At 73.9% G+C, this 169,875-nt stretch carries 152 protein-coding genes (1 of these 152 cut by a window edge); 90 read left to right on the top strand and 62 right to left on the bottom strand.

Going from position 1 to position 169,875, the window contains the following annotated elements:
- Positions 1-372: the end of a xylose isomerase gene (xylA, locus tag M8316_RS07880; protein WP_250053518.1), read on the top strand. 807 nt of this gene lie to the left of the window's left edge; 372 of the gene's 1,179 nt are visible here — the last part of the coding sequence; its start codon lies off the left edge, out of view; it ends in the stop codon at positions 370-372.
- A gap of 100 nt (positions 373-472) precedes the next feature.
- On the opposite strand, the gene M8316_RS07885 is transcribed toward xylA, so the two are convergent.
- Positions 473-2,506, bottom strand: a complete 2,034-nt coding sequence (locus M8316_RS07885; RefSeq protein WP_250053520.1) for an RICIN domain-containing protein — start codon at positions 2,504-2,506, stop codon at positions 473-475.
- Between the two features lie 325 nt (positions 2,507-2,831).
- On the opposite strand from M8316_RS07885, the gene M8316_RS07890 reads away from it, so the two are divergent.
- The 13 genes from M8316_RS07890 to M8316_RS07950 all read left to right on the top strand — a co-directional run bounded on the left by M8316_RS07890 (position 2,832) and on the right by M8316_RS07950 (position 18,349).
- Complete coding sequence (locus tag M8316_RS07890) at positions 2,832-3,845, top strand: LacI family DNA-binding transcriptional regulator (RefSeq protein WP_250053521.1); 1,014 nt, start codon at positions 2,832-2,834, stop codon at positions 3,843-3,845.
- A gap of 117 nt (positions 3,846-3,962) precedes the next feature.
- Positions 3,963-4,640 (top strand): L-ribulose-5-phosphate 4-epimerase, encoded by a 678-nt coding sequence (locus M8316_RS07895; RefSeq protein ID WP_250053523.1) that lies wholly within the window; start codon positions 3,963-3,965, stop codon positions 4,638-4,640.
- Positions 4,641-4,668: 28 nt separating this feature from the next.
- Positions 4,669-6,171, top strand: coding sequence for an L-arabinose isomerase (araA, locus tag M8316_RS07900; protein WP_250053524.1), 1,503 nt, complete (start codon positions 4,669-4,671; stop codon positions 6,169-6,171).
- 2 nt (positions 6,172-6,173) lie between these two features.
- Entirely contained in the window at positions 6,174-7,760 is a 1,587-nt protein-coding gene (locus M8316_RS07905) for an FGGY-family carbohydrate kinase (RefSeq protein ID WP_250053525.1), read from the top strand.
- 2 nt (positions 7,761-7,762) lie between these two features.
- Positions 7,763-8,797: an aldose epimerase family protein gene (locus M8316_RS07910; RefSeq protein WP_250053526.1), complete on the top strand. Its 1,035-nt coding sequence runs from the start codon at positions 7,763-7,765 to the stop codon at positions 8,795-8,797.
- Positions 8,798-9,442: 645 nt separating this feature from the next.
- Positions 9,443-10,918 (top strand): ABC transporter substrate-binding protein, encoded by a 1,476-nt coding sequence (locus M8316_RS07915; RefSeq protein WP_250053527.1) that lies wholly within the window; start codon positions 9,443-9,445, stop codon positions 10,916-10,918.
- Positions 10,919-11,067: 149 nt separating this feature from the next.
- The gene (locus tag M8316_RS07920) at positions 11,068-11,985 is read left to right on the top strand and encodes an ABC transporter permease (protein ID WP_308195975.1); all 918 of its coding nucleotides are present in this window, start codon (positions 11,068-11,070) and stop codon (positions 11,983-11,985) included.
- Positions 11,985-12,905 (top strand): ABC transporter permease, encoded by a 921-nt coding sequence (locus tag M8316_RS07925; RefSeq protein ID WP_250053529.1) that lies wholly within the window; start codon positions 11,985-11,987, stop codon positions 12,903-12,905. The genes M8316_RS07920 and M8316_RS07925 overlap by 1 nt, the downstream gene beginning before the upstream one ends.
- Before the next feature lie 103 nt (positions 12,906-13,008).
- Positions 13,009-14,085 (top strand): ABC transporter ATP-binding protein, encoded by a 1,077-nt coding sequence (locus M8316_RS07930; protein WP_250053531.1) that lies wholly within the window; start codon positions 13,009-13,011, stop codon positions 14,083-14,085.
- Positions 14,082-15,131, top strand: a complete 1,050-nt coding sequence (locus M8316_RS07935; RefSeq protein WP_372490569.1) for an ABC transporter ATP-binding protein — start codon at positions 14,082-14,084, stop codon at positions 15,129-15,131. Before M8316_RS07930 ends, M8316_RS07935 begins: the two co-directional genes overlap by 4 nt.
- Positions 15,124-16,542, top strand: a complete 1,419-nt coding sequence (locus M8316_RS07940) for an amidase (protein WP_250053534.1) — start codon at positions 15,124-15,126, stop codon at positions 16,540-16,542. The genes M8316_RS07935 and M8316_RS07940 overlap by 8 nt, the downstream gene beginning before the upstream one ends.
- Positions 16,539-17,423 (top strand): phosphotransferase family protein, encoded by an 885-nt coding sequence (locus M8316_RS07945; protein WP_250053536.1) that lies wholly within the window; start codon positions 16,539-16,541, stop codon positions 17,421-17,423. Before M8316_RS07940 ends, M8316_RS07945 begins: the two co-directional genes overlap by 4 nt.
- Entirely contained in the window at positions 17,420-18,349 is a 930-nt protein-coding gene (locus M8316_RS07950) for a choline/ethanolamine kinase family protein (RefSeq protein WP_250053538.1), read from the top strand. Before M8316_RS07945 ends, M8316_RS07950 begins: the two co-directional genes overlap by 4 nt.
- A 91-nt stretch (positions 18,350-18,440) precedes the next feature.
- Here the strand turns inward: M8316_RS07950 and M8316_RS07955 are convergent, their stop codons facing one another.
- The 4 genes from M8316_RS07955 to M8316_RS07970 form a co-directional block, all read right to left on the bottom strand.
- Positions 18,441-19,448: an EamA family transporter gene (locus tag M8316_RS07955; RefSeq protein ID WP_250053540.1), complete on the bottom strand. Its 1,008-nt coding sequence runs from the start codon at positions 19,446-19,448 to the stop codon at positions 18,441-18,443.
- A gap of 9 nt (positions 19,449-19,457) precedes the next feature.
- Positions 19,458-20,390 carry a choline kinase family protein gene (locus M8316_RS07960; RefSeq protein ID WP_250053542.1) on the bottom strand — a complete coding sequence of 311 codons (933 nt, stop codon included), beginning with the start codon at positions 20,388-20,390 and terminating at the stop codon, positions 19,458-19,460.
- Positions 20,391-20,473: 83 nt separating this feature from the next.
- Entirely contained in the window at positions 20,474-21,856 is a 1,383-nt protein-coding gene (locus tag M8316_RS07965) for an amidase (RefSeq protein ID WP_250053544.1), read from the bottom strand.
- A 157-nt stretch (positions 21,857-22,013) separates the two neighbouring features.
- A complete protein-coding gene (locus M8316_RS07970; RefSeq protein WP_250053546.1) occupies positions 22,014-22,799 on the bottom strand; it encodes a GntR family transcriptional regulator in 786 nt (261 codons plus the stop codon).
- Between the two features lie 228 nt (positions 22,800-23,027).
- Here M8316_RS07970 and M8316_RS07975 point away from each other — a divergent pair, with 228 nt between their 5' ends.
- Positions 23,028-24,377, top strand: coding sequence for an aspartate aminotransferase family protein (locus M8316_RS07975; protein WP_250053548.1), 1,350 nt, complete (start codon positions 23,028-23,030; stop codon positions 24,375-24,377).
- A 103-nt stretch (positions 24,378-24,480) separates the two neighbouring features.
- Here the strand turns inward: M8316_RS07975 and M8316_RS07980 are convergent, their stop codons facing one another.
- The 3 genes from M8316_RS07980 to M8316_RS21035 form a co-directional block, all read right to left on the bottom strand.
- Positions 24,481-26,253, bottom strand: coding sequence for an alpha/beta hydrolase (locus M8316_RS07980; RefSeq protein WP_250053550.1), 1,773 nt, complete (start codon positions 26,251-26,253; stop codon positions 24,481-24,483).
- Between the two features lie 53 nt (positions 26,254-26,306).
- Positions 26,307-27,173, bottom strand: a complete 867-nt coding sequence (locus tag M8316_RS07985; protein ID WP_250053553.1) for a crotonase/enoyl-CoA hydratase family protein — start codon at positions 27,171-27,173, stop codon at positions 26,307-26,309.
- 67 nt (positions 27,174-27,240) lie between these two features.
- A complete protein-coding gene (locus tag M8316_RS21035) occupies positions 27,241-29,013 on the bottom strand; it encodes a phospholipase D family protein (protein WP_308195976.1) in 1,773 nt (590 codons plus the stop codon).
- 119 nt (positions 29,014-29,132) lie between these two features.
- On the opposite strand from M8316_RS21035, the gene M8316_RS07995 reads away from it, so the two are divergent.
- The gene (locus tag M8316_RS07995; protein ID WP_250053555.1) at positions 29,133-30,140 is read left to right on the top strand and encodes a DUF2332 domain-containing protein; all 1,008 of its coding nucleotides are present in this window, start codon (positions 29,133-29,135) and stop codon (positions 30,138-30,140) included.
- A gap of 81 nt (positions 30,141-30,221) precedes the next feature.
- Here the strand turns inward: M8316_RS07995 and M8316_RS08000 are convergent, their stop codons facing one another.
- Positions 30,222-30,419 carry a hypothetical protein gene (locus M8316_RS08000; RefSeq protein ID WP_250053755.1) on the bottom strand — a complete coding sequence of 66 codons (198 nt, stop codon included), beginning with the start codon at positions 30,417-30,419 and terminating at the stop codon, positions 30,222-30,224.
- A 427-nt stretch (positions 30,420-30,846) separates the two neighbouring features.
- Here M8316_RS08000 and M8316_RS08005 point away from each other — a divergent pair, with 427 nt between their 5' ends.
- The 4 genes from M8316_RS08005 (at position 30,847) to M8316_RS08020 (ending at position 34,887) form a co-directional block, all read left to right on the top strand.
- A complete protein-coding gene (locus tag M8316_RS08005; protein ID WP_250053557.1) occupies positions 30,847-31,890 on the top strand; it encodes an iron-siderophore ABC transporter substrate-binding protein in 1,044 nt (347 codons plus the stop codon).
- A 75-nt stretch (positions 31,891-31,965) separates the two neighbouring features.
- Positions 31,966-32,979 (top strand): FecCD family ABC transporter permease, encoded by a 1,014-nt coding sequence (locus M8316_RS08010; protein ID WP_250053559.1) that lies wholly within the window; start codon positions 31,966-31,968, stop codon positions 32,977-32,979.
- A 5-nt stretch (positions 32,980-32,984) separates the two neighbouring features.
- Positions 32,985-34,052 (top strand): FecCD family ABC transporter permease, encoded by a 1,068-nt coding sequence (locus tag M8316_RS08015; protein ID WP_250053745.1) that lies wholly within the window; start codon positions 32,985-32,987, stop codon positions 34,050-34,052.
- 22 nt (positions 34,053-34,074) lie between these two features.
- Positions 34,075-34,887: an ABC transporter ATP-binding protein gene (locus M8316_RS08020; protein ID WP_250053560.1), complete on the top strand. Its 813-nt coding sequence runs from the start codon at positions 34,075-34,077 to the stop codon at positions 34,885-34,887.
- A gap of 5 nt (positions 34,888-34,892) precedes the next feature.
- Here M8316_RS08020 and M8316_RS08025 read toward each other — a convergent pair whose 3' ends face one another.
- The 3 genes from M8316_RS08025 to M8316_RS08035 form a co-directional block, all read right to left on the bottom strand.
- Positions 34,893-35,882, bottom strand: coding sequence for a hypothetical protein (locus tag M8316_RS08025; RefSeq protein WP_250053561.1), 990 nt, complete (start codon positions 35,880-35,882; stop codon positions 34,893-34,895).
- A complete protein-coding gene (locus tag M8316_RS08030) occupies positions 35,879-37,306 on the bottom strand; it encodes a nucleobase:cation symporter-2 family protein (protein WP_250053562.1) in 1,428 nt (475 codons plus the stop codon). The genes M8316_RS08025 and M8316_RS08030 overlap by 4 nt, the downstream gene beginning before the upstream one ends.
- Positions 37,307-37,408: 102 nt before the next feature.
- Positions 37,409-38,296, bottom strand: coding sequence for a LysR family transcriptional regulator (locus M8316_RS08035; protein ID WP_250053563.1), 888 nt, complete (start codon positions 38,294-38,296; stop codon positions 37,409-37,411).
- Between the two features lie 131 nt (positions 38,297-38,427).
- Between M8316_RS08035 and M8316_RS08040 the strand changes: the two genes are divergently transcribed.
- Together M8316_RS08040 and M8316_RS08045 are read left to right on the top strand one after the other, a co-directional pair.
- Complete coding sequence (locus tag M8316_RS08040; protein ID WP_250053564.1) at positions 38,428-39,159, top strand: SDR family oxidoreductase; 732 nt, start codon at positions 38,428-38,430, stop codon at positions 39,157-39,159.
- 156 nt (positions 39,160-39,315) lie between these two features.
- The gene (locus tag M8316_RS08045) at positions 39,316-40,581 is read left to right on the top strand and encodes a uracil-xanthine permease family protein (protein WP_250053565.1); all 1,266 of its coding nucleotides are present in this window, start codon (positions 39,316-39,318) and stop codon (positions 40,579-40,581) included.
- Positions 40,582-40,650: 69 nt separating this feature from the next.
- On the opposite strand, the gene trxA is transcribed toward M8316_RS08045, so the two are convergent.
- The 4 genes from trxA to M8316_RS08065 form a co-directional block, all read right to left on the bottom strand.
- Complete coding sequence (gene trxA, locus M8316_RS08050) at positions 40,651-41,022, bottom strand: thioredoxin (protein ID WP_250053566.1); 372 nt, start codon at positions 41,020-41,022, stop codon at positions 40,651-40,653.
- Positions 41,023-41,354: 332 nt separating this feature from the next.
- Positions 41,355-41,840, bottom strand: a complete 486-nt coding sequence (locus tag M8316_RS08055; RefSeq protein WP_250053568.1) for a hypothetical protein — start codon at positions 41,838-41,840, stop codon at positions 41,355-41,357.
- Positions 41,837-43,726 carry a glycoside hydrolase family 15 protein gene (locus tag M8316_RS21040; RefSeq protein ID WP_250053570.1) on the bottom strand — a complete coding sequence of 630 codons (1,890 nt, stop codon included), beginning with the start codon at positions 43,724-43,726 and terminating at the stop codon, positions 41,837-41,839. The genes M8316_RS08055 and M8316_RS21040 overlap by 4 nt, the downstream gene beginning before the upstream one ends.
- A 1-nt stretch (position 43,727) precedes the next feature.
- On the bottom strand, positions 43,728-44,735 hold the full coding sequence (locus M8316_RS08065) for an SDR family oxidoreductase (protein WP_250053572.1): 1,008 nt from the start codon (positions 44,733-44,735) through the stop codon (positions 43,728-43,730).
- A 194-nt stretch (positions 44,736-44,929) separates the two neighbouring features.
- Here M8316_RS08065 and M8316_RS08070 point away from each other — a divergent pair, with 194 nt between their 5' ends.
- Positions 44,930-45,787 carry an SDR family NAD(P)-dependent oxidoreductase gene (locus M8316_RS08070; RefSeq protein WP_250053574.1) on the top strand — a complete coding sequence of 286 codons (858 nt, stop codon included), beginning with the start codon at positions 44,930-44,932 and terminating at the stop codon, positions 45,785-45,787.
- Positions 45,788-45,835: 48 nt separating this feature from the next.
- Here M8316_RS08070 and M8316_RS08075 read toward each other — a convergent pair whose 3' ends face one another.
- Complete coding sequence (locus M8316_RS08075) at positions 45,836-46,198, bottom strand: CBU_0592 family membrane protein (RefSeq protein ID WP_250053576.1); 363 nt, start codon at positions 46,196-46,198, stop codon at positions 45,836-45,838.
- A gap of 161 nt (positions 46,199-46,359) precedes the next feature.
- Here M8316_RS08075 and M8316_RS08080 point away from each other — a divergent pair, with 161 nt between their 5' ends.
- Positions 46,360-47,307 (top strand): LysR family transcriptional regulator, encoded by a 948-nt coding sequence (locus tag M8316_RS08080; RefSeq protein WP_250053578.1) that lies wholly within the window; start codon positions 46,360-46,362, stop codon positions 47,305-47,307.
- Here the strand turns inward: M8316_RS08080 and M8316_RS08085 are convergent.
- Positions 47,301-48,443, bottom strand: a complete 1,143-nt coding sequence (locus M8316_RS08085) for an FUSC family protein (protein ID WP_250053580.1) — start codon at positions 48,441-48,443, stop codon at positions 47,301-47,303. The genes M8316_RS08080 and M8316_RS08085 overlap by 7 nt on opposite strands.
- 2 nt (positions 48,444-48,445) lie before the next feature.
- Positions 48,446-48,829 (bottom strand): VOC family protein, encoded by a 384-nt coding sequence (locus M8316_RS08090; RefSeq protein ID WP_250053582.1) that lies wholly within the window; start codon positions 48,827-48,829, stop codon positions 48,446-48,448.
- A 312-nt stretch (positions 48,830-49,141) separates the two neighbouring features.
- Here M8316_RS08090 and M8316_RS08095 point away from each other — a divergent pair, with 312 nt between their 5' ends.
- Complete coding sequence (locus M8316_RS08095) at positions 49,142-50,224, top strand: LLM class flavin-dependent oxidoreductase (protein ID WP_250053584.1); 1,083 nt, start codon at positions 49,142-49,144, stop codon at positions 50,222-50,224.
- Between the two features lie 136 nt (positions 50,225-50,360).
- Here the strand turns inward: M8316_RS08095 and M8316_RS08100 are convergent, their stop codons facing one another.
- Both M8316_RS08100 and M8316_RS08105 read right to left on the bottom strand, forming a co-directional pair.
- Positions 50,361-51,596, bottom strand: coding sequence for an MFS transporter (locus tag M8316_RS08100; protein ID WP_250053586.1), 1,236 nt, complete (start codon positions 51,594-51,596; stop codon positions 50,361-50,363).
- Between the two features lie 80 nt (positions 51,597-51,676).
- Positions 51,677-52,912 (bottom strand): MFS transporter, encoded by a 1,236-nt coding sequence (locus tag M8316_RS08105; protein ID WP_250053588.1) that lies wholly within the window; start codon positions 52,910-52,912, stop codon positions 51,677-51,679.
- Positions 52,913-53,099: 187 nt separating this feature from the next.
- Between M8316_RS08105 and M8316_RS08110 the strand changes: the two genes are divergently transcribed.
- Together M8316_RS08110 and M8316_RS08115 are read left to right on the top strand one after the other, a co-directional pair.
- Complete coding sequence (locus M8316_RS08110) at positions 53,100-53,711, top strand: TetR/AcrR family transcriptional regulator (protein ID WP_250053589.1); 612 nt, start codon at positions 53,100-53,102, stop codon at positions 53,709-53,711.
- Positions 53,708-54,871 (top strand): SGNH/GDSL hydrolase family protein, encoded by a 1,164-nt coding sequence (locus M8316_RS08115; RefSeq protein WP_250053591.1) that lies wholly within the window; start codon positions 53,708-53,710, stop codon positions 54,869-54,871. Before M8316_RS08110 ends, M8316_RS08115 begins: the two co-directional genes overlap by 4 nt.
- 78 nt (positions 54,872-54,949) lie before the next feature.
- Here M8316_RS08115 and M8316_RS08120 read toward each other — a convergent pair whose 3' ends face one another.
- The gene (locus M8316_RS08120; RefSeq protein ID WP_250053592.1) at positions 54,950-55,894 is read right to left on the bottom strand and encodes a proline dehydrogenase family protein; all 945 of its coding nucleotides are present in this window, start codon (positions 55,892-55,894) and stop codon (positions 54,950-54,952) included.
- A gap of 165 nt (positions 55,895-56,059) precedes the next feature.
- Here M8316_RS08120 and M8316_RS08125 point away from each other — a divergent pair, with 165 nt between their 5' ends.
- The 3 genes from M8316_RS08125 to M8316_RS08135 are packed head-to-tail and all read left to right on the top strand — an operon-like array spanning position 56,060 to position 57,927.
- A complete protein-coding gene (locus M8316_RS08125) occupies positions 56,060-57,196 on the top strand; it encodes a PucR family transcriptional regulator (protein ID WP_250053593.1) in 1,137 nt (378 codons plus the stop codon).
- Between the two features lie 12 nt (positions 57,197-57,208).
- Positions 57,209-57,592, top strand: a complete 384-nt coding sequence (locus M8316_RS08130) for a DMT family transporter (RefSeq protein WP_250053594.1) — start codon at positions 57,209-57,211, stop codon at positions 57,590-57,592.
- Positions 57,589-57,927, top strand: coding sequence for a DMT family transporter (locus tag M8316_RS08135; RefSeq protein ID WP_250053595.1), 339 nt, complete (start codon positions 57,589-57,591; stop codon positions 57,925-57,927). Before M8316_RS08130 ends, M8316_RS08135 begins: the two co-directional genes overlap by 4 nt.
- A gap of 48 nt (positions 57,928-57,975) precedes the next feature.
- Here the strand turns inward: M8316_RS08135 and M8316_RS08140 are convergent, their stop codons facing one another.
- On the bottom strand, positions 57,976-58,770 hold the full coding sequence (locus M8316_RS08140; RefSeq protein ID WP_250053596.1) for a thioesterase family protein: 795 nt from the start codon (positions 58,768-58,770) through the stop codon (positions 57,976-57,978).
- 50 nt (positions 58,771-58,820) lie between these two features.
- Positions 58,821-59,960, bottom strand: a complete 1,140-nt coding sequence (locus M8316_RS08145) for a GTP-binding protein (protein WP_250053597.1) — start codon at positions 59,958-59,960, stop codon at positions 58,821-58,823.
- Between the two features lie 95 nt (positions 59,961-60,055).
- On the opposite strand from M8316_RS08145, the gene M8316_RS08150 reads away from it, so the two are divergent.
- The 3 genes from M8316_RS08150 (at position 60,056) to M8316_RS08160 (ending at position 63,285) form a co-directional block, all read left to right on the top strand.
- Positions 60,056-60,316, top strand: coding sequence for a type B 50S ribosomal protein L31 (locus M8316_RS08150; protein ID WP_250053598.1), 261 nt, complete (start codon positions 60,056-60,058; stop codon positions 60,314-60,316).
- A gap of 71 nt (positions 60,317-60,387) precedes the next feature.
- Positions 60,388-61,557: a cysteine--tRNA ligase gene (locus M8316_RS08155; protein ID WP_250053599.1), complete on the top strand. Its 1,170-nt coding sequence runs from the start codon at positions 60,388-60,390 to the stop codon at positions 61,555-61,557.
- Positions 61,558-61,827: 270 nt separating this feature from the next.
- Entirely contained in the window at positions 61,828-63,285 is a 1,458-nt protein-coding gene (locus M8316_RS08160) for an MFS transporter (RefSeq protein ID WP_250053600.1), read from the top strand.
- A 42-nt stretch (positions 63,286-63,327) separates the two neighbouring features.
- On the opposite strand, the gene M8316_RS08165 is transcribed toward M8316_RS08160, so the two are convergent.
- Positions 63,328-63,819 carry a MarR family winged helix-turn-helix transcriptional regulator gene (locus tag M8316_RS08165; RefSeq protein WP_250053602.1) on the bottom strand — a complete coding sequence of 164 codons (492 nt, stop codon included), beginning with the start codon at positions 63,817-63,819 and terminating at the stop codon, positions 63,328-63,330.
- Positions 63,820-63,996: 177 nt separating this feature from the next.
- Here M8316_RS08165 and M8316_RS08170 point away from each other — a divergent pair, with 177 nt between their 5' ends.
- Positions 63,997-65,028: a 6-phosphofructokinase gene (locus tag M8316_RS08170; RefSeq protein WP_250053603.1), complete on the top strand. Its 1,032-nt coding sequence runs from the start codon at positions 63,997-63,999 to the stop codon at positions 65,026-65,028.
- Positions 65,029-65,034: 6 nt separating this feature from the next.
- On the opposite strand, the gene M8316_RS08175 is transcribed toward M8316_RS08170, so the two are convergent.
- Positions 65,035-65,205, bottom strand: a complete 171-nt coding sequence (locus M8316_RS08175) for a hypothetical protein (RefSeq protein WP_250053605.1) — start codon at positions 65,203-65,205, stop codon at positions 65,035-65,037.
- Positions 65,206-65,334: 129 nt separating this feature from the next.
- Positions 65,335-66,138, bottom strand: coding sequence for a siderophore-interacting protein (locus tag M8316_RS08180; protein ID WP_250053607.1), 804 nt, complete (start codon positions 66,136-66,138; stop codon positions 65,335-65,337).
- Between the two features lie 179 nt (positions 66,139-66,317).
- Between M8316_RS08180 and M8316_RS08185 the strand changes: the two genes are divergently transcribed.
- Positions 66,318-66,830 (top strand): hypothetical protein, encoded by a 513-nt coding sequence (locus tag M8316_RS08185; RefSeq protein WP_250053609.1) that lies wholly within the window; start codon positions 66,318-66,320, stop codon positions 66,828-66,830.
- A gap of 61 nt (positions 66,831-66,891) precedes the next feature.
- On the opposite strand, the gene M8316_RS08190 is transcribed toward M8316_RS08185, so the two are convergent.
- Complete coding sequence (locus tag M8316_RS08190; protein ID WP_250053611.1) at positions 66,892-67,056, bottom strand: DUF8730 family Cys-rich protein; 165 nt, start codon at positions 67,054-67,056, stop codon at positions 66,892-66,894.
- Between the two features lie 155 nt (positions 67,057-67,211).
- Here M8316_RS08190 and M8316_RS08195 point away from each other — a divergent pair, with 155 nt between their 5' ends.
- The gene (locus tag M8316_RS08195; protein WP_250053613.1) at positions 67,212-67,526 is read left to right on the top strand and encodes a chorismate mutase; all 315 of its coding nucleotides are present in this window, start codon (positions 67,212-67,214) and stop codon (positions 67,524-67,526) included.
- A gap of 239 nt (positions 67,527-67,765) precedes the next feature.
- Entirely contained in the window at positions 67,766-70,030 is a 2,265-nt protein-coding gene (locus M8316_RS08200; protein ID WP_250053614.1) for a sensor histidine kinase, read from the top strand.
- On the opposite strand, the gene M8316_RS21045 is transcribed toward M8316_RS08200, so the two are convergent.
- Positions 70,031-70,963 carry an AraC family transcriptional regulator gene (locus M8316_RS21045; RefSeq protein WP_250053616.1) on the bottom strand — a complete coding sequence of 311 codons (933 nt, stop codon included), beginning with the start codon at positions 70,961-70,963 and terminating at the stop codon, positions 70,031-70,033.
- 212 nt (positions 70,964-71,175) lie between these two features.
- Here M8316_RS21045 and M8316_RS08210 point away from each other — a divergent pair, with 212 nt between their 5' ends.
- The 3 genes from M8316_RS08210 (at position 71,176) to M8316_RS08220 (ending at position 74,450) form a co-directional block, all read left to right on the top strand.
- Positions 71,176-71,838: a flavin reductase family protein gene (locus tag M8316_RS08210; protein WP_250053618.1), complete on the top strand. Its 663-nt coding sequence runs from the start codon at positions 71,176-71,178 to the stop codon at positions 71,836-71,838.
- A gap of 39 nt (positions 71,839-71,877) precedes the next feature.
- Complete coding sequence (locus tag M8316_RS08215) at positions 71,878-73,467, top strand: 4-hydroxyphenylacetate 3-hydroxylase family protein (protein WP_250053620.1); 1,590 nt, start codon at positions 71,878-71,880, stop codon at positions 73,465-73,467.
- Positions 73,468-73,571: 104 nt separating this feature from the next.
- Complete coding sequence (locus tag M8316_RS08220; RefSeq protein ID WP_250053621.1) at positions 73,572-74,450, top strand: SGNH/GDSL hydrolase family protein; 879 nt, start codon at positions 73,572-73,574, stop codon at positions 74,448-74,450.
- 109 nt (positions 74,451-74,559) lie between these two features.
- On the opposite strand, the gene M8316_RS08225 is transcribed toward M8316_RS08220, so the two are convergent.
- On the bottom strand, positions 74,560-75,447 hold the full coding sequence (locus M8316_RS08225; protein ID WP_250053623.1) for an SMP-30/gluconolactonase/LRE family protein: 888 nt from the start codon (positions 75,445-75,447) through the stop codon (positions 74,560-74,562).
- A gap of 123 nt (positions 75,448-75,570) precedes the next feature.
- Between M8316_RS08225 and M8316_RS08230 the strand changes: the two genes are divergently transcribed.
- A complete protein-coding gene (locus tag M8316_RS08230) occupies positions 75,571-76,935 on the top strand; it encodes an NAD-binding protein (protein ID WP_250053624.1) in 1,365 nt (454 codons plus the stop codon).
- 160 nt (positions 76,936-77,095) lie between these two features.
- Complete coding sequence (locus M8316_RS08235) at positions 77,096-77,980, top strand: Cof-type HAD-IIB family hydrolase (RefSeq protein ID WP_250053625.1); 885 nt, start codon at positions 77,096-77,098, stop codon at positions 77,978-77,980.
- Positions 77,981-78,043: 63 nt separating this feature from the next.
- Here the strand turns inward: M8316_RS08235 and M8316_RS08240 are convergent, their stop codons facing one another.
- The 3 genes from M8316_RS08240 to M8316_RS08250 are packed head-to-tail and all read right to left on the bottom strand — an operon-like array spanning position 78,044 to position 80,618.
- Positions 78,044-78,331: an EthD family reductase gene (locus tag M8316_RS08240; protein ID WP_250053626.1), complete on the bottom strand. Its 288-nt coding sequence runs from the start codon at positions 78,329-78,331 to the stop codon at positions 78,044-78,046.
- 2 nt (positions 78,332-78,333) lie between these two features.
- Entirely contained in the window at positions 78,334-79,395 is a 1,062-nt protein-coding gene (locus M8316_RS08245) for a 2Fe-2S iron-sulfur cluster-binding protein (protein ID WP_250053627.1), read from the bottom strand.
- Positions 79,395-80,618 carry a cytochrome P450 gene (locus tag M8316_RS08250; protein WP_250053628.1) on the bottom strand — a complete coding sequence of 408 codons (1,224 nt, stop codon included), beginning with the start codon at positions 80,616-80,618 and terminating at the stop codon, positions 79,395-79,397. Before M8316_RS08250 ends, M8316_RS08245 begins: the two co-directional genes overlap by 1 nt.
- A 223-nt stretch (positions 80,619-80,841) precedes the next feature.
- Between M8316_RS08250 and M8316_RS08255 the strand changes: the two genes are divergently transcribed.
- The 6 genes from M8316_RS08255 (at position 80,842) to M8316_RS08280 (ending at position 86,582) form a co-directional block, all read left to right on the top strand.
- Positions 80,842-81,792 (top strand): AraC family transcriptional regulator, encoded by a 951-nt coding sequence (locus tag M8316_RS08255; protein ID WP_250053629.1) that lies wholly within the window; start codon positions 80,842-80,844, stop codon positions 81,790-81,792.
- A 199-nt stretch (positions 81,793-81,991) separates the two neighbouring features.
- Entirely contained in the window at positions 81,992-82,915 is a 924-nt protein-coding gene (locus M8316_RS08260; protein WP_250053630.1) for a LysR substrate-binding domain-containing protein, read from the top strand.
- Between the two features lie 102 nt (positions 82,916-83,017).
- The gene (locus M8316_RS08265; protein WP_250053631.1) at positions 83,018-84,121 is read left to right on the top strand and encodes a mandelate racemase/muconate lactonizing enzyme family protein; all 1,104 of its coding nucleotides are present in this window, start codon (positions 83,018-83,020) and stop codon (positions 84,119-84,121) included.
- A gap of 57 nt (positions 84,122-84,178) precedes the next feature.
- Positions 84,179-85,036 (top strand): catechol 1,2-dioxygenase, encoded by an 858-nt coding sequence (gene catA / locus M8316_RS08270; protein WP_250053633.1) that lies wholly within the window; start codon positions 84,179-84,181, stop codon positions 85,034-85,036.
- A gap of 106 nt (positions 85,037-85,142) precedes the next feature.
- A complete protein-coding gene (catC, locus tag M8316_RS08275; protein WP_250053634.1) occupies positions 85,143-85,418 on the top strand; it encodes a muconolactone Delta-isomerase in 276 nt (91 codons plus the stop codon).
- Positions 85,419-85,685: 267 nt separating this feature from the next.
- Positions 85,686-86,582, top strand: coding sequence for a CE1 family esterase (locus M8316_RS08280; RefSeq protein ID WP_250053636.1), 897 nt, complete (start codon positions 85,686-85,688; stop codon positions 86,580-86,582).
- A gap of 95 nt (positions 86,583-86,677) precedes the next feature.
- On the opposite strand, the gene M8316_RS08285 is transcribed toward M8316_RS08280, so the two are convergent.
- From M8316_RS08285 to M8316_RS08300, 4 genes are read right to left on the bottom strand one after another with little or no spacing between them, the layout of a single operon-like run.
- On the bottom strand, positions 86,678-87,553 hold the full coding sequence (locus M8316_RS08285) for a hypothetical protein (protein ID WP_250053638.1): 876 nt from the start codon (positions 87,551-87,553) through the stop codon (positions 86,678-86,680).
- Between the two features lie 2 nt (positions 87,554-87,555).
- Positions 87,556-88,395 carry a hydrogenase nickel incorporation protein HypB gene (gene hypB / locus M8316_RS08290; RefSeq protein ID WP_250053640.1) on the bottom strand — a complete coding sequence of 280 codons (840 nt, stop codon included), beginning with the start codon at positions 88,393-88,395 and terminating at the stop codon, positions 87,556-87,558.
- Between the two features lies 1 nt (position 88,396).
- Positions 88,397-88,777 carry a hydrogenase maturation nickel metallochaperone HypA gene (locus M8316_RS08295; RefSeq protein WP_250053641.1) on the bottom strand — a complete coding sequence of 127 codons (381 nt, stop codon included), beginning with the start codon at positions 88,775-88,777 and terminating at the stop codon, positions 88,397-88,399.
- Entirely contained in the window at positions 88,770-89,840 is a 1,071-nt protein-coding gene (locus M8316_RS08300; protein WP_250053643.1) for an AraC family transcriptional regulator, read from the bottom strand. Before M8316_RS08300 ends, M8316_RS08295 begins: the two co-directional genes overlap by 8 nt.
- 203 nt (positions 89,841-90,043) lie before the next feature.
- Here M8316_RS08300 and M8316_RS08305 point away from each other — a divergent pair, with 203 nt between their 5' ends.
- The 13 genes from M8316_RS08305 to M8316_RS08365 all read left to right on the top strand — a co-directional run bounded on the left by M8316_RS08305 (position 90,044) and on the right by M8316_RS08365 (position 105,401).
- A complete protein-coding gene (locus tag M8316_RS08305) occupies positions 90,044-90,559 on the top strand; it encodes a DUF1641 domain-containing protein (protein WP_250053645.1) in 516 nt (171 codons plus the stop codon).
- 33 nt (positions 90,560-90,592) lie between these two features.
- Positions 90,593-91,564 carry an NADH-quinone oxidoreductase subunit B family protein gene (locus M8316_RS08310; protein ID WP_250053647.1) on the top strand — a complete coding sequence of 324 codons (972 nt, stop codon included), beginning with the start codon at positions 90,593-90,595 and terminating at the stop codon, positions 91,562-91,564.
- Positions 91,565-91,595: 31 nt separating this feature from the next.
- A complete protein-coding gene (locus M8316_RS08315; protein WP_250053649.1) occupies positions 91,596-93,224 on the top strand; it encodes a nickel-dependent hydrogenase large subunit in 1,629 nt (542 codons plus the stop codon).
- A 192-nt stretch (positions 93,225-93,416) separates the two neighbouring features.
- A complete protein-coding gene (locus M8316_RS08320) occupies positions 93,417-94,253 on the top strand; it encodes a hydrogenase maturation protease (protein ID WP_308195980.1) in 837 nt (278 codons plus the stop codon).
- A complete protein-coding gene (locus tag M8316_RS08325) occupies positions 94,222-94,488 on the top strand; it encodes a hypothetical protein (protein WP_250053652.1) in 267 nt (88 codons plus the stop codon). The genes M8316_RS08320 and M8316_RS08325 overlap by 32 nt, the downstream gene beginning before the upstream one ends.
- A gap of 36 nt (positions 94,489-94,524) precedes the next feature.
- Positions 94,525-96,000: a hypothetical protein gene (locus M8316_RS08330; protein ID WP_250053654.1), complete on the top strand. Its 1,476-nt coding sequence runs from the start codon at positions 94,525-94,527 to the stop codon at positions 95,998-96,000.
- Positions 95,997-96,959 (top strand): NifU family protein, encoded by a 963-nt coding sequence (locus M8316_RS08335; RefSeq protein WP_250053656.1) that lies wholly within the window; start codon positions 95,997-95,999, stop codon positions 96,957-96,959. Before M8316_RS08330 ends, M8316_RS08335 begins: the two co-directional genes overlap by 4 nt.
- Positions 96,956-98,179 carry an NHL repeat-containing protein gene (locus tag M8316_RS08340; RefSeq protein ID WP_250053658.1) on the top strand — a complete coding sequence of 408 codons (1,224 nt, stop codon included), beginning with the start codon at positions 96,956-96,958 and terminating at the stop codon, positions 98,177-98,179. The genes M8316_RS08335 and M8316_RS08340 overlap by 4 nt, the downstream gene beginning before the upstream one ends.
- Complete coding sequence (gene hypF, locus M8316_RS08345; RefSeq protein WP_250053661.1) at positions 98,176-100,590, top strand: carbamoyltransferase HypF; 2,415 nt, start codon at positions 98,176-98,178, stop codon at positions 100,588-100,590. The genes M8316_RS08340 and hypF overlap by 4 nt, the downstream gene beginning before the upstream one ends.
- A 55-nt stretch (positions 100,591-100,645) precedes the next feature.
- Complete coding sequence (locus M8316_RS08350) at positions 100,646-100,969, top strand: HypC/HybG/HupF family hydrogenase formation chaperone (protein WP_250053662.1); 324 nt, start codon at positions 100,646-100,648, stop codon at positions 100,967-100,969.
- On the top strand, positions 100,966-102,066 hold the full coding sequence (hypD, locus tag M8316_RS08355) for a hydrogenase formation protein HypD (protein ID WP_250053664.1): 1,101 nt from the start codon (positions 100,966-100,968) through the stop codon (positions 102,064-102,066). Before M8316_RS08350 ends, hypD begins: the two co-directional genes overlap by 4 nt.
- 25 nt (positions 102,067-102,091) lie before the next feature.
- Positions 102,092-103,150, top strand: coding sequence for a hydrogenase expression/formation protein HypE (gene hypE, locus M8316_RS08360; RefSeq protein ID WP_250053666.1), 1,059 nt, complete (start codon positions 102,092-102,094; stop codon positions 103,148-103,150).
- Between the two features lie 268 nt (positions 103,151-103,418).
- On the top strand, positions 103,419-105,401 hold the full coding sequence (locus M8316_RS08365; RefSeq protein ID WP_250053668.1) for a phosphoenolpyruvate carboxykinase (GTP): 1,983 nt from the start codon (positions 103,419-103,421) through the stop codon (positions 105,399-105,401).
- 30 nt (positions 105,402-105,431) lie between these two features.
- On the opposite strand, the gene M8316_RS21050 is transcribed toward M8316_RS08365, so the two are convergent.
- Complete coding sequence (locus tag M8316_RS21050; protein WP_250053670.1) at positions 105,432-106,847, bottom strand: cytochrome P450; 1,416 nt, start codon at positions 106,845-106,847, stop codon at positions 105,432-105,434.
- Positions 106,848-107,289: 442 nt separating this feature from the next.
- Between M8316_RS21050 and M8316_RS08375 the strand changes: the two genes are divergently transcribed.
- Positions 107,290-107,589: a hypothetical protein gene (locus M8316_RS08375; RefSeq protein WP_250053672.1), complete on the top strand. Its 300-nt coding sequence runs from the start codon at positions 107,290-107,292 to the stop codon at positions 107,587-107,589.
- Positions 107,590-107,635: 46 nt separating this feature from the next.
- On the opposite strand, the gene M8316_RS08380 is transcribed toward M8316_RS08375, so the two are convergent.
- A complete protein-coding gene (locus M8316_RS08380) occupies positions 107,636-109,717 on the bottom strand; it encodes an MMPL family transporter (protein ID WP_250053674.1) in 2,082 nt (693 codons plus the stop codon).
- A gap of 121 nt (positions 109,718-109,838) precedes the next feature.
- On the opposite strand from M8316_RS08380, the gene M8316_RS08385 reads away from it, so the two are divergent.
- Entirely contained in the window at positions 109,839-110,306 is a 468-nt protein-coding gene (locus tag M8316_RS08385; RefSeq protein ID WP_250053675.1) for a MarR family transcriptional regulator, read from the top strand.
- A gap of 14 nt (positions 110,307-110,320) precedes the next feature.
- Here M8316_RS08385 and M8316_RS08390 read toward each other — a convergent pair whose 3' ends face one another.
- The 7 genes from M8316_RS08390 to M8316_RS08420 form a co-directional block, all read right to left on the bottom strand.
- Entirely contained in the window at positions 110,321-110,836 is a 516-nt protein-coding gene (locus M8316_RS08390) for a GtrA family protein (protein WP_250053676.1), read from the bottom strand.
- The gene (locus tag M8316_RS08395) at positions 110,833-111,510 is read right to left on the bottom strand and encodes a class F sortase (protein ID WP_250053677.1); all 678 of its coding nucleotides are present in this window, start codon (positions 111,508-111,510) and stop codon (positions 110,833-110,835) included. Before M8316_RS08395 ends, M8316_RS08390 begins: the two co-directional genes overlap by 4 nt.
- Positions 111,507-112,634 carry a family 8 glycosyl hydrolase gene (locus M8316_RS08400; protein WP_250053678.1) on the bottom strand — a complete coding sequence of 376 codons (1,128 nt, stop codon included), beginning with the start codon at positions 112,632-112,634 and terminating at the stop codon, positions 111,507-111,509. The genes M8316_RS08395 and M8316_RS08400 overlap by 4 nt, the downstream gene beginning before the upstream one ends.
- Positions 112,631-113,617, bottom strand: coding sequence for a DUF4397 domain-containing protein (locus M8316_RS08405; RefSeq protein WP_250053679.1), 987 nt, complete (start codon positions 113,615-113,617; stop codon positions 112,631-112,633). Before M8316_RS08405 ends, M8316_RS08400 begins: the two co-directional genes overlap by 4 nt.
- 20 nt (positions 113,618-113,637) lie before the next feature.
- Positions 113,638-115,638: an ArnT family glycosyltransferase gene (locus M8316_RS08410; RefSeq protein WP_250053680.1), complete on the bottom strand. Its 2,001-nt coding sequence runs from the start codon at positions 115,636-115,638 to the stop codon at positions 113,638-113,640.
- Complete coding sequence (locus M8316_RS08415; protein ID WP_308195978.1) at positions 115,635-117,245, bottom strand: glycosyltransferase family 2 protein; 1,611 nt, start codon at positions 117,243-117,245, stop codon at positions 115,635-115,637. The genes M8316_RS08410 and M8316_RS08415 overlap by 4 nt, the downstream gene beginning before the upstream one ends.
- 137 nt (positions 117,246-117,382) lie before the next feature.
- Positions 117,383-118,201, bottom strand: coding sequence for a polyprenol monophosphomannose synthase (locus M8316_RS08420; RefSeq protein ID WP_250053681.1), 819 nt, complete (start codon positions 118,199-118,201; stop codon positions 117,383-117,385).
- Between the two features lie 269 nt (positions 118,202-118,470).
- Here M8316_RS08420 and M8316_RS08425 point away from each other — a divergent pair, with 269 nt between their 5' ends.
- A complete protein-coding gene (locus M8316_RS08425) occupies positions 118,471-119,730 on the top strand; it encodes a PQQ-dependent sugar dehydrogenase (protein WP_250053682.1) in 1,260 nt (419 codons plus the stop codon).
- Between the two features lie 155 nt (positions 119,731-119,885).
- Here M8316_RS08425 and ilvA read toward each other — a convergent pair whose 3' ends face one another.
- From ilvA to M8316_RS08440, 3 genes are all read right to left on the bottom strand, one after another.
- Positions 119,886-121,160 carry a threonine ammonia-lyase IlvA gene (gene ilvA, locus M8316_RS08430; protein WP_250053684.1) on the bottom strand — a complete coding sequence of 425 codons (1,275 nt, stop codon included), beginning with the start codon at positions 121,158-121,160 and terminating at the stop codon, positions 119,886-119,888.
- Between the two features lie 32 nt (positions 121,161-121,192).
- Complete coding sequence (locus M8316_RS08435) at positions 121,193-121,951, bottom strand: SDR family NAD(P)-dependent oxidoreductase (RefSeq protein ID WP_250053686.1); 759 nt, start codon at positions 121,949-121,951, stop codon at positions 121,193-121,195.
- Positions 121,952-122,020: 69 nt separating this feature from the next.
- Positions 122,021-123,217, bottom strand: coding sequence for an acyl-CoA dehydrogenase family protein (locus M8316_RS08440; protein WP_250053688.1), 1,197 nt, complete (start codon positions 123,215-123,217; stop codon positions 122,021-122,023).
- Between the two features lie 129 nt (positions 123,218-123,346).
- On the opposite strand from M8316_RS08440, the gene M8316_RS08445 reads away from it, so the two are divergent.
- The 3 genes from M8316_RS08445 to M8316_RS08455 all read left to right on the top strand — a co-directional run bounded on the left by M8316_RS08445 (position 123,347) and on the right by M8316_RS08455 (position 127,009).
- On the top strand, positions 123,347-123,964 hold the full coding sequence (locus M8316_RS08445; protein ID WP_250053689.1) for a TetR/AcrR family transcriptional regulator: 618 nt from the start codon (positions 123,347-123,349) through the stop codon (positions 123,962-123,964).
- Between the two features lie 282 nt (positions 123,965-124,246).
- The gene (locus M8316_RS08450; RefSeq protein ID WP_250053691.1) at positions 124,247-125,788 is read left to right on the top strand and encodes a hypothetical protein; all 1,542 of its coding nucleotides are present in this window, start codon (positions 124,247-124,249) and stop codon (positions 125,786-125,788) included.
- A gap of 207 nt (positions 125,789-125,995) precedes the next feature.
- Positions 125,996-127,009 (top strand): TerC family protein, encoded by a 1,014-nt coding sequence (locus tag M8316_RS08455; RefSeq protein ID WP_250053693.1) that lies wholly within the window; start codon positions 125,996-125,998, stop codon positions 127,007-127,009.
- Positions 127,010-127,075: 66 nt separating this feature from the next.
- On the opposite strand, the gene M8316_RS08460 is transcribed toward M8316_RS08455, so the two are convergent.
- Positions 127,076-127,990, bottom strand: coding sequence for a sulfite exporter TauE/SafE family protein (locus tag M8316_RS08460; RefSeq protein WP_250053695.1), 915 nt, complete (start codon positions 127,988-127,990; stop codon positions 127,076-127,078).
- A gap of 128 nt (positions 127,991-128,118) precedes the next feature.
- On the opposite strand from M8316_RS08460, the gene M8316_RS08465 reads away from it, so the two are divergent.
- Complete coding sequence (locus tag M8316_RS08465) at positions 128,119-128,592, top strand: PGPGW domain-containing protein (RefSeq protein ID WP_250053697.1); 474 nt, start codon at positions 128,119-128,121, stop codon at positions 128,590-128,592.
- Here the strand turns inward: M8316_RS08465 and M8316_RS08470 are convergent.
- Positions 128,561-129,079, bottom strand: coding sequence for a GNAT family N-acetyltransferase (locus tag M8316_RS08470; protein ID WP_250053699.1), 519 nt, complete (start codon positions 129,077-129,079; stop codon positions 128,561-128,563). The two genes, M8316_RS08465 and M8316_RS08470, sit on opposite strands and share 32 nt — an antisense overlap.
- 65 nt (positions 129,080-129,144) lie before the next feature.
- Between M8316_RS08470 and M8316_RS08475 the strand changes: the two genes are divergently transcribed.
- The 9 genes from M8316_RS08475 (at position 129,145) to M8316_RS08515 (ending at position 143,069) form a co-directional block, all read left to right on the top strand.
- Positions 129,145-129,621, top strand: a complete 477-nt coding sequence (locus M8316_RS08475; protein WP_250053701.1) for a PGPGW domain-containing protein — start codon at positions 129,145-129,147, stop codon at positions 129,619-129,621.
- 234 nt (positions 129,622-129,855) lie between these two features.
- Positions 129,856-133,248, top strand: coding sequence for an exodeoxyribonuclease V subunit gamma (gene recC / locus M8316_RS08480; protein ID WP_250053703.1), 3,393 nt, complete (start codon positions 129,856-129,858; stop codon positions 133,246-133,248).
- On the top strand, positions 133,245-136,700 hold the full coding sequence (locus M8316_RS08485) for a UvrD-helicase domain-containing protein (RefSeq protein WP_250053704.1): 3,456 nt from the start codon (positions 133,245-133,247) through the stop codon (positions 136,698-136,700). Before recC ends, M8316_RS08485 begins: the two co-directional genes overlap by 4 nt.
- Positions 136,697-138,652 (top strand): exodeoxyribonuclease V subunit alpha, encoded by a 1,956-nt coding sequence (gene recD, locus M8316_RS08490; protein WP_250053706.1) that lies wholly within the window; start codon positions 136,697-136,699, stop codon positions 138,650-138,652. Before M8316_RS08485 ends, recD begins: the two co-directional genes overlap by 4 nt.
- A 91-nt stretch (positions 138,653-138,743) precedes the next feature.
- Positions 138,744-139,355, top strand: a complete 612-nt coding sequence (locus M8316_RS08495; RefSeq protein WP_250053707.1) for an ACT domain-containing protein — start codon at positions 138,744-138,746, stop codon at positions 139,353-139,355.
- An 85-nt stretch (positions 139,356-139,440) separates the two neighbouring features.
- Positions 139,441-140,376, top strand: coding sequence for a 1,4-dihydroxy-2-naphthoyl-CoA synthase (locus M8316_RS08500; protein ID WP_250053708.1), 936 nt, complete (start codon positions 139,441-139,443; stop codon positions 140,374-140,376).
- A 142-nt stretch (positions 140,377-140,518) separates the two neighbouring features.
- Positions 140,519-140,896: a DUF5994 family protein gene (locus M8316_RS08505; RefSeq protein ID WP_308195979.1), complete on the top strand. Its 378-nt coding sequence runs from the start codon at positions 140,519-140,521 to the stop codon at positions 140,894-140,896.
- A 59-nt stretch (positions 140,897-140,955) separates the two neighbouring features.
- On the top strand, positions 140,956-142,263 hold the full coding sequence (locus tag M8316_RS08510) for an aspartate aminotransferase family protein (RefSeq protein WP_250053710.1): 1,308 nt from the start codon (positions 140,956-140,958) through the stop codon (positions 142,261-142,263).
- A 92-nt stretch (positions 142,264-142,355) separates the two neighbouring features.
- Entirely contained in the window at positions 142,356-143,069 is a 714-nt protein-coding gene (locus M8316_RS08515; protein WP_250053749.1) for an NAD-dependent deacylase, read from the top strand.
- Here the strand turns inward: M8316_RS08515 and M8316_RS08520 are convergent.
- A complete protein-coding gene (locus tag M8316_RS08520) occupies positions 143,059-143,847 on the bottom strand; it encodes a TetR/AcrR family transcriptional regulator (RefSeq protein ID WP_250053711.1) in 789 nt (262 codons plus the stop codon). The two genes, M8316_RS08515 and M8316_RS08520, sit on opposite strands and share 11 nt — an antisense overlap.
- A gap of 108 nt (positions 143,848-143,955) precedes the next feature.
- On the opposite strand from M8316_RS08520, the gene M8316_RS08525 reads away from it, so the two are divergent.
- Entirely contained in the window at positions 143,956-146,097 is a 2,142-nt protein-coding gene (locus M8316_RS08525; RefSeq protein ID WP_250053712.1) for an MMPL family transporter, read from the top strand.
- A gap of 72 nt (positions 146,098-146,169) precedes the next feature.
- Here M8316_RS08525 and M8316_RS08530 read toward each other — a convergent pair whose 3' ends face one another.
- Positions 146,170-147,084: an alcohol dehydrogenase catalytic domain-containing protein gene (locus M8316_RS08530; protein ID WP_250053713.1), complete on the bottom strand. Its 915-nt coding sequence runs from the start codon at positions 147,082-147,084 to the stop codon at positions 146,170-146,172.
- 145 nt (positions 147,085-147,229) lie between these two features.
- Between M8316_RS08530 and M8316_RS08535 the strand changes: the two genes are divergently transcribed.
- A complete protein-coding gene (locus tag M8316_RS08535; protein ID WP_250053751.1) occupies positions 147,230-147,622 on the top strand; it encodes a winged helix-turn-helix transcriptional regulator in 393 nt (130 codons plus the stop codon).
- A gap of 58 nt (positions 147,623-147,680) precedes the next feature.
- Positions 147,681-150,005, top strand: a complete 2,325-nt coding sequence (locus M8316_RS21055) for a carboxypeptidase regulatory-like domain-containing protein (RefSeq protein WP_250053714.1) — start codon at positions 147,681-147,683, stop codon at positions 150,003-150,005.
- A 5-nt stretch (positions 150,006-150,010) separates the two neighbouring features.
- Here the strand turns inward: M8316_RS21055 and M8316_RS08545 are convergent, their stop codons facing one another.
- From M8316_RS08545 to glgX, 4 genes are all read right to left on the bottom strand, one after another.
- Positions 150,011-150,868 (bottom strand): hypothetical protein, encoded by an 858-nt coding sequence (locus tag M8316_RS08545; RefSeq protein ID WP_250053716.1) that lies wholly within the window; start codon positions 150,866-150,868, stop codon positions 150,011-150,013.
- A gap of 132 nt (positions 150,869-151,000) precedes the next feature.
- Entirely contained in the window at positions 151,001-152,815 is a 1,815-nt protein-coding gene (treZ, locus tag M8316_RS08550) for a malto-oligosyltrehalose trehalohydrolase (protein WP_250053718.1), read from the bottom strand.
- Between the two features lie 7 nt (positions 152,816-152,822).
- Positions 152,823-155,228: a malto-oligosyltrehalose synthase gene (gene treY, locus M8316_RS08555; RefSeq protein WP_250053720.1), complete on the bottom strand. Its 2,406-nt coding sequence runs from the start codon at positions 155,226-155,228 to the stop codon at positions 152,823-152,825.
- Positions 155,225-157,534 (bottom strand): glycogen debranching protein GlgX, encoded by a 2,310-nt coding sequence (gene glgX, locus M8316_RS08560; protein WP_250053721.1) that lies wholly within the window; start codon positions 157,532-157,534, stop codon positions 155,225-155,227. The genes treY and glgX overlap by 4 nt, the downstream gene beginning before the upstream one ends.
- Before the next feature lie 244 nt (positions 157,535-157,778).
- Here glgX and M8316_RS08565 point away from each other — a divergent pair, with 244 nt between their 5' ends.
- The 6 genes from M8316_RS08565 to M8316_RS08590 all read left to right on the top strand — a co-directional run bounded on the left by M8316_RS08565 (position 157,779) and on the right by M8316_RS08590 (position 163,134).
- Entirely contained in the window at positions 157,779-158,231 is a 453-nt protein-coding gene (locus tag M8316_RS08565; RefSeq protein WP_250053722.1) for a ClpX C4-type zinc finger protein, read from the top strand.
- Between the two features lie 158 nt (positions 158,232-158,389).
- The gene (locus M8316_RS08570; RefSeq protein WP_250053723.1) at positions 158,390-158,815 is read left to right on the top strand and encodes a hypothetical protein; all 426 of its coding nucleotides are present in this window, start codon (positions 158,390-158,392) and stop codon (positions 158,813-158,815) included.
- A gap of 286 nt (positions 158,816-159,101) precedes the next feature.
- Positions 159,102-159,542 carry a ClpX C4-type zinc finger protein gene (locus M8316_RS08575; protein ID WP_250053724.1) on the top strand — a complete coding sequence of 147 codons (441 nt, stop codon included), beginning with the start codon at positions 159,102-159,104 and terminating at the stop codon, positions 159,540-159,542.
- Positions 159,543-159,565: 23 nt separating this feature from the next.
- Positions 159,566-160,720, top strand: a complete 1,155-nt coding sequence (locus M8316_RS08580; protein WP_250053725.1) for an acyl-CoA dehydrogenase family protein — start codon at positions 159,566-159,568, stop codon at positions 160,718-160,720.
- Positions 160,721-160,827: 107 nt separating this feature from the next.
- A complete protein-coding gene (locus M8316_RS08585) occupies positions 160,828-162,318 on the top strand; it encodes an MDR family MFS transporter (protein WP_250053726.1) in 1,491 nt (496 codons plus the stop codon).
- Positions 162,319-162,387: 69 nt separating this feature from the next.
- Positions 162,388-163,134 carry a VIT1/CCC1 transporter family protein gene (locus M8316_RS08590; protein WP_250053727.1) on the top strand — a complete coding sequence of 249 codons (747 nt, stop codon included), beginning with the start codon at positions 162,388-162,390 and terminating at the stop codon, positions 163,132-163,134.
- 69 nt (positions 163,135-163,203) lie between these two features.
- Here the strand turns inward: M8316_RS08590 and M8316_RS08595 are convergent, their stop codons facing one another.
- A complete protein-coding gene (locus M8316_RS08595; RefSeq protein WP_250053728.1) occupies positions 163,204-163,965 on the bottom strand; it encodes a GTP pyrophosphokinase in 762 nt (253 codons plus the stop codon).
- 48 nt (positions 163,966-164,013) lie between these two features.
- A complete protein-coding gene (gene upp / locus M8316_RS08600) occupies positions 164,014-164,655 on the bottom strand; it encodes a uracil phosphoribosyltransferase (RefSeq protein WP_250053730.1) in 642 nt (213 codons plus the stop codon).
- A gap of 195 nt (positions 164,656-164,850) precedes the next feature.
- Here upp and M8316_RS08605 point away from each other — a divergent pair, with 195 nt between their 5' ends.
- Both M8316_RS08605 and M8316_RS08610 read left to right on the top strand, forming a co-directional pair.
- The gene (locus M8316_RS08605; protein WP_250053732.1) at positions 164,851-165,336 is read left to right on the top strand and encodes a tRNA adenosine deaminase-associated protein; all 486 of its coding nucleotides are present in this window, start codon (positions 164,851-164,853) and stop codon (positions 165,334-165,336) included.
- A gap of 101 nt (positions 165,337-165,437) precedes the next feature.
- Positions 165,438-165,869 (top strand): nucleoside deaminase, encoded by a 432-nt coding sequence (locus tag M8316_RS08610; RefSeq protein WP_250053753.1) that lies wholly within the window; start codon positions 165,438-165,440, stop codon positions 165,867-165,869.
- Between the two features lie 26 nt (positions 165,870-165,895).
- Here the strand turns inward: M8316_RS08610 and M8316_RS08615 are convergent, their stop codons facing one another.
- Genes M8316_RS08615 through M8316_RS08625 form a run of 3 tightly spaced genes read right to left on the bottom strand, consistent with a single transcriptional unit; the run spans position 165,896 to position 168,459 of the window.
- On the bottom strand, positions 165,896-166,573 hold the full coding sequence (locus tag M8316_RS08615) for a 3-oxoacid CoA-transferase subunit B (protein WP_250053734.1): 678 nt from the start codon (positions 166,571-166,573) through the stop codon (positions 165,896-165,898).
- A 3-nt stretch (positions 166,574-166,576) separates the two neighbouring features.
- Complete coding sequence (locus tag M8316_RS08620) at positions 166,577-167,251, bottom strand: 3-oxoacid CoA-transferase subunit A (protein WP_250053736.1); 675 nt, start codon at positions 167,249-167,251, stop codon at positions 166,577-166,579.
- Positions 167,248-168,459: a thiolase family protein gene (locus tag M8316_RS08625; protein ID WP_250053738.1), complete on the bottom strand. Its 1,212-nt coding sequence runs from the start codon at positions 168,457-168,459 to the stop codon at positions 167,248-167,250. Before M8316_RS08625 ends, M8316_RS08620 begins: the two co-directional genes overlap by 4 nt.
- 96 nt (positions 168,460-168,555) lie before the next feature.
- Between M8316_RS08625 and M8316_RS08630 the strand changes: the two genes are divergently transcribed.
- Both M8316_RS08630 and M8316_RS08635 read left to right on the top strand, forming a co-directional pair.
- A complete protein-coding gene (locus M8316_RS08630; RefSeq protein ID WP_250053739.1) occupies positions 168,556-169,440 on the top strand; it encodes a LysR substrate-binding domain-containing protein in 885 nt (294 codons plus the stop codon).
- Positions 169,441-169,508: 68 nt separating this feature from the next.
- Positions 169,509-169,799, top strand: coding sequence for a hypothetical protein (locus tag M8316_RS08635; RefSeq protein WP_250053741.1), 291 nt, complete (start codon positions 169,509-169,511; stop codon positions 169,797-169,799).
- Positions 169,800-169,875: the final 76 nt, after the last annotated feature.

Consider the following 169,875-nt stretch of genomic DNA (forward strand, 5'->3'; position numbering starts at 1 on the left):
TTCACCGTCGACCTGCTGGAGAACGGCTTCCCCGGCCACCCCGACGGGCCGCGCTACACGGGCCCCCGGCACTTCGACTACAAGCCCTCGCGCACGGAGCACCTGGCCGGTGTCTGGGCCTCCGCGCAGGCCTGCATGAGCACCTACCTCGGTCTCGCCGAGAAGGCGGCGGCGTTCCGGGCCGACCCGCGCGTGGTCGAGGCGATGGCCTACGCGGGCGTGCCCGACCTCGCGCAGCCCACCCTCGCCCCGGGCGAGACCGCGGCCGACCTGCTCGCCGCCCCGGCCGGGCTGGACGTGCCCGCGGCCGCCGAGCGCGACTACGGGTTCGTGCGGCTCAACCAGCTCGCGGTGGAGCACCTGATCGGCTGAGCCGGGCCGGGACGCACAGGGGCGCACTCGGACGCACCTGGATGCACGCACAGGGGGCCCGGTCGGCAGCTGCCGACCGGGCCCCCTCGTCGTGTCGGGGTCAGGGCACCACGACCGTGCCCACGGGGGAGACGTTGCCCGCGGCGTCCGTCGCGCGGTGCTCGACGCTCAGGCTGCGACCGCCCTTGAACGTGACCGGGCCGGTGTAGGTCGACCAGCCCTTGCCCTGCGGCCGGTACTCGATCGAGGCCACGCCCGAGCCCGCGTCGGCGGCGGTGAGCGTGAGGGTGCGGCCGGTCACCGACGCGGTGACCTGGGGTGCGGTGGTGTCGGCTGTGATGCCCGTCGTGCTGAACGACCACTCCTGCGAGCCGTCGCCGGTCGCCGGGGCGAGGCGGAGGTCGCCGTCGGCGCCCGCGGTGAGGAAGAGCGTGGGGCTCTGGCGCGAGCGCAGCTTCACGTAGCCGTTCGTGGTCGGGATGCTGTCCCACAGGCCACCGGCCCGGTCGTCGACCCACTGGCCGATGCGCTGGCCGTCGGTGGCGTTCCCGGTCCAGATCGAGGCGGCGCGGCCGCCGGCCTTGTTGAGCAGGGTCAGCCCGCCGTCGTCCTTGGTGACGAGGTGCCACCACTGGGTGGCGGCGACGGAGGTGGCGCCGGGCTGCTCGAGGCGTACGTCGGGGGTGTCGCTGTTGCCCAGGTCGGCGTCGGTGATGTTGCCGCCGGTGCCGATCACGAGGCCCGTGGCGCGGTTGGTGACCTGGTAGTAGGTGCCGGCCGAGCCGCCCAGGTCCACGTCGGCGTAGCGGATGACGGCGGGCGTGGTCGCTCCGCCCCAGACACCCTGGAGGATCACCACGCGTCCGGTGGTGGCGTCGTAGGTGAGGTTGCGGCTGTAGCCGCTGCCCAGCGTGGTGTGCATCTGGGTCCACGTGCCGTCGCTGCGGCCCGAGGGGTTGACCCAGACGTCCCCGCTGCCGGAGGCGTTGTAGACCAGGCGGCCGTCGGGCAGGGCGATCGTGACCGGGCTGCCGCCCCAGGAGAGGCCCTGCGAGCCGTCGGCGTAGGGCAGCGCGCCCTGCGCGCCGTCCCCGCGGCTGATCTCCTGGCCGACGGGGTCGCCGTCGGCGAAGTAGCGCAGCGGGTCGTCGGCCATCTTGAACCGGACGTTCGCGCCACCTCCCCAGTACTCGTAGGTGAGCATCCACCGGCCGTCGGTGGTCGGGACCACGTTGGCCATGCCGGGCCGGCCGCCGCCGATCATCTGCTTGCCGTTGGCGGTGAAGGTGGTGCCGGCGACGTCGACGACGGGGGCGCTCCACGCGGCGCTCGTGCCGTCCCAGGTGCGGTGGGCGAGGATCTGGGCGTCGGTGTCGGGGGCGGTGTCGTTGTCCGGGTCGAGCTGCGCGACGCCGGTGACCGGGTCGTAGCCCACGTAGTCGTTCTCGTCGGAGTAGTAGGCGACGAGGACGCCGTCGCGGACCATCAGGTACGGCTCCCACACGGGGTCGACCTGGGCGTGGGTGTTGGCGTCGGCGATGTTCTGGCCGGTCGCGCCGGCGCTGCCGCCCTGCCAGCCGCCCGCGGCCACGACGTTGACGAAGTCCCAGCTGGCGCCCTCGTCCGTGCTGGCGAACAGGGCGATGCCGACGTCCTTGCGGTCGCCGTCGTTGCTGGGGGTCCAGCTCGGGTCGGCGGCCTTGTGCTCGAGGTAGTAGTAGTCGTCACCGGAGACGACCGAGGCGAGCACCAGGGTGCCCTGCGCGAGCGAGCCCACGGTCTCGGGCATCACGTAGAGGTACGGGTTGGTCCAGTTGCTCGTGTACTTCTGCGCCTCGGGGGCGCTGGAGAGGTCGGCGGGCGGCGCGACCTCCGAGAGCGGGTACCAGGACGAGCCGTCGTCGTCGCTGGCGTAGACGGGCATCGTCTGGCCGACGGCGCTGCCGGAGGCCTGGACGGTGGAGCGCTCGAACGCGGCGACCAGCCGGCCGCCGGGCAGCTGGACCGCCTTCGGGTAGACGGCGCAGTTGCCGAGGCCCTTGAGGCAGTCCTGCCCGTCGGGCAGCTGGTAGAGCACGCCGCCGACGGGGGCGTAGGCCTGCGCAGCCAGGCCCGGCGCGAGCAGCGCGAGCACGGCGCCACCGGTGACGGCTGCCCGGCGGAGGCGGCTCGGGCGGTGGGATCGGTGTATGTTAGCGTTAACATAAGTCACGCGTCCCATCATGCGTGTGGCGCACGCCACATCGCAAGGGTGTCGGGCGGGTCTTTGCCGACCCGCCGACTGCCGACCCGCCGATCGGCGGTGAGCAGGCAACCGACTCGTGGACGCGATCGGTTGCCCACGCACCGCCGGTGCGGGCGGCGGCGACGGGCGGTCGGCCGGCAACCATGTCGACGCGACGATCGGTTGCGGAGCCACCGCCGGTCGCCCGCGTGGCCGCAGTCCTAGGCTGACCCCCATGCCCGCCCGCCGTTCCTCGCCGAGCATGGCCGACGTGGCGGCGCACGTCGGCGTCTCGCACCAGACCGTCTCCCGCGTGCTGAACAAGTCCCCGCTGGTGCGGCCCGAGACCCGCGAGCGGGTCGAGCAGGCGATGAAGGAGCTGGGCTACCGCCGGAACTCGGCCGCCCGCGCCCTGGTCACCAACCGCTCGGCGCGGCTGGGGATGGTCTCGGCCCACCTGGCGCTGCACGGCCCGAGCCGGATCGCCGCGTCGGTCGACGCCGCGGCCCGCGAGGTCGGCTACGACGTCTCGCTGGTCGGGCTGGAGACGGTCTCGCCGAGCACGGTGCGGGTCGCGGTCGAGCGGCTGCTCGACCAGGCGGTCGAGGCCGTCCTCGTGGCCGCCGCGCACCGCCCGGCGATCGAGGCGGCCCGCGCGATGGACCTCCCGGTGCCGCTCGTCCTCGTGCAGGGCGTCGAGCCCGGCGACCACCTGGCCGTCGGGATCGACCAGGTCGCGGGCGCACGCGCCGCGGTCGGGCACCTGCTCGACCTCGGTCACCGCCGCGTCGCGCACGTCGCCGGCCCGCTCGACTGGGCCGAGGCCGTCCAGCGCCGCGAGGGCTGGCTGGCCGCGCACCGCGAGCGCGACCTCGAGCCCGGCCCGGAGCTCGCGGGGGACTGGTCGGCGGCCGGTGGCCACGCCGCGGGCGCCCTGCTCGCGGCCCGCGACGACGTGACCGCCGTCTTCGCCGCCAACGACGCCACCGCGATGGGGCTGCTCAAGGCCCTGCACGACGCCGGTCTGAGCCTGCCGGACGACCTCAGCGTCGTCGGCTTCGACGACAGCCCCGAGGCGGCCTACACCTGGCCGGCGCTCACCACCGTCGCCCAGCGGTTCAGCGAGCTGGGGGAGCGGGCTGTCGGGCTCGCGCTCCAGGCCATCGAGGGCGGGACGGGCCAGCCGCCGACCCCGGTGCCGCTGCTCGTGCCGCACCTGGTCGTGCGCGACTCCGCCGCTCGGGCCTGATCCGTCGAGCTGCGGGAGGCAGGCTCTTGACGCGGTGAAATGTTAGCGCTCACAATGAGCCACGTCACACGGTGCCAGGGACCCCGGCACCCCATCGAGACCCCGAGGGCAGCCCGCATGAGCATCACCGCCGACGTCGTCGACACCGTCCTGGGCCTGCGCCGCGAGGTCGCCGGCCTGCACCGGCACCTCACCGACTACGGCCTGGTGGTGTGGACGGCCGGCAACGTCTCGGCCCGCGTGCCCGGCCACGACCTGCTGGTGATCAAGCCCAGTGGCGTCGCCTACGACGACCTCACGCCGGAGAACATGGTCGTCTGCGACCTCGACGGCCGCGTCGTGGAGGGCGAGCACGCCCCCTCGTCCGACACCGAGGCCCAGGCCTACGTCTACCGGCACCTGCCCCACGTGGGCGGCGTGGTGCACACGCACTCGACCTTCGCCACCGCCTGGGCCGCCCGCGGCGAGCCGGTGCCCTGCGTGCTGACCATGTGCGCCGACGAGTTCGGCGGCGAGATCCCCGTCGGCCCGTTCGCGATCATCGGCGACGACTCCATCGGCCGCGGGATCGTCGAGACCCTGCGCGGCAGCCGCTCGCCCGCCGTCCTCATGCGCAACCACGGCGTCTTCACCGTGGGCCCGACCGCCAGGGCTGCCGTCAAGGCCGCGGTCATGTGCGAGGACGTGGCGCGCACCGTCCACCACGCCCGGGCCCTCGGCACGCCGGTGCCCATCGAGCAGTCGGCGGTCGACGCGCTCTTCGACCGCTACCAGAACGTCTACGGCCAGCGCTGAGCGCGACCGGCCCGATCAGGAGAACCCCGTGAACGACGCCCGCCCCCAGGTCTGGTTCCTCACCGGCAGCCAGGGCCTCTACGGCCCCGAGACGCTCGACCAGGTCGCTACCCAGTCCCGCGAGATCGCCGAGCGCCTCGCGGCCCGCCCGGGCCTGCCCGTCGAGGTCGTCTGGCAGCCCGTGCTGCTCGACGCCGGCTCCATCCACCGGCAGATGCTCGCCGCCAACAGCGACCCCGACTGCGTCGGCGTGATCGCGTGGATGCACACCTTCTCCCCGGCGAAGATGTGGATCTCCGGGCTCGACGCGCTGGCCAAGCCGCTGCTGCACCTGCACACGCAGCACGGCGTGGAGCTGCCGTGGTCGACCATCGACATGGACTTCATGAACCTCAACCAGGCCGCCCACGGCGACCGCGAGTTCGGGTACGTGCAGTCGCGCCTCGGCGTGGCCCGCAAGACCGTCGCCGGCCACGTCTCCTCCCCGGAGGTCGGACGCCGGGTCGAGGCCTGGGTCCGTGCGGCGCTCGGTCGGCACGAGCTGCGGAACCTGCGCCTGGCGCGCTTCGGCGACAACATGCGCGACGTCGCGGTCACCGAGGGCGACAAGGTCGACGCCCAGCTGCGCTTCGGCGTCTCGGTCAACACCTACGGCGTCAACGACCTGGTCGCCGTGGTGGACGCGGTGGAGGACGCCGACATCGACGCGCTCGTCAAGGAGTACGCCGACCTCTACACCGTCGACCCGGCCCTGCTGCCGGGCGGCGAGCGCGAGGACTCCCTGCGCTACGGCGCCCGCGTCGAGGTGGGGCTGCGGCGGTTCCTCACCGACGGCGGCTTCGGCGCCTTCACCACCAACTTCGAGGACCTCGGCGGCCTGCGGCAGCTGCCCGGGCTGGCCGTCCAGCGACTCATGGCCGACGGCTACGGCTTCGGCGGCGAGGGCGACTGGAAGACGTCGGTGCTGCTGCGCGCCGTGAAGAGCATGGGCGCCGGCCTGCCCGGCGGCACCTCGTTCATGGAGGACTACACGTACCACCTGGTGCCCGGCTCGGAGAAGATCCTCGGCGCCCACATGCTCGAGGTCTGCCCGACCATCACCAGCGCCACCCCGACCCTCGAGGTCCACCCGCTCGGCATCGGCGGACGCGAGGAGCCGGTGCGCCTGCGGTTCGTCGCCGACAGCGGCCCCGGCATCGTCGTCGGCATCTCCGACATGGGCGACCGGTTCCGGCTGACGCTCAACGAGGTCGACCTGGTGCAGCCGGACGAGGACCTGCCGCGGCTGCCCGTCGCGTGCGCGGTCTGGGAGCCGCGTCCCTCGCTCTCCACCTCCGCCGAGGCGTGGCTGATGGCCGGCGCGCCCCACCACACCGTGCTCTCCACCGCGGTCGACCGCGAGGTGCTCGAGGACTTCGCGGACGCGGTGGCCACCGAGCTCGTGGCGATCGACGGGTCCACCACCACGCGGGGCTTCCAGCGCGAGCTGCGCTGGAACGCGGCCTACCACCGTCTCGCCGAGCGGCTCTGAGGATGAGCGAGACCACCGCGTCCCGCGCCGTGCGCGACGGGGAGGCCGTGCTCGGCATCGAGCTGGGTTCCACCCGGATCAAGGCCGTGCTCATCGGGCCCGACCAGGCCACGATCGCCACCGGGTCGCACGCCTGGGAGAACCGGCTCGTCGACGGCCTGTGGACCTACGACCTGGACGACGTCGTGGCCGGCGTCCGCGCTGCCTACGCCGCGCTGGCGGCCGACGTGGAGCGCCGCCACGGCACCCCGCTGACCCGGCTCGCCGCCTGCGGGGTTTCGGCGATGATGCACGGCTACCTGGCCCTCGACGCCGACGGCGCGCTGCTCACGCCCTTCCGCACGTGGCGCAACACCCACACCGACCGGGCGGCCGCCACCCTCAGCGACGCGCTCGAGGTGAACATCCCGCTGCGCTGGAGCGTCGCGCACCTCTACCAGGCGGTGCTGGACGAGGAGGAGCACCTCGGACGCCTCGCGCACCTGACCACGCTCGCCGGCCTTGTGCACGAGCGGCTCACCGGCGAGCGCGTGCTCGGCGTCGGCGACGCCAGCGGCATGTTCCCGGTGCTCGACGGGGACTGGGACGCCGCCCGCCTGGAGCGCACCGACGCGCTGCTGGCCGGCTCCGCCGTGCGCGGGGGCCTGCGGCCGCTCCTGCCGCGGGTGCTGCGGGCCGGCGAGCCCGCCGGCCACCTCACCGAGGACGGCGCCCGCTTCCTCGACCCCACCGGGACGCTCGAGCCGGGCGCGGCCGTCTGCCCGCCCGAGGGCGACGCCGGCACGGGGATGGTCGTCACCCGCTCCGTGGAGCCCGGCACCGGCAACGTCAGCGCCGGGACGAGCATCTTCGCGATGGTCGTGCTGGAGGGCGCGCTGGCCGGGCGGCACCACGAGATCGACCTGGTGACCACGCCGGCCGGCGACCCGGTCGCGATGGTGCACTGCAACAACGGCGCCAGCGAGCTGGAGGCCTGGGCGCGGCTCTTCCACGAGGTCGCGGCGGCCGTCGGCGCGGCCGCGGACCCGGGGGCGGTGTTCGACGCCGTCGTCCGCACCGCGCTGGACGGGGCCCCGGACGGCGGTGGCCTGCTCGCCTACAACTACCTCTCCGGCGAGCCGGTGACCGGACTCGAGGCGGGCCGCCCGCTCGTCGTCCGTCGGCCCGACAGCACGCTCAGCCTGGCGACGTTCATGCGCGTGCAGCTCTCGTCCGCCTTCGCGACCCTGCGGCGGGGGATGGACGTGCTCTCGGAGACCGAGGGAGTGCGGGTGGAGCGGATCTTCGCCCACGGCGGGTTGTTCACCACCCCGGGCGTCGCCCAGCGGCTGCTCGCCGCCGCCCTCGACACGCCCGTGAGCGTGGCCGACGGCGCCACCGAGGGCGGTGCCTGGGGGATCGCCTTGCTCGCTGCGTACGGCGTCCGCGAGCGGCGCGACCTCGACCTGACCGCGTGGCTGGCCCACGTGCTCGGCGACGAGCCGACCGCGCTCGAGCCCGACCGCGCCGACGTCGCCGGCTTCGAGGCGTTCATGAAGAGCTGGTCGGCCGCCCTCGTGGTCGAGCGCACCGCCGTGCGGGCGGTGTGAGCGTGCCCGACCCGCGGGGCAGGCTCCTCGGCACCCTGGACGACGGCCGCCCGGTGCGCGCCCACGTCATCGGTGCGGCCCCGGGGCCGCTGGTGGAGGTGCTCGACCTGGGGGCCGCCGTCCGCCGTCTCGAGGTGACGGGCGGGGACGGTGCGCGCCGCGACGTCACCCTCGGCTACGCCGGCGCGCAGGAGTACGCCGACGGCGGCTACTTCCTCGGCGCCGTGGTCGGCCGGTACGCCAACCGCATCGCGGACGGCACGTTCACCCTCGACGGCCGCGAGGTGCGGGTGGGCACCTCCGACCGCGGGCACCACCTGCACGGCGGGCCGGCCGGCTTCGACACCCGGACGTGGGACGTGCTCTCCCACGGCCCGGACCACGTCGAGCTGGGCCTGCTCAGCGAGGACGGGGACCAGGGGTTCCCCGGCCGGCTCGCCGTCACCGCCCGCTACGAGGTGGCCGGCGAGAGCGTCCGCCTGGTGCTCGGCGCCGAGACGGACGCCCCCACCCTCGTGAACCTCACCAGCCACCTCTACCTCGACCTCGATGGCCACGGCGTGGACGACCTGCTGCTCGAGGTGCCCGCCGACGGCTACCTGCCGGTGGACGCCACCGGCATCCCTCTCGGCCCGGTGGAGCCCGTCGAGGGCACCCCGTTCGACCTGCGGGAGCCCACACGCCTGGGGGACGTCGCCAGGTCAGGCCACCCGCAGGTGGCCGCGGCCCAGGGGCTGGACCACACCCTGGTCGTGCGCGGCACCGGGCAGCGCACGGTGGCGACGCTGACGTCCGCGCGGACCGGCACCCGCGTGACGATCGGGAGCGACCGGCCGGGCCTGCAGGTCTACACGGGCAACTTCCTGGACGGTCGGCACCCGCGCCGCGACGGCACCCTGCTGCGTCAGGGCGACGGGATCGCGCTGGAGCCCCAGCTCTTCCCCGACACCCCGCACCATCCTCACTTCGGGTCCGCGGTGCTGCGGCCGGGGGAGACCTACCGGCACGAGATCTCCTGGACCTTCGGGGCGCTGTAACAGGCGAGGTCCTGGACGCGGAGCCCGGACGTGAGGAGGCCGCACGAGGAGGTACGCGTCTCGTCCCAGACCACAGCTCTGCTGGACCGACCACCCAGCCTCCTGGTCGGCGAAACGAGGCTGCTCGGGCATCTCGGCTCGAGACGGGTGGTCCATTGATGGTCGCCTCGGCATCCACAGGATGACGTCATCTCCGTCACAAGGTGCCGTGCGCCACCGTCGTCACCTGCTGAAACGCATGGTGAATGAAGGTCGGCCAATTATTACGAGCGTGTAATGGGTTGGCGTCCTGACCAGAAATGGTGGCGGGTTCAACTCTTCTCGTCGAACTGAACGAGACCGGTGGACGGTCTCTCCCCTCGGCCGACCACCGGTCACAGGCGTGTACCTGAGGCCGTGGTGAGGCGCGCGGGGACGTCGGTGCGGCACCCCTGTCGGGGCGTCCTCCGGTGTCGGTTCCCCGCAGCGCGGACCGCGCTCAGATCCCACGAGGAGAGAAAGATGAAGTTGGCCACCCGCCACCGCGGACGGATTGGTGGAGTCGCCCTGGCGACACTCGCCCTCGTCCTGTCGGCGTGCGCTTCCAGCTCGAGCTCGAGCTCCCCCGAGGCCTCCGGTGACCCTGTTCGGGGCGGGGACATCACCGTGGCCTTCGCGGCGGCGCCCACGACGCTCGACTGGAGCACGCAGTACGCCGTCAACACGGAGCAGATCGCCTGGCACATCTTCGAGACGCTCTATGCCACGGACAAGGACTTCGTCCCGCGTCCGATGCTGGCCACCGACTACTCGGTGAGCGACGACGGGCTCGTCTGGACGATCAACCTGCGCACGGGCGTCACCTTCCACAACGGTGACGACATGGAGCCGGTCGACGTAGTGTCCTCGCTCGAGCGCTGGATGCTGGTCTCGGATGCCGGCAAGGAGCTGGCGCCCAACGTCGTCAGCGTCGAGGAGTCAGGCGACAGCGCCGTCGAGATCACCCTGAAGTCACCGAACGCCAACCTGATCAGCCTGCTGTCCAGCGCTGACCAGGCCGCTGCGATCATGCCGGCCGAGATCGCCGACGCCGCCGGGACCGACCTGATCGCCAACGAGGACATCATCGGCACCGGCCCCTACCAGTTCGACTCGTGGACTGCCGGCGACTCCGTGGTCCTCAAGCGGTTCGAGGACTACGACGCGCGCGACGAGACCGACTGGGGCGGGCTTGCCGGGCGCAAGGAGGCCTACGCCGACACCATCACCTACGCCGTGGTCTCCGAGCAGAACGTGCAGATCTCCGGTGTGCAGACCGGCCAGTACGACATCGCTACCGAGATCAGCGCCAGCGTCTACGACGCGGTCAAGGACGTCGCCGGCACGGAGGCCCACGTGGCACCCCTGGGAAACCGGCTCGCACTGGACCTGAACCACACCATCGCCCCCTTCGACGACGTGAACATGCGGCTCGCTCTCGACGCCGCGCTCGACCAGGAGAGCGTCGGCATGCTGGTGGCCGGCAACGAGGACCTCTTCTCCACCGACCGGGCCCTCTTCCCCGAGGTGCAGTCGAACGTCCACACCGAGGCCGGCACCGAGGGGCACGTCGTGGGCACGGACATCCCGGACGTCGAGCTCGCCCAGGAGTACCTGGACAAGGCCGGGTACGACGGGGAGACCCTGAAGCTCCTCACGACCAAGGACTTCCCGATCATCTACCAGATGAGCCTCGCCGTGCAGGAGCAGCTCAACAACGTGGGGATGAACGTGGACCTGCAGGTCGAGGACTGGCCGACCTACCTGAAGTACCGGCTCGAGGAGCCGGGCGGCTACACCTTCGCCGCCGACTACTACCAGCCCACCAGCGGGCCCGAGGTCACGGTCTGGATCAAGCCGACCGAGTGGAACGGCTACACCAGCGACGCCATGACGGCGGCGCTGGACGCCTGGAACAACGCCACGGACGACGACGCCAAGTCGGCAGCCATGGACCAGATCTCCGAGGTCTACTTCGCGGAGATGCCGTCCTGGCTGGGGCCGCTCATCACCCCGGTCACCCTGTCCAACGACCAGCTCCAGGGCTACGCGGACTACAAGAACGGTCTGCCGGTCCTGTGGAACTCCTGGAAGACCGACTGAGCAGGCCCCGGGCCGTCGTGGCCCGGTGAACACCGCGAGCGGTGCGGTGCAACGGAGCACCGCACCGCTCGACGGCGGCCGGGAGGGACCTCCTGGCCACGAGCAACAGCGAAAGGCGACGTGCAGTGGGCGGAACGATATCGAGGCGGGTGGTCAGCCTCGTGCCGACCGTTCTCGTGGTGGGCATCCTGGTCTTCCTGATGATCCACCTGACGGGGACGGACCCGGCCGCGGTCATCCTGGGCAGTCAGGCCTCGCCGGAGAGCGTGGCGGCCCTGAACGCGCAGCTGGGCTACGACCGCCCCCTGTGGGAGCAGTTCATCAGCTGGATCGGTGGGGCGGTGACCGGCGACCTGGGCGTCTCCGCTTACAGCCAGGAACCGGTGACCAGCATGATCGTGGACCGCATCCCGACCACCCTGTCCCTGGCCGTCGTGGCCATGGTGATGACGCTGCTCATTGCGATCCCGACCGGCATCCTCGCGGCCTGGAAGCGGGACTCGCTCCTCGACCCGCTGTTCATGTCCGGCTCGCTGCTGGGCATCTCCATCCCCAACTTCTGGGCCGCCCTGATGCTGGTCTCGCTCTTCGCGGTCAACCTCGGCTGGTTTCCCGTGGCCGGGTACGTCCCGCTGAGCGAGGGACTCTGGCCGTGGCTGTCGCACCTGGTCCTGCCGGGCTTCGTGCTGGCCATCCAGCAGGCGGGGCTCCTGGCGCGCATGCTCCGGGACGGGCTCCTCCAGGTCCTGCACGAGGACTTCGTGCGCACCGCCCGGGCGAAGGGCCTGGGCGAGCGCTCCGTGCTGGTCGGTCACGCCCTGCGCAACGCCATGCTCCCGACCCTGACGGAGATCGGCAACGCGGTCGCGGGCCTCCTGGGCGGCGTGATCATCATCGAGATGGTGTTCGCGATCCCCGGGATCGGAAACCTCCTCATCCTCTCCATCGAGCAGCGCGACCTGCCCGTGATCCAGGGCGCCGTGATGTTCGTGGCCATCTGCTACGTGCTGGTCAACCTCGTCACGGACCTTCTCTACTCCTACCTCGACCCAAGGATCAGTGCCTGATGGCGACCGACACCCCGGTGGCCCCGACCACCTCGACCACGGAGCCCGGCGGCGCCCCCGCACCCGGGCGAGGCCCCGGCCGGCTGCGGGGGGCGACCCGCTTCGCGCGTTCCCACCCCTTCGCCGTCGTCGCGACGGTCGTCCTCGTGCTGTACGTCGTGATGGCGCTCGTCGGGAGCACCTGGTCCGACGCGGCCTACGACCAGGACCCCGCCCTGCGGCTCCAGGGCCCCTCGTCGGGGAACCTGCTCGGTACCGACGACCTCGGCCGCGACCTGTTCGCCCGCATCGCCATCGGAGCGCGCACGTCGCTCGCCGTCGGCGCCCTGGTGACCGTCCTGGCGGTGGCGCTCGGCATCGTCACCGGCCTGGCCACCGGCTACTCCAAGGCCGTCGACGCGACGCTGTCCCGTCTCATCGACGGCGTCCTGGCGTTCCCCGCGTTCCTCTTCGCGATCGCGATGGTGTCGGTGCTCGGTGCCGGCGTGCGTGCCGAGGTGATCGCCCTGGCGCTCGCCTTCTGGCCACGCATCTCCCGCGTCGTGCGGTCGTCGACGCTGCAGCTGAAGGAGGCCCCCTTCATCGAGGCTGCCCGGGCCGGCGGCAGCCGATCCGGCACGATCCTCTTCCGGCACATCCTGCCGAACGCCGTCTCGCCGATCATCGTGCGCGGCACGTTCGTCTTCGCCGAGTCCATCCTGCTGGACGCCGGACTCAGCTACCTGGGCCTCGGGGCCGTCCCGCCGACACCCTCCTGGGGCAACATGCTCTCCGACGCCCAGGTCTACCTGACGCTCGACCCCTGGTTCGTCTTCGTGCCCGGTATCGCGATCGTGGGCGCCGTGCTCGCGCTCAACGTCGTGGGTGATGCCCTCCGTGACTGGCTGGACCCGCACTCCCGGGCGGGTGGTCGCGCATGAGGAGGCCCTCGCCGGAACGAGAGCGCCCTGCCACGGGCGGGCAGGAGACCGGTTCGCGCGGCGGAGCAGCTGCCGCAGGCTCACGACGAGAAGGAGAGCAGTGATGGTGGTGGACACGACGGCACCCGAGCCGACGACGATCGAGCAGACCGCTGTCCTCGAGGTGGAGGACCTGCACGTCGGCTTCGGGGCGGCGGACGACGACCTGCGCGCCGTGGACGGTGTCAGCCTCAGCGTGGCGCCGGGCGAGACGGTCTGCATCGTCGGCGAGAGTGGTAGCGGCAAGAGCGCCTTGTCGATGTCGATCATGCGGTTGATCGACTTCGAGGGCGGGACCATCCGGTCCGGTGCCATCCGGATCGGCGGCCAGGACCTGGCGACGGCATCGCAGAAGGAGGCGCGCTCCGCGCGGGGTGAGCACCTGAGCATGATCTTCCAGGAACCGATGTCGGCTCTGAACCCGGTGCACACCGTCTCTCGGCAGATCGGGGAGATGCTGCTGCTGCACGGTCGAGCCACGAAGCGCACCGTGCGTGACGAGGTCCTCAAGCTGCTCGACGACGTCGGGATGCCCGACAGCCGGCTGCGTGCCAAGCAGTACCCGCACCAGCTCTCCGGAGGTCTGCGGCAGCGGGTGCTCATCGCCATGGCCATCGCCTGCAGGCCCCGCCTGCTCATCGCCGACGAGCCGACGACCGCGCTCGACGTGACCACCGAGGCGCAGATCCTCGGTCTGCTGCGCTCCCTGCGCGACCGCTACGGCATGTCGGTCGTGCTCATCACCCACGACATGGGGGTGGCGGCACAGATGGCTGACCGGATCTTGGTGATGTACGCCGGGAAGATCGTGGAGCAGGGCACGGCGGAGGAGCTGTTCGCCCGTCCGCGCCACCCCTACACGCAGGGCCTGCTCGCCTCGATCCCGTCCCGGCAGGGTGTGCCTGGTAGCAGGCTGCACGCCATCCCCGGCACGATGCCGAGCATCGGGAACCGTCCGTCCGGGTGCAGCTTTCACCCTCGGTGCGCGTTCGCCACCGACCGCTGTGCCACCGAGATCCCCGTTCCCAGGCCGCTGGAGGGCAGCACCGTGGCGTGCCACCGGGCGGACGAGGCTCCGGTCCTGGCTGCCGCCACAGCCCTCCACCAGCACCCCGACGAGCACGACGGAGACACCGCATGACCCAGGCCACGCGCGCGGACCAGCAGACGGCAGGCCCCGAGCACGACCCAGACGTCATCGCCTCGCTGCGTGACGTCGAGATGCGCTTCCGGGTCGGCGGGGGCCTCGGCCGCGCCTCTTACGTCCACGCCGTGGACGGCGTCACCCTCGACGTGCTCCGCGGCGAGTGCCTGGGGCTGGTCGGGGAGTCCGGGTGCGGGAAGTCGACGGTCGCGCGCGTGCTGACCGGCCTGTACGAGCCGACCGGTGGGTCGACCTCCTTCGAGGGACACGACCTGTCGGGCATGCGAGGTTCCCAGATCCGCCGCTTCCGCCGGGACACGCAGATGGTGTTCCAGGACCCGTACGGGTCGCTCAACCCGCGGTGGCGGATCCGCAGCATCGTGGAGGAGCCGCTGCGGGCCCACCACGTCGGCGATCGGGCCTCCCGGGAACGGGCGGTGGCCGAGGCGATAGAGATGGTTGGCCTCGACCCGGCGCGGACGCTGGACCGGTTCCCGCACGAGTTCTCGGGCGGGCAGCGACAGCGCATCAGCATCGCGCGCGCCATCGTCATGAAGCCGAAGCTGGTCGTGGCGGACGAGGCGGTGTCAGCGCTCGACGTCTCGGTGCAGGCGCAGATCCTGAACCTGCTGATGGACCTGCAGCGCGATCTGAACCTCACGTACGTGTTCATCGCCCACGGCCTGGACGTGGTCCGACACGTCTCGAACCGCGTGGGGGTGATGTACCTGGGGAAGCTCGTCGAGATCGCTGAGGTCGAGGACCTCTACGAGCGGCCGGCCCACCCGTACTCGCGGGCGTTGCTGGCGTCCTCGCCGGTCGCCGACCCACGGGCCCGCGGCAACGAGCCGGCGCTCCAGGGCGAGCTGCCCTCGCCGATGAATCCGCCGTCCGGCTGCCGGTTCCGTACCCGGTGTCCGCGTGCGACCGAACGGTGCGCGACCGACGAGCCGGCGCTGCTGCAGATCGGCACCCGCCGCAGCGTCGCCTGCCACTACCCGCTGCTTGACGAGCAGGACCCAGAACGAGGAGACCATGCCTGACACCGAACGGTGCCTGCCCCTGTCCGCGCTGACCGCCGCGGAGCTCACCTGCGGCTACGCCACCGGCGAGATCGACCCGGTGGACGTCGCTGAGGAGACGATGGAGCGAGCGCACCTCGCGCAGGTCCGACTCTCGGCGGTCGCAGCGTTCGCGGAGCCCGGGAGCGTCCTCGACGGTGCGCGAGCGGCCCGTGAGCGCTGGCGAGAGGGCCGTTCGCTGGGCCCGCTCGACGGGGTGCCCCTGTCGATCAAGGAGAGCGTGCCCATGGCGGGCTTCCCGCGCCGGCACGGCAGTGCCGCGCACGAGGTGCTGCGCCCCACCACGAGCGTTCCCATCGTCCACCGGTTGGCAGAGGCAGGCGCACTGGTCTTCGCCACGACCGCCATGCCGGACCTCGCGCTCCTGGGCTCGGGCATGAGCTCGGCCTACGGGATCGTTCGGAACCCCTGGGACCCGAGCACCACGACCGGAGGCTCCAGCTCGGGCGCCGCGTCGCTGGTGGCAGCCGGGGTCGGGGCCGTGGCTGTCGGCACCGACGCCGGCGGCTCGGTCCGGATGCCGGCCGCGCACCAAGGCCTCTACGCCATCAAGCCCACCCAGGGGCGCATCGCCTACACCCCGAACTCGGTCCGCAGCGCGGGCCCCCTGGCGCGCACCGTCGACGACATGGAAGCCTTGCTCACCGTCATCGGGCAGGAGGACCCCTCCGACCTCAGCTGCCTGCCCGGGCGCTACGAGCCCCGGACGGAGCCCTACGACCTCGCCGGTCGACGGATCGGGGTCATCCGACAGATGGGCCCCGGGCTCCGCGCCGGTGCGGAGGAGGTCGCGGAGCTGGAGCGTCAGGCGGCGGTGCTCGAACGCCTCGGCGCCGTCCTGGTGGACGTGCACGAGCCCGTCATCTCCGAGGCCGAGCTGGAGGCGATGAAGGTCTTCTTCCAGGTGCGTCTCCTCGTCGAGCTGCACACCGTGCCCAGCAGCCGCAGATCGGTCGTCATCCCGGAGGTCTACGAGCAGCTCGAGGAGGGCTACGGGCTCTCCGCCCTGGCCCACGGCCAGGCGCTCGAGACCGTCGACAGTGCCCGGAACCGCATCTACGGGTTGATGTCCGACCACGACCTGCTGCTGACCCCCGCCACCGCCACCACCTCCTTCCCCGCGGACTCCCCGTTCCCGCCCGCGGCACGGCACACCTACGACCAGATGCCGTTCGCCGCCTGGTTCAACCAGACCGGTCAGCCAGCCGGTGTCGTCCCCACCGGCACGACCTCCTCGGGTACCCCGGTCTGCGTGCAGGTCGCGGGGCGACGCTTCGCGGACGCGGACGTCGTGGGTGTGATGCGGCTCCTGGAGGCCGAGAACGGGCGACTGGACTACCCGGTCATCGAGGCAGAGGTCACCGGCGCATGAGCGAGCCTGACCTCGGCGGCCCCTGGTCGGCCGACGACAGCATCGCCGCCGGTGGGCCAGGGTGGTGGTCCGGTAACAGCCGCCTGCTCGTCTCCGCGGTGCACCCCGGCGTGGTCCGGAAGTCGGCCCGGCCCCACGCGGCACACCTGACCACCCCCGGGGCCGAGGTGGCGCTCCGGCGTGCCGCGGCCGACGCAGGGCTCGGCCCGTGGGTCACCGAAGTCGACGAGGGCTTGGAGATGCCGGACCTGAGAGCCAGCGGGTACCGGGTGGCCACCTACGCACGGATGGCCGTTCCCCTGCGGGTGGAGAGCATGGTCGACGCCTTCCGGCAGATCGGCGACCTCGACGTGGACTTGCCGGTCCTGGACGTCCTCGCCGATCTCGCGCGGTTGCGCGGGGTGCTCGCCACGCTGCCCGTGGTGCCGCCGGCCGAGACCGAGCCGCTGGAGCGGGTCGTCGTGGAGCTGCGGGCGCTGCTCGCGGACGGCCCGCCTCCCGTTCCGTCCTTCGCCGACGTCACCACGGGCAACGTCATGGTGGACGCGGCCGGCCGGCTGCAGCTCGTGGGGGGCACCTTCGCCGCAGCAGTCGACCCCCTGTTCACCGCCGGGTGCCTCATCGCGGAGCTGTGCCCGCACCTGGCCGAGCCGGAGGACGTCTTCACCTGGTTCTGGGGCTCCTTCGACCGGTCCGCCTATGCCCGTGCACAGCTCTACGCCATCGCCGACGACCTGCGGTGGGCCTACGTGTCCCGGATCGCGACCGCGTGCAAGGACGACAAGGGCTTCGTGCCTGAGCTGTACGGCGTCCACCGGACCCGGCGTGGCCTCTGGGCGCTCAAGGACGCGAGCTTCCGCGACTGGAAGGCGGCGGCATGAGCGGGGTGGCGGCCGACCCGGAGGCGGTGATCGCCGTGCTCGACGGGCTGCCTGCCTGGCCGTGGGCGGGGCTCGACATCACGATGTCTCCCATCGGTGGCGGCCTCAACAACAGCAACTGGCGGATGCAGGTGGCCAGGGGGGAGGAGCTGTTCCTCAAGCTCCCGGGGACCGGTACGGACGCGTACGTCGACCGAGACCTCGCGCACGCGGCCGCCAGGGCCGCGGCCCGCGCCGGGGTGGGCCCCGACGTCGTCTACTACGACCGGATCTCCGGCGTGGAGGTGACTGAGTTCCTGTCGGGCTACCGCCCCCTGGTCGCCGACGAGCTGACCGGCACGGACGTCATCCACGACGTCGTGGCGCTATACCGGCGGCTGCACGCAGGACCGTTGCTCCCAGGCCCGGCGCGCACGACCATGGACGAGGCCCGCGCCGTGATCGACCAGGTACGCACGGCGGGCATCCGGCTCGCTCCGTGGATGGAGCGGGTGATCACCGTGTGGCACGAGGCGGAGCAGTCCTTGGTGGCCTCCGGCTACGACGTCGCCCCCTGCCACAACGACCCCAACTTCACGAACATGATGGTGCGGCCGGGGCACCCGCTGCAGCTCGTCGACTACGAGTTCGCGGCAAACAACGACCCGACGTTCGAGCTGAGCAGCTTGCTGTGCTTCTACAACTTCTCCGACCTCACGCGAGCCGCGCTCCTGGAGGAGTACCACGGCCGCTACGAGCTGCGGCACGAGGCGCGGCTTCGGGTCTGCTACGTCGGGATGCTGGTGAGGATGGGCCTCTGGGCCATCGAGAAGGCCCATGCGACGGACCCCGACTACGACTACCTGAAGTACGGGTCAGTGTTCTTCCTCGAGGCGGTGGAGTACCTGCGCGACCCCCGCTGGACGAGCTGGGTCTCCTCCCTCTGAGCCTTCTCGGCCCTCGTCCTCCGAGCCCCCGCGACCCATCCGCGGGGGCTCGGTCGTCGTGGGACGGTGTGGTGCCCGGCGTTCGGTGGGATCAGCCGTCGAGGGAGTCGGCCGGTGCCGAGCGCGGGGTGGTCGGGGCGGGCTGGCCCGCGGCCGGCGCATCCTGGCGTGGTGCCTCCGGGATCGGCGGCACCACCGGCAGCAACGCCACGTCCGGCCGGGTCGCGTCGGGCGGCAGATCGGCGCGGGACGACCATGCGACCGCCGCGAGGACCACGGCACCAGCGGCCACGACGATGGCCTCCACGGCCTCGCCGAGGACTGCCCAGGACGACAGCAGCCCGAACACCGGCACGAGGAGCCCGAACGGTGCCACTCGGGCCGAGTCGTGCCGGGAGAGCAGGAGCGACCACAGGGCGTACGCGCCCACGGTGGAACCGAGGCACACATAGACGAAGGCGAGGTCGGACGGCACGGTCTCGCGTGAGAACGCCGAGCCCAACGTCTCTGTGATCATCGCGGGGCCCTCGACGGTCAGGGACAGGACCAGGAGCGGCAGCACCGGCACCACGGACCACCACAGGGTGAGGTGGAGCGCCTGCGGTGCCGCCGCCCACCGTGTGGCGACGTTGCCAAGTGCCCAACCGGCCGCCCCGAGGACGGTCAGGACGATCGGCAGGACCGGCGCGACCGAGGCACGGTGGACCGCGATCACGCCGAGGGCTGCGAGGGCCACCGAGAGCCCCACCACCTGACGTCGCGTCACCCGCTCGCGCAGCAGGACGGCGCCCAGCACGACAGTGAGCGGTGCGGCGAGCTGGATGAGGAGGGACGCCAGCCCCGCCGGCATCCCGGCAGCCAGCGCCAGGTAGACGAGCCCGAACTGCACCACGCCCAGCGAGAACCCGATCGCCACGACCCGGGTGAAGGGCACCTGTGGTCTCGGGACGAGCAGCATGGTGGGCACCGCGACGACGAGGCACCGCAGGGCCCCGAGGAGGAACGGCGGGTAGTGGTCCAGCGCGATGGACGTGGCGGGGAAGCCGAGACCCCACAGCACGGCGACGAGCAGACCCAGCAACCGGTCACGCAGCGGCACGTCGGCCCCTCAGCCGCGGGCGGCATCGAGCCACGACGACCACCGAGGGTCGCGCAGTAGCTCAGCGGCGGACAGCAGGTAGACCGAGCCGTACTTGGTGAAGTCGTAGTCGGGGTCGGTCACGTGCGCCTTCTCCCGCGCCCACACACCGAAGCGGAGGTAGCAGGCGAAGGTGAGCAGGTGCATCCGTGCCTCGTGCCGAGCCTCGAGCCGACCGTGGTACTCCTCCAGCAGCTCTCGACGCTGGCCCTCGGTGAAGTCGAGCATGCGCAGGAACACCGACACCTCGAAGGCTGGATCGTTGTTGGCGGCGAACTCGTGGTCCACCAGCTGCAGCGGCCGCCCAGGTCGGTACATGAAGTTCAAGGGGTTCGGGTCGTTGTGGCACGGCATGGGGTCGAACCCGCCGGCGCGCAGCGCCGCCCGCACCGTGGGCCAGGCGTCCAGCACTGGGCTCGCCCACGCGGGGAACAGCCCCGGTAGGCGACGCGCGTCGGCCAGGGCGCTGTCGGTGTCGTCGTCGTAGGCGCGCGTGACCGGGAGCAGAGGGCCCGCGTGCAGGGTCCGGTACATCCGCACGACGTCGAGCGCCCGGTCCGGGCTCAGGACCTCGTAGGTGTCCAGTGGTCGGTAGCCGTCCAGGAAGGCGTGCACCTGGACCCCGTGCTCCTCGTCCTCGTGCACGACCGTGGGGCCGACGCCCAGTGCGGCCGCGCTCCGAGCGGCGGCGACGGCGAGCCGGTGGTCGGCGAACCCCTCGGTCGCCGCGCCGGGCAGCTTGAGGAAGTAAGAGGTGCCCTCCACGTCCAGGTGCCAGTTGCTGTTGTTCAGTCCCCCCGACAGCGGTGTGAGCCGCGCGTGCTGCGTCGGCCACGGCCAGCGGTCCAGGCCTCGGAGGTGGTCGAGGAGCGCTGCGGGTGAGCTCGCGGGTGTGGCGGTCACGCTGAGGAGCCTGTCGTTCGCGGTTGGTCGTCGGCGCCCGGGACTCCGGCGCCGACCAGGGGTGGACTGGTGCTCAGGAGGGGTCAGACGAAGGGGTAGGAGAGCGGCACGTTGCCGCGCTCCAGCACGCGCATGACCGCCACCACGTCGGCGTCGGCGAAGCGTCGGCCGACGACCTGCGCACCAACAGGCATGCCGTCCACGTCGAGACCCGCCGGGACGACGCCCGCGGGCTGGCAGGTCTGGTTGAACCAGGTCGTGTACTGGATGACGTCGTAGTTGTTGCGCGAACCGTCCGGCTGGAAGGCGTCCGCGGGGTAGCTGGACACGGGGATCACCGGCGTGACCAGGAAGTCGTGGGCCGAGGTGGCCGCGAGCAAGCGGGACTTGGCCGACTCGAGCTGGTCCATGGCCTGCGCGAGCTCGAGCGCGGTCGCCCGTCTGGCTGAGGAGAAGTCGGCGACCACCTGTGCCGTGACGAGGGCGCGGCGCTCCTCGGGGATGCTGTGCAGCTCCGCCAGCATCTTCGCGTTGAAGTACGTGGCCAGCGCCTGCAGATCGGCCTCACCGAGCCCGGTGTCGTCGACGTCGACGATCCGGGCACCCACCTTCTCCAGGAGAGATGCCTGCTGCTCGGCGGCGGCGACCTCGACGTCGCCTCCAGGTGTGCCGGCGCCCATCTGGCGCACCAGGCCGACGGACACGCCGTCCAGGTCCAGCGGCGTGGCCCGGGGCGCGTACCGACCGGGCAGGCAGGACAGGTCGACCGGGTCCTCCTGGCCCACGACGGAGAGCAGCAGCTCCATGTCGTCGACGGTGCGGGCCATCGGGCCGGCGCTGCGCACGGCGTTCGGCGAGTAGGCGATCAGCCCCTGCGTGGGCTTGAAGCCGTACAGGCCGTGGTGAGCCGCGGGGAGCCGGACGGAGCCGCCCATGTCGGTGCCGATGGCGATGGGGGCGACGCCTGCAGCCACGAGGCAGGCGCTGCCGGCGCTGGAGCCGCCCGGTGTGCGCGAGGCGTTCCAGGCGTTGCCCACGACGCCGTACACGGAGCTGATGCCGGTGTTGTTGGCAGCGAAGTCCGGCATCGCGGTTGTCGCGAAGATGATCGCCCCGGCCTCCCGGAGCCGGTGCACGAGCGGTGCGCTGACGGGCGGATCGACGGGCTCGTGGGCGATGCTCCCGTGGCGGCGGGGGAAGCCGCTGCTGGGCACGCTCTCCTTCACCGCCACCGGGACGCCGTCGAGCGGACCGGTGGGCGAGCCGGCCGCCCACCGCTCTCGGGACGCGAGGGCCTCCGCCAGCACCGACGCACGGTCCGCCGTGGCGGCGACTGCGCGGAACTTGTCCTGGGCTCGCTCAGCCGCGGCCAGCGTCTCCTCCAGCACCTGTACGGGGTCGAGCGAGGCATCGGCGAAGCCGCGCGTGAGGTCGGAGACGGTGAGGGACGCGGTCGCGGAGGTCATGGTGAAGCCTTTGCTGGAGACGCGGGGAGTGGTGCAGACAGGACGAGTGGACACCGTGGCCACGGAAGGTGGTCATGTTCCGCTGGTTCTGGACTGGATCGGTTACCACTTTGTAGGTGAACCATTTCTGGTGACCCTCGCCGGCGTTACATTTGGTTCACCGGGGCGTGATGGCGGGGCCCGTGGCGCCACCGGGGCTCACCTTGAACCGACAGCGGTCGGAGCGGAAGAGATCGAAGGAGTGCTCCACCGGGTGCCCGCGCTCGTCGTAGGCCAGACGCGTGAGGCGAATGAGGGCGTCGCCCTCCGCGATGTCGAGCAGCCCGGCCACGTGCGCCGGGGCCACGACGGCTTCCAGCCACTCGTCAGCACAGGTCACGTCGCACGCGAAGCGCTCGCTCAGGGTGTCGTACATCGACAGCGTCATGTCGCAGTCCAGCATGCCGGCGAAGCGCTTGCCGTCCAGGTACGCGTGATCGAGCGAGATGGCCTCCCCATCGGCGTAACGCAGGCGCAGCAGCGAGACCACGGGGCTCTCCGGCTCTAGCTGAAGACCCTCAGCGACCTCGACGGATGCCGGCTCCAGGGTGAGCTGGAGGACCTTGGTGGTGGGCATGAAGCCCTGGCTCCGCAGCATCCAGGGCAGTCCGAGCACCTGGTCCAGGCTGCGCTCGAGCTTGCGGCCTGACGCAGGCGCGAGGACGCCGACGGGATCCGGTGTCCTCACCACGCAGCCCGACAGGTACGCGCCGCCGGCCCGGCCGCGCACTCGGCGCACGATTCCCGCCTCCTCCAGGGTTCCCAGTGCCCGGCGTATCGTGGTCCTCGAGGTCTCCAGTCGCTCCGCCAGCTCGCGCTCGGGCGGTAGCTTCACCGCGGAGCGCTCCAGCAGGTCCGAGGCCAGGCGGGTCACCGCACCCAGCACCTCGTCGTAGTCGGCCATGCGACCGCCCCTCCGTTCGTAACGCGGCGTTCACGCCGGTCCTTGTCACCAGAAATGGTATGCGCAGAAGGTAGCGGCAGCGGCACATGCAGACCAGAGTGCCGACCAAACATCTCGTGTCAGGCGCCCGCCGGTGCTCGGCGGTCCCGGTTCGGGGCAGCACCGTCGAGAGAGCACTGTCGAGGCAGCGTCATCGGGCGGCGCCGGGCCTCGAAAGGACAATCTGAGTTGGGCAAGTCAACGATCCTCGACGGGAACTCCTTCCAGCCCGGTTCCGGCGCCGACCTCACCGAGCAGGATGCCCAGCTGATCGCGCGTCGTACCAGGGTGCTGGGTCCGAGCTACCGGCTGTTCTACGACCGTCCGGTGCACCTGGTGCGAGGTGCGGACACGCGCGTCTGGGACGCCGAGGGCAACGAGTACCTGGACGCGTACAACAACGTCCCCAGCGTGGGGCACGCGAACCCGCGGGTCGCGGCCGCCGTGCACGAGCAGATGCGGCGACTCAACACGCACTCGCGCTACCTGCAGGACGGCATCGTGGACTACGCCGAGCGGCTCGTGGCCACGATGCCGGACGAGGTCTCCCAGGTCATGTTCACCAACAGCGGCTCAGAGTCCAACGACCTGGCACTTCGCATGGCGGAGCACGCCACCGGCGGCACGGGCGTGGTGGTGACCAGCGAGGCCTACCACGGCACCACGGACATCGTCGCCAAGGCCTCCCCCGCCATGGGCTCGGACTTCGCGCTCGGCGCGCACGTCGAAACGGTGCCCGCCCCCGATGCCTACCGAGCGGGTGGAGGGGAGGGGTTGGGGCGCCACTTCGCGGAGCAGCTCACCGCCGCGTTCGACCGCCTTCGAGCGCGTGGCGTGGCGCCGTCGGCGTTCCTCGTGGACACGATCATGGCATCCGACGGGGTCCTCTCGGACCCGGCTGTCCTCGGGCCGGCCCTCGAGGCGACGCACCGTGCCGGCGCCCTCCTCATCGCGGACGAGGTGCAACCCGGCTTCGCTCGGACCGGTGACCGTCTCTGGGGCTTTGCCCGCCACGGGATCGTTCCCGACCTGGTCAGCATGGGCAAGCCGATGGGCAACGGCTTCCCGGTCGCCGCCCTCGCCGGTCGCCCCGAGCTGTTCGGCCCCTTCGGCCGTGACATCGCGTACTTCAACACGTTCGGCGGCAGCAGTGCCGCCGTTGCCGCGGCCGCCGCTGTCCTGGACGAGATCCAGGAGCGTGAGCTCCACCTCAACTCCGAGCGCCTCGGTGCCGCGATCAGGGCCGACATACGGACCCTGATGGACCGGCACTCCTGTGTCGGGGACGTCCGCGGCGCCGGACTCTTCATCGGGGTGGAGATCGTCCGTGACCGAGGGACGCGGGAGCCGGACCCGGCCATGGCGCACGACCTGATCAACGCGATGCGGGACCTGCACGTCCTGATCTCCGTCGCGGGCCCGGACAACAGCGTCCTCAAGATCCGCCCGATGCTGACCTACACGCGGGCGGACGCCGATCGCCTCGTCGAGACGCTCGACCTGGCGCTCACCCGCTGCGGACGTGCGCTCCAGGCCTGAGCCCGCATCGAACTCGAGCCTGAGCAGGCGGTGAGGTCGGGGGTCCGGCCGGACTCGGACCGGGCCCCCGCCACCGGGTGCTGTTTCGCTCGCGCTCCACGGCTCACTCCAGCAGGTCGCCCTCGAGGTCGGCGAGGGTCGCGACGAGCCGCTCCGTGTCCGTCGCGGCCCAACCTTCGGGCGGCAGCACCTGCGCCCAGGCCCGGGCCGGCGCCTGGCCGAACTCGTGGCCCTGGCCGTCGGGCACCTCGGTCGCCACCACCTGGTCGGCGGCGAGCTGGAGCATCGTGACCACGGGCAGCCACCCGGTCTCGGGGAGCACGTCGCGCCCGGCGGGCTCCTCGGCCCAGTCGGGCTCCGAGAACGCCAGCGACCAGTCCCACCAGGTGATGGGGTCGTTGGCGTGCTGGAGGTAGCCGACCCGGGTGCCCGTCCAGGGGCCCGGGTCGGTCCAGTCGGACTCCTGGTCGGCGAAGCGGACGACCGCTCCGCCGTCGTAGGTGGGCAGCACCTCGGGCGTGCCCGGGTCCCGCTCGGTGGTGAAGCGTGACCACAGCCGGTTGTTGGCGGTCGGGCCCACGAACAGGGCGCCGTCGGTGCGGGTCGCGAGGTCCTGGGCGCCGCTGAACGCGGCCTCACCGCCGAACGAGCCGAGGCTCTCGCCGCTGACCACCAGCAGCGGACGGGCGTCGGCCGGCAGCGTCACCCAGTGCGCGTAGACCGCGTCGAACAGCAGCCTGCCGGCGTCCTGCGCGCGCTCCTGGTCGACCAGGTAGGACATCCAGCTCGGCAGGTAGGAGTACTGGATGCTGACGGTGGCGGTGTCGCCGCCCCACATCAGCTCCAGCGCGCGGGCCTGGTCCTCGTTGACCCAGCCGCGGCCCGTGCCGGTGGCCACGTTGAGCACGGCCCGGTCGAAGCCGCCGGCGCGCACCAGCTCGGCGACGGCGAGGTCCGCCTGGGTAGCGAGGTCCTGCTCGTCGGTGCCCGCCGGCGCCCCGACGTAGGCGCGCACGGGTTGCTCGGCGGCGGTGCCCGTGAACGCGGCGACCTGCTCGGCGCTCAGCGCGTTGGTGACGAAGACGCGGCCCTGGCGGCCGAGGTCCTCCCACGCCACCAGGGAGTCCGGGCTGCCGGAGAGCTCGGTGGCCACGGGGGCGTCGACGTCGGAGGTGTAGTCGTCGTTGATGCCGGCGAAGGTGCGGTCCAGCGCCCCGACGACCGCGCCGCCGAGCACGCCCGTGGCCAGGCCCCACAGCACCCAGGCGACCAGGGTGGCGCCCACGGTCAGCGCGAGGCGCGGCGGCAGCACTCGTCCGACCTGCGTGGCCGTCCACGCCCCCAGGCGGCGCACGCCCCGAGCGGCCGCGACGAGGAGGACGAGGAGGACGGCGGTGAGCAGCACCTGCTTCACGTCGGCACCGACGCCGTCGCGGGGCAGGCCCACCGCGTCGCGCAGCCGGTCGTCCCACCGGTGGCCGAGCACCAGCGCCACCAGCGTCCCGAGGGCGCCGAGGCCGGCGATCCAGGGTCGGGCCAGGCGCCGCGCCTGAGGCCCGCCCCACGAGCGACCACCCTGCACGACCCAGCCGACGAGCGCCCCGGCGCCGTAGCCGAGGAACGCGCACACGGCCGAGACGAGCGCCTGGAGGACGGGCCCCAGCGGCAGGAGCGAGGGGGTGAGCGAGGCCCACAGCCCGAGGAGGGCACCGACGGCCGGTGCCGGGTCGACGGTGGGCAGCCGGTCGCGCACCCGGCGCCCCGCGCGCACCCAGGGCGCGGGCGTGAGCAGCGTGCTGCCCCCTTGGTCGGGGCGCCGGTCGTCGAGGTTCGGGCCGTCGAGGTTCGGGTCGTCGGTGCCGACGGAGGGGGTCACCCTGCCGATGCTGGCAGCGGCCTCGGCCCGACGGCAGGGTCGGTGGACCCGGGTCAGCCCAGGTCGGGCACGTCGGTGGCACGCCGGGTGAACGTGGGGTCGCGCTTCTCCAGGAAGGCGGCCACACCCTCCTTGCCGTCACCGACGGACGCCAGCCACATCGCGAGGCTGTCGCGGCGGTGCGCCTCCAGCGGGTGGGTCGCGCCGGCGCCGGCGTTCATCAGGCGACGGGTCATCGCGACCGCGGCGGCCGAGCGCCCCACCACGAACGAGCGGGCGAGCGCGACGGCGGCCGGCACCAGGTCCTCGGGCTCGTGCACGGACCGCACCAGCCCCACCTCCCGGGCGTGCTCGGCGTCCACCACGTCGGCCGAGTAGACCAGCTCCAGGGCTCGCGGCAGGCCGATCAGCCGGGGCAGGAAGTACGAGGACGCGGCCTCGGGCACGATCCCGAGCCGGCCGAAGACGAACCCGATCCGTGCCCGGGTGCCGGCCATCCGCACGTCCATGGCGAGCGTCATCGTGGCGCCGATGCCGACGGCGGCGCCGTTGATCGCGGCCACCACCGGCTTGTCGCAGTCGTGGATCGCCAGCGTGAGCTTGCCGCCGGTGTCGCGCACCCCGCTCTCCCAGGGCTCCTCGGTCAGGTGCTCGCGCAGGTCGGCGGCAGTGGGGGAGAGCGTCTCGTCGAGGCCGAAGACGTTGCCCTCGCCGGTGAGGTCCGTGCCGGCGCAGAACGCCCGCCCCGCCCCGGTGACGACCACCGCGCGCACGGCGTCGTCGGCCTTGACGGCACGGAACGCCGCCAGCAGCTCGCGGGCCATCGTCAGGTCGAAGGCGTTGAGCTGCTCGGGCCGGTGCAGGGTCAGGAGCAGGATGCCGTCCTCGTCCAGCTCCCAGCGCAGGGTCTCGAAGTCCACGGGTGTCTCCTCACGACGTCGGTCCCGGCATCGTTTCAGCGACCGCGGTCGTTCTGTGTGGCGGGGGTCACGCTCCCGCCGGCGGCCGCCCGTCCGGGTCGAACGCCTTCTCGTAGAGCACCGGTGCCCAGAGCATCTGGGCCCGGTTCAGCTGCGGGGGCGCCAGCCGGCGCAGCCGGCCGGGGGGACGGGTGCCCGAGACCCCGGCGCGGCCCACGATCCCGGTGGCCTCCGCGTCCGCACGGGCCCGGGCGTCGTCCTTCCACGACGTCGCGCGCCAGGAGTCGGCGAGCCGGGCAGGCACCTTGGCGGCCAGCTGCTCCCGCACGTGCGGGCGGGAGCCGACGACGCGGCGCACGACGCGCCCGCGCACGCCCGACTCCGGCTCGGGCTCCGGGTCGGCCCCGCCGGCGAACCACTCGTCGAGGGCGTCGGCGCACGCGACCATCGCGTCGAACAGCTCGTGGGGGTCGCTGGGCACCGCCTCGGGCTCGCAGCCCAGGTGCTCGGCCACGAGGGTGCGCAGGAGGACCCGGGGGAAGGAGTCGGCCGGCGCCGGGTCGTCGAGGCTGCCGCGCGAGTCGAGCACCGCGACGGCGACCTCGGAGTCGTGCGTCCAGGAGCGGCGGTTGAGGTTGTCGGAGCCGACGCTGGCCCAGCGGCCGTCGACCACGCAGGTCTTGGCGTGCACGTAGACGGGCAGCCCGGCTTCGTTGCTGAGCCCGAACACGGCGACGCGGTCGCCGCCGGCGTCCATGATCCTGCTCATCGCGAGGCTGCGGCCGTAGAGCTGGGGCACCCGGTGCAGCGGGTCCTCCTCGTCCGGCACCAGCGGCAGCACGAAGACGCAGCGCAGCTCGGGGTTGGCGCGCAGCGCCTGCGCGTAGTGGTCGCCGACCTCCTCGGACCACAGGTACTGGTCCTCGACGTAGACGAGCTTCTCGGCGTTGCCGAGCGCCTTGAGGTTGCCGTTCATCACCGACCGCTCGCCGGTGGGGGCGAAGTCGAAGCCGCGGGGGGCCAGGTGCGGGTAGGTGCGCAGCACCTGGACGACGTCGTGCGCACCGTCCGGCGCGGGAGGGGCCGGCCACTGCTCGCCGAGGGGACGCGGCTCGAGGCTCTCGCCCTGCACCTTGCTGCTCAGCCAGCGGCCGGGGTTGATGGTGAGGGGCAGCGAGTCCTGCCAGCGCTCGCGGAACGTGGTCTCGACGTCGTGCACCGCGGGCCCGGTGACGGCCGCCTGCACGTCGTGCCAGCCGGGGGTGGAGCCGTAGGCCGTGGCGAGCCGGGTCTCCGGCTGCTCGTCACCGGCGTGCGCCTCGTCGTCGCGGCGGCTGTGGCACAGGTCGATGCCACCGACGTAGGCGACGTCGCGCGTGGGGTCGTCGCGGTGCCGCAGCACGACGAGCTTCTGGTGGTGGCTGCCGCGGGCGCGAACCCGCATGTCGCGCAGGCACTCGCCGCCTGCCTCGCCGATCGCGACGCCCAGCTGGAGGTGGCCCTCGGCGGAGTAGCCGAGCCGCGACCAGTGCGAGCGCCACAGCAGGCCGCGCACGTCCACGCCTCGTTCCAGGGCCGCCACGAGGACGTTGGTCAGCGTGCTGTCGGGGTCGTCGGTGAGCTGCTCGTCGGGGTCGCCGCGCCAGTCGGTGAAGTAGAAGCGGTCGCCCTCGCCCATCGCGGAGATCCGCGCGTGCAGCTCGGCCATGTAGCGCTTGCCGTGGACGAGCGGACGGACCGTGTTGCCCTGCGACCAGGCGGTGCCGTCGGAGCGGTGGTCGTCGATGGTGGCCTGCGGGTTCTCCCGCTCCTGCGGTGTCAGCATCCAGTCGACGATCACCGGCCCATCCTTCACCCCCGGGGGTTCCCCTTCTCGCCCCCAGGGGTGAGCGGGCCGGCGTGACGGGGGTCGCTGCCTGGCCCCGCCGTGGCCGCGCCCGACCCGCTAGCGTCGCGGGCATGGAGCCCTACGCCGCCGTGGCGGAGTCCTACGCGGACTTCGCGTCCTACGCCCGCGCCGACTCCGCGACGATGGCCGACTGGGCCGAGGGTGTCGCGGCCGACCCCGAGGTCAGCGCCTGGGTCGCGGCCCTGCCCGGCATCAAGCAGCAGCCCAACCTCGTCCTCGCCGCCGCCCGGTGGCACGGCGTGCCGGCGCCCGGCCCGTACGCGGCGCTGCGCGAGGCGCTCCTGGGCGACGACGGCAGCATCATGACCACCATCCTCGAGCGCGCCACCCAGACCAACGAGGTCGGACGCCTCGCGACGCTGCTCCCGGCGCTGGCACGCGTGGCCGAGGAGAGCGAGCGGCCGCTGGCGCTGCTCGAGGTCGGCGCGTCGGCCGGGCTGTGCCTCTACCCCGACCGCTGGGGCTACGACTACGCACTGCCCGACGGCCAGCGGGTGCTGCTGGGCGAGGAGCCCCGCCTGCCGTGCGCGGTGAAGGGGGACGAGGCGCCGCCGCTGCCGAGCAGGCTGCCCGAGGTCGCGTGGCGCGGCGGGGTCGACCTGCACCCGCTCGACGTCACCGACACCGACGCCATGGCGTGGCTGGAGACGCTGGTCTGGCCCGAGCAGGACGAGCGCCGCACGCGGCTGCGCGAGGCGATCGCGATCGCCCGCAGCGACCCGCCCGACCTGCGCACCGGCGACCTGGTCGAGACGCTGCCCGCGCTCGTCGAGGAAGCCTCGGAGCACGGGACCCCGGTCGTCCTGCACAGTGCCGTGATCGCCTACCTGTCGCCGGCGGACCGCGACCGTTACGACGCGCTGGTGCGCGGCCTGGTGGCGCAGGGTGCGTGCCGGTGGATCAGCAACGAGGGCAAGAACGTGCTGCCGTCGGTCACCCGCACCGGGCCGCCGATCCCGGAGGGGCACTCGACGTTCGTGCTCGGCCTGGACGGGCGGATGCTCGCGCAGACGCACGGGCACGGCCGCACCCTGCGGTGGACGGAGGTGCTCCGCTGAGCCGCCCAGTCGGCTCAGCGGGCTGCTCGGCCCGGGTGTGGCGCGAATGTGGTGCGGATGTCGCGCCGGTGTGGCGCGGCTTCAGCAGGCGGGCGCGCTGCGCAGGTGGTCGTACATCTGGAGCATGGCCTCCAGCTGGTTCACCGCGTGCACGGTGACGCGGCGGCGGGCCTGGTGCGAGAGGCCGGCGCGGAGGGCGTCGCCCTCGGGTCCGGCCGGGCACACGGCGTAGCGGGCATCTGCGGGCGCGCAGGGGTCTTCCCAGAGTTCATGGAGCATGTTGGGGCATCCGTCCGTGATGGGTGTGAGGGTCCCCGCGGGCCCTCTGGGGGAGGGTGGTCCACGGGGTCTGGGTCCCCCGGCACGTCACCTCTGGGGGAGGTGGCCGTGAGGGGTGCAGACCGTCGCTGGGGGCGTCGACCTGCGGGGAACTCCCGGCAAGGATGCTCGTCCGACCTGCGGTTCCGTGCCGGTATGGACGAATTCGCCCCGCATTCCCGAGGGTTTTACGCGAGCGGGACGACCCGTCACCTGGTGGTCCGTACGGCCGGTGAGCAGGTACTCCCGTGCACTGAGCCACGCCTGCACAGGATCTTCATGCCGAGCGCGGAGGACCCCCCGGGTTGCGCCACTGAGGTAAGGCATGCCTACATTAGGTCTGCCTAACCTCGTGGCGCGCGAGCGCCGTCCTCGAATGGAGACCCCGATGCGCCTCACGCGCCGCATGCTGCCCGTCACGGCGGCCGCCGTCCTCACCGTCGCCCTCGCCGGCTGCGGCGAGGAGTCCAGCAGCGAGGAGGGCAAGGCCGCGAGCAGCGCGAGCAGCAGCGCCTTCCCGGTCACGATCGACACCGCCTTCGGCGAGGTCACGATCGAGAGCAAGCCCGAGCGGATCGCCACGGTCGCGTGGATGAACCACGAGGTCCCGCTGGCCCTCGGCGTGATGCCGGTCGGCATGGCCGCCGCCAGCTACGGCGACGACGACGGGGACGGCATCCTCCCGTGGGTCGAGCCCACCGTCGAGGAGCTCGAGGCGGACGGCGCCGAGGCACCCGTCCTCTTCGACGAGACCGAGGGCATCGACTTCGAGGCCGTCGCCGACACCCAGCCCGACGTCATCCTGGCCTCCTACTCGGGCCTCACGCAGGACGACTTCGACACCCTCAGCAAGATCGCCCCGGTCGTCGCCTACCCCGAGAACGCCTGGGGCACCTCGGTCGACGACATGATCACCATGAACGCCACCGCCATGGGCATGGCCGACGAGGGCGAGGCCCTGGTCGAGCAGCTCGACACCGAGGTGGACGACTCGTTCTCCGCCCACGACGTGCTGCTCGGCAAGAAGGTGATGTTCGCCTACATCGACCCCAACGACCTGAGCACCATCGGGTTCTACACCTCGCTCGACACCCGCCCGGCCTTCCTGACCGCCCACGGCATGGAGACCCCCGACGTGGTCGCCGCCGAGTCCGAGGGCACCGACGAGTTCTACACGACCGTCAGCGCCGAGCGGGCCGACGAGCTCTCCGACGTCGACCTGATCGTCACCTACGGCGACGCCGACGGCGCCCTGCTGGCCGCCATGCAGGACGACGCCCTGCTCTCCCAGATCCCGGCCGTCGCCGAGGGGCGGGTCGCCGTGCTCGAGGACGGCACCCCGCTGGCCGCCGCGGCCAACCCGACGCCGCTGTCGATCTCGTGGGGCATCGACGACTACCTCGACGCCCTCGCGGCCCCGCTGGAGGGCTGAGCCACGCCCCCGCGTCCCGCCCCGGCCCCCGCCTCGTCCCCCACGCCCACCACGGGCACGGCCGGACGGGGCGGGGTGCCGCGTGCGCGCACCCGGCCCACCCCCGTCCGCCTGGGGTGGGTGCTGGCCACGCTCGGGCTGCTCGCCCTGGTGTGCGCGGCCTCGGTCGCGTTCGGGGTGCGCGCGGTGAGCGTCTCCGACATCGCCGCGGGGCTCTCGGGCTCCACCGACACCATCGCCCAGGCGGCGGTGAGCAAGCGGGTGCCGCGCACGGTGCTCGCGATCCTGGTGGGCGGAGCGCTCGGCCTCTCCGGCGCCGTGATGCAGGGCGTGACCCGCAACCCGCTCGCCGACCCCGGCATCCTCGGCGTCACCACCGGCTCCTCCCTGGCCGTCGTGTGCGGGATCGCGTTCTTCGGGCTGAGCAGCCCGGTCGGCTACATCTGGGTGGCCATCGCGGGCGCGGCGCTGGCAGCCACCTTCGTCTACCTCGTCGGCTCGCTCGGACGCGGCGGGGCGACGCCCCTCAAGCTCGCCCTGGCCGGCGCCGCCACGTCCGCGGCCCTCTCCTCGCTGATCAGCGCGGTGCTGCTGCCGCGGATCGACGTGATGGACTCGTTCCGGTTCTGGCAGATCGGCGGTGTCGGTGGCGCCGAGACCGACAAGACGCTCCAGGTGCTGCCGTTCCTCGCGCTCGGCGTGCTGCTCAGCCTCGCCTCCGCCCGCGGCCTCAACTCGCTCGCCCTGGGCGACGACGTGGCGGCCGGCCTCGGCGCGCACGTGGGCCGCACCCGGCTCCTCGCCGCCACCGGCGCCGTGGTGCTGGCCGGCGCAGCCACGGCCGTCGCCGGCCCGATCGGCTTCGTGGGCCTCGCGGTGCCGCACGTGTGCCGGCTGCTGGTCGGCGTCGACCACCGCTGGCAGCTGCCGTTCTCGGCGCTCGTGGGTGCGGTGCTGCTGGTCGCGGCGGACGTCGTCGGTCGCCTCGTCGCCCGCCCCGAGGAGGTGGACGTCGGCATCGTGACCGCCCTGCTGGGCGCCCCGTTCTTCCTCTGGATCGTCCGCCGGCAGAAGGTGCGTGCCCTGTGAGCGTCATGACCGGCCCCACACCCACTCCCGCGCCCGGCCCCGCGCCCACCGTCCCCGGCACCGTCGCGCTCGGCCGGCGCCGACGCACCCGACGCCGACGCCTCGTCACCGGCGGCCTCGCGCTGCTCGCGCTGGTCCTGCTGGCCGTCTCCCTGATGCTCGGCCAGACCTTCTACTCCCCGGGCGAGGTGCTGCGCGTCCTGCTCGGGGAGACCGTGCCGGGCGCGTCGTTCACCGTCGGCGAGCTGCGCCTGCCGCGGGCCTCGCTGGCCCTGCTCAGCGGCCTCGCCCTCGGGCTGGGCGGCGTCACCTTCCAGACGATGCTGCGCAACCCGCTGGCCTCGCCCGACGTCATCGGCATCAGCTCCGGCGCGTCGGCCGCGGCCGTGATCTGCCTGGTGGTGCTCGAGGTCGGGCAGACCGCCACGTCCGTGCTGGCGATCGCGGCCGCCCTGGTCACCGCCCTGGCCATCTACCTGCTGGCCTGGAAGGACGGCGTGGTCGGCACCCGGCTGATCCTCATGGGCATCGGCGTGGCGGCGATGCTCGACAGCGTCGTCTCCTACGTGATCGTCCGGGCCGCCCAGTGGGACCTGCAGGTGGCGATGCGGTGGCTGACCGGCAACCTCAACAACGCCGACTGGGGCCGGGTGCTGCCGCTGCTCGTCGCGATCGCCGTGCTGGGCCCGCTGCTGGCCTCGCAGTCGGGCAACCTCGAGCTGCTCCAGCAGGGCGACGACTCGGCCGCCGCCCTCGGCGTGCGGGTCGAGCGGACCCGGCTGCTGTGCATCGTCGCCGGCGTCGGGCTCGTCGCGTTCGCCACCGCCGCGTCCGGGCCGATCGCCTTCGTGGCCTTCCTGGCGGGGCCGATCGCCGCCCGGGTCGTCGGGCCCGGCGGATCCCTGCTGCTGCCGGCCGGCCTGGTCGGTGCCGTGCTCGTGCTCGCCGCCGACCTGCTCGGCCAGTACGCGTTCGGCACCCGCTACCCCGTCGGCGTCATCACCGGCGTCCTCGGGGCGCCCTACCTCGTCTACCTGCTCGTCCGGACCAACCGGGCGGGCGGCTCCCTCTGATGTCGCGCCCGAAGGAGGCACCGTGACCACTGACCACACCCTCGCCGCCGAGGCGCTGACGCTGGGCTACGGCGACCGCACCGTCGTCACGGACCTCTCGCTGGCCGTGCCGGCCGGTCGGGTGACGTGCATCGTCGGTGCCAACGCCTGCGGCAAGTCCACGCTGCTGCGAGCGATGGCGCGGCTGCTGAAGCCGCAGAGCGGCCAGGTGGTGCTCGACGGACGCGACGTGCACCGGATGAACACCCGCGAGGTGGCGCGGACGCTGGGCCTGCTGCCGCAGTCGCCGATCGCGCCCGAGGGCATCGCCGTCGGCGACCTCGTGGCCCGCGGCCGGCACCCGCACCAGCGGCTCGTGGCCCGCTGGAGCGCCGCGGACGAGGCGGCAGTCGAGGAGGCGCTGCGCGCCACCGGCACCCTCGACCTCGTGGACCGCCCCGTCGACGAGCTCTCGGGCGGGCAGCGGCAGCGGGCCTGGATCGCGATGGCCCTGGCCCAGCAGACGGACCTGCTGCTGCTCGACGAGCCGACCACCTTCCTCGACGTCGCCCACCAGGTCGAGGTGCTCGACCTGCTCACCGACCTCAACCGCGAGCGCGGCACGACCGTCGTCATGGTGCTGCACGACCTCAACCTCGCGGCGAGGTACTCCGACCACCTCGTCGCGGTCCGGCAGGGCCGGCTGCACGCGGCCGGCGACCCCGACGAGGTGCTGACCCCCGACGTCGTGCGCGACGTCTTCGGCCTGGAGTCCCAGGTCGTGCCCGACCCGGTCTCCGGGCGGCCCCTGGTGCTGCCGGTCGGTCGGCACCGGGTCGTGGCGCCCACGGCCTGACCGCCTCAGGCGTGGGCGCGTCCGCCCGGCAGCGCGACGGGCACGTCGCAGGTCGTGACGGCGTGGACGAAGCCGAGCCGGCGGTTCGCGGCCAGGATCGGCTCGTTGCCCACCATGTTCTGCGTGTAGAGCCGGGTGATGCCGGCCTGCGCCATCCGCACCGCCTGGTGCGCCTTGACCGCCGTGGCCACGCCCCGGCCGCGGGCGTGCCGCTCGGTGCCGGTGAAGAAGGTGTTGGCGGCCTCGTCCTCGCCCGGGCGCTCGGTGACCATCGTCAGCCCGAGCAGGTCACCGGCGGCGTCGCGGGCCAGGAGCAGCATCCACGGCTGCGTGACGAGCCCGCGGAGGACCTCGTAGGGCACGTTCGCGTCGCCGTCGGCCACGTCGGGGGCGTCGGCGAACATCGCGGCGAACCGCGCGTGCAGCGTCCGCCAGGCGGCCTCGCCGAGCCCGTCCAGGTCCTCGACGGGCTCGAGCGCGACCCCCTCCGGCACGCGGACGGCGGCCAGCCGCTGCACCGTCGCCTCGTCGAGGGCCAGCACCGACTCGTGGTGCCGCTCGCTCACGGTCAGCCCCCAGGCGAGCCGGGCGGCCTCGGCGGGCGCCTCGTCCTCGCGGTACTCGTAGACCAGGCCCGGCAGCTGCCCGGCCGCGGCCTCCTCCAGCGCGGTGCGCAGGGCGGTGGCCACGCCGCGGCGCCGCTGCTCGGGCACCACCGAGACCAGGCCCGAGCCGTACCCGCCCACGGCCACCGGCTTGCAGACCGCCAGCCCGAGACCGGCCGGCAGCCCCGCCTCGTCCTCGGTGACGAACCAGGCGCAGGGCAGTGCGCCGGTGGCCTCCGCGCGGCGCCAGTGCAGGTACATCCAGGCGAGCGGGTCGCCGGGGGAGACCGCGGCCAGCGCGGCCTCGAGCGTCGCGGCATCGGCCGGGTCGGTCAGCGGGTGCAGGCGGCGCGGTGCGGAGGTGGAGGTAGAGGCGGAGGCGGAGGTCACGCCGCCATGGTCTCGCCCTCGGCGGCCTCCTCGTAGCTCGCCTTCTCCCGCGGGAGCACCAGGTTCAGCACGATCGCGGTGAGGCCGCCGGTGGTGATGGGCGAGCCGAAGACCGACTGCGCGGTGGCGGGCAGGTGGCTGAGCACGTCCGGCACCAGCTCCACGCCGAGGCCGAGCGCGAACGAGACGGCCAGGATGAGCACGTCGCGGCGGTCGAGCTTGTTCTCGCTGCTGGCGATGATCTTGATGCCGGCCGCGGCCACGGTGCCGAACATGATGATCGTGGCGCCGCCCAGCACCGGCCGCGGCATCGAGGTCACCAGCGCCGGGACGACGGGGAACAGACCGACCAGCACGAGCATCCCGGCCACGAACATGCCGATCCAGCGACTGGCGACGCCGGTGAGCTGGATGACGCCGTTGTTCTGGCTGAACGTGGTGTTCGGGAAGCTGTTGAAGACCGCCGCGAGCGCGGAGTTCACGCCGTCGCCGAGCACGCCGCCCTTGATCCGGCGCACGTAGGTCTCGCCCTTCACCGGCTCGCCCGAGACCATCGAGGTGGCGGTGAGGTCACCGGTGGTCTCGATCGCGGTGATGAGGAAGATGAAGGCCACCGGCAGGAAGAGCGACCAGGAGAAGTCCAGGCCGTAGGCGAACGGGACCGGCACGTTCACGACCGGCAGGCCCGACAGGCTGGGCGCCGTCACCATGCCGAGCAGCGCCGCCACCGCGTAGCCGACGACCAGGCCGATGACGATCGCGCCCATCCGCACGTAGGTGTTGCGGCTGCGGTTGAGCGCGATCACGGTGACCAGGACGACGCCGGCCACCGCGAGGTTCTTGCCGCTGGCGAAGTCGTCGGTGCCGATCGTGGCCGCGCCGCCCGCCATGTCGGTGATGCCGGTGTCGATGAGGGAGAGCCCGATGAGGCAGACCACCGTGCCGGTGACGACCGGGGTGAGGATCTTGCGCAGCAGGTGCATGACCCGGCTCAGCGCCATCTCGATGAACGACCCGGCCAGCGTGATGCCGTAGATCATCGCCAGCGCCGCGGTGCCGCCGCCGACGGCGGTGCCCGCGGCGATCATCGGGCCCAGGAACGCGAAGCTGGTGCCCTGGATCGACAGCAGCCCCGAGCCGATCGGCCCGATGCGGCGCACCTGGATGAACGTGGCGACGCCGGAGACGATCAGTGCCATCGAGATCAGGTAGTTGGTGTCCTCGGGCTCGAGCCCCAGCGGACCGGAGAGCACCAGCGTGGGCGTCACGATGCCGACGAAGATCGCCAGCAGGTGCTGGAGCGCCGCCAGCAGGGTGGTGGGCAGCGGGGGTCGGTCCTCGAGCCGGTAGACGACCCCGGTCGCGTCCGGCTGCGGCTCGGACGGCTCGGCGGTGTCCGCGGTGGCCTGCTCGCTCGTGCTCATCCCCAGATCGAAGTCGACGGCTGTTGCAGGGTTGTCACGACGAGGTGAGAAGCCTGCGTCGCCGGTCGGCCGGTCGGGGGAGGGGCTGGCTGGGTGCGGGGATCAGGGTCGGCGCGGGACGCCCCGGGCCACGAGCACCTCGACGAACCGCTCGGCCAGCGGGTCGCCGGTGGTGCGGCGCAGGGCGACCACGTCGCGCTGCAGCGGGCGGCTGAACGGGCGCACCGGGCCGGTGAAGTCGGCGGGGATCGCCGTCGTCGGCACGACCGCGACCCCCAGCCCCGCCAGCGCCAGCGGCGCCAGGGCGCCGATCTGCCGCGTCCGCAGCCGGACCCGCGCCCGGGCACCGGCCTCGGCCAGCCGGCCGCTCACCCAGGCGTCGAACGCGCTGCCGGCCACGAGGCCCACGGCGTCCTCCCCGTCCAGGTCGGCCGGGTCGACGGATCCCTGCCCGGCGAAGCGGTGACCGGGCCAGCAGACCACCACCAGCTCCTCGTGGCCCACCACGTCCGCGACGCCCGGCCAGGTGCTCGGGCGCGGGCAGACGGCCACGTCCAGGTCCCCGCGGCGGACGGCGGCGGCCAGGTCGTCGGCGCTGGAGCCCTCTGTCAGCGCGAACCCGGGGGCCGCGGCGTCGCCCGGTGGCCAGTGGGCCCACCAGTCCGCCAGGGCCGGGGCGAGCAGCGACGCGGTGAAGCTCTCGGCGCAGCCCACCCGCAGGTCGGAGAGTCGCTCGTCGCGGGCGGCCAGCACCGCCTCGTCCGCGGCGGTGACGGCGACGCGGGCGCGCTCCACCAGTCGGCGGCCGGCCGCGGTGGGGCGCACCCCGCGAGGCAGGCGCTCGAGCAGCGGGACGCCGACCTCCGACTCGAGCGCGGCGAGCTGGTGCGAGACCGCCGGCTGGGAGGCGTGCAGCGCGCGGGCGGCGCCGGTGACGCTGGCGGCGTCCACCACCGCGAGCAGGCACTCGAGGGCACGGAGCGTGGGCACGGCCCCAAGTCTGCCATTCGGTGTGTGCATGGCACGGCGTCGAACAATCGATCCGGCGACGGGAAGGTCCGCCAGCGTGCCGCGGGTTGTGCCAGGTGGACACCGCAGTCGTCACCCGGAGGAGACCTGACATGACCAACCCGCTCGCACCCCACCCGCTGGCCGGCCAGACCGTGCTGATCGTCGGCGGCAGCAGCGGCATCGGCGCCGGTGTCGCCGACGCCGTCCGTGCCCAGGGCGGCCGCGCCGTCGTCGCCGGCCGCAAGGTCGAGCCCGGCCCCGACAGCATCCGCCTCGACCTCGAGGACGAGGCCAGCATCAAGGCCGCCGGCGAGCAGCTCGGCGAGCTCGACCACGTCGTCTCGCTGGCCGCCAACCACGCCAACGGCCCCGTGGGCGAGCTCGAGCAGGACGCGATCCGCGCTGCCTTCGACGCCAAGATCGTCGGCCCCGTCCTGCTGGCCAAGCACCTCGCGCCGCGGCTGCGCGAGGGCGGCTCCTTCGTCCTGTTCTCCGGCGTCGTCGCCTGGAAGCCCGCCGCCGGCCTGGCCGTCATGGGCACCACGAACGCCGCCGTCGCCTCCCTGGTGGAGTCGCTGGCCGTCGAGCTCGCGCCGCTGCGCTTCAACGCGGTCTCGCCCGGCATCATCGACTCCGGCGTCTGGGACTCCATGCCGGCCGACGACAAGGCCGCCATGTTCGAGAACACCGCCAGGACCAACCCCGTCGGCCGCGTGGGTCAGGTGGACGACGTCGTCGCCGCCGTCCTGCTCGCGCTGACCAACGGCTTCATGACCGGCTCGGTGCTGCACGTCGACGGTGGCGGCAAGTTCGCCTACGAGCAGTCCAACGAGCGCCCCTGACCCCACCGGTGATCGAGGTGTGACGAGCGCCACCGGAGGGGCCGTGGACGGCCTCGCACCTCGACCACCGGAGGGGCCGTGGACGGCCTCGCACCTCGACCACCGGGGCCGCCCGGGACTGGTTGAGGTGGGCACGCGTCCGGGAGGATGCCGCGCATGAGCCTCGGATGGGACCTGCACGGCGACGGCAAGACCGTCGCGGACGGGGCGGTCGTGCGCCCCACGGAGCGGCTGTCGTGGCCGCGGACGATCGGGCTGGGCGCGCAGCACGTCGTCGCGATGTTCGGGGCGACGTTCCTCGTCCCGATCATCACCGGCTTCCCGCCGACCGCCACGCTGTTCTTCAGCGGCGTCGGCACGATGCTGTTCCTCGTCATCACGGGCAACCGGGTGCCCAGCTACCTCGGCTCGTCCTTCGCCTTCATCGCCCCGATCACGGCCGCCACGGCCGCGGGGACGACGGGCAGCGCACTGTTCGGCATCCTCGCCACCGGCCTGCTCCTGGCGTTGGTCGGCGGCGTCGTGCTGCTCACCGGCGCGGGCTGGATCGACGCGCTGATGCCGCCGGTCGTCACCGGCTCGATCGTGGCGCTCATCGGCCTCAACCTGGCGGGCGCGGCGACCACCAACGTCGAGGTCAGCCCCTGGGTGGCGCTCGTGACCCTGGCGGCGGTGCTGCTGATCGCCGTCGGCCTGAAGGGCATGGCCGCCCGCCTGTCGGTGCTGCTCGGCGTGGTCGTGGGCTACGTGGTGGCAGCGGTCGCCGGCGTCGTCGACTTCGCCCCGGTGCGCGACGCGGCCTGGCTCGGGGTCCCCGACTTCGCCACCCCGACGGTCTCCTGGACCGTCCTGCCCGCGTTCCTGCCGGTCGTCCTGGTGCTGGTCGCCGAGAACGTCGGCCACGTGCGCACCGTCGCGCACCTGACCGGCGACGAGGAGGTCAACGCCCGCACCGGCCGCGCCCTGCTGGCCGACGGCATCGCCACGACGCTCGCCGGCGCCGGCGGCGGCTCGGGCACCACGACCTACGGCGAGAACATCGGCGTGATGGCCGCGACGCGGGTCTACTCGACGGCCGCCTACTGGGTGGCCGCGATCGTCGCGGTCCTGCTCAGCCTCTCGCCCAAGTTCGGTGCGCTGGTGAACACGATCCCGGCCGGCGTCCTCGGTGGTGTCACCGTGGCGCTGTACGGCCTCATCGGCGTCGTCGGCATCAAGATCTGGGTCGACAACCGGGTCGACCTCAACCGCCCGGTCAACCAGTTCACCGCAGCCGTCGCGCTGGTGATCGGCATCGGCGACCTCACGCTCGACCTCGCGCCCGGCAGCGACGTCGTCACCGTCACCGGCATCGCCCTGGGCTCGGTCGCCGCGCTCGTCGTCTACCACGGCATGAGCGCCGTGGAGCGGCTGCGCGGCTGAGCCGCGGTCGGTACTCGTCCGGACGTGCGAGACCCCCGCTGCCCGTGAGGGCGCGGGGGTCTCGTGGCGTCAGGACTGCTGGGCCTGCTGCTCCGCGACGGCCTTCTCGATCTCCTCCACGGAGAGGTCCTTCACCGCGGTGATGACCTGCTCGAGGGCCTGGGCCGGCAGGGCGCCGGGCTGGGCGAAGACCAGGTGACCGGCCTTGAACGCCATCAGCGTGGGGATCGAGGTGATCTGCGCCGCGGCGGCGATCTCCTGCTCGGCCTCGGTGTCGAGCTTGCCGAAGACGATGTCGTCGTGGGTCTCCGAGGCCTGCTCGTAGACGGGCGCGAACTGGCGGCACGGACCGCACCAGGACGCCCAGAAGTCCACCAGGACCATCTGGTTGTCGGTCACGGTCTTCTCGAAGTCGTCCTTGGTCAGGTCGATGGTCGCCATGTCGGCGGCTCCTCTCGGTTCGGGGAAGATCACCAGCCCCAACGCAACCCCTAGAGGGGTTATTCCCCCGGGTCGACGCGGCTGTCAGCGCACTCTGGTTCGTCGCCGGGCGATCGCCTGTCGCCCGTACAACGCAGCGCGCGGTCGCATGCTTCCCCGTGCGCCCCCGCAGGGGGACCCGGGAGTCGCTCCGCCCGCCGTCGGACCATGGTCCGGGGGAGCGCGGGGGGTGGTCGGCCACCCGCCGACGTAGGCGGGGCGGCTCCCGGGCCACCTCTGCGTTACCCGCGATCCCCCACCCCATCCCACCCGCGCGGTCGTTGAAGGGGGTACTACCCGAGCCCGGCCCGCCTCAGCAGGGGGACGCCCCCGGGCAGTCGGCGCAGGAGCACCCGCGCCGCGTCCGCCCGGAACCCGCCGGCCGGCTCGCCGGTCTGCACGGGTAGCCCGCGCCAGCCGACGTAGGCCCAGGTCGCCGCGATCCCCCCGTCGACCAGCGCAGCCCAACGGTGGGCGGGCGCGTCGAAGGGCCTGCCCGTGAGCACGGGGACGAGGGTGGACGCCGCGTGTGCGCCGTCCACCCACACGCCCATCGCCTGCACGCTGGGGGTCGGGTCCGGCCCCGAGAGCACCGCCTGCGCGAGGTGACGCGCGCCGAGCACGCGGCCGATGCCGCGGGTGAACCGGTCGTCGCGCGCGCCGGGCAGCACGGTGGCCACGCGCCCGGGCACGGTGAGGGCCGCGAGGCCCCAGACGGAGCGGGCGAGCCCGAGGCGCCCGGCCCGGGTGTGCAGGGCCCGAGGCAGGAAGGCGCTCACGCGACACCACCCTTGCCCGTGGGGGCCGGGTCGACCGGGACGGCCGGTTGGTCCCCCTCGTCCACCACGCGCAGTGCTGCGGTGGCCCCGATCAGCGCGAGGTGGCTGAGCGCCTGCGGCAGGTTGCCGGTGGGGACGCCGTCGGGCGTGGCCATCTCGGCCAGCAGGCCGTGGCCTGGCCCCTCGGGGTCGCTGAGGTGGTCGAGCGAGCTCAGCAGGTCGCGCGCCTCGTCGGCCCGCCCCAGCAGGGCCAGGGCGTGGACCCGCCAGAACGCGCAGGCCAGGAAGGTCTCCTCCTCCTTCTCCGCACCGGTGTAGCGGTAGAGGAGCCCGGTGCCCTCCACGCCGAGCCGCTGCCCGACCGCGTCGAGGGTGCTGCTCATCCGCTCGCTGCGGTCGAAGCCGGTGATGGCGCCGAGCAGCACCGAGGCGTCCAGGTCGTCGGTGCCCGGACGGGCGGCCCAGGCGCCGGCCACCTCGGACCAGCAGTGCTCCCACACCCACGCCCGCACGGCTTCCGCCTCGCCGTGCCAGCGGCGGCCGTCGCCGTGCAGCTGCCCCCGGTCGGCGAGGGCGGCCGCGCACTCCAGCGCGTGCCAGACACTCATCGCCGACGACGTCCAGTGCTGGTTCTCCTCCAGCTCCCAGATGCCCGCGTCGGGGGTGCGCCAGCGGTCGGCGCAGATGTCGGCGAGGTCGGAGAGCTCGCGCTGGGTGCGGGGGTCGAGCACGTGACCGCGCTCGACCCAGCCCAGCACGGCGCCGAACAGGTGCCCGTAGACGCCGAGCTGCAGCTGGCCGGTGGCCCGGTTGCCGCGCTGCACCGGGCGGGAGCCGCGGTAGCCGGGGACGTCCGGCTCCTCCAGCGCGGTGGGCACGTCGCCGTCCAAGGTGTAGAGCACCTGGACGTCGGGTCCGTGGTCGCGGATGGCGTGCAGCAGCCAGCGCATGGCCGCGTGCACCTCCTCCTCCAGGCCGAGTGCCGCGAGCGCGTCGATCGTCATGGCGGCGTCGCGGACCCAGGTGAAGCGGTAGTCCCAGTTCTTCTCGCCGCCCACGCGCTCGGGCAGCGACGTCGTCGCGGCGGCGGCGATGGCGCCCGAGGTCGTCATGAACAGCGTCTTGAGCGCCAGGCCGGAGCGCACCATGCGGTCGCGCTCCGGGCCGTCCCACACGACCGAGTCGCCCCACGAGCGCCAGGACTCGACCGTGTGGTCGAGCCGGGCGTCGACGGAGGCGACGTCGCAGAGGAAGACCGGGTCGGCCTCGGAGGCCACGAGACCCACCGTCGTCCGCTCGCCCGCGGTCAGGTGCAGGCGCACGAGCACCCTCCGGTGCTCCACGTGCAGCGCGGCCTCGTCGCTCACCCGCAGGCCGACCACCGTGGGGCCGGCGTGCACCACCACGCCCGCCGACGTCTCCTCGACCCACGGCTGCCACGCACGCAGGCCGTCACCGGGCGCGATCTCGAGCGTGACGGTGACCTCCCCGTCGGTGCAGGTCAGGCGTCGGGCGAGCTCGCTCCACGGGAGCGGGCCGGAGCGGCCGGAGTCGAGCGCGTCGAGCACGACCAGCGTGCCCGACGCGGTGACCAGCGTCGTCTCCAGGACGTTGGTGCCGGGCAGGTAGCGCGCGGCGGTCTCCAGGACGTCGGCGTCCGGGCAGACCCGGAGTGCACCGCCCCGCTCGGGGTCGAGCAGCGCCGCGAAGGTCGGGGGCGAGTCCAGGTCCGGCGTGGCCCACCAGTCGACGGAGGCGTCCGGCGCGACCAGGGCGACGCCTCGCCCGTCGCCGAGGACGCCGTAGCGGCCGAGGTCGGCGAACCCATCGTCGTCCCGGGCCTCCCCCCGGGGTGCCCGGGCTGCCGGGTCCACCTGCCCGGCCACGTCAGGCCGCCTGCCGGCGCAGGGCGAGCGAGCCGACGACGGCCGCGGCCGTGGCCAGCGTGGCGCCGATGGCGGCCCCGCGGTGCCGGCCGATGATCGAGACCGGGTCGTGCTCGAGCGCCCCCTTGTCGAAGGGGCCGCGGGCGCCGCGGTCGACCTGGTCGTCGCGGGGCTCGAAGACGTTGGAGCCGTAGCGCGGCAGCGCCTGGTCGGTCTGCTGGGACGTCACGCCCGTGCGTGCCAGGTACCAGTCCACGAAGGACGGGGCGAGCCGGTTGCCCAACACCGTGTACGCCGTGGCGATCCCGACCCACGCGTTGCGCTTGCCGGTCTCCGCGGAGTGCCGGACCTGCTTCGCGCACACCTCGGGCTGCACGATGGGCGGCACCGGCATCGGGTGCTGCGGCATCTTGTTCATGTTCCAGGCGAACTGGGTGGTGTTGACGCCCGGCAGCGTCACGAGGCCGATGGTGACGTGGCTGCCGGTGGCCTTGAGCTCGGTCAGGACCGACTCGGTGAAGCCCTTCACGGCGTGCTTGGCGCCGCAGTAGGCGGACTGCAGGGGGATGGCGCGGTGCGCCATCGCCGAGGAGACGTTCACGATCGCGCCGCGGTCGCGCGGGCGCATCCGCTTCAGCGCGGAGCGCACCCCGTTGACCTGGCCGTCGTAGGTCACGGCGGTCATCCGGTGGTACTCCTCCGGAGTGGTGTCCCAGAAGTAGGAGAGAGCCCCGGCGAACGCGACGTTGACCCACACGTCGATCTCGCCGAGCTGCTCCTCGACCAGGTCGGCGGCCGCCTCGACGGCCTCGCCGTCGGCGACGTCGACGGAGAGGCCCAGGCCCCGGGCGCCCCGCTGCTCCACCTCCTCGACGGCGGCGTCGAGGCCGGCGCGGCCCCGGGCGAGGACGGCCACGTCGTAGCCGTGCTCGGCGAACTCACGGACCGTGGCGCGGCCGATGCCGCCGGTCCCTCCGGTGATGACGACGACCGGGCGATGTGTGCTCATGCGACTCCTCCTTGACTGGGGTCGTGGCCACCGGGCCGCGCCCGCTCCAGATAGTTGAGTGGTGCAACGACCAACTGACTACCCAGGAACAGGCGGGGGAGTCCGCCCAGGGGGCTGAGATGTCACTGAGAACGCGTGAACCGGGCCACGACCGGCGGCGATCGACCTCCTCCGCTCACCCGGGCGGGGGAGCGGTGCTGGTCACCGGGGCCTCCAGCGGGATCGGTCTCGCCGTGGTCACGCTGCTGCGGACCGCCGGCCACGACGTCGTCCTGGCCTCGCGCAGCGCGGAGGCGCTGGAGCGGGCGGTCGCCGTCAGCGCGGGTGAGGGCGCGACGCTGCCCGTGGTCGCGGACGTGTCGTCGGCCGCCGAGGTGCGTGACCTGATCGACCGGGCGGCGGCCTGGGCGGCGGGCCGGGGACGCGCCCTCACGGGAGTCGTCCACTGCCCCGCCGTCCTCGCCTACGGCCGCGTGGAGGACGTGCCGGACGAGGTGCTCGACCACGCCCTCGCGGTCTCGCTCGGCGGCACGGTGAACGTGGCGCGCACGGCGCTGCGGCACTGGTCGGGCCGTGGCGAGGTCGGCTCGCTCGTGGTCGTGGGCTCGCTGCTGGGCGAGGTGACGGTGCCGGGCATGGGCGGCTACGCGACCGCCAAGTGGGGCGTGCACGGGCTCGTGCGGACGCTGCAGCAGGAGAACCGCGGCCGCGCCGCCCGCGCCCGGGTGTCCCTGGTCGTCCCCGGTGGCGTCGACACCCCGGTCTACGAGCAGGCCGGCACGTACCTGGGCAGGCACGGCTCCGCGCCTCCGCCGGTGGTCTCCCCGCACCGGGTCGCGCGGGCCGCCGTGCGGTGCCTCGAGCGGCCGCGCCGGCGGGTCTCGGTGGGGCCCGCCAACGCACTCACGCGCCTCGGCTTCCTGTGGGCGCCGCCGGTCTACGACCTGCTGGTCGGGCCGCTGGCCCGGGCCTTCGCGCTCGGGCGACGCGCTGACGACGGCCCCGGCAACGTGCTCGCGCCCGTCCCTGAGAAGGAGCGTCTGCGCGGCTGAGGCTGGTGCCCCGCCGCCGACCGATCGATCCGGTCGGCGGCGGGAGTCTCAGGCGACGGCCTCCATGACGAGGGTGTCGCAGAGGTCGTCCTCGTGCCGGTTGGGCTGCGGCGGCAGCGCGGGCAGCCGCTCGGCGGGCACGGCCTGCAGCTCGGTGCCGCGGTGCGCGCGGGCGCCGCGCACGGCGGCGGCCACGAGCGTGAGGATGCCGGCGCCGATCCAGACGACGTTGATCGCCACGTTCGGCATGGCGTGCGCTTGCAGCGCCGTGCCCATGAGGAGGAGTCCGCCGACGACGTTCAGCCACTGGTAGGCCTGGCTGCTGCTGCTCATCCGACCCAGCGCGACCAGCACGTAGGGAACGAGGACGATCACACCGCCGGTCCACCCGGCGACGTCGATCAGGGACACTTCACACACCTCCACACATGACGATGACGCGGTACCTGATCGGCCGCGTCCCCTCCATGGTGAGCCGTCCGAAGCAACAGCACCAGCGAAAGAAAATCATCGCTTCCTGTTAGCGTTGCTTACATGTCGAGCGTGCGCGTCCACCCGAGCCGGGAGACGCGGTGCTGAGCCTCGTCCGCCTGCGCACGTTGCAGGAGGTGGCCCACCACGGAGGCCTCTCCGCGGCCGCCCGCTCCCTGCACTTCACGCCGTCGGCGGTCTCCCAGCAGATCTCCGCGCTCGAGGACGAGCTGGGCACCCCCGTGCTCGAGAAGGCCGGCCGGACGGTGCGGCTGACCGAGGCCGGGCGGGTGCTGCTCGAGCACGCCGAGGGCCTGCTGGCGGCCGAGGCCGCGGCCCGCGCGGCGGTGGAGCGGACGCGGCAGGCCGCCGAGGTCCGGCTCACGATCGGCGTGTTCGCCTCGGTCGCCTCGGGCCTGGTGCCGACCCTGTTCGAGGAGCTGGACCGCAGCGCGCCGCACATCCGGATCAGCACCCGCGAGGTGGATCCGGAGGACGCCGTCGTCCAGCTCAAGCACGGCCGCCTCGACGCGTCCTTCATCCTCGACTACCCCGAGGCGCCGGAGACGTGGTCGACGGGCCTCTCGTTCGCCGACGTCGGCACCGACCGGCTGGCGGTGGCGCTGCCCGCCGCCGGTGACCTGCGCGACGACTTCGTGACCGGCACCGGCATGGGGCTCAGCTCCGTCGGCCTGGCCGAGCTGGCCGACCGCGACTGGATCCTCGCCAGCGAGTCCACCTACTACGGCCGAGCCGTGCGGGCCGCGTGCGCGCGGGCGGGCTTCACTCCGCGCGTGGTGCACGAGGTCGAGGAGCAGGCCACCGCCCTCGCGCTCGTGGACGCCGGCCTCGGGGTGACCCTGGTCAGCGACCTGGGTCGCGGGCTGCTGCCGGAGGGCGTGCAGGTGGCCGAGCTGGTGGAGACGATCAGCCGCCGGGTCATGCTCGCCTCGCTGGAGGCCTCGTCCGCGCGGCCGGCGGTGGCTGCGCTCGTCGCGGCCGCCACCCGGGCCACCGCGGTGGTCGCCGAGCACGACGACGACTACTGAGCCGGGTCCTCCGCCTCGTCCTGGGTGGGCTGCTCCTGCTCCGCGTCCGGCGTGCGGGCGTCGCTCTCGCCCACGGCCGCGTCCACGGCTCCGGCGAGCTCGCGCACGGCCACGAGCAGGGCGCCGTAGACGGGCCAGTGCCGGTCGGGCAGGTCGGCCACCGAGAGGGTGCGGACGAGGTCGCCCACCTCGTCCGCCACGTCCTGCCCGAGCACGTGGGTGTCCTCCTCGGCGTGGGTGAGACGGGCACCGAGGCCGTCGAGCAGCCGGGCCCACCGCTCGCGGAAGTCGTCGTCCCAGGTGTGCGCCTCCCACGTGGAGCGGTCGACCACGCGGGCCGCGGCACGGGCCTGCGTGATGGCCTCCTCCAGGCCGCGGCGGGCCTCCTCGAGCCGGTCGGGGTCGTGCCCGCGCCTGCGCCGAGGGTTGTACCAGCGGGCCTCACGGGTGGTGGCCAGCTGGTTCTCGGCCCGGTCGAGGGCGGCATCCAGGCGGGCGGTCTCGGTGATCCAGGCCTGAGTGGTCTCCCGGGTGAGCGGGGCGGAGCCGGTGACGTCGCGGGCGATGCCCCGCAGCAGCCGACCCAGCCCCGCGGAGACGCGGACGAGGCTGCGCTCGGCCGTGCCCGCGTCCAGGGGCGGCACCACCAGCACGTTGACCACGATGCCGACGAGCACGCCCACCAGCGTGTCGGCGAAGCGGTGCAGCAGCAGGACGGGCTCGTCGCCCGAGCCGGAGGTGAGCAGGAACAGGGCGGTGGTGGCCACGGTGACGCCCTCGGTGCGCAGCCCGGGTGTGCGGGCGACGAGCAGTCCGACCAGCACGGCCAGCCCCATCGGCAGCGCCCCGAACCCAAGGGTGGTGGCGGCGGCGAACGAGAGCAGGATGCCCAGTCCGGTGGCGGCCACCGACTGCGCGCCGCGCCACACGGACCGGTAGACGGTCGCGTGCACCGTGAGCAGGGCCGTCCAGGGCGCCAGGAAGGCCGACTGGAGACCGAGGACCTCGGTGGCGACCAGCCACGCGGCGACCGTGGCGAGCACCGCCTTGACCACCTGGAGCAGGTCGAGCCGGTGCTCGGGCGCGATCAGCCGGGTCAGCGGGGCGACCCGCACCCGGCGCGTGCCGTCGGCCACGCTCAGCGGGGGTCGCGGCGCAGCGGGTGCTCGGGCGGCACCTCGACGAGCGCGATGGCGACCCCGTCGGGGTCGGTGATCCAGCACTCCACCAGGCCCCAGGGCATCAGCTGCGGCTCCTGCGTGACGGTCACCCCCTGGACGGCCAGGCGGGCGTGCTCGACCGCGACGTCCGGCACCTGCAGCCACAGGGTGACGCCGGTGGCCGGCGGGCCCGGCGGCCCGGTCAGCTCCAGCGCCCCGCCGCCGAGGAAGTAGACCGTCGACAGCTCGGCCGGGTCGCCGAACTCGCGCATCACGCTCAGGCCCAGCACCTCGCCGTAGAAGTGCTTGGCCCGCCGCAGGTCCGGCGGGCGGAGCAGGGTCTTGCTGCGCAGGACGTCCATGCCGCCAGCCTGCCGCACCCGCCCCACCCGCGGGGAGGGGCTGCCCGCTGCTCGGGCAGGCGGCCGATGGTGGACGAAGTCCTGTCTCGAAACCGCGGGCCACGGCGGACCGCCCCGCCGGACGGCGGACATCGCGTCGCCCGACGGCCCGTTCCTCCGTCGTGGCTGGTCAGCGCTGCCGGCGTCACGCCCCTGGTCCGCGGCGGCCCGCGTAACGAACGCTCAATCCCACCGACAGCCGTCGGGAACGCCGTGCGGTTGCACTGGAGGTCCTGCCGCCCCGCCTCGTCCCCGCGACCGAAGGAGCCAGACGTGAAGTACGGCGTCTTCCTGCCCACCACCAACGACGGCTACATCTACTCCCACGCCTCGCCGAGCTACGAGCCCACGTTCGAGCTGCTGCGCGAGATCACCGTGGGCGCCGAGGAGCTGGGCTTCGACTTCGCGTTCTCGATGGTGAAGTTCCGCGGGTACGGCGACGACGGCGACGGGTTCATGGACCGCAGCGCCGAGTCCCTCACGCTCATGTCGGCGCTCTCGGGGCACACCTCCCGGATCGGGCTGTGGGCGTCGGTCGGCGTGCTGTCGATGAACCCGGCGATGGTCGCGCGGATGGCCGCCACCATCCAGGACGCCTCGGGCGGCCGCTTCGGCCTCAACATCGTCGGTGGCTGGAACCGCCACGAGTACGCGCCGATGGGCGTGTGGCCCGGCGACTCCTACTACGCCGACCGGTACCGCTACGTCGCCGAGTACATCCGCGTGCTGCGCGGCCTGTGGGAGACCGGGCGCCTCACGCACCACGGCGAGTTCTTCGACCTCGAGGACTGCCTCGTCCAGCCGACCCCGCCGAGCCCGGTGCCGGTGATCATGGCCGGCCAGTCGCCCGCCTCCACGGCGGCCGCCGCCGAGCTGGCCGACGTGTCGTTCATCCTCGGCGACCACGAGGTGATCGCGGACGCGAGCGCCCGTCTCGTCCAGGGCGCGTCCGTCTTCGACCGGACCGTCGCCCCCGCCGCCCTGCTCGGGATCATCGCCCGCGAGACCGACGAGGAGGCCATCGAGGAGGCGATGCGCTACGCCGACCACGTCGACCGCGTGGCGATGGCGAACCTCTCCGGCGCGGCCCGCAAGGACACCGAGGGCGAGGCCTCCAAGGGCAACCTGCGGGTGCAGGAGCGCGTCCTCGAGGGCGTCACCATGCCGGACGACGACCGCGCGGCCGTGGTCGCCGGTGCCTGCTTCTTCTCCCCGCAGCTGGTCGGCTCCTACGAGCGGGTCGCGGCCTCGCTGCGCTCGCTCGAGGCCTCGGGCGTCGACGCCGTCGCGCTCACCTTCCCCGACTACGTCGCCGACCAGAAGCGGTTCGCGGAGAAGGTCGTCCCCCTCGTCTGAGACCGCCGCACCGACAGGCCCCGTCGACCAACCGGAACAACGCCCGGACGACCCTCACCCGCAGTTCTCTGACCTGCGACGACCCGATCAGAGGCTGCGGGCGTCGGCCGTTGTTCCGGTTCGTCGACGGCGGCCGCTAGACCCGCGCGGGCTCGTCCAGCTCGACCCGCCGCAGCACCGGCCGCAACAGCCCGGCGACCATCACGCCGAGAAAGAGCGCGTAGAGCCCGAGCTCGACGTCACGGGTGCCGATCGCGACGGCCAGCGGACCCACGACGAGCTGGCCGACGGGCATGCCGACGAACGAGAAGAACCCGTCGATCGACTGGATGCGCGAGAGCATCTCCTCGGGCACCTTCTCGGCGACCACGAGTCCCCAGGTCACCTCGATGAGGGCAGAGCCACCACCGGCGACCAGGAACGCGGCCATCAGCACCGGCAGCGGCCCGCCGAGGCCGAGCGCCAGGATGGGCGTCCCCAGCACGCCGAACCCGACGATGCAGGCGACGAGGGGACGCCGCAGGAAGCGCCCCGCGAACGCGCGGCCGAGCAGCCAGGCGAAGACGATGACGCCCACGGCTTGCGCCGACCGGGCGAGGCCCCACCCGTCGGAACCGATCGTGCCCTCCGCGATGACGGGCCCGAGCACGCCGATGCCGCCCGCGATGAGCGCGTTGAACACCAGCGAGTACGACGACACCGGGATCACCCAGCCGAGCTCGCGGGCGTAGGTCCACCCGGCCCGGACGTCGGCCAGCACGCTGCTGCGCGAGGCGGCGCGCTCCGAGCGGGGCAGCCGCAGCAGCCCGAGGAAGACCGCGGCGAACAGGTAGGTGGCCGCGTCGAAGGCCATCGCCCAGCCCGGTCCGGCGGTCGCGACCACCAGGCCCACCAGGGCCGGCCCCACGATCCCGGTCGCGCTGCTGGCCTGGCTGAACAGCAGGTACCCGGCCTTGCGCCGCTCGGCCGGCAGCAGCACCGGGATCATCCCGTGGAACGCCGGGTACCCCAGCGCCTCGGCCGTGCCGTTGACCAGTCCGAGCACCACCAGGTGCCAGATCTCGGCGACGCCGGTCAGCACCAGGACGGCGGCCAGCCCCTGCGTCGCGAACATGACTGCGTTGGTGCCCCGCAGCACGAGGGTCCGCGGCCACCGGTCGGCCACGGCCCCGCCGACGAGCATCAGGGTGACCATCGGGATGGTGGAGGCAGCCAGCACCCAGCCGACGGCGGCAGGAGAGCCGGAGATCTCCAGCACCGCGAACGCCAGCGCGATGCCCGACCCCGCCGACCCGATGGAGCTGACGACCTCGGCGGTGAAGAACCAGCGGAACGCCGGCACTCTCAGGGGGCTGCTCGCCGGGCTGGTCACCGGGCGAACCTACGGTCGTGCGCCGACAGGCGCACCTCCATTCTGCTCCGTTCTGCCCCCGTTCTGCCCAGGGCCGAGGATCAGCCCTGGCGACGCTCCTGCGCCAGGGTGAGCACGCCGGCGACCACCGCCAGCACGGCGACGGCCAGCGCGAACCACAGGCCCGCGACCTCGGCGCCCAGGTGCGCCACGAGGATGCCCGCGAGGATCACCGGCACGGAGATCGCGACGTAGCAGACCACGAAGAACGTCGAGGTCACGGCGCCCTTCTGGTCGCCGGGTGCCCGCGAGGTCAGCACGGCGAGGCCGCGGTTGAACGCGACGCCCTGGCCGGCGCCGCCGAAGAGGCCGGCGAAGACGATCGCGACGGTCGAGGCCTGCCACAGCGAGAGGGCGAGGCAGGCCATGCCGGCCACGAGCAGCGCGACGGCGACGAGGGTGGCGTTGCGCTCCGAGAGCGGCCGCACGACCTGGTGGCCGAGCACGGAGGCCGCGTAGGCGACCAGGATGATCAGCGAGACCGGGACGGCGGCCGAGATGCCCAGGACGTCGGCGGTGACCGTCGGGATGAGGGCGGTGTAGAGCCCGAAGACGGCGAACCCGGCGAACGCGAGGATCGAGACCCGCACGAAGTCGGCCCGGACCTCCGCGGGCAGTGCCGGCTTGAGCGGCGACAGGGCACCGGCGGGCCGGGGCGAGGGCGTGTCCACCGTCTCGCGGGCCGTCGACAGGACCAGCAGGCCGACGACGCAGAGCGCTGCGTGCACCAGGTAGGTGAGCTGGAACGTCCACGGCCCGGACGCCACCAGCACGGCCGCGAGCACCGGCCCGATGCCCAGCCCCAGCATGTTCGCGCCGCCACCGACGTCGGAGGCGCGGGAGCCGAGGCGTCCGGCCGCCGTCTCCACGATGAAGACGCTCGCCGTGCCCACCGTGATGCCCGCCGAGAACCCCGAGACCACGCGGCCCGCCAGCAGCACGCCGAGGCTGTCGGAGGCGAAGAGGAACACGACGTCGGACGCGATCCCGACCGTGAGCGCGGCGGCCATGAGCGGCTTGCGGCCGAGCGTGTCCGACCACCGCCCCGTGACGAGCAGGGCGACGATCACGCCGAGGGCGTAGACCGCGAAGACGACCGCGGTCATCTCGACGCCGAAGCCGATCCACTCCTCGTAGCGGGAGTACAGCGAGGTCGGCAGCGTGGTGCCGATCATCGTCACCAGCAGCACCGCCGCCATGGCGAACGCCGGGCCGGCGCCGAGCCGGCGCGGGGTCTCCTGCTCTGCCTGGGACGGACGTGTGCTGGTCTGCGACATCGCGGTGGGCCTCCCGCCGGCGGATCGAGGTGGTTGGTGCCGGCAACTACTCCGACGCTAGCGAGGCACGCGGCCCACCCGCCTGGTCCGAGGGGGTAGGGGTGCCTGTCGCGCTCGCCACGTCCATTTCCTACAGCCTTTGGGTAAATGCCATAGTGCAGTAGTCAGTGCGAGGAGAGGGGACGGGATGCCACGCGCAGGACTCACCACCGAGGTGCTCACCCGAGCGGCCGCGGACCTCGCCGACGAGGCCGGGCTCGAGGCCGTGACGCTCTCCGCCCTCGCCCGCCGCTTCGACGTGAAGGTCGCGAGCCTCTACGCCCACGTCGCCGGTGCCGACGACCTCCGGCTGCGGGTCGCGATGCTCTCGCACACCGAGATCGCCGACGCCACGGCCGAGGCGGTGGCGGGGCTCGCCGGACGGGAGGCCCTGCACGCCCTCGCCGATGCCTACCGCGACCACGCGCGCGCCCACCCCGGGCGCTCGGCCGCCGCCCGCCTGCCGCTCACCCCGCAGCAGGCCGCCGCCGGCGACGGCGTCCGCACCTCGCGGCTCACCGCCGCCACCCTGCGCGGCTACGGCCTGGACGAGGCGGCCACCGTGCACGCCGTCCGGCTCGTCGGTTCCGTGCTGCACGGCTTCGTCAGCCTCGAGGCCTCGGGCGGGTTCGGCCACTCGACGCCCGGCGCCGAGGAGTCCTGGCGCGCGGCGATCGACGCCCTCGACGCGGCGCTCAGGCACTGGCCCACCACGCCGCTCGCCACCCCCGCCAACCCCGCACCCGGAGCAGACCGTTGATCACGCACGACCCGTCCCCGTTCCTGCACGGCCACGTCGAGCTCGAGACCACCGACCGCGGCGTCCGCCCGCACCGGCTGCCGGCCTGGGCGCGTCGCCGGTGCCCCGACCCGCAGCTGCTCATGGCCGAGGGCCAGCCCGCCGGCGTCCGCCTCGTGCTGCGCACCGCCGCCACCGTGCTCGAGGTCGACGCCGTGCCCACCAAGCGCGTCTACCCCGGCGCCCCGCCGCGGCCCGACGGCGTGCACGAGCTGGAGGTCGCCCTCGGTGGCGCCGGCACGGGCGTCGCCCGCGCGAGCCTCACGGAGGGCGACGTCGAGCGCATCGACCTGGCCACCGGTGCCCGCACCCTCGAGCCCGGACCCGTCGGCACGCTGCGGTTCGCCGACCTGCCCGCGGGCGAGAAGACGCTGACGCTGTGGCTGCCCCACGACGAGACCACCGCGCTGGTGGCGGTGCGCACCGACGCGCCCGCCGAGCCGGTGCCGACCCAGGCTCCGCGGTGGGTGCACCACGGCTCCTCGCTGAGCCAGGGGTCGAACGCCGCGTCCCCGACCGGCACCTTCGTCGTCGACGCAGCCCGCCGCACCGGCGCGCACCTGACCAGCCTCGGCCTCGGCGGCAGCGCGCTGCTCGACCCGTTCGTCGCCCGCACGATCCGCGACCTGCCCGCAGACCTGGTCTCGATGGAGCTGGGCATCAACCTGGTCAACGCCGACCTGATGCGGCGCCGCGCGCTCGGCCCGGCGCTGCACGGCTGGCTCGACACCGTGCGCGACGGCCACCCGACCACCCCGGTGGTGCTGGTCAGCGCGCTGCACTGCGCGATCCACGAGGCCACGCCCGGCCCGGCCGCGTTCGACCCGGCGGCGCTGGCCGAGGGACGCGTCGCGTTCGCCGCCACCGGTGACCCGGCCGAGGTCGCCGCCGGGCGGCTGACGCTCGAGGTCGTCCGCGAGGTGATGGCCGAGGTCGTGGCCCGGCGCGAGGACCCGCACCTGCACCTGGTCGACGGCCTCGCCCTCTTCGGGGCCGAGGACGAGGCGGCCCACCCGCTGCCCGACCGGCTCCACCTGGAGGTGGCCGGGCACGCGCTGGTGGGCGAGCGGCTCGCCGCCGTCCTGGCGCCCCTGCTGCCGTCCCTCACCCCCGCCGGCTGAGAGCTGCTGCCGACTCGGCGGTGACCCGGCGGCAAGTTACTGCCGACCCGGCGGTGACCCGGCAGCAACTGTCACGGGTCAGGAGGTTGCCAGCGCCTTGAGGAAGAAGGCGACGTTGGCGGGGCGCTCGGCGAGGCGGCGCATGAAGTAGCCGTACCAGTCGGTGCCGTAGGGGATGTAGACGCGCACGGTGCGACCGGCGGCCGCGTGCTCGCGCTGCAGGTCGGTGCGGATGCCGTAGAGCATCTGCAGCTCCCACGAGGACGGCTCGCGTCGCGCGGCGACCGCGGTGGCGACGGCCAGCTCGATCATCGCCGGGTCGTGGGTGGCGACCATCGGGGTGGCGTCGGAGGCCATGAGGGTGGCGACGTGACGGCGGTAGGCGGCGTCGACGTCCGCCTTGTCCTGGAACGCGACGGTCGCGGGCTCCTTGTAGGCGCCCTTGACGAGGCGGACGCGGGCGCCGGCCTTGGCCATCGCCTCGACGTCGTCCTCGGTGCGGTGCAGGTTGGCCTGGAGCACGGTGGCCACCCACGGGTGGGTCTCGCGCAGCTCGTTGGTGATCGCGAGGGTGGAGTCGATGGTGGTGTGGTCCTCCATGTCGACGTTCACCCAGACGCCGGCGACGGCCGCGGCCTCCGTGATCTCGCGGGCGTGGCGCAGCGCGATGTCGTGGCCGTCCAGCGGCAGGGCCTGGCCCAGCGCGGAGAGCTTGACGGAGACCTCGGCGGCACCGGAGCGGCCGCCCTCGGCCTCCAGCGCCAGCGGCGCGAGGCCGGTGATCAGCTCGAGGTAGGCGTCCCGGACGGCCTGCGCGCCGGCCAGGTCGGTGACGTCCTCGCCGAGGTGGTCGACGGTGATCGCCAGGCCCGCGGCGGCGAGCTCGCGGGAGGTCGCGACGCCCTCGGCGGTGGTCTCGCCGGCCACGAAGCGGTCGACGACCTTGCGGGTCGGGGCGAATCCCTCGACGGCGGCCCGGGTGCGGGCGGAGCGTGAGGCGGTGAGGAGGACGGGACCGAGCACGAGGGCCTCCGAGGCGTCGGGTGGATGGGCTGGTGCGTTGCCAGTCACACCACGGTAGGTCGGCATCGGAGGCCCCTGACAGCGACAGGTGCCACGCGATCAGGGCATGATCTGGTGCAGGTGTCTGATGCGCGGACGCCGGTGAGGGGGACGTGGATGAGTGCCGTGGATGATCTCGTCGAGGAGCTCTCGCACCTGCTCGGCGGCCCCTGCACGCTGGAGGACGAGTCCTTCGGCCTGCTCGCCTACTCGGGCCAGGCGGAGACCGACGACGTGCGCCAGGCGTCCATCCTCACCCGTCGCTCGACCGCCGAGGTGCGCGCCTGGTTCCTCGCCCAGGGCGTGGCGGAGGCGGAGGCGCCGCGGCGCACGCCCGGGGACACCGAGCGCCGGATGACGCCACGCGTCTGCGTGCCGGTGCGCTACCTCGGGCGCCTGCACGGCTGGTTCTGGCTGCTCGACCCGCACGAGCGGCTGCTCCCCGAGCCGGGCAGCGAGACCGCCGCCGAGGTCGCCCGCATCGCCGAGACCGCCGGCGCGCTGCTCTCCCACACCGGCCGCCGCCAGGCTCGTCGCACCGCCGCCTTCCGCGACCTCCTGCACGGCGACGCCCGCGAGGCGCGGCCGGCCGCGGCCGCCCTCCTGGCCGGCTCCGGCCTGCGCACCGACGAGCCGCTGGTCTGCCTGCTGCTGGCGCCCGACCCCACCTGGGCCGCGCGCATCGACGGCCTGCCCTCGCGGCCCGGCACCGTGTGGGTCGAGGACGACGGCGGGCTGGTCGTGGCCATGGCCCGACCGACCGTCGTGCGCGCCCAGGAGGCCCCGCTCGAGCAGCTGCGCGCGCTCGGCGTGAGCGGGCCGTGGCTGCCGGCCGACGGCACCGTGCAGGTGGGCGTCGGGCGGGCGGTGCCCCGCGCCGAGGACCTCCGCGCCTCCCATGACGGCGCCCGCACCGCCCTGCGGGTGGCCCGGGGCAGCGGCCGGGTCGAGCGGGCCGACGACCTCGGCGTCCTGGGCCTGCTCGGCGTGGCCCGCGACGCCGACCTGGCCGCCGTCGTCCTCGAGGGCCGCCTGGGAGAGTTCCTCGCGGCCGACGAGCCCGACCTCGTCCGCACCGCCCGCACCTACCTCGACCTCGCCGGCAGCGCCGCCCGCACCGCCGACGTGCTCGGCATCCACCGCCAGACGCTCTACCACCGGCTCGCGCAGGTCGAGCGGCGCGCCGGCCTCGACCTCAAGGACGGCCAGGCCCGGCTCCGGCTGCACCTCGCCCTCACCCTCGGGAGCCGGCTGCAGCCCTGACAGGATCGCCGCATGACCCAGCCGCACTCGCAGGCCCGTCGGGCGGGCACGCACCGTCGTCGCGCGTGGCTGCTGCTCACCGGAGCGGTGGCCGGCGAGGTGACCGGGTCGGTGGGGCTGAAGGCGGCCATCGACGAGCCGCGCTGGTACGTCCTGGTCGTGATCGGCTACGTCGCGGCGTTCGCCCTGCTGGCCCTCACGCTGCGCGCCGGACTGCCCCTGGGCGTGGCCTACGGCGCCTGGGGCGCCAGCGGCGTGGCACTGACGGCGGTGCTGGCGACCGTGCTCTTCGGCGAGCCGTTCACGGTGCTGACCGCGGGCGGCGTGCTGCTCATCGGGGTCGGCGTGCTGCTGGTGGAGACCGGCTCGCACGCGGCGGCGGAGGACCCGACGTGACGGCCTGGCTGCTGCTCGCCGGGGCGATCGGCTGCGAGGTCGCGGGCACCGTGGGCCTGCGGATGGCGGCGGACGACGCGCTCTCGGCCCGCGGCCGGGTCGCGTGGCTGACGTGGGTGGCGCTCGCCTACACGGCCGCGTTCGCGCTGCTCGCCGCCACGCTGCGCGCCGGCCTCCCGCTCGGGGTCGCCTACGGGACGTGGGCGGCGGTCGGCGTGGTGCTCACCGCGCTGCTCGGCCGGGTGCTGTTCGCCGAGCGGCTGACCCCGCGGATGCTGGTCGGCTTCGCGCTCGTGGTGGGCGGGGTGCTGCTCGTGGAGCTCGGGGCTCACTGAGCGCACTGAGCGCACTGAGCGCACTGAGAGGGCGGCTCTGGCAGGGGCTCAGCGGGCGGGACGCACCGTCAGCGACTGCGTGCTGGTGCCGAGCAGCCCGCCGTCGTCGTGCAGCACGGTGGCGGTGACGCCGAGGCCGCCCGGGCCGAAGGAGACGCGGGTGTCCAGGCCCAGCCACTCGCCCACGGGTGCACGGAGCAGGTGCGCGGAGAGGTCGATGTTCGGGAACAGCCAGTCGGTGGGCGCCACCCGTGGCGTCATGCCGTTGGCGATGTCGAGCAGCCCCGCGAACCGGGCCACCGGCGAGGTCTCCTCGCCCTCCACGATCGGCATCCCGGTGCGCACCCACGTGACGCCTCGGCCGGGCGCGATCTCGCGGCGCCGCACCTGGGAGGAGGCGATGAAGTCGCCCGCCCACACCTGGGAGGCGTCCCAGGGCTCGACCTCGTCGCGGGAGGGGATCGGCTCGGCGTGGGTGCCTGCGACCGAGGCCGTCTCGAACGGGGCCATCAGCCACGCCCGCAGCTGGGCCACGACGCGGCTGCGGTGGGTCACGGTCGCCTCGACCAGCTCGACGGTGCGGCCCGGCCGCACCACGCGCACGGACGTGGCCACGTGCCCCACCGGCACCGTGCCGGTGATGTCGAAGGACAGCCGCCCCACCTGGAGGCCGTCGTCCGGCCGACGGACCGCCAGGTCGCGGACGACCTCGTGCACCAGCAGCCCCAGCACCGGCGCGATGTGCTGCTCCGCCGGGTTCCAGGCGCCGCTCGTGTGCTGCGTCGCCTCCAGCTCCTGCGGGGCGGTGCGGACGAAGTAGGCGTCGGGCGTCGGGGCGGTCATGACCCCGATCCTGCCTGCCACCCGCACCCCGGCCGGGAGCGGGGCGGCGGTCAGGCCGCGCGACGCAGCGGCCCGAGCCACGGCTCGAGCCCGTCCTCGACCGTCTCCCACGCCGGCCCGCGCAGCTCCAGCTCCTCGGCGGTGACCAGCAGGTGCTCGAACGCGTCGACCAGGTGGGTGGGCCGCTCGCCCACGCCGGTGACCACGATCCGCGTGAACGGGCGGATCGGCCCCCACGGGCGCACGGTGCCGATGCTGAGCTGTCCGCCCGCCCCGTCCCAGGCGAGGACGTCGTCGGTGCGGGTGGGCAGCCAGAAGCAGCCGCGCGAGCGGTGCCGCCCCGACCCGAGCCGGCCGAGGTCGGCGAGCAGCCGCGCGGGGTGGAAGGGGCGGTCGGAGGAGAGGTCGAGGCGCCAGACCCGCTCCTGCACCGCGTCCGGCTGCGGCGGGAGCACCGGCAGCGGCACGCGCCGGTCCGCGCGGGTCCAGTCGAACCGGGCGCGATGGTCGTGGTGCGGGGCGCGGACGACGGCGGCGACGTCGAGGTCCGCCGCCGAGCCGAGCACCACGGCGCCGGGGGCGGCCAGGGTGCCGAGCAGCCGGCGGCCGACCGGCGCCGCGTCGGGGGCGAGGACCACGTCGGCGGCCTCCACCAGGGCCGCGAGCGCCTCGCCGACGCCGCGGTGGTCGCCCGGCGAGGTGCCCCAGCCGCGCTCGCGCAGCAGGTCGTCCCCGAGCAGGTCGTCGGCCGTCGTCCGCCCGTCGGTGGCGGCGAGGACCGCGTGCACCCGCAGCGTCCGCCGCAGCACCGCGTCGCGGGCCAGCGCGTCGCACAGCGGGTCCGCGAGGGCCGAGGACGGCAGCTGCACGAGCACGGAGTCCCAGCGGCCCTCGCCGGCCAGGCGCAGCACGGTGGGCAGCACGTCCTCGCGCAGCGCGCACGTGGCGCACAGGTGGTCGAGGTCGACGACCTCGCGCTCCAGCTCGCCGGTGGCGTCGCTGACCACGCGCTCGAGCAGGGCCCGCTCGACGTCGATGGTGTGCCGCACGGCCACGGCCCGGGGCAGGTCCCACAGCAGGCCGACGGTCGCCGCGTCCTGGGCGTGCGGGTCGACGCCGGTGACGACCACCACCGGTGTCGCCGGCGACTCGGTGCTGTGCAGCGGGCGCGGGTCGGGCAGGTCGCTCACGGTTCTCTCCACTTCTCGGGGCGGGCTCGCGGAACAACCCGCGAGCCGGTGCGGTTACAGTAACGATAATCGTTCTCAACTCAACAGGAGGAACCGTGCAGCGCGACATCCACCCCACCTACGGCCCCGTCGTCTTCCGGGACCGCTCCGCGGCCGAGGGCGACCAGCTCGTCCTGACCCGCTCGACCCTCGCCGGGCGCGAGGGCCTGCCCACCGTCGAGATCGACGGGGAGACCTACCCGGTCGTCGACGTGGACGTCTCCTCGGGCAGCCACCCCTTCTGGACCGGCCGCGGCCGCACCATCGACACCGAGGGCCGCATCGAGAAGTTCCTGCGCCGCTACGGCCAGGCCTGACGCACCCGTCCATCAGGACCGGGTGACGGGCGACCCGTGGCTCGGCGGCCCCCGTGCGGCAAGATCGACCCGTGGCCTCCGACACCGCTCCCGCCCGTTACCCGGTCAACGACGCCGTCCCGGCCCCCCTGGTGCTGGACGGCGCGCCGCTCCTGGCCGTCGCGCCGCTGCGCGTCTACACCTGCGGCATCACCCCCTACGCGGTGACGCACGTCGGCCACGCCGCCACCTTCGTGTGGGCCGACCTGCTCGCGTCGGTCTCGAAGGCCTCCGGCGCCAAGGCGGAGGTCTCGCGCAACATCACCGACGTCGACGACGTCCTCACCGCCGCCGCCGCCCGCACGGGCCAGCCCTACGACGAGCTGGCCTCGGTGCAGCAGTTCCAGTTCGGCCGCGACATGGAGGCCCTCGCCGTCGCCCGCCCCAAGCACGAGCCCAAGGCCCGCGCCCACGTCGCCTCCGTCATCCGGCTCGCGGTCGCCCTGCTCACCAACGGCGCCGCCTACGAGAGCGAGGGCTACGTCTACTTCCGCGGCACGGAGGTCCCCGGGCGCGCAGGCCTCGAGGTGGACGAGGCGCGCGAGCTGTCGCGCGCCTACGGCGACCAGCACGACGTGCCCGGTCGCGAGTCCGAGTTCGACGTGCCGGTGTGGCGTCCCTCGGCCGAGGGTGACCCCGCGTTCCCGAGCCCGTGGGGCTGGGGCCGTCCCGGCTGGCACGCGGAGTGCGCCGCGATGGCCGTGGCCACCTTCGGCTCCTCCGTCGACGTGCTGGTCGGCGGCTCCGACCTCGCGTTCCCGCACCACGCCTACCAGGCCGCCATGGTCGAGGCGGCCACCGACGTCACCCCGTTCGCCCGCGCCACGCTGCACGTCGGCGAGGTCCGGCAGGACGGGGTGAAGATGTCGAAGTCGCTGGGCAACCTCGAGCTCGTCGCCGACCTGCTGACCCGGTTCCCCGGCCCCGTCGTCCGCCTCGGCCTGCTGCACCGCGACCGGCACGAGCCCTGGGAGTGCGAGGACGCCGTCTTCGAGGCGGCCGCCACGACGCTGGACAAGCTCTACGCCGCGGCCGGCTCGCCCGCCGAGCGCGCGGACGCCGGCAGTGGCCGCGACCGCGTGCTCGCCGCACTGCTCGCCGACCTGGACGTGCCCGCGGCCGTCGACGTCGCGCTCGCCGAGGGTGGCGACGCGGCCCGGTACCTGCTGGACGTGCTGCGGGTGACGGAGCGGTCTGCCTGATGGCTCCCTCCGGTCGCATGTCCGCGCGCTCGTAACCCTCGCTCTTCACTCCTCGACTCGACGCGAGCGTTCGCAGGCTCACGGCCCGCGCGCTCGTCTCGTCGCTGCAGATCGAGGGCGCGCGCGGACGCGTCATGCGTCCCCGGCGGCTGCACCTCAGGGGTGACTCGGGACACGTCGCGGAATGCGGCAGCCCTCCGTACAGTTGTGTCGTGCATATAGGTGCTACTCGCAACTAATTGCACGACGCAGACCTGAGGAGACTCCCGCATGAACGACCCCGCGCCCACCCGCGCCGCCCGTCCCGGGCTGGCCGTGGCCGCCCTTGCCCTCGGCGGCCTCATGACCGCGCTGACCCAGACGCTGGTCATCCCGATCCAGTCCGAGCTGCCCCGGCTGCTCGACGCCGACGCCGCGGACACGGCCTGGGTGGTCACGGTGACCCTCCTGGCCGCCGCCGTCACCATGGTGCTGGCCGGCCGGATCGCCGACCTCGTCGGCAAGAAGCCCGTGCTGCTGGCCAGCGCCGGCATCCTGGCGGTCGCCTCCGTGATCGTCGCCCTCTCCGACAGCCTCGTCCCCGTGCTCGTGGGTCGCGCGCTCCAGGGCACGGCGATGGGCTTCATCCCGGTCGGCATCGCGCTCGTCCGCGAGATCGTGCCGCCGAAGATGGCCGCCACGGCCGTCGCGACCATCAGCGCCACCCTCGGCGTCGGCGGCGCCATCGGCCTGCCGCTCTCCGCCTGGATCGTCGAGGTCGGCGACTGGCACACCCTCTTCTGGGTCTCCACCGTCGCCGCGCTGGTCGTGCTCGCGCTCGTGGCCGCCGTCGTCCCGCACACCCACCACGGCCAGGGCGAGAAGGGCGCGCTCGACCCGGTCGGCGCGCTGCTCCTCGCCGTCGGTCTCGTGGCCTTCCTCGTCGGCGTCTCCAAGGCCACCGACTGGGGCTGGGGCGACGCGCGCACGCTCGGCGCGATGATCGGCGGCGTCGTCGTCCTCGTCGGCTGGGGCGCCTGGGAGCTGCGGCACCACGACCCGCTGGTCGACCTGCGGGCCACGGCGCGCCGCCCCGTCCTGCTCACGAACCTGGCCGCCATCGCGATCGGCTTCGGCATGATGGCGCAGTCGATCGTCGTGCCCCAGCTGCTCCAGCTGCCCGAGGCGACCGGCTACGGCCTGGGTCAGTCCATCCTCGCGGCCGGCCTGTGGATGGCCCCCGGTGGTCTGATGATGCTCGTCTTCGCGCCGGTCTCGAGCCGGCTCATGGGCACCGTCGGTGCGCGCACCACGCTCGCGATCGGCGCCGGCGTCCTCTCCGTCGGCTACCTGGTGGCCACCCTGCTCACCGGCGCCCCGTGGCAGCTGATGATCGCCGCGCTGATCTGCTCCTCCGGCGTCGGCATCGGCTACGCCGCGATGCCCACGATCATCATGGACAACACCGAGCCCCGCGAGGCCGGTGCGGCCGTGGGCCTCAACGCGCTCACCCGTTCGGTCGGCACCACGCTGGCCGCCGCGGTCATGGGCACCGTGCTCGCCGGCAACACCACCGAGCTCGCCCCCGGCGTCGCGCTGCCCAGCGAGGGCGCCTTCACCGCGTGCTTCCTCATCGGTGCCGCCGCCGCGGTCGTCGGCGTGCTGCTGGTGCTGGGCGTGCCGCGCCGCCCCACGCGTCCCGACGCCGTGCAGGCCGCCGAGGCGCAGGACGAGCTGGTCGCGGGCTGAGCCCGCGGGGCCGAGGCGGCCCGCTCCTGCCCGGCGGGCCGCTCAGGCCTGCGTCGCGTCGATCGCCTCGTTGAGGGCCGCGAGGTCCTCGGCGAGGCGATGCGCGCGCTCCGGCCCCAGCTCGCGGACGACGGCCCGCCAGTGCACCGCGCGCACCGCCGAGTCCTCCTCGTAGGCGGTGGTGCCGGCCGGGGTGGGGCGCACCAGGTGGGCCCCGTCCTCGCCCAGCGTCCGCTCGACCAGGCCCGCGCCCACGGCGGCCTTGACCTGGCGGCTCGTGGTCGAGGCGTCCAGGTGCAGGTGCTCGCCGAGCCCGCCCACCGAGAGCGGGCCGTGGTGGCGCAGCGCCATCAGGATCTTGTAGGCCGAGCCGTCCAGCCGGGTACCGGTCGGGTTCACCAGGCCGCGGCGGTTGATCCGCAGCACCTCCAGGCCGAGCGCGCGCAGCGTCGCGTCCTCGTGCGGGTCGCCGGGGTCGCCGGGGGCCGTCTCGGCGGTGGCGGGCGGCGCGTCGGTGCGGGGGGAGCCAGACACGGCTCCGACGATAGTCCGCGCGCGGACCGGGCGGCGTCCCGGCCGGTCGGAAGGGGAGGCCCGAGGCGCCGCTCGGAGGGCCGTTCGGAGGGCCGGCCGGGCCGATCGGTCCCACGGTGCGGGCACGTGGCCCCGGTCACTGCCCGCGGCCTGGCCGGGGGTGAGAAGGTGGGCGACGTGAAGATCGGTCTCCTCACCAGCGGCGGCGACTGCCCGGGCCTCAACGCGGTCATCCGCGGTGCTGTGCTGCGCGGCGTCAAGACCTACGACGACGAGTTCGTCGGCTTCCGGAACGGGTGGCGCGGCGTCCTCGACGCGGACGTCATGGAGCTGCCCCGCACCGTCGTCCGGGGCCTCTCCCGGCAGGGCGGCACCATCCTGGGCACGTCCCGCACGAACCCCATCGAGGGCGACGGCGGCGGCGTCGAGGTGGTGGCGCAGCGCCTGAAGGAGCTCGGCGTCGACGCCCTGGCCGTCATCGGAGGCGAGGGCTCGCTGGCCGGAGCCAAGCGCCTGGCCGACGCCGGCCTGCCCGTCATCGGGGTGCCGAAGACGATCGACAACGACCTGATGGGCACGGACTACACCTTCGGCTTCGACACCGCCGTCGCGATCGCCACCGACGCGATGGACCGGCTGCGCACCACCGGCGAGTCCCACCACCGCTGCATGGTCGCCGAGGTCATGGGCCGCCACGTCGGCTGGATCGCCCTGCACTCCGGCGTCGCCGCGGGCGCACACGCCATCCTCATCCCCGAGCAGCGGGTCTCCATGGGCGAGCTGTGCTCCTGGGTCCGTCAGGTGCACGAGTCCGGGCGCAGCCCGCTCGTCGTGGTGGCCGAGGGCTTCATCCCCGAGGGCCACGAGGACGTGCTCTCCGAGAAGGGCCTCGAGGCCGACGGCCGGCCCCGCCTGGGCGGGATCGGCGACTACCTCGTCCACCAGATCGAGGAGCGCACGGGCATCGAGACCCGGGCCGCGATCCTCGGCCACGTCCAGCGCGGCGGTGCGCCCACCGGCTACGACCGTGTGCTCGCCACCCGCTTCGGCATGGCCGCCACCGACCTCGCGCACGCCGAGGGTTGGGGCCACCTGGTCGCGGCGCGCGGCACCGAGATCGAGCGCGTCCCGCTCGCCGACGCCCTCATCGGGCTCAAGCACGTGCCGCAGCACCGGTGGGACGAGGCCAAGTCGCTGTTCGGGCGCTGAGGGCCCTCAGCGGACGCCGGCCAGCAGACCCATCCCGCTGACCTGCTCGGCTCGCTGCTCGGCTCGTCGGGCGGCCTTCTCCGGGTCGATCCGGATGGGGCCGATCACCAGCAGTCCTGCCGTCACCAGGACCACCGTCACCCGGTAGCCCCAGCGCACGCTCCGCGCAGTCGTCACGACCGCTCCTCGCACCTCGCCGGAGGCGACCGCCGAGCCGGACGCCGGCAGGTCCTCGTCGACCTGCCGGTGGGTCGATCGGCAGGAGTCGGGGTGCGCGCGAACCCCGCACGGGGTTCTTCACGGGATCTACAGGTCGGCGTCCATCGCCTGCACGAACTCGCGCTTCACCGCGCGCCAGGCCTCGTCGGTGTAGGTGCGCCGCCAGTACGGGGAGCAGGACATGTCGGCGCGCTCGAGGCCCCAGGTGCCGAGCAGGTGCCGGCGGATCGCGCGCACCTCCTCGGCCTCGCCGTGCACGAACGCCTGCACGCGGCCGGTCGGCCGGCTCAGCGCCTCGACGGCGGCGGGAAGCGGGGCGGGGTCCTCGCTGGTCCGGTGGACCCACACCAGGTCGACGTCGGCGGAGGAGGGCAGCGGCACCTCGTGGTCGGGTCCGTCGCAGACGAGGCGGACGAGGGCCCGGGCGCCCGTGGGGAGGACCTCGAGGGAGGCCGCGATCGCCGGGACGGCGGACTCGTCGCCGACGAGCAGGTGGACGTCGGCGCCCGGGTCGGGCCGGTAGCCGGAGCCGGGGCCCTGGAGCACCAGGACGTCGCCGGGTGCGGCGTGCTGCGCCCAGGCGCCGGCCACGCCGTCGTCCCCGTGCACGACGAAGTCGAGGACCAGCTCGCGGGTCGCCGGGTCCCACGAGCGCACCGTGTAGCGGCGGCGCGCGGGCTGCTGCTCACGCGGGTGGGTCTCGCGTACCTCGGCCGGGTCGAAGACCGGCCCGTAGTCGGCACCGGGCGGGGCGAAGGCCAGGTTCACGTAGGCGTCGGTGGACGGGGCGTCGCCCGCGTCCGGCCAGAAGTCGGCGAGCCCGTCGCCACCGACGACGACGCGGACCATCGACGGGGTCAGGCGCTCTGTGCGCAGCACCTCGGCGTGCACGGCTCCTCCTGCGGAGTGCTCGGGGTGTCTCCCGGCCCGTGGCGCGGGAGGGCCCGGCGGCGGGCCGTCGTCCAACCTACGTGCTCGACCCACGGACCCCACCTGTGCGCCCGAGCCCCGCGCACGGCAAGATGGTGCCTGGAGACGTACGGCCCCTCGCGGGCGGAGAGGAACCAGGGATGAGCGACGAGACCACCCCCGCGCACCGCGAGGTCGCGCACCAGCAGCACGGCGAGATCGTCCGCAAGGACTCCATGGGCACCGTGCTGATGAGCGACGCCGACCGCGAGGAGTACCTGGCCAAGCTGCAGCGCAGCTACGTGGCCCCGGGCGTCTCCTTCTTCGGCGTGCACCTCGTCCTGGCGGTCGGCACGTGGCTGCTGTTCGCCTCCTACACGCTCTACGACGCCGGCGAGACCGGCCACTACAACGCCCTGTGGTCCGCGGCGCTGGTGACGCTGGTGCTCTTCCCGGCGCTGTGGCTGCGCCAGATCGGCCCGTCGGCCGTGGCCGTGGGTATCGGCGTCGCGGTCGGCGTCGCCTACATCCTGCTCGGCGCGCTCCTGCCGCACGACAGCACCGTGACCCGGGCGAACGAGATCGTCTCCGGCGTCCTGATCGTCATCGGCTACGTCCTGTCGCTGGACACCCGCAACGGCGGGGACAGCACCAGCGCGCACTCCCAGGGCTGACGCCCCTCTGCACGAGAAAGCCCCCGTCCCGGGTCGGGACGGGGGCTTTCGTGCGTCCGGCTCAGCGGCCGAAGAGCTTGCCCATGAGGCCGCCGGAGGCGGGCTCGTTCTCGTGGCCCTGGCAGCGGTCGGACTTGGCGACGCCGGCCATGACCATGTCGACGTGCTGGCCGCAGCCGGCCCAGGTGGTCTTGCCGCACTTCTTGCAGGTGACTGCTCGGCACATGGGGAGGTCTCCTCGGGAGATCGGGGATGGAATGCTTTGTCCGGACAAACAATAACCCCCTGGGGGGTCAGTTCCAAGCCCTGACCGTGGCCCAGGCCCAGGCGGTCCGCACCACTAGCCTGTCCGTGGCACCCCGCCGAGGAAAGGAACCGCCCGTGAGCAGCGAGAGCACCGGCGCCACCGCGCCGCCCGAGCTGCTGGCCCTGCGCGCCAGCATCGACAACCTCGACGCCGCCCTCGTGCACCTGCTCGCCGAGCGGTTCCGCTGCACCCGCGCCGTGGGCGCCCTCAAGGCGCGGATGGACCTCCCCCCGGCCGACCCCGCCCGTGAGGCCGTGCAGATCACCCGGCTGCGCGACCTGGCCACCGAGTCGGGTCTCGACCCGGAGTTCGCCGAGAAGTTCCTCGCGCTCATCATCGACGAGGTCATCCACCACCACCTGCACGCGCGGGACGACGCCCAGGCCTGAGCCCGCCGGCCTCCTGCGCGCTGTGCGGGTTCCGGGCCGCTCAGGTCCGGCGCGCGGCTGACGATCGTCCCTGTCGGAACCCGGGTGCCGGGCCGACCGTCCCGTGGAGGGTGCTCCAGGGGCACGACGTGCGTCACACTGGGACCCCCACCCCCGTCGGTTCCCGACCCTTCCCCCCGCTCCGTGCAATCCCCGCTCCGCCCTGCCCAGGGCCGGCGCGGGCGAGGAGGCCCCCGCAGATGGACATCGCCGACCGCCCCGGCCTCGCCGGCACGCGCTCCGCGACCGACCGTCCGGGAGATCCCTCCCGCGGGGTGCCGCCCCGCGGGCTGCCGCCGCAGCCGGGGCCGGGGGCCCCGAACCCTGGGGCGACGCACCCGGACGGTCGCCCCGGGCTGTCGTCCGGCTCCGCCCTCGGCTCCCCGTGGGAGGGGTTCGGGCCGGGGCTGCGCCTGGCCAGCGTCCTCACGGGTGCGCTGCTCTTCACGCTGCTCGTCGTGGCCGGGGTCTCCACCGGGCGCCAGCACGCGCCGACCGACGGGGTCTGGCCCAACGCCGGCGCCGCGATCCTCTTCCTGCTCATCGTCACCGGGAGGCGCGGGCGCCTGCTCGCCGTCCTGGCGATGGTGGTCCTCTCCGTGGTGCCGGTGCTGCTGCTCGACCCGGACCCGCAGCTCGTGGTCCGCGGCGTGGTCAGCGGCGTGGTGTCGGGCGTCCTGGGCACCTGGCTGCTCGAGCGGTGGCGGCTCACGCCGGACACCGCCGAGGGCGAGCTGCTGGCCCGGGGGCCGTTCCTGCGCACGTTCGGCGCGCTCGCCCTCGCCTCCGGCGCCGGCGCGCTGGCCGCGGGCGTCGTGGCGGCCCTCGGGCCGAACGGCGTGGGTGCGGACGACGTGGCGGTGTGGTTCGGGCGGCAGCTGACGGCGGCGGCCTTCGTGGTCTTCCCCGCTGTCCTGGTCGGCGACCTGCGCCGGCAGGGACGCACCTGGCGCACCGAGTTCGGTGCCGTGCAGCGACGTGACCTGGCCACCGTGGTCGGGCTGAGCCTGCTCTCGGTCGCGGTCTGGGTCGGGGCGCTCGTGCAGGACTCGCTGGCCTTCCTCATCATCCCGATCGGCATCTGGATCGCCGCCCGCTTCAGCCCCTTCGTGGCGTCGACCTGGATGATCGGCTTCGGCGGCCTGGTGATCGTGCTGACCTCCCAGGAGTTCACCGCCTTCGGGCACATCGAGACGCTCCAGGCCCGGATGCTGCTGCTCCAGCTGTTCCTGCTGACGCTGCTCGGCTCGACCACCGCGACCGTCGCGGTGGTCGAGGAGCGGCGCAAGCTGGTGGACCTGCTGGTCGAGCGGGACCGCGAGCGCTCGGCCCGGCTGGAGCTGCTGGACTCCATCACCGACTCCATCGCCGAGGCCCTGGTGGTCTTCGACGGGCAGGGCAACCTGGTCACCGCGAACGCGACGGCCCGGGCCTGGGCCCGCCTCACCGGCGAGGGGCTGGCCCCCACGTCGGCGGGCTACCGCCTGCTGCGCACCGACGGCACCCCGCTCCCGGAGGAGGACTACCCGTCCCGACGGGCCCTGCGCGAGGGTGTCGTCCCGCCGCACGACCTGCTGATCCACACCGATGCCGGTGGCATCGTCGTCCAGGTGCAGGCCGTCCGCCTGCGCGAGGGCTCGGCGCTGGGCACCGACCTGGGGGCGGGGGCGCAGGCCCTCGTCGTCCTCAACGACGTCACCGAGGTCCGGGCGCGCGCGGCGAAGCTGGCCGGGTTCGCACGCACCGTCCGCGAGGACCTCGCGGGCCCCATCACCACCGCCCAGGACTGGGTGGCCCTGGCGCGCACCCACCTCGAGCCGGCCACCGACGGCGAGCCGGTCGACCCTGCCCGCTCGGCACGGGCGGTGGAGCACGTGGGTCGCGCGCTGGTGCGGATGAGCGACCTCGTCGACGAGCTGCTGGTCCGGACCCGGGTTGAGGCCGGCCCGGTGAAGCCCGAGCGGGTCGAGCTCGAGGGCTTCCTCGGCCTGGTCCGCCAGGTCGCGGACGGTGCGGTGCCCCGTGCCCGGGTGCGGGTGGGTCCGGTGCCGGCCGTCTCGGCCGACCGCGAGATGCTGGCCGAGATGCTCGCCGCCGTCCTCCGCTCCGCGGTGGACCGGGTGCCCGACGGCACCACGCCCGAGGTCTCCGTGACCGGCAGCCTCCAGGGTGCCCGGGTCGTGCTCAGCATCGCCGACAACGGCGTGGGCCTCCCGCCGGCCTGGCGCGAGCGCGTGTTCACCAGGTTCGGACGCTTCCCGGTCTCCGACGAGCCCGCCGACCGCTCCGGCACCTCGCTCGGCCTCGCCCTGGCGCGCAGCATCGTGGAGCGTCACGGTGGGACGATCCGCTGCGAGCCCGTGGTTCCCGCGGGGGACGAGGCCGAGGGCTCGGGGGCGCGGTTCGTGCTGGACCTGCCCGCCGCCGGCCCCCTCGACGTGGAGCCCCGCAGCGTCGAGCGGTAGTCAGTCCGCCCGTCGGAGCGTGCTCGACGGCGGCACCCCGTAGGCCTCGCGGTAGGCCGCGGCGAAGCGGCCGAGGTGGCTGAACCCCCACCGGGACGCGGCCACCGCGACGGTCGGTGCAGCGCCGGCGAGCAGGTCGGCGTGCACCCGGGCCAGCCGGATGCCGAGCAGCGCCTGGGTCGGCGTGGTGCCGGCGTAGCGCCGGAAGCCCTGCTGCAGGCGACGCACGCCCACGCCGCTGACCTCGGCGAGCTCGGCGGAGGTCCACTCGCGGGCCGGGTCCGCCTCCATCGCCTCGAGGACGCGGGACACGATGCGTGGTCGCACGGTGCCGCACTCCGGCTCCTCCGGGAAGCAGGCGTTGACCAGCGCGGCGGTCAGGGTGGCGCCGAGGCGTCGAGCGACCGCCCGGTCGCGGGTGAGCGTCGGGTTGCGCATCGCCTCCGTGCCGATCGAGCCCAGCAGCCCCAGCCAGGCGCGTCCGGCGTCGGTGCGCAGGTCGATCTGTCCGGGCATGCGGTCGGTGCCGAGACCGACGAGGGAGGCCACCTCCTGGGCGAGGTAGCCGCGCTCGACGCGCATCCCGACGATCGAGCAGTCCGCCGACCACCGGTGCATCCGGGCCGGCACGTCCGGCGGGCACACCGTCGCCTGCCCGTCCAGGGACAGGACGTGGTGGCCGCCCACGCGTGCCTCCAGCACCCCGCTGCGCGGGACGTTGACCGCCCAGGCTCCCGGGTGGTCCGACTCGACGGCCACCTCGGCGCCCCAGCCGATCCGGGCCAGGCGCACGGGCCCCAGGTCGACGGCCCGCAGCTCGGGGGCGGTCGCGCCGGCGCGGCGGACGACGAGGCGGTGCGGGAAGTAGACGTCCGCGACGGCGGCGGAGTGCTGCGCGAGGTCGGGCTCGGCACCCGGGGCGACAGCGTGCACGGGCACCTCCTGGGCGCGCGAGTGACGTGACGCCGGTCACAGTAGCACCGGGCGACGGACGACTCGGAGCGCTCCGAGATCCCGCTGCGCGAAGCGGATCGGCAGTGCGCCGAGCGGATCGTCCGGCCCCTCTCCCCAGGCCTAACGTCCCGGCCATCCGTGACGCGGGACACGTCCCGCGTCGCCGGCAGCACCCCGTCAGGAGGACCGAGATGCCCGTCGACCGCCGAGCGCACCACACCCCCGCGCCGGACGCCCGCGCACTGCGCAACGCGTTCGGCCGCTTCGCCACCGGCGTGACCGTCGTGACCTGCGCAGCCCCCGACCCGACCACCGGGGAGCCGGGTCGGCACGGCGCGACCGTCACGGCGTTCATGCCGGTCTCCCTCGACCCGCCGCTGCTCCAGGTCGCGCTGACCCGCACCAGTCGCGCGTGCGGCCTCCTGGAGGGCGCGGCCTTCGCGGTCAACGTGCTCGCCGCCGACCAGGTGGACGTGGCCATGCACTTCGCGGGCCGCCCGTCGCCCGGTCCGCTGCCCTGGGACGCGGCCACCCTCGAGCAGGACGGGCGCCGCACCGTCGTCCCGACCCTGGGCGGAACCGCCGCCACGTTCGTCTGCCGCCCGTGGCGCAGCGTGGACGGCGGGGACCACGTGCTCCACCTGGGGGAGGTCGTGCGCGCCGAGACCAGTGCGCGCGCGTCCCTGCTCTTCGCCGACTCGGCCTTCCGCGAGGTCGGCGCCCGCCACGGCGACGTCGTCTGGCTCGGCTGCGCGGACGACCCCCAGCGCGGCTGGTTCGACGCCGCCTGCGACTTCTCCCCGCCCGTGGTCCGGCGGCCAGAGCAGGCGCTCGCCCACGCCACCCACTACTGAGCCCATCCACCGCACCGCCCACGACCCACTGGAGGAACCGTGACCGAGACCCTGTCCCGCGAGAGCACCGTCGGCGCCGACGGCCCGCCGACCGTCAACCCCGCGGCCGACTCCGAGGCCAACCGCACCACCAACTTCGCCTCCCGGCCGATGACCGGCGACGAGTACATCGAGTCGCTCAAGGACGGCCGGGAGATCTACCTGCACGGCGAGCGGGTCGAGGACGTCACCACGCACCCGGCCTTCCGCAACCCGATCCGGATGACCGCGCGGCTCTACGACGCGCTGCACACCGGGCCGCACGTCGACGAGCTGACCGTGCCGACCGACACGGGCTCCGGCGGCGTCACGATGCCGTTCTTCAAGACCCCCACCTCGTCGGCGGACCTGCTCAAGGAGCGCGACGCGATCGCCCGCTGGGCGCGGATGTCCTACGGCTGGATGGGCCGCTCGCCCGACTACAAGGCCAGCTTCCTCGGCACCCTGCACGCCAACTCCGAGCTGTACGCACCGTTCCAGGCCAACGCCGAGCGGTGGTACCGCGAGAGCCAGGAGAAGGTCCTCTACTGGAACCACGCGATCATCAACCCGCCCGTCGACCGCCAGCTGCCTCCCGACGAGGTCGGCGACGTCTACATGAAGGTGGAGAAGGAGACCGACGCCGGCCTGGTCGTCTCCGGCGCGAAGGTGGTCGCCACCGGGTCGGCGATCACCAACTACAACTTCATCGCCCACTACGGGCTCCCCATCAAGAAGAAGCAGTTCGCGCTGATCTGCACGGTGCCGATGGACGCCCCCGGCATCAAGCTCATCTGCCGCTCGTCCTACACCGAGCAGGCGGCCCGCAACGGCACACCGTTCGACTACCCGCTCTCCAGCCGGATGGACGAGAACGACACCATCTTCGTCTTCGACAAGGTGCTCGTGCCCTGGGAGAACGTCTTCATGTACGGCGACGTCGACCGGATCAACGCGTTCTTCCCGCAGTCCGGCTTCCTGCCGCGCTTCACGTTCCAGGGCTGCACCCGCCTCGCGGTGAAGCTCGACTTCATCGCCGGTCTCCTGCTCAAGGCGCTGGACGCCACCGGCTCCGGCGGCTTCCGCGGGGTGCAGACGCGCGTCGGCGAGGTGATCGGCTGGCGCAACCTGTTCTGGTCGCTGACCGAGTCGATGGCCCGCGACCCCGAGCCCTGGATCGGCGACGCCGTCATCCCGAAGCTCGAGTACGGCCTGACCTACCGGATGTTCATGATCCACGGGTACCCGCGGGTCAAGGAGATCATCGAGCAGGACGTCGCCAGCGGACTGATCTACCTGCCCAGCGGCGCCGCGGACTTCAAGAGCCCGGTCGTGCGTCCCTACCTCGACAAGTACGTCCGCGGCTCCGACGGCATCACCGCCGTCGACCGGGTCAAGGTCATGAAGGCGCTGTGGGACTCGATCGGGTCGGAGTTCGGCGGCCGGCACGAGCTCTACGAGCGCAACTACTCCGGCAACCACGAGAACGTGAAGGCCGAGCTGCTGTTCGCCGCGCAGAACCGTGGCGGCACCGACCAGATGCGCGGGCTGGCCGACGAGTTCCTCTCCGAGTACGACCTCGACGGGTGGACGGTGCCGGACCTGTTCTGAGGTCGTCCCGCACCACGGGCGGGCGGGGGTCGCGCGGTAGGGCGTGACCCCCGTCACTCCGCGTCGTTGAACGGATGTCAACGACGTCGATCCCGGGAGGTCTCGTGCCCTCGACCCGCACCCGTCCGCTGCTCGCCCTGCTCGGAGCCGCGGCCGCGTCCCTGGCCCTGCTCGCCCCCGTGTCCCCGAGCGCGACCGCGGCGGAGCGGGAGCCGCTGCGCTACGTCGCGCTGGGCGACTCCTACTCGGCGGCCTCCGGCGTCCTGCCGCTGGACCCGACGGCGCCGCCGGCGTGCCTGCGCTCGACCCGCAACTACCCGCACGTGCTCGCGGGCCAGATCGAGGCCGACTTCACCGACGTCTCCTGCGGGGCGGCGGACACCACCCACTTCGCCACCTCCCAGTACCCCGGCGTCGCCCCGCAGCTGGACGCGCTCGACCGCGACGTGGACCTGGTGACGATGACCATCGGCGGCAACGACTCCGGCGTCTTCATCGGCGCGATCCAGGCCTGCGGCACCGCCGGTCTCTCCACCCTCGGCACGGGCAGTCCCTGCAAGGACGAGCACGGCAACGAGTTCGTCCGGACGATCCGACGGGTGACCTACCCGAGCCTGGTCGAGGCGCTCACGGCGGTCCGGCGGGCGGCGCCGAACGCGAAGGTCGGCATCCTGTCCTACCCGTGGATCATGCCGCGCTCCGAGGGCTGCTACCCGCAGATGCCGATCGCCGAGGGCGACGTGCCCTACCTGCGCCGCCTCCAGCGCGTGCTCAACGACGCCGTCGCGCGCGCGGCCGAGGCCACCGGGGTCACCTACGTGGGGCTCAACCGGCTCTCCGACGGGCACGACGCCTGCCAGCCGGTCGGTGACCGCTGGGTCGAGCCGGTGCTGCTGGGCACCAACCCCGTGATCGTCCACCCCAACGCGATGGGGGAGCGGAAGATGGCCAACGCCGCCCGGAGGCAGCTGGGCCTGCGCTGACCTGGCCCGACCCGGTGGTCGAGCAGCTCCTCCCTGCTCGACCACCGGTCGAGGTGCGAGGAGCCCCGGCGACGAGCCTCGAGACGCCCGCGCCCGACCAGCGGCCGGGCTACCCCGCGAACGGCCGCACCGGGACGCCGGGGAACGGCGCGCGGGCGGTGAACAGCGCTCCCGCCAGCGGCTCGGCGCCCGGGGCCAGCTGCTTGGCGGAGGTGGTGATCGCCAGTCGGGTGCCGCCGGGCTCCAGGGCCACCGCGGAGGTCTGGGACGCCGGCACCCGCACCCGGTGCGTGGCGACCGGGCCGCCCGGGGCGTCCTCGCACCGCACGACACAGCCGGCACCCCACAGGGCGACCCAGACCCCGCCGGCGGCGTCCACGGTGAGCCCGTCGGGGTAGCCGTCGACGTCGAGCGCGTCCAGGTCGAGCCACGGCTCGCGCTCGACGAGGTCGCCCGCCTCGTCCACCACGAGGCGGGAGACGACGCGGGTGGGGCTGTCGGCGTGGAACGCGACGCGACCGTCGGCCGACCAGGCGAGGCCGTTGGGGATGGTCAGCCCGCCGAGCACCGCGGTGACGGTGAGGTCGGGGTCGACGCGGTAGAGCGTGCCCGCGGGGCGGGTCTCGTCGTAGGGCATGGAGCCCACCCAGAAGCGCCCGGCCGGGTCGCACCCGCCCTCGTTGAGGCGGATGCCGCCGTGCTCGGCCTGCCGGTCCTCGACGACCGACACCTGCTGCTCGACGCTGCCGTCCGCGGCCAGGAGCACCAGGTCGTGCTCGCGCGCGACGACCGCGCCGCCGCGGGTGCGGGGACGCCAGACCGCGGCCACGTCGCCGAGGTGACGACGTGCGGGGGCGCTGCCGTCCAGCGGCACCGTCAGCACGTCGCCGGCCAGCAGGTCGACGCAGCGCAGCGTGCCCGCCTCGTCCCACACGGGGCCCTCGCCGTGATGGGTGACGACGTCGGTGAGCGGGGTGGCGACGGACTCGACGAGCACACGCGCATCCTCCCGCGCCACCGCGAGTGCGCACAGGTCCGGGCGTGATTCCGATAGCCGGACGCCCACAGCGGGCCCCAGGATGCTCGCTCACCGCCCGGCCCGACACGCCCTGGAGGTCCGATGCCCGACGCACCGCTGCCCCCGCTCGTCCACGGTCCGCGCCCCGACGGGGCCGTGCTCGTCATCGGCGACACCCCGGTGGCCGACCGCGTGTGCGGGGCCGTGACCGCCCGGGGCGGGCTCGTCGAGCACCTCGCTGCCCCGGACGACCGGGCGCTGGCCGCCGCGGTCGACGAGCGGCCCGCCGGGGTGGTCGTGGCCGTGCGCGGGGACGCGCTGGCGCTGCGCTACGCCCTCGCCGTGGCGCACCTGGACGAGGTGGTGCCGCTCGTGGTCTCCATCTTCGACCGCACCGTCGCCGACCGGCTGCGCAGCCTCCTGCCCCAGGCCAGGATCGCCTCGCCCGGCGACGTCGCGGCCGCCAGCCTGGCCGGGCCCTGCCTCGGCGCCGACGTGCTCGCCGCCTGGCACGACGGCGGGCAGGCGGTGCTCGCGCGGGAGGTGCTCGGGCCGGACGGGGTGCCCGACCTCGTCCTGGAGCGGGCGCTGGTGCGCCGGCCCTGGGCACTGCGGCGGCTCCTGCCCTCCTGGCGGGTGCACGACGTCGGCACGCGGCTGATGCTGCTCGGGCTGCACGGCCTGGTCGCGGTGCTGGTGGCCGACTGGACCTGGTTGGTGCTCAGCCACCACGACCCGGTCGACAGCTTCCTCGAGGCCTCCCGCGTCGTGGCCACGGTGGGGCCCGCGGCGGAGCACGCGACGCCCGCCTACGCCGTCTTCGCCGGGATCGCCATGCTCACGACGATCATGCTGGCCGCGACCTTCACGGCGGGCCTGGTCGACCGGATGCTCGGGCCGCGGCTGGTCGGCATCTGGGGCCCGCACGCGGCGCCGCGCTCACGCCACGTCGTCGTGGTCGGGATGGGGCAGGTGGGGCTGCGGCTGGCCGCGGAGCTGCGGGCCCTGGGGGTGCCGGTGCTCGGGGTCGAGCGGGACAGGGCGGCGGGCCAGCTGCGGGTCGCGCGGGCGCTGCGGGTGCCGGTGGTGACCGCCCACGGCGGCGACCGGTCGACGCTGGAGCGGGTCCGCGTGCGGCACGCGCGGGCGCTGGCCGCGGTCGGCTCCGACGACCTCGACAACGTGGCGGTCGCGGTCGCCGCCACCGGGGTCTCGCCGGACCTGCCGGTGGTGCTGCGGGCCGGGGAGCAGGAGGCGATCGCGGAGACCCGGTCGCTGCTGCCGCTGGGCCGCACTCGCGACGTCGTCCACCTCGCCGCGGCCTGGGCGGTGCTGGCGCTCACCGACCCCGCCCTCGTCCGCCCCGGGTCGGGGCACCTCGTCCTCACCTCGGCGGGCCTCGTCCGCGTGGACGACGGCGGGGCGGTCGTGCCCGCCGACGTGCCGCGCGCCGACTGCCGCCACTGACCCGCGCCACCCCGCGCCCGTCCTCGCCCCCACCGCCGAGTCGGCAGCAACGTGCTGCCGACTCGGCGGTGGGTCGGCAGCAACTTTCACCGCCCGGCGTGGGGGAGGTCTCGGCCGCGGCGACTCGTGGCCCGCGGGCACCGGCCGTCAGGATGGGCCGGTGAGCACCCTTCCCCCCGACACCGCTCCCGCGCTCCCCACGCTGCCCGAGGGCCCGCTCGACCTGCGCCTGGTCCTGGTCGACATGGACGGCACGCTGCTGGACGAGCACGGCGAGGTCCCCGAGCCCACCTGGGCGATGATCGACCGGCTGCGCGAGCGGGGCATCGTGTTCGCCCCCGCCAGCGGCCGCCAGCTGCACACGCTGACCGCGGCCTTCGAGCGGGTCGCCGAGGGCATGGTGTTCGTCGCCGAGAACGGCTGCCTGGTGGTCCGCGACGGCGAGGAGATCTCCTCCACCGTGCTGGACACCCCGTTCGTGCTCGACGTGCTCGACACCCTCGACGGCCTCGTCGCCGACGGGCACGACCTGGGCGTGGTCGTGTGCGGCAAGGCCTCGGCCTACGTCTCCCGCACGGACGAGCGGTTCTGGGCCGAGGCGTCGCGGTACTACGCGCGGCTCACCGCCGTCGACGACCAGCGGTCGGTGCTCGACGGCTCGGCCGGCATCGAGGACGAGATCGTGAAGATCGCCGTCTACTCCTTCGAGGACGTGGAGAAGCAGGTCGCGCCGGCGCTGCTGCACCACCGCGACCCGCACCAGGTCGTCGTCTCCGGGCACGCCTGGGTGGACCTCATGCCGCCGGGCGCCAACAAGGGCGTCGCGGTGCGGGCGCTGCAGTCCTCGCTGGGCGTCACGCCCGCGCAGACCGCCGCGTTCGGCGACTACCTCAACGACCTGGAGATGCTGCGCGCCGTCGACCTCTCCTTCGCGATGGCCGAGGCGCACCCGGCGGTCGTCGAGGCCGCGGCCTACCGCGCGCCGTCCTTCCGGGACCACGGCGTGCTGACCGTGCTCGAGGAGCTGCTGGCGCGTCTCGGCTGAGCCTCGAGACCGGCGACCTCGAGGCTCCTCGCTGGCGCTCGTCGTACCTCGATCACCGCTGCGTCAGGAGACGAGGATGGTGACGCCCCCGGTCGCGAAGGTGGGGACGTCGGCCTGGGCGGCCTGGCCCTCGGGTGAGCCCATCGCGGCCTCGAGGGCCTCGGGCGTGGCGAAGTCGGCGGAGAACATCGCGAAGACGGGCTCGCCGGCCAGGGTCGTGACGTCGAGGGACCAGCGCGGGTCCTTCGCGCCGGGCAGCGCGAGGGCGAGCGGCACGTGCACCTGCTCGTAGTGGGTGCGGAACGCCTCGGCATCGGTGGGCGTGCCGTAGAGGACGGTGAGGGTGGCCATGGTCAGGCTCCTGTGCTGGTCAGAGGGCTGGTGAGAGAGGTGGGAGAGGGGACGGCGGCGGTGAACTTCTCCCGGTGGATCAGCCGCGGCGCCATCCGCCGCCGCTTGAACGCCGCCGCACCGGACTCGACCAGCGCGGGCGAGCCGCACAGCCAGCCGGTCCACCCGCGGGCGGAGGAGACGTCGGCGAGGAACGCGTCGGTCACGTAGCCGGTGCGGTACGCGCGGGTCTCCTCGCGGGAGAGGACGGGCACGAACCGGAAGCCGGCGAACCGGTTCTCCAGGTCGACCAGCCGCTCGCGGTCGTACAGGTCGGCCGCGTGCCGGACCCCGTGGTACAGCACGGCCTCCCGGTCGGGGTGCCGCTCCAGGGCGGTGCGGACGATCCCCAGCAGCGGGGCCAGCCCGGTGCCGCCGCCGAGCAGCACCATCGGGCCGCCGTCGTCCGCCTCGGGCTCGGGAGCGCGGAAGTCGCCGAGCGGCCCGGTCACCCGGACCTCGTCACCGCACGCCGCGTCGGCGAACAGCCACCGCTGCGTGGCCGCGCCGCCCTCGACGAGGCGCACGTGCAGCTCGAGCACGCGGTCCTCCGTGGCCGTGTTGGCCAGGGAGAACTGGCGCCGTTCACCGGTGCGCGGCACCTCCAGCTCGACGTACTGCCCGGCGCTGAACGCCAGCGGCTCGGGCAGCGCCAGCAGCACCCTGCGGGTGTCGCGGGCGACGTCCTCGACGCCGGTGATGGTGGCCGTGAGGTCCCGCAGCGGGTGGGTGCGGGCCTCGCCGGCACGGGCGGACGTCGGCCCCGCCGGCGTGACCTCGACGTCGCAGGTCGGGTGGGACTGGCAGGCCAGTGCGAGGCCGGCGTCCCGCTGCTCCGCCGGGAGCGTCTCCAGCGGCGAGTCCCGGTGGTCGACGGAGCCGGAGAGCACCTTCACCTTGCACGTGCCGCAGGTGCCCTGGTTGCAGGAGCTGGGCATCCAGACCCCGGCCCGCAGGAGGGACTCCAGCACGCTCTGGCCCGGCGGGGCCTCGACGCTGCTGGAGCCGACGCTGACGCGGGGCATCAGACCTCCCAGGTGGCGTGGAGCGTCGTCGGGCCGCGGAAGCCCCAGCCCCAGAACTCGACGTCCTCGCTGGTGTCGCGCTCGAGGTTCGGGATGGCCTCGAGGAGCTCCTCCAGCGCGATCCGCATGACGTGGTTGGCGTAGTAGATGCCCGCGCAGGCGTGGTTGCCGGCGCCGAAGGCGAGGTGCGGCAGCGGCGGGCGGTGCAGGTCGAACTCGGAGGGGGCGTCGTAGAGCCCGGTGTCGTGGTTGGCCGAGCCGTAGGACTGGAGGATGACGGTGCCGGCGGGCAGGTCGTGCCCGGCGAGGGTGACGGGCTCCTTGCTGATCCGGGCGGTGGCCGACCAGATCGGGGAGGTCCAGCGCATGCCCTCGGAGACGGCGCGGGGGATGAGGGTCGGGTCGTCGACGACCTCCTCCAGCTGCTCGGGCTTGGTGAACAGGCCGGCGAGGGTGGACGCGGCGCCGTGGCCCGGCTCCTGCATCGCGCCCAGCAGGTAGACGTAGATCGTGGGGTAGATGTAGTCGCGGTCGCGGGTCTCGCCCTCGGGCATCCCGTCGTGCAGCCAGTGGCTGATGGCGGAGTCGCCGGGGTTCTCGATCCACTCGTCGATGAGCGGGTCGACCACCGCGCGGATCTCGGCCTTGGCCTGGTCGCCCTCGACGAAGCCCTCGGGGTTGGCGAACTCGCCGTTCTCGTCGACGGCCGCGTTCGTGAACGAGCGGTTGAGCTGGGCGAACCAGCGGCGCAGGGTCTCGGAGTCGACCGACTCCAGGCCGAGCAGGTCGCCGAGGGAGCGCACCGAGACGGGCTCGCAGAAGTCCGCGACGAGCTCTGCCCTGCCGGCGTCCTCGAACTTCTCCAGGTACTTCCGGGCGATGGGGCGGACGAGGTCGTCGACGTAGCGGTCGACCTCCATCGGCTGCAGCGCCGGCTCGACCATGCTGCGCAGGTCGGCGTGGACGTCGCCGTTGACGCCGATGATCGCCGGGTGGCCGAACGTGCGGCCGCCGGCCGGCGGGATGATCGCCTCGAACGAGTCGCTGGTGGCCACCTCGCGGCAGATCTCCGCGGTCGAGGCCACGTAGGCGCCCAGCACCGGCACGAACGCGAGGGGCGCCTCGGCGCGCAGCCGCTCGTAGACGGGGTAGGGGTTGCGCTCGAGCTCGGTCATGGTGACGTCGTCCAGCCAGGCGAGGCTGGGCTGCTGCGTGGTGGTCATGGTGACTCCTCTGCGTTGATGGAGGCCGGAGAGCGGCGGGCGGCGCGCACCCCTGCTGACCTGCGTCTCTGCCGGCGTGGCGAGGGGGTCGTCGTGGGGTGAGCGGCCTGCTCGGTGTCGAGAAGGTAGGGACGGGGCAGGAGTCCCGGCGACACCGATGGCGTCGCGGCGGTACGGATTGCGCGGCTGCTTTGTGACGCAGGTCTCATGTACCGTTCCGGCCATGCCAGACCGGCCTCGCCCCGACGCGCCCGACTGGGGGCGTGCCAGCGAGGCGGTCGCGGAGGTCTACTTCCCGCACCGGCTCCAGGTGCTCGGCGGCGGCCCCGAGCCGCGGCTGACGCTGGCGTCCCTCGACCTCGGGCCCGTCGTCGTCGGCCAGGTCGGGTGGGGCGCGGACGTCGCGATCGAGTGCGACTACCCCGACTCCTACGAGGTGAACCTGCCGCTCACCGGCCACCTGGAGTCGACGGCCCGGCACGGGACGCTGACCTCGCTACCCGGGCAGGCGACCGTCTTCCGCGCGGACGTCCCCAGCCGGATCTCGCACTGGGACGCCACCTGCACCGTGCTCGGCGTGAAGATCGACGCCGGCTGGTTCGAGGCCCAGGCCGAGACGGTGCTCGGCATCGACCGGATGCACCTGCGCGGGCTGCTGCCCGACCAGCTCGCCCTGGACACCGGCTCCGGCCGCGCCTGGCGCCAGCTCGCCCTGAGCCTGGCCGCGCACCTGCGGGAGCCGGCGCTGTTCGCCCAGGCCGAGGTGGTGCGCGCCCAGCTGGCCGGGGCCCTGGCCAGCGGGTTGCTCATGAGCGTCTTCCCGGACGGCGCCACCGCCGCCGTCCACGCCGGACCGGCCCAGCCCCGACACGTCCGCCGGGTCGTGGACGCCCTGCACGACGACCCCGCCCGCGCCTGGACGGCCGCCGCCATGGCAGAGGTCGCCGGCGTGAGCGTGCGCCGCCTGCAGGAGGCGTTCCGCACCTGGCTCGGCACCACGCCCACCGACTACCTCGTCGAGGTCCGGCTCGTGCGGGCGGCCGCCGACCTGCGCGCCGACCCCGCCGCCACCGTCTCCGACGTGGCCGCCCGATGGGGGTTCTCCTCGGCCAGCCGGTTCGCCGCCGCGCACCGGCGGCGCTACGGCTGCTCGCCGTCGCAGGCCCGCGTCTGACCCACCTTCCGGCTGTCGAGGTGCGAGGCCGGCCACGGCCGGATCGGTGGTCGAGGTGCGAGGCCGGCTACGGCCGGATCGGTGGTCGAGGTGCGAGGCCGGCTACGGCCGAGCCTCGAGACCGGCGATCTCGAGGCTCCTCGCCGGAGCTCGTCGCACCTCGATCACCGGCAGGGCTGAGCGCTCTAGGGTGACGCCCATGGAGCTCCGCCACCTGCGCTACTTCGTCGCGGTGGCGGAGGAGTGCCACTTCGGCCGGGCCGCGGAGCGCCTGCACATGGCGCAGCCGCCGCTGAGCCAGCAGATCAAGCAGCTCGAGGCCGAGCTGGGGGTGCAGCTGCTCGAGCGCACGTCCCGGCGGGTCGAGCTCACGCCGGCCGGGCAGCGGTACCTGGAGCGGGCGCGCGACGTGCTGGCGCGGGTCGAGGCGGCCAACGACGAGGCGGCGCTGGTGGCCGGCGGCATGGTGGGGCGGGTCTCGATCGGGTTCACCGGGTCGGCCACCTACGAGCTGCTGCCGGCGATCAGCCGGGCGCTGCAGGCGCGGCTGCCCGGGGTCGAGGCCGACCTGCGGGGTGAGCTGCTCACGCCCCGGCAGGTCTCGGGGATGCTCGCCCACGAGCTCGACCTGGGCGTGCTGCGCCCGCCGGTCGGCGACCCCGCGATCGAGGTGCACCCGCTGCGGCGCGAGCGGCTGGTCGTCGTCCTGCCCGAGACCCACCGGCTGGCCGGCCACGGGGCCGTCGACCTGGCCGCCCTGGCCGACGACCCGTTCGTCACCTACCCCAGTCACCAGCGATCGGTGGTGCACGACGCGGTGCTCGCCGCCTGCCAGGACGCGGGCTTCACGCCGCACGGCACCGAGGTCGCCGAGACCTCCACCCTCGTCTCGTTCGTGGCCGCCGGGCTCGGGGTCGCCCTGGTGCCGGAGTCGGTCCAGCACCTGCGGATCACCGGCGCGACCTACCGGCCCCTGGTGGCGGCGTCGGCCGACGTCGACCTCGCGGTCGCCCACCGGGCCGGCGACACCTCACCGGTGCTGGCCCGGGTGCTGGCCGTCGTCCGTGCCGTGGTCGCCGAGCGGGGACGACGGCCCGGCACCGCCCCGCACGCAGCACCGTGACGCGTCCGTGTGAGCCACGCCACCTGCAATGAGAGCCTGTGTGTCTTGATCGAGAGGAAGTAGGTCCTTCCCCCGTCTCGATCGGCGTGTGAGCGTGGCCACATGAAGATCACCGCGGTGGAGGCGATCCCGTACTCGATCGCCTACTCCAAGCCGCTGAGGTTCGCCTCCGGGGAGGTGCACGCGGCCGAGCACGTGCTCGTCCGGGTGCACACCGACGACGGCGTCGTCGGCACGGCGGACGCCCCGCCGCGTCCGTTCACCTACGGCGAGACCCAGGCCTCGGTCGTGGCCGCCGTGACCGGGATCTTCGCGCCGGCCGTCACCGGCCTCAGCGTGCTCGAGCGGGAGACCGTGCGAGCACGCCTGCACCGCACGGTGGGCAACCCGGTGGCGAAGTCGGCCGTCGACGTGGCCCTGTGGGACGCCCTCGGGCGCACCCTGGGGGTCTCCGTCTCCGAGCTGCTCGGTGGCTTCACCGACCGGCTGCGCGTCTCCCACATGGTCGGGTTCGCGCCGGCAGAGCAGATGGTGGCCGCGGCCGAGCGGATGCGCGACGAGCACGGCGTGACCGCCTTCAAGGTGAAGGTCGGGCGACGCCCCTGGCGTCAGGACACCGACGCCGTGCGTGCGCTGCGCACCGCCCTGGGCGACGAGGTCGAGCTCTACGTCGACGGCAACCGGGGGTGGACCGCCTCGGAGTCCGCCCAGGCCCTGCGGGCCATGGACGACCTCGGCCTCACCATGGCCGAGGAGCTCTGCCCGGCCGACGACGTGCTCGGGCGGCGCTGGCTGACGGCGCAGGCGAGCATCCCGCAGTTCGCCGACGAGTCCGCGACCACGCCCGCCGAGGTCGCCCGCGAGCTGCTCGACGGCGCCGCCACCGGCATCTCGATCAAGACCGCGCGCACCGGGTTCACCGTGAGCCAGCGGGTGCTGGGCCTGTGCGAGGGCCTGGGCGTGGAGGTCGTCATGGGCAACCAGATCGACACTCAGCTCGGCACCGTGGCCACGGCCGCCTTCGGTGCCGCGCACGAGCTGACGGCCCGGCGCCCCGCCGAGCTGTCCAACTACCTCGACATGAGCGACGACCTCCTGGCGGAGCCGCTCGTGATCGCCGACGGTGCGCTGCACGTGCGCCAGGGCCCCGGGCTCGGGGTCGAGATCGACGAGCAGAAGCTCGCCCACTACCGCCAGGACCGCTGACCGACCCACCCACGGCACCGGGGACGAACCCGGGTGCGAGAAGAATTGGAGCGTCACATGACCCAGTCCCTCGAGCGCGAGGCCACCGCCACTGCTGCCGCCTCCGGCGCCAACGCCACCGACACCTTCAAGAAGAAGGGCTGGGCCGGCGGCGCGGTCGACCCGGCCCGCGTCGACGAGGTCGCCGGTGCGGCGATCAAGGCGCTGCACGAGGTCATCCGCGAGAAGCAGGTGACCTACGCCGAGTACGACGCGCTCAAGAGCTGGCTGATCAACGTCGGCGAGGACGGCGAGTGGCCGCTGTTCCTCGACGTGTGGGTCGAGCACGTCGTCGAGGAGGTCGCCAACGCCGACCGCGAGGGCTCCAAGGGCACCATCGAGGGCCCCTACTACGTCCCGGGCTCCCCGCAGCTCGGCTCGGAGGGCACGCTCCCGATGCGCGAGGGCGAGCCCGGCACGCAGCTGGACTTCTCCGGCCAGGTCCGTGCCGTCGACGGCACCCCGCTCGCCGGCGCCACCGTCGACCTCTGGCACGCCGACGACCTGGGCTTCTACTCCCAGTTCGCCCCCGAGATCCCCGAGTGGAACCTGCGCGGCACCTTCACCACCGACGCCGAGGGCCGCTTCATGATCCACACCGTGCAGCCCGCGCCGTACCAGATCCCGACCGACGGCTCCTGCGGCAAGCTCATCGCCGCGGCCGGCTGGCACGCCTGGCGCCCGGCCCACCTGCACCTCAAGGTGAGCGCGGCCGGCCACCAGCTCATCACCACCCAGCTCTACTTCGACGGTGGCGACTACATCGAGACCGACATCGCCGACGCCGTGAAGCCGGAGCTCATCCTCGCGCCCACGGCGAAGGCGGACGGCTCGGGCAACGAGGTCGTCTACGACTTCGTCCTCGACCCCGCCTGACCCCCGGTCCCGGCCCACCCCGCACGTGCCCGCGGGGTGGGCTGCGGCGCGTCCGGACGCCCGCCGCCATCCCTGAACCCCCGAACCCCGACAGAAGGAGAAGCCCGTGCTCTTCGCGGTGCAGATGACCGTGAACATCCCCCACGACCTCGACCCCGAGGTCCGCGCCGACACCGTGGCGCGCGAGAAGGCGTACGCCCAGGAGCTGCAGCGCAACGGCACCTGGGTGCACCTGTGGCGGATCGCCGGCACCTACTCGAACCTGTCCGTCTTCGAGGTCGCGGACGGCGACGCGCTCAACGACGTCATCTGGGGCCTGCCGCTGTTCCCCTACATGGACATCGAGGTCACCGCCCTCGCGCGGCACCCCTCCGCCATCTAGGTCGTCGAGCGTTCACGATCCGGTCAGGTGGCGGGTGACGTCGGCCACCTGACCGGTACGAACGTCCCTGTCGGACAGGCCGTCTGCCTGCGACGACAGTCCGATATTCGACGGATGTCGAAGACTTTGTCCGCCGGATGTGACCTGGCAGACGGTGCGACCCGGGCACGAGCCGGGCAGGGTCCTGGTTGCACCGAGCAAAGAGTGCAGAGACCAACGGCCACCAGGGTCGGGGGTCCTCGCTCCCAGGGTCCCCAGGAGGTCCCCGTGTCCGCCCTCGCCGTCACTCCCGAGCAGTCCAGCCCCGTCGCCGAGCGGGTCGACATGGTCTCCGGCGGCAGGCGACGCTCCTACCGGATGGTCCGTCCGTCCGACGTGGCGCCGGGTGCCCCGGTCCTGCTCGCGCTGCACGGCTCGCTCATGGACGGCGACGCCTTCCGCCAGTTCTCCGGCGGCACCTTCGACGACGTCGCCACCCGGGACGGGGTCGTCGTGGTCTACCCCGACGCCATCGAGGGCATGTGGGTGGACGGCCGCATCGACACCCCCGCCAAGGCTCGCGAGATGGGCGTGGACGACGTCGCGTTCCTTGCCCACGTCCTCGAGGACGTCGCCGCCCGCACCGGCGCCGACACCGACCGGGCCTACGTCGTCGGCTTCTCCAACGGCGGCCAGATGGCCACCACGCTCGCGCACGTCCGCCCCGACCTCGCCCACGGCGTCGCCCTCGTCGGCGCGACCCTGCCGGTGGCCGAGAACTGGGACGTCGACGACCAGCGCGTCGCCATGCCCGTCCTGCTCGTGCACGGCACCGAGGACCCGGTCGTCCCCTACGCCGGCGGCGTCGCCTCGCTCTTCGGCACGGCCCGCGGGGCGAACCTCTCCATCCGCGACACCAGCTCCTACTGGCTGCAGCGCAACGGCATCACCAGCCGCGGGGCCAGTCGCTTCCTCGCGGACGACGGCGCCACCCGCGTCCGCCACCTGCACTGGGAGGAGGACGGCAAGCACCCCGTCGCGCTCTACTCCGTGCAGGGCGGCGGTCACTCCGTCCCGAACCTCCGCGTCCGCGCGTTCAAGAAGATGGGCGCCACCAACCGGGCCCTCGACACCGGCGCCGTCGCCTGGGACTTCTTCTCCACCGCGGAGTCCGCCCAGGGCTGACACTCACCCCGGTAGGGGCGGTGCGTCAGCAACCCTCCTGCGCGCGCATTCGGTTGCGGGTGCACCGCTCGTCGCCAGCGCTCCTCGCACCTCGATCACCGGACGGGGAGGAGGGCCGGGTCGAAGCGGGCCCGGACGGCCACGGACGCGGTCGCGGCGGCCACGATCATCGTGGCGTCCTCGACCTTGCCCGAGCGGATCTCCACGCCCGCGCCCGACTCCGCGTCGCGATGGGCCATGACCCAGTCGAAGAGCAGCCAGTCCACGGCACCCGCGGCCGCGAACTCGCCGCCCGGCGGCACGAGCCCGGCGGCCGGCTCGACCGCGGTGGTGACCGCACGCAGGGCTTCGCGGTGCTCGCGCAGGGTGGCGTCCTTGTCGACGCCCGAGGAGTCGTGCAGCAGCATCGAGAGGGACGCCGGCAGACGGCGCCCGTCCTCGGTGACGACCAGCCAGCGGGCACCTCGCCACGGTTCGGTGCCCCCTTCGTGGCCGTCGACCCAGTGCATGCCGGCGAAGCCGCCGACCATCCCGGGGCCGGGGGTGTCCAGCTCGCCCTCGAACGGCGGGGCGCCGGCCAGCCCGAGCGCGTAGCGGGCCCGCACACCGACCAGGTGCGCGGTGCCGAGGATCTGCCCGCCCCGCAGGTCGGGCAGCACGCCGTGGTCGGAGGTGGCGAGGGCCGCAGCCCGGCCGTACTCCAGCACCGCCCGGTCGATCACGACGTAGGCGCGGCCCAGCCCGTCCTTCTCCTCGGGCAGCGCCGGGCGTCCGCCTCCGAGGACCTCGCCGTAGGCGCTGGTGACCTCGATGAGGACGTCGTCCAGCGCCTCCAGGTGCGTCGGCAGCCACCGGTGCGGCTCCGCTCCGGGCAGGTCGAGCAGGTCGGCGAGGCGGGCGGGCGCCCCGTCCGGCGTCGCCCAGGAGAACCCGAGGACGCCGTCGGCCTGCTCGATCCGCGGCACCGCCACGCTCAGACCCCCAGCTGGTCGGGGACGCCGGCGGGGGCGGCGGCCGTGGCCAGCCAGTCGTACCAGGACTCCAGCCCCTGGCCCGTGCGCGCGGAGACCTCGATGACCCGGGCGCCGGGATTCACCCTGCGCAGGTTCTCGGCGAAGAGCGCGGGGTCGGCGTCCAGGTGGGGCACCAGGTCGACCTTGTTGAGCAGCACCAGCTCGCAGGAGCGGAACATCACCGGGTACTTCAGCGGCTTCTCCTCGCCCTCGGTCAGCGAGTAGACCATCACCGAGCGGTGCGCCCCGACGTCGAACTCCGCCGGGCACACGAGGTTGCCGACGTTCTCGATCATCAGCAGGTCGAGGGTGTCGAGGTCGAGCCGGTCCAGCGCGCGGCGGACCATCGGCGCGTCCAGGTGGCACTCGCCGCCGAAGCCGTCGCCGGTGTTGAGCAGGGAGATCTGGGCGCCGTACCCGGTCAGCCGGTCGGCGTCGATCGAGGTCTCGATGTCGCCCTCGACCACGCCCGCCCGCACGCCGGCCGCCTGCAGGTGCGCCAGCGTCCTCTCCAGGATCGAGGTCTTGCCGGCGCCCGGCGAGGACATCAGGTTCACCACGGTCACGCCCGCCGCGTCGAACGCCTCGCGGTTGGACGCGGCGGCCAGGTCGTTCTCGCCGAAGATCCGCTCCAGCACCTCGATGCGCTCGGTGCCGGTCTCGTAGGCCGAGTGGTCGCCGTGGTCGCCGTGGTCCCTCGGCTCGTGCGCGGGGGCGTGCTCGTCCTCGGGGTGGTCGTGGTCGTGGCTGTGCTCGTGATCGTGGACGGTCCCGTCGTCGTGACGGTGGAAACGGCCCATCTCAAGCCTCCTGCTCGGTCGGGGTGGGATCGGGGTCGGGTGTGGGCGGCGCGAGGTCCAGGCTGGTCACCAGGAGCTCCTCGCCGGTGCGCACGACGATGTCGCCGGAGCCGCAGGCGGCGCAGGTGAGCACGAGGACGTGGGCGACCGTGGTGGTCTCGCCGCAGGCGCGGCAGTCCAGGACGACGGGCACGGACTCGACCTCGAGGCGGGAGCCGGCCAGCGGACCGCCGTCCGAGACGAGGCCCCAGCAGTAGACCAGGGTCTCGGGCACCACCTGGCGCAGCTGCCCGACGCGCAGGTGGACGGTCGCCACCGCGCGTCCGCCCCGGGCGTTCTCGACGATGCCGGCGATCGACCGGCACAGCGAGAGCTCATGCACGGGCGGCCTCCTTGAGGGTCGTGGACGGCGCCTCCCCGAAGCGCTCGCGGTAGAGACCCGCGAACGACCCGAGGTGGGAGAAGCCCCAGCGCGAGGCGGCGCCGGTGACGGTCAGCCCGTCCCCGGGCACCGACTCCATGAGCGTGCGGCGCACCGCGTCGAGGCGGCGGTCGCGGATGTAGGCCACGGGCGTGGTGCCGAGGTCCTCCTTGAAGCCGGCCTGGATCGAGCGGGTGCTCATCTGCGCGTACTCGGCGAGGTCTTCGAGCCGGATCTGCTCGGCGAGGTGACGCTCGATGTACTCCACGGCGCGGCGCACGGCCCGTCGTCCGCTCGTGCCCGGGCTGCGCAGCAGGGCCGAGTAGTTGGAGTGGTGCACGTAGAGCAGGGAGGAGATCAGCAGCTCCTCCAGCGCACCGGCGCCCACGCCCTGGCGCACCAGCGAGGCGGGGCTGAGCACCTCGGTGAACACCATCGACAGGGCGCCGGTCCAGCGGCCGGCGGCGTCGGAGGTGAGGTCGCCGACGGGGTCGAAGACGACCGGCTCGGGCAGCCGGCGCCCGAGCATCCGGGAGAGCTGGCGCTCCACGGCGGGCCGCTCGATCCGCACGATCGTCTGCGGGGAGTCCACGGCCATGGTCAGCCGGTAGCGGGTGCCGGGGGAGACCACGAGGGCGTGGAACGGGGAGAGCTCCTGCTCCTCGCCGTCCACCTCCACCCGCGCGCTGCCGGAGGAGGTCATGTGGACGGTGACGCAGTCGGGGCTGACGGGCACCCCGATCTCGGCGGGCACCGCCAGGTCGAGGTGGGCGAGGGTGAGGTCCAGCAGCGTCACCGCGTTGAGCCGGCAGCGGAACCGGTCGCGCCACTGCGGCTGCGGCAGCACCTGGGCGGGGCCGAGCAGCCGGGAGACGGCCACGTCGGCGGCGGCCAGGTCGACGGTGTCGACCAGCGGGTGGTCGGCCAGCGCGTTGGGCACCCCGCGCGAGCGCCGGCGAGGACGCACGGGCTCGCGCGTGCGGGTGGAGTCGATGAGGCGCACCCGCCCGAGAAGGTCGTCCACGGCGCACCCCCAGCGGTCGGTGGGAGCCACCCCCCTGTGGCCCCGGCCACCCGATGATGACCCCGTTTGCGCGTAGAGACCAGGAATTTGCGCGATGACGACAGTGGCTGCGCCGATCCGATAGTGAGGTGCCGCACATCGACCTACCTTCGTCCTCACCCGCACCGGGCTACCGGCACCGACATCGGACGTGGAGGACACGCATGACCGTCACGGAACCGCGCACCGACGGGCCCGCCGCGCTGCTGGCCGCCCGCCTGGACGACCCGCAGGTCGCCGCGAACCTCGCCCTGCTGCTCGAGCACGCCGACCTCGTCGCCGTCCTGCTCGAGGGGCTCGACGGGTTCCTCTCCCGCTCGGAGAGCATCGGCGCGTCCGTCATGGAGGCCGTCGCCGACGCCCGGACGACGGTGGGCGAGAACGAGCTGCTGGGCGAGCTGAGCGTCGACGTGCCGAAGGTGGCCGGCGCCGCCGTGCGCCTCATCAACGCCGACCTGCTCACGCCCGAGGCCGTCGACCAGGTCTCGGTGCTGGCCCGCGGCCTCGTCCAGGGCGGCGAGGACTACAAGGCGTCCCCCGTCGAGGTGGGCGGGCCTCTGACGCTGCTGAAGCTGCTCAAGGACCCCGACGTCAACCGCGCCATCAGCTACTTCGCCACCGTCGCCAGGGCGATCGGCCGCGAGGTGGCCAAGGCGCCCACCTCCGCACCCCGCGCCTGAGCGCGACGACCCGGACCCACTAGGAGAGAAGCAGTGAGCTCAGTCCTCTGGCTGCAGGCCGGTGCCTGCTCGGGCAACACCATGTCGTTCCTCAACGCCGAGGAGCCCAGCGTCGTCGACCTCATCGTCGACTTCGGCCTGGAGCTGCTCTGGCACCCCTCGCTCGGCATGGAGCTGGGCGAGAACGCGACCAGGATCTTCCGCGACTGCGCCACGGGCGAGCGGGACCTCGACATCTTCGTGCTCGAGGGCTCGATCATCCGCGGCCCCGACGGCTCCGGCACCATGGACGAGTTCGCCGGCCGCCCGATGATCGAGTGGGCCCGCGAGCTCGCCGAGGCCGCGAGCATCGTCGTCGCCATCGGTGACTGCGCCTGCTGGGGCGGCATCCCGGCGATGTCGCCGAACCCGAGCGACTCCACGGGCCTGCAGTTCCACAAGCGCGAGCGCGGCGGCTTCCTCGGGCCCGAGTGGCGCTCGAAGTCCGGCCTGCCGGTCATCAACATCCCCGGCTGCCCCGCGCACCCCGACTGGATCACCCAGATCCTGGTGGCGCTCGCGACGGGCCGCGCCGGCGACATCGCGCTGGACGACCTGCACCGCCCGCAGACGTTCTTCAAGACGTTCACCCAGACCGGCTGCACCCGTGTGCAGTTCTTCGAGTACAAGCAGTCGACGTTCAGCTTCGGCGAGGGCACCCGCACCGGCTGCCTCTTCTACGAGTTCGGCTGCCGCGGCCCGATGACCCACAGCCCGTGCAACCGCATCCTGTGGAACCGGCAGTCCTCGAAGACCCGCGCCGGCATGCCCTGCCTGGGCTGCACCGAGCCGGAGTTCCCGTTCTTCGACCTCGCGCCCGGCACCGTGTTCAAGACCCAGAAGGTCAGCGGCACGATCCCCCGCGAGGTCCCGGAGGGCTCCGACCACCTCACCTACATGGCGCACGCCGCCGCCGCCCGCATCGCCGCCCCGGCGTGGTCGAAGGAGGACATGTTCGTCGTCTGACGGACATGTCGGGAAAGGACACCTCAGCACCATGACTGCCATCGACTCCTCCGCGGACGCCGTGGACCTGTTCGTCTCCCCGATGGGTCGCGTCGAGGGCGACCTCGACGTGCGCGTGACCATCGAGGACGGCGTGGTCACCTCCGCGTGGACCGAGGCCGCGATGTTCCGCGGCTTCGAGATGATCCTGCGCGGCAAGGACCCGCAGGCCGGCCTCGTCGTCACCCCGCGCATCTGCGGCATCTGCGGCGGCTCGCACCTGTACAAGGCGTGCTACGCGCTCGACACGGCATGGCGGACGCACGTGCCGCAGAACGCCACCCTCGTCCGCAACATCGCCCAGGCCTGCGAGACCCTCCAGTCGATCCCGCGGTACTTCTACGCGCTGTTCGCCATCGACCTGGTGAACAAGAACTACGCCGGCAGCCCGCTCTACGACGAGGCCGTGCGGCGGTTCGCCCCCTACGTGGGCACCAGCTACCAGAAGGGCGTCGTGCTCTCCGGCAAGCCGGTGGAGGTCTACGCGATCTTCGGCGGGCAGTGGCCGCACTCGTCCTTCATGGTCCCCGGCGGCGTCATGAGCGCCCCGAACCTGGCCGACGTCACCCGTGCCACGGCGATCCTGCACCACTGGAAGGACAACTGGCTGGAGAAGGAGTGGCTGGGCTGCTCCCTCGAGCGGTGGATGGAGATCAAGACCTGGGAGGACATGCAGGCCTGGGTCAACGAGAACGAGAGCCAGTACAACTCCGACTGCGGGTTCTTCATCCGCTACGCCCTCGAGATCGGCCTCGACAAGTACGGCGCCGGCTGCGGCAGCTTCATCGCGCCGGGCACCTACCTGGAGCCCTCGCTGTACGAGAACCCGACCGTCGAGGGCCGTCAGTCGGCGCTCGTCGGACGCGGCGGGGTCTACGCGCAGGGCCGCCACTACGAGTACGACCAGATGAACGTCACCGAGGACGTCACGCACTCCTACTACAAGGGCAACCGCCCGCTGCACCCGTGGGAGGGCGAGACCGACCCGCTGGACCCGGTGAAGTCCCGCGAGCAGGGCAAGTACACCTGGTCCAAGGCGCCCCGCTACGAGGTGCCCGACCTGGGCCGGATGCCGCTGGAGGCCGGTCCGCTGGCCCGCCGCGTCGCGGCCGGCGCGCCCGACCCGGCCGGCCACCAGGACTCCGACCCGCTGTTCATCGACATGCTCGAGAAGCTCGGCCCGTCGGTCTTCGTACGCCAGATGGCCCGCATGCACGAGGCGCCCAAGTACTTCACCTGGGTCATGGACTGGCTCTCCCGCATCGACCTCCAGGGCTCCTTCCACACCAAGCCGGCGGAGCTGGAGAACGGCAAGGGGTGGGGTGCCACCGAGGCGGCCCGCGGTGCGCTGCAGGACTGGATCGTCATCGAGGACGGCAAGATCGCCAACTACCAGGTGATCACGCCGACGGCGTGGAACATCGGCCCCCGCGACAGCGAGGGCACGCTCGGGCCGATCGAGCAGGCGCTGGTCGGCACGCCGGTCAAGGACATGGAGGACCCGGTGGAGCTCGGCCACGTGGCACGGTCGTTCGACTCCTGCCTGGTCTGCACGGTCCACGCCTACGACGGGAAGACGGGCCGTGAGCTCAACAACTTCGTCATCAACGGGATGGTCTGACACGTCCCCCCCCGACGCCGGTCGGTCCGGGGGGTCCGATCGGCCCGGCGGGGGGGGGGGGGGCCCCCCCCCCCCGGGGGGGGGGGGGGGGGGCCCGCGCGCCCCCCCCCCCCCCCCCCCCCCCCCCCCCCCCCCCGCCGGGGGGCGGGGCGCCCCCACGGCCTCGCACCCGAGCCCTGCGACCTGCTGGTCATCGGCTGCGGCAACATCCTGCGCGGGGACGACGCCTTCGGGCCGGTGCTGATCCGCACGCTGCACCAGCGCGGGTTCCCCGCCGGCGTCCGCCTGGTCGACGGCGGCACCTCCGGCATGGACGTCGCCTTCGGCATGCGCGGCGCCGCCAAGGTCGTGCTCGTCGACGCCTGCGCCACGGGCAGGCCGCCGGGCACGCTCTACCGGATGCCCGCCTCCGAGCTGGGCGAGGTGCCGCCGCTCGCGGGCCTGCACAGCCACAACTTCCGGTGGGACCACGCGCTCTCGCTCTCGGCCTGGCTGCTCGGCCCGCTGGCGCCCACCGACGTCGAGGTCATCCTCTGCGAGGCGGGGTCGCTCCAGCCGGGGCAGCCGCTCAGCGCGGAGGTCCAGGCGCAGGTGGACGTGGTCGCCGACCTGCTCGAGCGCGAGCTGTACCCGGCCCCGCCGGTGCCCGGGCACGTGACGCTCACCGACGCGGGGTCCCTGCACCTGACGGCGTCGCAGGCCGAGCGCTGGTTCCCGAGCGGGCTGCTGGTGGCGCGGGTGGACGAGGCAGGCGAGGAGCCCGTCCTCGAGCTGGTGCCGCTCGCGGGCGCGGGCCACGGCGGACTCGTGCTCAAGCAGCGGAACCTGGCCGGCGACCGGTCCGTGCTGCTCTCCGAGGTGCTCGGGTTCGGGGCGGGCGCGACCGTGGCGGTGCCGGGCGACCTCGGCGCACACTGGGACGACGACCGGGGCGTCCTGCGCGTGGACCTGCGGACCCGCCACGCGGGCCCCGACCCCGGCGACGGAGGGAGCGACCGTGCCCGAGGTGTCGACCGAGGTGGTGGCTGAGCACGGCCAGTGGGCGGTGTACCTGCTGGTGCTGGGCCCCGACGGCGTCGATCGCCGCCGGCTCGCCGGCTACCGCAGCGCCTCGCTGGCCCGCACCGCCGCCCGCGTGGTGGAGCGCTCGGCCAACCGCCGGCGTGTGCCGGTGGAGGAGCCCGACGGCACGAGGGATGCAGGTTCGGTGAAGGACGAGGGCAAGGCCGACCCGGAGGACCCGGATCGGGACGAGACTGGCTGAGCGCCCGGCGCGGGTGCCGGACGAGGGGGAGCAACGATGACGACGACGCAGGAGCACGTGGCCGCGACCGGCCGCGCCGCCGCCCGGCCGCCCCGCGGCCTCGGGGTCTTCGCGCTCCCGCAGGGGCTGCTCCTGCTCGGCGAGGACGAGGCGGCGCTGGAGGTCCGCGCCGGCCTGGCCGGCGGGCACCTGCCGGCCGTCTGGCCGCGCAGCCTGGCGCCGGTCGCGGCCGCGCACGCCGGCGACGCCGCGTCCGCCCTGGCCGCCTGGGCGCACGCCGAGGGCGACCCCCTGGTGACCTACAACCGCTGGCTGCTCGACCCCGCCACCGCCGACGTCGCCGACGTGCGCGCGGCGCTGCCCGAGGGCCTGCGACCGCTGGTCGACGTCGTGGCCTGGAGCCTGGACCTGCCGGGCGCCGACGTGCCCGCCGAGCCCACGCCGGCCCAGGTCACCGCCGAGCCGGAGGTCGGCGCGCTCGTGCTGGCCGCGCGGGCGAGCGCCGCCCTGGAGCAGCAGGCCCCGGACGTGGCGGCAGCCCTGCTCGGGTACGCGGCGCAGGCCGCGCAGGCGGCCGGCCCCGCCCTGGCGGCGATGCTGCGGGGCAACACCGCCTCCCTGCTGCGCACCACCGGCGCGGACACCGCGACCGTGGCCACGGTGCTCCAGCGGGCCGCGGACGGGCTGGCGGGCACCGACCTCGGCGAGACGCGCGCGGGCCTGCTGCACGAGCTGGGCCTGCTGCTGCACGAGGAGGCCGCGGCGGCGACGGACCCCACGACCCAGGGCGACCTCGTCCGCCGGGCGATGGCCCACTACTACGACGCGCTCGGGCTGGTCTCGGAGGAGACGGCCCCGCTGGTGTGGGCGGCCGTGCAGCTCGACCTCGCCGCGGCCCACCTCGCCATCCCCATGACGCGGGCCAGCGACCAGCTGCGCCTCGGCGTCGCGGCTCAGTCGCTGCGGGCGTGCCGCCGCGTGTTCACCCCGCAGGCCCACCCCGGCCCCTGGTCGACCGCCACGCTGAACCTGGCCAACGCGCTCGTCTACACGCCCTCGACCCACCGGGCCGAGAACCTCGTCGAGGCGATCGGGCTCTACCAGGAGGTCGTCGAGTCAGGCACCCGTGACTCGGACGCGGTGGGGCGGGCGCGGCTGCTGACCAACCTCGGCAACGCGCTGGCCCACGCCGGGGTCCTTGACGAGGCGCGCTCCGTGCTCGCCGAGGCCCGCTACCTGTTCGAGACCGAGCTCGACCACGACGGCGCGCTGACGGTCCGCGGGCTCCAGGACGAGATCCACCGGCTCGCCGTGACCGACCCCGACGCGGGGCTCGACGACCTCGCCCGCCAGGCCGAGGCGATGAGCCGCATGGGCGTGCCCGACGCGTCCACCTCCGGCATGGGCGTCTCGATCAACCTGCCCGCCGGCGACTCCGTGCCTCCGCCGCGCCGCGTCACGAGGGTCGACGCGAGCGAGCGCCCGACCGACGGGCCGGGGGCCGGCCGATGAGCGCCCCGCTCGGTGACCTGTCCCTCGACGAGCTGGCGGGCCGGTTGGACGAGGCCACGACCCGCGTGGCGGACGCCGGCGCCGCCGACGTCCTGGACGAGGCGCTGGCCGCCCACACCGAGCTGCACAGGCGTGGCGTCGTGGCCATGGTGCGGGCGCTCAAGGAGGACCCGCGCGGCAAGGAGCTGCTCTTCGGCCTCGTCGACGTGCCCGAGGTGCGGATGCTGCTGACGGTGCTCGGCGTCATCCGGCCCGACCCGACGACCGCCGCCACCGCTGCCCTGGAGCAGGTGCGCCCCACGCTCGCCTCCCACGGCGGGGACGCCTCGCTGGACCGGGTGGAGGACGGCGTCGCCTGGATCCGCCTCGAGGGCGCCTGCAACGGCTGCTCGATGGCGTCGGTGACGCTGCGCGAGACCGTGGAGGCCGCGCTGCTGGCCGGCGTCCCGGGGCTCACGGGCGTCGAGGTGGTCGCGAACGAGCCCGCCCCGACGGTCATCCCGCTCTCCTCGATCGGGCTGCGTCCGCGCGACGAGGCGGACGACGCCGACGCAGCCGCCCTGGCCGCGTCGCTGGAGCAGGCCGGCTGGACCGACACCGGCGCCGACGACCTCGGTGCGGGCGACCTGCGGACCGCCACCGCGGTCGACGCCTCCGGCTCCACCGACGTGGTCGTCGTGCGGACCCGGCTGGGCGTGCAGGCCTACGTCGACCGCTGCGCCCACCAGGGCCTCAGCCTGGCCAACGCGCTGGTCGACGCCGAGTCCGGCACGCTCACCTGCGCCTGGCACGGCTTCTGCTTCGACGCCGACTCCGGCGAGTGCACCTCGATGCCCGGCGCCCAGCTGGAGCCGCTGCCGGTGCGCGCCGAGGCCGGGCGGATCTGGGTGCGCGGCGCGCACGCTGCCGTCGGGGCGAGCGCGGCCGGCTCCGTAGCTGGGTCGGGGGCAGGCTCGTGAAGGTCCAGGTGATGGCGACCGGCTCGCTCCACGCCGGTCACCAGCCGGGGCTGGGGGTCACCGGCGAGGCGCCGTCCACCTACGACGGGTGGGCGCCGCGCGTCGTCCTGGGTGCCGACTCGCCCGGTGGCCTCGCGCTGCCGCCGGCCAGCCCGACGGCCGCCTGGCTGTACGGCCCGCGCGCGGTGTGGACCGACGGCGCGATGGTCGTCGCCGCCGACACCGGTAACCACCGCGTGCTGATCTGGCACACGCTGCCCACCGCCGACGGCACGCCCGCCGACGTCGTGCTCGGCCAGCCCGACGAGACGAGCGAGGGCCCGGCCGCCGGCGGTGCGGGCGCGGCCCACGGGATGTACCTGCCCACCGGCGTCCTCGTGCACGAGGGACGCCTCGTCGTCGCCGACGCCTGGCACCACCGGCTGCTCGTGTGGGACGCGGTGCCCACCGCGACCGCCACGCCGCCCGACCACGTCATCGGCCAGGCGTCCTTCGACGAGGTCGAGCCGAACGCCGGCCGCGAGGCCGACGCCGGCACCTTCTACTGGCCCTTCGGCATCGCGGTGGTCGACGGACGCTTCCACGTCGCCGACACCGGCAACCGCCGGGTGCTGATCTGGCGCGACGGGCTGCCGCTGGACGGGCGCCCCGCCGACGTCGTGCTCGGCCAGCCCGACGAGCACGCGCGGGAGGAGAACCGCGGCGGCGAGGTCGGCCCCGCGTCCTTCCGCTGGCCGCACGCCCTCGCCGGCACGGGCACCGGGGGCCTCCTGGTCGCGGACGCGGGCAACCACCGCGTCCTTCGCTGGGACGCCCACCCGGAGGCCGACGCCCCCGCCGACGCGGCCCTCGGCCAGCCCGACCTCGTCTCGGGCACCGAGTTCCCCTACGTCTCCCAGGCGGGGCGGATGCGGTTCCCGTACGGGCTGGCCACCGTCACGGGGGACTCGCCCGGCACGGCAGTGGCCGACACCGCGAACAACCGCGTCCTGCTCTTCGCCGGCACCGACGCGGTCGGCGACGCCCTGCCCACCGCGGTGCTCGGCCAGCGCACCCACGCCGCCAACGGCGAGAATCGGTGGGAGATGGTCGCGGCCGACACGTTCTGCTGGCCCTACGGGCTGCACTGGCACCGCCCGGAGCCCGGCACCGACCGCCCCGAGCTGGTCGCCGTCGCCGACTCCGGCAACAACCGCGTGGTGATCTGGGCCCGTCCGTGAGCCTCGCCGCCTGCACCCCGACGCCCCTTGCCGAGCCTGCTGACCTGCAGGGTCGGCGGCTGGTCGTGCGCGGGGTCGTGCAGGGGGTCGGGTTCCGGCCGCACGTCGCCCGGCTGGCCGCCCTCCTCGGCGTGCGCGGGTCGGTGTGGAACGACGCCACGTCCGTGGTGGTCGAGGCGTGGGGCGCGCCGTCCGCCCTCGACGCCTTCGGGTCACGGCTCGTGGACGAGGCGCCGCCGCTGGCGTCGGTGTCGACCCTGGAGTCGGAGCCGCTGGAAGGGGACGCCCCCGCGGGCTTCCGCATCGTCGTCTCGACCGACGGCGCCGGTGCCCGCACCGAGGTCCCGCCGGACACCGCGCCCTGCGCCGCGTGTCTCGCCGAGCTGGACGACCCGACCGACCGTCGCTACCGGCACCCCTTCATCACCTGCACGCACTGCGGCCCGCGGCTCTCGATCATCACCGACCTGCCCTACGACCGCCCCGCCACGACGATGGCCGGGTTCGCGATGTGCGAGGCCTGCCGGGCCGAGTACGCCGACCCGACCGACCGGCGCTTCCACGCCCAACCGATCGCCTGCCACGACTGCGGCCCGACCCTGCGGCTGCACGACCGCTCGGGCGCCGTCGTCGCGGTCGGCACCGAGGCCGTGCTCGCCGCCGCGGCCGCCGCCCTGCGCGGCGGGCTGGTCGTCGCGATCAAGGGCGTCGGCGGGTACCACCTGGCCTGCGACGCCACCTCCGCCCCGGCGGTCGCCGCCCTGCGCGAGCGCAAGCACCGCCCCGACCAGCCGTTCGCGGTGCTGACCCGCGACCTCGACGTCGCCGCCACGGTGGTCGAGGTCGGCGGTGCCGCCGACCTGCTCGCGAGCCCGCAGCGTCCGATCGTGCTGCTGCCGGCGGTCGCCGCGTCGCCGCTGGTCGACGGGGTAGCGCCCGGGCTGGACGAGGTCGGCGTGCTGCTGCCCTACGCCCCGCTGCACCACCTGCTGCTCGCGCCAGCCCCCGACGGCACTCCCGGCGCCCCGCCCCTGCTGGTCATGACCTCGGGCAACGTCTCCGGCGAGCCGCTCTGCGTCGACGACGAGGACGCGCTGGCCCGGCTCGGCGGCCCCGAGGGCCCGGCCGACCTGGTGCTGGCCCACGACCGGCCCATCGCGGTGCCGGTGGAGGACTCAGTGATCGCGTGGTCCGGCGTGGGTGGCCCCGCGGGTGGCGCCGTGCCCGTCCGCCGCTCCCGCGGCTGGGCCCCGCAGGCCCTGCCGCTGCCCGGCGCTCGGACCGAGGACGTCGTGCTCGCGGCCGGGGCGGAGACCAAGAACACCGTCACCCTGGTGCGCGACGGCCGCGCGTACGTCTCCGGCCACGTCGGCGACCTCGCCTCGCTCGCCGCACGCGAGCACCACCAGCAGGTCACCGACGCGCTGCTGCGCTTCCACCGCGCCGAGCCCGACCTGCTCGTCGCCGACCTGCACCCCGGCTACGCCTCCCGGGCCTGGGCGCAGCGGTTCGCCGGCGACCTCGGCGTGCCCGTCCACGACCTCCAGCACCACCACGCGCACCTGGCCTCGGTCGCCGCCGAGCACGGACGCCTCGACGAGCCCGTGCTCGGCCTCGTCCTGGACGGCACCGGGTACGGCTGCGACGGGTCCGTGTGGGGCGGCGAGGTGCTGCTCCTGGGTGACGGCGGCACCCGCGCCGAGCGGCTCGCCGCCCTCGGCACCGTGCGGCTGCCCGGTGGCGACGCCGGCGTCCGCCACCCCGTCCGCACCGCGGCGCTCGCCCTGCTCGACGCCGGGGTCGACCTCGACGGCACGCCCGTCGCCGCTGTGCTGAGCCCCGCCGAGCGCACGTTCCTGGAGCGCGCCCACGCCTCGGGCCAGGGGTTCGTGGAGACGTCCTCGACCGGACGCCTCTTCGACGTCGTCGCCTCCCTCCTCGACGTGCGGCACCGCACCACCTACGACGCGCAGGCCGCCATCGAGCTGGAGTCGACCGCCCGTCGCTGGCACGGCCCCGCGCCCGCCCCGGCTCCGTTCCCCCTGGTCCAGCGCCGAGTCGGCAGCAACGTTCACCGCCTGGACGTCGGCGGGGCGCTGCGCGACCTCGCCACCCGGCAGCGGGCGGGGGAGGACCCGGCCGCCCTGGCGCTCGCCCTCCACACCGGCCTCGCCGCGGCGCTGGTCGACCTGGCCGCCGACCTCGTGGCCGAGCACGACGCCACGTGCGTCGGGCTCTCGGGCGGCGTCTGGGTCAACCGGCTGCTGCTCGGCGCCGTCACCACGGGCCTGGGCGCCCACGGCATCGAGGTGCTGACCCACCGGGTCGTGCCCTGCACCGACGGCGGGCTCAGCCTCGGGCAGGCCGCGGTCGGTGCCGCCGTCCTGGCGCGAACGCCGGCCCCCACCTGAACCGGCCCACCTGAACCCACCACCCACCCAGCACCACCCACGTGAGGAGAGCACCATGTGCCTGGCCGTCCCCGGTCGCGTCCTGGAGGTCTACGAGGAGAGCGGCACCACCATGGCCGCCGTCGACTTCGGCGGCGCCCGCAAGAAGGTCTGCCTCGCGTACCTGCCCGACATCACCGTCGGCGAGTACGTGATCGTGCACGTGGGCTTCGCGATCCAGCGGCTGGACGAGAAGTCCGCGCTGGAGACGCTGGAGACGTTCGAGAAGCTGGGCATCCTCGAGGAGGAGTTCGGCGACGGGTTCGAGCTGGCCGCCCAGGAGGCGGGCATGCCCAACCCGGCCGCGGCCGACCCCACGCAGCCGGGGGTGGCGTCGTGAAGTACCTGGACGAGTTCTCCGACCCGGACCTGGCCAAGAAGCTGCTCGAGCGCATCCACGCGATCACCACGCGGCCGTGGTCGATCATGGAGACCTGCGGCGGCCAGACGCACTCGATCATCCGGCACGGCATCGACCAGCTGCTCCCCGAGGGCGTGGAGATGATCCACGGCCCCGGCTGCCCGGTCTGCGTCACGCCGCTGGAGACCATCGACCGCGCGCTGGCGATCGCGGAACGCCCGGACGTCATCTTCTGCTCGTTCGGCGACATGCTGCGCGTGCCCGGCTCCGACCGCGACCTGTTCACGATCAAGAGCCGCGGGGGCGACGTCCGCGTCGTCTACTCGCCGATGGACGCCGTGCAGCTGGCGGTGGAGAACCCCGACAAGCAGGTCGTGTTCTTCGGCATCGGCTTCGAGACGACCGCCCCGGCCAACGCGATGACGGTGCACCAGGCCCGCCGCCTGGGCCTGACGAACTTCTCCCTGCTGGTCAGCCACGTGCTCGTGCCGCCGGCGATCTCGGCGATCATGGAGTCGCCGACCTGCCGCGTGCAGGGCTTCCTGGCTGCCGGGCACGTCTGCTCGGTCATGGGCACGGGCGAGTACCCGCCGCTGGCGGAGAAGTACCGCGTCCCCATCGTCGTCACCGGCTTCGAGCCGCTCGACATCCTCGAGGGCATCCGCAAGACGATCCTCCAGCTCGAGCAGGGCCGGCACGAGGTGGAGAACGCCTACGAGCGCGCCGTCCCCGCCGCCGGCAACCCGGCCGCGCAGGCGATGCTCGAGGACGTCTTCACCGTCACCGACCGCACCTGGCGCGGCATCGGCCGCATCCCCGGGTCCGGCTGGATGCTGGCCGAGAAGTACGCCGAGTTCGACGCCGAGAAGCGGTTCTCGGTCACCGACATCGTCACCGACGAGTCCCCGCTGTGCCGCTCGGGCGAGGTGCTCCAGGGCATGGTCAAGCCGCACGAGTGCCCCGCCTTCGGCAAGGAGTGCACCCCGCGCAACCCGCTCGGCGCCACGATGGTCTCCTCCGAGGGGGCCTGCGCCGCGTACTTCGCCTACCGACGCCTCGAGCTGACCGCGCGCTGACGCGCCACACAGGAGGGATGACGAGATGAGCAACGACCTCGACTTCGAGGCGTGGACCTGCCCGACCCCGCTGCGCGACACCCCGCAGGTCGTGATGGGCCACGGCGGTGGCGGGGCGATGAGCGCGGAGCTGGTGGAGAACCTGTTCCTGCCTGCCTTCGCCGCGGCCTCGCCCGGCGAGCTGGGCGACTCGGCGGTGCTGCCGCGCCCCGCCGGCCGGCTGGCGTTCTCCACGGACTCCTACGTGGTGAAGCCGATGTTCTTCCCCGGCGGCTGCATCGGGGACCTGGCGGTCAACGGCACGGTCAACGACCTGGCCATGTCGGGTGCGGTGCCGCTGTACCTCTCGACCGGGTTCATCGTGGCCGAGGGCACGGAGATGTCCGACCTCGGTCGCGTCGCGACGGCGATGGGCAAGGCGGCCGAGGCAGCCGGGGTCCAGCTGGTCACCGGGGACACCAAGGTCGTCGACCACGGCTCGGGCGACGGGGTCTACCTCAACACCGCCGGCATCGGGGTCGTGCCGGACGGCGTGGAGATCGGCCCCACCAGGGCGCGGCCGGGCGACGTCGTCCTGGTCTCCGGTGACATCGGCGTGCACGGCGTGGCCGTGATGAGCGTGCGCGAGGGGCTGGAGTTCGGCACCGGCGTGCGCTCGGACTCCGCGCCCCTGCACGGGCTGGTGGCCGACCTGCTCGCCAGCGGTGCCGACGTCCACGTGCTGCGCGACCCCACCCGCGGTGGCCTCTCGGCCTCGCTGTGCGAGATCGCGTCGGCCTCCGGCGTCGGGATCGACGTGGTGGAGCGCGACGTGCCCGTCCCCGCCGAGGTCAAGGACGCCTGCGGCCTGCTCGGCCTGGACCCCTGGCAGGTCGCCAACGAGGGCAAGCTCGTCGCGATCGTGCCGGCCGAGCACGCCGAGACCGCCCTGGCCGCCATGCGCGCCCACCCCTACGGCCTGGGCGCCACCGCCATCGGCACCGTCGTCGAGGAGCACCCGCGGATGGTCGTCGCCCGCACCGGCCTCGGCGGCACCCGTGTCATCGACCTGCCCATCGGGGAGCAGCTGCCCCGCATCTGCTGAGGCCCCGCCGGCTGAAAGGGGCGGGCGGACGAGGGGATACGACCCACCACATTCGTGGTTTTTGCCGACGCCGAACCACGAATGTGGTGGGTCGTATCCCGTCCGGCCCGCACCCACCCGTCCCGCCGAGGTGACCGCTCGTCCGCTCAACGGTCACGCTCGTCCGATGAGAGGACTGAAGTCCCTGCCCCGCCTTTACCTTCCTGGGGTTCGCTGGAGCCCAGGACGAGAGCGGCCCAGGACGAGGGGCCGAGGACGGGGCAGCACGATGAGCGTGGACATCTCCACCGAGACCAGCACCAGCCAGGACACGGGCCAGGACACCGCCGGCCACAGCAGGGCCCAGGACACGACCGGCCCCGTGAGCGTGGCCGCCGTCGACGAGGCGCTCGACGTCGGGCGGGTGACGAACCCCTACGTGCGCGCCTACGTGCAGTACTGGGCGACGATCACCGAGCCGGCCCGCGTCGAGGTGGTCTCCGCCCTCGACGACGCGCGACTGGTCGCCGAGGCGCTGGACGCCGGTGAGCTCCAGCCGGCCGGGCACGGCCTCTACTACTCGCGCAGCTACTCCAAGGACACCGCGCGCAGCGAGGAGCGCACGATCGTCGCCACCGACGACGAGACGGACGCCGGGGTCTACAACAACTGGCGGCGCGGCGACGAGATGGTCGCGGCGCAGATCCGCCGGATGGCCGGGCAGTCGGCCGGCCGCACGATGTACGTGGTGCCGTACCTGATGAGCCCGGAGGGCTCGCCGCTGGCGCAGTACGCCGCCGGCGTCCAGCTGACCGACAACCGCCCCGTCGTGCTGCACATGATCCGCATGGCGCGCGTGGGCATCGAGCACCTCGACGAGCTGCCCGACCCGATGGACTTCGTGAAGGCCGTCCACGTCACCGGCGACCTGCCGAACCTCGGCCAGGGCACCCCGGAGGACCAGCGGTACTTCGTCACCGTCGCCGACCGGCGCACGATCCTGCACTTCGGCTCCAGCTACGGCGGCAACGCCCTGCTCGGCAAGATCGCCCACGGCCTGCGCCAGGCTTGCTTCGACGGGCGGGCCAGCGCCGAGCACGGGGTCGGGGGCGGACGCGGCTTCCTGGCCGAGCAGTTCATGCTGCTCGGCATCACCGACACGGTCACCGGCAAGCGGTGGCACGTGGCCGGCGGCTTCCCGAGCGCGTCGGGCAAGACCAACCTCGCCATGACGCTGGCCCCCGACGCCCTGGGCGAGCGCTACCGCGTCGACTTCTACGGCGACGACATCGCCTGGCTGTGGGTCGGCGACGACGGCCGCCTCTACGCGATGAACCCGGAGTTCGGCGTCTTCGGCGTCGCCAAGGACACCAACGCCGCCACCAACCCCACCGCCCTGGAGGCGATCACCCCGGGCAGCGGCGCGATCTTCACCAACGTCGCCTACAACCCCACCACGCAGGAGGTCTGGTGGGAGGGGCGGACGCCGGAGCCGCCGACCGACGTGTCCGGCTGGCTGGACTGGAAGGGCGAGGCGATCGCGGACCGCGAGCCGGGCGACACCTCGCCCTGGGCCCACCCGAACAGCCGGTTCACCACCACGCTGGCGAACGTGCCCAACGTGGCGGCCGACTTCGAGGCGCCGGCGGGCGTGCCGGTCGACGCGATCATCTTCGGCGGCCGCACCCGCGACCGCGAGCCGTTGGTGCGGGCCGTCACCGACCTGGCCGAGGGGGTCTACGACGGGCTCACCCTCGGTGCCGAGGCGACGTTCGCCGCCGACGGCCTCGACGGCCAGCTGCGCTACGACCCGATGTCGATGCGCCCGTTCCTGGCCTACGGGGAGGGCGACTACGCCCGGCACTGGCTCGAGGTCGTCGGCGCGGCCACCGAGCAGCCGGTCTTCGCGCACGTCAACTGGTTCGCCAAGGATCCCGAGGACGGCCACTTCCGCTGGCCCGGCTACCGGGAGAACCTGCGGGCCCTGCTGTGGCTGCTCGCCCTCAAGGACGGCGAGGTGACCGGCCACCGGACGCCGGTCGGGATCGTGCCCACCGCCGAGGAGCTGGAGCTGACCGGCCTGGAGGTGCCGGAGGCGGACCTCGAGGCGCTGCTGAGCATCGACACCGAGCGGTGGCGCCAGGAGATGACCTTCCGCGCCGACCACCTCGCGCAGTTCGAGCGGCTGCCCGAGGAGATCTGGGCGGCGCACCGCCGGGTCGCGCAGGCGCTGGAGGACGCCGCCGAGACCGCGGCCGACCTGGAGGAGTAGAGCCGGAGCGACGGACCCCGAGGAGCCGGCCTACAGCCGCGCCGGCAGCGTCGCCCACCCGCGCAGGATGCGGGTCGGGCGGCGCCGTCGGTCGCTGCTCAGCACCAGGTCCGGGTGGGTCTCGAGCAGGGTGCGCAGCCCCACCTCGCCCTCCATCCGGGCCAGCGCCGCCCCCAGGCAGTAGTGGCGGCCGCCGGAGAAGGAGACGTGGTCGCGGGCGTTGGCGCTGGTGACGTCGAAGGTGTCGGGGTCGGTGAACACGGCGGGGTCCCGGTTGGCCCCGGCGAGGACGGCGGAGATCATCTCGCCCGCGCGCACCTGCTGCCCGGCGACCTCCGTGGCCGTCGCCGCCGCCCGTCCGGTGAGCAGCACCGGCGGGTCGAAGCGCAGCACCTCGTCCACGGCGTTGCCCCACAGGTCGGGGTCGGCGGCCAGGGCGGCGCGGGCGGCGGGGTGCCCGGTGAGCAGCACCAGCCCGTTGGAGAGCAGGTTGACCGTCGTCTCGAACCCGGCGGCGAGCACCAGGCCGGCGGTGGCCAGCAGCTCGTCCTGGCTCAGGCCCTCGCCGGTCTCCTCGTCGCGCGCGGCCACGAGCCTGCTCATCAGGTCGTCGCCCGGGTGCTCGCGCAGGTGCTCCAGGTGGCCGACCAGCCAGGTGCGGAAGTCGTCCAGCGCCACCTCGACCCGGCGCATCTGCGCCCAGCTCAGGCCCAGGTCGAGCGACGGTGCGGCGGCCTGCCCGAAGGCCAGCACCCGCTCCCGCTCCTCGGCGGGCACGCCGAGGATCTCGCAGATCACCGTGACCGGCAGCGGGGCGCAGTATGCCTCGACCAGGTCGACCTCGCCGCGCGCGTCGACGTGGCGCGGCAGGTCGGCGGCCAGCTGCGCGGCCACCTCCTGCGTGCGCGCCCGCAGCGCCTCGACGGCGCGGGCGCTGAACACCCGGGTCACCAGCCGGCGGTAGCGCGTGTGGTCGGCGCCGTCGGTGACCAGCAGTGACGGCGGCGTCAGCGGGCCCAGTCGATCCGGTTCGCCCGCCCAGGCCGCCAGCCGCGCCACCGGGCCGCGCTCGGGCTCCGGGAAGCCGCTGCGCAGGTCGGGGTGGGCCAGCACCTCGCGGACGACGGCGTGGTCGGCCGTCGTCCACGCGTACCGCGAGCGGTGCAGCGGCGCGCTCTCGCGGATGTCGCGGGCGATCTCGTAGGGCGCCTCCAGCGAGCCCGCGGTGCGGGTGACCATCAGGCCCTGGAGGTCGCCGTCGGCGGCCGCGCGACGCAGGACGGCGGCGGCCAGACCGTGCTGGGTGGCCCACCGGACCGTGCGGCGCAGCTCGGCGCGCGGCGAGGGCAGGGCGGCGAGGGCGGCCCGGGCGGCGCGCGGCCCCCGGGTCGCCCAGCTGAGCACGGGGGCGGTGGTCGGGGTGGTGCGCAGGGGGGAGAGGTGCACGGCTGCTCCTGTGGGGACGGCGTCGTCATCCTGCCTCGCGGGGTCGCGGACGTCACGCGTCCGGCTGCGACGGAGCCCCGAAGGGGGTGGTGGCACCACCCCGGCCCCGTCCGCCGGGGTCGTGGCACGGCCGGGCAGCGGGGTGGCAGGAGTGGTCCGGACCTGAGGTCCAGTCCGCGAGAGACCACCCACGGGACCCCCGCAGGTCGGGCCTGATCGTGACGAACGTGCAGGTGAGGGGCAGATCAGACTGCCCCGAGACCCGTGCCCCCCAGGGCGCATGACCCGATCGGGTCATGCGCCCGGCCGGGAGTGATCAGTCACGCTGGCCGAAGAGGGGACGTAAGTCCCTACCGGAGGGGTAAAGAATGGACAGCAGGAGATGCAGCCGCGTCTCGCCCTCCGCCCCGTCCGAGCCGGGGCCGACCACCGGAGCACGACCGTGACCGACCCCGACTCCCCCCAGCCCGTCCAGCACGACCTCGACGCGCCCCCGCCGGGTGCGCAGGCCGTCGCCCGCGACCCCGAGGCCGGCCTCCGCGTCACCTACACGTTCCTCATCGCCTCGATGGTCGTGCTCGGCCTCGGCCTGGTGATGGGCTCGGCCGCGCTGGGCGCCTCGGTGGTCATCACCGTGCTCGCCGGCATCGTCGTGCTCGCCGGGATGAGCAGCGCCCGCACCTGGACGATCATCGGCTCCTCGCTCCTGGCGCTCGCGATCTGCATCGTGATGATCAGCTGACCCTTCTCCAGCCACGCGGCCGCGGGCCCGCTGTCGTGCGTCCGTGTCAGTCGGCGAGGTGCCGGGGGCTCCCGGCCTGCTGCCTGCTGCGGTCCGGGCGGGCCGGCCACCAGAACCGCTCGCCCAGGGTGAGCACCAGCGAGGGCACGATCACCGTGCGCACCAGCAGCGTGTCGAGCAGCACGCCGATGCCGATCACGACGCCGAGCTGGGCGAGCACGACCAGCGGCAGGACGCCGAGCACGGCGAACACCGCCGCGAGCAGGATGCCGGCGCTGGTGATGACGCCGCCGGTGGCCGACAGGGCGCGGAGCACGCCCTCGCGGGTGCCGTGCCGCTCCGCCTCCTCGCGGGTGCGGGTGATGAGGAAGATGTTGTAGTCCACGCCCAGCGCCACCAGGAACAGGAAGGCGAACAGCGGCGTGGAGACGTCCAGCGCCGAGAAGCCCAGCACCTGCGTGAACAGCAGCCAGCCGAGGCCGAGCGCGCTGCCGTAGGTGGCCACCACGGTCGCGACCAGCAGCAGGGGTGCGACCAGGGAGCGCAGCAGCAGCACGAGCGCGACCAGGACGAGCAGCAGCACGAGCGGGAAGATCACCAGCCGGTCGCGCCCGGCCGCGGCCGCCTCGTCGATCCGCTCCGCGTCCGAGCCGCCCACGTAGGTGCCGTCGAGGCCGGCGTCCGCGAGGTCGGCGCGCAGGGTCTCCACCGCCGTCCCGGCGGCGTCGCTGCCCGGCTCGGCGTCCAGGACGGCGTCGACCTGGGTGACGCCGTCGCCGCTCGCGCTCGGTTGGGCCGAGCTGACCGCGGCGGAGGCCTGGACCGTCGCCAGCACGGTGTCGGCGTCGTCGGTGCTGACCACGGTGGCCGGCTCCGAGGAGCCGGAGGGGAAGGACTCCCCGAGCCGCTCGGCGGCGGTGATCGACTCGGGGGTGTCGAGGAACTGCTCGGCGGCCGAGAGGCCGGTGCGCAGGCCGAGCGCGGGGGAGGCGGCCAGCGCGATCACCACGACGCCGGCGGCCAGCACGACTCGCGGGCGGCGGGCCACGGCGCGGCCGACACGGCCCCAGACCTTGGCGGTCTCCTCCGAGGTGGGGGTGCCCACGTGCGGCACCTTCGGCCAGAACACCCAGCGCCCGAAGAGCACGAGCGCGGCCGGCAGCGCGACCATCACCATCACCGCGGCGACCACGACGCCGACGGCCGAGGCCAGGCCGAGCCCGCGGGTGGTCGGGGTGAGGGAGAGCAGCAGGCACAGCACGCCGACGACCACGGTCGAGGACGAGCCGAGCACGGCCTCGGCGGTGCGGTGCAGGGCGCGGGCCATCGCCCGGTGCCGGTTCTCCTCGCGCCGCAGCTCGTCGCGGTAGCGCGAGATGAGCAGCAGGGCGTAGTCGGTGCCCGCGCCGAACACGAGCACCGAGAGGATGCCGGTGGTCGACTCGTCCCACGCCAGGCCGGTGGCGGCCATCGCGTGGGTGGCGAGCACCGTGGCCAGCCGGTCGGCCAGGCCCACGACCACGAGCGGCACCACCCACAGCACGGGGCTGCGGTAGGTCAGCACGAGCAGGATCGCCACCACCGTCGCGGTCGTGGCCAGGAGGGTCACGTCGGCCCCGGAGAAGACCTCGGCGAGGTCGGCCTGGATGGCGGCGGGTCCGGTGACCGCCACCGAGACCCCGTCCGGCACGTCGGCGCGCAGGGCCTCGCGCAGCGCGGTGACCTGGTCGGCCACTGCCGTCGCCGAGCCGCCGGTCAGCGCCACGGGCAGGAACGCCGCCGTGCCGTCGTCCGAGGGGAGGGGGGAGCCCAGGGCGGCCTGCGCGTCGTCGGGGAGGTCGCCGAGCGAGGAGGCGAGCGCGGCGACCTGGTCGTCGGTGAGCTCGCCCTCGTCGGCGGTCCACAGCACGATCGCCGTCGCGCCGGTGTCGTCGGGCAGGGAGGCTGCCAGCGTGGCGGCCTCGGTCGAGCCGAAGCCCGCCGGGAGGGTGTCGGTCTCCGCGGAGGTCCGGGTCGCCGTGCCCAGCCCCACGATCAGGCCGGCGGCCACCAGCAGCGGCACCAGCGCGGCGACCCACGCCCACCCACGCCGGGTGGTCCAGGTCGCCCAGGAGGGTGTCTCGCCCATGTCACACTCACCTGCATCATTCAGTCCGTTGATTGCTAACCAGGTTAAGGAAACGATGGACGACGGCACGCCGGCCTCACCCGAACGGGGACCCGCGTCCTCCTCGGAGGGCCCGGAGGGCATGAGCAGCGCGGGCGCCTCGGGCTTCGTCGACCGCTGGCAGCAGACCGACGCGCTCCTCGCCCTCCGCGCGGCCGTGCGAGCGGCGGGGCGCGTGCGTCCGGCCGTGGCCCGCCGTGCCGGGCTCGGGGAGTCCGAGCTGATCGCGCTCGAGCGGCTCGTGGACGGCCCGGCCGGGCCGGCCGAGCTCGCCCGCCTGCTCGGCGTCTCCACCGCGGCCGCCACCGGCCTGGGCGACCGGCTCGAGGAGCACGGCCACGCCGAGCGTCGCCCCCACCCCAGCGACCGCCGCCGCGTGGAGCTGCACGTCACCGACTCCGGCCGCGAGGAGGTGCTCGGGCACCTGATGCCGATGTTCGCGGTGCTCGCCGAGCTCGACGCCGGCTTCAGCGACGACGAGCGCGCCGTGGTCGCCCGCTACCTCGACGGGGCACGGGCCGCCTTCGAGCGGATGGTGGAGCCGGACTGAGCCCGCCCAACGGGCTACCGGTCTCCGGGGAAGACCCACCGGTGGTAGGCGTAGAACCGGAACAGCGTGCCCAGCCCGACGCCGACGAGGTTGCCGCTGATGTTCTCCGCCAGCGGCGAGTCGAGGCCCAGCACGTAGGTGGAGAAGGCCAGGCAGCCCACGCCGAGCAGCAGCGAGACCCCGTTGACCAGCCCGAACATCAGGTAGGCGTGGTCGGTGCGGCGCTGCCGGCGCTCGGCGAACGTCCACGAGCGCGAGCCGACGAAGGCCACGGTGGTGGCGAGCAGCACCGCGATCGTCTTCGAGGTGACGGGCCCGAGCTCGAGGGCGTGGCGCAGCAGGTTGTAGCCGCCGGCGTCGACCACGAACGAGAGCGCGCCGACGGTGCCGAAGCGGGCGAGCAGCCGGTAGCCGCCCTGCAGGAACCGCGTGGGGTCGAGCCGCCGCGCCGTCGCGGCCGCGCGGGCGGGCCTGGGGCTCACGGTGCCCTCGCCCGGGGTGAGGGTCTCCTCGTCGGTCCTGGCGCTCATGCGCCCTCCTCCGCGGCCGTCGCGTAGACGACCAGGTTGTCCTGGTAGCCGCCGGCGTCACTGTCGTAGTCGCCGGAGCAGGTGATGAGTCGGAGCTCCTCGTCCGGGGTGGGCCCGTAGACCGCGCGGGTCGGGAAGGAGTCCTTCGGGGAGTCGGCGAGCCGGGTCACGACGAAGACGTGCCGCGTGCCGGCCGCGTCCGTGACCACGACCCGGTCACCCGGGGCGATCGCGGACAGGCCCGTGAACGCCGCCGGGCCGGTGGGCGAGTCCACGTGCCCGGCGATGACGGCCGGGCCGGTCTCGCCGGGTCGGGGGCCGCCCTCGTACCAGCCCGCCCGCTGCCAGCGCGGTGGCGCCTCGAGCACGCCGTCGTCGCGCAGGCCCAGACGGCCGACGGCGACGTCGATCCCGAGGGCGGGCACCTGGACCCGGACGGGCCGCCCCGCCGCGTCCTCCTGGCCCTGGACGCTCAGGTCGTCGGGCGCGCTGCTCGTCGAGCTGCTCGGGGTGCTCGTCGCGGTGCCCGCGTTGCCGCTGCCGCTGCTGCCGGCGTCGGTGCCGGCGGGTGTCCCGGAGGTCGAGCCGCACGCGACGAGCGCGAGCAGCAGCCCCGCGACGAGGACGGCGAGCGGTGCGCGAGCAGGACGACGACGGGCGGGCGCGCCCGTCACGAGCCGTCCCCGCCCAGCGGCGGGCAGCCGCCGAGGGCATCGGTGGTGAGCATCAACGGGCCGAGCGCCGCCCACGCTGCGCCGTAGTAGCTGGGCGAGGAGGCCTGCACGTCACGGGCCTGCTGGAGCCGGGCGTCGGCGGTGGCGGTGTCCCCGCGGACCGCGGCCCCGGCCGCCATGCTCACGGCCATGAGGCTGGAGAGGTCGCCGGTCTGCGGCTGGGCGTCCAGCGAGTAGGTGCCGTACGGCTCACCGGTGCCGAGGACACCGACCAGGGCGTCGGCAATCTCCCGGTCGGCGTCGCGGCACGACTCCGCGTTGCGGACGATGGTGCGCGCCGCGTCGTAGGAGAACACCGGCGCGGAGCCGTCCGGCGCCGAGGTGGGCCACGCGTTGCCGCTGTCGTCCACCTGGGCCCAGTCCGGCGTCAGCTGTCCGTCGACCGTGGCCGCGCGCACGGCCTGCGCGGAGCCCTCCTCCAGCTGGGTCCAGCGCGGGTCGTCGTCGACGGAGGCGAGCACCTGGGTGGCCGCGGGCGAGACGTAGGAGGGGTTGAACCAGTACGGGGCGGACGAGGTGGCCCACTGGCCCGCCACGAGCACCAGCCCTGCCGGGGTGCTGACGGTCTCGTGGTCCAGGATCGCCTGGCCGAGGCTCACCCCGGCCTGCGTGTAGCCGTCGTCGCCCCAGAGCCGGCCGGCCAGCACCAGGGCGCGGGCGGCGTCCAGGTCGGCGTCCGAGGCGGACGAGGGGTCGGCGACCGCACCGTCGGCCCAGCGCCAGGCGAGCAGCCCGTCGTCGGCCCGCACGAGGTGCTCCTGCGTCCAGGACCAGACGGCGTCGAAGGTGTCGCGGTCGTCGGTGCCGACCGCGACGAGCATCGCGTAGGCCTGGCCCTCGCTGACCGTGTCGCCGCCCTGGTCGTGGCGCACCACGCGGCCGTCGTCGTCGACGTAGTCGTCGAGGAACACCTCGGCCGCGGTGGGTGCGTCCGTGGCGGTGCTCGAGGCGGGCGCCGGGCCTGCGTCGTCGTCCCCCGCGGTCAGGACGAAGCCGGCCACCCCGACCACGAGGACGAGGCCGACGACCAGGATCGTCCAGGCGGGCGCGTTGAGGCGGCTCATCGTCGGGCGCCTCCCGGGTCGGGGGCCTGGCGGCCGCGGACGAGCGCCGGGGTGAGGGAGGCGGCGACGAGCGCGACCAGTGCGGCCAGGGCGGCCGTGCCCGCCACGGCGGCCGTGGAGGTGCCGGTGGTCGAGGCGTCCGCGGAGGTGTCGGCGGCGAGACCACCGCCGCCGGTGTCGACGCCGCCGGTGGGCATCGTGGAGGTGCCCTGGCTGTCGCGGACCGCCATGAGCTCCAGGCCGCCGTCGCCGTCGTCGAGGGCGAAGAGGGTGTAGACGCCGCCCGCGCGGACGGTCACCCGGCCGGACGCGGTGGCGTCACCGGAACGGGCGGAGAGGTCGATCGTCCACGCCTGGGCGGGGACCTCGGCGTACCCGGTGGCCCCGCCGGTGTTCACCGACCGCGCCAGCAGCGGGCCGTCGACGACCTGGGCGGTCACCGGCACCGTGGCACCGGAGACCAGCCGCACCTTGGCGTTGCCCGCCGAGGGGGGAGTGAGGTCGTCGTAGACGACCTGCACGCTCGCGTCGCCCTCGGCGCCGGTGGCCACGACGGTGGTGGCGGACTGCGCGCCCACCCGGATGCTGGAGCGGATCATCGGCTGGCTGTCCTCCCCGGAGCCGGTCGCCCGGAAGGCGACGGAGTAGGTGCCGGTCGGCACCTGCACGTAGTCGGTGACGTCACGGTACGAGACGTCCCTGAGCACCACCGGCTTCCCGCCCGAGAGCGGGGTGAGGGTGATGTCGGCGTCGGGCGTGCCCGGGGCGAGGTGCCCGGCGCGCACCCAGCCGGTGCGGTCGGCCGCCGCGGCGGGCGCGGCCAGTCCGGGCGCGAAGGCGACGAGGGCGACGGCCAGCGCCGTGACCAGCAGGTTCCGGACGCGACGGGACTGGCGGTGGGGCTCGTGGTGGGGCTGGTGGTGGGACGTGGAGAAGCGGTGCACGGGGATACCTCCGGGCAGGGTGCGGGTGGTGGGGATCACGGGGCGGGTCGTGGGGCGGGTCACGGGGCCGGCAGCAGGTAGTCGGGAGCGCCGAGCGGGAACGTGACCAGCAGCCCGTCGGCCGTCTCCTCCACGGAGGCGGGCGCGTACGAGCCGGTCTGGGCGCGCACCTGGGCCGCCAGTCGGCGGCCGGCCGCCGAGTCGAGCGGTCCGCCGTCGACCCCGGTGAGGAGCAGGCGATGGGCCGGCAGCTCGTCGGTGCTCTCCCCGGCGGCGACGGGGAAGCCGCCGACGGTGAGGTCGAAGTCGGCCGAGAGCTGGCCCAGCAGCAGCACCGAGCGGGCGTCGGCGGTGCCGCGACGCAGCGCGCGGGCCGCGTCCTGCGAGAAGGACAACGCCGGGTTGTCGAGCAGCTGGCGGCCCGCCGCGGTGCGGGCGCGCTCGTCGTAGTCCTGCGCGGCGTAGAAGGCGTCGATGCCGTCGGGCATGACGCGGACGACGTCCACGGTCTCCGGCCCGCCGTCGCCGAAGGAGGCCACGACGACGCCGTTGTCGCGGGCGGAGTCCATCACCGGCGAGGAGCCGGCGGCCTGCCGGACTCCTTCGGTGACCAGGGCGTAGTCGTAGTCGGACCAGCCGTCGGGGGCGAGGTCGTAGACGGCCGGGTCGGTGTCGGCCTTGTAGTACCAGACCACGTCCTCGCGGGGGATGCCCGCGCGCACCAGGTCCAGCCAGGCGGCGTCGTCGACCAGGATGCGCTGGCCGTCGGTGAGGTTGCCCTCGACCCAGGCCTCCGCCGAGCGCAGCGGGGCGTCGTCGTCCGCCGTCCACAGCCGCCCGAGCGCGGACGGCCAGGTGAGGGCGGCGCCGGCGAGCACGGCGAGCGCGAGGACGCCGGCCAGGCCCCCGGCCGCGGTGCGCCTGAGGGTGCCCGCGGAGCCGCGGGCGTGCCGCAGCCCGGCCTCGACCACGGCCGGGACCAGCAGCGCGGCCAGCGGCAGCAGGGCGATGACGTAGGGCACCGGGAGGTAGCCCGGCTTGAGCACGATCGCGGCCAGCACCAGGAACGCGGCGGCGTAGGGCCGCAGGCGACGCACCAGCAGGCCGCCCGCGGCGGCGGCGGTGCCGCCCAGCAGCAGCGGTGCACCGAGGTCGAGCCACGTGCGCAGCGACTGGCCGGCCTGCGTGGAGGCCGACAGGACGCTGCCCGAGGAGTCACGACCGACCAGCTGGAAGTAGATGCCGTCCCAGAGCGAGACCCGGCCGGCGCCCGGCAGGAGCTCGCCCTTGAGCAGCGCCAGGGCCAGGTAGCCGACGCCGGCGAGCACGAAGAGCGCTCCGGCCACCGACAGCGTGTAGCGGCGCGTGTCGGGGGTCGCCGAGCGGAGCAGCTGCCAGACCAGGAACGGCAGGAGCAGCAGCGTCGTCTCCTTGGTCAGCACGGCCACCGCGAAGCAGAGGGCCGCCGCGGCGAAGGAGACCAGCTGGTGGCGGCGCGAGAGGGCGAGGACGAACGCGGCCAGCACCCACGGGGTCGCCACGTTGTCGAGGTAGACCGTGCGCGAGTACTGCACGACCAGCGGCGAGAGCGCGAACAGCAGCAGCGCGGTGGCCGCGGCCGGCCGGGACAGCCCGAGCCGGCGTCCGAGCACCCAGAGGAGCGCCGCGGAGACCGTCGCCGCGACGACCATCGCCTCACGCCCGGCGAGCACGCTCACCGAGTAGCGGCCGAAGCCGTCGGTGAGCGCCGTCCATCCGGCGACCTGGATCCAGCCGAGCGGCGGGTGGTCGTACCAGTAGGTGTAGTGGCCCAGCTCGCCGAGCGTCTCGACCGCCCACGCCTGGGCGACGTAGGTGCCCTCGTCGTCGATGCGCTGCGGGGCGCCGCCCATGTTCACCAGGCGGGCGACTGCGGTGAGGACCAGCAGGGGAGTCAGCCACAACGCGGAGGTGCGGTGCTGCGCGAACCAGGAGCGGGCCCGGGCGAGTCGTCCCGGGCTCGTCGGCACGGCGGACGCGGCGGAGCCCTGCGTCCGGGGCGGGGTCAGCAGTGCGGTCATCGGGCAGCCACCTCCGGGACGGGTGCGGTGCCGGCGTCCGGGACGACGTGGGCGCCGGTGTGCTCGGTCTTCTCCCACGAGGAGTCGCCGCGCAGCTCGCGCCAGGCGGCGCGCAGGGCGGCGAAGGCCAGGAGCACCTGGTAGGGGAACGTGCCGAGCACGAGCCGCAGGTAGTCCCACGGCCGCAGCCGGACGCCGTACGCGCGGGCGAACTCGCCCAGCCCGGCGGCCTCGACCACGATCGTGACGAGGGTCGGCACGACCGGCACGAAGCTCAGCAGCGCCACCAGCGTCGGGACCTTGGCGAAGAGCACCAGGCCGATCGAGACCGGGATCATCACGCCGGTGAAGGCCTGCAGGAACGGCATGGCGAGCGTGTACCGGGCCAGCAGCCGCTGCCGGCGCGTGGGCAGCTGCTTCCAGATGCCCTTGCCGAGCACCTGGAGGAAGCCCTGGCTCCACCGGGTGCGCTGCTTGACCAGCGAGCGGACCGAGCCGGGGGTCTCCTCGCGGGTGACGACGTCGGTGTCGTAGGCGACCGCGACGGTCGCCCCGCCGGTCGAGAGGCGCACGCCCAGCTCGCAGTCCTCGGCCAGGCAGTCGCCGTCCCACCCGCCGGCCTCGCGCAGCAGGTCGGTGCGGACGAAGATCGTGTTGCCGCCCAGCGGGATGAAGTGCTGCTCGGCGTGGAAGTGCAGGCGGCTGCGGAACCAGAAGTAGTACTCCAGGCAGTTGCGCAGGCTCCACCAGGTGGTCTGCACGTTCATCAGCTGCACCCCGCCCTGCACCAGGTCGGCGCCGGTCTCGGTGAAGCGGGCGTCGACCAGGCTGAGCAGCCGCGGGTGCACCTCGTCCTCGGCGTCGAAGACCCCGACGACGTCGCCGGTGACGTGCGGCAGGGCGGTGTTCATGCCCCGCGGCTTGTTCTTGGGCTCGGAGTGGTCGATGACGACCTTCACCAGCGTCGGGTGCCGCTCCTCGGCGGCCCTGGCGACGGCCTCGGTGCCGGGGTCGTCGTGCCCGATGATCACGATGATCTCGAGGTCGGGGTGGTCGGAGGCGGCCAGCCGGTCGATGGTGTGGCCCAGCACCTGCTCCTCGTGCCGGGCGGGCAGGAGCACCGTGAAGCGGCGCTGCGGCGGCACCGGCGCGGCCGCGAAGCCGGTGGTGCGCAGCGACTCCGTGCTGCGCCACGCGTGCAGCATCCACAGCAGGGTCGTGCCGGCCACGAAGGTCATCACGGCCGAGGCGAGCAGCAGGACGGCCCAGCCGGCGCGGGCGGCCCAGGAGGTGGTTCCGGCCTCGGCCGGGGCGTTCCCGGAGTCGGTGCCGGTGCCGGAGCTGGTGCCGGTCTGGGTGTCGGTGTCCGGCTGCACCCGGACGCCGTCCTGGCCGTCGGGCAGCAGCGGCGTGCTGTCGGCGACCGGCTGGGCGGCTGCCGCCCGGTCGGCGGAGCCGGTCGTGGTGGACTCCGCCGCGCTCGCGGCGGGTGCGAGGGCAGCGGCGAGGGCCGCGAGCAGCAGCGCCGTCGCGGCGAGGAGGCGGGCGGGCCGATGGGCCCGGCGCTGGTGGAGGGCGTCGTCGCGACGCCGAGGAGGGACAGGCACGTGAGGGTCCTTCGGGGACGAGAACGGGCGGCCGCGGCCGGGCGCACAGGCGCGCCGGCGGGCCGGGGAGGCGGTCGCGGGACCGCGGGGGTCGACGGGGGTCGACCGTGGGTGGAGGTGGGCGGGCGCGGCCCGCGTCACCGGTGCCGCGGCAGCGCGACGACGGGCGCGGCCACCGGGACGGCGCGGGCGCGGCCGCGACGGTGCAGCCGGTCGGCCAGGCCCCACACGCTGACGCGCCACAGGGCCTCGCGGACGATGTCGCCCGTCATCTTCGAGGCACCGTGCTCGCGCTCGTGGAAGTCGATCGGTACCTCGCGGACGGCGAGGCCCGCCTGGAGCACCCGGCGGGCGAGGTCCACCTGGAAGCAGTAGCCCGCGGAGGCGATCTCCGTGAGGTCCAGCGAGCGCAGGGCCTCGGCGCGGTACACGCGGTACCCGCCGGTCGCGTCCGTCAGCGGCACGCGCAGCAGGGCGCGGACGTAGACGTTGCCGCCGCGCGAGAGCAGCTCGCGGTGCCGCGACCAGCCGTGCACGGCGCCGTCGGGCAGCCACCGGGAGCCGAGCACGAGGTCGGCCCGGTCGAGGGCCTCCAGCAGTCGCGGCAGCTGCTCGGGCAGGTGGGAGCCGTCCGCGTCCATCTCGGCCACGACGTCGTAGCTGCGGCCGGCGCTGCGGTCCAGCGCCCAGGCGAAGCCGGCCAGGTAGGCCGGCCCGAGCCCGTTCTTCTCCGTGCGGTGCAGGACGTGGAGCCGCGACTCGCTCGCGGCGAGGGCGTCGGCGATCTCGCCGGTGCCGTCGGGGCTGCCGTCGTCGACGACGAGCACCTCGACGTGCGGACCGACGGCGAGCGTGCGCCGCACGATCATGGTGATGTTCTCGGCCTCGTCGTACGTCGGGACGACGACGAGCGTGCGTGGGTCGGTGAGTGGTGCGTGCGTGGTGTTCCCGGTCATGACGTTCCCCCCAGGTCGGCGGTCATGTGTCGGTGCGCGTACCGGGAAGTTCGGTGCGCCGGGGCCGGGCGGATGGGTGCCGACGGCACCTTTTCGTGGGCCTCGCCGCGAGCACGGCCCTCTGTGGCCCGGGAGCGAGGACGTCGCGGTGGGCCTGACCTGCACGAAGCCGACATCTGTCCCCTAGATGGGGGATCTGCACCTGTGGGAAGCCTGTGACCTGGCCGGTCCGCTTCTCACCCTTTGGTGGAGGGTGCTGAGGTGGCGGCATGAGCGAGAGCCCCCTCGTCGTCTCCCGGTCCGTCCTGCTGCGCACCGGCGCAGGCCTCGGCGGCCTGGCCGGGCTCGGCCTGCTGGGCGCCTGCAGCGCGGAGGAGTCGTCCGGTCCTGGAGCCTCGTCCACGTCCGGCGCGCCCTCCTCGGGCACGTCCGGCTCGGCGTCCGGCTCGGGGTCCGCCTCGCCATCCGCGTCCACGAGCACGAGCGCGAGCCCGACCGAGGACGCGACCGAGGACGCGACCGCGGACGCGGTGCCCCGCCGCGTCCGCGTGCGCGTCGCGAGCACGCTCGTGACCGGGCTCAACGTGCCGTGGGGCCTCGCGTTCCTGCCCGACGGCAGCGCGCTGGTCTCCTCGCGCGACACCGGCCGGGTGCACCGGGTGGGCCCGTCGGGGCGCCGCCGGACGATCGGTGAGGTGCCGAGCGTCTCCAACGTCGCCAGCGCCGGCGAGGCGGGCCTCCTCGGCCTCGCGCTGCACCCCGACTTCCCACGCCGGCCCTGGCTCTACGCCTACCGTTCGACGGCCACCGAGAACCAGGTCGTGCGGATGCGGTTCACGCCCCGCGGCGCCGGCGGCGGCACGCTCGGCCGCCCGCAGGTGCTGCTCGACGGGATCGCGAAGTCCGTCCACCACAACGGTGGCGCCCTCGCCTTCGGGCCGTCCGGCCACCTGTTCGTCGCCACCGGCGACGCCGAGGTCCCGTCGTCCGCCCAGGACACCGGCTCCCTCAACGGCAAGGTGCTCCGCCTCGAGGCCGACGGCTCCGTGCCCGCCGGCAACCCCTGGGGCAACCCCGTGTGGTCGCGCGGGCACCGCAACGTCGAGGGGCTCGCCTTCGACGGCAGCGACCTGTGGGCCTCGGAGCTCGGCGAGAAGACCGCCGACGAGCTCAACCGGATCGTCAGACGCGGCAACTACGGGTGGCCTGACGTCGAGGGGTCCGACGGACGCGGCGGCTACCGCGACCCGCTCGTGCAGTGGGCCACCGACGACGCCTCGCCCGCCGGCATCGCGGTCGCCCACGGCCGTGCGTGGCTGGCCACGCTCCAGGGGCAGTGCCTCTACGCCGTCACCCTCCGCGGCCCCCGGAAGGGTCGCGTCGAACGGTTCCTCACCGGCCGCTACGGCCGCCTGCGCTCGGTGGCCGCCGCGCCGGACGGCAGCCTGTGGCTCGGCACGTCCAACACGGACGGCCGCACCACCCCGTCCGCCGCGGACGACCGGCTCCTGCGGCTCGCCGTCCGGTGATCGAGGTGCGAGGCCGCGTGGCCGTCCGGTGATCGAGGTGCGAGGCCGTCCACGGCCGAGCCTCGAGATCGCCGCACCCGAGCGTCGGTGCCCGAACCCGCCGGTCTCGAGGCTCGTCGCCGGGGCTCCTCGCACCTCGACCACCGGTGGGCGGCTCAGGTGACGAAGCGGAAGAGCGGGGAGTCCGGCTCCACGGGAGTCACGACCAGCGGGCTGGCGTCCATCCGCTCGAGCAGCCCCGCCAGGTCGGTGGCCGCGCCGAGCTCGACGCCGACGAGCGCGGGGCCGGTCTCGCGGTTGTTGCGCTTGACGTACTCGAACAGCGTGATGTCGTCGTCGGGGCCGAGCACCTCGTCGAGGAAGCGGCGCAGCGCCCCCGGCTCCTGCGGGAACTCCACCAGGAAGTAGTGCTTGAGCCCTTCGTGCACGAGCGCCCGCTCCACGACCTCGGCGTAGCGGGAGACGTCGTTGTTGCCGCCGGAGACGATCGCGACGACCGGCGAGCCGGGCGGCAGGTCCAGCCCGGCGAGCTGCTCGAGCATCCCGACACCGGTGGTGGCCAGCGCCCCGGCGGGCTCGGCGATGATCCCGTCGGAGGAGTACAGCGCGAGCATCTCCACGCACAGCGCGCCCTCGGGCACGGCCAGCATCAGCGGCGGGTGCGCGGCCACGACGTCGTAGGTGGTCGCCCCGACACGGCGGACGGCGGCACCGTCGACGAACCCGTCGAGGCGCTCGAGCTCGACCGGCTCGCCCGCGTCCAGCGCGGCCGCCATCGAGGCAGCACCCGCCGGCTCGGCCGCCACGACCTGCACGTGGGGCGCCCGCTCGGCGAGCACCGTGAGGCAGCCGGCCGCCAGGCCGCCGCCCCCGACGGGGACGACCAGCGCCGCCGGCGTCCCGACCCCCGCCTCGGCGAGCTGGGCGAGCACCTCGAGCGCCACCGTGCCCTGCCCGGCCACGATCCGCGGGTCGTCGAACGCGGGCACCGGGGTGGCGCCGGTCTCGGCCGCGAACGCGGCGCTGGCGCGGGCGGCCTCGTCGTAGGTGTCGCCGCCGATGACGACGTCGACAAGGTCGCCGCCGAGCACCGCCACCCGCTCGCGCTTCTGCCGCGGCGTGGTGCGCGGCAGGTGGACCCGCGCCCGCACCCCCGCCCGCGCGCAGGCCAGCGCCACGCCCTGGGCGTGGTTGCCGGCGGAGGCGCAGGTGACCCCGCGGGCCTGCTCCTCGGCGGAGAGGCCGGAGATCAGGTGGTAGGCGCCGCGCACCTTGTACGAGCGGACCGGCTGGAGGTCCTCCCGCTTGAGCCACACCTCCAGGCCGGTGGCCTCGGAGAGGCGGTCGCTGCGGTGCAGCGGGGTCGGGGTGAGGACGCCGGCCAGGCTCTGCGCGGCGGCGTCCACGTCTGCGGCGGTGGGGAGGTGCACCCCGCCAGCCTCTCAGAGGCGCGCAGCAAGGCTCAGCGGGGCGCCATCCGCAGGGCGCCGTCCATGCGGACGGTCTCGCCGTTGAGGTAGTCGTGCTCGACGAGGAAGAGCGCGAGGTCGGCGTACTCGGACGGCCTCGCCAGGCGCTGCGGGAACGGGACGCCGGCGGCCAGCCCGGCCCGGAACTCCTCCGAGACTGTGGCGAGCATGGGCGTCTCCACGATGCCGGGCGCGATGGTGTTGACCCGGATGCCGTGCTGGGCGAGGTCGCGCGCGGCCGGCAGCGTGAGGCCGACGATGCCGCCCTTGGAGGAGGAGTAGGCGGCCTGCCCGACCTGCCCCTCGAACGCGGCGACGCTGGCGGTGTTCACGACCACGCCTCGCTGCCCGTCCTCGAGCGGCTCGGTCGCGGCCATGGCCTCGGCCGCGATGGTGAGGACGTTGAAGGAGCCGATCAGGTTGACCTGCACGACCTTCGCGTAGAAGTCGAGGTCGTGGCGGCCCTTGCGGCCCAGGATGCGCATCGACGGCCCGATGCCGGCGCAGTTCACCGCCACGCGCAGCGGGAGGCCAGACGCGACGGCCTGCGCGACCGCGGCGTCGACCTCGGCGGGGACGGTCACGTCGGTGGGCACGTAGGTGACCCCGTCCACCTCCGGCGCCGACTCGATCGAGGCCGGGAGGTCGAGCGCGAAGACCCGCGCGCCCGCGCCGGCGAGCCGCGCGGCGGTGGCCGCCCCGAGCCCGGAGGCGGCTCCGGTGACGATCGCGGCGGTGTCGGTGACCTGCATGGGTGTCCTTCCTGGACGGTTCGGCTGTCTGTGCGGGCTGTCTGTTCGTACGGGGCGGTGCGGGGGGGGTCAGTGGGCGAGCGCCGGCACGGGCAGCTGCTCGACGACGCCGGTGTCGCACCGCGCATCCTTGTCCAGCGAGCGGCTGATGACGACCCGCTGGATCTGGTTGGTGCCCTCGAAGATCTGCATCACCTTCGCCTCGCGCATGTACCGCTCGGCGGGGAAGTCGCGGGTGTAGCCGTAGCCGCCGAGCACCTGCACGGCGTCGGTGGTGACCTTCATGGCGTTGTCGGTCGCGACGAGCTTCGCGACCGAGGCCTCCCGGCCGTAGGGCAGCCCGGCGTCGGCGAGCCTCGCGGCGGAGAGGTAGGTCGCGCGGGCCGAGACGACGGCCGCCTCCGCGTCGGCCAGCAGGAAGGCGACGCCCTGGTGGTCGAGGATGCGCTGCCCGAAGGTCTCGCGGTCGCGGGCGTAGCCGAGCGCCAGGTCCAGCGCGCCCTGGCCGAGCCCGGTCGCCACGGCGGCGATGCCCAGCCGGCCGGCGTCCAGCGCCGCCAGGGCGATCCGCAGGCCCTCGCCCTCGGCGCCGATGCGGCGCTCGAGCGGCACCCGCACGCCGTCGAGCCGCATGGTGGCCGTGGCCGAGCCGGTCAGGCCCATCTTCCGCTCGGGCTTGTCGGCCGAGAGCCCCGGTGCGTCCGCGGGGACGAGGAAGCAGGAGATGCCCGTGCGCTCGTCGGAGGTCCGGGCCATGACCGTGTAGAAGTCGGCGTGCCCGCCGTGGGTCGTCCAGGCCTTGGCGCCGTCGAGCACGTACTCGTCGCCCTCGCGGCGGGCGGTGGTGCGCATGGCGGCCGGGTCGGAGCCGGCGTGCGGCTCGGAGAGGCAGTAGGCCCCCAGCCGGTCGCCGGCCAGCATGTCGGGCAGCCAGCGCGCGCGCTGCTCGTCGGTGCCGAACCGGGCCAGCGGGAAGCAGGAGAGCGTGTGCACGGAGACGCCGACCGCCACCGAGGCCCACACCGAGCCCAGCTCCTCGAGCACCTGGAGGTAGGCGCCGTACGGCAGGCCGGCGCCGCCGACGTCCTCGGGGTAGGGCAGGCCGAGCAGGCCGGTGCGGCCCAGCGAGGCGAAGACGTCCCGGGGGAACGCCTCCTCGGCCTCGGCCTCGGCGGCGCGGGGCGCCAGCTGCTCGTGGGCGATGGTGCGGACGAGGCGCAGCAGGTCGACGGTGGTGTCGTCGGCGAGGACGCGGCGAGCGGGCATGGGTGGCCTCCCGGGCGGCTGGCGGAGCGGAGCGGTTGAGAACGTGAGGAGTACCACAGTACGCATCTCGGTACTGGCTGACCAGGTGGCTGCGCGGCCTACCCGCGGGTAGCCCTACAGTCGTGTCCCATGACCGCGCATGACCCGGACCCGGCGGCGCCGCCGTCGTCCGCCCGTCGGGGGGCGCGCCGCGACGAGCTCCTGGCCGCGCTGGTCGACCTCTTCCTCGCCGAGGGCTTCCTCGACCTCGGCATCGGCGACCTCGCCACCCGGCTGCGCTGCTCGCGCACGACGCTCTACCAGGTGGCGGCCTCGAAGGAGCAGATCGTCACGACCGTGGTGGGGCGGTACTTCCGCGAGGCCACCCGGAAGGTCGAGCAGCGCGTCGCGGCCGAGCCCGACCCCGGCCGCCGCGTGACCGCCTACCTGCTCGCCGTCGCCGAGGCGCTCGCGCCGGCGGGGCCGCGCTTCTACGCCGACCTGGCCGCGCACGCCGCGGCCGGCGAGGTCTACCGCCGCAACACCGAGGCCGCGGCGGCCCGGGTGCGGCGGCTCGTCGAGGAGGGCGTGGCGGCCGGGCGCCTGCGGCCGGTCGACGGCGCCTTCGTCGGGGCCGCGGTGGCACACCTGATGGAGGGCATCCAGGTCGGGACGCTGCGGGAGCGGACCGGCCTGGACGACGCCACCGCCTACCGGGCCCTGGCCGACCTCGTGGCCCGGGGCCTGGCGCCGGGCGCGCACTCCTGACAGGCCCCTCCTGCGTCCGCCTCCTGTCGGTGGCAGGGAGTGGCCGCGCCTGAGGAGAAGGGTGCGGGGATCGGTCACACCCGTTGCCTGTGAGGGCCCTGTAGCGCCCGTCACACGACCCCTGACCAGGGTGGACGCCCGTTCCTGTGCCCGAGTGACGGCGTCGGTGACCGGTTTGGACCGGTCAGAAAAGTAAAGGCTTGCCGTTCCAGTCGGCGCGCTCCGCTGGGAGAGTGGTTGCCGAACCGCCACGTGGGGAGGCGGTGGGAAGGCCGCCAGGGCATGGTCACGGAACAGGCGCGAGGAGCTCCGCTCAAGCCGCTCGAGGACACCACACCGCTCAACGGTGCGGCCCTCGACGTGCCCGTGCGCGTGGGCTGGCTGCTGCGGATGGCCCGGCTGACCGCCGGTGACGCCGCCGCGTCCCGCCTCTCCGACATGGTCGAGCGCCTGGGCGACGAGGGCCTCGCCACCAGCTCCTCCTCGCTGCACCGGCTCGAGACCGGGGTGGTGCGCGACGGTGGCCTGGTCGACGCCTACGAGCGCGTGCTGCACCTGCCGGCGTCCTCGCTGCGCGCGGCCGTGGACGTGATGTGCCGGGCCTTCCCCTACTCGCCCGCCGACCGCGACCCCGGCACGCCGGCCGGCACCGTCGAGGAGATGCAGCGCCTGCACGCGCCGGTGCTCGACGGCAGTGCCGCCGGGCACGAGTGGCTGGCCTGGGCGCGGGCCATGGCCCTGCCCGGCAACATCGGCCTCCCGCGAGACCTCTCCCTCGACCTGTTCGGGCAGCTGCTCTCCGAGGCCGGCCGCGCCGTCGGTCGCGGCTACGCGGCCCGCTACGACGCGCTGTCGCTGCTGCGGCGCAGCGCGTACGGCGGGCTGGTGGTCGAGGCGGTGCGCGACTGCGTGGCCGACCCGCACGTGCAGGTCGTCAACGACCCGCTGGCCGTGGTCGGCCAGGCGGTGGACGAGCCGACGACCGCCTGGGCGCTCGACCTGCTGGAGGACCAGCGGCCCTGGGTCGTCCAGGGTGCCTGCCTGGCGCTGGAGACGATGGCCGAGGTCTCCGGGGACCGCGGCTTCTGGACCCCGCACGTCGAGCGGCTGGCCCTGGCCTACAACGAGGCGCACCCCGGCACCGGCCCGTGGCGCTGGCTCTCGCACCTGATGCGGCTGCTGCCGGCGTCCGACCTGCAGCGGGTGCGCGGGCGGCTGGCGCACGCACCCAGCCCCACGGTCGCCGCGCCCGACCCGGCCAACCGGACCGCCAACCCCGTGTGGCTGGCCTGCGAGCAGCAGAGCAACCAGGTCTGCGACCGGCTCGGCGTGCCGGCGCAGCCGCTGCTGACCCGCCTGCTGTGGGAGATCGTGGCCGGCGGGCCGGAGAGCCGGGCGTCGGCCGCGTCCTTCCTGTGCACCTCCATCGAGCCGCTGCGCGCGGCCGTGGCCGACGCCGTCGCCGAGATCGCCGTGACCTCGCCCGACCCCGCCGTGCGGGAGCGGGCCGGCCGCCGGCTGGTCGGCCTGGTCGACGTCCGCGTCCCCCGGGTGCTCACGGGGTGGGCGGACGACGCGGGCGACCGGCACCGGCTCGGGCTGCTCGTCTCCGGCGTGGCCGGCGAGGTGATGCCCGAGCACGTCCTCCTGGCCGCCGTCGAGACCCCCGGCAGCGCCCGCGCCGCCACCTACTCGGCCGGCATGGCCGCGCACCCGCTGCTGCCGCGGCTGGCCGCCAGCCCGGACCCGGACGTGGCCGGCGCCGCCCGCTGGTGGCTGGCCCACGGCTCGCGCGTGCGCGACCGCGACCTCGTCGTCCGCTGAGGCCCACCCGGTCGGTGGGCTGGGCCGCCGGACCCCGGTCACCTACACTCACTCGTGAGGGGAGTACCCCGCCCAAGCTCGACCCGGTCAGTACGTCGGTCTCCACGGACCGACCCGGGCGGCGCCGGCACCCGTGCCGGTGGGGGAGACCTCAGAGATCGCGCAGCGCCTCGTGGCTGCTGCGCCGACCCCTGAGGAGCACGTCCCGTGACCACCCTTGCCGCACCGATGGCGATCGAGTCCATCGGCACCCCGACGCTGTGGGCCGCCACGATCGGCGCCGTCGTCGTCCTGCTGGTCCTCGACTTCATCGCCACTCGCAAGCCGCACGAGGTCTCCTTCAAGGAGGCCGTCGGCTGGTCGCTGTTCTACATCGCCCTGCCGGTCGCCTTCGGCGTCTTCATCTGGACCCAGTACGGCGGCTCGATCGGCACCGAGTACTACACCGGCTACATCGTCGAGAAGTCGCTCTCGGTCGACAACCTCTTCGTGTTCATGCTCCTGCTCGGGGCGTTCGCGGTGCCCCGCGAGCTCCAGCAGCGGGTCCTGCTCTACGGCATCATCGGCGCCCTCGTGCTGCGTGGCATCTTCATCGCCCTGGGCGCCGCGGCCCTCCAGCAGTGGAACTGGGTCTTCCTCGTCTTCGGCGCGGTGCTGCTCTTCACCGGCTTCAAGCTGCTGCGCGACGCCCTGACCGGCCACGACGAGCAGAGCGTCGACGTGGACGAGATGAGGATCGTCAGGCTCGTGCGCCGCGTCATGCCGGTGACCGACACCTACGAGGGTCCGCGGATGACGGTCAAGCAGGCCGGCAAGCGCGCGCTGACCCCGTTCGCGCTGGTCACCATCGCCGTCTTCGCCACCGACATCGTCTTCGCGGTCGACTCCGTGCCGGCCGTCTACGGCATCACCGGCGACCCGTACCTGGTCTTCGCCACCAACGCCTTCGCGCTGCTGGGCTTGCGCGCCCTGTACTTCGTCATCGAGTCGGCGCTGGCCAAGCTCGTGCACCTCTCCTACGGCCTCTCGGCGATCCTCGTCTTCATCGGCGTGAAGCTGGTGCTGCACTGGGGCCACATGACCTGGTCCTCGGTGCCCGAGATCCCGACCGTCACCTCGATGCTCGTGATCGTCGGGATCCTGGTGCTCACCACGATCACGTCGTTGATCGCCTCCTCCCGCGCGGAGAAGGCGGAGAAGCAGGACGAGATCTCGGCCTGACGCCTCGCCCTCACGCGAGACGACCCCCTGCCCGCACGTCGGGCAGGGGGTCGCTGCGTTCCTGCCTCAGGCTGGCGTGTGCTCGCCGGCCAGGTCGGCCTCCACCTCGCGGTGGGCGAGGACGGCGGCGGCCCGCTCGGCCCGCACGGCCCACACGATCCCCGCGACCCAGGCGACGGCGATCGTGCCCGCGAGCACGGCGACCTGCGTGCCCGAGGCGCCGAACGCCTCCGCGAGCGTCTTGGAGTTGGTCAGCACGATGAGGCCGCCCGCGGCCACGCCGAGGACGCGCGGGGCCAGGATGCGGACCAGCCAGGCCGCGACCGGGGCGGCGACCACGCCGCCGGCCAGCAGCGCGCCCGCGTAGCCCCACGGGATGCCCTGGCTGCTCAGGGCGATGATGAAGCCGAGCGAGCCGCCGATGGCGACCACGAACTCCGAGGTGTCGATCGAGCCGACGACCTTGCGGGGCTCGAGGCGGCCGGAGGAGAGGAGCGTGGTGGTGCCGACCGGGCCCCACCCGCCGCCGCCGACGGCGTCCAGCGCACCGCCCACGAGGCCGAGCGGCGCCAGGAGCGCGGCGTGCGGCCGTCGTCCGAACTGCGGGCGGCGGCCACCCAGGGCGAGGAAGCGCCAGATCACGTACAGGCCGAGGCTCAGCAGGATGCCGGCGACGACCGGCTTGGCGAGGGCCCCGTCGAGGTTGGCCAGGAACGTGGCGCCGGCGAACGCGCCCACGAAGCCGGGCCCGGCCATGATCGCGACGGTGCGCCAGTCGACGTTGCCGAGGCGCGCGTGCGAGGCGCCGGAGACCAGCGAGGTGCCGATCTCGGAGAAGTGGACCGCGGCCGATGCCGCTGCCGGGCCCACGCCGACGGCGAGCAGCAGGGTCGTGGACGTGACGCCGTAGGCCATGCCCAGCGAGCCGTCGACGAGCTGGGCGAACAGGCCGACGAAGCCGACCAGCAGGAGTGTGCGCACGGGGCGCTCCTTTCGAGGGGAAGCCGATCGGCTTGTCTTGTAAGTCGATCTGTTTGGTCAACTTAAATGACAAAGGGATCGGCGTCCAGCACCCACCCCCGTGACCCGGCCCCTGGCAGGCTGATGTCGTGCGGCGGCTCTGGATGGTCGGCCTCGGCTGGCTGCTGGTGGTCGGCGGCGTGGTGCTCTACCCGCTGCCGGGCCCCGGCCTGCTCCTGATCGCCCTCGGCGTGCCCCTGCTGGCGCGCTACGACGAACGGGCCGCACGGTGGCTGCGGCCGGCGCAGCGGCGCGCGCTGCGCGAGACCGCGCGGGCGGTGGAGACGTGGCCGCGGACGCTCGTGAGCGCGCTCGTCACCGCCCTGGTCGGACTGGCCGGTGTGCTGTGGCTGCTCGAGCCCGCGCAGCCCGCCTGGTGGGGGCTGCCCGCCTGGACGTGGCTGCCCGGCGGCTGGTGGGCCGGGGTCTCGCAGGTGGCCTCGGGCGTGGTCTGCCTGGCGCTGGTCGCCTGGGCGCGGGTGGTGCTGGGGCCGGGGCGCACGCCGGCGTCCGCCCTGGGGTCGGGGGAGCTCAGCGAGGAGTCGCGTCGATCCGCAGCGTGAGGAAGGTGCTCAGCGGGTCCGGGGCGTAGTCGGCGAAGGGCTCGGTGTCGACGAACCCGTGGCGGCGGTACAGCGACCTCGCGGGGGCGAAGAAGTTCTCCGCGCCGGTCTCGAGCGAGATGCGGGCCGCGCCCTGCGTGCGGGCGTGGTCCAGGACGTGGGCCAGCACCTGCGCGCCGATGCCCTCGCCGCGACGGTGGGGTGCCGTCCGCATGGACTTCAGCTCCAGGTGGCCGTCCCCGAGGTCCTTGAGCGCGGCGGTGCCGAGCAGCTCGCCGCCTGCCTCGGCCCCTGCCTCGCCGCCTGACTCGCCGCCTGACTCGTCGCGCGCGACGAAGAACGTGATCTCCGGGCGCCGCAGGCCCGCCACGTCCAGGGCGTGCACCGACTCCGGCGGGGAGATGCTGCGCATCTGGGTCACGTGGGCCTCGAGGAAGGCGATGACCTCGGGGTCGTGGACGTCGTCGGTGCGGATGGTCAGGGCCACGGCGGGAGCGTACGGGCGTGCCTGCTCACCCGGAACGGCTGGGAGCAGCCTGTCAGGATGGCGGCATGACGCGGGCCGCGAAGATGATCGTGATCGAGGTCCTCGGCTGGCTGCTGGTGCTGGCCGGCATCGCCGCGCTGGTGCTGCCGGGGCCGGGCCTGCTGATGATCTTCGCCGGCGTCGCCCTGCTCTCCCAGCGCTACGCCTGGGCCGAGCGCAGGCTCGCACCGATCAAGTACCGCGCCCTCAAGGGCGCGGCCGACTCGGTCGACAACAAGCTGCGCGTGGCCGGCTCCGTCGTGCTGGCGATCTGGCTCCTGGCCTGGGGCGTCGTGTGGATCTGGTCGCCGCCGGCCCCGTCGTGGTGGCCGGTGGCCGACTCGTGGTGGCTGATCGGTGGCGCCGGCACCGGCGTGACCCTCATCCTCTCCGGCCTGCTCGCGATCTTCCTGATCGTGTGGAGCATCCGGAAGTTCCGCGGCCACCCGGAGGCGCTCGAGGCCGTCGAGGCGGAGTACGCGGAGCACAAGCGCCGCTCCTGACCTCTCCCGGCCCGGTGGTCGAGGTGTGAGGAGCGCCAGCGACGAGCCTCGAGACCCCCGCACCCGCAGCGCCCGGCGGTCGAGCAGCGAGGAGCCCCGGCGACGAGCGCACGTCGAGACCACCCACCGGACCAGGCCACCCATCCTCCACAGGCCCCCGAGCTGCCCTGCTCGTCCCCAGCATCGGAGACGTTCGGACGCCCCTGTCGGCGGCCTCGCCTAGTCTCCACCTCGATGCCGCTCCACCTGCACCGTGCCGCCCGCACCGACCTCCTCGCCGACGCCCTCGGCGGGCTCCTGGCGAGCCCGCTGCCGGACCCCTTCGCCGAGGAGGTCGTCGTCGTGCCCGCCCGGGGGGTGGAGCGCTGGCTGACCCAGCGGCTCTCGCACCGCCTCGGCGCGGCCGAGGGCCGGGAGGACGGCGTGTGCGCCGGCGTCCGCTTCCTGGCACCGCGCTCGCTCGTCTCCCTGCTGCTGGGGCGCGAGAAGGACGACCCGTGGGACCCGGAGCGGCTGGTCTGGCCGGTGCTCGCGGTGGTCGACGACTCGCTCGGCGAGCCCTGGTGCGCCGCGCTGTCGCGCCACCTCGGCCACGGCCTGACGGGCGAGGCCCGCGCCACCCGTCGCCAGCGGCGCTGGTCGGTGGCCCACCACCTGGCTCGGCTGTTCGCCGCCTACGCGGTGCAGCGCCCGGCGATGCTGGCGGCCTGGTCCGCCGGCGGCAGCGGTGACGGGCTCGGCCACGACCTCCCGCCCGACCTGGCCTGGCAGCCGGAGCTCTTCCGCCGCGTCTGCGCGCGGGTGCGCGCCGAGAGCGGTGCCGCCGCCCCGCACGAGCGGCACGCCGCCACCCTCGCGGCGCTCGAGGTCGGCGGCGACGGGCTCGACCTGCCGGCCCGGCTCTCGCTGTTCGGCCACACGCGGCTGCCCGAGACCGAGGTGGCGCTGCTGCGCGCCCTCGCAGCCCACCGCGACGTCCACCTGTGGCTCCCGCAGGCCTCCGAGCCGCTGTGGCAGGCGCTCCAGCCGCTGGGCGGCCCGGTCCCGCGCGCCGAGGACGACAGCGACCTCCTGGTCGGGCACCCGCTGCTGGCCTCGCTGGGCCGGGACAGCCGCGAGCTCACCCGCACGCTGCACGGGGTCGCCGACCACGAGCACGTCCACGACCGCACGGAGCCCGCGGGCACCACCCTGCTGTCCCGGCTCCAGGGCGACCTGCGGGCCAACCACGCCCCCGACGCCGCGGAGCGGGCGGCGCGACCGGTGGACCCCGCCGACCGGAGCCTCCAGGTGCACGCCTGCCACGGCCCGGCCCGCCAGGTCGAGGTGCTGCGCGAGGTGCTCGTCGGCCTCCTCCAGGACGACCCCACCCTCGAGCCGCGCGACATCCTCGTCATGTGCCCGGACGTGGAGTCCTACGCCCCGCTCGTCTCGGCCGCGTTCGGCCAGGGCGGCGGCGAGGGCACGGACGACGCCGTCGCCGGTCACCCCGGGCACCGGCTGCGGGTGCGCCTGGCCGACAGGGCGCTCTCGGCGACCAACCCGCTCCTGGGCGTGGCCGCGTCGCTGGTGGAGCTGGCCGGCGGTCGGGTCACGGCGTCCGAGGTGCTGGACCTGCTGGCCACCCCCGTCGTCCGCGCCCGCTTCGGGCTCAGCGACGACGACCTCGACCGGGTCTCCCGCTGGGTGGGGGAGGCCGGCGTGCGCTGGGGCCTGGACGCCGCCGGCCGCGCCCCGTTCTCCATGGACCGCTTCGAGATGAACACCTGGCGGTGGGGCGTGGACCGGGTGCTGCTGGGCGTGGTGATGTCCGGCGACGAGCTGGCCCACGTGGGCGACGCCCTGCCGCTGGACGACGTGGGCAGCTCGGAGGCAGGCCTGGCCGGCCGTCTCGCCGAGGCCCTCGACCGCGTCGGGGCCTGCCTCGAGGGCCTCACCACCGCCGTGGGCGTCTCCCGCTGGGTCGAGGTGCTGCGCACCGCGGTCCGCGGACTGACCCTCGCCGACGACGACGCGGCCTGGCAGCTGCCACAGCTCGAGCGCGAGCTCGCCGGGATCGCCCAGGACGCGGCGGAGCCGGCAGCCGGGGCGCAGGCAGGGCAGGGCGAGGAGCCCGAGCTGGCGCTCGCCGACGTCCGTGCCCTGCTCGCCTCCCGGCTCTCGGGCCGCCCGACCCGCTCCAGCTTCCGCACGGGCACGATCACCGTCTGCACCATGGTGCCGATGCGCTCGGTGCCGCACCGGGTCGTGTGCCTCCTCGGGCTCGACGACGGCACCTACCCGCGCAGCACCGCCGCGGACGGCGACGACGTCCTGACCCGCACCCCGCTGACCGGCGAGCGCGACCTGCGCTCCGAGGACCGCCAGCTCATGCTCGACGCGGTGCTGGCCGCGTCCGAGACGCTGGTGCTGACCTACACGGGCGCCACCGAGCACTCCGGGTCCGCGCGCCCGCCCGCCGTACCGCTCCAGGAGCTGCTCGACGCGGCCGACCGCACCTGCGCCGAGCCCGTGCGCGAGCACGTCGTGGTCCACCACCCGCTCCAGCCGCACGACGCGCGCAACCTCGTGCCGGGTGCCCTCGTCCGCGAGCGTGCCCCCCGGCCGTTCAGCTTCGACGTGGCGGCGCGCGCCGGCGCGCAGGCCGCCCACGGCACGCTGACCCCGGTGCCGCTGCTGGTGCCGCCCGGCGGGCTGCCCGAGCACCCGCTCACCGAGGTCTCGCTGGCGGACCTCGTCGACTTCGTCAGCCACCCGGTCCGGCACTTCCTGCGCCGCCGTCTCGACGTGGGCTCGCCGCTGCGGGCCCGCGAGGTCGAGGACGCCATGCCGGTGGAGCTGGACGCCCTGGAGAAGTGGGGCGTCGGCGACCGGCTGCTGCACGAGATCCTGGCCGGCGCGGCCCCGGGCACGGCGCTGGAGGCCGAGCGACGACGCGGCGGCATCCCGCCGGCCGCCCTGGGCGACCTGGTGCTGGCCGACGTCGAGTCCCAGGTCCGCGCGATCTTCGACGCCACCCGCGACCACCGGTCGGCTCCGGCCCGGTCGGTCGACGTGGACGTCGAGGTCGGGGGCGGACGCCGGGTCACCGGCACCGTCTCGCCGGTGCACGGCAACCAGCTGCTGACGCTCGGCTACTCCCGGTTGAAGGCCCGGCACCGGCTCCAGTCCTGGGTGCAGCTGATCGCCCTGGCGGCCGGGCGCCCCGACGAGCACTGGATCGCGCGGGCCGTCGGCAGGACCAAGGCCGGGCCCCAGGCGGCCCTGGCCGGTCCGCTCGACCACCGGGCCGTCGCCTGGCTCACCGACCTCGTGGACCTCTACGCCGAGGGGCTGCGCCGGCCGTTGCCGCTGCCCCCCGAGACGTCCCTGGCCTGGGCCACGGCGGCCGTCGCCCGGGAGGGCGGGGACCCGGACGCGGACCCGTCCGCCGCCGCGTCCCGCGCGTGGGTGACCGACCCGCACGACCGGTTCGGCATCGAGGGAGAGGACAAGGACGTCTCCCACCGCACCGTCTTCGGTGAGGACGCGCACCTCGACGTCCTCGTCGACGCCGGCCTGCCCGAGCTGGCCCTGCGGCTGTGGCGACCGGCCATCACGACCGGGGAGCGGGTGGGCCCGCTGTGAGTACGCACCCGACCGACCCCGCCCACGCCGTCCCGTCCGCACCGGAGCGCCACGCCATGGAGACCTTCGACGCCCTCGGGCCCCTGCCGGGGGTCGGCACGACGCTGCTCGAGGCCAGTGCGGGCACCGGCAAGACCTGGACGATCGGCGCCCTGGTCACCCGCTACGTCGCGGAAGACGGGGTGCCCCTGGCCGAGATGCTCGTCGTCACCTTCGGGCGGGCCGCCAGCCAGGAGCTGCGCGAGCGCGTGCACGCCCAGCTCAGCGAGGCGGCCGCGGCCCTGGCCGAGGACGCGCCGGAGCCCACCGAGCCGCTGCTGCGCCGGCTGCGCGAGACCACCCCGCAGGAGCGGGCGGTGCGTCGCCGTCGCCTGGCCCGGGCGCTCGCCGACTTCGACGCGGCCACCATCGCCACGACGCACCAGTTCTGCGGCCTCGTCCTCGACTCGCTGGGCGTGGCCGGTGACACCGACGCCCGCGCCCACCTCGTCGAGGACCTGGAGGACCTGACCCGCGAGGTCGTCGACGACCTGTACCTGCGCGCGTTCGGCCGCCGCGACGACCCGCCGGTGTTCAGCCGCAAGGACGCGCTCGAGCTGGCCCGCGCCGCCGTGGGCGACCCGCAGGCGCACCTGCTGCCCGAGGCGGGCGACGAGAGCGTCCCCGCGATCACGGGGCGGCGCGCCTCGTTCGCCCGGGCCGTCCGCGCCGAGGTCGAGCACCGCAAGCGTCGCCTGGGCGTGCTCTCCTACGACGACCTCCTGGCCCAGCTGGCCGACGCGCTCGAGGACGAGGACGCCCCGGCCCGCCGGCGCATGCGCGACCGGTGGTCGGTGGTGCTGGTCGACGAGTTCCAGGACACCGACCCCGTGCAGTGGCAGGTCCTCGACCGCGCCTTCACCGGGCACGCGCGGATGGTGCTGATCGGCGACCCCAAGCAGGCGATCTACGCCTTCCGCGGCGGCGACGTGCACACCTACCTCCAGGCCGCCGCGACGGCCGGGACGCAGCAGACGCTCGGCACCAACTGGCGCAGCGACGCCGGGCTGGTCTCGGCGCTCCAGGTGCTGCTCGGCGGGGCGGAGCTGGGGGACGAGCGGATCACCGTCCACCCCGTCGACGCCCACCACCGCGAGGCGCGGCTGCGCGGCGCTGACGGGTCCGCCCTGCCGCCGCTGCGCCTGCGTGCCCTCGACCGTGACCTGCTGAAGGTGTCCCCGCGCACCACGCCGTCGGTGAAGAAGGCGCGGCCCGCGATCTGGACCGACGTCGCCCACGAGGTGCAGTCCCTGCTCTCCTCCGGCACCACGTGGCACGGCCGGCCGCTGGTGGCCGGCGACGTGGCGGTGCTGTGCAACCGGCACTCCGACCTCGCCGCCGTGCAGGCCCAGCTCGAGCCACTCGGCATCCGGGCCGTCATCGCCGGCGGGGAGAGCATCTTCACCACGCCCGCGGCGCGGTACTGGGCGACCCTGCTGGAGGCCCTGGAGCAGCCGCACCGCAGCACCCGCGTCCGCGCCGCCGCGCTCACCCCGTTCCTCGGTCGTGACGCCACGTGGCTCGACGCCGCGGGGGACGAGGCCACCGACGAGGTCGCCGACCTCCTGCGCGACTGGGCCGACCTCGTCGCCCGGCGCGGGGTGGCCGCCGTGACCGAGGCGGCCACGACCGCCGGCATGCCCGCGCGGGTGCTCGCGCGTGTCGGCGGCGAGCGGCTCCTGACCGACCTGCGGCACCTCGGGGAGGTGCTGCACGAGACGGCGCAGAACGAGCGGCTGGGCGTGGTCACGCTGCTGGCGTGGCTGCGGCGCGAGGTCGCGGAGGCGGAGGAGGGACGCGTCCAGGAGCGGGTGCGTCGCCTCGACAGCGACGCCGCCGCCGTCCAGCTCGTGACCATCCACTCGAGCAAGGGCCTGCAGTACCCGGTGGTGCTGCTCCCCACGCTGACCGACCGCTGGGTGCCCACGATGACGCAGGCACGCTTCCACGACGAGGCGGGCCGACGCTGCCTGGACGTCGGCGGGCCCACCCCGCGGCGCGAGGACTGGCGCGGTCACGAACGTGCCGCGCAGGCCGAGGACGCGGGGGAGTCGCTGCGGCTGGCCTACGTGGCCGCGACCCGGGCCCAGAGCCAGGTCGTGCTGTGGTGGGCACCCACGAAGAACACCGAGTCCTCCCCGCTGCACCGCTTGCTCTCGCGGGTGCCCGGCACCGCGGAGGTGCTGCCCACCCGCGCCGTGCCGCCCGACGACCTGCTGCGCCAGGGCCTCGGCATGTGGGAGCAGGCCGGCGGCCCGGTCCTCGAGCGCGCCGAGCCCGCCCCGCTCGGTGCCCTGCCCGCGAGCCCGGCGCCCGGTGAGCTGTCCGTCCGTCGGTTCGACCGGGTCGTGGACACCGCCTGGCGGCGCACGTCCTACTCGGCGCTGGCGCACGCGGCGGACGTCGGTGGCCCCGTGGTCGGCGGCGCCGACGGCGCCCCGGGCGTCGGCAGCGAGCCGGAGGCGCTCGGCAAGGACGACGAGGTCGACCTCGCCGAGACCGTGACCCGCGAGGAGCCCCCGTCCGCTGAGCTCGCGCTCGCCTCCCCGATGGCCCGGCTCCCGGTCGGTGCGACGTTCGGCTCGCTCGTGCACGCGGTGCTCGAGCACGCCGACCCGGCCGCGCCCGCCCACGGCGGTGACCTCCGGGCCGAGCTGGCCGCCCACGTCGCCGAGCAGCGTGGCTGGTGGCCGGTCGACCTCGACGGGGACGAGCTCGTCGAGGCGCTCCTGGCGGTCTGCGACACCCCGCTCGGCCCGGACGCCGACGACCGGACGCTGCGCAGCCTGGGCCTGCGGGACCGGCTGCGGGAGATGGACTTCGAGCTCCCCCTGGCCGGCGGCGACGTCGCCCGCGCGGACTCCGGGGCGTCGCAGGTGCGGCTCGCCGACCTCGCACCGGTGCTACGCCGCCACCTGCCGGAGGGCGACCCCGTCGGCGGCTTCGCGGACGCCCTCGAGACCCGCCCGGGCGGGCCGGCCACGCCGCTGGGCGACCAGCCCCTGCGCGGCTACCTCACCGGCTCGGTGGACGTCGTCCTCCGCGTCGGCACGCTCGAGGAACCGCGCTACCTGGTGGTCGACTACAAGACCAACTGGCTCGGGCCGCGCGAGGAGCCACTGACCGCCCACGCCTACCGGCCGGCGGCGCTGGAGGAGGCGATGGGTCACTCCGACTACCCCCTCCAGGCACTGCTCTACGCCGTCGTCCTGCACCGGTTCCTGCGCTGGCGCCAGCCCGGCTACGACCCGGAGCAGCACCTCGGCGGCGTCCTGTACCTCTACGTCCGCGGCCTGTGCGGCCCCGAGACCCCCCGGGTCGACGGGCAGCCCTGCGGCGTCTTCAGCTGGCGCCCGCCCGTGGCGCTGCTGGAGGACCTGTCCGCGCTCCTCGACGGGAGGCCCACCCGATGACCGCCGCGACCCCGACCCCGGCGCCGACCCAGGCTCCCCGCCTCGCCTCGGCGCCACTGGCCATCCACGAGCCCTTCGAGGCGCACGACTCCCGCCTGGCCGCCCGGGCCACCGGCACGCCGGCCGTCCTGAACGCCGCCGGCGTCCTGGAGGCGACCGACGTGCACGTGGCCACCCGCCTCGCGGCCGTCGGGGGCGAGGACAACCAGGCCGTCGTGCTCGCCGTGGCCCTCGCCGTGCGGGCGCTGCGGCGCGGCTCGGTCTGCGTCGACCCGGTGGCCACCGCCATCGAGGTCGCCGCCGAGCTGCGTGCCGCCCTCGAGGCGGACCAGGACGTTGCCGGGTCCGAGCCTGAGCCGGCGGCGCACGCCGCGGTGCGCGCCGCGGCAGCGGTGACCTGGCCCGAGGCCTCGGCCTGGCGCACGGCGCTGGCCGCCAGCCCGTTGGTGGCCCAGGGCGCCCTCCGGCTGGAGGGCGACGACCTCTACCTCGACCGCTACCACCGGCTCGAGACCCAGGTGGCCGACGACCTGCTGGCCCGGGGTGCCGCTCCGGCCCCCGAGGTGGACGAGACGGTGCTGGAGGCCTCGCTCGTGGGCGTGCGTGGCGGCCGGTTCAGCCCGGAGCAGGAGGCGGCAGCCGTGCAGGCCGTCCGCTCCTGGACGACGGTGCTGACCGGCGGGCCCGGGACCGGCAAGACCACCACGGTCGCGCGGACCCTGGTGCTCCTCGCCGCCCAGGCGGCGGCCGACCCGGAGCGCCACGGACGACCGCTGTCGGTGGCGCTGGCGGCGCCCACCGGCAAGGCCGCGACCCGGCTCGAGGAGGCGGTGGCCGCCGAGCTGGACGCCCTGGGGCCCGACGCGGCGGACGGGCTGGGCCCCCTGGCCGGCGTCACCCTGCACCGGCTGCTGGGCTGGCGCGCCGACAACCAGACCCGCTTCCGGCACGACCGCGGCAACCGGCTGGGCCACGAGGTGGTGGTGGTCGACGAGTCCTCGATGGTGGACCTGACGCTCATGGCGCGGCTCCTGGAGGCCGCGCGGCCGACCTCCCGCCTGCTGCTCGTCGGCGACCCCCGCCAGCTCACCTCGGTCGGCGCCGGTGCCGTGCTCGCCGACGTCGTCCGCGGCCTGAGCGCGGACGCGGGGTCGGAGCCGTCCACCTCCCCGGTGGCCGCGCTGAGCACCAACTTCCGCAGCACCGAGCACATCAAGGCGGTGGCCGAGGCGCTGCGTGCCGGCGACGCCGACGAGGTGGTCGCACAGCTGCGCGCGACGAGCGCGGAGGTCGAGCTGGTCGAGGTCGAGGACGACGAGGACCCCTCGGACCTGCTGCGGCCCTCCCTCGTGGCCCACGCCCGCGAGCTGCGGGAGCTGGCGGCGGCGGGCGAGCACGCGCAGGCGCTGCGGCTGCTGGACCGCCAGCGGCTGCTCTGCGCGCACCGCGACGGCCCCGCGGGGGTGCGGACCTGGAACCGCCGGGTGGAGACGTGGCTGGCGGAGGAGGTCGGCCCGCTGGCCGTGGGCCGCGGGCTCCCGGGGTGGTACGCCGGTCGACCGCTCCTGGTGACCAGCAACGACTACGCCCTCGACGTCTACAACGGCGAGACCGGCGTCGCCGTGCTGCGGCCGGAGGACGGTCGACTGCGCGCGTGGATCAGCGGGTCGGACGGTGCACGCGAGCTGGCGCCCGGCCGGCTCCAGGAGATCGAGACGATGCACGCGATGACCGTGCACAAGGCCCAGGGCAGCCAGGCGGAGTCGGTGACCCTCCTGCTGCCGCCGGCCGGGTCCCGGCTGCTCACCCGCGAGCTGTTCTACACCGCGCTCACCCGGGCCCAGCGGCACGTGCGGGTCATCGGTTCCGAGGCCGCGGTGCGCGCGGCGGTGGCCACGCAGGCGCAGCGCGCGACCGGTCTGGCAGCGCGGCTCCGGGCAGGGACGCGGTGACGTCCGGGTCTCGGCGGTTCAGACCAGTGGTCGGCGTCCACCTGGCGGAGCCTCCGGTTCGTCGGCGGACGTGGGCGGCTAGGGTCGTGCCGTGTCCTTCCTGATGCGCGTGGAGCTGCCTGACGTCCCCGGTTCGCTGGGTCGTCTCGCGACCGCGATCGGTGAGGCCGGCGGCGACATCGAGGCCATCGAGATCGTCGAGAAGCGCTTCGACGGCACCGCGCTGGACGACGTGCTGCTCGACATGGAGCCCGGCGTCATGCCCGACTCCGTCGTCTCTGCCTGCAACGCCGTCGAGGGCGTCCGTGTGGTCTGGGTCAGCCGGTACGCCGCAGGCGGCAACCTGTTCCTCGACCTCGAGGCGGTCGAGGACCTCACGGCCGAGCCGGCCGCCGCGATGGACCGCCTCGTCCACCTGCTGCCCGTCACCTTCCGCGCCGACTGGGCCGCCCGCGTGAACCGGGTCGACGGCATCGTCACCCACACCGAGGCGGCGCCCTCGGACCTGCCGTTCCTCGACATCGTGGGCACGGAGCGCCTCGAGTCGCTGGAGGAGGGCTCGCCGGACGTGGTCATCGCCGCCCGTCTCGGCGGCAACGACATCGTCATCGTCGGTCGCCGCGGCGGTCCGGCGTTCCTGGACTCCGAGCTCGCCCGCGTCGGCCACCTCGCCGGCCTCGCGGTCTCCATCGCCCGCCCCTGACCCGCCGACCGGCCACGCCGCTGGTCGAGGAGGCCGGCCACGGCCGTCGCGAGACCGAGGTGCCGCGCCCGGTAGCGTCCGCACCATGAGCGCGATCGAGGGTGTGTCCGACACGTTCGACCCGGACGCCTGGGACGTCGTCCCCGGCTTCGAGTCGCTGACCGACCTGACCTACCACCGGGCGAAGGCGCACGGCACGGTCCGCGTCGCGTTCGACCGGCCGGACGTGCTCAACGCGTTCCGCCCGCACACCGTCGACGAGCTGCTGACGGTGCTCGAGCACGCCCGCACCAGCGCGGACGTCGGCTGCGTGCTGCTCACCGGCAACGGGCCGTCCCCCAAGAACGGCAAGCACTCCTTCTGCACCGGCGGAGACCAGCGCATCCGGGGCAAGGCCGGCTACCAGTACGAGACGGACGGCCACGTCGTCGAGGCCGAGGCGCCGAACCCGATCGACAAGGCGAAGCTGGCCCGGCTGCACATCCTCGAGGTGCAGCGGCTGATCCGGTTCATGCCCAAGGTCGTCATCGCGGTCGTCCCCGGCTGGTGCGCCGGCGGCGGGCACTCGCTGCACGTGGTCGCCGACCTGACCCTGGCCAGCGCGGAGCACGCCGCGTTCAAGCAGACGGACGCCGACGTCGGCTCCTTCGACGCCGGCTACGGCTCGGCCTACCTGGCCCGCCAGGTGGGGCAGAAGTTCGCCCGCGAGATCTTCTTCCTCGCCGACACCTACTCGGCGGAGGACGGCGTCCGCATGGGCACCGTCAACAAGGCCGTGCCGCACGCCGACCTCGAGGCCGAGGCGCTGGACTGGGGCCGCAAGATCAACGGCAAGTCCCCCACAGCCCAGCGGATGCTGAAGTACGCGTTCAACGCGATCGACGACGGTCTCGTGGGCCAGCAGATCTTCGCCGGTGAGACCACGCGCCTGGCGTACATGACGGACGAGGCCCAGGAGGGCCGCGACCAGTTCCTCGAGAAGCGTGACCCCGACTGGTCGCCCTTCCCCTGGTACTACTGAGCCCCGGTCCGCCGAACCTCGGGGTTCCGGCCGGACTGGACGTCCTTGCCCCACCCACGCCGGCTGCTAGCGTCGAGAACGTACAGCCGGCCGCACGAGGTGCAGGAGGCACGGGGTGGGGCCGCCACGAAGGGTGGGCGCCGTGAGTGCCTCCGGCTCGTCATACCCGTTTCGCGCGAGCGACCCTCTGGGCCACCTGCGGCTGCGGGTCAAGCCACCTTGCGTCGCCGCTGAGGCGGACGGCGTGTGGCTGCCCTACGGCAGGGACCTGACGCGGGAGGCCGCCCACCTGGTGGACGAGTTCCCCTCCACCCGTGGGCGCGTGGACCGCGTCGTGTACGCGCCGGGGGACTGGTCGGTCGTCAGTGACGAGGTCTGGACCCGGTACGGACGGGTCAAGGTCGGCTACATGACCGCGGCGCGCGGACGCGCACTGGTCCTGGTGAGGCTCACCAGCGGCGAGGTGCTCAAGATCCGGGTCGCCTGGCCGGGAGCGGCAGTGCTGCGCCTCGTCCGCTGATCCCGTCCTGGTAGTACTGGGCCACCGGCACTCGCCGGCAGGACACCCGGGGGAGCAGCGTGAGCGACGAGCAGTTCTGGCAGCAGGCGGACGAGCACCTCATCCGCTACGGCACGCAGTGGACGCCGCGGATCATCGAGCGCGGAGCGGGCTCCTACGTCCACGACTCCGACGGCCGGAAGATCCTCGACTTCACCTCCGGCCAGATGAGCGCCGTGCTGGGCCACGCCCACCCCGACGTCGTCCGTGCCGTGAGCGAGGCCGTGAGCACGCTCGACCACCTCTACTCCGGCATGCTCAGCCGCCCGGTGGTCGAGCTGGCCACCCGCCTGAGCGCCACGATGCCCGAGCAGCTCAGCCGCACCATGCTGCTGACCACCGGCGCCGAGGCCAACGAGGCCGCGATCAAGATGGCCAAGCTCGTCACCGGCCGCTACGAGGTCGTCTCCTTCGACCGCTCCTGGCACGGGATGACGTCAGGCGCCGCGGCCGCCACCTACTCCGCCGGTCGCGCGGGCTACGGCCCGACCATCCCCGGCAACCTCACCCTGGCCACGCCGAACGCCTACCGGTCGATCTTCCGGCACGCCGACGGCAGCTACGACTGGAAGGCCGAGCTCGAGTACGGCTTCGGCCTCATCGACCAGGCCTCCGCCGGCAGCCTTGCCGCCTGCATCGTCGAGCCGATCCTCTCCTCGGGCGGCATCATCGAGATGCCAGTCGGCTACCTCGCCCGTCTGCGCGAGCTGTGCGACGAGCGCGGCATGCTGCTCATCCTCGACGAGGCGCAGACCGGCCTCGGCCGCACGGGCACGATGTACGCCTTCGAGCGGGACGGCGTCACGCCCGACATCCTCACGCTGTCGAAGACCCTGGGCGGCGGGCTGCCCGTCGCCACGGTCACCACCAGCGCCGCCATCGAGGAGCGGGCCCACGAGCGCGGCTTCCTCTTCTTCACCACGCACGTCTCGGACCCGCTGGCCGCCAGCGTGGCCCTCTCCGTGCTGGGGGTCGTGCAGCGCGACGGGCTCGCCGAGCGTGCCGGCGTCCTCGGCAAGCAGCTCAACGCGCGGCTCACCGGCCTCCAGGACAAGCACGAGGTCGTCGGCGACGTGCGCGGCCGCGGGCTGCTGCAGGGCATCGAGCTCGTCCTCGACCGCGAGACCAAGGAGCCCGCCGACGCGCTCGGCAACGCCGTCACCCGCGCCTGCCTCGACCGCGGGCTGCACCTCAACATCGTGCAGATGCGCGGCATGGGCGGGATCTTCCGGCTCGCGCCGCCGCTGACCGCCTCGGAGGCCGAGATCGACGAGGGCATCGACATCCTGGACGACGCGCTCACCGCCGTGCTCGCGCAGGGTGCCTGAGCCGCAAGCCCGGCGCAGCCCGGCGCCACCCGGGGAGCCGGGACGCTCGTCACTGACCAGGCCCGACGAGGGTGACTAGGGTGGACCGCGTGATGGCTGGACGGATCGTGGTGCTGACCGGGGCGGGCATCTCCGCCGAGAGCGGGGTGCCTACGTTCCGCGACGCCGACGGCCTGTGGGAGGGCCACCGGGTCGAGGACGTGGCCACCCCCGAGGCCTACGAGACCAGCCCGTCCACGGTGCACCGCTTCTACGACGCCCGCCGCCAGGCGTTGGGCGCGGTCGAGCCGAACGCGGCCCACCACGCGCTCGCCCGCCTCGAGGAGCACCTCGGCGGCGACCTGCTCGTGGTCACCCAGAACATCGACGACCTGCACGAGCGCGCGGGCTCGCGCAACGTGATCCACATGCACGGGGAGCTCCGCAAGGCACTGTGTCGCGCCTGCGAGGGCCGGTTCGAGTGGACCGGCGACCTCGGCGACTTCCCGCCGTGCCCGGGCTGCCAGCACTCCGAGCTGCGCCCCGACGTCGTCTGGTTCGGCGAGATCCCCTACGAGATGGACACGATCATCGAGGCGCTGGCCGACGCGACCGCGTTCGTCTCCATCGGCACCTCGGGCGCGGTCTACCCCGCCGCCGGCTTCGTGCAGCAGGCCCGCCGGTTCGGCGCGGACACGCTCGAGCTCAACCTCGTCCCCTCCGACGGCACGCCCTGGTTCGCGCAGGCACGGCACGGCCGCGCGGGCGAGCTGGTGCCGGCCTGGGTGGACGAGGTCCTCGCCGGCCGCGGGTTGCTCACGAGCTAGCCGCGATCCGCTCCCGGGCCAGCGCGACGAGGCGCGGGGCGTCCTCGGCCAGGCCGAGGTCGGGTGCGAAGCGCGCGAGGGTCGAGAGGAAGAGCTCGCCCGAGGTCAGCAGCCGGGCGTCCACGTGCCCGAACACCTCGAGGGCGACCACGCCGTAGAGCTGCGCCCAGCCCTGCATCGAGACCCAGCCGAAGCCGCGCTCGTGCTCGGGCAGCAGGTGCTGGGGGCCGGGGATCGCCGGGTCGAGGACGGCGACGCGGACGGCGTCCGGCAGGTCCTCGACGGCCGGCACCGCGAACCCGGTCGCGCGCCACACGTCGTGCAGCAGCATCGTGAACAGCTCGGCCGACGCGGCGGCCGTGATCGGCTCGCCCGGCCGACAGCCGGGCTCGGCGACGGGGTGGGCGAAGACGAGCGAGAACTCCCGCGGCGAGCCCATCGCCCAGGTGCGGAACTCGGTGACTGCCAGGACGAGGCGGGCGGCCGGGTCGTCGTCGGCGGCCTCGTCGGCGGCGGCCGCGAAGCGCACGGTGGCGGCCTGGTCGATGCGCAGCGCCACGAGGTCGACCAGCTCGGAGTAGGAGCCGACGTACCGGTACAGCGCCGGCGCGGTCATGCCCATCCGCTGCGCGACGGCACGCAGGGAGAGATCCTCGTTCTCCCGCAGCAGCACCAGCGAGGTCTCGACGATCTCGGCGTACGTCGCCTCGCGCTGCTTCTCCCGACGCGTGGGCTCGGGCGCAGCGCCGGAACCCGAGTGGGGGGCGGACGCCGGCACAGACACCTCCGAGGGACGCAGGGATTGACCGTTGACCGGTACGTTAACACCGTTTACCGTGAATGGCGTTAACAGAAGTGACTGGCTGTCACGACAAGGAGTCGTCGGATGCTCGACCGCTGGGGATCGTTCGTGGGGCACCGCCCCGTCCGGGTGCTCGTCACCTGCATCGTCCTGCTGGTCGCGGCCGCCGCCTACGGCGCCGGCGTCTTCGGCGGCCTGGTCAACGGTGGGTTCGAGGACGCCGACGCGGAGTCCTACCAGGAGCTGGCGGCCGAGAACGAGGCGTTCGGCAACCGCACGGTCGACGTCGTCGCGGTCTACACCTCCGAGACGCTCACGGCCGACGAGGAGGCGTTCCAGGCGCCGGTCCAGCAGGCGCTGGCCGACCTGCCCGAGGGGACGACCTCGAGCGTCGTCCCGTGGTACGCGGACCCGTCGGGCTCCCTGGTCAGCGAGGACGGCCACGCCGCCCAGGTGCTCATCTCGCTGGCCGGTGAGGGGGAGGACGAGTACCTCGAGCACTACGACGAGATCGCCGACCTGCTGCGCGACGCGGACGAGACCGGCGCCGTCGAGGGCCACCTGGCCGGCACGTTCGCCACCTACGACGACGTCAACGAGCTCACCGCGGAGGACCTCGAGCGCGCCGAGCTCATCTCCCTGCCCGTCGTCCTGCTGCTCGCGCTGGTCATCTTCGGCAGCGTGGTCGCCGCCCTCATGCCGGTGATGGTCGGCATCACCGCCGTGCTCGGCTCGCTGGCCGTGCTGCGGCTCATCTCCGAGGTCGCCGACGTCTCCGTCTTCGCGGTCAACATCGTCTCCCTGCTCGGCATCGGCCTGGCCATCGACTACGCGCTGTTCGTGGTCAGCCGCTTCCGCGAGGAGCTGGCCGGGGTGCCAGACCTCGGGCGGGGGCAGCCGGACGCGGTCGCCGCCGCGATCGAGCGCACCGTGTCCACCGCCGGCCGCACGGTGATGTTCTCCGGGCTCACCGTGGCCGCGTCCCTGCTCAGCCTGCTCGTGTTCCCGCAGTCCTTCATGCGCTCGATGGCCTACGGCGGCGCGGCCGCGGTGCTGGTGGCGATGGTCGCCAGCCTCACGATCCTGCCCGCCGTCCTGCGTCTGCTCGGGCACCGCGTCGAGGCCGGCCGGATGCCGTGGCGCCGTCGCCGCACCGCGCTGGTCGCCGACACCGGACGCTGGGCGGCGCTCGCGCGTGGCGTCATGCGCCGCCCGGTGCTGGTCGCGGGCGGCGTGGTCGCCGTCCTGCTGATCGTGGCCAGCCCGTTCGCCGGCGCCACCTTCGGCTCGATGGACTACCGCGCCCTGCCCGCCGACGCCCCCAGCCACGAGGCCGCCGACATCCTCGCCACCGAGTTCGGCGGCGAGGTCTCCACCGCCAACCTGCTGCTGCAGGGCACCAGCGACGCCGACGTGGCCGCCTACACCGAGGAGGTCGCGGCCCTCGACGACGTCCTGGCCGTCGAGCCCGTCGACAGTGCCGACGGCACCACGCTGCTGCGAGCGTCCTGGGAGGGCAACAGCCAGACCGAGGCGAGCCAGGACGTCGTGCGCGCCATCCGCGAGGTCGAGCCGGCCTCCGGCGAGGTGCTCGTCGGTGGCCTCACCGCCGCGACGGTCGACCTCATCGACTCCGTGGCCGACCTGCTGCCCTGGATGGGCGTCATCGTCGTCGTGGTGATGTTCGTGCTGCTGTTCCTGGCCTTCGGCTCGCTCGTCCTGCCGGTCAAGGCGGTGGTGATGAACCTGTTCTCGATCACGGCCAGCTTCGGTGTGGTCACCTGGATCTTCGCGGACGGCAACCTCTCCGACGTCCTCGGCTTCGTCCCCCAGGGCTTCCTCGACGTCACCAACCCGATCCTCATGCTGGCGATCCTGTTCGGCCTCTCGATGGACTACGAGGTCTTCCTGCTCAGCCGCGTGCGCGAGGAGTGGGACGCCACCGGCGACAACGACCGCGCCGTCGAGGTCGGCGTGCAGCGCACCGGCCAGATCATCACCAGCGCCGCCCTCCTGCTCGGCGTCGTCATCGGCGCCTTCGGCCTCTCCGGCCTGGTGTTCATGAAGATGATCGGACTCGGCATGCTCGTGGCGCTGCTGCTCGACGCCACGATCGTCCGCGCCCTCCTGGTGCCCGCCACCATGAAGCTGCTCGGCCGCTGGAACTGGTGGGCTCCCGCCCCCATGGCCCGCTGGTGGGAGAAGCACGGCCTGCGCGGCCACTGAGGCCACTAGTGCGCGACGAAATGGCTGCCCCCGGGCCCGTATCCGGTGCTTTTCGTCGCGCACTATGGGAGGTCACGGGAGGACGACCACGCGGCCGCGGACACCCCCGGCGGCGACGGTGCGGACCGCCTTGTCGGCCTCGGCGAGGGGGAGCGTGGCGTGGACGCGGGTGTCGAGGAGTCCCTCGGCGGCCAGGGCGAGGAGAGAGGCGAGGCGCTCGCCGTCGGGCGCAGCCATGACGGCGGTCGTGGTGACGCCGCGGACGCCCTCGGGCACCGCCACGGGGATGACGCCGGCGTAGCGGCCGCCGTCCACGACCGCGGCCACGGCCGCCTCGGCCAGCACGGCCGCGTCGGCCACGGCGTCGAAGGTCGGCACCTCGGGCAGTGCGGAGACGAACGTGGCGCCGGCGGACTCCACGTAGTCGCGGTCGGACTCGCGGGCCAGGCCGGTCACCGTCCAGCCCAGTCGAGCGGCGAGGCGCAGCGCGTGCCCGCCGACGGCGCCGGCCGCGCCGGTCACCAGCAGCGTCGCGCCCGGGGTCGGGGTGCCGAGCAGGTCGAGCAGCTGCGCGGCGGTCAGCGCGTTGAGGGGCAGCGTCGCGGCCGCCACGAGGTCGAGGGTCTCGGGCACGAGCGCCACGGCGGACGCCGGCAGCAGCACGTGGTCTGCCACCGACCCGACGGCGTGGTCGACGCCCGCGTGCAGGCCGGCGACCCGGTCGCCGACCGCCAGCTCGGTCACCGACGAGCCGACGGCGAGCACGGTGCCCGCGACGTCCCACCCGAGGCCGGTGTGCTCGGTCTGGGTGATGGCGCCGATCGAGTGCCAGAAGCCCGAGACGACGGCGACGTCGACCGGGTTGATGGTCGCGGCGGTGACGGAGACGAGCACCTCGTCGGCCGCGGGTGCGGGCAGGGAGACGGTGGCGAGCTCGACGGAAGCGTCGGCGCCCGGGGTGCGGATGACGGCAGCGGTGGTGTTCATGGGAGGACCTCCGGTGGAGTGGACGACGGCTCTTGCGCTGCCGTCCTGGTGTGCTCCACTCTGGAGGGGTTGCTCCCTTTCAGTAAGTAGGCACCTGGAAGTGCGTAACCCACCCGCATCAGCACGAGGAGGCCCCGTGCCCACCATGACCGCCGCTCAACGGCGCGAGCTGGAGAAGATCCAGTTCGACGCGTACCTGGCCGAGTGCAAGTCCCGCGAGCTGTTGGAGACGCTGTCGAGCAAGTGGGTGGCGCTCGTGCTCAGTGCGCTGCGCGAGAAGGGCGCGCTGCGCTACTCCGAGATAGCCCGCACCATCGCCGGGGCCAGTCAGAAGATGCTCACCCAGACCCTGCGCGCCCTCGAGCGCGACGGACTGGTCAGCCGTGAGGTCGAGCCCACCGTCCCCGTCAGCGTCACCTACGCGCTCACGCCGCTGGGTGAGTCGCTCTCCGGCCTCGTCCTGTCCGTCAAGGCCTGGGCCGAGGCGAACATGGTGGACGTCATGGTCGCCCGCGCGGAGTACGACGACCGCACCTGAGAGGAGCCTGAGGGGCCGACGCCTCCCGCGGTGCCAAGTGGACCTAGACTCCCGGCTCGTGAGAAGTCCGCTCCTGGTCTCGTCCCTGGCCCTTGCGCTGCTCGCGCCGACCGCAGTCTCGGCCGAGGACCTGCCGACCGGTTCCGTATCCGGCACCGTCACGAGCATGACGGGAGCGGGGCTGGGAGGGGTCGTGGTCAGCGTCCAGCGCCACTTCTCCGACGCTGACCCGACGCTGACCACGACAGCCGCCGACGGCACGTGGCACGTCGACGGGCTGGGCTCCTACGACTACGAGGTCTGCTTCGAGGCGGGCGCCGCCACCGCCGGTGACGACGCGGACCCCGCCGGCGGCTACCTCGACCGCTGCTACCTCGACGCCTACCGGCTCCCGAACACCTACTGGACGGTCGAGCCCACGGTGGTCCCGGTGACCGACGGCGACGAGACCGTCGGCGTCGATCAGGTGCTGCCCACGGGCGGCATCGCCACGGGGACCGTCACCGACGACGAGGGGACCCCGCTCGCCGGTGCCACGGTGAACGCGGTCATCTCGGCCGGAGTGCTCGGCAGCGGTGTCAGCGCCGCTGACGGCGCCTGGACCATCACCCGACTGCCGGAGGTCGAGGCAGCTTTCTGCGTCGGCGCCGGGGACGCCGGCGGCGGTCTCTCGCAGGTCGGGTACCTCGACCGCTGCCTGGGTGCCGACACCGCACTGCACGAGGGCACGGAGGTCGATGGCGACGCCACCTGGCTGCCCGTCGGTGCCGAGTCGCCGCAGGACCTGGGCCCCCTCGCCCTCGCCGCGGCCGGCCGGCTCACCGGGACGGTCACCGACGGCCACGGCCTGCCCGTGGCGGGAGTGCGGGTCCTCGCCAGCCCCGGCGGCGCCACCACTGATGCCGAGGGGCGCTGGACGATCGAGGCCGTCGGCGCCCGCTACCACGGGACCCGGATCGACCCCAGGAAGCCGACCACCCTCCGCTTCCTGGCGCCCATCGGCAGCGACCTCCTCGACCAGTACTGGCCGGACCTCTACCTCGCCGACGGCCGACGCCCGCCGGGCACGTCTCCGGTCCAGGTGGAGGTCTCCGCCGGGGTGGCCACGACCGTGGACCTCACCATGCAGCGCGGTCGCACCGTGTCGGGGACCATCACCGACCCCGACGGGACACCCCTGGCCGACGCGTACGTGAACCTCGGCTGGGCCGGGTCGCCGAACACGTCCCAGGTCGAGACCGACGCTGATGGGCACTTCGTGAAGGACCGACTGCCCGCGGGCGACTTCGAGGTCTGCATCAGCGCATCTGATGGTCCGTGGCCGGCCGGCTACTACCGCGACTGCCTGCCCCAGCTGACGGGGCAGGAATCGGTCACGGTCGACGACCAGGACGTCACGCTCGACCTCGTCCTGCGTCGCGCCGGTGGCATCCGCGGGACGATCTACGACCAGGACCAGGAGGCAGTTCGGGGCTACGTCGAGGTCTACGACGGGGACGAGCGCATCCGACGCACCTACACCTCGCACGGGCACTACGTGGTCGGTGGCCTGACCACCGGCAGCTACACGGTGTGCTTCGAGACCTTCAGCCCGGCCCTGCCCTGGCAGGGCTGCTGGAGCAAGGACGGCGCCGGACAGCAGATCGACGCAGACCCGATCGAGGTCAGGGCCGGGGACATCGTGCGAGGCGTGGACGCCGTCCTCGGCGGCACCACGCTCGACCGCGATGCCCCGGTGGTGCGGCTGTCACAGCCGCGACGTCTGTTCACCACCAGCACCACGCTGCGCCCGGTGCTGCGAGCGGCCGACGCCTCCGAGGTGACCGGCTACGGCCTGCGGCTGCGTACGGCGGACCCGACAGATCGTCGGCTGTCTGCGTTCACCCGGCCGGCCGCCTGGCGAGACCTGAGCGGACGGGCGCCGGCGCTCACGAACCTCGAGCGGGGACGGACCTACTGCGTCAGCGGGTACGCCGCCGACGAGTGGGGCAACGTCTCCGACTGGAGCGCCGAGCGCTGCACCGTCGTCCCGTTCGACGCGCGCGACCTCGCCCGGAGCAAGGGCTGGCGGGACACGCGGGTGAAGGGCGCCTTCCAGCGGACCGTCCTCGCCACCTCCGCCAGGGGGCGGACGCTGCGTCTGCCGGGCGCTCGGGCCGCACAGGTCGCGGTGGCGGTCCGGACCGGTCGTGGCCACGGCCGCATCGCTGTCATGAGGGGCAGCAAGCGCATCGCGACGCTGCGGACCAGCGCGAGGAGGTCGGGCCTGAAGCTGATCGTCGTCCCGGGGTCGTGGAAGCCCGTGAAGCAGACGATCACGCTGAGGACGCTCGACCGCAAGCCTGTCGAGGTCGACGCGCTGGCCGTCACCAGGGTTCGCTGACTCCCTCAGCGGCGCCGCAGCACCAGCGAGACGAGGCCGAGCACGAGCACGGCGGCCAGGCAGATGACGGCCGTGATCGCGGTGCTGCGCCACAGGCTGTCGAGGAGGGCGTCCCAGGTCGGCTCGAGGAACTTCGAGCCGCCGGACGCGGCGTTGACCGCGTCCAGCACCGTGGGCCGGGCCGAGGCCAGGAAGATCGCGAGCAGCCCCGTGCCGAGCAGCCCGAGGACGCCGGCGACGAGGAGTGCTCGTAGCCGCTTGGTGGTGATCACGACGGCTGCGACGACGAGGGCCACCAGTATCCAGGGCAGCCAGCGGTCCATCTGCTCGACGACCACGTAGACGTCGTGCACCCGGTCGAGACGGTCCGGGCGGGCCACCTCGACCTCCACCTCGGGCGCCCGGTTGCGGGCGATCCGCGGCAGCACGTCCCGGCGCACCAGCACCGCGACGACCTGGTCGAGCACCGGCGTGAGGTCCAGGGTGATGACGTCGGGCGGCACGTCGTCCGTGATCGCCTCCGACAGCCCGGCGTGCACGCTGCGGTTCGCCGCCGACCACAGCCCCGGGAAGTCCTCGGACTCGACCACGCTCTGCGTCACCCGGTCGACCGCGTTGTCCACCGCCGAGCCCGACAGGATCGGCAGCTGGTCCTCGATGGCCTGCTGGAGGGCGCCCGACACTCGGGAGGCCACCGCGTCCTGCACCTCCGGCTCGTCGGCCAGCGGTGCCACCGCCTCCACGTAGGCGTCGGTGTCGGTCACCAGCGACGTCGTCCACGACGACACGAGCCACACCGGCAGCAGCAGGGCGGCGACCAGCAGCAGGACGAGCGAGAACGCGCGACGCGGGAGGCTGAACACGGGGACATCCTGGCAGGCCGAGCGCGGGACGTGGTCTCGACGCCCGGTCGTCGCCTGGGCTCCTCCCTGCTCGACCAGCGGGGGCCTCGGTCTCGCGACGGTTGCTGCGCAACCTCCTCGATCACCGGAAGGTCAGGGCAGGCGCAGCAGGACGCCGGCGTGGCCGGCGAGGCTCAGGGTGGAGCCCGAGACGCTCACGTCGGAGTCGGCCGGATCACCGGTCCTCGCCAGCACGACCGCACCGTCCGGCACGTCCACGCTCGCCGGCAGGGGAGCCAGGTTCAGCACCAGCCGCACGGGCGCACCGCCCGCGGACGACGTCCGGTCCAGCGTGAACAGCCGCTCCGCCTCGTCCGCGTGGGCCGTGACCGAGCCGAAGCCGGGGTCGGTGAGCGCGGGCTCGGTGCGTCGCAGCGACCCGAGCAGCCGATAGAGCGCCAGGAGCCGCGCGTGGTGGCCCGAGGAGGGCTCGGCCCAGTCGAGCTTCGAGTGGGTGAAGGTCTCGGGGTCCTGCGGGTCGGGGACGACGGCCGGGTCCCACCCCATCTCCGCGAACTCGGCGATGCGGCCCTCGGCGGTCGCCTTGCCGAGCTCGGGCTCGGTGTGGGAGGTGAAGAACTGGAACGGCGTGGTGGCGCCCCACTCCTCGCCCTGGAACAGCATCGGGGTGAACGGTCCGGCCAGCGTCAGCAGCGCCGCGCACCCGAGCTGGTGCTCGTCGAGGTGCTCGGTGAGCCGGTCGCCGATCGCCCGGTTGCCGATCTGGTCGTGGTTCTGGTTGCAGACCACGAGCCGCCACGTGGGCATGTGCGCGGTGTCGACGGGCACGCCGTGGTCGCGGCCGCGGAAGGAGGAGTACGTGCCGTCGTGGAAGAACCCGCGCTCGCACACCTTCGCCAGCGCCGAGAGCGGCTCGAAGTCGGCGTAGTAGCCGGTGGTCTCCCCGGTCAGGGCGACGTGCACGGCGTGGTGGAAGTCGTCGCTCCACTGCGCGTCGAGGCCGTAGCCGCCGGCCTCGCGCGGGGTGATGAGGCGCGGGTCGTTGAGGTCGGACTCGGCGATCAGCGTCAGCGGACGCCCGAGCGTCGTCGAGAGGGCAGCGGTCTCGATCGCCATCTCCTCCAGCAGGTGCCGGTGGGCGGAGTCGCGCAGCGCGTGCACGGCGTCCAGCCGCAGGGCGTCCACGTGGTACTCGGCGAACCACATGCGCACGTTGTCGAGGATGTAGCGACGCACCTCGGCCGAGCCGTCCTCGTCGAGGTTGAGCAGGTCGCCCCACGTGTTGCGGCCGGTCTTGAGGTACGAGCCGAACATCGGCAGGTAGTTCCCCGACGGGCCGAGGTGGTTGTAGACGACGTCCTGCACGACCCCGAGGCCGCGGGCGTGGCAGGCGTCCACGAACCGCCGGTAGGCGTCGGGCCCGCCGTAGTTCTCGGTGACGGCGAACCAGCCGACCCCGTCGTAGCCCCAGTTGTGCGTGCCGCCGAACGCGTTGACCGGCAGCGGCTCCACCAGGTCCACACCGAGCTCGACCAGGTGGTCGAGCCGCTCGATCGCGGAGTCCAGCGTCCCGCCGGGCGTGAACGTGCCGACGTGCAGCTCGTAGATCACCGACCCGCCCAGCTGACGGCCGGTCCAGCCGGCGTCGCCCCACGCGTACGGCTCGTCGGCGGACCATCGCGAGAGGCCGTGGACGCCGGCGGGCTGCTGCGCCGAGCGGGGGTCGGGTCGCGGGGTGTCGTCCTCGTCGAGCAGGTAGCCGTAGTCCACGGGGCCGTCGGCGGGCACCGGCTCCGCCGGCGTCCACCACCCGTCCGAGCCCCGCGTCATCGGCACCGTGGTCATGGGCACGGTGGAACCGTCACCGAGACGCAGCGAGACGGAGGAGGGCTTCGGTGCCCAGACGTCGAACGGGCCGCGGCCGGGCTTGGTCAGCGGGGTGGCCATCAGCGGATCAGGGCTCCTTCACGAGCAGGGCGACGGGGTGGGTGGCGAGCAGGTCGGCGAGCAGGCCGTCCGTGCCGCGTCGGGTGAGGGCGTCGTGCCAGGCGTGCGCGCTGCCCTGCCCCGAGGCGGCGGGGGCGTCCTGGGTCGAGGGCAGCAGCAGCCGGGTGTCGCCCCAGCCGCCGCGCTCGGCCAGCTTCTGCGACATGCGGGTGATCACCGTGATCGCGCCGCCGCGGTCGAACGCCAGGACGTGCTCGGCCGCCTCGCCCGTCACCTCGACGGGGGTGTAGCCGGTGAACAGGTCGGGGCTGTCGCGGCGCAGGTGCAGCGCGGTGGTGACCACGTGCAGCTTGTCGGCGGCGTCGTCCCCGGTCTCGCCGGCCAGCACCGCGGCCCGGTGCCCGAAGTCGACGCGGCGGCGGTTGTCGGGGTCGACCAGCGACTGCTCGAGCAGCTCCGAGCCCTGGTAGACGTCGGGCACGCCCGGCATCGTCAGGGCCAGCAGCTTCGCGGCCAGCGTGTTCGACCAGGCCGCCGGCAGCAGGTCGGCCACCAGGCCGTCGAGCAGCTCGCGGGCCTCAGGGTGGTCGAAAGCGGCGTCGACGGCCGCGTGCACGGCCGCCTCGTAGGCCTCGTCCGGCTCCGTCCAGGTGGTGCGGTCGCCGGCCTCGCGCATCGCCTTCATCGCGTACCCGTGCAGACGCTCGCGCAGGACGTCGTCGGGGTCGCTGCCCCACGCCCCCAGCACGGCCTGCCACAGCAGGTTGCCGAAGACCGGGTCGGGCAGTGGGGACGCGGCCAGCAGCACGTCCAGCACCTGCGACCAGCGCTCGGGCACCTCGGCCAGCGCCGTGATCCGCGCGCGGACGTCCTCGCCGCGCTTGGTGTCATGGGTGGAGAGCGTGGTCATCGCCAGGGGCCAGTGCTCCTGGCGGGCGGTCATCGCCTCGTGCCAGCCGCCGACCGACAGGGAGAACTCGGCCGGGTCGCCGCCGACCTCGGTGAGCGAGGTGAGCCGCGGGTAGCGGTAGAACGCGCAGTCCTCCACGCCCTTGGCCATCACCATGCCGGAGGTCTGCTGGAACCGCCTCGTCGCGGCCAGCGCCGGGTCGTGCAACCACGGCTCGAGGACGTCGAACGTCTCGACCAGGTCCGGGCGGTGCGCGCGGGCCGCGGCGAACGCGGCGTCCAGGTGCTCGACGCCGGTGAGGTCCGGCTCGTCGGGCGTGGGGCCGAGCGCCAGGTACGAGCGGTACACCGGGAAGCAGGTGAGCAGCTCGCCCACCGCGTCCTGGCAGCGGTAGGGCGAGAGCGTCGGCAGGAACCGGCGCAGCTCGCGCACGAGCCGGTTCACCTCGCTGTGCAGGATGCCGTCGGCGACCTCGCGCTTGAGGTCGTGCACCATCGCGTGGAAGTCGGCAGGTTCGCCGCCGCGCAGCCGGGCGTCCAGCGCCGTGAGCGGCTCCTCTCCGCTCGGGTCGACCAGCACCCGCTCGACCATCGCGAGCGCGTCGTAGCCGGTGGTGCCCTCGGTGGCCCACGCGGACGGCATCTCCTCGCCGGGCTCGAGGATCTTCTCGACCAGCACGTAGGCCCCGCCGGTCAGCTCCGCGAGGTCCTCCAGGTACTTCTTGGGGTCGCGCAGGCCGTCGGGGTGGTCGACCCGCAGCCCGTCGACCAGCCCCTCGCGGAACCAGCGGCCGATCTCGACGTGGGTCTCGGCGAAGACGTCCGGCTCCTCCACGCGCACCGCCGCGAGCGTGTTCACCGCGAAGAACCGGCGGTAGTTCAGGGCGTCGTCGGCGCGGTGCCAGTCGACCAGCTCGTAGTGCTGCCGGGCGTGCACGGCCACCGGGTCGTCGTCCACCCCGGAGGCGGTGCCGGGCGCCACGGGGAAGGCGTTGTCCCAGTAGTGCAGCTCCAGGCCGCGCTCGGTCTCCACCAGGGAGAGGTGGTCGATCGTCCCGTCGGCGCGGACGTCGTCCGTGCCCACCACCGGCATCTGCAGCCGCTGGCCGGAGGCGTCCCAGTCCACGTCGAATGCGTGCGCGTGCGGGGCGTCGCGGCCCAGCATCAGCACCTCCCACCACCACGGGTCCTCGCTCGGGGTGGCGACGCCGACGTGGTTGGGCACGATGTCGACCAGCACGCCCATGCCCAGCTCGCGGGCCCGGCGCGAGAGCGCCGCGAGGCCGGCCTCGCCGCCGCGGGAGGCGTCGAGGTGGTCGTGGGCGACGACGTCGTAGCCGTGGCTGGAGCCCGGCTCGGCGGCCAGGATCGGGGAGAGGTAGACCCAGTCCACCCCCAGGTCGCGCAGGTACGGCAGCCGCTCGGCGGCCGCGAACAGGTCGTCCTCGGCGGTGATCTGCAGCCGGTAGGTCGAGGTGGGGGCGGACGTCGGCCGGGTGCTCATGCCTCGTCGTCCCCCTCGTCCGGGGCAGCGTCCCGGGCAGGCTCGGCGACCGCCTCGGCGTCGGGCGCCGTGTCGGCCAGCTCCGCCTGCTCCGCCTCCGCCCCGGCGTGCTCGGCCAGGGCCGCGATCGAGGCGTCGACGGAGTGGTCGACCTCGACCGGGGGAGCGGTCCACTCCTGGAGCACCACCATGCTGCGGCCCTTGAGCGTCAGCCCGTGGTCGCAGCGGACGGTGTCGTGCTCGTCCTTGGAGCCGGCGGTGTCGAGCGCGACCACCCAGCGTGAGGAGAACTCCTCCGGCGGGAGGGTGATCTCCACGTCGTCGTGCCAGTTGTTGAAGTAGAGCAGGAAGTGGTCGTCGGTGATGGTCTGCCCGCGGGCGTCCTTGCCGGCGATGCCGTGACCGTTGAGGTACATGCCGATGACGTGCTCCTCGGTCTCCCAGTCCTTCTCCTCCATCGGACGGCCCTCGGGCCCGAGCCACACGATGTCGTTGAGCCGCTCCTCGCCCTCGGGGCCGGTGCGGACCTCGGTGCCGGTGAAGAACCGCTTGCGGTGGAACGTCGGGTGCTCGCGACGGAGCCGGGCAACGGCGGCGGTGAACTCGACCAGCGGCCGGTCCATCTCCTCCCAGTGCATCCAGGAGATCTCGGAGTCCTGCGCGTAGGTGTTGTTGTTGCCGCCCTGGGTGCGGCCGCCCTCGTCGCCGTGCAGCAGCATCGGCACGCCCTGGGAGAGCAGCAGCGTGGCGAGGAAGTTGCGCTGGGCGCGGGCGCGCAGGCGCAGCACCTCGGCGTCGTCCGTGGGGCCCTCGACGCCGTGGTTCCACGACCGGTTGTGGCTCTCGCCGTCGTTGTTGTCCTCGCCGTTGGCGGCGTTGTGCTTCTCGTTGTAGGAGACGAGGTCACGCAGGGTGAAGCCGTCGTGGGCGGTGACGAAGTTGATGGAGGCGAACGGACGACGGCCCGAGTGCTCGTAGAGGTCGGAGGAGCCGGCCAGGCGGCTGGCGAAGTCGCCGATGCCCTCCTCGCCGCGCCAGTAGTCGCGCACGGTGTCGCGGTACTTGCCGTTCCACTCCGACCACTGGGGAGGGAACCCGCCGACCTGGTAGCCGCCGGGGCCGACGTCCCAGGGCTCGGCGATCAGCTTCACCTGGCTGACGACCGGGTCCTGCTGCACGAGCTCGAAGAACGTGGCCAGCTTGTCGACGTCGTAGAACTCGCGGGCCAGCGTGGAGGCGAGGTCGAAGCGGAAGCCGTCGACGTGCATGTCGGTGACCCAGTAGCGCAGCGAGTCCATGATCAGCTGCAGCGAGTGCGGGTGGCGCACGTTGAGGCTGTTGCCGGTGCCCGTGTAGTCCATGTAGTACCGCTGGTCGTCCTCGACGAGGCGGTAGTAGGCGGCGTTGTCGATGCCCTTGAACGACAGGGTCGGCCCGAGGTGGTTGCCCTCGGCCGTGTGGTTGTAGACGACGTCCAGGATCACCTCGATGCCCGCCTCGTGCAGGGCCTTGACCATGCCCTTGAACTCCTGCACCTGCTGGCCGCGGTAGCGCTCGTCGCGGGCCCAGTAGGAGTAGTCGCCGTGCGGGGCGAAGAAGCCGAGGGTGTTGTAGCCCCAGTAGTTGCGCAGGCCCTTGTCCAGCAGCGTGGAGTCCTGGATGAACTGGTGCACCGGCATCAGCTCGATGGCGCTGACGCCGAGCTTGACCAGGTGCTCGATGACGGCCGGGTGCGCGATGCCGGCGTAGGTGCCGCGCATCTCCTCGGGCACGTCGGGGTGGAGCATCGTCAGGCCCTTCACGTGGGCCTCGTAGACGATCGACTCGTTGTAGGGGGTGTTCGGACGCCGGTCCCCCTCCCAGTCGAAGAACGGGTTGATCACCACGCCGAGGGTCATGTGCGCCGCGGAGTCGGCGTCGTTGCGGGAGTCCTCCTCGCCGAAGTGGTAGCCGAAGAGGCTCTCGTCCCAGTCGATCTCCCGGTACGTCGCCTTGGCGTAGGGGTCCAGCAGCAGCTTGTTCGGGTTGCAGCGCAGACCCTCCTCGGGGTCCCACGGGCCGTGGACGCGGTAGCCGTAGCGCTGGCCCGGCTGGACCGCCGGCAGGTAGCAGTGCCACACGTGGGCGTCGATCTCGGTGAGCTCCACCCGGGTCTCGACCAGCGTGCCGTCGTCCGCCGACGACTCGGGGTCGTCGAACAGGCACAGCTCCACGCGCTCGGCGACCTCGCTGAACAGGGCGAAGTTCGTGCCGGTGCCGTCGAACGTGGCACCCAGCGGGTACGCGTTGCCGGGCCAGATCTCCATGCGGTGCCTCCTCGTCCTGCGCGGTGGCGCACCGCGCGGCCGGGTGACGATCGCGACCCGGCGCCACGCAGGTACCCCTGTGCCGCCCCACTCAAGCAGCCGCGGGCCGCGGTGTGCGTCACCGTGGGGTGAGGCGCGACGGCCAGTGTCCGCGACAGGGTGTCCACGACACGGACGCCGCCGGTCCTCTGCGGTGTGACCTGCGCGATCGTCTACGGGCACCTGACTGGTTAGATGCATCGACATGAACAGCGCACCCGAGAACGACGGTGAGACCTACGCCGCCGTGGAGCAGACCACCACGGGGAAGATCTGCTCCTTCTGCGGGCGCGGTGCCACGGCCGACAGGCCTCTCGCGGGTGGTTACGGCGCCATGATCTGCCGTGCGTGCATCGACGGTGCACGCGACATGCTCGACGACCAGGCCTCGCCCCCGGCCGGCGGAGAGCTGCGGAGCTACTGGGAGGACGGCACCGACGGTGACGTCCTGGCCGGCCTCCGCATCATGAAGGCCTCCGCCCGCCAGGCGGACGAGTTCCTCTTCACCTGGGTGGCCATCGCCCGGGCCCACGGCAACTCGTGGGCGGCCATCGGCGACGTCTTCGGCACGACGCGGCAGGCTGCCTGGGAGCGCTTCGCCCGCCGTCTGCCGGACGTGACCGACCTGCTCGCGGGCGAGGGCTCCTCCACCGACTGAGCGCGTCGCCGGTGGGCCCGGACTGCACCGTGAGGACCACCCCGACGCGGTCCGGGTGGCCCGGACGGGCCTGCCAGGTCGCTGTGGACATCATGTGCATCTGGCCCTGACGGGTCACGTGTCGCCCGATCGGGTGATTCGTGGTGCATCATCGTGGTGTGACTCCCCGACCGTCCGACCAGGACCAGCGCGCGACTCGGGACCGCGCGCTCAGCGACAACCAGACCACCTGCAGCTTCTGCCTCGAACCCACCCAGGGTGCCCCGGTGTACCCCGGGTTCGCGGCCAGCATCTGCGCCGACTGTGCGGCGGAGGCCGCGCGCAGCCTCGCCGCCGGCGAGGTGACCGACCGCTGGGCGGGCACGGACCTGCTCACCGGCCTCGCCCGCTGCCTCTCGTCGACCCGTCAGGCCGAGCAGATGCTCGTCACCTGGGTCGGCCGGGCGCGGGACGGCGGGCTCAGCTGGGCCCGCATCGGTGGCGTGGTGGGCACGACCCGCCAGGCCGCCTGGGAGCGCTTCGCCAAGCGCCTCCCCGACGCCGAGGCCGAGCACGCCGACGAGCGTGCCCACGCCGGCGTCTGACCCTCTCCCGACCACCCGCCGGACGGACGCCCTCGGGGAGCGTCCGCCCGCACCACCCCTCGCCTCAGCGCACGCCGACGGCCACCCACGTCATGTCCCGACGTGGGTGGCCGTCGGCCTTCCGGAGCTCGGAGGCAGCCACCGGGAGGACGGACATGTTCTCCACGACCCCTGACGTGCGCCCCGCGCTCTGTCATGATCGGACCCGCGGGTTCCGGGTACCACGCGTTCAGCTCTTCCTGACCGAGGCGCTCACGTCGCCATCCCCCTGGACGATCGGTGTGACATGGACCCCTTCGAGAGACGCGAGCGACCCCTGCTGCTGACGCCCGAGGGCAAGACGTGCAGCATGTGCGGCCGCACCGGCGGTGCGGGCGACCGGATGGTCGGCGGCTTCGGTGTCGTCGTGTGCGCCGACTGCGTCGCCGACGCGCACCGGCTCGTGACCGGCAGTGCCGAGCCCGACGCGGCCGACGTGCCGTGGAAGGACCGCTCGCAGGCCGAGATCCTCGAGACCCTGCCCCGGATCGTGGCTGCCTCCCGGCAGATGGAGCGCTTCCTGTTCACCTGGGTCGCGGTGGCGCGACAGTCGGGCATCTCCTGGGCCCACATCGGCCGCACCCTCGGGGTCACGCGCCAGGCAGCGTGGGAGCGCTTCGCCAAGCGCCTGCCCGACGTCCCGGCCGCCGACGAGGACGTCGCGGAAGAAGTGGTTACCGAACAGTAGCCTTCCGGCGTAGTCTGGGTCACATGGAGCGGACGATCTACGACGACGACCACGAGGCCTTCCGAGACTCGGTGCGTGAGTTCCTGCAGCGGTCGGTGGTGCCGCACGTGGAGGAGCACGCCGAGCAGAAGGCGCTCCCGCGCGAGTTCTGGCTCGAGGCCGGCAAGCAGGGCTTCCTCGGCCTGGAGATCCCCGAGCAGTTCGGCGGCGCCGGCGACCTCAAGGACGGCGACTACCGGTTCAACGCGGTGCTGATGGAGGAGCTCTCCTTCGTCAACGCCGCGCTCTCCAGCTGCGTCGGCATCCACGCCGACATCGTGGCGCCCTACCTCGTCGAGCTCGGCACCCCCGAGCAGCACGAGCGGTGGCTGCCGCAGGCCGCCAGCGGCGAGCTGCTGTGCGCCATCGGCATGACCGAGCCCTCCGGCGGCTCCGACCTCGCCGCGCTGAAGACCACCGGCGTCAAGGACGGGGACGGCTGGGTGGTCAACGGCTCGAAGACGTTCATCACCAACGGCTACTCGGCCGACCTGGTGGTCACCGCCGTGCGCACCAGCCCCGAGAAGGGCGCCCGCGGCATCACGCTGTTCGGCATCGAGACCTCCGCCGAGGGCTTCAGCCGCGGCCGCAAGCTCGACAAGGTCGGGCAGGACGAGTCCGACACCGCCGAGCTCTTCTTCGAGAACCTCCGCGTCACCGAGGCCGACGTCGTCGGCCAGGTGGACGGCGGGTTCATCCACATGATGCAGAAGCTGCCGCAGGAGCGGCTGGGCTGCGCGATCTCCAACCTCGCCCACGCCAAGCAGATCCTGCTGGAGACGCTGGAGTACACCAAGGAGCGTGCGGCGTTCGGCTCGCCGATCGGCTCCTTCCAGCACAACAAGTTCCTGCTCGCCGAGCTCTTCACGCAGGTCGACGTCACCCAGGCCTACGTGGACCAGTGCGTGCTCGCCCACTCCCAGAAGCAGCTCACGCCCATCGACGCGGCCAAGGCGAAGTGGTGGACGTCGGAGATCCAGAACTCGATCCTCGACCACTGCGTGCAGCTGCACGGCGGGTACGGCTTCATGAACGAGTACCGGGTCGCCCGCGCCTGGCGCGACGCCCGCGTCTCCAAGATCTGGGCCGGCTCCAACGAGATCATGAAGGAGCTCATCGGCCGCGACCTCGGCCTCTGACCCCAGACGGCGCTCGACCACCGGATCCTTCGACCACCGGATCGCCCGACGAGCCCTGACCCGGCACGGCGGGAATGGTTGCCACCGGCGACCGGTTGCGGCTGGTCGTGACCACCACCGCCGGCAGCCGGCCCACCCGCGCCTCCGTGGGCCTGCGCTCCGAGCGCGGCCCCGTCCTGCTGGCCGTCATGCTGAGCGTGGCGTTGGTGGCGGTGGACGCCACGATCCTGGCGACCGCGGTGCCGGCGGTGGTCGACGACCTGGGCGGGTTCACCCAGTTCCCCTGGCTGTTCAGCGTCTACCTGCTGGCCCAGGCGGTCAGCACGCCGCTGTACGCGAAGCTCTCGGACCAGTTCGGCCGCAAGCCGATGGCGATGGTCGGGATCGGCCTGTTCGTGCTCGGCTCGCTGCTGTGCACGGTGGCGTGGGGGATGGTCCCGCTGATCGTCTTCCGGGCCGTGCAGGGGCTCGGCGCCGGCGCCATCCAGCCCGTCGGCATGACCATCCTCGGTGACCTCTACTCGGCCGCCGAGCGGGCCGTCGTCCAAGGCTACGTGGCCGCCGTGTGGGCGGTCTCGTCCGTGGTCGGCCCGACCCTGGGCGGGATCTTCGCCGACTACCTGTCCTGGCGGTGGATCTTCGCGATCAACCTGCCGCTGGGCCTCGTGGCGGCCGTGGTGCTGCTGCGCAACTTCGACGAGAAGGTGGCCCGCACCCGGCAGAAGGTGGACGTCCTCGGCTCGGCCCTGCTGGCCGTCGGCGGCGTGGCGCTGCTGCTGGCGCTGCTCGAGGGTGGCGTCCACTGGGCGTGGTCCTCGCCGACGAGCCTCGGCCTGCTCGCCCTCGCCGTCCTCGCGCTGGTGGCGTTCGCGCAGGTGGAGCGCCGGGCTGCCGCGCCCGTCCTGCCGACCTGGGTCTTCACGCACCGCGTCGTGCTGGCCGGCGTGCTCGGCGGCGCCGTGGTGGGCGTGCTCATGCTCGGCCTCACCACCTACGTGCCGCTCTACGCCCAAGGGGTGCTGGGCCAGGGCGCCCTGGTCTCCGGGCTGGCGCTGGCCGCGATGCTGCTCGGCTGGCCGATCGCCGCGAGCAACGCCGGCCGCCTCTACCTCCGCTTCGGCTACCGCGCGACCATGCTCACCGGCGCGGTGATCGCCACGGTCGGTGGGTCGCTGCTGCTGCTCGTCGGCCCGAGCAGCCCGCTGCTCATGCTGGCCCTGCCGTGCTTCGTGCTGGGGCTCGGCTTCGGCCTCGTGATCAGCCCCTCCATCGTGGCGGCGCAGACCAGCGTCGCCTGGCAGCAGCGGGGCGTCGCCACGGGCACTCTCGTCTTCTCCCGGTCCCTGGGCAGCGTGCTGGGGACCGCGGCCTTCGGTGCCCTGGCCAACGCGGTGGTCACCTCCCGGCTCGGCGGCGCCGCCCCGTCCCTGGAGGCGGTGGGGGCGGACGTGCTGCACCCCGCCGTCCGCACCGTCTTCGTGGCCTCCTCCGTGGTCGTGCTGCTGCTCTTCGCGGCCGGGCTCGTCATGCCCCGGCACGCCGCCCAGGAGCAGGCCCAGGAGCCCGTGCCGGAGCCCGCCCCGGAGCCGGGGACGTGACGACGCGGACGGGTGAGGCCAGCCTGACCTGCGTGGACGCACACCCCGTCGACGCAGGATGATCGCCCCATGACCTCCGCACCGACCTCCGGGACCCTCGACGAGGGCGCCGAGGGCGCCACCCACGACGAGCCCCACGACGACTCGCTGCACGCCCGGCTGAACTGGCTGCGGGCGGCCGTGCTGGGGGCCAACGACGGGATCGTCTCCACCGCAGGCATCGTCGTCGGTGTCGCCGGCGCGACCACCGACCGGGGCGCCCTGGTCATCGCCGGTGTCGCCGGCCTCGTCGCCGGCGCACTGAGCATGGGCGCCGGCGAGTACGTCTCCGTCAGCACCCAGCGCGACTCCGAGAAGGCCGTGCTGGCCGTCGAGCGGCAGGAGCTGGCCGAGACCCCCGAGGAGGAGCTCGACGAGCTCGCCGGGATCTACGAGGGCAAGGGGCTGACCCCCGAGCTGGCGCGCGAGGTGGCCGTCCAGCTCACCGAGCACGACGCCCTGCGGGCCCACGCCGAGGCCGAGCTGGGCATCGACCCCGACGACCTCACCAACCCCTGGAGCGCGGCGTTCGCCTCGATGGCGTCGTTCACCGTGGGCGCGCTGCTGCCGCTGCTGACGATCGTGCTGGTCGTGGCCTCGTGGCGGGTGCCGGTCACGGTGGTCGCCGTGGCGGCGGCGCTGGCCGTCACCGGTTGGGCGAGCGCCTGGTTCGGCGAGGCGCCGCGGACGCGGGCGATCCTGCGCAACGTCGGTGGCGGCCTGTTCGCGATGCTCGTGACGTTCCTGATCGGCACCCTGCTCGGCACGCACGTCTGAGGTCGCAGGTCGGGTGCGGCGGTCTCGAGGCTCGTCGCTCGCGCTCCTCGCACCTCGACCACCGATCGCTCAGTCGGCCAGGTGCTTGAGGGCGTCGCGCAGCGCCTCGTCCCCGCCCTGGCCGCCCTGGAGCCGCGCGACCACCTCGGCGGGCAGCGGCTCGAGGCCGCGGATCTCCTGGTGCAGCCCCTCCATGGTGGTGTCGAGGCTGGCGGCCGTGTCGGCGGCCTGGTGCAGCCCGTCGAGCAGGTCGCCGGGCACCTCGCGGCGGTACTTGTAGTAGATCTTGTGCTCGAGGCTGGCCCAGAAGTCCATGGCGATGGTGCGCAGCTGCACCTCCACCAGCACGGGCACCTGGCCCGCCGAGAGGAACACCGGCACCTCCACCAGCGCGTGCAGGCTGCGGTACCCGTTGCCCTTGGGCGCTGTGATGTAGTCGCGCACCTCGCGCACGGTCACGTCGCTCTGCGCCGTGAGCAGGTCGAAGACGTGGTAGACGTCGGAGACGAAGCTGCACACGACGCGGACGCCGGCGATGTCGGTGACCCGCTCGCGGATCTGCGTCATCGACGGGCCGGACTCGGCCGCGATGCCCTTGCGCTGCATCTTCTCGACGAGGCTGGGGATCGACTTCAGCCGCGAGGAGACGTGCTCGATCGGGTTGTCGGTGTGCAGGTGCGCGAACTCCTCGCGCAGGATCGACAGCTTGGTGACGACCTCCTCCATGCCGAAGCGGTGCTCCAGCATGAACCGGCGCATGTCCTCGGGGGACGGGCCGCGCCACCACTCGGGGACGACGACCGCGAGCGGTGGTTCGTCGGCGGGTGTCACCGGGTCAGCGTACGTGGCGGGTGCCCGGCACCCGGCCGGGTGAGCGCGTCAGTGCGCGATGCCGTAGAGGCGGTCGCCCGCGTCGCCGAGGCCCGGGACGATGTAGCCCTTCTCGTTGAGCCGCTCGTCCATCGCCGCGGTGACGACGGTGACCGGCACGTCGATGTCGGCGAGCTCCTCCTCGAGCCGCTGGGTGCCCTCCGGGGCGGTGAGCAGGCAGATCGCGGTGATGTGGTCGGCACCCCGGTCGACGAGGAACCGGATGGCCGCCGCCAGGGTGCCGCCGGTGGCCAGCATCGGGTCCAGCACGTAGCACTGGCGGCCGGCCAGGTCGTCCGGCAGCCGGTTGGCGTAGGTCGAGGCCTCGAGGGTCTCCTCGTTGCGGACCATCCCGAGGAAGCCGACCTCGGCGGTCGGCACGAGCCGCATGAAGCCGTCCAGCATGCCGAGGCCGGCGCGCAGGATCGGCACGACCAGGGGCTTGGGCGAGGCCAGGCGGACGCCGGTGGTCGGCGCGACCGGGGTGGTGATCTCGACCGGGACGACCCGGACCTCGCGGGTGGCCTCGTAGGCCAGCAGCGCGACGAGCTCGTCGGTGAGGTGCCGGAACGTCGGGGAGTCCGTGCTCTCGTCCCGCAGGGTGGTGAGCTTGTGGGTGACGAGCGGGTGGTCCACGACGTGGGTGCGCATGGGCGGCAGCCTACGGGGCCGCGGCCGTCGCGCGCCCGTCCGCGTGACGTGCGCGCACGTGCCCGGACCGGATCGCCCCGACACCGGCGTTGCGGAAAGCACTGGCCCCTGTCGTCGGTCTCTGTCACATTGGTGGTGCCGGTGGGCGCCGGTGCGTGCTGGGTGAGCGGAGGCCCGAGCGTGGACGAGCAGAGCGTGAGCGACGACCTGGGCGAGGTCGACGTCGCCCTCGTGGCGTACCGCGAGGACGGCTGGTGGACCGTCGCCGAGCTGGCCGAGGACGACCTCGAGGACGTCGAGGACGTGGCCGACGCGCTGTCCGAGATGGGCACCGACGCGGTCGCGATGATCGCCGTCGCGGACGAGTTCTTCGTGCTCGTGCGCGTGGCCGGCCCCGAGACCCGGGTGCTGCTCTCGGACGGCTCCGCCGCCGAGGACTACGACCTCGCCGCCTCGGTGCTGGACTTCCTCGACGTCGACGACCAGGACGACGACGACCTGGGCGACCCGGTCGGCCACCTCGACGTGCTCGGCGACCTCGGCATCGGGGCGCCCGAGATGGAGGACCTGCTCGACGACACCGCCGACGCCGAGTACCTCGACGAGGTGCTCTCCGACCTCGCGCGCCGCCTCGGGTTCGGCGAGCTGTTCGACGACGCGGTGGGCCTCAGCCCCGCCTGACCCGCCTCCGGTCGTCGAGGTTCCACCGCCGGCCTCGCACGTCGGTCACCGCGGGCTGGGAGGATGGGGCCATGCCGCCGTCCGACCGCTTCGAGCCCGCGATGCGCCTCGCCCTGGCGCAGGCGCGCCTCGCGCCCGCGGGCGGTGACGTGCCGATCGGCGCCGTGGTGGTCGGCCCGGACGGCGAGGTCTGGGGCCGCGGGCACAACCTGCGCGAGGCCACCGGCGACCCGACCGGCCACGCCGAGGTGGTCGCGCTGCGCGAGGCCGCCCGCACCCGCGGGGAGTGGCGTCTGAGCGGCGGCACGCTCGTCGTCACCCTCGAGCCGTGCACGATGTGCGCGGGTGCCGCGGTGCTCTCGCGAGTCGACCGCGTCGTCCTCGGCGCCTGGGACGACAAGGCCGGCGCGGCCGGCTCGTTGTGGGACGTCGTCCGCGACCGCCGGCTCAACCACCGCCCCGAGGTGGTCGGCGGGGTGCTGCAGGCCGAGTGCGCCGCCCTGCTCACCGACTTCTTCGACGGGCACCGCTGAGGCGGCGATCTCGAGGGCCCCTGGGGTCAGGCCAGGACGACCGGCACCTCGAGCCGGTCGGACAGCGCGGAGAGCGTGGTGCCCGACAGGTCACGCACCAGCAGTGCACCGTCGGCGCGCCCCCGCGACGCGGTGATCTCGAAGGTGGCCAGGTCGGTGTAGACCCGGTCCACGCAGGCCAGGCCGGTCAGCGGGTACGTGCAGGCCGGGACGACCTTGGGCGAGCCGTCCTTGGCGAACAGCGTCATCATCACCCAGACCTGCTCGGCGCCGATGGCGAGGTCCATGGCGCCGCCGACCGCCGGGATCGCGTCGGGCGCGCCCGTGTGCCAGTTGGCCAGGTCGCCGTTCGCCGACACCTGGAAGGCGCCGAGCACGCACACGTCCAGGTGGCCGCCGCGCATCATGGCGAAGGAGTCGGCGTGGTGGAAGTACGCCGCCCCCGGCAGCTCGGTGACGGGGATCTTGCCGGCGTTGATCAGCTCCTCGTCCACCTCGTCCTCGACGGCAGCCGGCCCGAAGTTCAGCATCCCGTTCTCGGTGTGCAGCACGACGCCGGAGCCGGGCCGCAGGTGGTCCGAGACCAGCGTCGGCTGGCCGATGCCGAGGTTGGCGTAGGCGCCGTCGGGGACGTCGCGGGCGATCGCGGCGGCCAGCGTGTGCTTGTCGCGCGGGGCGGTCCCGGTGGACGCGGGGGTGCTCATCGGTCAGGCCTCCTGGGCGCCGGGGCACACGACCCGGTCGACGTAGATGCTCGGGGTCACGACGGTCTCGGGGTCGAGCCCGCCGACCTCGACGACGTGCCCGACCTGGGCGATCACGGTGCGGGCCGCGGTCGCCATCACGGGGCCGAAGTTGCGGGCGGTCCTGCGGTAGACGAGGTTGCCCATCCGGTCGGCCGTGTGGGCCTTGATCAGGGCGACGTCCCCCTTGATGGGGTACTCCAGGGCGTAGGCTCGGCCGTCGATCTCGCGGATCTCCTTGCCCTCGGTCAGCGGCGTGCCGACACCGGTGGGGCAGAAGAACGCGCCGATCCCGGCGCCGGCCGCGCGCATCCGCTCGGCGAGGTTGCCCTGCGGCACGACCTCGAGCTCGATCTCGCCGGCGCGGTAGAGGCCGTCGAAGACCCACGAGTCGCTCTGCCGCGGGAACGAGCAGATCACCTTGCGCACCCGCTTGGCGGCCAGCAGCGCGGCCAGGCCGGTGTCCCCGTTGCCGGCGTTGTTGGACACGATGACGAGGTCCTTCGCGCCCTGGTCGATGAGGGCGTCGATCAGCTCGACGGGCATGCCGGCCATGCCGAACCCGCCGACCAGCACGGTCGAGCCGTCCGCAACGTCGGCGACCGACTCCGCGTAGGAGTCCAGCACCCGGGCGCTCATCGCTGCGGCCCCGTCACGTTCTCCAGCACCACGGCCAGGCCCTGGCCGACGCCGATGCAGATGGCGGCCACGCCCCAGCGGCCGCCCGACTCCACCAGCCGGGCCGCGAGGGTCGCCAGCACGCGGGCGCCCGAGGCGCCCAGGGGGTGACCGAGCGCGATCGCCCCGCCCTTGGCGTTGACGATCTCGGGGTCGACCTTCCAGGCGTCCACGCAGGCCAGCGACTGCACCGCGAAGGCCTCGTTCAGCTCGACGGCATCGACGTCGGCCCAGGTGATGCCGGCGCGGGCCAGGGCCCTGTTGGCGGCCTCGACGGGCGCGAGGCCGAACTCCTGCGGGGCGAGCGCGTGCACGCCACGGCCGGCCACGCGGGCGAGCGGTGCCAGGCCCAGGGTGTCGGCAGCGGCCTCGGAGCCGATCAGGACGGCGGCGGCCCCGTCGCTCAGCGGGGAGGCGTTGCCGGCGGTGATGGAGCCGTCCGTGCGGAAGGCGGGCCTGAGGTCGGCGAGCGTCTCGGGCGTCGAGCCGGGGCGGATCGACTCGTCCCGGTCCAGGTCGACGCCGTCGACGGGCACGACGAGGTCGTCGTAGAACCCGGCGTCCCAGGCGGCCGCGGCCAGCGTGTGGGAGCGGGCGGCGAAGGCGTCCTGCCGCTCGCGGGAGATGCCGTGGTCGTCGGCGACCTGCTCGTTGCACTCGCCGAGCGAGGCGGTCCACTCCGCCGGCATCCGCTCGTTGACCAGCCGCCAGCCGAGCGTCGTGGAGACGGCGGTGACGTCCCCGGCCGGGTAGGCGCGCGACGGCTTGGGCAGCACCCACGGTGCACGGGTCATCGACTCCACGCCGCCGGCCACGACGACGTCCGCGTCGCCGGTCTCGATCGCGCGGGAGCCGCTGATCGCGGCGTCCAGGGAGGACCCGCAGAGCCGGTTGACCGTGGTCGCCGGCACCGAGACCGGCAGGCCGGAGAGCAGCACGGCCATGCGCCCGACGTTGCGGTTGTCCTCGCCCGCCTGGTTGGCGCAGCCCCAGACCACGTCGTCGACGGCCGCGCCGGTGGCCTGGCCGTCGCCGGTCAGCCCCGGCGCGCGCTGGAGCACGGCGCGCAGGGCGGTGGCCGCCAGGTCGTCGGGGCGGACGTCGGCGAGCGCACCGTTGAAGCGTCCGAACGGCGTCCGGGCGGCGGTGTAGAGGTAGCTGGCGGTCACGGGTCCGACGGTGGCACCGTCGATTGATCGACGCCAATACGAAGTTGGCCTCTATTGATACTGGTGACTTATCAGCGCTGGTGGCAGGCTGGACACGTGGAGCTGCGTCACTTGAGATCCTTCGTCGCGCTCGCCGAGGAGCAGCACTTCGGCCGCGCCGCCGCCCGGCTGCACCTGGCCCAGCCGGCGCTCTCCCAGCAGCTGCAGCAGCTCGAGCGCGAGGTCGGCGTGCGGCTGGTCGACCGCTCCACGCGCCGGGTCGCGCTGACGGACGCCGGCCGGCTGCTGGAGGAGCGGGCGCGGGCCGTCCTCGGCGACCTGGAGCGCACCACCGCGGACCTCGCCCAGGTCGCCGCCGGTCGGCTCGGCCGCTGCTCGGTGGGCTTCGTCGGCACCGCCACCTACGACGTCCTGCCCCGCCTGGCCAGGCGTGCCCGCGAGGACCTGCCCGGGGTGACGCTCGACCTGCGCGGCGAGCAGCTCGCCCCCGCGCTCCTGGACGCGGTGCGCGAGCGCTCGCTCGACCTGGCGGTGCTGCGGCCCGGTGCCGAGCCCACGCACGACCTGGTCGTCACGCCGCTGCGGGCCGAGCCGCTCGTGGCCGTCCTGCCGACCGCCCACCCCGCGGCGGCCGCCGGGGTCGTCGACCTGGCCGCGCTGGCCGACGAGGTGCTCGTGACGCACCCGTCCGGCCACCGCTCGGCCATGCACGGCCGCGTGCTCGAGGCCTGCGCCCGCGCCGGCTTCGCCCCGCGCGAGGTGCTGGAGGTGGGGGAGACCGCCACGCTCGCGGTCTTCGTCGCCGCCGGGCTCGGGGTCGCGCTGGTACCGGCGTCGGTGCAGGCGCTGCGGCTCGACGGGGTCGCCTACGTGCCGCTGGCCCGGGCCGAGGACGTCGACCTCGTCCTCGCGCACCACGCGGACGCGGGGCCTGCCGCGCACGCGGTCGCCCGCCTCGTCCGGGACGTGGCGGGGGGCTGAGACCGCCCGGGGCGACCGCTCACCTGCCCGTCACCCGCCGGTCACCGGGCCGCCCTAGCCTCGCCCGGGTGATCGCCTCCGCGCCCGGGCACGACCTCGCGCCCCGCTCCGCCCGCACCCGCCTCGGCCGTCGGCTCAGCCGGGCGCTCCAGCGGAGCACCGAGCGGTTCGCGTGGGTGGCGATGCTCGCGGTGTTCGTGACCGTGGGCGCGGGCGTCGGCGCCTCGCTGGCGGCGCGCCCCGGTGCGGTGCTCGGCGGGCTGCTCGCCCTGCTCGCGTTCTGGCCCTACCTCGTGGTGGCGCTGGCCGTCCGGCTCGCGGCGTTCCTGCGCGGGGAGCCGGCCGCCGTCCACCACTGAACCGCCGAGTCGGCAGCAACATTCAGGAAGCTACTGCCGACTACGGGGTTGTTGGGGGCGCCCCGGTGGTCCCCAC

Source organism: Nocardioides bruguierae (assembly GCF_023554635.1).
GTDB lineage: Bacteria > Actinomycetota > Actinomycetes > Propionibacteriales > Nocardioidaceae > Nocardioides > Nocardioides bruguierae.

Bases quoted from the DNA above. Each gene is read 5' to 3' on its own strand.
- M8316_RS08210 (WP_250053618.1), top strand. From the start codon at position 71,176: ATGCCCGTCGACCGCCGAGCGCACCACACCCCCGCGCCGGACGCCCGC.
- M8316_RS08435 (WP_250053686.1), bottom strand. From the start codon at position 121,951: ATGCAGGTCACCGACACCGCCGCGATCGTCACCGGAGCCGCCTCCGGG.
- M8316_RS08260 (WP_250053630.1), top strand. From the start codon at position 81,992: ATGGAGCTCCGCCACCTGCGCTACTTCGTCGCGGTGGCGGAGGAGTGC.
- treZ (WP_250053718.1), bottom strand. From the start codon at position 152,815: ATGGCCACCCCGCTGACCAAGCCCGGCCGCGGCCCGTTCGACGTCTGG.
- M8316_RS08160 (WP_250053600.1), top strand. From the start codon at position 61,828: ATGAACGACCCCGCGCCCACCCGCGCCGCCCGTCCCGGGCTGGCCGTG.
- M8316_RS08450 (WP_250053691.1), top strand. From the start codon at position 124,247: ATGGTCACGGAACAGGCGCGAGGAGCTCCGCTCAAGCCGCTCGAGGAC.
- M8316_RS08565 (WP_250053722.1), top strand. From the start codon at position 157,779: ATGAACAGCGCACCCGAGAACGACGGTGAGACCTACGCCGCCGTGGAG.
- M8316_RS08335 (WP_250053656.1), top strand. From the start codon at position 95,997: ATGAGCGCCCCGCTCGGTGACCTGTCCCTCGACGAGCTGGCGGGCCGG.
- treY (WP_250053720.1), bottom strand. From the start codon at position 155,228: ATGAGCACCCGGCCGACGTCCGCCCCCACCTCGACCTACCGGCTGCAG.
- M8316_RS08390 (WP_250053676.1), bottom strand. From the start codon at position 110,836: ATGAGCGCCAGGACCGACGAGGAGACCCTCACCCCGGGCGAGGGCACC.
- M8316_RS08190 (WP_250053611.1), bottom strand. From the start codon at position 67,056: ATGTGCCGAGCAGTCACCTGCAAGAAGTGCGGCAAGACCACCTGGGCC.
- M8316_RS08065 (WP_250053572.1), bottom strand. From the start codon at position 44,735: ATGAGCACACATCGCCCGGTCGTCGTCATCACCGGAGGGACCGGCGGC.
- M8316_RS08400 (WP_250053678.1), bottom strand. From the start codon at position 112,634: ATGAGCCGCCTCAACGCGCCCGCCTGGACGATCCTGGTCGTCGGCCTC.
- M8316_RS08515 (WP_250053749.1), top strand. From the start codon at position 142,356: ATGGCTGGACGGATCGTGGTGCTGACCGGGGCGGGCATCTCCGCCGAG.
- M8316_RS08525 (WP_250053712.1), top strand. From the start codon at position 143,956: ATGCTCGACCGCTGGGGATCGTTCGTGGGGCACCGCCCCGTCCGGGTG.
- M8316_RS08380 (WP_250053674.1), bottom strand. From the start codon at position 109,717: ATGGGCGAGACACCCTCCTGGGCGACCTGGACCACCCGGCGTGGGTGG.
- M8316_RS08530 (WP_250053713.1), bottom strand. From the start codon at position 147,084: ATGAACACCACCGCTGCCGTCATCCGCACCCCGGGCGCCGACGCTTCC.
- M8316_RS08500 (WP_250053708.1), top strand. From the start codon at position 139,441: ATGAGCGCGATCGAGGGTGTGTCCGACACGTTCGACCCGGACGCCTGG.
- M8316_RS08580 (WP_250053725.1), top strand. From the start codon at position 159,566: ATGGAGCGGACGATCTACGACGACGACCACGAGGCCTTCCGAGACTCG.
- M8316_RS08615 (WP_250053734.1), bottom strand. From the start codon at position 166,573: ATGAGCACCCCCGCGTCCACCGGGACCGCCCCGCGCGACAAGCACACG.
- catA (WP_250053633.1), top strand. From the start codon at position 84,179: ATGACCCAGTCCCTCGAGCGCGAGGCCACCGCCACTGCTGCCGCCTCC.
- M8316_RS08475 (WP_250053701.1), top strand. From the start codon at position 129,145: ATGACGCGGGCCGCGAAGATGATCGTGATCGAGGTCCTCGGCTGGCTG.
- M8316_RS08110 (WP_250053589.1), top strand. From the start codon at position 53,100: ATGCCACGCGCAGGACTCACCACCGAGGTGCTCACCCGAGCGGCCGCG.
- M8316_RS08230 (WP_250053624.1), top strand. From the start codon at position 75,571: ATGCCCGACGCACCGCTGCCCCCGCTCGTCCACGGTCCGCGCCCCGAC.
- M8316_RS08265 (WP_250053631.1), top strand. From the start codon at position 83,018: ATGAAGATCACCGCGGTGGAGGCGATCCCGTACTCGATCGCCTACTCC.
- M8316_RS08245 (WP_250053627.1), bottom strand. From the start codon at position 79,395: ATGCCCCGCGTCAGCGTCGGCTCCAGCAGCGTCGAGGCCCCGCCGGGC.
- M8316_RS08330 (WP_250053654.1), top strand. From the start codon at position 94,525: ATGACGACGACGCAGGAGCACGTGGCCGCGACCGGCCGCGCCGCCGCC.
- M8316_RS08620 (WP_250053736.1), bottom strand. From the start codon at position 167,251: ATGAGCGCCCGGGTGCTGGACTCCTACGCGGAGTCGGTCGCCGACGTT.
- M8316_RS08250 (WP_250053628.1), bottom strand. From the start codon at position 80,618: ATGACCACCACGCAGCAGCCCAGCCTCGCCTGGCTGGACGACGTCACC.
- M8316_RS08350 (WP_250053662.1), top strand. From the start codon at position 100,646: ATGTGCCTGGCCGTCCCCGGTCGCGTCCTGGAGGTCTACGAGGAGAGC.
- M8316_RS08420 (WP_250053681.1), bottom strand. From the start codon at position 118,201: ATGACCGGGAACACCACGCACGCACCACTCACCGACCCACGCACGCTC.
- M8316_RS08410 (WP_250053680.1), bottom strand. From the start codon at position 115,638: ATGACCGCACTGCTGACCCCGCCCCGGACGCAGGGCTCCGCCGCGTCC.
- M8316_RS08445 (WP_250053689.1), top strand. From the start codon at position 123,347: ATGACCGCGCATGACCCGGACCCGGCGGCGCCGCCGTCGTCCGCCCGT.
- upp (WP_250053730.1), bottom strand. From the start codon at position 164,655: ATGCGCACCCACGTCGTGGACCACCCGCTCGTCACCCACAAGCTCACC.
- M8316_RS07940 (WP_250053534.1), top strand. From the start codon at position 15,124: ATGCCTGACACCGAACGGTGCCTGCCCCTGTCCGCGCTGACCGCCGCG.
- M8316_RS07930 (WP_250053531.1), top strand. From the start codon at position 13,009: ATGGTGGTGGACACGACGGCACCCGAGCCGACGACGATCGAGCAGACC.
- M8316_RS08200 (WP_250053614.1), top strand. From the start codon at position 67,766: ATGGACATCGCCGACCGCCCCGGCCTCGCCGGCACGCGCTCCGCGACC.
- M8316_RS07890 (WP_250053521.1), top strand. From the start codon at position 2,832: ATGCCCGCCCGCCGTTCCTCGCCGAGCATGGCCGACGTGGCGGCGCAC.
- M8316_RS08590 (WP_250053727.1), top strand. From the start codon at position 162,388: ATGACCTCCGCACCGACCTCCGGGACCCTCGACGAGGGCGCCGAGGGC.
- M8316_RS07965 (WP_250053544.1), bottom strand. From the start codon at position 21,856: ATGACCTCCGCGACCGCGTCCCTCACCGTCTCCGACCTCACGCGCGGC.
- M8316_RS08255 (WP_250053629.1), top strand. From the start codon at position 80,842: ATGCCAGACCGGCCTCGCCCCGACGCGCCCGACTGGGGGCGTGCCAGC.
- M8316_RS08610 (WP_250053753.1), top strand. From the start codon at position 165,438: ATGCGCCTCGCCCTGGCGCAGGCGCGCCTCGCGCCCGCGGGCGGTGAC.
- M8316_RS08305 (WP_250053645.1), top strand. From the start codon at position 90,044: ATGACCGTCACGGAACCGCGCACCGACGGGCCCGCCGCGCTGCTGGCC.
- glgX (WP_250053721.1), bottom strand. From the start codon at position 157,534: ATGGAGATCTGGCCCGGCAACGCGTACCCGCTGGGTGCCACGTTCGAC.
- M8316_RS07995 (WP_250053555.1), top strand. From the start codon at position 29,133: ATGGAGCCCTACGCCGCCGTGGCGGAGTCCTACGCGGACTTCGCGTCC.
- M8316_RS08185 (WP_250053609.1), top strand. From the start codon at position 66,318: ATGAGCGACGAGACCACCCCCGCGCACCGCGAGGTCGCGCACCAGCAG.
- M8316_RS08315 (WP_250053649.1), top strand. From the start codon at position 91,596: ATGACTGCCATCGACTCCTCCGCGGACGCCGTGGACCTGTTCGTCTCC.
- M8316_RS07905 (WP_250053525.1), top strand. From the start codon at position 6,174: ATGAGCGAGACCACCGCGTCCCGCGCCGTGCGCGACGGGGAGGCCGTG.
- M8316_RS08005 (WP_250053557.1), top strand. From the start codon at position 30,847: ATGCGCCTCACGCGCCGCATGCTGCCCGTCACGGCGGCCGCCGTCCTC.
- M8316_RS08425 (WP_250053682.1), top strand. From the start codon at position 118,471: ATGAGCGAGAGCCCCCTCGTCGTCTCCCGGTCCGTCCTGCTGCGCACC.
- M8316_RS08040 (WP_250053564.1), top strand. From the start codon at position 38,428: ATGACCAACCCGCTCGCACCCCACCCGCTGGCCGGCCAGACCGTGCTG.
- M8316_RS07950 (WP_250053538.1), top strand. From the start codon at position 17,420: ATGAGCGGGGTGGCGGCCGACCCGGAGGCGGTGATCGCCGTGCTCGAC.
- M8316_RS08105 (WP_250053588.1), bottom strand. From the start codon at position 52,912: ATGTCGCAGACCAGCACACGTCCGTCCCAGGCAGAGCAGGAGACCCCG.
- M8316_RS08130 (WP_250053594.1), top strand. From the start codon at position 57,209: ATGACCCAGCCGCACTCGCAGGCCCGTCGGGCGGGCACGCACCGTCGT.
- M8316_RS08440 (WP_250053688.1), bottom strand. From the start codon at position 123,217: ATGCCCGCTCGCCGCGTCCTCGCCGACGACACCACCGTCGACCTGCTG.
- hypE (WP_250053666.1), top strand. From the start codon at position 102,092: ATGAGCAACGACCTCGACTTCGAGGCGTGGACCTGCCCGACCCCGCTG.
- M8316_RS08575 (WP_250053724.1), top strand. From the start codon at position 159,102: ATGGACCCCTTCGAGAGACGCGAGCGACCCCTGCTGCTGACGCCCGAG.
- M8316_RS07925 (WP_250053529.1), top strand. From the start codon at position 11,985: ATGGCGACCGACACCCCGGTGGCCCCGACCACCTCGACCACGGAGCCC.
- M8316_RS08385 (WP_250053675.1), top strand. From the start codon at position 109,839: ATGAGCAGCGCGGGCGCCTCGGGCTTCGTCGACCGCTGGCAGCAGACC.
- M8316_RS07895 (WP_250053523.1), top strand. From the start codon at position 3,963: ATGAGCATCACCGCCGACGTCGTCGACACCGTCCTGGGCCTGCGCCGC.
- M8316_RS07935 (WP_372490569.1), top strand. From the start codon at position 14,082: ATGACCCAGGCCACGCGCGCGGACCAGCAGACGGCAGGCCCCGAGCAC.
- recC (WP_250053703.1), top strand. From the start codon at position 129,856: ATGCCGCTCCACCTGCACCGTGCCGCCCGCACCGACCTCCTCGCCGAC.
- hypB (WP_250053640.1), bottom strand. From the start codon at position 88,395: ATGGGCCGTTTCCACCGTCACGACGACGGGACCGTCCACGATCACGAG.
- recD (WP_250053706.1), top strand. From the start codon at position 136,697: ATGACCGCCGCGACCCCGACCCCGGCGCCGACCCAGGCTCCCCGCCTC.
- M8316_RS08030 (WP_250053562.1), bottom strand. From the start codon at position 37,306: ATGAGCACGAGCGAGCAGGCCACCGCGGACACCGCCGAGCCGTCCGAG.
- trxA (WP_250053566.1), bottom strand. From the start codon at position 41,022: ATGGCGACCATCGACCTGACCAAGGACGACTTCGAGAAGACCGTGACC.
- M8316_RS08015 (WP_250053745.1), top strand. From the start codon at position 32,985: ATGACCGGCCCCACACCCACTCCCGCGCCCGGCCCCGCGCCCACCGTC.
- M8316_RS08140 (WP_250053596.1), bottom strand. From the start codon at position 58,770: ATGACCGCCCCGACGCCCGACGCCTACTTCGTCCGCACCGCCCCGCAG.
- M8316_RS08000 (WP_250053755.1), bottom strand. From the start codon at position 30,419: ATGCTCCATGAACTCTGGGAAGACCCCTGCGCGCCCGCAGATGCCCGC.
- M8316_RS08240 (WP_250053626.1), bottom strand. From the start codon at position 78,331: ATGGCCACCCTCACCGTCCTCTACGGCACGCCCACCGATGCCGAGGCG.
- M8316_RS08535 (WP_250053751.1), top strand. From the start codon at position 147,230: ATGACCGCCGCTCAACGGCGCGAGCTGGAGAAGATCCAGTTCGACGCG.
- M8316_RS08045 (WP_250053565.1), top strand. From the start codon at position 39,316: ATGAGCCTCGGATGGGACCTGCACGGCGACGGCAAGACCGTCGCGGAC.
- M8316_RS08365 (WP_250053668.1), top strand. From the start codon at position 103,419: ATGAGCGTGGACATCTCCACCGAGACCAGCACCAGCCAGGACACGGGC.
- M8316_RS08090 (WP_250053582.1), bottom strand. From the start codon at position 48,829: ATGGACGTCCTGCGCAGCAAGACCCTGCTCCGCCCGCCGGACCTGCGG.
- M8316_RS07970 (WP_250053546.1), bottom strand. From the start codon at position 22,799: ATGGCCGACTACGACGAGGTGCTGGGTGCGGTGACCCGCCTGGCCTCG.
- M8316_RS07945 (WP_250053536.1), top strand. From the start codon at position 16,539: ATGAGCGAGCCTGACCTCGGCGGCCCCTGGTCGGCCGACGACAGCATC.